This window comes from Erwinia sp. MYb416, assembly GCF_037479575.1.
In the GTDB taxonomy this organism is placed as follows: Bacteria; Pseudomonadota; Gammaproteobacteria; order Enterobacterales; family Enterobacteriaceae; genus Erwinia; species Erwinia rhapontici.
In genome coordinates, this window is record NZ_JBBGYT010000441.1 from 74,604 (window position 1) to 305,289 (window position 230,686).

The window sequence follows — 230,686 nt, forward strand, 5'->3', positions numbered from 1 at the left end:
CCGTAGGGGCGAGGCATGCCTCGCCCGGCCGTTAACCGATGATCACCCGGTACAGCGAGGTGGTCGCAGTGATATACAGCTCGTTACCGTCCGGGCCGCCGAGGGTGCAGTTCGACACCCGTTCCGGCACGGGGATCTTGCCTCGCGTCTGGCCCTGGCTGTCGAAAATAATCACCCCATCGGCGCAGCTGCAATAAAGGTTGCCGCGGTTATCCACGCAGAAGCCATCCGGGAAACCGGGGGCGACCTCGGCAAACCACCGCCCAGCGCCCAGCTCCCGTCCCTCGACCGGATAGACCCGCAGCTGACGGCGGCCCAGCGTCGGGAAGTCGACGATGGACATATCCGCCGCATACAACAGACGCTCGTCGGGCGAAAAGGCCAGCCCGTTGGGGCGTTGCAGATCGCTGGCGGCGATAGTCAGTTGTCCGCTGGCCGGGTCGAAGCAGTAGAGGTAACAGCCGATCACCTGGCTGTGCGCGTGATAACCCTCGTCGTCACTGACGATGCCGTAAGGGGGATCGGTGAACCAGATCGTTCCGTCGGATCGCACCACCACATCGTTCGGCGAGTTAAAGCGTTTACCCTCGACCTTCTCCACCAGCAGTGTGACGCTGCCATCATGCTCGGTACGGCTGATAGCACGGCGGCCATGCTCGCAGCTGACCACCCGGCCCTCATTATCGCGGGCGTTGCCGTTGGCATAGTGCGAGGGTGAACGCCAGAGACTCACCTCACCGTTACGCTGCCAGCGGAACATGCGGTTGCCTTTCACATCGCTGAACACCACGGCGTCCTGCTCTGGCAGCCACACCGGTCCCTCTGCCCATATCGCCGGGGAGCAGAGCGTTTCCAGCCTGAGATTATCGGTCTGCATAACGCCTCCGTTACTTCACGCCCCAGATGGTTTTGTAGTGTCCCTGATAGTCGTTCTGCGGGTCGTAATGGTTCTGCGGACCGCCGTCACTGCCAATATTTTCTTTGGTGATCAGGTGCGCGGGGGTGACGTAACCTGACGGCGGCTGCCCGGCAAAGGCGCGGTTAAACTCATCCAGCAGCTGCCAGCCGTGCAGTTTCAGCGGCTCGGCCACGGTGCCGATCTGGCTGTCACCGCTGCGGATACGCTGGAAGGCAGAGATTGAGCCGTCCCCGGCGGAGATATTAAACGGCGCATTTTTACCGCCTTTACCGGCGGTTTTCAGCGCGGGGGCCATAAAGTCAAAGTAGAGATCGTTGATTGCCAGCGCGTACTGGAACTTATCGCCGTACTTCTGCAACAGACTGAAGGTCATGGAGGGCATGCGGTTGGCGGTGTCGGCCAGCGGCGTATCGATAAACTCCACCACTTTACAGCCGCTGCACTTCTCAATTTCCTGCTTCATCGCATTGGCCTTATCCAGTGCGATTTGGTAGAGCGAATCGGTGAAGATCAGCACCTGTGCCTTGCCGCCGGACTGTACCACCGCATACTGCGCGGCGAGGCGGGCCACTTCGTTGGAGTCAGAAGTGATGTTGGCGACCACACCGTATTTAGCAATCGGCCCTGGCTGAGGTTCCGCGTGCCAGGCCATCAGCACGATTTTTTGCTGAAGGGCTTTTTTCAGCGGAATTTTGGCAACATTCGGATTCCAGCCGCCAATCACGATGCCGTCCGGGCGCTGAGCAATGGCCTGGTTCAGCGCGGCCAACTGGTCTTTTACCGAGCCGCCACCGTCGAGGGTTTCCAGCTTCCAGCCTGCGGCAGCGGCGGCTTCACTCAGCCCCTGCTGCACGCCCTGTACGCCGCCATTTTTCATATCCGAGGCGATAAAAATCACCTTCTTATTCTTTTGCAGGACAGGCCCGGTGGTCGGGCCGTCCCACTCGGTGACGCTGGCCGTGGCTTTAGTAATGGCGGCGGTGGCCTGATCGAGGTAGCTGTCGGCCCAGGCGGGCAGCGAACCTGCCAGCAGGGTGCCAAGGGTCAGAGCAAGAAGATGACGTTTCATAGGGTACTCCCTGGAGTGATGGTTTTCTGGTTATTGTCAGGAGTGGTAGCCGGGGTGCTTTGACTGCGCACCACGGCCTTTTGGTTCAGCATCCGGCGGCGCTGGGCGTAACCGGCGAGGGTAATGGAGAGCAGTAAAGTGGCACCGTTAAACAGCGGCTCTACCCAGAAATCGCCGCCGAACTGCTGGATACCGGCGATGCCGATCGCCAGGATAGCAATCCCCACCACGGTGCCCCAGACGTTGACGCGGCCCGGACGGATGGTGGTGCTGCCGAGGAACGCGCCCACCAGGGCGGGCAGCAGGTAATCCATACCCACGCTGGCCTGGCCGACACCCTGTTCAGCAGCGATCAGCACCCCGCTAAACCCGGTCAGTACGCTGGAGGCGATAAAGGCACCGATAGTAAATTTGTTGACGGCAATACCGTTGAGCCGTGCCGCTGCCGGGTTGCCGCCGACGGCATACATGCAGCGTCCGAGCGGGGTGTGTTCGGTGATCAGCCACAGGATGATGGCTACCGCCAGCACGTAGAAGGCACCCACCGGAATACCGAAGATTTCGGTATGGTGCAGGGCGGTGAAGGCATCCGGCAGATCGCCGACAATCTGGCGGCCGCCGGAGTGCCACAGTGCCACGGCATACAGCACGGTGCCGGAACCGAGGGTGGCAACGAAGCTGTCGATATCGGCCAGCGCTACCAGAATGCCGTTCAGCAGCCCGTAGAGCGCGGAAATCGCCAGCACGGTCAGCACCGCCATCTGCCAGGAGAAGCCATATTCCACCTGTAAGGTGATGGCGAGGATATGCCACAGCACAATACCAAAGCCGACGTTAAGGTCGATTTTGCCGACAATCATCGGGATGGTGGCCGCCAGTGCCAGCAGGGCGATTTTGGCTTTACTGGCGAGGATCGCCTGCAACGTCAGCATGCTGGCGAATGACGGCGAGAGCACGGAAAACAGCAGAGTAAGCAGGATGCACAGCAGTAGCAGACCGTAGCGGGTGACGATTTGCATCGACCATGCAGCGGCACCATGCTCGCCAAGGCTGACCCGCTGTTCCAGCGCGGTCGATTTCACGGATGTTTTGGACATAACAGCTTCTCCTGCCACCTTCGAAGGGTGGCGTTGACAATTCAGACGGTGGCGACAGGGGTTTCGTGACTGGCCGAAGCCAGTTCGAGCAGGTTGGCAAACGTGACCTGGTCATTTTTCAGTTCGCCGACCACCTGACCACGGTTAAACACCAGTGCGCGGTTGCAGATATGGGCGATCTCTTCAAAGTCATTGGAAATCACCAGCACCGCAATGCCGTCGGCCAGCGCTTTGTTCAGCAGGTGATAGATCTCTTCGCGTGCGCCGACATCGACGCCTGCGGTGGGGTCTTCGAGGATCAGCAGCGGGGCATTGAGGTGCATCCAGCGTGCCATGACGACTTTTTGCTGGTTACCGCCGGAGAGGGCGCTGATATCCAGGTTGACGTCTTTCGGACGTACATCAAATAACTGCACTTTCCACCAGCTGGCGCCGATTTCAGCCCGGCGACCGTAACGTGACAGCAGCGGGTGGCCGCTGGCACAGGGGTTAAGAAACAGGTTTTCACGCACGCTCATCGACATCACCAGGCTTTCTCCGGTGCGGTCGCCCGCCACCAGTGAGACACCCGCGGCCATGGCCTGCTGTGGTGACTGGGCGTGATAGTCTTTATCGCGAAACGTCATGGTGCCACCGCTGCGCTGGCGCAGGCCGAACAGCAGGCGGCCAATTTCTTCCTGTCCGGCACCGCGCAGCCCGGCCAGTGCCAGCATTTCACCGGGTTGCAGGCTGAAGGACACCGGGCCGACCTCATCAATGCGCAGCTGGTTGAGCGTCAGCACTGGAGGTTGCCCTTCAGGCAGCGCTTCGCGCTGATCGCCGTCGATGGCTTCCCCGACGATCATTTCGACGAGGTTGCGCAGGGTATATTGCGCCGTCATGCCGCCCGCCACGCGTTTGCCGTCGCGCATCACGCAGACGCGGTCGGCAATCTCAATCACTTCATCCAGGCGGTGGGTGACGTAAATCATCCCGACTTTTTTACTTTTCAGGCGGTTGATCACGCTGAACAGATGGCGCACATCGTTGGCGGGCAATGAGGCGGTGGGTTCATCCAGCACCAGCACTTCGGCATTGACCGCCACGGCGCGGGCAATCGCCAGCAGGGATTTCTCAGTGCGCGACAGCTCAAACACGCGGGCGTCCGGGTCCAGAGCGATGCCGACTTCATCCAGCGCAGCACGTGAACGTTCGCGCACCGCCCGCCAGTCAATCAACCCCAGACGACGGGTAAACCCCATCACCAGTGCCATATTTTCGGCCACCGTCATCCACTCAATCAGCCCGAGATCCTGATGGATAAAGGCGATGGGTTGCTGGCGGGCCGTTTTTAAACTGGCGGCAGAGGCGATACTGGCGTTTTGAAAGCGAATATCACCGCTGTCACGACCATAGACGCCCGCCAGCACTTTGATCAGGGTGGATTTTCCGGCACCGTTTTCCCCCAACAGGGCGACCACTTCGCCGGGGAAAACCTCCAGACTGACATCGTTGACGGCAATATTGCCACCGAACCGTTTGGTGATATGGCTCAGCGTAAGAACCGGTGTACCGGGTGTATGCTGCATTACAGCCTCCTGCAACTCCTGGTGAGCATCAACAGCGGCGACAGCAAGAAAAAACACCGCAATATTTCAATATGCGAAATCAAGTTTCAAAAATACTATTCTCTGTTGGAACGGAAAGCAAAGATGTGACGGTTTTATTTATTGTTTAAAAACAATACTTTGTTTTTGATGTTGTGGAATTGTGATGAATAGCTCACTTCTGGATGGGCGTTTTTTGGCAGATTTGTCCCTCATAAAATGCACTGAAACGTCGTTCCATATTCACAGTACGGGATGCATGGGTTACCATCTGGCAACTCCCCGGACGGGGCGCGGGAAACTTAGAGGAAGCGTGGATGAGCGTAAAAGCGGATAGCGTGAAGGATGATAAGAAAGACAAGCCGCTGGGGACGCAGAGCCTGTTTCGTGGCCTTCAGTTGATTGAACTCTTAAGCAACTACCCTAACGGTTGCCCGCTGGCCCATCTCTCGGAGCTCTCCGGGATGAACAAAAGTACCGTGCACCGACTGTTGCAGGGGCTGCACAGCAGCGGCTATGTGACACAGGCACCGTCGCCGGGCAGCTACCGGTTGACCACCAAATTTATCTCTGTCGGGCAGAAGGCACTTTCATCGCTCAATGTGATCCACGTGGCGGCGCCGCATCTGGAAAAACTCAATCTTGAGGTAGGGGAAACGGTGAATTTCTCCAGTCGGGAAGATGATCATGTGATCCTGATTTATAAGCTGGAGCCGACCACCGGAATGATGCGTACCCGTGCTTATATCGGCCAGCATATGCCGTTGTACTGTTCGGCGATGGGCAAAATCTTTATGGCCTGGGGCAGCGAAGAGTATCCGGCGCACTACTGGCAGAGCCATCAGGACACCATTCAGCCCCTGACAAAAAACACCATCATCACGCTGCCGGAAATGCTGGAAGAGCTGAAAAATATTCGCCAGCAGCAGACGGCGATGGACCGCGAAGAGAACGAGCTGGGTGTCTCCTGTATTGCCGCTCCGGTGTTTGATATTCAGCAGCGGGTGCCGTATGCGGTATCCGTGTCCCTGCCGACGGCGAAACTTCAGCAGATTGGGGTGAAAAAACTGATGGCCCCGGTGGTAGCCACCGCGAAAGCGATCTCTGCTGAATTGGGTTTTCACGGGTAATACGAATATAAAAAGCGGGGGCTGTGTCACTGGCTGACCGAAAAAGAGAGTCAGCCACTACGGGTCAGATATTCATATGTCGTAGGGGTCGATCATCTTTTCCGATCGACCCGTGCTGATGATGTGTACCACTGTCCGGGTTCGTGTCACTGGCCGACCGAAAAAGAAGGTCGGCCACTACGGGTCAGATATTCATATGCTGTAGGGGTCGATCATCTTTTCCGATCGACCCGTGCTGATGATGTGCACCACTGGCGGGGGCCGTGTCACTGGCTGACCGAAACAGAGGGTCAGCCACTACGCGTTATGGGATCCCTCAGGGCACTTTTATCCAATCCTCAACGTCTCCAGTGCACTCAGCAGCGCATCGACCTTCGGCGTGAGCTGTTTTCTGCGTGGCCACACCACATACAGCGGCAGGCCCGGCACCGTCAGTTCCGGCAGGAATCCCACCAGCTCACCGCGTGCCAGTTGTTCTTCCATCAGCCAGGTCGCCATCTGTGCCACGCCCAGCCCGGCCATCACTGCTGAACGCTGCGCTTCGCCATCCCCCAGCGCCATCCGGTGTGGCACGGTGCGTGTGGTAATGCGGCCATCCGGCGAGGTGACATGCCACGGGCTGGTACTGCCGTCGATGCGGTCATACACAATCGTCCGGTGCTGCTCCAGCGCCTCTAACGACTGCGGTGTACCGTGCTGCGCCAGATAGTCAGGCGAGGCGCAAAAGATCAACTGCTCGCAGCCGAGATAACGCACCGCCAGCGAAGGGGGATAACTGCCTGGCCCGCCGATGCGTACCGCGACATCCACGCCCTCTTCAAACAAGTCAACAAAACGGTCCGAGAACGACAGGTTAAGCTGCATGTCCGGGTGCTGCTGGCAGAAGTGATTGAGCAGCGGCATGACATGCAGCCGGCCAAAGGTATGGGGGACGGCAACGCGCAGACGGCCCACAGGAATGGTACGCTGAGCCGCCAGCACCGATTCGGCTTCGCTCAGCTCCCCCAGCACGCGGGTACAGGTGTCGTAATAGGCCTGCCCGGCATCGGTCAGTGCCAGGCTGCGGGTGGTGCGCTCAAACAGCCGTGAACCGAGGCGCGCTTCCAGCCGTGCCACGCTTTTACTTACGGCAGAACTGGTCAGATGCAGCCGTTCGGCGGCGGCGGTAAAACTGCCGCTCTCCACCGTGGCAACAAAGGCGGTGATGCCTTTCAGGCGATCTTCAGATGAGGCCATTCGTTCCTCCTGTTCATGAATACTGTGAATTTATACCTGAGATGAGAATTTAATTCTCTATTAAGCTGGAGGCATTACTGAACAGGAGAGAAATTATGCAACAACGAGCTTTGATTGTCGGCGTCAGCGGCGTCACCGGAAGTGCCCTGGCAGAACGCCTTCTGGCGCAGGGTTGGCAGGTTTATGGGTTATCACGCGGCCGCACGCCGGTCACCGCCGGGGTCACTTCGCTGACCGCCGATTTGACGGACAGCGCATCCGTCCAGGCCGCACTGAAAGAGGTGGTGGTCGATAAGGTGTTCTTCAGCGCCTGGGCACGTCAGGAAAATGAGAAAGAGAATATCCGCGTCAACGGTGGCATGGTGCGTCATGTCCTGGATGCACTGGGCGACACCCTGAAAGGGGGCCATGTGGCGCTGATCACCGGGCTGAAGCACTACCTGGGTCCGTTTGATGCCTACGGTAAAGGCAGTGTGCCGGTGACCCCGTTCCGTGAGGAGCAGGGACGTCAGCCGGTAGAGAACTTCTACTACGCGCAGGAAGATGAAGTCTTTGCCGCCGCAGAAAAATATGGCTGCACCTGGAGCGTTCATCGCCCGCATACGGTGATTGGTTTCGCGGTGGGTAATGCCATGAATATGGGGCAGACGCTGGCGGTGTACGCCACGTTGTGTAAAGCGAGCGGTCAGCCGTTTGTCTTCCCGGGTTCACAGGCGCAGTGGCAGGGCGTTAGCGATATGACGGATGCCCGCCTGCTGGCCGACCAGCTGATTTGGGCCGCCACCACGCCTTCGGCGCAAAACCAGGACTACAATGTGGTCAACGGTGATGTGTTCCGCTGGCAGTGGATGTGGGGCGAAATCGCCGGATACTTTGGTCTTGAAGCCGCGCCATTCAACGGCGAGCAGCCGCTGGAAGGACGTATGAACGACGCCGCTCAGCAGTGGCAGGAGATTGCCCAACAGCACAACCTGAAAGAGAGCGACGTCACCAAGCTGGCCTCCTGGTGGCATACCGATGCCGATCTCGGTCGCCCGATGGAAGTGTTTACCGACGTCAGCAAAAGCCGCAAAGCCGGGTTCAATGGGTATCAGCCAACGCGCGAAGCCTTCTTTGAGCTGTTTGACCGGCTGAAAGCAGAGCAGTTAATCCCACGCTAACAGGCAACGGTTGTTTCCTCCGGGAAACAATCATGGCTTTTTGATGTTTATTGTTGCGCTAAAAACTGGCTGTGGCAGGATGGTTTCAACGGGTGATTACCCACTTAATTTGAACCGAATCTGAACGCAAAGGTGCTGTTATGAACGATAAAGTGGTTAACTGGAATGGTGGCTTACAGCCGGAAGCCGTGAAGATCCTGTCTGCTAACGGCGGCATGATCGTCTGCCCGACCAAAGTGGGCTACATCATCATGACGTCTGATGCCAAAGGTCTGGAGCGCAAGTTTGACGCCAAGCAGCGTAACCGTAACAAGCCAGGCGTGGTGCTGTGTGGTTCTCTGGAACAGCTGAAAGAACTGGCCCAGTTAAACCCTGAAATCGAAGCGCTGTATCAGCAGCACTGGGACCAGGATGTTCTGCTGGGCTGCATCCTGCCGTGGAAAGAAGAAGCGGTGGCACGTATCCCGGATGACGGTTCTAAAGAGCTGATGATGGACCGCCGCCAGACCAGCTGCTTTGTGATTAAGTTTGGCGTACCTGGCGAGAATCTGGCGAAAGAGCTGTGGGAAAACCACGGTAAATTCTCCTTCGCCAGCTCCGCGAACCCATCAGGTAAAGGAAACCGTGGCCTGGTAGAAGGCATTGGCGAGCGCATCGAAGCGCATGCAGACCTGATTATTGCTGCCAACGACTACGTGAAATCCATCCAGCCAAACGAGTCTGAAAAGACTCGCTACGAGCAGGGTGTGATGGTCGCGATGGTTGACGATAACGGCAAACTGGTGCCAGAGCAGAAAGGCGAGCGTAACATCACGCCATGCCCGGTGCTGATCCGTAAAGGTCTGGATGTGGATAAGATTATGTCGATCATGTCTGACATCTTTACTACCTGGGATTACCGTCACGGCAACTATTATTAATTTTACCCGTCATAATTGACGCTACAGCAGCGTTGGCTTCATGTGCTCACCCCGGTCACTTACTCCAGTAAGCTCCCGGGGATTCACGCATTCGCCGCCTTGCTATAACGCCAATTATTTAGGGTAATTTATCCGTCATACTTGACGCTACAGCAGCGTTGGCTTCATGTGCTCACCCCGGTCACTTACTCCAGTAAGCTCCCGGGGATTAACACATTCGCCGCCTTGCTATAACGCCAATTATTTAGGGTAATTTATCCGTCATACTTGACGCTACAGCAGCGTTGGCGGCGCTCACTTACCCCAGTCACATAGTTATCTATGCTCCTGGGGATAAGCAAGCTTGCCGCCTTGCTGTAACGCCAATTATTTAGGGTAAAATAATATCCTCGGTATATTCTATTGCTTTCCGTCTGCTATTGTTATTTCTTTAACGCCTTCTGCAAATCCTCAATAAACAGTCTCACGCGCGGTGAAATAAAATTATCACTTTTCACCAGAACGTATGACTTATAAATATCCATTTCCCAGTCGGGTAATAACTGCACCAGTTCCCCACGGGAAACCGCTTCCTGTGCAATATAATTAGGCAGATAGGCGATGCCGGTTTGTGCCACGGCTGAGTTTAATAAAGCGATGCTGTTATTAGCGCGAAAACGGCTGCGGACTTCAATGTCTTTCTTCTGCTTCTCTTTACGGAACGGTAATGAAATCGTATGGGCTGGGCCGCGAAAAAGAATAAAGTCATGGCGCGGCAGATCGTCCGGGCTGGCAATAGGAGCGATATTTTTCAGGTAATCCGGGGCAGCATACAGCCCCCAGGCGATGTCCATCAGCGGACGATAATGGCGGTGGTCGGGTAATTCGCGCGTGATGGCAATGGCGATATCACAGCCATCATCCTCCAGATTGACCGCGCGATCGGTCAGGTCGAGATCGACACTGACGTGGATATTGCTGGCGACAAAACTGTTCAGCGCCGGAACAATACACTGACAGCCAAAGGTGACCGGGGCCACCACGCGCAGGCTGCCGGTCGGCTCTTCGTGGAACTGGCGGATAAAAAGATCGGCGCTTTTCACCTCATGCAGGATGCGGTAACAGTAGTGATAGTACGTCATCCCGACTTCGGTGACCTGAATCCGCCGGGTGGTGCGTTGCAACAGTTTTGCCCCGAGGCGCACTTCCAGCGCCGAGATCTCTTTACTCACCGAGGATTTTGCCAGCCCCAGCGCTTTCGCGGCTTCGGTATAGCTTAACGTTTCCACCACTTTGGCAAAAATAATCATCCCGTGCAGGTTTTCAAAATCGCTCATTATTATCCCGGATTGTTCTGAGGCGGAAACAATAGAGGATATTAGCATATTCCCCGTTTACCGCGCAGAGAAAAACGGTAAGGTGATTAAAATTTATTTACTTTCAATGGCCGAAATATCACGCAGAGATAAATAGCATGGGGCAGACAATCAGTCAGAAAATACTCGCTCGTGCCAGCGGGCGGGAAACCGTTACGCCTGGAGAAATAGTCTGGGCAAAAGTGGATATATTAATGTCGCACGATCCCTGTACGCCGGGTGTCGCCAGCGTATTTAAAAAAGAATTTGGTGAACAGGCGAAAATATGGGATGCCGACCGTTTTATTCTGATTCCGGATCACTTTGTTTATTCGGCTGACCCGCAGGCTAATCACAATATTCGTGTGATGCGCGAGTTCGCTCAGGAGCAGAAAATTAAATACTTCTACGATGTTGGTACGCCACAGTATAAGGGCGTTTGCCATATTGGCCTGGCCGAAGGTGGGCATACCCGGCCCGGTGAGGTGTTACTCGGCACCGATTCCCATACGGTTACCGCCGGAGCTTTTGGTTGTTTTGCTGTCGGGCTGGGCATCACCGATGCGGCCTATGCGCTGGGGACCGGCGAAATCCCACTGAAAGTGCCCACCACCATCCGGGTTAACTATCACGGCACGCTGCCGGCGCATGTGCAGGCAAAAGACCTGATCCTGGCGCTGCTGGCTGAGCTGACGGTGGAAGGCGCAACCTATGAAGCGATTGAGTTCGGCGGCAGTGTCATTGATGCCCTGTCGGTGGAAGAGCGTATGACGATGTGCAATATGGTCGTGGAGTGCGGTGGAAAGAACGGCATTATGGTGCCGAACGCAGCCACGCTGGCTTATCTGGCGGAACGCACCGATATCCCCTTTAGTGTGGTGACGGCCGATGCGGATGCGGACTATAGCCGGGTGGTCGAGTTCGATGTGACGTCCATGCAGCCGCTGGTGGCAAAACCGCACTCACCGGATAACGTGGTGTCGATTGATACGCTGAAAAATGTCGCCATCTCTCAGGCCTATATTGGTTCCTGTACGGGCGGCAAGCTGGCGGACTTTGTCGCTGCTGCACAGGTGATGAAGGGGCGTAAAGTAGCGATCCCGACCTTTGCCGTTCCGGCCACTAAAGAGGTGTTTCATCGCCTGATCACCACGCAAATTGCAGGGCAGTCGGTGTATCAGATCCTCACCGATGCCGGCGTGCAGCTGTCGTCAGAAGCGGGCTGCGCGGCCTGTTGCGGCGGCCCGGCCGATACCTTTGGTCGCGTGCATCAGCCGATTTCAGTGATCTCCACCACCAACCGTAACTTTGTTGGCCGCATGGGGCACAAGCGCGCCACTATCTATCTGGCCTCCCCTTATGCTGTGGCGGCGGCGGCGGTGACCGGCATGATCACCAACCCTGTTGAATTCGGAGTGTAAGCATGGAATCGATCATCAGCGGCGCGGTATACGTGCTGGGCGACAATATTGATACCGACCAGATTCTGACTGCCGAGTATCTCAAAGTGAATCCTTCGACGCCGGAGGGCTATGCCCAGCTGGCCTCACTGGCGATGTGCGGTCTGCCGGAAGGCGCACTACCGTTTATCGATGTGCAGAGTGGGCGCTCGGCTTACCCGATTATTGTGGCGAGGAAAAATTTTGGCTGTGGTTCATCGCGTGAGCATGCCGTGATGGCGCTGGGGGCCGCCGGGGTGCAGGCCGTGATTGCCCGGTCTTATGCGCGCATCTTTTTCCGCAACTGTGTCGCGACCGGAGAGTTGCTGCCCGTTGCGACCACCGCAGCGCTGTATCAGCAGCTGCAAACTGGCGACCGGGTGAGTATTGATACCCGCAGTCAGACGGTGACCGTGCTGGCAACGGGCGAACAGCTGGCGATTGATCCGGTGGGGGAGCTGGCGAATATCATTGATGCGGGCGGGTTGTTTGCCTATGCGCGCGCCAGTGGGCGCATTCGTACAGGGTAACGGAGCAGAGCAACGGGCGAAGCCTGCACAGCGGCTTCACCCGGGAGCTGGCAGGATTATTTCGCTGAAATCGCCAGCGCGCCACCGGCAAAGACAAACAGGCTGCCGGTAGAACGGTTGAGGATGCGCAGACGACGTGCATTGGAGAACACCCCTGACAGGCGGCGTCCGGCGCAGGCATAGCTGAACATAATGCTGAGATCCAGCACCGCCCAGGTGATGGCCAGCGTGGCAAACTGCGCAGCATGTGGCTGGCTGGCATCAACAAAGTTCGGGAACAGTGCCGCGAAGAACAGCAGATCTTTCGGGTTACTGATACCGACCATAAAGCCTTTGCGGAACAGGCGTAATGCGCCCGGCGCCTCTTCCAGCTCCACGGCATTCACCGCAGCAGGCTCGCTGTTATCACGCCAGGCCGCAATGCCCAGCCAGATCAGATACGCGGCACCGACCACTTTTAGCACGGTAAAGGCGGTGGTAGACGCCGCCAGGATGGCACCCAGCCCCAGCGCAGAAGCGGTCATCAGCATCATGGCGGCCAGCACGCCGCCCGTCACCGTTGCCAGTGCCTGTTTACGGCCATAGCGCAGTCCGTGGGTCATGCTGATCAGGGCCGAAGGGCCGGGGATGGCAATCAGTGCGGCAATCACACCGGTATACGCCAGCCAGAGTTGAAGCGTCATTACATAATCCTTTCTGGTTATCACCCTCAGCCTGAGGGCGCCGGGTCTGTTCTTTTCGTCAAATTACGAAGGTGCAATAGTTTATTTTCCCGGCAATGAGAAGTAAATCACAGTCGGGAAATATTCCTGTGACGAGGCCTGTCAGCGATTCAGTACAAGCTCCCCGAACCCCGGGTTTCAGGCGAAAGCGGCCGTTGAGTGGGATAAACACCGCAACGGCCTCCAGCCGATCTATCCACTGCGTGCGAGCGTGTGCAGTCACCGTGGATAAAGCATTTTCCATCAGGGCTCTCTCTGGGTATTGTCTGAATTAGACAAAAAATGCCCCCATACTTAACTTTTACAAGCCCGTAACATTGCAGCGCGGGCTCAACAGGCACAGCCACACATCATGGGTAAGCGGAAAAATACGCTAATCTTCTGTAAGCGTTGAAGAATACTGTTAAAAACGCCAGAGAAATCATTTTTGCCTTTTTTGGCCACCAGCGTCGTTAAGCTGCTGTAATTTAGCGATTAATGAACACTATTTTAAAAAATAAATAGGCAGTCAGAAATGAAGGGGAAACGGCAATTTTCATTTTTATTGTCAATGAATTTGGCTTATTTTTCTTTCTGTTTATTTTTTGAAATATTTCTTCATTAAGAGTAATGGAAACATCGGGTTGCGTGCTGAGACTACGGTACTATAATAAGTCTCTTAATCCACCAGCGACTTTGCCATAATATTTAGGCATCAGGAGGTTCTTATCACTTTCAACCAAAATGAAGCGATGATTGACAATAACCCTACTGAATATGAAGCCTGGTACGATGATTATGAGGCTGGGCCTGATTCCGCGGTCGAGCCTCAGCCGGAGCCGATCCGTGGGCTACCCGCGTCCGATATTCTCACCCCTTCAGACCGCTATCAGGAGCTGTTCGAAGTGGTGCAGATGTCGCGTATTTTTTCCGACAGTAAAACCTTTGCTGACTGTGCGCCAAGGTTTGAACCGGAACGTATTCTCTTTCGTTATTATATGGCGCGTGAGCGGGATGATTTTAACCTGCTGGAATTCGTGCTGGAAAATTTCGAGCTGCCACGTGTCCATGACAGCCGCTATGTTTCCGACCCGGAAAACAGCATCGAACAACATATTGATGCGCTGTGGCCGGTATTAACCCGCCAGCCGGAAAAGCATTGCGAGTTTTCATCGCTGCTGCCGCTGCCGAAACCCTATGTGGTGCCGGGCGGGCGATTTGGTGAAACCTACTACTGGGATTCCTATTTCAGCATGCTGGGCTTTGCCGCCGCCGGGCGTGGCGATCTGATGCATAACATGGCCGACAACTTTGCGTGGATGATTGATAAATACGGCCATATTCCTAACGGTAACCGTACTTATTACCTCAGCCGTTCGCAGCCGCCGGTGTTTGCCATGATGGTGGAGTTGTTCGAAAAGAATGATATCCATGAAGCACAGCATTACCTGCCGCAGTTGAAAAGCGAGTATGCGTTCTGGATGGATGGCCAGGACGATCTCTCCCCGAATCAGGCGTATCGCCACGTGGTGATGCTGCCCGATGGTTCGGTGCTGAACCGTTACTGGGATGACCGTGATACGCCGCGTGACGAGTCCTGGCTGGAAGACGTGGAAACGGCACGCCAGTCATCGCGTCCGTCCAGCGAAGTGTACCGTGACCTGCGTGCCGGCGCGGCATCCGGTTGGGACTTTACCTCGCGCTGGCTGGCTGAGCCAGGCCGTCTGGAAAGCATCCAGACCACCAGTATTGTGCCGATCGACCTGAATGCGTTCCTCTACAAGCTGGAAACCACCATCGCCCGATTGTCGGCCAGCAAAGGCGAGCAGGAGACCGCAGACCGCTACCAGCAGCTGGCGCTGCGTCGCCGTGAGGTCGTAGATAAGTATCTGTGGGAAGAGGAAACCGGCCTGTACCGGGATTACAACTGGCGTGAAGGGGAGAAAGCCGCGTTCTCCGCCGCGGCGGTCACCCCGGTGTATGTGGGAATGTCCAGCTATGAGCAGGCCACGCGTACGGCGAAAGCGGTGCGTGACTATCTGCTGGCACCGGGCGGTATGCTGTGCAGCATGGAAGTGACGGGTGAGCAGTGGGACAGCCCGAATGGCTGGGCACCTATGCAGTGGCTGGCGGTAAAAGGCTTCAGCAGTTATGGCGAAGAAGAGCTGGCGAAGGAGATTGCCACCCGTTGGCTGACGACCGTCGATACCACCTGGCAGCAGCATCACAAGCTGGTGGAGAAATACAACATCAGCGGTGATGCCGCGCTGCTCGGTGGCGGTGGTGAATACCCGTTGCAGGACGGCTTCGGCTGGACTAACGGTGTGACGCGCCGTCTGCTTGAGTTGTACCCACGCAGCTGAGATCAGAGGGTGGCCGCCCGGCCACCCTCATCGACGTTTACCCGACAACACCTCGTATTATAAAACTGGCTTATTAACCCCCGCCTGCCATAAGACAAAAGCCTTATTTCTCCATGAAAAATCATGCTATTACTTGGGGATAACCCGCATGATGATCCCGGAGATCCTGAAATGAAAAAACTGACCCTGACCGCGCTGGCTTTGCTGGCGGGGTTTAGTGCTTCTGCCCTGGCCGCAGAAGAGCTGCGTTTTGGCGTTGACCCGACGTTCCCCCCCTTTGAATCCAAGGCTGCTGACGGATCGCTGCAGGGATTTGATATAGATATGGGTAACGCCATCTGCCAGCAGATGAAAGTGAAATGTGTCTGGGTACAGACCGGTTATGACGGCATTATCCCGGCGTTACAGGCGCGCAAGTTTGATGCCATCCTGTCAGCCATGGCGATGACTGAAAAACGTCGTGAGCAGGTGGCGTTCACCGACATGCTCTATAACACCCCGAGCGCGTTGCTGACACGTAAAGACAGCAAGCTGATGCCGGAACTGGCATCGCTGAAAGGCAAGACCGTTGGCGTGGCGCAGGGCACCACGCAGGAAGGCTTTGCGAAAAGCGTCTGGGGCAGCCAGGGTGTTCAGGTGGTGAGCTATCCAAACCAGTCGGAAATTTATCCGGACCTGGCGTCAGGGCGTCTTGATGCCACTTTCACCAGTGCAGCAGCGGCTGAGTCCGGCTTCCTGAAAACGCCGCAGGGTGCGGAGTATCATATCGCCGGGAAACCGCTGTATGACCCAAAATACTTCGGTGAAGGTGTCGGGATCGGCTTGCGTAAAGATGACGGTGCGCGCATTGCCAAAATTAATGAAGCGATGGCTGAACTGCACAAAAATGGCACCTACGATCGTCTGGCGAAGCAGTATTTCAGCTTTGATGTTTATCACCGCCCGGAGTAAGCGATGACGTTAACGACACTGCCTGACTTTCGCCAGCAGCGCGCACGCTTTCTGGCAGCAGTGGGGGCGCTGGGAGGCGCTGTTACCTGCTACCCACACCCGCTGAGCGGCCCGCAGGGCGAGCCGCTGTCGACCGATGTGGCGGTGATTGGCCGCGCGGATGCCCCGCAGTTGATGCTGGTGGTTTCTGGCACCCACGGCGTGGAAGGGTATTACGGCTCCGACAGCCAGATCGCCTGGCTGGAAGCGCTGGATGGCAGCACCCTGCCGCAGGATGTCGCGCTGGTGCTGGTGCATCTGATCAATCCGTGGGGTACCGCCTGGCTGCGGCGGGTGAATGAAGACAACGCCGACCTGAACCGTAACTTTATCGACTTCTCGGGAGCGGTACCGCCCAATCCGGCGTACCCGGCGCTGCACAGTATTTATACCTGCCGTGACCTGGACGGATCAGAGCGTGCGGCAGCCGATGTGCAGATGGCACTGAAGTGCGCGGAGATCGGCTGGGGTGGCGTAAAACGTATTGTGGAAGCCGGGCAGTATCAGTTTGCTGACGGCATCTTTTACGGCGGCAGCGAGGCCAGCTGGTCTCAGCAGATCCTGCGGCAGATTATCGCCAATCATCTGCAAATGGCACGGCGTATTATCAGCTTCGATCTGCATACCGGGGCCGGGGCTTACGGCCATCCCATGCTGCTGGCGATTGCGCAGCGCCCTTACCCGGCGCTCGATGAAGCGAAACGTCTGTTTGGCGAGTGGCTGACGGTGATCATCACCGGGGACAGTGGGGAGAGTGACACCGGTGTGACCGCCACAGCCACCGGTTATTTGTCACAGTTTATGCTGGATCAGCTGCCGGAGACTGAACTGCTTCAACTGGTGGTGGAGTGCGGAACTTACGACGGTCGTGATATGCACCGTCGCGTGCGCGACGACCACTGGCTGCATCTGTACGGTGACCTGGACAGCGAGCAGGCATTACAGGTGAAACAGCAGCTGTTTGAAGGGTTTTACCCGGCCGATCCGGACTGGCGGGCGCTGGTTGCAATGCGCACCCGACAGATTTTCCAGCGCGGCTGGGAAGCATTACAGCAGTGAGATCACAGGCGCCCGTAGAAGGTCATGCGGGCGCTTTCTGACAACGACACATCCGGCTGGGCATTGTACGCCAGCACCACCAGCATACGTGTCGTATCTCCTTCCGTTGGCGTCACGCGGTGCAGGGCATTCCGCCCCCTGAACAGCACCAGATCCCCCGGCTCAATGGCCAGTTTCTCTACCGGATGCTCACCGTCCAGCACGGCACCCACACCGCTGTAGTTCATCTCTCCGGCTTCCGCATTACGCAGATGGCTGACGTATTCAAATACCCCGCCCGCTTCGGGTTTCTGAATCAGCAGTGTGATAGCGAAGGAGGAGTTGTCAAAGTGCCAGCCCAGCTCCTGCCCGGCATGTGCATAGTGCAGGTTAATCGACGACAGGTTGTCGGCATACGGGAACAACTGTTGCTCTTGCAGCACGCCGCATAGAAACGCCTTGAACGCGTCCGAGTCGTACAACGTACGCAGGGCCGAGGCCGCCGGGATCTCTTCATCGGTAATACAGCCTTTCGAGGAAACCACCTGGCGGTTACGCGGGTGATCGGCGGCAAAGGCATCGTCCGGTTTCTGCAAATAGACGTTATGCTGGCTGCTGGCATAAAACGCCAGATGCTGGTTATCGTCCCCTTCCTGCTTGATTGCGGCCAGCGCGGCAGGGGTTAAAAAACCTCGCAGTACCAGCGCGCCGCTGGCAGCTAGCTGCTGCTGGCATGTTGCTGTGTAACCGGCATCGGTAATCGGGTGAGCACTCAGGTTAAGCAGGGAAGCAAGAGGATTCATCAGGGTCTCGTTGGCAGAAAAGCAGGTTATTCACTGTACGATGCCGTTGCGCGCTCTACTACTGATTTCTCGGACTTTTTAGCGATAAAAACCCAAGAGAATTATCCCTTTAGTTATTATTGTTGCAGTGGTTATCAGAAGCATTCATCTTATTGTCATCCGGTCCGTAACAAGGGAATGAAAAAATGAAAATACGGTTATTCGACGATCATGAAGCCCTGAGCCAGCAGGCCGCGGCAGATATTTTTACTGAGCTGAATCAGGGAGGACGTTGTAATTTCGCCCCGACAGGCGGTTCATCGCCGCTGCGGCTGTATCAGCATCTGGTCGCACGGTTACAGGCAGAAAACGCCGGACAGCAGGTGCACTATTATCTGCAGGATGATGTTCCGCTGCGCGGTCGTGAGCAGCAGCCAGGGGTGATTTATCAGCATATTGACCGACATCTGCTGACCCCGGCGGGCATCCCGCTACAACGCATCCATCCGTTAACCCTGGCCAACGTTGCGCAGCAGGATGCCGCGATTGCCGCTGACGGCGGGCTGGATCTGCTGCTGCTGGGGGTGGGGCAGGATGGACATATTGCCGCGAACCTGCCGGGCACGCCGTTCGACACGCTGACGCGTGAAATTGAGGTCGATCGCTGCCACGGTGTACTGATGGCGGCTTTAGTGCAGGAAGTGGGATCGGAGGAAAATGTTCCCGACAGCTACCTGAGCTTTGGCATTCACACTATTATGCAGGCGAGGCATATCAGGGTGCTGATCAACGGTGAGAATAAAGCCGAGATAGTCCGGCGGATGCTGATGGAGCCCCCCGTGGAAGCGTTGCCTGCTTCTGTATTGCAGCGCCATGCCAACTGCACGCTCTATCTCGACGCGGCCGCCGCACGCCTGCTGGATGCGGACTGGCTGGCTGAACGAATGGAACGTTAATGCCCGCGGCTGAGGGTGACCAGATCAACCTGTTTCAGTAATGAACTTAGTGGGGCGAACAGCGGCTGCGGCAGTGCCGCCGGATCGCACCACTGCCAGCCTTCACATTTGTCCGGTTCGCGACATTCCGGTGTGCCAGTGGCGTGGTAAGCCAGCATAAACAGCGTGACATAGTGCTTCTGTTCTGCCGGAAAAATATCGTTGGTAAACGGTCCGGTGACACAGTCACCAATGACTAGTCCGCACTCTTCCAGCGCTTCACGTTCCGCACACTGCTGCGGTGTTTCCCCAAATTCAAGGTGCCCACCGGGTGCAGACCAGTCGCCTGCGCCGTGGCTGCCTTTACGCTTTCCCAGTAATACTTGGCCATCACGGAAAATTAAGACTCCGACGCCAATACGTGGTGGTGACATGCTTCTGCCCCTCAGTCATTCAGGCGGGCCACCCTGGTGTGACCCGCCTGAAAGCGCAATATAAAGCAACACTCCCTGTTTGTGAAAAGAAACGCGATAGCCGCTTAACGGAACAGTTTCTGGACAAACTCCGCGTAGGCCGGTCGCCAGACATCCATTTCGTGCCCCAGCTTCGGCCAGGCGTGATAATCGAACTTCACCCCTTTCTCTTCAAGCGTTTGCTTCAGCCCGGCGATATCTTTACCGGTAATGGTGTCATTCTCGCCAACCACAACGGTAAAGTTTTTCAACTGACGGTTAATCTGATCCGGTTTTTCCAGCTGTGCCGCCACCTTGTCATTCGGAACAGTGGTGGTGCTCACACCGCTAAGAGTCGCCAGCGCACTGAAACTGTCCAGATGACTGAGACCCGACACCAGCGCCTGATATCCTCCCTGCGACAGGCCCGCCAGTGCGCGTCCGTTCGCATCATGACGGACATTAAAACGCTGGTTTATCAGCGGGATAATATCGTGGATCAGTTCACGGTCAGCCGCCGCCGCATTCAGCGGGTAGAACAGCTTACGGCGCTCCTGCGGCACGTACTCTTCCGGCGTGGTGGTGGCGGTATCGGTTTCGGTATCCGGGATCACCACCAGCATCGGTTTGATTTTTCCCTCTGCCAGCAGGTTATCCATCATTTCCGGCACACGGCCCTGATCGATGGCCGAGCGCAGACTGTCACCAAAGCCATGATAAAAATAGAGCACCGGTAGCGGGGCGCCTTTTCCGTCGTAACCCGGCGGTGTCCAGACCGCGACCTGACGCTCGCGCTTCAACTGGGGTGAGTGATAAGTCAGCGTACGCAGTTCACCATGAGGCACATTGCGCACATCGAGAATGCTGCCCGGCACCAGGATCAGGCTGGTGTTCACCTGGCGCTGGGGTTTGGCATACGCCGTACCGGTATCGATACTGCGGAAACCATCAACACTGAAGAAGTACTCATACAGATTCGGTGCCTGCACCGCTGAGCGGAAACTCCAGACCCCGCTGGCGTCCTTCACCATCGGATGCGAGACATAGCTATCCGGCGTGGCCCCGGTAAACACCGAGACTTTTTGCGCCTGCGGTGCGAACAACCGGAAGGTGATGCTGTGGTCAGCATTCACCTGGGTCACGTACTGATTCACCGCCCGGTCCTGCGGCGGGAATACAGGGAAATCAGCGGGCAGCGTCGCGGAAAAGGCCGGGAGCGATGCCCCCAGTACCAGGCCTGAGAGCAGCAGTGCAACGGCAGACTTCTTCATCAGTTACTTCCTTATCGGTTAAGAAAATCAGGGGCAGATTACCACCAGACTTCCGCCTGAACGCCCAGCGTGAACTGATCGTTTTTGCTGTCCTGGAAGCTGTAATTTGACAGCTCATTATCCAGTACATGCAAATACGTACCGTAGAAACGGATCTCCGGGCGTGAGTTCAGGATGCTGGTATCGACTTTCAGCGCGTGATACAGCGTCGTTTTATAGCCAGATTCTTTCAGATTCTCACCTGACTGCGTTTTGTTGGTCTGAGTAAACCAGCCCAGTTCCACACCGGTCTGATTGTAGCTGTCCCAGATCCAGGCCGGGCGCACCACGGTACGCAGGCTTTCGAAATCGCTGTGTGAACCACTTTCGTAGCTGTAGACATCGTTACCGCGTGAGTAGACCAGCGCATTCGCCATAATGATCTTATCGCTCAGGTACATTTCACCCTGGGAGATGGCGCGGAACGCGGTGCCGTTAGTGTGGTCGCCATAATAGTAGCCGTTATAGCTGACATTGGAGCTTGCACCGTTGTAATTGGCGAAGCTGCTGGCGAAGGAGTTGTTACCGGCCTGCAGGCTGAAGTCGTTAAAGCCTTTGTTGTAGAGCTGCTGGCGCACGATGGCGGTGGCCAGCCATGCGTCTTTCAGCGTATAGAAGCTGTTGCTGTCTTCATTGTTTTTCTGCTCGTCGGTTTTATTCGCCATCGAATATTTACCCATCATGGTCAGCGTTGCGCTATCCCACAGTGGCAGATCTTTGTAGCGGACCTCGACAGAGTTGGTATTCATTTGCGTCTTATTGGCGAGATCGCGCGAGTAAACGTCGATATCTTCACGGGTCAGTGACAGATCAACCTTGCCCGGTCCGGCCGCCAGGTTTTCAATACCTACGCCGCCGCCGACGTCGGTGCGCACGCTTTTCCAGTCGAGCATCTGGATTTCATAGACCGGCAGGGTATGTTTACCCACCCAGAAGTCAGCTTCGGGCGCAAACGGCAGGAAACCTTTGGTGGTCAGGTAGATATCGGAGAACTGCAGCAGGTTTTCATTGCCGGTGTTATCGCCAAACCAGCCGGAACCATACTGCTGGCTGACGTTACCATCCAGTTTGACAATGGCTTCGGCGGTTTTTCCATTCTGGTTATACACGCGCTGTTTCAGCAGTAAGTCAAACCAGCCGCTGTGCTCATTACCAAAGCGCCCGACGGAGCCGATAGCATAGGACTGTGGGGAGCCGTTGTTGCCGGTTGCCCAGCCGCTGCGCAGGTAGCCGGAGTAGGTGAAGCCGATATCATCTTTCACATACTGGCTGATGTCTTTCAGAGTGACTGGCTGGCTACTTTCGCCACCCGCAGAGGTGCTGGCGACGTCAACCGTAGAGCTGGCGCTGACCGCGACAGGGGCGGCATTCGGCGTGCTGGCGGGCGCCGCACGTTTAGCCATAGCGGGCTGCTCATGCTGTGCTTTATATTCGCTGAATTCCGTTTGGGTTCGCTGTAACTCTTTTTCCAGTAATTCCAGACGCTGTTCCAGCGTTAATTTAGCGGCAAGAACATGGTTTGGAAACAGTGCAGAAGTAATAAGAACGGCTATTATTTTTAATGAGTGTTTTTTCATTTTTTTAGTTTCCCAGGTGTTGCATGATAAATAAAAGGCATGCGGAATCCCTGCCAGTCGTACCGCTAACGGGCATAAAATTGAGAGTGGGTGCGAAAGCAGACAACACTCTTTAAATCAACGATTTGTTTTTATTTTTTTTCTTTTATGAATACCATTCCTCTTATATTTTCTTGCTGCCAACTTTTCTGAAGGCAAAAAAAAACCTGAATAGCTTTTCTTTCCGCTTTTTCAGCAAGAAGAAAAACGCTTCAGGTTTTGCCTGCCAGCCCGTTAGCGGGCAAACAGTAACAATCCAGAGTGTTTGTTAACGAAATACGGTATGAAATATTTCGTAATAAGAAGATTTTGTCTCAATTATGGCTGCGGCTGCAATGACATTTTCATTCTCTGTCTACAATCTGTGATGAAACTAACACTTAGCCACCGGAGCCATCGCTATCCTTCCTGTGGGATGGTGAACAGGACACTCAGGAGAGCCGCAATGAGTCACAGAGTTATCAGCGCAGACCGTATTCGTGACCGCTTTTCCAAAGCGATGTCGGCGATGTATCAAAAGGAAGTTCCTCAATATGGCACGCTGTTGCAGCTGGTGCGCGAGGTGAATCAGCAGGCATTGGCGCAGCATCCTGGCGCATTGAATGCAGATCAGTGGCCCCAGGAAGTGAATCGCCTGAGCGTGGAACGCCACGGCGCCATTCGCGTGGGGACGGCGCAGGAGCTGGCCACTCTGCGGCAGCTGTTTGCCGTGATGGGGATGTCGGCGGTGGGGTATTACGATCTCACGGCGGCCGGGGTGCCGGTGCACTCCACCGCGTTTCGCCCGGTGACGGAAGAGGCACTGCAAATCAATCCGTTTCGCGTGTTTACCTCACTGCTGCGGCTGGAGTTGATTGAGGATCCGGCGTTGCGCCAGCAGGTGAGTGAGATTCTGGCCCGGCGCGATATCTTCACGTCGCGGCTACGCGAATTGCTGACGCGATGGCAGCAGCAGGGCGGTCTGGACGATGCGCAGGCGGACGAATTTGTGCAGGAAGCGCTGGAAACTTTCCGCTGGCATCATCAGGCTTCGGTCGACCTCCGTACCTATAACACGTTGCTGGCACAGCATCGTCTGATCGCCGATGTGGTGTGTTTCCGTGGGCCGCATATCAACCATCTGACGCCGCGCACGCTGGATATCGACCTTGTACAGCAGCTGATGCCGGAATATGGCATCACGCCGAAAGAGACCATCGAAGGCCCGCCTGCACGACATTGTCCGATCCTGCTGCGGCAAACCAGTTTTAAAGCGCTGAATGAAGCGATTGATTTTACCGACCAGACGGCGGGTACGCATACTGCCCGTTTTGGGGAAATTGAGCAGCGCGGCGTGGCGCTGACGCGCAAGGGGCGCGAGCTGTATGATCGCCTGCTGCGTGAAGCCTCAGCGGAAAAACACGGGGATAACGACAGTCATCAGCGTCATTTGAGCGCGGTATTTAACGCCTTCCCGGATGATGCTGACCAGTTGCGTCAGCAGCAGCTGGCTTTTTACCGTTATCGTCGTCATCCGGAAATAGCCGCATTACCGGGTGACGATCTGGAGAGCCAGATTGCCCGGGGTGCGGTCATTGCCGAACCGATTATCTACGAAGATTTTCTACCGGTCAGTGCGGCCGGGATTTTTCAGTCGAATCTGGGGAGCGACACGAGCAGTATCAGCAGCGGTAACCCCAGCCAGGCGGCGTTTGAGCAGGCGCTGGGGGCTCAGGTGCTCGATGAGTTTACGCTGTATCAGCAAGTACAGCAGGATTCCCTCGATCGCCTGTTCCTGTAAGGCCTGACTCTCTGTTTCGGTCAGCCCCCTGAGTGCTCCCGAGAAAAATGACCAGGGCGTTATTGCGGGCAGCCTGTTAACCGGTTCCCGGAGGAAGGGCTGCTTGCTGCACCGGCATAAACACGTCCCTGTGGCCTGGCGGCCGGCCTTCCCTGGCCGGCAGCCTGCTGCAATCAGCCCTTCCTCCTTCACCTGCTGGCATTTGCGTGGCTGTTTTTAAAACCCACAGCGGGAACGAATGTTTAGGGGATGGGGCCAGTTTGAGGTAAGCCGGACGTGGCGCCGCCGGGCGCCGCGTGCCGAGGCCCGCAGGGATGCGTCTTTTGCCGATCCGGCGTGCTCAAACTGGCCCCAGCCCGTGTGCTGCGCATTCAGCTAGAAAACATTTCTGGGATCTCTCAGGGGGCGCCCCCTGCGTTTAACCGACCTGACCGCTTAACACCCGTTCAATCACATTCAGCGCGCCTTCATGGTTGTTACTCTCGGTGTGATATTGCGCTACCTGCTTCACGGCGGGTTGCGCATTCGCCATCGCAAAGCCATAACCGGCGTGTGCCACCATCTCAATATCGTTACCGCTGTCACCGACGGCCACTACTTCATTGTCGGCAATCTGCCACTGACGTTGCAGTAGCGCCAATCCGTGCGCTTTGTGGATGCCAGGAATGATCAGGTCAACAAACCCGAAGCCGCTGGAAACCGGTGTGACGATGCCATCGAGCGCATGGCCGATATGTGCCATCAGTTCCGGGATTTTTTCATCGGCCAGATTCAGTGAGAACTTGAAGATGGTGTCATTGAGCGCGCTGAAATCATCGCGCAGTTCCAGGCGGTGATAGTGCTGCGACATCAGTGTTACCAGTGATTCGGGTGCGCTGTTGAGCATATAGGCGCTGCGCGGCCCGCAGACCACGGTATGGGCGTAAGGCAGCCTGGCCAGCACCGCCAGCACTTTTTCCAGATGCGCTTCACTTAACTCGCCACAGAACAAGGTCTTACCACAGTCGACAATATTGGCACCGTTTTCGGAGACAAAAGCGATCTCATCCCGTATTTCCGGGAAGAAGCTGATGAGCTGGTAATACTGGTTGCCGCTGGCGACCACAAACTTGATGTTCTGCTTTTTCAGTTGCTGGTATTGCGCTAAAAATCGCGCTTTGTTGTAGGTTTTGTTGTCATCGAGGAAGGTGCCGTCCATATCCACAGCAATCATTTTAATCATCGGGTCCCCTGAGTAAAAAAGGTAAAATACTGCCTTATCATCGGTGGAAAGACTGAAGGTAAAAAGAGGCAGCTTTTTTCCGTGCGTTCCCCTTTTATTTGTGTGCTTGCTGAGGCTGAGCCGTTATTGGGTTATTTATCCCCTGTCTGGTGCTTTTTGTACTGTTACTGGATGCTGTTAGCGATGAAAGTACCTGTAAGGGGAAAAACCTACCTCGAAAAGAGGCAGTGATTTTCGACGGGCATCAGATTGTGATCCGCACGCTGCTTACATAATATGAAAGGAAAGGATTACTGATGAAAGTAATCACAGACGGAGAGGGTCCCTATGAAACAGCGTCACCGGCGTATTCTCGATCGGGTGGAAGAGAAGGGAAAGGTCAGCATTAATGAGCTGGCGCAGATTAACGGTGTCTCTGGCGTGACGATCCGCAAAGACCTGGCTGAACTGGAAAGCCTGCATTATCTCAGCCGTGCTCACGGTTATGCGGTGTCACTTAACGATCTCTCTGAGCGTGTCAGCAGTAACTTTTCCACCAAAGAAGCCATGGCAAAGCGGGCGCTGGCGCTATTGTCAGAAGGGGACACGCTGTTTATTGAAGCCGGTAGCAGCAATGCACATTTTGCCCGGGAGATTGGCCGTTCAGGCCTGGATGTCACGGTGGTAACCCCTTGTGTTTATGTCGCTAACGAGCTGAAAAACTGCCATCAGGATGTGGTGTTGATAGGCGGGGTGCTGCAAAAGCGCAGCGAATGCCTGGTCGGGCCGCTGACCCACCTGTGTATCAACAACATCAATTTCAACAAGGTGTTTATCGGTATTGATGGCTACAACCCGGATTATGGCTTTACGGGGCGTGACATTATGCGCGCTGAAAACATCCGGCTGGCGATAGAGAAGCGGGTGCAGAATTACGTGATTGCCGAATCGGGCAAGTTCGGCAAGTTGTTCCCGTATAACGTGGCGAAGCACAGCGATATCGATACGGTGATCACTGACGCCGGGCTGCTGCTAAACTTTGAAAACGCCCTCGTGCAACAGGGGGTGAGGGTGCTGAAGGCCTGATAGCGCTTTCATATTCGCGCTGCTTTGTTACGTTATTTCCCGCCTGGTGAAAGGTCACTTTCACCAATCGCAATACACCACAACCATCAGTATCTAACTAACTGTTTTAAAAATGTTTGTTTTGGTTTTTTAATGTTTTCTTCTGCCTTGATAAGCGTGACGGCGATCAAATTTCATCGGGAATATTTCATTTATCGTACTGCGAAAGCAAAAATAGTTTCATATGAAACTTCTCAGCGTGGTCTCCCGGAGGATGTGATGGAATTCTATTTAGATACGGCAGATGTGGCAGTGGTAAAGCGCCTGGCAGCAGTGCTGCCGATAAAGGGTGTGACCACCAATCCCAGTATTGTCGCTCGCAGTAAGCGCCCGCTCAGCAGCGTGTTGCAGGAGCTGGTGACGATTCTGCCTGCCGACAGCACGCTGTTCGCTCAGGTGATTGCGCATGAGGCATCTGCCATGGTGGATGAGGCGTTACAGTTGCGCGAAATCGTGCCGTCGCTGGTGGTAAAGGTGCCAGTAACCCACCAGGGCCTGACCGCAATTAAATTACTGACGCAGCAGAATATCCCGACGCTGGGCACGGCAGTATACGGAGCCGGGCAGGGCTTTTACGCGGCGCTGGCCGGGGCCAGCTACATTGCTCCCTATGTTAACCGTATTGATGCGCAGGGCGGCGACGGCATTGCGCTGGTCAGGGAGCTGCAAACCTTGCTGGGCCTCCACTGCCCACAGAGCAAAGTGCTGGCCGCCAGCTTCCGTACGCCGCGCCAGGTGCTGGACTGTATGCTCGCCGGGTGTCAGGCGATCACCGTCGATCCGGATGTGGCGGAACTGTTCCTGCTTGATCCGGCGGTGGACAGCGCACTGCAGCGTTTTGACCACGACTGGTCATCGGCCTACGGTAGCCTGACGCTGTCATAAATGACCTGCTAAAGACACCCGTGCGATGCAGCCTGGTGTGTATTGCCCGCAGTGGGATGACTTCTACAAAAAACTCGCTGACCGAAACAAAGGGGCAGCCATTACGGATTTATGCTTGTCTTGTTTTATGGGCAGACTTCATCAGGCGGCGGGCATTCATCCGCACGATAAAACTGCCTGCTCCGGCCAGTGTCAGCAGGGCGACCACGCCCGGCCAGCCCGCCTTTTCCAGCAACAGACTGCCCAGCGCCGAACCGACCGCCATACCGATAAATACCCCGGTAAACATCAGCGCATTCAGGCGGCTGCGGGCGGCGGGTTCCAGCCCGAAGATCAGCGTCTGATGGGAAACCAGCGTCGCCTGCACGCCAAAATCAAAGCCGATAGCCGAGATAACAATCAGCGCCAGCTGGGCGGAAACCGGCAGCAGCGGCAGTAAAAACAGGGCAGCAAAAGAGAGCGTGGCGAGGGCAGTGCTGAACTGCGTAACCAGCGCCGGGCCGCGGCGGTCGGCCATCATTCCCGCCAGCGGTGCCGCCATTGCGCCTGCGGCACCCGCCAGGCCAAACGCCCCTGCCGTGGCGCTGCCCAGGCCATAACGGCTGTGCAGCATCACCGCCAGTGTCGACCAGAACGCGCTGAAACCGACAGAGAGCAACCCCTGCGCCAGCGTGGCGCGGCGCAGCTCACCGTGGTGCATCCACAGGTGGCGCATTGATGCCAACAGCGCCGGGTAACCCAGCGAGGTGCTGGGGGCGATATGCGGCAGGCGACGCCACAGCACCAGGGTAATCATCAGCACCAGCAGGGCGGCGAGCACAAACATGACGCGCCAGCCGAAGTACTGCGCCACCAGCCCGCTCACCACTCTGGACAGCAAAATGCCAAGCAGCAGCCCGGTCATCACCGTGCCCACCGTTTTACCGCGCTGTGCCTCCGGCGACAGGCTGGCAGAGGCCGGAACGATATCTTGTGCCATTGTCGCGGTGATGCCAATCGCCAGGCTGGCGGCCAGCAGCACCATCATATTGCCGGCGGCGGCGCTGAGCAGCAGGGCCAGCGTCAGCAACATACCTTTGAGAGTGATAATGGTGCGGCGATCGTGGCGATCCCCCAGTGGCGCCAGCAGCAGGATGCCGAGGGCATAACCCATTTGCGTCAACGTCGGCACCAGGCCGCTGGTGGTGACGCTGGCATGAAGCTGGCGCGATAAGATTTCCAGCATCGGCTGGCTGTAGTAGATGGATGCCACGCTAAAGCCAGCGCCGCTGGCCAGCATCAGCACGGTGGGGCCGGAGAGTGGCTGCGGTAAAGAAGCGGTGTGAGTCGACATGGTGAACAGCCTGTGTGTCAGTGAAGTTGGCGCTATTATTATGCGCCAGTACGTTAGAGGGTAGTCGCCTGCCTGGTAGAACTGTTATACGATGGGCGTATGAACATATCTCAATTTCCCGGCGTTGACCGTATAGAACTGATGCAGACTTTTGTGCGCATTGTGGAAGCCGGCAATCTGTCGGCGGCCGCGGCACGTCTGGGGACCAGCCAGCCCACCGTCAGTCGCCGCCTGCAAACCCTGGAAAAACTGCTGGGGCTGAAGCTATTGCAGCGTACCACGCACGTGATGAAGCTGACGGAAGATGGCGAACGCTGTTACGCCCATGCCAGAACGTTGCTGGAAAGCTGGCAGGACATTGAGGACGATCTGCGCGGCGTAACGGAAGAGCCGCAGGGCGTGCTGCGTGTACTGGCCCCGCATGCCTTTGGCCAGGACCAAATGATTGGGCCTTTGCAGCGCTACTTACAACGCTACCCTCAGATGACCGTCGAGTGGATGCTCAGCGATCGGCACCCGGACTTTATTGCCGAAGGCATTGATTGTGCGGTGCACGTCGGTCCGGTGACGGAACCCTCGGTGGTGGCCCTGCTGGTGGCCGAAGTGCCGCGCATTGTGATTGGTGCACCGTCGCTGCTGCCTTCGGGGGAGCTGCCCCGGCATCCGCAACAGTTGCAGGATCTGCCCTGGCTGGCGCTCAGCACTTTTTACCGTCACAGCGTGTCGCTGACGCAGCTTCCGAGTGGGGAGAACCAGCGTTTTGATATCCGGCCACGTCTGCTGACCGACAGTCTGTATGCGCTGCGCAATGCCGTACTGGCAGGAATGGGGGTGGGTATTGCATCGTCATGGGTGGTACAGGAGGATATTGCCCGTGGGGACTTGCTGCATCTGGCTCCACAGTGGCAGGCCGCTGCGTTGCCGGTGTATCTGGTCTATCCGCATGCCCGTTACTATCCGGCACGATTGCGGATGTTTCTGGCGATGATGCGCGAAGCGATGCCGGTCCTGTCGGGGACGCAGCACCCGGTGCGCTAAATAAAAAAGGCACTCCCGCCAGGAGAGTGCCTGTAGAGCGCGGGATCAGAAGCTGTAGCTGACGCCTGCCTGCCAGGTACGGTCACGACCGATCCAGCAGTTGTTGGTGTCGTAGCAGGTGAAGGTCTCTTTGTTGGTCAGGTTCTGCGCGCTGGCTTTCAGCGTCACCCCGGCCAGCTGCGGAGACACCGCCGCCATATTGTAAGACACGGCCATATCCCACAGCGTGGTGCCGCCCAGTTTCCCCTGATCGTTCGCCAGTGAAATTTCCATTGGGCCGACATAACGCGCCCCGGCACCGACGGTCAGGCCGCGTACTGCACCGCTGTCGACGGTGTAGTCACCCCACAGGTTGAAGGTGTTCTCCGCCACCTGAGTCGGGCGTTTACCCTGATACTTATCATCTTCCGTATTCAGCGCGTGGGTGTAGGCGTAGTTGGCGATGATATTAATATTCTCGGTCGGACGACTGATCACCGACAGCTCTGCGCCTTTTGACTCCACTTCCCCGGTCTGGCGATAGTTCAGGAAGGTAAGATCCGAGGTCAGCACATTTTTCTGGCGAATATTAAATACCGAGGCGGTCACCGTGGTGGCGTAATCGGCCAGCAGGTATTTCACCCCGCCTTCCAGCTGACGGCTGGTGGTCGGTTTGGCGGTGGTCAGGTTGCCCGTGGGTGAAACCGGTTTGAAGCCTTCGGAATAGCTGATAAACGGCGCAATGCCGTTATCAAAGGTGTAGAGCGCGCCGAGGCGTTTGGTCAGGCGGTGCTGATCAACCCAGGTTTTGGTGTTATTGGCAAAATAATCGGTATTGGTTGAGCGGTAGTCGTCGTAACGCAGTCCGGCGATCAGGCTCAGGTTGCCGTATTCGACCTGATCCTGGAAGTAGTAGCCGGTTTGATTAAAACTCAGGCGGTTAAGCTGCGCGGTGTTCAGGCCCAGCGCCGACTCATTGACCTGATTGTAATCCGGGTTGCTGATATCAATACCCGGTGAGGCGGCAGAAGCATATTTATAGTGGAAGTGGGAATCCATGCGCTGATAGTCCACACCCGCCAGCAGGTGGTGTTTCCAGTCGCCCAGATCCCACTGCTTCGTCACCTGGTTGTCGATGTTGAAACTTTTCAGATCTTCATCAGTGGTATAGGCAAAACGACCCAGTTGCGTGTTGCTGACCGCTGGATCGGTGATGCCGGTCGCGTAGATGCTTTGCTGATGCGTGTCGACGTCAAAGTAGCGTGCCTTCTGGGCGACGGCCCAGCCGTTATCGAACTCATGTTCAAAGCTGTAACCCAGCATCCACTGGCGCTGTTTAAAGCCGCTCCAGCGATCGCCCGCGTAGGCGCGGTGTGAGGAATCTAAGGCTTTCAGCGCGGCCAGCGGCATTGTATCCGACGGCGTCAGGCTGGGGATATCCTGGTACTGCGCATCAAATGTCAGGCGGGTTTTGTCCGAGGGTTGCCATGTCAGGGACGGTGCCACCAGATAGTTTTCGGATTTGGTGGTGCGCGGCTGGTCATCGCCGGCGCTGGCTTTACCGATAAAGCGGTAGCTCCAGTCGCTGTCGGCAATCGCCCCGGTGCTGTCGATATAGCCTTCGCGCAGTTTCCGGCTGCCGCTGTTAAAGCCGACCTCGGTTTTCTGTTCTTTCTGCGGTTTCTTGCTCTGAATATTCACCAGACCGCCCGGTGAACCGTTGCCGTACAGCACCGAGGCCGGGCCTTTCAGGATATCAACATGGTCGATAAGAATTGGGTCGATATTGGCTTTGGTATTTCCGGTGACGTTATACGGTAGCTGCAGCCCGTCGTAGAACGAGTTATCTACCGCAAAACCACGAATTTTATATTCGCTCATATACGAGGTGGCACCACGGGTTTCTGTGGAGACGCCCGGCGCATAGCGCAGAATTTCATTCAGTGAGTTGGCGTGGCGTGCGGCAATCTCTTTGCTGCCCACGGTGTTAATCACCTGCGGCGTTTTACTTTCCGGCACCGCCGATTTGGTGGCGCTGTTGGTGTAAGCGGGCAATGACGCTGCACCGGAATCCGACGCGCTAACCACCAGGGTTTTTTCGTCAGGGGGGGTGGCGGCGTGAGCGAAGGTGGCGCAGGTGCTGGCAATCAGCACAGAGAGCAGGCAGGGCTTGGTGTTAAACATAGATTCAGATGCCAATGAGAATGTTAAAGATAACGACAATTATTATCATTGGTAGTGACTATGCAATAACTTCCGAAAAATTAAATTTTTATCGTGAAATAACACCTACAAGCCGTAGTGTTTTTATGTGCAGATCTTCACGGCAATATAAAAATTTGTCTTTAGTTATAACGTTACCTGCCTGTTACGTGCTTGAGGTGATGATACGCCTGGAATCTGTGGTTTTTAGGGAGTGATTATATATTTAACAAGTAGTTAAATATGGCGCGAAAGCGCATTCAGACTCTGTGGTGATATTATGACAAGAAAGTTATGAAGCAGAAAAATAGTAGAATATTTAAAGTAAAGCGGGCATTAAGAGGGAGAGAACGTCCGTAGAGGAAAATAAAAAAAGCAGCTATCACGATGATAGCTGCCTCGCTGAGCGCGTTGCGATTCATCAGCAGGCGATCGTGTCAGCGCATCATAAGAGTGGTATCTTTTCCCCCTTCTTTTTTGCTCCTTCAAGGTCAGTGGATGATTAAGCATCGTTATGCGGGTTGTTTTTTGTTCTCTCTTTTAATTTCTGGAATAAGTCATGCCGGGGTGATGATTACCTCTCCTGAAGGGGGCGTATTAACCTTTTCTCAGGCGAAAAAAGGGGAGCATTACGATGCCAACACATGGGGGAAAATCGTCTTCTCTACTAAAAATATGCAGGCAGACCTCAGCCAGGAGGACCGTTATTACACTGAAGACGGTTCTTCCCAGGTGTCCCCCTCCGGGCGTTATCTGATCGTCAACAGCATCTCTGGTGGGGAGTTGTGGCAGGAAGATGGTACGGTGACCTGGAGCGACCGCGCCTATTGCAGTGTGGTTGATATGAAGAATGGCTGCATCACCAGTGACTGGAGCGGTGAGGCGTGTGGTTACACGTGGGTCGGCGGCAAAGATATCCTCGCCAGTTCAGAAAAACCCAACGCAGACACGTTTAACTTTACCGCAATGCGCCCTAAGCTGCGTGAGTCGAAAGGGGATTTCGCCCTGATGGAAAATGCCCGGGTAATGAATATTATGCGTTGTGACGTGCCGGGGAAAGGTAATATTAATGACTACCAGCAACTGGCTACATTAAATAAATTATCGGCAAAGGCCGTTCGCAGCCAGATAGCCCATTACGTAAATAGCCTGACGGTGGCCGCATCGATAGAGTCCAAAGCCTTATTATTCACCCGTGCAGATGAACACAGTCAAACTAAGGCCTATTTGGTGGCGGGGGACGAAATAAAGATCATACAACGTTCACCTGATAATCAATGGGTGAATGTGGGTTACATCAATGCAAAAGGCTCTCCCCTTGTTGCCTGGATCAAGGCGGATACGCTAATAAAGTGAAGGTAAATGGTTCCAAAGGAGGAGAGTAACAATGTTACCCAGTAAGAAAGCCGTTAAAGAGAACGATGCCCGGTGGAGGCAGAAACTGAAACGTCGGGATAACCTGGCCGCCATCTTCTTCTTTGTTATCCCATTATGTTTATTTTTGACTGGCGGGCGCGATCTGGCCTGGCTGACGCCATTCTTGTGGCTGCTTTACTGTATTGCCTATCTCATCGTCTTTCGACGCTCATTACGGTTTTTTTCGACTGACGAGCTGCGTTTGATCGCAAGACACGGCAACAATCATCCTTTTTACGCGCTGTGCTGGATAGTGGTGACAGGTGTCGGCCTGATGCTTATTGTGGCTATCGTGCAATTCCTCACTGCCTAATCTTGCAACGTCTCATATCTGTTCCTCCTGCCGTTAATCTCTCTGTTTAACACAGCCAACAGGGCACTCATGCCCCAGGTTTTGGTGCTGATCCGTCATCTTATGACACAATATCTTGATATTAAAACTCTGTTATGAATAATCGATGGGGTATTTTTTGGGATATTTAATGGAATGATAGGATTTAACTTATAAAAGGAGTTTTCGTGAGCCTGTTTCCCAGAACACTGTCAGAATATGTAGCGATGACTATTTACTTAGTAAGGGTTTCCGATTGCATATCAATAAGTGGTTCAAAAAATATTATTATTTTTGAGGAAGGCAGTGCAGGCAGTTATTGTGGTGCGCTTGTCTGATTGTTCTTATTTAAAACGATAATTTTTGTGAACTTTCTTAAATAGATAAATACATTTTCTCAACTCAGAAGCCCACTATGAACCCATTATCTGAACGTTATTTGAAAACCGGCGGTGACCCGACTATGCTGCCGGACTATATTTCCCTGAACGATGAAATGAGTAAGTTCGCTCATTCTGCACGGCCGGACGTGGACTGGACTCGGGTACAAAAATTGTGCCTGGCACTGTTTGAACGCAACGGTGTGGAATTACAGACAGCCGCCTGGTATACCCAGGTTCGCATGCAACTTGCCGGGTTATCCGGGTTGAACGAAGGCCTGGCGATCCTCGAGGCCCTGATTAGCCATAAGTGGGAAACGCTGTGGCCTAAGCAGGGACACGCGCGGGTGGACATCCTCAGTAGCCTGAGCCGACGTATCCAGCAACTGATGCGCACGCTTCCGATTAGCTACAGCGACCTTAACCTCAGTCAGTTGTACCAGGCCGAGCATCTGCTCGCGCGTCTGAATGAAGTATTGGATAGGCGGGAATTAAAACAGCTGAGTCAGTTTGATGTACTGGCCACGTTGATGCACAGCATTGCCATTCGGTTGGAAAACAGTGACGTGGCGGGAAAAAACAGTACGTCAGTCGCCGGAACTCCTCTGGCGAAGGGGACCAGTAGTACGGTGGCTAAGCTGGACGTGGTGTTACCCGAGCCGGTTGCAGAATCACCGAAGGAAACTGAGGAACCCGTGAGATGGGTCTATGTGGCGCAGTCTAAGGCAGCGATGCAGATACCGTTTAACAATATGCCCTGGAAGCCCTTTGCGGCGGGGATGTGCGTCATGCTTGTGCTGGGCAGCGCGGTACAGCTGGGCTGGGATAAGGTATTTCCTCCGGCTCCGCTGTTGTTGCAGTTGGAAGCGTCCGTTATGCCTCTTGCTACCCCGTTATCGCCCGCTCAGCGTCAGGCTTTGCTTCAGAGTCAGCCTCAACTGGCGGAAAACTTTGTTGAGCAAACGCAGCAGCAGCTGGAGCGGGTAGAGGGCTACAGCCCTGACTGGTCTTTATCCTACGGCCAGGGGTTAATCAACCAGTTGCAGTCATTCAAGCCTGAAGATGAGGTGGCGAAACAGCTGGTACAGAAATGGCAACAGCAGCTCAATGCGGCAGCGTTACCCGAAGATGTGATGAGCGGCTGGCATAAGGGCATGTCGCAGTTGCAGCAACTGAGTGCGAAGCTGAATACGCTCGACAGCGAGCGCGGGAAATACATTACGGTCAGCGAACTGAAGTCGGTGATATACACCGCAAGGCAGGCGTTTAACCGATCGATCCCGGTTGAAGAACAGCTGCGTCTTTACTCGGTCAGCTCTTCTGATATACAGAAACGGCAGACGGAAATGGCGTTGGAGCAGTTGCAGAAGCGTTACTTCTTGCTGAGTCAGGAAAAAGGAAAAGAGAGTCTGTAACCCAGAAAGCAAAAACCCCGCCACAGGCGGGTTCTTCTAAATAGGGTGCCCGGACTCGGACAAAAACGCCGGGAGCGTTTTTGCATGGCGCTTCAGCGCCAGCCCCGGAGGGGCGAGTCTCATGGATGAGACGAGTAATCGAACGCAGTTCGATGGAGAGTCCGTAGCGCAGAAAGCAAAAAACCCGCCACAGGCGGGTTCTTCTAAATAGGGTGCCCGGACTCGGACAAAAACGCCGGGAGCGTTTTTGCATGGCGCTTCAGCGCCAGCCCCGGAGGGGCGAGTCTCATGGATGAGACGAGTAATCGAACGCAGTTCGATGGAGAGTCCGTAGCGCAGAAAGCAAAAAACCCGCCACAGGCGGGTTCTTCTAAATAGGGTGCCCGGACTCGGACAAAAACGCCGGGAGCGTTTTTGCATGGCGCTTCAGCGCCAGCCCCGGAGGGGCGAGTCTCATGGATGAGACGAGTAATCGAACGCAGTTCGATGGAGAGTCCGTAGCGCAGAAAGCAAAAAACCCGCCACAGGCGGGTTCTTCTAAATAGGGTGCCCGGACTCGGACAAAAACGCCGGGAGCGTTTTTGCATGGCGCTTCAGCGCCAGCCCCGGAGGGGCGAGTCTCATGGATGAGACGAGTAATCGAACGCAGTTCGATGGAGAGTCCGTAGCGCAGAAAGCAAAAAACCCGCCACAGGCGGGTTCTTCTAAATATGGTGCCCGGACTCGGAATCGAACCAAGGACACGGGGATTTTCAATCCCCTGCTCTACCGACTGAGCTATCCGGGCAACGGGGCGCATTAAACCGTAAAGGCCGTTCGGCGTCAACGGCTTTGTCATAAAAAAGTCGTAAAATCCTGCCGACTGCCTGCTTTTTACCCTGATACGGCAAAGTGCTTTAGCTTAACGCCCCATTTTTGCGGCACAAAGCAATGGTCAGTACGTCTTCTGCCAGGCGGCGGGCGTTTTCCACTTCCTGCACCTTGCGCTTCACCAGCAGACGGGACAGACAGCCCTCCAGAATCAACTCCATCTGATGTGCCACCAGCTCAGGATTATCGGTTTCCAGCTCGCTCAACAGGGCATGAGTATATTGCCAGGATGCCTGTTTTTGCAGTTCCGCAATTTCGTGGATCGGATGGTCCGGTTGCGGGTAGAAACTACAGGCGGCAATAAACAGACAGCCGGGATAGCGTTGATTATTGACGGCTTCTGCCAGCACCTGATAACGGGCCATCAGTTTTTTCTGCGGGCTGAGGCTGTCATCCAGCAGCAGCTTACGTCGCCAGACTTCAATCTGCTGCCCGTGATAGCGTAGCGCGTCATATAGCAACGCATCGCGATCCGGCCAGAAGCGCTGAAGTTCTTGTTCGCTGCATCCCAATTCTTCCGCCATCATGGCAAGAGAAGTGGTGGCGGCGAGTCCGTTCAGCTCAAGGATGCCAAGAGCCTGTTCCAGTACCTGTTCACGCTGCACGTCCTTCTCCTCGTTTAGCTTTATCAAAATCTAGTGTCGTTTACTGTGCCAGTTTCTGCAAATGCGCCCGAAACGCCGCCGGTTTCATAAACCCGGTCACGCGTGAGCCCGGGATTTCATGGCCCTGTGCATCAAAGAAAAGCAGGGTAGGCAAGCCCAGGACATTCAGATGGTTCAGCAGGGCGCTGTCGCTGGCGTTACTGGCAGTGACATCTGCCTGCAATAACTGCATGTGGCCAAAGGCCGCCTGCACTTGCGGATCGCTGAAAGTGTATTTCTCAAATTCTTTGCAGGCCACACACCAGTCGGCATACAGGTCGAGCATCGTGAGGTTGCCGCCCGCATTGCTTGTCAGCCGTTGATTGAGCTGCTCAACGCTACTGATGCGGGTAAACGTTAACTGTGGGCCCGCTTCCTGCTGGGCAGCACTGCCAAACGCCCAATCTTGCAAGGGACGGGCAGCAATCAACATGATGCCTAACAGCAGAATTTGCAGCACGCGCAGCCAGCCACGCTGGCTTTTCAGGCTGCTGATAAACGCCCATCCGAAGAAGGCGACGGCCAGCAGGCTCCAGAGGCGCAATCCCCAGGTGTCGCCGACCACCCGCTCCAGCAGGAAGACCGGGAGAGCCAGGATCACAAAGCCAAAACCCTCTTTTACCGTCTGCATCCACGGGCCACTTTTCGGCAGCAGGCGGTTGCCGAACAGCGTAATGGCGACCAGCGGCAGACCCATACCCAGCGCATACAGATACAGCGTTCCGGCACCGGCCAGCATATTGCCACTCTGGGCGATGTACAGCAGGATAGCGCTCAGCGGGGCCGTGGTGCAGGGTGAACAAATCAGCCCGGCCAGCGCACCCATCAGGAAGACGCCCGGCAGTGAGCCGCCCTGCTGACGGTTACTCCATAGCGTCAGACGGGTCTGCAATGAAGAGGGGAGTTGCAGGGTGAACAGGCCAAACATCGACAAGGCCAGCAGAATAAACAGCACAGAAAGTCCGATCAGCACGGCGGGTGCCTGAAGCGCGGCCTGGAAGCGTAGCCCGGCGGCCGCCACGACAATGCCCATCAGGGTGTAGGTCAGCGCCATGCCCTGTACATAGACCATCGCCAGCGCAAACAGGCGAGCCAGACTGTAGCGGCGATTGCCGCCGAGGATAATCCCCGAGATTAACGGATACATCGGCAGTACGCAGGGCGTGAACGCTACGCCAATGCCGATCAGCAGTGCCCACAGCGGTGAGAAGGGCAAGCTGTTGCTGCCGGACGTCTCTGAGGCAGTGGCAGGTACCGGTGTGGCTTCCGGCGTGCTATGCGCCGCCACTGCATCCAGCGGCACGGTGCGTGTCTCCGGCGGATAACAAAATCCCGCTGCGGCACAACCCTGATAGACCACCGTCATTTGCGCGCCTGCAGCGGACTGCCTGAGGGTGAAAGGCAGCGTCAGGCTGTCCGGGTAAATTTCCGTTTTGCCATAGAACTCGTCTTCATGCGGTTTGCCTGCGGGCAAACTCCACTCGGCGAGCGTCGCGCCCTGCACGCTGATCTTTATCTGCTGGCGATACAGGTAGTAGCCCGGTTTGATCTGCCAGTTGAGGGTGAGAATGTCGTTTTTCTGTGTGAAATCAAAAGCGAAGGCCTGATTGACCGTCACAAACTGGCTGTTGTTGTTCTGGCCGAACAGCGACGCGCTGGCGTTCACGCTGAACAGGCTGGCAAACAGCAGGAAAATAAAGGGGATAAGTCGCTGAGTCATAACGGGTCTTGCTCTCTCCATGTGGGACCGGCCGGACGGCAAAGGGAGATAATAGCATGGCACCGTGAGTTTCGGGGGGCCGGGGTCGGGCAGGTCGGCCTCTACAGGATCCAGGGGCCGATCATTTTTTCCGATCGGCCCGGGGAGAGATTAGAGAATAATGCCACCCAACAGGAAACCAAACGCCACCGACAGCACAATGGCCAGCGTGCCAGGGATCAGGAACGAGTGGTTAAACACAAAACGGCCGATACGCGTGGAGCCGGTATCGTCCATTTCCACCGCGGCCAGCAGCGTAGGGTAGGTCGGCAGCACAAAGAGAGCGGATACCGCCGCAAATGATGCCACCGCAGTGACCGGGGAAACACCCAGCATCAGGGCTGCCGGCATCAGCGCTTTGGTGGTTGCCGCCTGCGAGTAAAGCAGCGTTGAGGCAAAGAACAGGATCACAGCCAGCATCCATGGATAATCGTGCAGCAACTCACCTGCCACCTGCTGGATATCGCCGATGTGGGCTTTGACAAACGTATCCCCCAGCCAGGCAACGCCGAGTACGCAGACGCAGGCACTCATGCCGGATTTAAAGGTGCTGGCACTGAGAATTTCACCGGTATCAATCTTGCAGGTTAAGCAGATCAGCGCGGCAACGGTCAACATAAATACCACGATGGCTTCATTACGCGGCAGCACCGGGTTTTGAATCAGGCCAACCGCATCGCTGATCGCGGTGGCGTAAAGCACCACGGCGACAATGCCGACCAGCAGCAACAGTACTGAGCGCCTGGCTCCCGGTTTTTCTTTAAACTTGCTGGCCCCACGCAGGGCCACTTCGCCTTTTGCCAGCCGGGCCTGATATACCGGATCATCCTTCAGCTCTTTACCAAGGAAGTTGGTGAGCAGCGCAGCGATAAAGATAGCCGCCATCGTGGAGGGGATCGCAACCGCCAGCAGCATCAGGTAGCTGATGCCTTTGGGTTCGAGGATGCCCGCCATAAACACCACGGCCGCTGAAATCGGCGAGGCGGTGATGGCAATCTGCGAAGAGACCACGGCAATCGACAGCGGACGGGAAGGGCGTATGCCCTGTTCTTTGGCCACCTCGGCAATCACCGGCAGCGTGGAGAACGCGGTGTGCCCGGTCCCCGCCAGCAGGGTCATCACATAGGTCACCAGCGGTGCCAGCAGGGTGATATAGCGCGGATGTTTACGCAACAGCCGCTCGGCCAGATTGACCAGATAATCCATCCCGCCAGCAACCTGCATCGCGGCGATAGCGGCAATAACGCCCATAATGATTTCGATAACGTCGAACGGGATGGCACCCGGTTTGATTTGAAACCCCAGGGTGAGAATCAGCACCCCGAGACCTCCGGCAAAGCCGATGCCGATCCCTCCCAGCCGGCTTCCCAGATAAATCGCGGCAAAGACGACGATAAGCTCAGGTAATAACATAGGGTGTTCCTTAATTTTTTTGCTAATAAACCGTTAAAATTTTGTGTGCTGTGAAAAGTAAAAAGGCACGGTGTTCGGGTGAACAACGTGCCTTAAAAAGTTAGATATCCGGTCTGTTATTGTTCGTTTTCATCGGTATAGCGTTTTGCTTTGTACACCGGGAACATCAGGTTCTGCGTAGAGAAAATATCATCCAGCTCGCTTTCGGTCAGTAAACCGCGCTCCAGTACCACTTCCCGCACGCTCTTACCGGTTTCGGCGCAGATCTTGCCGACGATATCGCCATTATGGTGGCCGATATACGGGTTGAGGTAGGTGACAATACCGATGGAATTAAACACGTAGGCTTCGCACACCGCTTTGTTGGCGGTAATGCCATCGACGCATTTTTCCAGCAGGTTGTAGCAGGCGTTGGTCAAAATATGAATGGACTCAAACATCGCCTGTCCGATGACCGGTTCCATCACGTTCAGCTGGAGCTGGCCCGCTTCAGAAGCCATCGTCACCGTAATATCGTTGCCGATGACCTTGAAGCACACCTGATTGACGACCTCAGGGACGACCGGGTTAACCTTGGCAGGCATGATTGAAGAGCCAGCCTGCAATTCCGGCAGGTTAATTTCGTTCAGGCCAGCGCGTGGGCCGGAGGAGAGCAGACGCAGGTCATTACAGATTTTCGACAGCTTAACCGCCAGGCGTTTCAGCGAACTGTGCACCATCACGTAGGCACCGCAGTCGGAGGTGGCTTCGATCAGGTCTTCTGCCGGCACGCAGGCCAGGCCGCTGACTTCTGCCAGCTTTTGTACGGCCAGCTGTTGATAGCCGTCCGGTGTATTCAGACGAGTACCAATGGCGGTCGCGCCCAGGTTGACTTCCAGCAGCAGTTCGGCGGTGCGCAGAATGCTGCGGATCTCTTCATTCAGCAGCACGTTAAAGGCATGGAATTCCTGGCCAAGTGTCATCGGCACGGCATCCTGAAGCTGGGTACGGCCCATTTTCAGGATGGTGTTAAATTCCACCGCTTTCCGCTGGAAGCCTTCACTCAGCTGGCCGATAGCGTCCAGCAGTTTCAAAATGGAGCTGTAAACCGCGATGCGGAACCCGGTTGGGTAGGCATCGTTGGTGGACTGGCATTTGTTTACGTGGTCATTCGGATTGAGGTACTGATACTCCCCTTTCTGATGCCCCATCAACTCGAGGCCAATATTGGCCAGCACTTCGTTGGTGTTCATGTTTACCGAGGTGCCAGCCCCCCCCTGGTAAACGTCGATCGGGAACTGATCCATACACCGGCCGTTGTTCAGCACTTCATCACAGGCACTGATAATGGTGTTTGCCACGTTGCGCGGGATAGTTTGTAGCTCTTTATTCGCCAGCGCCGCCGCTTTTTTAACCATGACCATACCGCGTACAAATTCAGGGATGTCACTGATTTTGTTGTTGCTGATATAGAAGTTTTCAATCGCACGCAGAGTATGAACACCGTAGTAAGCATCCGCGGGGACTTCACGCATACCTAACAGGTCTTCTTCGATACGAATGTTATTAGTCATGAGAACCTTCTTTAAAGGAATACCGGTAAAATCATCACAATTTAAGTGCCTGTTTCTGCGGTCGACATCCAGAGAATATCGGGCCGGAGAACGGCTGCCGCAAGATTTTATCTGTTTGCGTCACACCGAGCACGATCATATTCTGTCGTGATGCAAAAGCCTGAAGCCAGATCACTTAAACTGCCTGCCATATCAAACAGTTTCAATGATATGTGATCGTACTCACAATGAAAGGTGTCGCATCTATTTCAACATTTCCCGTTGAAAAAGGGGGTCCTCGCTCCCACCTTCTATACTATCGGTCACTACGATCGCCATTTTATGCCGCCGTGCACTCTGCAGGGTGGCCATTGATACAGGAGAATACGGTGCGCTGGTTACCGTTCTTAGTAATATTTGCCCTGGTATGGATCGAGATTTCTCTCTTCATTCAGGTTGCCCATGTGATGGGCGTGTTGATGACCATGCTACTGGTGATCTTCACTTCCTGCATTGGCATTTCTCTGGTGAAAAACCAGGGGATGAAAAACTTTATGCTGATGCAACAGAAGCTGAATGCGGGCGAACGCCCGGCGGCAGAGATGATCAAGAGTGTCTCGCTGGTGCTGGCGGGTTTCCTGCTGTTACTGCCAGGCTTCTTTACTGACTTCATTGGTCTGCTGCTGCTGTTGCCTCCGGTACAAAAGCATCTGACGCTGAAGCTGATGCCGCATCTGAAAGTCTGGGGCGGTGGGGGCGCTGCGCCTGATAGCGGGTTTACCGTTGATGGTGAATACGAGCGTAAAGAATCGAATCTGATTGAGCATGACCGCAACGACGACAGGCGTTAATGTTTTGCCCGTCAATCACGGCGCTTTCCTGACGGGGCGCCGTTTTTTTTGCCTGCCGAACAGGATGTACAAAAAAACACCTAAAGAGGCAGTTAACAAAAAAAATTACTTCTGGCCCTTGAAAGGCCTCCTCGGCGGCCGCATCTCTTCCGTCACGAGGCCGGTAGCCAATGCAGCCCGGCTTTCATCCCAAAACTGATTGGACTTCTCAAAGGAGAGCTAACAATGAAAATTCGTCCATTGCACGATCGTGTTATCGTCAAGCGTAAAGAAGTTGAATCCAAATCTGCAGGTGGCATCGTGCTGACCGGTTCTGCGGCGGGTAAATCTACTCGTGGCGAAATCCTGGCTGTTGGCAACGGTCGCATCCTGGAAAATGGCGAAGTGAAGCCATTGGACGTGAAAGTAGGTGATGTGGTCATCTTCAGCGAAGGCTACGGCGCGAAAACTGAAAAAATCGACAACGAAGAAGTTCTGATCATCTCAGAAAACGACATTCTGGCGATTGTTGAAGCGTAATTAACGCGTAATTCACTGAACGTAACGAATTTAAGGAAAAAGATAAAATGGCAGCTAAAGACGTAAAATTCGGTAATGACGCGCGCGTAAAAATGCTGCGCGGTGTGAACGTACTGGCAGATGCAGTAAAAGTTACCCTGGGCCCGAAAGGCCGTAACGTGGTTCTGGATAAATCTTTTGGTGCACCGACCATCACGAAAGATGGTGTTTCTGTTGCGCGTGAAATCGAGCTGGAAGACAAGTTCGAAAACATGGGCGCTCAGATGGTGAAAGAAGTCGCTTCCAAAGCTAACGACGCTGCGGGTGACGGTACCACCACTGCTACCGTACTGGCACAGTCCATCATCACCGAAGGCCTGAAAGCCGTCGCTGCGGGTATGAACCCGATGGATCTGAAGCGCGGCATCGACCAGGCGGTTATCGCCGCGGTTGAAGAGCTGAAAAAACTGTCTGTGCCTTGCTCTGACTCTAAAGCGATTGCTCAGGTAGGTACCATCTCTGCTAACTCCGATGAAACCGTGGGCCAGTTAATTGCTCAGGCGATGGAAAAAGTGGGCAAAGAAGGCGTGATCACTGTTGAAGAAGGCACCGGTCTGCAAGACGAGCTGGACGTGGTTGAAGGTATGCAGTTTGACCGTGGCTACCTGTCTCCTTACTTCATCAACAAGCCAGAAACTGGCGCAGTTGAGCTGGAATCTCCATTCATCCTGCTGGCTGACAAAAAAATCTCCAACATCCGTGAAATGCTGCCAGTGCTGGAAGCCGTTGCGAAAGCCGGTAAACCACTGCTGATCATCGCTGAAGATGTTGAAGGCGAAGCGCTGGCAACGCTGGTGGTGAACACCATGCGCGGCATCGTGAAAGTAGCTGCGGTTAAAGCTCCTGGTTTCGGCGACCGTCGTAAAGCCATGCTGCAGGACATCGCTGTTCTGACCGGTGGTACCGTTATCTCAGAAGAGATCGGTATGGAACTGGAAAAAGCAGGTCTGGAAGATATGGGCCAGGCGAAACGCGTTGTGATCAACAAAGACACCACTATCATCATCGATGGTACCGGTGAAGAAGTGGCGATCAACGGCCGTGTGACTCAGATCCGTCAGCAGATCGAAGAAGCAACTTCTGATTACGATCGTGAAAAACTGCAGGAACGTGTCGCGAAACTGGCAGGCGGCGTTGCCGTTCTGAAAGTGGGCGCAGCGACTGAAGTTGAAATGAAAGAGAAGAAAGCACGCGTTGAAGATGCTCTGCACGCTACCCGTGCAGCAGTAGAAGAAGGCGTGGTTGCTGGTGGTGGTGTTGCACTGGTACGCGTGGCGTCTAAACTGTCTGAACTGCGTGGCCAGAACGAAGACCAGAACGTGGGTATCAAAGTTGCGCTGCGCGCAATGGAATCCCCACTGCGTCAGATCGTTGCTAACGCCGGTGAAGAGCCATCTGTTGTGACTAACAACGTGAAAGCAGGCGAAGGTAACTACGGTTACAACGCGCAGACCGAAGAATACGGCGACATGATCGACTTCGGTATCCTGGACCCAACCAAAGTGACCCGTTCTGCTCTGCAGTACGCGGCTTCTGTTGCTGGCCTGATGATCACTACCGAATGTATGGTGACTGATCTGCCTAAAGGCGATGCGCCTGATTTAGGCGCAGGCGGCATGGGTGGTATGGGCGGCATGGGCGGAATGATGTAATCCCCCCGCGCTCCACTGCCCTTAGCGGTACGTGATGCAGAACGCCCCGTCAGTTTGCGCTGACGGGGCGTTTTTTATTGGCAGGTCACATCAAGCCTTTTGTACAGAGTACGATCGTCGTCGTCCTCATCATCGATGTGGTAATTGATGATGCACTCCTCTGTACTGCGCGCAATTTTTACCTGCATACTGGCCTGTTCTGCTGCATTACTGAGAAACGCCACGCCCTCATCTACAGCTTCTGTGACGAGCTCCCCATTCCGCCATAGCGTACTGCCTTTCGGTAACATTTGGCCATTTGCAAGCCTGACGGTGAGCAGCAATCGCGTGCCGGAGAGCACTGCTATCTTCACTTTTTTTACCGTGCCTCGTGCCAGATGCAGCGTGCGGTGACCATTAATCACATCGATATTTTTAGGCAGTTTATCCACATCGATGTTCAGCGAACTATCCTGCCATGGCGGTATCGCCGGGAGGACTGCCTCTCCACGCCAGTCCGTCCACGCGATCCCGCCCGGTGTGATGATCGGGATCCCTGCCACAGGACGACTGAGTGCCAGCAGACCAAAGGTATCTGATACCGGATTGTTGCTGAAACCCACGCCATAAGGGTAAAGAATGACTGCACCCTGACCGCTCACGCTGTAGTTGCTGTTGTGCTGGGTGTCCTGCTGGGCATTAAGACTAAGGCGGGTATAGCGCAGATCGCTGTTGAGCGAGCCCTGGATCGAGCGGTTATGATCGCTGTTGGTTTGTTCCAGAGCCAGGTTGTAATCACTGTAGTCTGAAAGTGACGCACTGACTTCACTACCCAACACATCACGATGATTATAAGCGCGGTAGTAGTGCCGAAAATGCGTCTCTCCCAGCGACCAGTTAACATTCAACGAGATATTTTTATTTTTCTGCTTTCCGCCGCTGCCCTGCGACGCACTCAATGACAGCCGAAGATTCTTAGTGAAACGACGATTCCAGGACAGCATGGCATAGCGCCATAACTGATCATTCTGATAGCTGCGCGAGCGACTATAGCTCAGGGACAATGTGCCCAGCCATTGAGGAGACCAGTTAGCAGAGACGCTGAGTTCGTTATTTTGCTGGTCGTTGTGGTTGTTACTATTGCGCTGTTTTGCTTCATTCAACGTGATAAAACTCGGGCTATTTTTACTCATTCCCAGAGACAGGGAAAGATTCTGCGACAGGTTATGGCTACCCGAAAGCTGCAATTGAGCGCCGTTACTGCGGCGAGTATCGTTCTGTTCCACGATAGCCTGAAGTGAAATTGAGCTGCTGCCTGCAAGGATTTGCGGCACGCCGTTAAGCGAAATCGCAAGGGAATGGTAGCTTTTGCTGAGCAGCGCTCCACTGCGCAGTGACCACGAGGGGCCAGGTTGCCAGTTCTGATTTAGCGTCAAAATGGCCGGTGTAGCACTGTCCTGTGCCACTCTCTTTACACTGCCTATCGCCAGGCTGAAACCGGGGCTGCTGCCGCGATTAAAATGGGTAAGCTGGGTGACAGGAACCACAAAGTGCTGATTTTCCCCCTTATTTTCTACTACCGTGACATCAAGTGGGGCATTGAGGTTTTGTACTGGAATATTGTCCAGGTTGAACGGGCCTGCCGGCACCAGGGTGCTGTAAATGATTTGATCATACTGTCGCACTTCGACACGCGCTTGAGGGGTATTAGCAATGCCCTCAATATTGACGCCACTTCCTCCCACCCCCTGAGATAACACATCATCCGGTGAGAGCTGAAAGCCATTTAACGTGTCCAGGGCGAATAGGGTATTTCTAACGTTAATTTCCCCTGCCTGTAGGGTCTTGTTCAGCTTACTAACATAGCGTTCCAGATAGGTGGAGTTAACCGTAGCCGTCAGGCCCTGTTTATCCTGTTGAACGTTTTGCTGACTGCGCAATATCCAGTTGGCCAGATTGATACCGCTATCCAACGCCAGCCAGCTGTAACGTTCCCGGTGGTCAGGGGAAAGATTCATACTGGAAAAGTAGTTGTAGTTAACGTGGATGGCACTGCCGCCGGATTCGCCCTCATGACGCTGGCTGACAAGCCATGAAGAGGGCACTACGATACTGAGCGACTGTGTTTCCTGCTGCCAGGCGAGACTAATCTGGCTATCACTGGCCGCCCAGTCATAACATTTTTGAGATCGTGCGGCATCAGGAACGCTCAGGCCCAGTTCTTCAAACAGCTCTGGAGTGAAACAAATCGCCCCCTGGTGAGTGACCTGTAATTGGAATGAACCGATAAAATCACCGTTAAGGCTGATATCTATCACATTCAATCCGGCAGGGATCTTGCCCAACCGATCCAGCTTTTCCAGTGCACTCTGGTCCAGGCCGTGGCGTTTTAACGTTTCAACGTCCCAGTCTTCAGGCGAGGTTTCACCCGATAAAGAAGCGGAAGGTGTTTCGTTGGCGGTGGCATTAGAATTTAGCGCCACAAAAATCAGACTGGCGGGCAGTAAAAAAATGAGCTTCCACATTATTCCATTTCATTTGGTAATGAGTGCAGTAAATTTCCTTTTACCGCCGGGGTCAATGTGTCACCGACATTTCAACATTGCCGGTGTCGAAGCCATATTTCGACACGGTTTCAATACTGACCTTCTGCGTGCCAGTGAGCTGTGCGGCTTCTTTCACCATCACGGGCACCGTCTGCTGCGGCAGAACATAGGTTTTGGTCAGCAGTGCGTTTTTCCCCTGTGGAAGCAGCTTGATTTGTTGTGACAGCCTGACCACATAGGGACTGGGATTGTGTACCGTCAGCTTATTGCCGTTGAGGTTCCAGACCAGTGCTTTCCATGGATCGGCGCTCATGGCTAATCCTTGTGGATGAATAATCACTGGAATATTTTGGCGAATATTAACGTCAATTCTGTTTTCATCATTGCCTGTTTTCGGCCGGATGCCTTCGAAGGTGACACGCTTCAGATGCTCAACCTGGAGTGGGCGGTCACTATTAAGAATAAAACGCACCAGCTGGGTTTTCCCGGCTTCCAGGCGCATGACGGGCTGAGTGGCATACAATTTGGGCTGCGGATCGTCAGGTAAATCGTGAATTTTGACATACAGCAGTTCTGTCTGATCGTCAGTATTGGTGACATTGATGCTGCCGCCGCCATCCTTTTCAAGAATAAACAGCATGGGGGTTTCTGGTTTCATGGTGGCGTAAGACGCTGCTGTCCAGGAGCAGCAGAGTAGAGCCAGTGTGGTCAGGGTAAAGGAGCGCATGGTACCTCTGTAACAAGAACGGAGTGCTACGGGTTGTAACACTCCGGTATTTAGGTGAAATTAATCTGGGATTACAGGTAAACCAGATCGTAAGTCGCTTCACCTTTGATATCGATTCTTTCAGAGGTTTTCAGCTTGGATGCCGGGGAAATAAACGGGGTGAATTCCAGCCCGATGGTATGGCTTTTACCCATAACAGGCGCATTGCTTTTATCCCCTGTAGTCCAGGAGTACATCTTCTGGCCGGTACCTGAAATAAGGCGGCTGGTGTTATCAAAAGTACTCCAGACGTTAGACCCCACAGGAGCAATGATGAAATTGCTCACGCCAACCTGGTCTACATTTGTGCTATCGGTGTCGAGCTTCACCATATAACCGCCGATTACCGCGCCGTCAGAGGTTGCTCCCAGGCTGAAAATTTCGGGCACCTGTAAGCCCATATAGTAAACCTGGCCCGCTTTTTCTGCGACATCGGTGGGTTGGATGGCAACGGCTGTGGCGGATGGGCAGTCAATCCTAATTTGCAGTTTTGATACGGGTAGGATTGTGTCTTTCGTCAGGTTCAGATTATCGGCTATCAGTTTTCCTAACTTAATGCTCGTTGAACCGACACCTTTACCAATATCGCATGACGCAGGAATAATCATGCCATCAACTTTTACAGTGAACTGTGATTTGCCTGCATTGGCCATGCCCGATGTTGCGATAGCGGCCAACAGAGACAGGCCCAGCGCGGTCTTTTTAAAATTCATGTGTGTATAGTCCTTATACGTTTTATTCATGAAGAAAATACTCTCCTGTGAGAGTAAGGGGAACGCTTAATACTTAATGCGGGTTTCCTTGAATTCCACTTTCACTTGGATATTCCCTTTTTAACCTAACATGCAGAAGGCAGGATTAAATGTCGCATGTTTGTTTTTTTTAACTTTATCAAAGGTTGTCTGATGTATTTTGGAGGCTTATTTTTACATCTATTGATGTAGGGTTAACTAATTAAGTTAAAATAAAAATAGCAAATGAGATTTTTACAGATATACAATTTCAAACGTTGTCATTCCATCGATTTTTATTGCATCTGCCTGATTTAAATTGAAGATGAAAGGCTTCAGGATGATGTCAATATTAACCTGACGTGCGCTTCCTGGTGTTATCTGGCTACCCCAGGAGTAAATGTTTTCACCGGATGGAGTCAGCCTGAACTGCCCGGTGCGCCAGCTAACCCCTTCGTTATCTGAAACCAGCACGTTAGGTATAACTCTTCCGTCCATTCGCGAGTGTTCAGGGTCAATCAGGGCGAGGTAGCCACCAATTGCCTGTCCTTTATTTGTCAGGCCAAGGCTGAAAATATCACGCTGCTGTTCACCCGCCAGCTGAACGTTGCCGGCATTCGGGGCAATGTCTCTTGCGCGAAAAGCAAACGAAGTCGCTCCCTGACATTGAATCATCAAGCCTAATTTTTTTTCGGGCAGTAGCGTTCTGCCCGAATGGGAGCTGCCCTGACCAGCGGCCAGATTTAACTTAATGCTTCCTGGGCTATTCATGCCGATATCGCATGAGCCGGGCATAATCTCGCCCTGCAACTTTATGGTTGTTTGGGAGGATGCGAATATCTCATTAGAGCCTAATGCAAGCAGTATCATCACGGTAAGGGTGAGAGGTGATCTGATTTTTTTCATGCATAGTCCATTATTTATGATGTGTGATAGCAGCCTGACTCGTTATCCTTGAGTGGTAATTGCTGCCTCGATTATACACAGTGCCGTGTTTAATAAAAGTTTGTCTTTATAGTAAAATCTTTATTTGCGTGTTTACTCTTGTTGTTTCAATATGTGATTTTTTTGGAGCGATCGTTATTAATATATATTTCTTAACTGGAAATATATCACTTAATGGGTGTTAATTATCACTCTAATGGTGTGTTCAAAAAGCAATCAGTTGCGGGCGCAAGAAAATCAGTAAGTATGTTTTTCTTTTGCCAGTTAAAAGGGTATAAATGGGGTCGTATAATTTTACAATTTTGAGGAAAAGCATGCGTATTCACGTACTGGGATTCTCGGCGCTCGCGCTGCTGCTGGCAGGCTGTAGTTCATCCAACACACTGAGTTCAGCTGGCGAGCGTGTCACCTTTACCGATCAGCAACCAGCAAGTAGCTGCCAGCTGCTGGGCAACGTGACCGGCGCACAAAGTAACTGGTTCTCAGGTTCCGGTGGCGAAGGCAGTTCACTGCGTGGCGCAGCCAACGATCTGCGTAATCGTGCGGCAGAGATGGGCGGTAACGTCATTTATGGTGCCACCAGTCCAACCCAGAACATCTGGTCTAACTTTGCACCGCTCGACAGCAAAATGAGTGGTCAGGTGTATAAGTGCTCGTGATCGTTATGGCCTGATGGGCATTCTGACGATGAATAAAAAAGGGTGGCTTTAAGCGCACCCTTTTTTATTGCTGCAATGCCGCCGCATCTATTCCTGACGTAACTGTAAATCGAGAGGCGTTTTGCTCGGCTCACCCCCAATCTCCCGCGCCAGTTTCGGCACCATATAACCCGAAACCTTACCTAACAGTTCACGCACGATGGCGCGTGCGCGCTGGTCATCAACGTAGAAATGCGCTGCGCCTTGCACCTTATCCAGCACATGCAGGTAATAAGGAAGTATCCCCGCATCAAACAGCGCATTGCTCAGTGCGGCCAGCGTGGTGGCATCATCGTTAATGCCCCGTAGCAGCACGCTCTGATTCAGCAGCGTCACACCCGCACGTTTTAGCATACGCATACCATGGCGCAGGTCGTCGTCGATCTCCTGCGCATGGTTGATATGGGTGACCATCAGCGTTTGCAGGCGTGACTGTGCAAGCCGTTGGCACAGCGCTTCGGTGATGCGTTTAGGGATCACCACCGGCAGACGGCTGTGGATGCGCAGGCGCTTAATATGTGGAATTTGTTCCAGTTCTGCGATCAGCCAGTCCAGCTCGTGATCCTTTGCCATCAGCGGATCGCCGCCGGAGAAAATAATCTCATCCAGTTCTGGCTGTTGTCGGATATACTCCAGGGCTTGCTGCCAGTTGCGTTTATTGCCCTGGTTATCAGAGTACGGAAAATGGCGGCGAAAACAGTAACGGCAATTGACGGCACAGCCGCCTTTGACCAGCAATAACGCACGATTACGATATTTATGTAACAGACCCGGCACCACACTGCTCTGCTCATCCAGCGGATCGGTACTGTAACCCGGTGCATCAACGAACTCCTGCTGCGAGGTAATAACCTGTAGCAGCAGAGGATCCTGCGGATCGCCTTTGCGCATGCGTGCAGCAAAGGCCCGGGGGACGCGCAGGGCGAAAAGACGCCGTGCGTCATGGCCTGAAACCAGATCAGGGTGATGGTGCAACGCTAAAAGTTGCAGTAATTCATTCGGATCAGTGATTACATCGGCAAGTTGATGCAACCATTCTTCTCGCACAGGGGTATTTAGGGTTACAATGTGTGCCATTTTTTTGGCTAAGTACCAGTAATAAATTGTAGAGGGCCTTTATGGCGACTTATTCTAGCAACGATTTCCGTCCCGGTCTTAAAATCATGTTCGAAGGCGAGCCTTATGCCATCGAATCAAGCGAGTTTGTTAAGCCGGGTAAAGGCCAGGCATTCGCACGCGTAAAAATGCGTCGTCTGTTGACCGGAACGCGTGTTGAGAAAACTTTTAAATCTACCGACTCCGCTGAAGGCGCTGATGTAGTAGATACTAACCTGAACTACCTGTACAACGACGGCGAGTTCTACCACTTCATGCACCCGGAAAGCTTCGAACAGCATCCTGTTGAAGAGAAAACCGTGGGCGATGCAGCAAAATGGCTGCTCGACAACGCTGAGTGTATCGTGACCCTGTGGAACGGCAAACCGATCCAGGTGTTACCACCGAACTTCGTTGAGCTGGAAATCACGGATACTGATCCGGGCCTGAAAGGTGATACCGCAGGGACTGGCGGCAAGCCAGCGACACTGTCTACCGGTGCGGTAGTGAAAGTGCCACTGTTCGTGCAGATTGGCGAAGTGATCAAAGTTGATACCCGTTCTGGCGAATACGTTTCACGCGTAAAATAAGCCCAAACCAGTGAGGGCCTGCCCGTCAGGCCCTTATCCTTGACGATGTGAGTTTAAGTATATGTTGAAATTCATAGCTGTTGCATTGTTGATGACCTGCGCGCTCAGCGCCTGTAATACCTTCCACGGCTTTGGCGAAGATGTGCAGCATCTCGGCGGTGCCATCACCGATGCAGCCAATAAGTAACGTCTTCTGGTCTGAAAAATTCCCTTTTTGCTTTGCCATACAGGCAAGCGCATAAATTACAGCTATGCTTACATCGCTGTGCTTTATCTCTAATTAAAAGGAAATTGCTATGAAGAAAAGTATTGTTGCCCTTCTTTCTGTTCTGGTGCTCTCTTCCGTACTCTCTGCCTGTAATACCACGCGCGGCGTGGGTGAAGATGTTGAGGCGGGTGGTAAGGCAATTCAGAAAAGCACGAATTAATCTGTGTGAAAGGCCGGTGCGGTGCACCGGCGATAGCCTTGTCAGCGCTGATTAACCCAAATCAGTTTATCCACGGCAAAGCCTGCTCCGCGTGCTTTAGCCAGTAACTCTGTTTTTACCCCGTCTTGCAGCTGCGGCGTCCGCGATAAAATCCACAGATAGTCCCGATTCGGCCCGCACACCAGCGCGTGCTGGTAATCGTTATCCAGCGCAATCACGTTATAGCCGCCATAAAACGGTCCGAAGAATGACACTTTGAGTGCGGCCAGATCAGAAGGGCCGGTAAAATACGCTTTACCTACACTCTCCTGCCAGCGCTGTTTGCGCGTATTAAAGCCGCGGTTAACCACTTTCAGCCCGCCATCGTCGCGTTTGCTGTAGGTGGCCGTCACCTGCTCCAGGCCACGTTCAAAACGGTGGTCCAGGCGCGCAATCTCATACCAGCTTCCAAGATAGCGTTCGGCATTGAATCCAGAAATGGGGGTAACGCCTTGCGGCGGGGTGGTAGAGCAGGCAACCGAGAGCAGCGCCCCGGCACCTGCGGTGAACATTTTCCATAGCGACATATAAATAAGCCATTCCTTAATGATCGAATGGCTTGAGTATAGGTTTACACGGCGATCACGCCAATTAATGCTACTACGCTTAACAGCGAGGCAATGCCGTAGCACAGCAACTTGCTGGCAGGGATATGCAGTTTCAGGTCATGCAGGCTATGGTGCAGGCGGTGCAGTGCGCACCACAGTGGCATCACAATCACCAGCAGCAGGATGACTCGGCCAGGCAGTGACTGAGCAAATCCCAGAACCCGCTCATAGCTGAACGTCTCTGCCGGTGCCCAGCCTAGCGGCAGCAACAAGCCGACCAGCAGAACGATCACCGGGCTGACCAATGCAGCCCACATGCCCCCGGCACCAAACAGGCCCCAGAAGATGGGCTCATCAGAACGTTGCGGTTGTGTGTTCATTATCACTCCTTAAGCCAGCAGCGACACGGCCAGTACAACGCCGCTTAAAATAATCATCACGATCCATAGCCCTTTAATGATCGGTTCCGGCGGCAGCTTCTCCCCTTTAACGATAATAATTTGTGCTTTTGGGGCCAGGTCAAACCAGGTTTTGCTGTGATGCAAGGCGGCGACGAGTGCCACCAGATTCAGTAGCAGGACGATGGGGTTCTGCAGGAAGGTGACAAAACCTTCCCAGCTTTCCTGCCCCATCTTCAAAGCAAACAGGCCGATAATCAGCTCAATACTGAACCACAGCGCGGGAATGGCGGTGCCTTCGCGCAGCATATACAGACGGTAGAACGGCAGCGACTGCCACCAGCTTCCTGACATAGGACGGATATACGCATTACGTTTCGAGGTCATTTACAGCCTCCTTAATGGGGTTTCAGGGTGGCGATCAGGAAGTCTTTACTGCTCTCCACTTTGCCCTGCTGGATAGCCGCCGCCGGGTCGACGTGTTTTGGGCACACTTCGGAGCAGAAGCCGACAAAGGTGCAGCTCCAGACGCCATTAATGCCGTTAAGCTGCGGCATACGCTGTGCTTTACCCCGGTCACGGCTGTCGAGGTTATAGCGGTGGGCGAGGGTGATCGCCGCAGGGCCAATAAATTCAGGGTTCAGGCCAAACTGTGGGCAGGCGGCATAGCACAGACCGCAGTTAATACAGCCGGAAAACTGATGATATTTCGCCATCTGCGCCGGGGTTTGCAGGCCCGGGCCTTCACTGGCCTCCCGCGGGTTACCAATCACCCAGGGCTTAATCGCCTCCAGACTTTCCATAAAGTGAGTCATATCCACCACCAGATCGCGTTCGATCGGGAAGTTTGCCAGTGGTTCTACTTTGACGCCGGCCGGGTAATCGCGCAGGAAGGTTTTGCACGCCAGTTTGGGGACACCATTCACCATCATCCCGCAAGAACCACAAATCGCCATACGACATGACCAGCGATACGACAGATCAAAAGCCAGGTTGTCTTTGATATAGCCGAGGGCATCAAGCAGCGAGGTGGTTTCATCCCAGGGAACGTCAAAAATCTCGTTACGCGGGACGCGGTCTGTCTCCGGGTTGTAGCGCATAATGTTGATTTGACGGCTTTTGCTCTCACTCATGACCAGGCTCCTTGTGGGTGCTGCCCTCAGAGGCCGCGCCATACACGCGCGCAGCAGGCGGCAGATGGGTAATGGTCACCGGATCGTAAGCGACCGAAGGCGCTCCCTGCGGGTTGAAGAAGGTCAGGGTATGCGCCAGGAAGTGTTCGTCGTCGCGTGTGGTGCAGCCTTCATCCAGCCGCTGATGTGCGCCGCGAGACTCTTTACGTTGAATGGCTGAATGCGCCATACACTCCGCCACATCCAGCCCGTGGGCCAGTTCAACGGCGTACAGCAGTTCGGTATTGAACACGCTGGAGGTGTCGGTCACACGCAGGTTAGAAAAACGCTGCTTCAGCTCCGCCAGCTTATCGATGGTTTTTTGCATCAGCTCCGTGGTGCGGTAGATGCCGCAGCCTTCTTCCATCGCCATGCCCATTTCATCACGCAGCGTGGCCGCATTTTCGCTGCCCTGCTGATTCACCAACCCGTGCAGTCGTTTTTCAATGTCGTTGCGCTGAGCGCTGAGTGCGGCATCCCGCAACGGATGTGGCTGGGAAGCGCGCTGTGCGGCTTGCTCGCCCGCCAGGCGCCCAAACACCACCAGCTCTGCCAGCGAGTTAGAGCCGAGGCGGTTCGCCCCGTGCAGTCCAACGGAGGAACATTCACCCACGGCAAACAGACCCTGGATACGCGTTTCACACTCGGCGTTGGTTTCAATGCCGCCCATGGTGTAGTGCGCGGTCGGACGCACCGGGATCGGAGCCGTAATCGGGTCCACGCCGACATAGGCTTTGCTCAGTTCGCAGATAAACGGCAGACGTTCGCGCAGTTTTTTCTCACCGAGGTGGCGCAGATCGAGATAGACGACATCCCCGCGTGGTGTGGCGATGGTGCGCCCTGCACGCCATTCGTGCCAGAAAGCCTGGGAAACCTTGTCGCGCGGGCCTAGCTCCATATATTTGTTTTTTGGCTCCCCGAGTGGAGTTTCCGGCCCCATGCCGTAATCCTGCAGGTAACGGTAACCGTCTTTATTGACCAGAATACCGCCCTCACCACGGCAGCCTTCCGTCATCAGAATGCCGGAACCCGGCAGGCCGGTGGGATGGTACTGAACAAACTCCATATCGCGCAGTGGGACGCCGTGGCGAAACGCCATGCCCATACCATCGCCGGTGACAATGCCGCCATTGGTGTTGTAGCGATAGACGCGGCCCGCGCCGCCGGTCGCGAGGATCACTGACTGTGCGCGTACTTCCAGCAGCGTGCCTTCCATCATGTTGATCGCGACCAGACCGTGCGCCACGCCATCGTCCACCAGCAGGTCGAGGACGAAATGCTCATCAAGCCGTTGGATTTGCGGGTATTTCAGCGAGGTTTGAAACAGGGTGTGCAGCATATGGAAGCCGGTTTTATCGGCGGCAAACCAGGTGCGTTCAATCTTCATTCCGCCAAAACGACGGACGTTGATGGAGCCATCTTCTTTGCGGCTCCACGGGCAGCCCCACTGCTCCATTTGCGCCATTTCCTGCGGGCAGTGCTGAACAAAGTAGTCCACCACGGGTTGTTCGCACAGCCAGTCGCCCCCGGCAACGGTATCGTGAAAATGAGAATCGAAACTGTCCTGCTCTTGAGTGACGGCGGCGGCACCGCCTTCGGCGGCCACAGTGTGGCTGCGCATCGGATAGACTTTGGAGATCAGAGCAATCTTCAATCGCGGGTTGGCTTCTGCGGCGGCAATCGCAGCACGCAGCCCGGCTCCACCAGCACCAACAATGACTAAATCGGCATTCAGGGTTTGCACAATTTTCTCCCTTATACCCTGCATACGTCGCGCAACATGTGTGTTGCCTGTTTTTCTGCCACGCGAACCATGGTGGGTATTTTGTGTTTGAGATTTTTCCAGAGGCAAAGCGGGTGGCTCTACCCGACAGTCGCGGCCCAGTATAAGGGGGTTAAAATGGCGCCAATTTGATGTGTTCGGGCATTTCGGCGGGTAAGTGATAAAAACCCTTCACTTTTTGTGGAAAGCGTGTTGCTGGTTTTTTCGACGTAGAATTGTGTGTTGCGGCCCGGACAGGTAGACTTCTTGCCCCTACTGACTTTGGAGTAAAAAAGATGAGCGATTCGGCTAGCTGGCAGCCAAGTGCATCTATCGCCAATTTATTAAAGCGTGCGGCGATCATGGCTGAAATCCGGCGTTTCTTTGCCGATCGTGGCGTACTGGAAGTGGAAACCCCGGCCATGAGCCAGGCGACGGTGACCGATGTGCATCTGTTCCCATTCCAGACCCGGTTTGTTGGCCCAGGTGCCGCTGCCGGTATCGATCTTTATCTGATGACCAGCCCTGAATACCATATGAAGCGTCTGCTGGCCGCAGGCAGCGGGCCGATTTTCCAGCTGTGTCGCAGTTTCCGTAATGAAGAGATGGGGCGCCACCATAATCCCGAATTTACTATGCTGGAATGGTATCGCCCGCACTACGATATGTACCGCCTGATGAACGAGGTGGACGATCTGCTGCAACAGGTGCTGGAGTGTGCTCCGGCCGAGACGCTTTCCTACCAGCAGGCGTTTATTCGTCATCTGGAGATTGACCCGCTGTCTGCTGACAAAGCGCAGTTGCGCGAAGCGGCTGAAAAACTGGGCGCTGGCGATCTCGCCCATCGTGAAGAAGATCGCGATACGCTGCTTCAACTGTTGTTTATGCTGGGTGTGGAACCTGAAATCGGTAAAGAGAAACCGGCGTTCGTCTATCACTTTCCGGCCAGTCAGGCGGCGCTGGCAGAGATCAGTACGGAAGATCATCGCGTGGCCGAGCGTTTCGAGGTCTATTTCAAAGGTATTGAGCTGGCGAATGGTTTCCGTGAACTGACCGACAGCCGTGAACAGCGTCTGCGTTTTGAGCAGGATAACCGTAAGCGTGCGGCTGCGGGTCTGCCCGTGCAGCCGATTGATACCCACCTGTTGGATGCGCTGGCGCACGGTATGCCGGAGTGTTCCGGTGTGGCATTAGGGGTTGATCGTATTGTGATGCTGGCACTGAAAGCAGAGCAGCTCAGTGATGTGATCGCGTTCACCGTCGACCGTTGTTAATTCCTCGGCGGGGTGAAACGGGCTGACCGAAAAACAAGGTCAGCCCTTGGGTGTCGGGGGCGATTATTTTTTCCGATCGCCCCATGGTTCAGATTCTTATAACCCGCCCGATTTGTAGTTTCTTGCCGCTGGTGCGCCGTTGCTGGCCGGGGTTTTACGCCCAATAGTTTCCATACGAACCTGGAACGGTGGGAACGGCATTTCCAGCCCGTGTTCCTGATAGCCACGCAGGATCAACTGATGCAGCTCATGGCGCAGCGGCATACGGTGCCCCATTTCTGCCGCGTGAATGCGCAGCTCAAACAGCTGAATACCCTGCTGTAAATCCACCAGGAACGCTTCCGGCTGCGGTGTATCCAGCACGTAGCTGCAACGCTGTGCAGCCGTCAGCAGGACGTTGGTCACTTCTTCGCTGTTGGCTTCAGCCGGTGCCGGGATCGTCAGCACTACGCGGGTGACGGAGTCCGACAGCGACCAGTTGATAAACTGTTCAGTGATAAAGGCCTTATTCGGCACGATAATTTCTTTGCGATCCCAGTCCGTAATCGTCGTGGCACGGGTGTTAATCCGCGTGATGCTGCCGGTGAGTTCGCGGATCGTGACGGTATCCCCGATGCGGATCGGTTTCTCAAACAGGATGATCAGACCAGAGATAAAGTTGGCGAAGATCTCCTGCAGCCCAAAGCCCAGCCCCACGGTTAAACCGGCGACCAGCCACTGTAATTTCGACCAGTCGATACCAATCAGCGAGAACCCCGCCAGGCCGCCAATCAGAATCAGCAGATATTTCGTCAGGGTAGTGATCGCATAACCGGTCCCTGGCGTCAGGCTAAGGTGTTGCAGCAGCGCCAGCTCCAGCAGGGCAGGCATATTGCGCACCAACTGGGTGGTAATGATCAGCACCAGGACTGCGATCATCACCGATCCGAGCGTGATCGGTTGCAGGCTTTCGACGCCCTGAACGGTGGTGCTGACATCCCACAAGCGGATATTTTCCAGGAAACCAAAGGCGGAGTGAATCTCTGACCAGAGCACAATCACGGAGACCAGCGCAATCAGCGTCAGGATTGAGCGTACCAGGCGTAATGACTGTGCGCTGATGGCATCAAGATCAATGACCGGCTCTTCCACATCCACGCTATCGACGGCGGTCTGTTGTGCAGCCACTTCTTCTTCGCCGCGTGCACGCTGAGCAAGGATTTCAGCACGGCGCTGACGGGCGCGATCAAAAGCGATGCGTCGCCGCGGGATCAGCATCCAGCGGCGGATAATATGGTAAATCACCAGCAGCAGGAACCAGATGGCCACCGAGGTTTCCAGACGTGCCAGCAGAGCCTGCGCGGTGGCCAGATAGCCGATGCAGGAAGCCAGTGCCGCCACCATCGGAATGGCGATCATCGCATTCCACAGCACGTTATTAATAAAGTTCTCACCGTTGCCCTCTTTGTCGAGGTGCAGCGGGATACCGGCACGCTTCAGGCTGACGGTCACCATGCTGAGCGCACCACAAATCAGTATAAAACACAGACGCCCGAGGGTGGCTGAGAATTGACGATCTTCGAGATTATCGAAGGCGATCAGCATCATCATCAGCGGCACGACCAGGCCGATGCACAGCGTGTAGAAACGCATAGCGCGTGCCACGCGGGTTTGTGGCCAGCGGAAATGGACGATAAACAGACCCTGAGGACGGGCAAAGGTATTACTGACCATAAAGGCCCACAGCAGCGGTACGCTGGCGGTCACGCCGTCACCGATGGCGATGGCGATAGGATAGGGCCAGGCATGCTGTAAACCGTAACCCAGTGCCGCCCACAGCACCGGCAGCGGTAACGCCACCAGAATCGACCAGAATACGGTACGCAGTGTCAGGCTGAAATGATCCTGGGTGACTTTGCCGACCTTGCTGGAGGCGCGTTCAAGGAATTTACGGAAATGGCGGCGCGAGCTGATACTGAAGCCGACCAGCAGCATCGCGCCCAGCAGAGGCAGCACGGTTTCGCGGCTGGTGACCATCATCACCATTGCGCCACCCAGCTGGCCCAGGGTATCCAGCGACAGCAGACGGTGCAGGTCGCGCGCCAGATCAAGCGGGTAGCTGAAGTCTACCGGGCTGACATCTGCCGTCCAGAACAGATAGCGGTGCGTGGCTTCTTTCACTTCATTTAGCGCATCCACCAGCTGGCTGTTACCGACTTTTAGCTTGGTCACGCCAAGGATCAGGTTATCGCAGCCGGAGAGCAGGGAGGTGAGCAGTTCGCGTTGGGTTTTCAGCTGCGCATCCAGAATGCGTCGCTGTTCTGCGGTCAGATTGCTGTTGTCATCCTGGCGCAGCTGAAGCAGCGATTTCTGACGTTCCAGCAGGTCTTCATAATAGAGACGCTGGACGCGCAGCTGGGCCATTTCGTTATCCAGCTGCTGAGGTTTTGGCATATCTGGCAGACGAGCCACCTGCGCACGCAGCGCTTCGCCCAGCACATTGGATACGCCCAGCCATTGCGACTGTTCACGGATGGTGCTCAGTGCCTGACGAACCTGGATGGTCTGATTGGCGGCGGTGCGCTGCTGCGACGCCACCAGATCCATACGCTGCGCCTGCTGATTCAGTGCGCTGGACAGTTCACGGTTAACGCGGAACTGTTCGGTGATGCCTTTGGGCATATCACCGCTGTTTTCCGCCAACTGTTCTGTGCGGGCCAGCGCCATTTCAGCTTCACGCTGGCGCAGGCTGTTCAGCTGGTTACGTAAATCCTGTAGGTAGGCATCCAGGCTGGCGGCTTTACGCTGGTGTACTTCGGCACGCATACGCGCCAGTTCCTGGCGATTGTTAGCCGACAACTGTGCCAGTTCGAGTTCATCGACCCGGGCTTTTTGTGCCGCAGACTCAGCCTGACGCTGTGCCAGCTGTGCCTGACCCAGCGGTGTGGTCGGGGCGGGTTGCCCCTGTAAACGGCGTTCGATCTCATTCAGCGCCCGGCGGGCTTCTGTTTGTTGCTGCGGTAACTGGGAAAGTGAATCACTGATTTCGCGTGCGCGATCCTGCTCCTGCTGAACCTGGCGGCTCTCTTCCAGCAACTGGCTGCTGACCTGTAAGATCTCCTGATCAAGGTCAGCGGCACTCATGTTGCTGCGCAAAGGCTTGCTGCTGTCCGTCAGCGTGACGACCTGCTGACGTAACTCGCGGGAAAGTTTAGGAAAATCGTCAATGACCTGCTGGTAATCCTGAGTGAGGTTGAGCGAGTTTTGACGCTCGTCCAGCCAGGTTAGCGTGGATTGCAGGGCATCGACGATAGCCGTCTGATTCGCCGACGTCTTGTCTGACTTCGCCTCTTCCAGCTGCTGTTTGATCAGCGATGCATCCGGTGCGCTGGCGGCATAAACCGGCTGGAGTAAGCTCCAGCCTAATAAAAAAGTGAGAATCAGACGTGACATGGCAATTCGCTATGGATGGTGGAGGACGTCTTCCGCACTTTCTTTCTGCAGTGCGATGGCCAGCGTGGCGCCAAGACGGGTTTTACTTTCTGCCGCCAGGCTTTCAGCCAGCTTCACTTTGCCTGGTGCGAACAGGTTGATGACGGTAGATCCCAGTTTGAAACGGCCCATTTCCTGGCCTTTCAACAACACGACAGAACCTTCGGCATCGGCACCTGGCCAGCTCCAGCGTTTGATCACACCTTCACGCGGTGGTGTAACGGTGCCGGACCATACGGTTTCAATACTGCCCACGATGGTTGCACCCACCAGAATCTGCGCCATTGGTCCGAATTCAGTATCAAACAGACAGATGACGCGTTCATTACGCGCAAACAGGTTGGGAATGTTCTGCGCGGTCAGTGGGTTCACGGAGTAGAGATCGCCCGGAACGTAGATCATTTCACGCAGGATACCATTACACGGCATATGTACACGGTGGTAGTCACGCGGTGCGAGATACGTGGTGACAAACTCGCCATCACGGAACATATCGGTCATCGCGGCGTTGCCTGCCAGCAGTGCTTCCAGCGAATAGGTATGGCCTTTGGCCTGGAAAATCTGCTCACCTTCAATATGGCCGAGCTGGCTGATAGCACCATCTGCAGGCAGGATCAGCAGGTTCGGGTCCGTTTCAATCGGACGCGCATCGTCACGCAGCGGGCGGACGAAAAAGTCGTTAAAGGTGCGATAGCTGGCGGTATCAGGCTTCTGCGCCTCTTTCATATCCACTTTGTAGTACCAGACAAAAGCATCAATCACTGCTTTGGTCAGCCATCCACCGCGCTTGCTGGCACCCCAGCCGGCCAGTTCAGTCAGGGCTTTTTTAGGCAGTAAGTTATTCAGGCCGAGTTTAATACGATCTAACACGTTAGCCTCCTGGCTCAAATCAGACGGGTATAGCGCTTTAAAATAAAAGGGGGCGGATTGTAGCAGCGCCCGGAGGTTTAGGCTATTGCCTGACTCTCAGGGCGGCTGCAGGTGGTTCACGCCACGCGGGCAGGTGCAATCAGTTTTTGTCCGTGGTGAAGCGACGGGTTTTACCCTGCACTTCAGACATGGTTTCCAGAATCAGGTGATAGTTAACGAAACGCGATTCGTTGATCTCACCTTTATCCACCGCTTCGCGAATCGCGCAGCCGGGATCGTTGTCATGTTTACAGTCACGGAATTTGCATCCACCCAGATAGTCACGGAATTCGACAAATCCTTGCGTGATTTGTTCCGGCTCCAGGTGCCACAAACCAAATTCACGTACACCTGGGGAGTCAATCACATCACCGCCTTGCGGGAAGTGATAGAGACGGGAGGCGGTGGTGGTGTGCTGACCCAGGCCTGAGTTATCTGAGACGTCATTGGTGAGGATCTCAGCATGGCTCAGTTCCAGCCCCAAAAGGGCGTTCAGCAGGCTGGATTTCCCCACGCCAGACTGCCCGGCGAAGATGCTGATACGATCGGTCAGTGCCTGCTCCAGTTCAACCAGCCCCTCTTTACGATGGCTGGATACCATCAGCACGTTGTAGCCAATATGACGATAGATATCCATTTGCTCATCAACAAAGGCACGGCCTTCATCATCCAGCAAATCGGTTTTATTCAGTACCAGCAATGGCTCAACGCCCAGCGTCTCACAGGCCACCAGATAGCGGTCAATGATGTTCAGCGACAGTTCCGGCAAAATAGCCGAGACCACCACAATCTGATTGATGTTGGCCGCAATGGGCTTCACGCCGTCATAGAAATCAGGACGGGTCAGTACCGAGGTACGTTCATGAACGGCTTCAACAATACCTTTAACGGTGGCACCGCCTTCAACGCCTGGACGCCAGCGCACACGGTCACCGGTCACCAGCGAACGAATGGTGCGGCGGATGTTACAACGGTGAACGGAACCATCCGCATCTTCCACATCAGCATGCATACCAAAACGGCTGATCACCACGCCATCGCGAACTTCACCGAACAGATTGTCATCTGGCTCAGGTTTATCAGCACGCTGCTTCAGGCGACGATCGTGGTTGGCACTTACGCGACGTTGCTGACCCTTGGATAGTTTGTTTTTAGTCACTGTTCCTCACACCGGTTTTGCATATTTCGCCCTGACAGGGCAAAAGGACTATCATACACGCTACTTAACCCTGCAGCCCTATACTCTGCATCATTCGAGTATACATTGTGAGACGTACTATGACTGCCAATGCCAACAACCTGATTTGGATTGACCTTGAAATGACCGGGCTGGACCCGGAGCAGGACCGTATTATTGAGATCGCCACACTGGTGACCGATGCCGATCTGAATATCCTGGCGGAAGGGCCGGTACTTGCTGTCCACCAGTCCGATGCCCAACTGGCGTTAATGGACGAGTGGAATGTGCGCACGCACACCAACAGCGGCCTGGTCGAGCGTGTTAAAGCCAGTCAGTACGATGAAGAAGCCGCCGTGCAGGCCACGATTGCGTTCCTGAAAGAGTGGGTGCCCATCAACAGCTCTCCGATCTGTGGCAACAGCATTGGCCAGGATCGCCGCTTCCTGTTCAAATATATGCCGGAACTGGAAGCCTACTTCCACTATCGTTACCTGGATGTCAGCACGCTGAAAGAGCTGGCGCGTCGCTGGAAACCGGAGATCCTGCCAGGATTCAAAAAGCAGGGCACCCACCAGGCAATGGACGATATCCGCGAGTCCGTGGCAGAACTGGCCTATTACCGCGAGCATTTCATTCAGCTGTGATGTTTTAACGATCTGGATGAAAAAGGGGGAAACCCCGATAAATGGCTCAAAAATGCCGATTAAATCAGCGCAATGACGTTTTAATCGGCAGTCGGAAGAAAAAAAACAAAAAATGTTAGTGGCAGGGTTGCGAGGAGAGAGAATTCTCGTATAATGCGCACCCCGTACCGGTGAAGAATTTTCATCGTTACCCAGAGCGGGAATAGCTCAGTTGGTAGAGCACGACCTTGCCAAGGTCGGGGTCGCGAGTTCGAGTCTCGTTTCCCGCTCCAATTTTTAAAGCAGTAAAGCACCACCCAAGCGGGAATAGCTCAGTTGGTAGAGCACGACCTTGCCAAGGTCGGGGTCGCGAGTTCGAGTCTCGTTTCCCGCTCCAAAATTTTGATTGCAGGCAAGATGTATCGTCTGTAACCTGTAGAAAAAGAGCCGAAAGGCTCTTTTTTTATGCCTGAAGATAAGCCATGCCTTTCCTGCAGTGGTCAGCGAATGCCGCCGTGCAGGGTACTTATGTGCAAAAATTGTACAGGCCACGATCGGCATTAAATTTTTTTCACGCAAGTCTTGCCAGCATCAGCAAACGGGTCCATAATAGCGACCTCTCCTCCGGAAGGAAGAGTTAAAAGCTAAAACAATCAAGTAGTTATAAGATATTTAGCGTAGAAATTCAGCAGTACTCCTAAGCGGGAATAGCTCAGTTGGTAGAGCACGACCTTGCCAAGGTCGGGGTCGCGAGTTCGAGTCTCGTTTCCCGCTCCAAATAAAAATCTTTCTCAATTGCCTTCCAAATTATCCACAGCGCTAAGCGCAGTGCGGTAGCCCGTTTTTACATGGGCCAAAAATGTTTTAAACAGACTTATCCACAGCCTATGTTGTTGATCTTCGCGCGCGAAAAAACAGCCGCTAATTAGTTGTTATACGTAACTTGCTGTTTTGTCTATTATTGTGAATATTTCAAATTGTTATCTGGATCACTTGTGCTTCCTGTGACGGTTGAATGACAACGACTTTTTATTTTTATTCACAGCATGTGGAAAAGATTCCGCGTGGGTAATATTCCGTATGTTGTGCAATTAAGCATCACGCGGTAATCCCTTCTCAATGACGCGAACCAGACGTTTTTGCTGGTTGTTCTGAACGTCGACCCTGTTTTCTTCACGTCGTGCTAACTGGCAGCCAATAGCCCAGTCGATATGCTCATCCAGCATGTTGTTTTCGCCCCGTCGTGTTTCCAGCGCCGCCAGATGCTTTTCATCCCAGGGAGCGTTGCCCAGCGCTACCGCAATATTACGCAACCAGCGCAGATGACCAATACGTCGGATAGCCGATCCTTCCGTGATACGCAGAAATTTCGCTTCATCCCAGGCAAAAAGTTCGATCAACGGTGGAGCGTGTAACACCGCTCGCGGGCTAAAATCATCTTCATCGGTGAGCTGACCGTAGCGGTTCCACGGACAGATCAGCTGGCAGTCATCGCAACCATAAATACGATTTCCGATTAATGGACGAAACTCTTCCGGGATCGCGCCTTCTAACTCAATCGTGAGGTAGGAGATACAGCGGCGGGCATCAACGGTATAGGGTTCGACAATCGCACCCGTTGGGCAGGTGGTGATACAGGCCACGCAGCGCCCGCAGTTTTCTTCTACCGGTTGATCTACGGGTAACGGCAGGTCGATCAGTAATTCGCCAAGAAAAAACCACGACCCCGCTTCACGATTAAGGATCAGCGAGTGTTTGCCTGTCCAGCCCAGGCCCGCTTTGGCGGCCAGTGGGCGTTCCAACAGCGGGGCAGAGTCGACAAAGGGCCGGAACTGGGCCTCGCTACAGTGTTCGCGGATCTTATCGCCGAGCTTTTTCAGTCGATTACGTAATACTTTGTGATAATCGCGGCCAAGAGCATAACGGCTGACATAACCGAGGCGCGGATTTTTCAGCGTGCTGGCAAAGGCGGCTTTTGCCGGCAGATAATTCATCCGCACGCTGATCACCCGTAACGTGCCGGGAAGCAGTTCATGGGGACGGGCGCGCATCATGCCATGACGCGCCATCCAGTCCATTTCTCCGTGATATTGTTTATCCAGCCAGGCCTGAAGACGCGGCTCTTCCAGCGTTAAGTCGGTATCACAGATACCCACCTGCTGAAAGCCGAGGTCAAGACCCCACTGTTTAATATCCAGAGCGAGTTGATGGAAATCGAGAGGATGCGACATGAATGACCTGAACCAGCAAAAAGACCCGGTCAGTTTACCCTATTCTGTCTGGCCTGTGGAGGCGATAGCCAGGCTGGAGCGCGAGGGGGCGGACAATCTTGGCATCACCCTGTTCGAATTGATGCAGCGAGCGGGGGAGGCTGCCTTCAGTCTGCTGCGCCAGCAGTGGCCGCATGCGCAACACTGGGTGATTCTGTGCGGACCGGGTAACAACGGCGGTGACGGCTTTGTGGTGGCGCGCCTGGCGCAGGCGGCCGGTGTGGAAGTGGCCCTGATTGCGGTGGAGAGTGACAGCGCGCTGCCGGAGGAAGCTCGTCAGGCACGTGAAAACTGGCTGGCGGCCGGAGGCGTGATCCACGATGTCTCGTTTGCATGGCCAGAAAAGACAGATGTCATTGTTGATGCCCTGCTGGGTACCGGTCTCAATCGCCCTCCTGCTTTTCCCTGTGACCGTCTTATTGAGCAGGCAAACCACCATACTGCGCCGGTTTTCTCTCTGGATATTCCTTCGGGGTTAGTGGCTGCTAACGGGACAGTGCCCGGAGTGGTAATAGATGCCCAACACACGCTGACATTTGTGGGGCTAAAACCAGGTTTGCTAACGGGTAAGGCGCGTGACCATGTCGGTCAGCTACATTGCCACAGTCTGAATCTTGATGCGTGGTTGCAGACCCGGTCTGCGCCCATCGCGCGTTACGATGCTCATCATCTGGCCGCCTGGCTGCCGCCTCGTCGTCCCACCTCGCACAAAGGGGATCACGGGCGACTGCTGGTTATCGGGGGCGATCATGGCACTGCCGGGGCCATTCGAATGACGGCTGAGGCCGCATTACGTTCGGGGTCAGGGCTGGTGCGAGTGCTTACTCACATTGAGAATGTTGGCCCGCTGTTGACTGCACGGCCCGAGCTGATGGTGCAGGAGATGACGGCAGAGACGCTGGATGCAGGCCTGGAATGGGCTGATGTCATTGTGATTGGCCCCGGTCTTGGCCAGGGTGAATGGGGTAAGAAAGCCTTGAAAAAGGTAGAAAATACTCAGAAAACGATGCTTTGGGACGCCGATGCGCTTAACCTGCTGGCAATCAGCCCCGATAAACGTCAAAATCGGGTTATTACGCCGCATCCCGGCGAAGCCGCAAGGCTCTTGAACACTAAAGTTAGCGATATTGAGAGTGACCGCTTACTGGCTGTACGGCGTCTGCAAAAGCGTTATGGTGGCGTTGTGGTACTGAAAGGTGCCGGGACGCTCATCGCCAGCGAGCAGGGCGAACTGGCGATTGCTGATGTCGGCAACGCCGGTATGGCCAGCGGGGGAATGGGAGATGTGTTATCTGGTATCATCGGCAGCCTGGCAGGGCAAAAGCTCTCACTGTACGATGCCGCCTGCGCAGGATGCGTAGTGCACGGAGCGGCGGCAGACGCAGTGGCGCAACGTCGCGGTACACGCGGAATGTTAGCCACCGATTTGTTCTCCGAGCTGTATCTGTTTGTCAATCCTGAGATCTCGAATACTAAAGAATGATGACCTGTGTAATTGCGTTGCCCGATGAGGCAGCAACCCTCGCATTGGGTGCCCGCCTGGCCCGCGCCTGTGATGGCGCGGCGACCCTCTATCTCTATGGCGATCTGGGGGCGGGTAAAACCACTTTCAGCCGCGGATTCTTGCAGGCACTCGGCCATCAGGGCAATGTGAAAAGCCCTACCTACACACTGGTTGAGCCCTATGTCCTGCCGGATCGCCGGGTTTATCATTTCGATCTGTACCGCTTGTCTGACCCGGAAGAACTGGAGTTTATGGGAATTCGTGATTACTTTGGCCCTGACAGCTTGTGTCTGGTCGAATGGCCGCAGCAGGGCGCGGGTGTTCTGCCCGAGCCGGATCTGGAACTGCACCTCAGTTATCAGGGGCATGCGCGCGAAGCCTTATTGCGTGCCTGCTCGCCTGCGGGTGAAGTGATGCTGGCGCGGATGACCGCTGAGCAGGGTGGCGCATGATGTTGCGATTGAAAGCCTGGTGTCTGCTGGCGCTGTTCTGCTGTTCATTTAGCTCACTGGCGGCAAATTTATCGGATATTAAAGTCTCGAACGGCAGTAACCAGGCGGAAGTGACCCTGAGCTTTGCCGGTCAGCCCGTCTATGCCTTTTTCCCGCTGCATAACCCGGACCGGGTGGTGCTGGATATTCGCCAGAGCGGGATTGTTCAAGGGCTGCCGCTGAATTTCAGCGGTGAAAATATTGTCAAACGCATTCGTTCCAGTACGGCGAAAGACAGCCAGAGTATCCGGCTTGTCTTTGAGCTCACCCAGCGTGGGAAAACGCGTGCGGTCACCCAGCGTAACGGCAATAATTACAACGTGGTGTTTACCATTACAGGTACGCAGCCTGCCGCACAAACCGCCAGTCCCAATGCGCCAGTCAGCAGTGTCTCCCGTTCACGTCCAGCCAGTCAGCCTGGGAAAAGCCCGTTTGATGCTAATCCGGTGACGTCGGTCAGCAGCGGCAATCAGGTCGCACGCCCGCGCAGCGCGGCCAGTAGCAACGATACGGTGATTGTGGCGATCGATGCCGGTCACGGTGGTCAGGACCCCGGTGCCATTGGCGGCGGTGGCTTGAAAGAGAAAAACGTCACTATTGCGATTGCGCGTAAGCTGAAAGAGCTGCTCAATGCCGACCCGATGTTTAAAGGGGTGATGACCCGCGACGGCGACTACTTTATCTCCGTGATGGGGCGTTCGGATGTGGCGCGTAAACAGAATGCGAATATGCTGGTTTCTATTCATGCTGACGCCGCACCTAACCGCTCAGCATCCGGGGCATCGGTCTGGGTGCTGTCGAACCGTCGTGCCAATAGTGAAATGGCAGGCTGGCTGGAGCAGCATGAGAAGCAATCAGAACTGTTGGGGGGGGCAGGTGACCTGTTAGCCAACAGCCAGGCCGATCCCTACCTGAGCCAGGCAGTGCTGGACTTACAGTTCGGCCATTCGCAGCGTGTCGGCTACGATGTGGCAGTGAAAGTGATTGCGCAGTTGCAACGCGTAGGCGCACTGCACAAACGCCGGCCGGAACATGCCAGCCTGGGCGTATTGCGCTCGCCGGATATTCCTTCTCTGCTGGTGGAAACCGGCTTTATCAGTAACCCTTCGGAGGAGCGACTGCTTGGCAGTAGCGCTTACCAGCAGAAGATTGCCGAGTCGATTTATAAAGGCCTGCGCAACTACTTCCTGGCGCACCCGCTACAATCGATCCCAAAGGAGGAAAACCGACCGTTGCAAGCCGCAACGGCGGTTGAAGTCGAGGCTAACCCGGCACCAACAGCGACCGAATACACTGGCGCAACGCAGCGCCATGTGGTGAAACGCGGTGAAACGTTATCCGGTATCGCCGCCAGCTACGGTGTCAGCATGTCGACACTGCGCTCCATGAACACCCTGAAAAAAGATGTGGTGTGGGTGGGACAGCGTCTGAAAGTGCCAGCAGGCAGTAAAACGGCCGCCATCGCCAGTGTGGCAAAAAGCAAAAAGCCGGCCCGGCATAAAGTGGTCCGTGGCGATTCGCTGACGGCGATTGCGGCGAAATATGGCGTTAGCCCGCAGGCTATCCAGCAGGCGAATAAGATGAAGTCTCAGAATGTGATGCTTGGCCAGACATTAAAAATTCCGGCGTCATAATCTCGTGCGGGGCATACCTCGCCCCTCCCCAGGGGGCAGGCATGCCTGGCCCTTTTCTAAGGATAAATCATGCCCATTCAGGTATTACCGCCACAACTTGCTAATCAGATTGCCGCTGGTGAAGTCGTTGAACGCCCGGCATCGGTGGTGAAAGAGCTGGTGGAAAATAGTCTGGATGCGGGCGCAACGCGCATTGATATCGATATCGAAAAAGGCGGCGCAAAGCTGATCCGCATTCGTGATAACGGTTGCGGCATTACTAAAGATGAGCTGGCGATGGCACTGGCGCGCCACGCCACCAGTAAGATCACGACGCTGGACGATCTTGAGGCGATTATCAGCCTCGGATTTCGTGGCGAGGCGCTGGCCAGTATCAGCTCGGTGTCGCGTCTGATCCTGACATCGCGAACGGAAGCGCAGAGCGAAGCCTGGCAAGCCTATGCCGAAGGGCGCGATCAGGCGGTGACCGTCAAACCGGCGGCGCACCCGGTAGGCACCACGCTGGAAGTGCTGGATTTGTTCTATAACACCCCGGCGCGCCGCAAATTCATGCGCACCGAAAAAACCGAATTTACCCACATTGATGAAGTGATCCGGCGTATCGCGCTGGCACGCTTTGATGTGGCGATCTCCCTCACCCACAACGGAAAGCTGGTGCGTCAGTATCGCGGCGTCAGTGATAGTACGCAGCGTGAGCGCCGTGTGGCGGCCATCTGCGGCACCGCTTTTATGACTCACGCCCTTGCCATTGAATGGCAGCACGGCGATCTGAGTTTACGCGGTTGGGTGGCTGACCCGGTGGGGTCAAAAGCGCTGACGGAATTACAATATTGCTATGTTAACGGCCGTATGATGCGTGACCGTTTGATCAATCACGCTATCCGTCAGGCCTATCAGGACAAACTGGGGGAGCAGCATCAGCCTGCTTATGTCCTGTATCTGGAAATTGACCCGCATCAGGTGGATGTCAATGTACACCCGGCGAAGCATGAGGTGCGTTTTCATCAGTCGCGCCTGGTGCATGACTTTATTTATCAAGGCGTGGTGAGTGTATTACAGGAAACCGGTGCTGAAACACTGCCTGAAATGTCCTCTGCCTCTGCCGAACGTTGGCAGCCGGAAAACCGCCAGGCGGCAGGGGGGAATCATTTTGCTGAACCTGCGCCGGCGACGCCACCGCGTGCTGCCCCGGCGGGAAATACCGGGAGCGGCGGCAATAGCTGGCAGCGGCAGGAGCCGCAGTATCAGAAACGTGAAGGTGCCGTCTATCAGCAACTATTGAACATCCCGGCACGCAGTGAAGAGCCGCGCCCCGTGGCGGTCGCCGCAAAAGAAGACAAACCGGCACCGTTGAGCGGGCATGTGCACAGCTTTGGGCGAGTGCTGACGGTAGTACGTGAACAGTATGCGCTGGTTGACGGAACATCGGGTGTGGCATTAATCGCGCTGGCAGTGGCAGAGCGCTGGCTGAAACAGACACAGCTGGAGCCCGGTAGCGAGGGGTTGAAACCTCAGCCGCTATTGATTCCGGTCCGATTGAAGCTGGAGAAGGCAGAGCGCGAGGCAGGTAACCGAAATGCTGCCTTATTGAGCGAGATGGGCATTGACCTGCTGTTTGACGCTCATCATGTGATGTTACGCGCCGTGCCTTTACCATTACGCCAACAAAATTTACAAAACTTGATTCCAGAAATGTTAGGGTATCTGGCCCGGCAGCAAGATGCTTCAGCGAGCCAGACAGCGCAGTGGTTAGCGCGCCAGTCGGTTTCTGAACATCAGCACTGGAATCACTCGCAGGCGATTACCTTGCTGGCTGAAGTCGAACGACTTTGCCCGCAGTTAGTGAAGTCGCCACCTTCTGGATTATTGCAATACATCGATATTGAATCGGCGATGAACGCCCTGAAGCATGAGTGAACAATCCATGGCTGGCCTGCCTAAGGCAATATTTTTGATGGGGCCTACGGCCTCCGGTAAAACCTCTCTGGCAATTGCATTGCGTCAGGCGTTACCGGTAGAGCTGATTAGTGTTGATTCAGCGCTGATCTACCGTGGGATGGATATTGGTACCGCCAAGCCATCCGCAGAAGAACTTGCGCTCGCGCCCCATCATTTGCTGGACATACGCGATCCGTCTGAGGCCTATTCGGCCGCAGAATTTCGGCGCGATGCACTGGCCGAAATGGCGGAAATTACCCGGCGGGGAAATATTCCGTTGCTTGTTGGAGGCACCATGCTCTATTACAAGGCGTTACTGGAAGGATTATCGCCGTTGCCCTCGGCCGATCCAGAGGTACGTCAGCGTATTGAGCAGATGGCGAACGAAGAAGGCTGGGAAGCCCTTCATCGCCAGTTATGTGATGTAGATCCCGTTGCTGGAAGTCGTATTCATCCGAATGATCCCCAGAGACTCTCGCGAGCACTGGAAGTTTTTTTTATTTCGGGTAAAACTTTAACGGAACTGACAAAAACGTCGGGCGATCCCCTGCCATATGATGTCTCACAGTTTGCTATCGCACCGGCGAGCCGTGAACTGATTCATCAGCGTATTGAGCAGCGGTATCATCAGATGCTGGCGTCAGGATTTGAAGCGGAAGCTCGGGCGCTTTTTGCCCGAGGTGATTTGCATACGGACATGCCTTCCATTCGTTGTGTTGGTTATCGCCAGATGTGGTCATTTTTATCCGGTGAAATTGATTACGATGACATGGTTTATCGGGGAATTTGCGCAACCCGGCAGTTGGCGAAACGACAGATGACCTGGTTACGCGGCTGGAAGGAAGTTCACTGGCTTGACAGCGAACAGCCCGATGTTGCATACGACAGAGTGTTACAGGTTCTTAGTGCGAAGCCTGGGTGATTGTGTACAATTGGTGCGTTATCTTGCGCAAATTTTTTACGTCGTATTTCGAACCCTATGGTTCTTAAGTTACAAACAACAAGCATATAAGGAAAAGATAGAATGGCTAAGGGGCAATCATTGCAAGATCCGTTCTTGAACGCACTGCGTCGCGAACGTGTTCCGGTTTCGATTTATTTGGTAAATGGCATCAAACTTCAGGGCCAGATCGAGTCGTGTGATCAATTTGTTATTCTTTTGAAAAACACGGTTAGCCAGATGGTGTACAAGCACGCGATCTCTACCGTTGTTCCGTCCCGCCCGGTCTCCCACCATAGCAACAATGCAGGTGGCGGAAGCAGCAACTATCATCATAGCGGAAGTAACCAGGGGGCAGCTTCTCAGCCTCAGCAAGACAGTGATGACGCTGAATAAGTAGCGTGGCTGTCCCTCCAAGACGGGGAGTCTTTTGATCGCGGTTCCCCGTCCTGGCAATATTTTTATGGCAACGAATCTAACGCCTGGCTTCCTTATTGCGCTTAAGACATTAAGTGAATCCATGCAAAAAACGCCGTTTAGTGAGCTGAACGCGCATTTTGAATCTGGTTTTGACGCAGTATGGCCAACGCGCAGCAGGTTTAACAAAGTATCGAGAGGTTTTCAGTTTGTTTGACCGTTATGATGCCGGTGAGCAGGCCGTACTGGTGCACATCTATTTCTCGCAAGACAGAGATACAGAAGATTTACAGGAGTTTGAAACTCTGGTGTCTTCTGCTGGCGTAGAAGCGCTGCGTGTCGTTACAGGCAGCCGCAAGGCGCCACACCCCAAATATTTTGTCGGTGAAGGAAAGGCTGTAGAAATTGCCGATGCGGTAAAAGAGAGCGGTGCCTCCGTGGTGCTGTTCGATCACGCCTTGAGTCCGGCACAGGAGCGAAACCTGGAAGCCCTGTGTGAGTGCCGCGTCATTGACCGCACCGGACTGATCCTGGATATCTTCGCCCAACGCGCCCGAACCCATGAAGGTAAATTGCAGGTTGAGCTGGCGCAGCTGCGTCACCTTGCCACGCGACTGGTTCGCGGTTGGACGCACCTTGAACGCCAGAAAGGCGGTATTGGTCTACGCGGCCCGGGTGAAACCCAGTTAGAAACCGACCGTCGTTTACTGCGTAACCGTATTACGCTGATTCTTTCCCGTCTTGAACGCGTCTCTAAGCAGCGCGAGCAGGGCAGGCAGGCCCGTAACAAGGCCGATGTCCCAACCGTTTCGCTGGTGGGATACACCAACGCCGGTAAGTCCACATTATTCAATCGCCTGACCACCTCCGAGGTGTATGTGGCTGACCAACTGTTTGCCACCCTCGACCCGACGTTACGTCGTGTTGATGTGGTTGATGTGGGCGAAGTGGTACTGGCCGATACCGTGGGTTTTATTCGCCATCTGCCCCATGATCTGGTGGCGGCGTTTAAAGCCACGTTGCAGGAAACTCGTGAGGCGACGCTGTTGCTGCACGTGATTGATGCAGCGGATGCCCGGCTTGATGACAACATCGAAGCGGTCAACGTGGTGTTGGAAGAAATTGAATCCGATGAAATCCCCAGCCTGCTGGTGATGAATAAAATCGATATGCTGGATGATTTTGTTCCGCGTATCGACCGTGATGAAGAAAACCTGCCCATCCGTGTCTGGCTTTCAGCCCAGACGGGGGAAGGAATTCCACTGTTATTCCAGGCGCTGACTGAGCGCCTGGCCGGTGAAATCGCGCAGTATGATTTACGCCTGCCGCCAGCAGCTGGGCGGTTACGTAGCCGCTTTTACCAGTTGCAGGCGATAGAGAAAGAGTGGAATGAAGACGATGGTAGCGTAGGGTTACATGTGCGCATGCCAATCGTTGACTGGCGTCGCCTGTGTAAACAGGAACCCTCGCTGGTCGATTATATTGTTTAACTGATGTTGCCTGACACGTGTATCCCGGCCTGGGATACCACCGCACACACAATTAATGGAGTATAAACATGGCGTGGAATCAGCCCGGGAATAACGGACAGGACCGCGACCCGTGGGGAAGCAGCAATAACCAAGGCGGCAACTCTGGGGGAAATAAAGGAGGGCGCGATAAGGGGCCTCCTGATTTAGATGATATCTTCCGTAAGCTGAGCAATAAGCTCGGTGGCCTGGGCGGTGGTAAAAAAGGCGGTGACGGCAACGGCAGTGGCCAGCGCAAACCCGGCAATGCCGGACGTCTGGTCGGTATCGTGGCGGTAGCCGCAGTGGTTATCTGGGCTGCCAGCGGCTTCTATACCATCAAAGAGGCCGAGCGCGGCGTGGTAACACGCTTCGGGAAGTTCAGTCATCTGGTCGAGCCGGGTCTGAACTGGAAACCGACCTTCGTTGATCAGGTGCGTGCGGTGAACGTGGAGGCGGTGCGTGAGCTGTCGGCTTCCGGCACCATGCTGACCTCTGATGAAAACGTTGTGCGCGTTGAGATGAACGTGCAGTACCGCGTGACCAACCCGGAACGTTATCTGTTTGCTGTGACCAGCGCTGATGACAGCCTGCGTCAGGCAACCGACAGCGCCCTGCGTGGCGTTATCGGTCGTTCAACCATGGACCGTATTCTGACCGAAGGCCGTACCGTGGTGCGTAGCGAAACCCAGCGTGAGCTGGAAGAAACTGTGCGTCCGTACGATATGGGTATTACCCTTCTGGACGTCAACTTCCAGACAGCGCGTCCGCCGGAAGATGTGAAAGCCTCCTTCGATGATGCGATTGCTGCACGTGAAAACCGTGAGCAGGCTGTTCGTGAAGCGGAAGCTTACGCTAATGACAAACTGCCACGTGCACGTGGTGATGCACAGGGGATTCTGGAACAGGCTCGTGCCTACAAATCTCGTGTCACACTGGAAGCGCAGGGTGAAGTCGACAGCTTCGCGCGTATTCTGCCGGAGTACAAAGCGGCACCGCAGATTACCCGTGAACGTCTGTATATCGAAACCATGGAGCGCGTGCTGGGCCATACCCGCAAGGTGCTGGTTAACGATAAAGGCAGCAATCTGATGGTATTGCCACTGGATCAGCTGATGCGTGGCCAGGGCGGTGCATCTGCCAGTGGTCAGGATGGAAGCGGCGGTCTGCTGCGTCTGCCACCGGCATCAGGCAGTAACGAGCGCGCCAGCGGCAGTTCGTCGTTCAGTCCGGACGACATTATGGATCAGCGCCGGGTGAATGCTCAGCGTAACGATACCCAGCGCGAAGGGAGAGAGTAAGCGATGCGTAAGCCATTAATCGTACTATTGATTGTTGTGCTGGTGGTGCTGTACGCGTCACTGTTTGTTGTGCAGGAAGGCCAGCGTGGCATTGTGATGCGCTTCGGTAAAGTACTGCGCGATTCTGAAAATAAACCTCTGGTCTACGCGCCAGGCCTGCACTTCAAGATCCCGTTCCTGGAATCTGTGAAGTCACTTGATGCGCGTATTCAGACGATGGACAACCAGGCCGATCGCTTCGTCACTAAAGAGAAGAAAGACCTGATCGTTGATTCCTACATCAAATGGCGTGTCAGCGACTTTAGCCGTTACTACCTCGCCACCGGCGGTGGTGATGTCTCTCAGGCCGAAGTGCTGCTGAAACGTAAGTTCAGTGACCGTCTGCGTTCTGAGATTGGTCGTCTGGATGTCAAAGACATCGTGACTGACTCTCGTGGCCGTCTGACGACTGATGTACGTGATGCGCTGAACACCGGTAGTGCAGGCCAGGATGATGAAGTGGCAACGCCAGCCGCCGATGATGCGATTGCATCTGTAGCGAAACGCGTTGAAAGCGAGACGAACAGCAACGAACCGGCTATCAACCCGAACAGTATGGCGGCGTTGGGTATCCAGGTGGTTGATGTGCGCATCAAGCAGATTAACCTGCCAACGGAAGTGTCTGACGCTATCTATGCACGTATGCGTGCCGAGCGTGAATCTGTTGCCCGTAGCCAGCGTGCTCAGGGTGCAGAAGAAGCCGCGAAGGTCAGAGCTCAGGCAGATTATGAAGTGGAACGTACACTGGCTGAAGCGCGTCGTCAGGCTCTGATTACTCAGGGTGAAGGTGATGCGGAAGTGGCGAAACTGTTTGCTGATTCGTTCAGCCAGGATCCTGACTTCTATGCCTTTATCCGTAGCCTGCGTGCTTACGAAAACAGCTTCAAGAGCAATCAGGATGTCATGGTGCTCAGTCCGGATAGCGACTTCTTCCGCTTTATGAAGAGCCCGTCTACCACGACGCGCTAATCCGCTGATAGTGCACTCTAAGGGCCGGAAATTCCGGCCCTTTTTTTATGTTTCTTTTAATGGCAAAGACAGTGAGTGAATAACATGAACGCAACAGTGTGGATGGCGCTGGGGTTAGTGCTGGTATTTGAGGGATTAGGCCCGATGCTGTATCCGCGCCTCTGGCGGCGGATGATCATCACCATGGCGCGGATGCCGGATGGCCTGCTACGGCGAGTCGGGGGTGGTCTGGTGGTTGCCGGTGCGGTGATCTACTACATGGTGAGCCGGGGTAATGGTGGTTAAGTGTGTCGCGTACTGTAATCCCGCCGCACAAAGTGCTAACTGGTAAAAAAGTACGCAATCGTATGCTAAAACTGCTGAAAGAGGGAAATGACGATGGTAGAATCCTTTTTTAAGCAATCGGTGATTTTGAAAAATGGGTAAGAACGTCGTCGTACTGGGCACCCAATGGGGTGACGAAGGTAAAGGTAAGATAGTTGACCTCCTGACAGAACGTGCAAAATACGTTGTGCGCTACCAGGGAGGCCATAACGCTGGCCATACGCTAGTCATCAACGGTGAGAAAACCGTCCTCCACTTAATTCCATCTGGCATCCTGCGTGAGAACGTCACCAGCATCATCGGCAACGGTGTTGTGCTGTCTCCTGCTGCGCTGATGAAAGAGATGAAAGGTCTGGAAGATCGCGGCTTCCCGGTACGCGAGCGTCTGTTCATTTCTGAAGCCTGCCCACTGATCCTTGAGTATCATGTGGCGCTGGACGTTGCTCGCGAAAAAGCGCGCGGCGCGAAAGCCATCGGCACCACCGGTCGTGGTATCGGCCCGGCTTATGAAGATAAAGTGGCTCGCCGTGGTCTGCGTGTTGGCGACCTCTTCAACAAAGAAACCTTCGCTGCAAAGCTGAAAGAAGTCATGGAATTCCATAACTTCCAGCTGGTGAACTACTACAAAGTTGAAGCGGTAGACTACGACAAAGTGCTGGCGGATACCCTGGCGATTGCCGATATCCTGACTGGCATGGTGGTTGACGTTTCCGAACTGCTGGACGGTGCGCGTAAGCGTGGCGATCTGATCATGTTCGAAGGCGCGCAGGGCACACTGCTGGATATCGACCACGGTACTTATCCGTATGTAACCTCGTCTAACACCACCGCAGGTGGCGTAGCAACGGGTTCAGGCATTGGTCCACGTTACGTTGACTATGTGCTGGGTATCGTGAAAGCGTACTCCACTCGTGTGGGTGCTGGCCCGTTCCCGACTGAACTGTTTGACGAAACCGGCGAGTTCCTGTGCAAGCAGGGGAACGAGTTCGGTGCCACAACGGGGCGTCGTCGTCGTACTGGCTGGCTGGATGCGGTTGCCGTGCGCCGTGCGGTTCAGATCAACTCCCTTTCTGGCTTCTGCATGACCAAACTGGACGTGCTGGATGGCCTGAAAGAAGTGAAAATCTGTGTTGCTTACCGTATGCCAGATGGCCGCGAAGTCACTACCACCCCGCTGGCAGCAGAGGGTTGGGAAGGCATTGAGCCCATCTATGAAACCATGCCAGGCTGGTCGGAGACGACGTTTGGTGTGAAAACGCTGGAAGGTCTGCCGCAGGCAGCGCTTGACTACATCAAGCGCGTTGAAGACGTAACCGGAGTGCCGATTGATATTATTTCTACCGGCCCGGATCGTAGCGAAACCATGATTCTGCGCGACCCGTTTGACGCATAATTCCGTTTCAGGCCGGGCATTGCCCGGCCAGCTTTTATTTAGTACCGGTTTCCTGCCGTTCCCTTCTGCCGTTCTCACCTTAAATAAAATGGCCCGGCTAGCCGTGGCTGGTTTATTATCATTGTTAACCATACAAATTCTTGAGCGGATCACAACTTCATATGCGGTTGTATCTCTGAGGTTACCGTGCAGCTAACCAGTTTCACCGATTACGGTTTACGTGCGCTGATCTATCTCGCTTCGCTACCCGCAGGCCAGATGACCAGTATCAGTGAGGTGACTGACACCTACGGTGTGTCACGTAATCATATGGTCAAAATTATCAATCACCTTAGTCGTGCCGGGTACATTGCAGCAGTGCGTGGCAAAAATGGCGGTATCCGTTTGGGTAAACCCGCCGAAGATATTGTGATTGGTCAGGTGGTACGCGCGCTGGAACCCCTGCAGTTGGTGAACTGTCACAGTGACTTTTGTCACATCACCTCAGCCTGCCGCCTGAAAAAAGCGCTGCATGATGCCGTACAGAGTTTTCTGCACGAGCTTGATCAATACACCCTGGCCGACCTGGTTGAAAACAACAATCCGCTCTACCAAATTTTGCTGAGTGAAAGACCTTCACTGAGCAGCTGACAACGGAGGAACCTCGATGTCACACGATCCCTTTCAGGAACGAGAAGCTGAAAAGTACGAAAACCCTATTCCAAGCCGCGAGTTCATTCTTGCCCACCTGGACAAACGTGAAAAACCGGCCAGCCGTGAAGAGCTGGCAGAAGAATTAGCGATAAGCGGAGAAGAGCAGACTGAAGCGCTGCGTCGCCGCCTGCGCGCCATGGAGCGTGACGGGCAGTTAGTGTTTACCCGCCGCCAGTGCTACGCGCTGCCGGAACGCCTGGACCTGTTAAAAGGTAAAGTCATCGGTCACCGCGATGGCTTCGGCTTCTTACGCATTGAAGGCAGCAAAGATGACCTTTATCTCTCTGCCGAACAGATGAAAATGTGCATGCACGGGGACATGATCCTCGCGCAGGCCATGGGCGCTGACCGTAAAGGTCGCCGCGAAGCACGCGTGGTTCGCGTGGTTGAACCGCGTAACGCCCAAATTGTTGGCCGCTACTTCACTGACTCCGGTGTAGGTTTTGTGGTGCCGGATGACAGCCGTCTGAGCTTCGACATCCTGATCCCGGCTGAAGAGCTGATGGGTGCTCGCATGGGCTTTGTGGTGGTGGTGGAGCTGACTCAGCGTCCCACCCGTCGTAGCAAAGCCGTGGGTAAAGTGGTTGAAGTGCTCGGCGACAATATGGGCACCAGCATGGCCGTCGATATGGCGCTGCGCACCCATGATATTCCGCATGAATGGCCTGAAGCGCTGGAAAAACAGATTGCTCATCTGAGCGAAGAAGTGCCGGAAGATGCCAAACAGGGCCGCGTTGATCTGCGCGATCTGCCGCTGGTGACCATCGATGGCGAAGACGCACGTGACTTTGATGACGCCGTTTTCTGTGAACGTAAACGCGGCGGCGGCTGGCGTCTGTGGGTAGCGATCGCCGACGTGAGCTACTACGTGCGTCCTGGCACCCCGCTGGACGATGAAGCGGTTAACCGTGGTACTTCGGTGTACTTCCCGTCTCAGGTGGTGCCAATGCTGCCGGAAGTGCTGTCCAACGGCCTGTGTTCCCTGAACCCGGAAGTGGACCGTCTGTGTATGGTGTGCGAGATGACCATCTCCTCCACCGGTAAGCTGACCGGCTATAAGCACTACGAAGCGGTGATGAACTCCTTCGCGCGTCTGACGTACAACAAAGTGTGGAACATCCTCCAGGGGCATCAGGAACTGCGCCAGCAGTATGAGCCGCTGGTAAAAGACCTTGAAGAGCTGCACCGCATGTACCTGGCGCTGGAAAAATCGCGTGAACAGCGTGGCGGTATCTCGTTTGAAACCGATGAAGCGAAATTTATCTTCAATGCCGATCGTCGTATTGAACGCGTGGAGCAGGTTTCTCGTAACGATGCGCACAAGCTGATTGAAGAGTGCATGATCTTAGCGAACATTGCCTCGGCGCGTTACGTTGAGAAAAACAACGAGCCAGCGCTGTTCCGCGATCACGACCGTCCAGGCGATGAAAGCATCAAGAGCTTCCGCTCCGTGCTGAATGAACTGGGCCTGACGCTGCCGGGTGGCGATAAGCCGCAGCCGGTCGATTACTCAGCGCTGCTGAGTCAGATCGCAGGTCGTCAGGATCACGAGATGCTGCAAACCATGCTGCTGCGTTCGATGAAGCAGGCGGTTTATGACCCGGAAAACCGTGGCCACTTTGGCCTGGCGCTGGCGTCCTATGCGCACTTTACGTCGCCTATTCGTCGTTACCCTGATCTGCTGTTACACCGTGCCATCAAGTATCTGCTGGCGAAAGAAGCAGGCACCTTGCAGGGCAATACCACCCCAACGGGCGGATTCCACTACGAGATGCCGCAGATGCTGCAACTGGGCCAGCACTGTTCGCTGACAGAGCGCCGCGCGGATGAAGCGACCCGTGATGTTGCGGACTGGCTGAAGTGTGACTTTATGCAGGATCAGGTCGGGGAAACCTTTACTGGCGTGATCTCCAGCGTGACCGGTTTTGGCTTCTTTGTACGTCTGACTGACCTGTTTATCGACGGTCTGGTTCATGTGTCTACCCTGGATAATGACTACTATCGCTTTGATGCGATAGGTCAGCGTCTGATCGGTGAATCCGGCGGCCGTACCTATCGCCTCGGCGACACGGTAGAAGTGCGTGTTGATGCGGTGCATATGGACGAACGTAAGATCGACTTCGCCCTGATCTCAAGCAGCCGTAAACCGCGTGGCGAAGGGAAAACCGAACGCGAACGCGAAAAACGTGCGGCACCGAAGAACAGCGGCAACCGCCGTCGTGCACCGCGCAAAGGGGCCAACTTTGAGCCGGACAGCGCTTTCCGTCCGGCCAAAGCCGCTGACGGTGCTGCTCCCGCCGCCGCGAAAGAGAAAAAACCGCGTAAGCCATCGGATAAAACCCGTAAAATCGGTGCTGCCACTCGTGCGAAGCGGGCGAAGAAAACCGACGGCGCATAACCGCATCCGGGCGACGCGTGCGTCGCCCCTACAGCGTAGGGGTCAGGCATGCCTGACCCGCACACGCGCAAATAACGAACTACTGAGTCAATGAAATGAGTGAAATTGTTTTTGGTATCCACGCCGTACAGGCGCTGCTCGACAGCGATCCACAGCGTTTCCAGGAAGTGTTTATCCTGAAAGGGCGTGACGATCGCCGGTTGCAGACGCTGGTTAAAGCGCTGGAAGCGCAGGGCATCGTTATTCAGGTCGCGAGCAAGCAGGTACTGGATAGCAAATCAGAAGGCGCTGTTCACCAAGGGATCATTGCCCGTGTGAAACCAGGGCGTCAATATCAGGAAGGCGATCTGCCGGATCTGCTGGCCAGTCTGGACAGTCCGTTCCTGCTGATCCTTGATGGCGTGACCGACCCGCATAACCTCGGCGCCTGCATGCGCAGCGCGGATGCAGCAGGTGTGCATGCGATCATTCTGCCAAAAGACCGTTCAGCCCAGCTGAATGCCACGGCGAAAAAAGTCGCCAGCGGCGCGGCAGAACATATCCCGCTGATCCGAGTCACCAACCTGGCGCGCACCATGCGTGTGTTGCAGGAAGCAAATGTGTGGATTGTGGGCACCGCAGGTGAAGCTGACCATACGCTGTACCAGAGCAAAATGACCGGCCCAATGGCGCTGGTGATGGGTGCAGAAGGGGAAGGCATGCGTCGTCTGACGCGTGAGCACTGTGATGAGTTGATTAGCATTCCGATGGCGGGCAGCGTCTCTTCGCTCAACGTCTCGGTTGCCACGGGTGTTTGCCTGTTTGAAGCGGTGCGTCAGCGCAGCGCGAAATAACTGTCCGGGGCGTGTTCGCGCCCCGATATTCTCTGATATTCCCCGATTACTTCACGCCACTGTCAGTTATACCTGCCCCATAGAAAATCGCACTGGCGTACCACAGACCCGGTGCCACCGTCTCATTGACCAGCAGCACTTGATAGTAACGTGCGCCGGCGGCATTGGCTTTCGCTGCCAGTGCCCGCACGGCATCATCCGGCGATCCCCGCACGGTCACGCTGGCACTACCGAGGCGTGGCAAAGCGGCACTTTGCGCACGGTTGATCTCTACCGCCTGTGCGCCAGGCGGCGGGGGAGGCTGCGGCGTACTTTTCAGCACGCTACAGCCGCTTAACAACAGGGCAAACAGCAAAGCGGTTATCAGACGCATCGTCATCATCTCAACAAGATACCGACAATCAGTGTACGCCAGTTTATGACTTGACGTTAAACACCTGTACCAGTTCGTTAAGGTGATGTCCCTTACGGCTAAGCTCCTGCGCGGTCTGCTCAGAATGTATCACCAGTTCGCTGTTCTGATGCGTGGCCTGACCAATCTGTGCCATCGCAATATTAACATGACCGATGCCAGTCGATTGCTCGTGTGAGGCCACGTTAATCTCACTCATTAATGCCTTCACCTGATCAATGCGCCCGGTAATGTTATCCATCGCCTGGCGGGTTTGTTCAGACAGGTCGTGCCCCTGCACCACTTTACGCAATGAGTCGGCAATCAGATGGTCAATCTCTTTGGCCGCATGTGCACTGCGTTGTGCCAATGCCCGTACTTCGGCAGCGACCACCGCGAAGCCTTTCCCGTTTTCTCCGGCACGCGCCGCTTCTACCGCTGCATTCAGGGCGATAATATTGGTCTGGAAAGCAATCGACTCGATCACCTGGGTGATATCTGCAATGCCCTGTGATGCCGTCTTGATATCGGACATGGTGACTACCGACTGGCCAACGGTGGCTGAGCCTTTGCTAACTGCCTCGGCTGCTTCACCAACCAGGCGCAGTGCCTGAGTGACATTCCCGGCGTTCTGTTCCACCGTGGCGCCAAGCTGCTCCATACTCGCGGACGTTTCCTCAACGCTGCTGGCCTGGCGGGTAATCTGCTCGCTGATGTTACTGCTGCTGGTCACAATAGCTTCGGTTCCGCTGGCGATCTCATCGGCAGCGTGACGTACCTGAGCGACAACGCGCTCCAGCCCGTCGCCGATGCCGTTAATCGCCACGATCAACTGTCCCACTTCGTCCTGGCGGCGGGTGCTCAATGTCGCCAGTAAATTACCGGCCGCATACTCTCGCGCCAGTGTGATCACCTGTTGGAGTGGCTGGCTCAGCCAGCGGCGAGTGATCCAGACGAACAGCACGGCAAACAGCCCCACCAATGCGGCACCGATCAGCAGAAACAGATTCCGTGTCTGTTGAACAGGTGCCAGCAGGCTGGCCTTGTCAACGTCACCTACCACGACCCAATTCCACTCCGGTAAATATTGCCAGGCGAGGATTCGCTCCTTCCCGTTATCGTCAGTGGTTTCCAGTGTTCCTCGAGGCTGGCTTAACAGCTGCTGCCGGGCCTCCTGCGGCAGATCCGGCATTTTACCTTCAAGGGAAGAGTGGAACAGATAGTGGCCATTCAGTTTCCCCGGTGCACGGTTTAGCACGTAAAAAAATCCACTGTCGCCGAGATGCTTCGCCAGCACTTTTTGGCGGATGACTGCATACTGTTTCGTGATATCCACACCGACAAACAGGATGGCAATCACCCGGCCAGCGTCATCACGTACCGGCTGGTACTGGGTGATGTAGCGCTTGCCAAACAGCAGGGCGACACCGCGAAAAATCTCGCCTTTCTGTATCGGTTGCCAGGCGGGGCTGCTATGGTCAAGCCGGGTGCCGATAGCACGTTCACCATCCTCTTTACGCAAGGAGGTGGAGATGCGGATAAATTCGTCGTCCTGGGTACGGACGAAAATGGTGGCGATGGCACCAGTACGTTCCTGGAAATCATCCACCAGTACCTGATCAAGGTTCAGGGTGCGCAGCCCGGCACGCAGAGTGGGTGTCTGCTGTTCACCGACTGCGATGTGCTGTGATTCATCCAGCGAAAAGCGCTTCGGCAGGAAGCTCTGGAATAATCCGGTGTAGTTGCTGACTTCTTCAGCCAGGGTGGTGTTAAACATGCTGGCCATATCGCCGATGCCATCCACCTGGTTATCCATATCGGCCAGTGTCAGGGTATGGACTTGTTTTGCTGCATTGTGGCTCAGGGTCAGGGTTAAAATAATAAACAGCACTGCCACGGTCAGCGAGGTCAGTACCGAAAGTTTTACGCCCAGACTCCATGTCTTGAGAGAGAGACGTTTCATCGTTATGCCTTAAATCGTTAGGGTCTTACACGAGTTAACGGCAGGGGATGGGTAAAATTTACCCTATAAACTCAGTGGGAATTCGGCGTAGTTTATTGTGAGATATATCACATTAGTGCTCTTTTACTGTTAATCCCTAAAGCGGCGCTATGTTCCTGAAAAAAGAGCGTGCCGTGATGAATTTGACAAGGAGATGTAATGATTGAAGTCAACACAGAAATTTTCGCCAATATCGAATGTTTACATGCCTGTCCGGCAGGAAAAATGCACGAACCGCTCCCCACGGTGCTGTTCTATCATGGCTACACCTCGTCAAAAGAGGTCTATTCCTACTTTGCTGTAGCGCTGGCGCAGGCGGGTTTCCGTGCCATTCTGCCCGATGCGGATATGCACGGGGCGCGTTACAACGGTGACGATGAGCGACGAGTGACTCACTTCTGGGAGATCCTGCGCAGCAATATTGACGAATTACCGGGTATTGAACGAGCGCTGCGTGAACAGAAACTCGTGGATGGCGCACGGCTGGCGGTCGCCGGAGCGTCGATGGGCGGGATGACCGTGCTGGGCGCACTGGCTCGCTACCCACAGCTGCGCAGCGCGGCCTGTATGATGGGATCAGGCTATTTCAGCCAACTGGCACAGACACTGTTTCCGCCGTTTGTTGCGCGTAGCCCGGATGAGCGCAAAACACTGGCTGAACGACTGGCGCCGCTGGCGGAATATGAGGTCAGCCATCAGCTCGATAAACTGGCTAACCGGCCTCTGCTGGTGTGGCACGGCGAGGCGGATGATGTGGTTCCCGCCGCTGAAAGCGTCAGGCTGGAGAAAGCGCTGCGTGAAAGTGGGCAAAATGCGAACCTGACCTTCCTGACGGAAAAAGGTATTGGGCACCGTATCACACCGCCTGCGCTGAGCGCCATGACGGCATTTTTTAAACATCATTTGTAATTTTTGGGGATGCGCGAAGAAAAAGACCGCCCCCAACCGTAGGGCGGGGCCTTCTTTTCTGGTTCCCCCGAAATACCCTGCTGAACACCAATCTTTACCTTGTGTTATCCCCTCCCCGCAAGTATGATTACGCGTCAATTTTTCAGCCGCATTCTCAGGTTGTGACCCGGCACTATTTGGTCACGGCTTATAACGTTCCTTGCTTCCATGGGCCGCGGTTGACCCCGACAGGAGGCTGAATAATCCGTAAGGAGCAAATTCGATGCGTCATTACGAAATCGTATTTATGGTTCACCCTGACCAAAGCGAACAGGTTCCTGGCATGATCGAGCGTTACTCTGCAACCATCACTGGTGCAGAAGGTACGATCCACCGCCTGGAAGACTGGGGCCGTCGTCAGCTGGCTTACCCGATCAACAAACTGCACAAAGCCCACTACGTTCTGCTGAACGTTGAAGCTCCGCAGGAAGCGATCGATGAGCTGGAAACTAACTTCCGCTTCAACGACGCCGTTATCCGCAGCATGGTTATGCGCGTTAAGCACGCGGTAACTGAAGCATCTCCGATGGTTAAAGCGAAAGATGAGCGTCGTGATCGTCGCGAAGATTTTGCTAATGAAACCTCTGATGATGCAGATGCTGGGGATTCTGAAGAGTAATTTCCGTGACGGCTAACCGACTGACGCTGTCTGGCACTGTGTGCAAGACGCCAATGCGAAAAGTCAGCCCGTCAGGAATTCCACACTGCCAGTTCGTGCTTGAGCATCGTTCAGAGCAGGTGGAAGCCGGTTTTAACCGGCAAGCCTGGTGCCGTATGCCGGTGATTATCAGCGGCAAAGCCCATCAGGCGATTACTCAAAGTATAACGGTCGGCACGCAGCTAACTGTTCAGGGTTTTATTTGCAGCCATCAAGGGCGCAACGGCCTGAACAAACTCGTACTGCATGCCGAGCAGATTGAATTGATAGATTCTGGAGACTAGCCAAATGGCACGTTATTTCCGTCGTCGCAAGTTCTGCCGTTTCACAGCGGAAGGCGTTCAAGAGATCGATTATAAAGATATCGCAACGCTGAAAAATTATGTCACTGAAAGCGGTAAGATCGTACCGAGCCGTATCACCGGTACTCGCGCAAAATACCAGCGTCAGCTGGCTCGTGCTATCAAGCGCGCGCGTTACCTGTCCCTGCTGCCGTACACTGATCGTCATCAGTAACGGCAACTGTCCATTAACGACTTTAAGAGGATAAGGTAATGCAAGTTATTCTGCTTGATAAAGTAGCAAACCTGGGCAGCCTGGGTGATCAGGTTAACGTTAAAGCGGGCTACGCTCGTAACTTCCTGGTACCACAGGGCAAAGCTGTTCCTGCTACTAAGAAAAACGTTGAATTCTTCGAAGTACGCCGTGCAGAACTGGAAGCCAAACTGGCTGACGTTCTGTCTGCAGCTAATGCACGTGCTGAAAAAATCAATGCACTGGGCACCGTTACCATCGCGTCTAAAGCAGGCGACGAAGGTAAACTGTTCGGTTCCATCGGTACCCGTGACATCGCTGACGCAGTAACTGCGGCTGGCGTTGAAGTGGCTAAGAGCGAAGTTCGTCTGCCGAACGGCGTTCTGCGTACTACCGGTGAGCACGAAGTGGACTTCCAGGTTCACAGCGAAGTCTTCGCTAAACTGACTGTAAACATCGTTGCTGAAGCTTAATCGGCCTTAGTATCGCATGAAAGAACGCCGCCCCTCGGGGCGGCGTTTTTTTTTGTATGGCCTGAAATTTGGCTATTTTATTTGCCATTTTTGGCCCGGGCAGTGCTCACAATCCTCACGTACTGCGTGTACGCTCCGGTTGTTACGCGCTGTCCGTGCCAAAACGGGCTGCAACAATAACGCCAAATTCACAGGTAATCTTCATCATTAAATCAGTTTGCTTTTAAGAACGTCCCGTCGGGTTGTCGGGTAAACAGTATCTCGCCATTCGCCCCTTCCAGCGTTAATCCCGTCACTATCGCCTGCGCATTCTGGCGGATTTTCACCGTCTGCCCCGCATGTAAGGTGCTGAGGGGTTTGTCATTGCCTTCTACCTGCGCCATCGCAAACACATCATTGACGGGCAGATTATTGTCGCGGAACAACTGCGCCAGCGTCTGACCGGGAGCAATAGTGTATTCACCCCAGGTTCCCTGATCATCCTGCTGCGGCGTAGCAGGCGTGGGAGGTGGCGCATCCGTGATTTCAGCCTGTAAAGGCACCTCGGTGGCGGACGAGCCACTCTGCATCGGCGTCACGGCTCGGTGTGGCGACGGTGCGGGCCACAGGAAGGCCAGCAGGATCACCAGTACAGCGGCAATAATCCCGCGCCGATGATGCGGTGGCAGCGGGTCCATCCAGCGGATCTGGTCTGGCAGCTGCCAGAGACGGTTGAACCATAATGGTAAGCGTGATGTGAGCGATGCATTAGGCATGGCCTCTTCCTCCTGACGCGAACCTCGCGCTATCGGTAAGCTTTTCATCAGCCATTGCTTAACTCTGGCAACAAAAAGCGGCTTTTTCCTTCGCCTGCGGGCAATCTGGCCCATTTAAACCTCTGAATACATGTGCTGAACCGAAACCCTTCATGCTCAGGATATCAATCCTGGGTAAGCGTAAAGTATAGGCCCAAGAGCCACAGTGGTGCTGAATTGTGATAGGCGGTATTGTTTCTGTTTCCCGGGGAAAAGTCACCAGTGGAAGATGGGATTTTACGCCTGTTGTCTGCGCTGTTATGCTTCGTCTTCGGTTTTATCAATGATGAAAGGAAAATCCATGACAACCCCTTCTTTTGACAGCGTTGAAGCGCAAGCAAGTTACGGTATCGGTTTACAGGTCGGTCAACAGTTGCAGGAATCTGGTTTGCAGGGTCTGCTGCCGGAAGCACTGCTGGCAGGTCTGCGCGATGCGCTGGAAGGGAATGCCCCGTCCGTTCCTGTTGATGTGGTTCACCGTGCCCTGCGTGAAGTTCACGAGCGCGCTGAAGCGGTCCGTCAGGAGCGTCAGAAGGCCATGGCAGTTGAAGGTCAGAAGTTCCTGGAAGATAACGCGCAGCGTGAAGGCGTCAGCAGCACCGAGACCGGTTTACAGTTCAGCGTTCTGACTCAGGGCGAGGGCGCAATCCCATCCCGTCAGGACCGTGTACGCGTACACTACACCGGTAAACTGATCGACGGCAGCGTGTTCGACAGCTCCGTACAGCGTGGCGAACCGGCTGAGTTCCCGGTAAGTGGCGTGATCCCTGGCTGGATCGAAGCACTGACTCTGATGCCAGTGGGTTCCAAATGGGAACTGGTGATCCCTCACAACCTCGCTTACGGCGAGCGCGGAGCGGGTGCATCCATCCCACCATTTAGCACCCTGGTGTTTGAAGTGGAACTGCTGGAAATTCTGTAAGTCCTGCGGCACGCCCGTCACTGACATGCGTCGGGCGTGCCTCGTTGTTACGGTTTTAACTGATACACCGCAAAACCAATCTCATCCGTTCCCACCTGCGTCATCGGATATTGCCCATGGCTGCGAATAAACGCAGCGGCTTTTTCTCCCGGTGCCGTTTCAAACCGAATATCCAGCGGCGTGCTGCTGTGAATCGGTGCCAGTCGCCAGTTATTATCAGCCTGGGGTTTCACTTCTCCCTGTTCCTTTGTTTGCGCACCAATATAGGCCGCCAGCACCGCCCGGTTCTCATCCGGCGAAGCGAAAGCAATCTGTTTATCCCCGGTTCCGGCAAATTTCCCGCCATAAGCACGATAGTTATTGGTGGCGATCAGGAAGGTTGCCTTCGGGTCGATCGGTTTACCGTTAAACGTCAGATGGCGAATGCGTGAGGCCTGGTTATTGATCAAGCCGCACTCAGCGTCATAGCGTGCAGGCTGCGTAACGTCAATCTGGTAGTCCACCCCATCAATCACATCAAAGTTATAGGTGCGGAAATCCCAGTTGATCAGTGACTGCGGTTTGCTGCTATGAACATCAATCTGATTGAACTGCCCGGCAGAGCACTCCAGCCACTGTTTCACCTGTTCCCCGGTCGCCTTCACCACCACCAGCGTATTCGGATAGAGGTAGAGATCGGCGGCATTACGGAACGTAAGCTGCCCCTTATCCACCTCGACATAGCTGGCCGGATCGTTTTTACGGCCACCGGCTTTAAACGGCGCAGCGGCGGCCAGTACCGGCAGATGCGCAAGGTCAGGGTCACCCTGAATAAAGTGTTCGGTATAGGCGCGCTGGGCGTTATTGACGATCTGGACGGTCGGATCGTCTTGTACCAGCGACAAATAGCTGGCCATTACATCCGCTGATTTGCCGATGGGCTGGCTGACAAATTCCCGTGTGGCAGCATGATCGGCCGCCAGCACGCTGACCAGCGCCGGATCTTCGGGTGCCAGAGACTGCTTCGCGACTTTGTCATAAACCGGACGCGCTTCAGCACGTGCGCTGCTCACCTGCCAGCGGCCAGCGTCATTGTTCAGTACCAGATCGACCACGCCCAGGTGATCGCCCCACATGCCAGGCATCACGGCTGGAATACCGTTCAGCGTTCCCCGGGAGATGTCTGCACCTTTGATATTGGCAAAGTCAGCACTGGGGAACACGGCGTGCGCGTGACCAAACATAATGGCATCAATGCCCGGCACCTGGCTTAAGTAGTAAACCGAGTTTTCAGCCAGTGCGTGATAAGGTTCGCTGGAGAGCCCGGAGTGAGGGATCGCAACAACAATATCCGCTCCCTCCTTGCGCATTTGCGGCACCCATTTCTTCGCCGTTGCTGTGATATCGTCAACGGTCACTTTGCCCGTCAGATTGGTTTTATCCCAGGTCATAATCTGCGGTGGCACAAAGCCGATATAGCCGACCTTCAGGGTATGCGTTTTGCCGTCACGGTCGCGGACATCAACGGATTTAATCAGATAAGGGGTAAACAGCGGCTTCCCGCTTTTGACGTCGATGACATTAGCATTGATATAAGGGAAGCGTGCGCCGTGAATGGCCTTTTTCAGGTAATCGAGGCCGTAGTTAAACTCATGATTCCCCAGATTTCCGACGCTGTAATCGAGGGTATTCATCGCTTTATACACCGGATGGACATCGCCGTCCTTCAGACCTTTGGCTGCGATATAGTCCCCCAGCGGACTGCCTTGAATCACATCGCCGTTATCGACCAGTACGCTATTGGTCACCTGCTGGCGTGCGCTGGCAATCAGTGAGGCGGTACGGACCAGACCGTATTTTTCAGTAGGCTGATCTTTGTAATAATCGAAATCCATCATATTACTGTGCAGGTCGGTTGTTTCCAGGAGGCGAAAATCAACTGTGGCGGCCGTCAGCGAATGGCTGACAAGCAAGGCGGTCAGCGTGAGGCAAGTCTTGAACATGTCTTTTCCCTTTATGTTCCGGATTAAACTTTCGTAACCCTCTCAGAATAGTGTGAAATTGTGTCGTGTCACGACAGGAAATTGTGATGACGATCGCGGATTTAGCCCTCCGGAGGGCGTGTGGCGCAGTACAGCCCCTGACGCGGGGCAATCTGGTCGAAAATGGCAGGAAAGCGTGTTCCCTCACAGCAGGTACGTTATGCTGTTGAAAACAAATGGCTAACCCAGTGCGTTACCCACGGTATAACGGCTCACAGAGTGAACTGCTATCCTCAATAGAGGGGCGTTAAGGTTTACACAGCGGTGGCCGTGATAACGCCAGGCAATCAGGAGGTGGACAGTGTTAGAACAAATTTGCCAGATGGCGCGTGAAGCAGGCGATGCCATTATGCGGGTCTATGATGGCGAGGCCCCGCTGGATGTGGCGCATAAATCGGATGACTCTCCGGTGACGGCGGCCGATATTGCCGCACACAAAGTGATCGTTGCCGGGCTGGCGGCGCTGACGCCGGATATCCCCGTACTGTCAGAAGAAGATCCGGCAGGTTGGGATGTGCGTCAGCACTGGCAGCAATACTGGCTGGTTGACCCTCTTGATGGCACCAAAGAATTTATCAAACGTAACGGCGAGTTCACCGTTAACATCGCCCTGATCCAGCAGGGTAAACCGGTGCTGGGCGTGGTGTATGCGCCAGTGTTAAAGGTGATGTACTCCGCGGAGCAGGGCAAAGCCTGGAAGGAAGAGGGTGACCATAAGGTGCAGATTCATGTGCAGGATGCGCGTCCGCCGCTGGTGGTCATCAGCCGCTCTCATGCTAAATCTGATGACGAGTTGAAAGAGTATCTGGCACAAATGGGTGAGCACCAGACCACGGCAATTGGGTCATCGTTAAAATTCTGCCTGGTGGCGGAAGGGCAGGCGCAACTCTATCCACGCTTTGGACCAACAAATATTTGGGACACGGGCGCAGGTCACGCCGTCGCGCTGGCAGCAGGTGCTCATGTGACGGACTGGCAGGGGAAAACGCTGGATTACACCCCGCGTGAATCCTTCTTAAATCCGGGCTTCCGGGTATCGATCTATTGATTCACGGGATGCTGAAAGAAAGGCCGATCGGAAAAAAGGTCGGCCCCTTTAGAGGCTTTCGAATGTCACGGCGCTAATGTAACAACTCTCTTAACAGCCCTATCACCGTTTTTACTTCATCCTGGGTCAGCGCACCTTCTTTAACAAAGCGTACCCGCGCATCTTTATCCAGCACCACAATGGCTGACCCCCCGCCCGCCAGTTGCCAGGCCTGATGGACTGCGCCATTGCTGTCGACGATAAACTGTGACCAGGGGAACTGCTGTTTATTGCTTTCAATGCTGCTGCGCACAAACATCCCGGTGCCGGGGATCGCATCGTCAGTATTCACAATGGTGGTGGTCTGGTAGTGGTCATGCGGGAATTTGGCGGCCTTAATCGCTTCTATCAGCGCGGCATTTTGTTCTTTTGCTGAAGATCGCCCGGCAATATGTTGGATCACCCGCACTTTTCCGGCCAGTTGTGCGCTGTTCCAGTTTTTGTAGCTAAACTTCTCTTCTTTGAACAGCAACTCGCCTTTATCTGCAACGCCCACTGCAGCTACGCGCTCGCCGACATGAAGGTTGTGCGCCGCCGTGGTGAAAGGCATTAGCAGGCAAAGCAGCGCAGTGAAAATACGGATTCCTGTCATAGTCGCTCCTGTGAATGTAGTGGTCTGATCAGTAAGTCATCCTACTGAAATAATATGCGTGGATGATGCTGCTGTCGCATCGGGATAACATCTTTGCAACACACCGCACAAATCCCTGCGAATTGAAGGTTTATACTGTGTGTGTACGGTCAGGTAACAGAGAGTTCTGTCATGATGTGTAAACACAGTAAAAAAATTCAATTTTAGGAACATTGGAAGCAAACGATGTTCTATAGTACAGGCACTTTGCGTTTCACAGGTTCGTGCCGAGATTGGTAACGACGAGGCGTAGTTACTCTTCAGGAGTTGAACAAGAATGAAGATCTTCCAGCGATATAACCCACTACAGGTCGCTAAATACGTAAAAACGCTGTTCCGTGGGCGGCTGTATATCAAAGATGTCGGCGCGTTTGAGTTTGATAAAGGCAAGATCCTTATCCCGCGCGTCAAAGATAAGCAGCATTACAGCGTGATGTCGGAAGTTAACCGACAGGTCCTCAGATTACAGACCGAATTTAACTGACAAAAAAAGGCGCTGAAAGCGCCTTTTTTTGTGTCTTGCCACCGCTTACGAAACGAGTTCTTCCGGATCTTTCGGCAGTACGGGTGCTGTCGGTCGCGCATCAATACGCGTCACCAGCAGCTGGTCAATGCGGTAACTGTCGATATCCACCACTTCAAACTTAAAGCCATGGAACTTCACGAAGTCGGTGCGTTTTGGGATCTTACGCAGCATAAACATCATAAAGCCACCGATAGTCTCGTAATTACCTGACTGCGGGAATTCGTCGATATGCAACACGCGCATAACGTCATCAATAGGCGTACCGCCCTCAACCAGCCATGAGTTCTCATCACGCGCGACAATCTGCTCTTCCATTCCCTGACCGACCAGATCGCCCATCAACGTCGTCATCACGTCGTTAAGGGTGATAATGCCCACCACCAGCGCATACTCGTTCATGATCACTGCGAAGTCTTCCCCGGCGGCTTTAAAGCTCTCCAGCGCTTCTGACAGCGTCAGCGTATCCGGCACGATCAGTGCCGAACGGATTTGCAGGCCGCTGTTCAACGTCATGCTCTGATTACCCAGTACGCGCAGCAACAGCTCTTTCGAGTCAACATAGCCGACGATATGGTCAATATCTTCATTACAGACCAGGAACTTCGAGTGCGGATGGCGGGCAATCTTTTCTTTCAGGCTGCTTTCATCTTCGTGCAGGTCGAACCACACCACGTTCTCACGAGATGTCATTGAAGAGGGCACGGTACGCGATTCCAGCTCAAAGACGTTTTCAATCAACTCATGCTCTTGCTTACGCAGCACCCCGGCCAGCGCACCGGCTTCGACTACCGCATAGATATCGTCAGAGGTGATGTCGTCTTTACGCACCAGCGGGATTTTGAACAGGCGGAAAAGGATGTTAGCCCCACCGTTAAAGAACCACACCAGCGGGCGGAACAGGAACAGACAGAAGCGCATCGGGTTGATGATTTTGAGCGCCATGGTTTCCGGCGCGATCATGCCCAGACGCTTGGGGAACAGATCGGCAAACAGGATAAACAGGCTGGTGACCAGCGTGAAAGAACAGACAAAGCTGATGCTCTCAGCCATTTCCGGCGTTGTCACACGTTCGAACAGCGTTCGGAAGGCCGGGGAAAACGCGGAATCACCGACAATACCCCCGAGGATCGCCACGGCATTCAGGCCAATCTGCACCACAGTAAAGAACATGCCAGGCGTTTCCTGCATCTTCAGTACGCGTTGTGCGTTGATATTGCCTTCGTCGGCCAGTAGCTTCAGTTTAATTTTGCGGGCAGCCGCCAGCGAGATTTCTGAAAGAGAGAAAAACGAGCTGATCGCAATCAGCAGCATGATGACAAGAAAGCTGTCTAACATAAAACATCCATTAGTTGGCTCGTCTCTGTGGGCAATCTGGAACACAATCGCGCAGACAAAGAAGGCCGGGTTAATCACTTGTCATTTTTGGCCTGGGCAGCGCGCAGTCAGTTTATCCTGCGATCATCACATCAGGGAGTGCAGCGATTCAGGGCTATCCGTGCCAAAAATGTCTGCGGTTCGGCTGGTGCCGGAGCAGAAGGGTAATCAGGCCGCGGAGCAGTCTGTGGGGAGATTATAGCTGTGGCATCGAGCGCTTACAATTGCGGCAACGATGTTCTGAGTGAGCAGGTATCCCGGAGCAGGAAATGGGTTGAGACTTGTCTGATACTGATACCACGTTACACTCCTTTTACGGCTAATCGCGATCTGTGTTGTAACGTAGCGTGACGTTGCACAAAATTTGCCTTAGGTTCGGGTTGATCGCGCGTAAATAATAAGTAAGGTGATGCGCATGCATTACCTTTGAACTGAACCATTCGCGAACTATTTTTACCAGAGTAAGCCCAGTGGATTGCGGGCTGGCAATAAAAACGGGAGTAAGCGTGCCACGAATTCATGTGTATTGCATGTCTTGTCTGCTGATCGTCGCGCCTGTTACTCAGGCTGCGAATGTTCGTTTGCAGGTCACAGGGTTATCCGGGGAATTACAGAAGAACGTCAGGGCGCGTTTGTCCACTATTACTAATGACGAAGTCACCTCTGACGGTCGCTTTCGTGCACGCGTCAGCGATGCGGTAAAAGAGGGGCTGAAGGCGCTGGGGTACTACGAACCGCAGATCGATTTCGAACTGCAGCCACCGCCTGCTGGCGGAAAACGGCAGGTGTTACTGGCGAAAGTTACGCCAGGTGAACCGGTGAAGATTGCCGGAGAAACGGTGATCCTGCGTGGCGGTGCCCGAACGGATGAAGACTACCAAAAGCTGGTGCGGGACGGTAAACCCAAACTGGGCACCGTGCTTAATCACAGTGACTACGATAAGTTTAAAAGCTCCCTGAGCAACATGGCGCTGCGTAAAGGCTACTTTGACGGTGATTACCGCAAAAGCCAGCTGGGCGTCTCCGTTGAACGGCGTGAGGCATTCTGGGATCTCGATTATGACAGTGGCCAGCGTTACCGCTTTGGCGAGGTCAGCTTCGAAGGTTCGCAGATCCGCGACGACTACCTGCAAAACCTCGTGCCATTTAAAAAGGGCGATTACTACAATTCGCGTGATTTAGCCGAACTTAACCGACGTTTGTCCGCAACCGGATGGTTTAACTCGGTTGTCGTTGCTCCTGAATTTGACAAAGGACGCGAGAGCAAGATGCTGCCGCTGCATGGCGTCGTTTCGCCGCGCACCGAGAACACCATTGAAACCGGCGTTGGTTACTCGACGGACGTCGGCCCGCGCGTCAAAGCAACATGGAAAAAGCCCTGGGTAAATGATCGGGGGCACAGTTTCAGCACCAGCGCGAACATCTCTGCGCCGGAGCAGCAGTTAGATTTCAGCTATAAAATGCCATTGCGTAAAAGCCCGCTGGAGCAGTATTACCTGTTGCAGGGCGGTCTGAAACGCACCGATCTTAACGATACCAAAGCAGACTCCACTACGCTCGCAGCCTCACGCTACTGGGACAGTTCCAGCGGCTGGCAGCGTGCCGTCAACCTGCGCTGGAGTCTCGACCACTTTACCCAGGGCAGCGTGACCAACACCACGATGCTGATTTACCCGGGCGTCAGCGTTAACCGTACCCGATCACGGGGTGGTCTGATGCCGACCTGGGGTGATTCACAGCGTTACTCGCTGGATGTCTCTGATACCACCTGGGGATCGGATATCGACTTCGCCGTGATTCAGGCTCAGAACGTCTGGATCCGCACATTGCAGGATAAACACCGCTTTGTCGTGCGTGGCAATCTTGGCTGGATTGAAACCAATGATTTCGAAAAAGTCCCGCCGGACCTGCGCTTCTTCGCCGGGGGTGACCGCAGTATTCGTGGCTACAAATACAAAGGCATCTCCCCACGTGATGATGAAGGCAAGCTGACCGGGGCATCAAAACTTGCCACCGGTTCGCTGGAGTACCAGTACAACGTCACGGGTAAATGGTGGGGGGCGGTGTTTGTTGATTCGGGTGAAGCGGTTAACGACATCAAGCAGAGTAATTTCAAAACCGGTGCGGGTTTTGGCGTGCGCTGGCAGTCGCCGGTCGGGCCGATCAAAGTGGACATTGCCCGCCCGATTGGTGATCAAAACGATCGGGATATTCAGTTTTACATTGGGTTGGGGCCTGAACTATGAAGTGGTGGAAAAAGGGCCTGATTGGCATTCTGATTTTTATTGTGCTGCTGTTTGGCGGCGTTGCCTTCTTACTCGGCACCACCACTGGCCTGCATCTGGTGCTGAACGGTGCCGCGCGCTGGGTGCCGGGGCTGGATATCCAGCAGGTGAAAGGCGGCTGGCGTGATTTGACCCTGAGCGGCGTGAAGTATGAGATGCCGGGCGTAACGGTCAATGCCGGTGAGTTTCATCTGGCTCTGCGCCTGGGCTGCCTGAAACAGAGCGCGCTCTGCGTTAACGATCTCTCTCTGAAGGACGTTAGCGTGGTGGTGGACAGCAAAAAGATGCCCCCTCCGGCGAATCCGCCAGTAGAAGAAGAGAGCAGCGCGGGGGATATCAGCACGCCGTACCCGCTCACACTCAGCAGGCTGGCCCTGCATAACATCAACCTTAAAATCGACGACACCGCCATTTCGCTGGCAGATTTCACCAGCGGGCTGCACTGGCAGGGCCGTGCAATGACGCTGACTCCGACCCATATTCAGGGACTGTTGATTGCGCTGCCGAAAGCTGTGAACGTCGCCAATGAACAGGTTGTACAACCGAAAGTTCAGCAACCTGCCGTCAATGAAGCGCCGCTGGGTGAAACGCTGAAAGCGATGTTTGATAAACCTTTGCTGCCTGACCTGCCCGCGTTTACGTTGCCGCTGGATGTGGACGTGCAGGAAGTGCTCGGTGAGCAGCTGCGCATCACGGGCGATACCGATATTGCGGTAGAGCGACTGCTACTGAAAGCGAAAACCGAAAATAACCAGCTACAGCTGCTGGCGCTGGATGTCGACTCGCCGCAGGGCCAGCTGAATGCCCAGGGCCAGGCGACATTGAGCGGTAACTGGCCGGTCAACTTCACCCTCTACAGCCAGCTTAACGTCGATCCGATCAAAGGTGAGAAGATCAAAATGACGCTGGGTGGGGGCCTGCGCGATACGCTGACTCTGGGGCTGAATCTCTCCGGGCCGGTTCGCGCGCAACTGGATGCCGATACACAACTTGCCGAAGCGGGTTTACCGCTCAATATGACGCTGCACAGTCCGCAACTGCGCTGGCCGCTGGATGGACAGGCGCAGTATCAGGCCGATAATTTCAACTTCAGCTTTAAAGGCAAAGCCACTGACTACGTGATGTCCCTGAAAGCGGCACTCCAGGGGCAGGGCATTCCACCTGCCACACTGACGCTGAATGGCAAAGGGAACGTCGAGCAGTTCTCGCTGGACAAGCTGCGACTGGCTGCCTTGCAGGGGAATACCGACCTGACAGCACTGGTGGACTGGAGTAAAGCCATCAGCTGGCGCAGTGAGCTGACGCTATCCGGGATTAATACGGCAAAACAGTATCCGGACTGGCCCGCGAAGCTGGACGGTAAAATCACCACGCGGGGCAGCCTGTACGGCGGTAGCTGGCAGATGCGTGTGCCGGAGCTGAAGCTCAAGGGTAACGTACGTAATAACGCGGTCAGTGCTGACGGAACACTGTACGGCAACAGTTACAGCCAGTGGGATATTCCCGGTATTAAGCTGGTGCTGGGACGTAACAACGTCAATCTGAAAGGGTCGCTGGGCGATAAACTGAACCTGGATGCCGACATTGATGCGCAGCATCTGGATAATGCCCTGCCGGGCCTTGGCGGGGTTGCCAAAGGGACAATCCGTGCCCGTGGAGACCTGACAACGCCACAGCTGCTGGCCGACCTGACCGCCACCGGGCTGCGCTGGCAGGCGATGCGCATTGGCCGTATCAAACTGGAAGGGGACGTCAGTTCAGGTGAACAGATTCAGGGCAAACTGAAACTGCGTGTTGAACAACTGAAGCAGGACGCGCTGGCGGTGAATCTGCTGACGCTGGATGCCAGCGGCACGGAAAAACAGCATCAGCTTAAGCTGAACGTGCAGGGCGAACCGGTTTCCGGCCAGTTAGCGCTCAGCGGTAGCTTCGACCGAGCTGAACAACGCTGGAAGGGGAACCTGAATAACACCCGCTTTGACACCCCGGTGGGGGAATGGCGCTTAACGCGCGCCATCGCGCTGGATTACCTCAATGCGAAACAGACCGTCAGTATCGGCGCACACTGCTGGCAGAATCCTAATGCCGAGTTGTGCGTACCCACGACGATTGAAGCCGGGCCATCAGGCCATGCGCGCGTAGTGCTCAATCGTTTTAATCTGGCTATGATCAAGCCCTTTATGCCTGAAGCTACGCAGCTTACCGGGCTGTTCAGCGGCGATGCCGATGTCGCCTGGACTGCAGATGGCGCGCTGCCAACGGGACGCGTATCCCTGAAAGGGAATGGCGTGAAAGTGGAGCAGGATGTACAGGGCAATACGCTACCCGTCGCCTTCAGTACGCTGAACCTGAATGCGGCACTGAAAAATGGTCGTGCTCAGCTCGACTGGCTGATCCGCATTGCGAATAATGGTCAACTGGATGGCAATGTACAAATTGCCGATCCCGAGGGGCGGCGCACCCTGTCCGGTAACGTCAATATCACCAGCCTGTCGCTGGCGATGCTGAACCCGGCACTGATGAAGGGGGAGAAAATTACCGGGGTGCTGAACAGTAACCTGCGCCTGGGCGGTAATCTGCAAAAACCGCAGGTCTTTGGCCAGCTGGGACTGCGAGGCGTTGACGTGGAAGGCAGCTTTATGCCGGTTGACCTCACCACCGCTAACCTGACAATGGCCTTCAATGGCATGAGTTCGACGCTCCAGGGCGTGATTCAGACTTCCCAGGGGCAAATCGCTCTTAACGGTGATGCCGACTGGAATCAACTTGATGCCTGGCGTGCACGCATTGCGGCGAAGGGTGATAAAGTGCGTGTGACGGTGCCGCCGATGGTGCGGATGGACGTGTCACCGGACCTGGTGTTTGAAGCCACGCCGGACCTGTTCAATCTGGATGGTCGCGTGGATATTCCCTGGGCACGCATCACCGTGCAGGAAGTGCCAGAAAGTGCCGTGGGCGTCTCCTCCGATGAAGTGCTGTTGGATAAAGATCTGAAACCTGTTGCGCCGAAAACCAGCGGCATTCCGATCAACAGTAATCTTATCATCCACGTTGGCAACGATGTGCGCCTGAGCGCCTTTGGTTTGAAAGCGAAACTGAACGGCGATCTGAAACTGGCGCAGGATAAACGGGGTCTGGGACTGAATGGTCAGATCAATATTCCATCGGGCCGCTTCCATGCCTACGGTCAGGATCTGATCGTCCGTAAAGGTGAGCTGCAATTCTCCGGCCCACCGGACCAGCCGTATGTGAATATTGAAGCGATTCGTAATCCGGAAGCCACCGAAGATGATGTGACGGCCGGGGTGCGTGTGACCGGGCTGGCAGACGAGCCTAAGGTGGAAATCTTCTCTGACCCGGCGAAATCACAGCAGGAAGCACTCTCTTATCTGCTGCGTGGCCAGGGATTAGGGGCGACCGGCAGCGACAGTGATGCATTAACTTCAGCCCTGGTAGGATTGGGGGTTGCACAAAGTGGTCAGGTTGTGGGTAAAATTGGCGAGACTTTTGGTGTCAGTAACCTGGCGCTGGATACTGCAGGGGTTGGCGACAGCCAGCAAGTGCAGGTCAGCGGCTATGTGCTGCCGGGTCTACAGGTAAAATACGGTGTTGGCATATTTGATTCACTGGCGACGTTAACGCTGCGTTACCGCCTGATGCCCAAACTCTATTTGGAAGCCGTGTCTGGTATTGATCAGGCACTGGATGTGCTCTATCAGTTTGAGTTCTAGCAATGCGAATAATTGTCTATGGTAGCCTGCGGCGTAAGCAAGGTAACAGTCACTGGATGACGAACGGGCAGTGGCTGGGCGATCATCAGATCGACGGCTACGCACTTTACAATCTTGGTCATTACCCGGGAGTCGTGGCGGGTGAAGGGCAGGTCTATTGTGAGGTTTACCGGATTGATGCATCAACACTGGGCGAACTGGATGCGCTCAGAACCAAAGGCGGTGAATACAAGCGCGAGCTGTTAAAAACCCCTTACGGTAGTGCCTGGCTGTACGTTTATCAGCGTGCCGTCACGGGCAAAAAGCGTATCACCAGCGGTGACTGGCTGCTGCGAGATGCAGAGTAGTTGCCGATTTTTCGATGATTCACACTATACAAGCCGCCTTCTTTGAAGGCGGCTTTGTTTTTTTGAACCATAATGTTGTTAAATCCTCACTGTTAACCTTTATCTTATGTCATGCTTACATTATTCTATTATGCGTTCACTTATTAGAGATAATAAGCGTGTATTTTCTAAGTAATATCTTATTTAATCCTCATTGAAATTATTCTCTTTTACAGGGATTAGGTGTCTTTGTGGTTTTAATTCCTGAATTTAGGTGCTCATATGGAGTAATATTTTGTTTGGTCGTTTTTCGTAGTTATATTATTGTCATTTCTGATTTTTTGTTTATTATCCACCCCCTGGTTGTTGTTTTATTTCTTCCTTTAATCGTTATCATATTGCGTTATTATGAGAACTAATTGACGTATTTAAGTGATGGTAATGATTTAATGTGCCATTTTTAATGTCTTTCCATTGTCATTTATCGGAAAAGGAACATCCAACGAATGAGCGTGGCGAAAAGAGAGTTTTTGCCATTGTTTGTAAAGAAGGTTATGTCTGCCCATATCGGGCTGAGTAATGACCGAAACCCATAGTATATAAAGGATTATCTAATATGAAAAAGATGACCACTCTTGCTGTATTGATTGTTGGTGCCATTGCTTCAGGGCAGGCGCTGGCGGGCGGAAGTGCAACGCTTGACGTTAAAGCGACCATCGTGCCTGGTGCTTGTAATGTCGTACTTCCTTCCGCTTCACTGGACTGGGATAATATTGACCCGGCCTCGCTGCACCATGAGCTGTTCACTGAGTTACCGGCGAAGCAGCTGACGCTGAATGTAAATTGCCCGGCAAAAATGATGTTCGCCGTCAAAGCCATTGATAATGCAACGAAGGGTGTTGCACCTTTAGGTCCCGATCCATCACTGAGCGACAGCTATTTTGACTTTACGTCGACCGCTGAGAAAAATGCTCCTGTCGGTGGCTATAGCATTAAAGCATTGACCGCGGGCAGTACCTCTGATCAAACCAAAGCAACGGCATTAGTCACCTTCAAAAATGGCAAGTGGAATGAAAAGCCTGCCAATGCAGATTACGCATACTTCCCTTCTTCCGCTCTCGGTAATGATGCTGCGCTGGATATTAGCACCAGTGATAGCAAGACTAAATATCTTCGTGATAGCGCAATGAATAAATCATTCTCATTAGAAATTCGTCCATGGATTGCCCCGGTCTCTGAACCTGCGTGGGGAAATGACGTTGACCTGAAAGGCAGCGCCACGTTTGAAGTTGTTTATATTTAACTGAAGTTGCCACCGGCAGGACTGTTCACTGTTACAAGCCAGAGTCAGTCATGCCGGTGGCTTTTTATAGAATTCATGGATGAATGCTATGTTGATCAAACTTTTTCGGCTATGCCTGTCAATATTTTCATTAGTGGTTATCTTTCCTTCCTGCGCGGTGATGCAGCCTAAAACGTCATTGGTGTTAATTCAGGAGGGGGCGGGTGGCGGCAGTATTAACGTCACCAATACCGATGATAAGGACGCATTGTTGTACGTTAAGGTCATTGATCTGCCTGATGATAAATTTCCCCAGTTGATTGTGACGCAACCTGTAATGCGCGTGGCGGCAGGCCAGACTCAGCGAGTCCGTTTTGTCTTAACCAGCGATCGTCCGCTCACCACCGAACATATAAAGCGTGTGACATTTGAAGGTATTCCTCTCACCACCGGGGAGAGTAATAGTGTCAACATCAGCGTACGGCAGAATCTGCCCGTGATTATTCATCCTGACGGGTTGGCGAAAAATAACGCGCCCTGGAAAAATTTACAGTGGCGGGTCAAACAGGAAAAGCTAACGATACATAATCCAGGTGCCTGGGTGGTCAGATTAGCGCCCAGCTTCCTCCTGATGCCTGTCAATACAAAAGTGGCGCTGGACAAGAGCTACATCCTACCGGGGGAAACCCTCTCCGTGGCGTTTTCTGATAAACAAGCGCTGGCAAAAGCCACCAACGTCCGCATTGATACCGTTTCACAGTATGGGTATGAGGTTGGCAATGTCGAGCTTCCCATCAGCCACGGGGATTAACCTGTGTCGTGTTCTTACCGCTTTACCTCAAACAAATTATGCCACTGCGCGCTGCTCACGGCGGGTGCCCTGACACCGACTTACCTTTGCGCGCAGGAAAAAAATGAACATCCTCAGCAGCAGCAAAAAGTTCAGCGCTCCTCCGACTCTCCCGCCGTTCCGGTTCTCCATGAATCTGTTACTGAAAGGATCCTCAAAGCCAGGGGCATTGACCCGGCTTTACTGACACTTCTCGACAACTCATCACGATTTCCCGCCGGGCCCTCGCTGGTGGATATCAGCGTTAACGGTGAGTTTCGTGGCGCCTTCGATGTCGTGTTTAACCCGAAGGGGGGATTGTGCTTTACCCCTGAGTTGCTTAATCAGCTGGGGTTAAAGCTGCCCAACAGTGACCCTTTGCCTGATACGGACTGTTTTGACTGGGTACAGCAGGATCCTGCTATCAACATTCGTTTTGATACACAAAATCTTTCCGCCAGCATTGTGGTGCCGGAAGCTGTGTTGCAGCCGCAGTACAAAGAGATTACGGGTGAGTCCGGGGGAATGGGAGCACTGCTGAACTATAACTATTTCAGCTCGGTGAACCGGAATGCCGGCACACTGAATCGCTATAGCTTTCTGACGCTGGAAGATGGTTTCAATATCTCTAACTGGATGGTACGCAGCTGGCAGCAGTTTAGTCAGCAGGATGGAAAGCTCAGTTCTGATATGAACTCACTGTATGCAGAACGGACCTTTGAACGCTGGCAGAAGCGCTTCCAGATCGGGCAAATTGGTGTCAGTAATACGCTGTTCGAGCTGGGTGATATTAATGGCATCCAGATCATCCCGGATGAGGGATTCCAGCAGGAGGGTGAAACTCAGGGAGTTGTTGAAGGTATTGCTAACACACCTCAGGCGCGGGTAGAAGTGCGCCAGTACGGTATGCTGATCTACAACACACTGGTGCCTGCCGGGCCATTTCGCTTAGATCGTATTCCGCTAAAAAACCTTAATAGCGACCTGGACATTACCGTGCTGGAAACCAACGGTCAGCGACAGCAGTTTACCGTCCCTGCTAACCAAATGAGGGGGGTAAACCCTCGTGGTATGCAGGGCTTTTCTCTCGCCACGGGCACGCTTCGCTCTATTGGCGGGGGCGGGTCGGGGGCGCCACGCTTACTCACTATGAATCAGAACTGGCGACCGCTGGGGCGCTTACTGGCACAGACTGGCCTGCTGATGTCGGACAAATATCAAGCCGTCGCGTTGTCGGTGGGGCAACAGGTGGCACAGGGGTTGCAGCTTGCTGCGCAAATGACGGCGGCCAATGACCGCTATCACGGAGCACGGAGTGCGCGGCTGTCGCTGTCGGCAGATTACCTGATTACTGAAGCCTTTTCGATCGGTGGTAGCGTCAGTAAAAGCACGCCCTCGTACGCCTCACTCAATCAGGCCAGTATGCCGACCCAGGATTATTACGATAAAGATAATACGCAGTACACGCTTTCAGCCAGCTGGGCGACGCCGAGGTTCGGCACTTTTTCCGTTAGTCACGCGGAAAGCACCAGCTTTGGCAAAGCCATGTCGACGACGCGTTACAATATGATGAGCTGGGGCACCAACATTAAAAAGATGCTACTGACGGTGAGTTTTTCCCACAGCACGGGCATATATCAAAGCAATAAACAGTTGTCGGTTAACGCCAGCCTTCCTTTAGGCAAGCAATACGTCAACAGCTATTACCGTAGCTCAAGAAAGCGTAGCCAGTTAGGCAGCGAGATCAGCGGTCCTGTTAACCGTGACGTGGGTTACAACCTGTCAACAGAGCGGGATTTGAAACAGCATAACCAGTCAGTGCAAGGGGGGCTCAGTGCCAACCTGCATTACACCAATCTTTCTGCATCGGCAGGGCACAGCGGCAATCATTCCAGCAATTACTCCGTAAGCGGTAGCGGTGGCATCGCCATGGTGGGTAAAAATATCCTGTTCTCCCCCCTCCCTGTCGGACAGACCTTTGGCATGATCGCTATGAATGAAAGGCTGGCAAACGTGGCGATCAGCACGCCCGGGGGCACCACCTGGACGGACTGGCGGGGTCTGGCGCTGGTGCCTCAGCTTCCGGCGTGGCGGCCCGGAAACCTTGATCTGAATACGGAAACATTGCCGAAAAAATCGGATGTTAATAACGGGCACCACACCGTCACACTTGCGCGGGGAAGCGTGAAGCGCATTAACTACACAGTGTTGACCAGTCGGCGTGTACTGCTGGATCTTACCCTGAGCGATGGTACCCCGTTGCCGCGTGGCAGTAAGGTGATGGACCACCAGGGTGAGATGTTGACCATAGCCATCGACAATGGGCTGGTCTACCTGAATAACTCACCCGAGAAAGCCACACTGCTGATTGATGTGGCAGGGCGCGATAAGCGCTGCAGCTTCACCTATCAGCTGGACGATCAGCCAGAGGATGGCGGTCCCTATCAGAAAATGAGCGGTGTCTGCATTTAGCTTGTGACCTGTGTCTTAAAAAGGAATTGTGCAATGGAACTGAAAAGAATGCTTTCCGGTATCACCCTGCTAACGGGGATGGTGCTCAGTACTGCGGTTCCCGCCAGCACCCAGGCCACGTTGCAGATACGAGGTACTATTCAGCCCGCCTCCTGTGATATTCATTTTGATGGCGGGGGCATACTCGACTGGCAGCAGATTAGCGCTGCCAGCCTCTCATCCTCCAAATCCACCCCACTGGCGACGAAGAATATTAAGCTGAATATCAGCTGCGAAACGCCCACGCTGTTTGCCGTGAGGGCCAGAGATATCGCTGAAAAAGCCGGGGAAGCGAAGATTGACGGAAAAGCGGCGGAGACCAGTTTCAGCCTCGGAGCTACCGAAGCGGGAAAAAATATCGGTGCATACCGCATCCATACCCCGGCGGACAGGTCCATGGTGGACGGGCATCCTATGCAGAAACTCACCCTCTCGGCCGATGAAGGGAAAAGCTGGGCAGAGGCGAAGGGAAGCGTGCTGTGGAAGTATCAGGGAGAGGAGCTTGTGTCTTTCACCTCCGATATGTTGCGGGTGCCGATCCCGGCAAAAAATGTGGTCTTTGATATCAATGTCACCCCCTGGGTCGTCGCCCTTGATACCCTTGGAACATCGGATGAAGTGACGATTGCCGGCAGTGCAACCTTCGATATTGTATATCTCTGATGGCTTTCATCATCCGTAGTTGCAAATCCTGGTCTGTGGGTCAATACATACTGTGTAGCCTGCTGGCGCTGTCCATCGCACATCCGGCGGGGGCGGTGATGAAGCCTGAAACCTCTATGATCATGATTAATGAAGAGGCAGAAGGCGGAAGCCTGAACGTTACCAATACCGCAGACTACGAGGCACTGCTGTATGTGAAGGTCTACAGCCTGCCGGACGATCCCCAGCCTCAGCTGCTGGTGACCCAGCCGGTGACCAGGCTGGCAGCGGGGCAGACCCAGCGGCTACGCTTCTTACTGCACAGCCGGGGGCCGCTCAAGACCGAGCATATGAAGCGGGTGATTCTGGAAGGGATCCCACTACAAGCACTGAGCGGCAAGAATACGGTGGGCTTGAGCCTCAGGCAGGATCTCCCGATCATTATTCATCCTGCCGGTCTGCCAATGAAGTCAGATCCCTGGGAAGCATTGAAATTTTCGGAAACGAGTGGTGTGTTAACCATCGCTAACCCCAGTCGTTATGTGGTGCGGCTGTCGCAGACCGTCGTGCTGTTGCCCTCGATGAACAATATCATGCTGAGTAAAAGCTATATTCTTCCCGGCGAAACGCTGACCGTTAAGGGCCAGGATGCTGCTGCTCTGAAAAACAGCAAGCAGATCCAAATCCAGAGCCTGTCAAAATATGGCTATGTCGCGGGTTTGTTTATACAACCGCTGGAGCATCAAGGTTAATTTCTCTGCTGCATCGCCAGCTTTCAACGGGAAACACATGAAGGAACGGAAAATGGACTGTAGGAAACGTTCGCGCCCGCACCGCCGTCAAGGGATGCGTCTGATGGCGGTCAGTCTACTGCTATGTTCAGGGTGGGTTCAGGCTGAATGTCGCATCAGCACGGGCACGGGGATGCTGGATTATGGCCGGATAAATACCCAGGTCACACGAGGCCCTGATGGGAAACATCACCTGACATCGCGTGCAGCCGTATTCAGGGTGGAGTGCGATGAACCCCGGAAAATTCGACTGGCTTTCACTGACATTAGCGGCAATCAGCGGCAGTTCGCCTTTGGTCGCGACGGTGAACTTGAGGCAGACATTTCTGCGCTGATGCTGGACGATCGTGCGACGGCTTACCGCGATCTCTCTTCACTCGCAGGGCAAAAGAGTGACGTTAGCCGACAAACAGGCACGCTGCTGCCAGGAAGTGAGATCGAGATTGTCGACGCGGGGCGCCATTTAAACTTTATTGTGACGTTGCATCCTTTGTTCACGGACCAGCTCTTTTCTCTCCAGGATGATTATCGGCCGGGGAACGACATTACGGTATCGATTATCGAATAGCGGAGAAGCGGGATAAAAAAACACCGCCGTGGCGGTGTTTTTTCGGCGTCAGTGGAAGAGAATCTTCACTGGCGCGAGCTGTGCCGGAAGATTATTTCTTCGCAGCGCGCTCGAAGGAGGAAACGATTTCCGCTTTAGCGGCTTCTACGCCTTCCCAGCCGTCAACCTTAACCCATTTGCCTTTTTCCAGCGCTTTATACTGCTCGAAGAAGTGGGTGATCTGGCCGCGCAGCAGTTCTGGCAGGTCGTTCACATCCTGGATGTGCTCGTACTCTTTGCTCAGTTTGCTGTGTGGAACCGCAACAACTTTGGCATCTTCGCCAGATTCGTCGGTCATTTTCAGCACGCCAACCGGACGGCAGCGGATCACAGAGCCAGGCTGTAACGGGTAGGGTGTTGGCACCAGGACGTCAACCGGGTCACCATCCAGAGACAGGGTGTGGTTGATGTAACCGTAGTTGCACGGATAGAACATCGCTGTCGCCATGAAACGGTCAACGAACAGTGCGCCAGTCTCTTTGTCGACTTCGTATTTGATTGGAGAGGCATTTGCCGGGATCTCGATTACGACATAGATATCATCTGGCAGGTCTTTACCCGCTGGTACCAGGTTCAAGCTCATTATGAATTCCTTCAATCATCTTAGGTTGAGTGCCGGGTATTATAGCCAGGTCATCTTCAAAGTACCTTCCTTTTTCCGCCTTTCAGATTGCTCCGTGCCGGGGCATCAATGACAGTGAAATGCTGCGCTATGCGATGCCCGGCTCACGATGATGGCTAATCCTCCACGTCGGGCTGGGGTATGGAATATTCACTCGGTGCAAAGGGGTGTGGCTCACCGTTGACCATGTTGAATTCAGAGACAATATAACGGCGTCTCATCTTCTTAGTGGGTGAGCGTAAAGCGATATCAACCCGCCTGGCGCCTGAGTTCGGGAACTTGTAATACGTTTCAGGAATGCAGAGCTGATCATTAGCAATTTTTAAAGCGGGGAATTCTCTGTTGAAGCCAGACATCTCCGGTGCACGACTCTCTCTGATCACCAGATAATGAGCATAATAGTCGCTGGCATTTTTAATCTGGAAACACACTCCGGCATTTGTCAGGGACACCTGTCCGAGCTCATTGGGGGGGCTGTAATGGCCCATCCACCCGCAGCCGGTAAGAAGCGAGGCAATCAGGGCGGGAAACAGCACTTTTTTTATTGTCATCACAGGCTCCACGGAAAGGCTCGCAGCGTATATTTATACTGTTTTAGTAACTCATCATCGGATAAATCATCACTGTTAGTACAACCCCTGTTTGTTTTCCAGTAAGCACGGCCATTGAACTGCGTAAGTAGATAATAATCTCCAATAATCTGTGCCTGCTGCTCCATACCGTAAGTGCTAAGTGGCCAGCTGTCTAAAGCATATTCATACTTTGCCATCCAGCTGACCAGGCCCCGTAATTTGACCTTCATGCCGTGCTGGTACTGCCATACGTGTGACAGTTCATGGATAAAAGTATGCTGCCTTCTTATATCGGCTTTAGAAAAATCAGGGCTGTATTCATCTCGAAAGTACATTTCTCCATTGGGTGACATAGAGACTCGCTTGAGTTGCAGACCAAAAGGCAAGTAACTGCCTTTATGGATCCACACTTTCGGGTAGATGATCGTGTCGCGAAAAATTTCCTTCGCCATATTAATCTCGCCCAATGTCATCAGGCGCAGATTGCCGCCCTTAGTATCATTATCAAACATACAAATCCCTTGGCGTGTTTGTGGTTATTTCCCGTGCAGAATAGCAAATGTCTGTTTTGCTAAAAATTCTACAATCTGTGATTTATCTGTGATTTTCTTAGTGCGATGACATGACACTTGCCTGGAGTCTCTTTTCGCCACTGAACAAGATGAGGGCTGTCAAGGGATTAATTTGGTTTATTCATCATTGTTAAATCATTTCTCTGGTTTTACATGGATCTAATCCATCATCGTCTGTATTTTCCTTCAGGGTCATTTCCCTTCTGACGTTTGTCCACAATAAAAGCGTTGAAGCGCCCTTAATTCACGCTTACGGGTTCCCTGTTCTGGATCAATTTAATCTTTATTATGGTTAAAGCTGGGTAATGTTATTGCCGATAACATGGTCGATTTAGGGACCAGGAATGACCAGGCTTAACACTATCGGGAAATGATCATGCTTAAGAGAATCTCAATACGTACGGGTTTATTGGCGCTGCTTGCCATGATGACGCTGCTGCTTTTAGTGGTGAGTGTCATGGGCATTATCGCGATTCAAAAGGGCAATCGCTCACTGGATGTGATCAACCGCATTCAGGGCATTGAGTTGAACGCACTGTATATGAGTAACGGCAACCTATTGCGCACCCGCGCCACCGCGGCGCTGGCCATACGTAAAATGGAAATCGGCCTGCCGGACGAAGCGGAAAAAATAGCCACACGTTCCGCCAGTTACGTGGTTTTATCGCAGCAGGAGCTGAAACGATTCATTGATGCCGGAACCGTCACTGAACACGGCAGAATTCTGGCGGAAGCCGTAGTGGCAACCCATGAAGATTACCTGGTTAATGGCATCACGCCAATGATGGCGGCGCTGCAAAAACAGAGTGTGGATGATTACTACAGCGTTCTGGAAGGAAACCTCTCCGACCTTGCAGGCAAATTCTCTGGCGCAGTATCGGCTTTTGGTGCTTATGCCGACGACGTCAGCGCAACACAGATGGCGCAGGCCGCGCGTAACCAAACCATGATGACCGTTCTGATTCTGGTGAGCGGCGCGCTGACACTGCTGCTGGTGGCGCTGGCATGGATGATTTTGCGCATACTGCTCCTGAAGCCGCTGGATCAGGCTATCAGGCATCTTGAGCATGTGGCGGGTGGCGATCTGACGCAGCCCGTGCCGGAAAGCGGTGACAACGAGTTGGGCCGATTAAATGCCGCACTGGGAACGATGCAGCAGTCGCTACAGCATTCGGTTGGTCTGGTGCGCGATGCCAGTCTGCAAATCGATATCGGCAGCCGCGAACTCGCGTCGGGCAACCTCAATCTCTCCCAGCGAACTGAAGAGTCTGCGGCATCGCTGGAACAGACGGCGGCGAGCATGGAGCAGTTAACCGCCACGGTGAAGCAGAATGCAGATAACGCCCAACAGGCACATCTGCTGGCGCGTGCTGTTTCTGATACCGCCGATCGCGGGGCAGAAGTAGTGTGTTACGTGATGGAGAAAATGGGGGAAATCTCTAACAGCTCGCAGCGTATTGGCGACATTCTCGGTGTGATTGATGGCATCGCCTTCCAGACGAATATCCTGGCGCTGAACGCTTCTGTTGAAGCGGCACGCGCGGGTGAGCAGGGACGCGGTTTTGCCGTTGTCGCCACCGAGGTACGTAACCTGGCCCAGCGCAGTGCAACGGCGGCGAAGGAAATCCGTACGCTGATTAGTGAGTCGCAGATTCGCGTCAACGAAGGTTCTGATATGGCGACCAAAGCGGGTGAAACCATGGATGAAATCTCGACGGAAGTGATGCGAGTCACCACGTTGATGAAAGAGATCTCCAGCGCTTCGCAGGAACAGAGTCGCGGTATTGAACAGGTGAACCAGGCGGTGACGCAGATGGATGAAGTCGCGCAGCAGAATGCCGCGCTGGTGGAAGAAGCGGCCGCCGCAACGCAGTCGCTGGAAGAGCAGTCCCAGCAGCTGGTGCAAACCATGGCGGTATTTAAGGTCACTCAGGCGGCATAAATCGTTGGGGGCGGCCGCTTTTCTGGTCGTTTCCCCAAAAGAAAGGGCGGACCCGAAAAAGAAGGTCCGCCCCTACGCTTTGGTCAGTCGAAATCGTTAAATTTTACCGATTAGTTATCCGGGAACTCGCGCAGGAAACGTTCGGTATCATCGACCATATGGTCATTGCCGACGAAGAACGGCGAACGTTCATGCAGGCTTTCTGGCACCAGGTCCAGAATACGGTTTTTGCCGTCAGAGGCTTTACCGCCAGCCTGTTCCGCCAGAAACGCCATTGGATTGCACTCATACAGCAGGCGCAGCTTGCCTTTCGGGTGGCTGGCGGTGCTTGGGTAGAGGTAGATACCGCCTTTCAGCAGGTTACGGTGGAAATCTGCCACCAGCGAGCCGATGTAGCGTGAGGTATAAGGACGTTGGGTCGCGACATCCTCTTCCTGACAGAATTTCAGGTATTTCTTCACACCCTGCGGGAAGCGGATGTAGTTACCTTCGTTGATGGAATAGGTGTAGCCCTTTTCCGGGAAGGTCATACGTTCCGCGCTCAGGCAGAACACGCCCAGTGACGGGTCGTAGGTAAAGGCATGTACGCCACAGCCGGTGGTATAAACCAGCATGGTAGAGGAGCCATAAACGACGTAACCCGCGGCAACCTGCTGGCTGCCAGGCTGCAGGAAGTCTTCTTCGGTCACCGGCGTACCCGGAGGGGTGAGGCGGCGGTAAATTGAGAAAATGGTGCCGACAGAAACGTTGACATCAATATTTGAGGAGCCGTCGAGAGGATCCATCAGTACCACGTACTTGCCGTTTTCCGCGCCTTCGAAGATCACGAACTCATCTTCTTCTTCTGACGCGATACCTGCAACAATGCCACGGGCCTTCAGTGCGGCTTTGAGTTTTTCATTGGCAAACAGATCGAGCTTCATCTGTTCTTCGCCCTGAATATTTTCAGCGCCGCTGGCACCCAGAATATCGACCAGGCCTGCTTTGTTAATATCGCGGTGGATAATCTTAGCGCCCAGTTTGATCGCGGAGATCAAAGCGGTCAGTTCACCTGTTGCGTGCGGAAAGTCGTGTTGCTTCTCGACGATAAATTCGCCTAACGTTTTCATAACACAATCCCTGAATCTGCGGTTGAGTAGCAGCTTGATTCACAAACTGCCAACGTATGCGTACGCAGTTTAGCCGATTGAACGCTAAAGAACATAGGGCAAATCCGTTTCTTCCGCACGATGGGGGCGTTACACTAAGGCCGAACATTTTACGAAACGGACCTTTTATGCGTATTCATATCCTCGGTATCTGCGGCACCTTTATGGGTGGACTGGCGATGCTGGCCCGCGCGCTCGGCCATGAAGTGACCGGCTCTGATGCTAACGTTTACCCGCCAATGAGCACGTTGTTGGAGAAGCAGGGTATTGATTTAATTCAGGGTTATGATGCTTCTCAGCTCGATCCTGCACCGGACCTGGTGATCATCGGTAACGCGATGACCCGCGGTAATCCCTGTGTGGAAGCGGTGCTGGAGCGCAATATTCCTTATCTCTCTGGCCCACAGTGGCTGCATGACTTCGTCCTGCGCGACCGCTGGGTGATTGCGGTCGCCGGAACCCACGGAAAAACCACCACAGCGGGCATGGCAGCGTGGATTTTACAGGCCTGCGGCTATGAACCCGGTTTTGTCATCGGTGGGGTGCCTGGAAATTTTGATGTTTCCGCGAATTTAGGAAAAAGCCCATTCTTTGTGATTGAGGCGGATGAGTACGACTGCGCGTTCTTCGATAAGCGCTCGAAGTTTGTTCATTACTGCCCGCGTACCCTGATTCTGAACAACCTCGAGTTCGATCATGCCGATATTTTTGACGATCTGCGTGCTATTCAGAAACAGTTTCATCATCTGGTCCGCATCGTGCCAGGCCAGGGAAAAATTATCCTGCCAGAGCATGATGCTAACCTGAAACAGGTGATCGCGATGGGCTGCTGGAGTGAACAGGAAACCGTGGGCGACACCGGCCACTGGCAGGCGAAGAAACTCTCTACGGATGCCTCACACTGGGAAGTGCTGCTGGACGGCGAGCGCGTGGCAGAAGTGAACTGGTCGCTGGTGGGGGAGCACAACATGCATAACGGCATGATGGCCATTGCCGCTGCACGTCATGTTGGCGTGAAGCCCGAAGATGCGGGGCGTGCGCTGAATGACTTTATCAATGCCCGCCGTCGTCTGGAGCTGCGTGGAGAGAGTAACGGCATTAAGGTCTACGATGACTTTGCCCATCACCCAACGGCTATCCTCGCTACGCTGGCGGCGCTGCGCGGCAAAGTCGGCGGCACTGCGCGCATTCTGGCGGTGCTGGAACCCCGTTCGAATACCATGAAAATGGGCATCAGCAAGGACGATTTAGCCCCGGCGCTGGGGCGTGCTGATGAAGTGTTCCTTTATCAGCCGCACCACATTCCGTGGCAGGTTGCCGAAGTGGCCGAGGCCTGCATTCAGCCGGCGCAGTGGAGTGCGGATCTCGATACACTGATAGAAATGATCGCTAAAAAGGCCCAGCCGGGCGATACCATCCTGGTCATGAGTAATGGCGGTTTTGGTGGGATTCATCAGAAATTGTTAGATCGATTGGCGTAATATGCATTGGGCGAGGCATGCCTCGCCCTACGCGCCTGTGGTGGGCATGCCTATGCCTTTGCGTAGGGGTCGGGCACGCCCGCCCTGATACTCACAGCAATACGTTACGACGCTTCGGCCAGCTCACGCAGATACTGGAAGATCTGGCGATAAGCTTTCGGCGGTTTGTTGGTCGCTTTCTCTTTCTGCGCGTTACGGATCATCGCACGCAGCTGCTGGCGGTCGGCATGAGGATAGAGGTTCAGCACCTCTGGCACCGCATCATCACCTTGCTCCACCAGACGGTCACGCAGCACTTCCAGTTTATGGAACAGTGCGACCTGCTGGTTGTGGCGGTTCTTCAGCTTATCCAGTGCCGTACGGATCGGCTCTTCATCACGTGAACGCAGCATTTTACCGATCAGCTGCATCTGGCGGCGGCGGCCTTCTTTCTTAATCTTCTGTGCCAGTTCAATGGCGGCACGCAGATCTTCATCCAGTGGGATTTTGTCCAGGGAGTTTTTCCCCAGTTCCACCAGTTCAGCGCCAAGGCGTTTTAGCTCCTCGGCATCACGTTTAATCTCACTTTTACTGACCCAGATAATCTCATCATCTTCTTCTTCTTCGTTATCTGGTACATCATCGAGCCAGTCGTCGGGCTGCTTGGTCATTGGTACGGCTCCTGAAAAAGAGGCTAATGCTATCAGGTTACGAGGCTACTGCGAAATTGTTCTCTGAGTCTGTTAGACTCAAATGAAGCCTTATCACCCTGGTGTGGTTATGCCAGCGCGGTAAGCCACCGAAAAATCGCACTATTAATTATATGGCAGGTCGATGAAATTACTCTCCCAAGTTGCAGAACAGCGTAAAACCCTGGAACAGGCGATAGCGACAGCACTCGAACTGGCAAAGGCCAGCAGCGACGGAGCAGAAGTCGCGGTAACCAAAACCACCGGCATCAGCGTGAGTACGCGCTATGGCGAAGTGGAAAATGTTGAATTCAACAGCGATGGTGCCCTGGGCATCACTGTTTATCATCAGAATCGTAAAGGCAGCGCCTCTTCAACTGACCTCAGCCCGGACGCGATAAAGCGCACCGTGCAGGCCGCGCTGGACATTGCCCGCTACACCTCTCCCGATCCTTACGCGGGTGTGGCCGACCGTGAGCTACTGGCGTTTGATGCGCCGGATCTCGATCTGTTTCACCCTGCTGAGATCGATGCCGATCGCGCTATCGAACTGGCGGCTCGCGCCGAGCAGGCCTCACTGAAAGCGGATAAGCGTATTACCAACACCGAAGGCGGCAGCTTTAACAGCCACGTCGGGATTAAAGTGTTCGGTAACAGCCACGGGATGCTGCAAGGCTATTGCTCCAGCCGCCATTCGCTTTCCAGCTGTGTGATCGCGGAAGAAAACGGGGATATGGAGCGCGATTACGCTTACACCATTGGTCGTGCCATTGAAGACCTGAAGTCACCGGAAGCCGTGGGCGAAGAGTGTGCCCGTCGCACCCTGTCACGTCTTTCTCCACGCAAGCTGTCGACAATGAAAGCGCCGGTGATGTTTGCTGCCGAAGTCGCAACAGGCTTATTCGGTCATCTGGTAGGCGCGATCAGCGGTGGCAGTGTTTATCGTAAATCGACGTTCCTGCTTGATTCCCTGGGTGAGCAAATCCTGCCGGAGTGGCTGACCATTGAAGAACATCCGCATCTGCTGAAAGGCCTGGCCTCTACGCCGTTTGATAGCGAAGGTATCCGTACCCAGCGCCGCGACATTATCAAAGAGGGTGTGTTGCAGAACTGGCTGCTGACCAGCTACTCCGCCCGCAAACTGGGGCTGCAAAGCACCGGACATGCTGGTGGTATTCATAACTGGCGCATCGCCGGACAGGGCCATAGCTTCGACGCAATGCTAAAACAGCTCGGCACCGGGCTGTTGGTGACCGAGCTGATGGGGCAGGGCGTGAGTGGTATCACGGGGGATTACTCTCGCGGAGCATCGGGTTTCTGGGTGGAAAATGGCGTGATCCAGTATCCGGTCAGTGAAATTACCATTGCCGGTAACCTGAAAGACATGTGGCGCAATATGGTCAGCATCGGTAGCGACATTGAAACGCGTAGCAATATCCAGTGTGGATCCGTTCTGTTACCAGAAATGAAGATCGCAGGGCAGTAATTTACAGATTTACGCGTATGCTGAAAAGGCGGCTGTGAAAACAGCCGCCTTTTTTAATGCCTGAATGATACCCATTTATAAAAAATAGGATCTGAGATGCGTAAGTTATTGATTGCAATGTTGAGTACGACCCTGATGTTAAGTGCCTCGGTGATGGCACAGGACCTGGAAGGCGATATGGATATCCTGAAAGGCGCTTATCGCACGGTACAAAAGACCGATGATAAGGCGGAAATGGTCAGAGCATTAACCGATATGCGTGCTGCCGCTGAGAATGCGAAAACTCAGACGCCGGATAAGTTAAAAGGCCAGGCGGCCGACAGTGCTGGAATGAAAGATTATCGTGCAGAACTGGACACACTGATTGGCCAGATTGATACCAGTCTGAAACTGGCAAACGGCGGTGATCTGGCAGGCGCAAAGGAAGAAGCGAAGACATTCTCCGCTACCCGAGATGCCGGTCATAAGAAGTTTCGTTGATCACACAACCCTGATCAAAAACGTTTAGCTTGAACCTGAGAGGCGATGAATAAACCCATCGCCTTTTTTCGTAAAATAGCTGAGTGAAAACACTGTAGATAATGAGAATATCTCGCGATTTTTTCTTGTTCAGAATCTTTCTCTGACTTCCCTTGTCAGGCAGATAAACGCGAGAGTTTTCACCATGAAAAGTGATCTATAATATTTTCGATTATTAATACCCTGATAATTGAGTTGCGAAAAACTGGTAAACCCGCAAATCCCGGGAACATAAAAATTTATGTGGCAGGGAGGCGCGGGTGTTATCTTTTTTATTCTCCGCCTGGTATTTCGTCATAAGTTTTACTTCTATTTCTGTGATTATTGATATGTTTTTCCCCGTATATATCCCTTTGCCTGCGTTTATTAAGCAGGTAACGCTGTTTTTTTGTGATTTACATCTCAATTTAACGGTGTTCGTGCACGTTTCAACGTTTTTGCGACATCAATCCGGCGTCATCTGTTTATTTCCGTTTCAATGTGGAAAAAGTCGTTCTACACAGAAAGGTAACGTAGAGGTAATTTATTCCCATCGTTAATTAAGAGGGGACGAACGTGAGTAATGGAATAGCGCCAGTGAACGCGGTAACAGAACAGGATAATGAAATTCAGTCGCTGGCTGCGCGGGTGATGACACAAATTACCGAACTTTTTGCCGCCCGAAATATTCAACCTAATCCTGTTCAGCAGCAGATGCTCACCTCCCATGTGCGTGCGATGGCACTGCGTTCTCTCACCGGAGAAGCGCTGCCAGAAGTGGAAGAAGAACTGTTTGAGGATATCTCGCCAGAGTCAATGACGCTGGCACAGCAGGTTGTTGATTTGTTCGGTAACCTGCCGAAAGAAGAGGCCTGGCTACTCTCCGTTCATTTCGAAGTAGCCAAAGAAAACGAATAAACCTGGGGTCGGACATGCCGACCCCTACGACAATCCGTAGGGGCGGGGCATGCCCCGCCCGTTGCAACCAATAAGGAATACAACATGTCTCAAATTATCGTCGTGATTGGCGACCGTTTAGGTAAAGGCCAGAAAGTCGCTGCCGGAATCGAAAAAGCCGGCGGCAAAGCGATTGTAGTACCGGGTGTTGCGGCAGACATGAAGTTGGGTGATGTCATGAAGGCGGAAAACGCCACTTTCGGCATCTCCTTCTGTGGCAGCGGCGGCGCGGGTGCCATCACTGCTCAGAATAAATATGGCTACAAAGCTAAGCATGGAATGCGCTCCATTGATGAAGGTGTGACCGCCATCAACGAAGGTGCCACGGTACTCGGCTTCGGCTTTATGGATAAAGAAGAGTTGGGTGAGCGTCTGGTGCTGGCGTGGCAGAAGAAGCACGGCTGATGAAAGAGCAATTCACCACCACGGTGAGCGTTAGCGGTAAGGGCGACAGCAAAGGAAAAGCCTTTGCCGATGCCCTTAGCCGGGTACAAAACACGGTACTGAAATCCACCAGCAAAATTCTTCTGCGTATTGAGCCGGTGGATGTGAAGGTGCTGCAGGCCAGTGTTCGCACCAAAACGGAAAAGTTTCTGTTCTTCTTTCTGGCGCGTGAACGGCGGCTCTACAGCGTCGATCTGGAGATCACCGTCAACGTGGTGGTGGTGGATACAGACAACGTGGATTTCATCGTTTCCCACTAAAAAAACATCAGGGCGCATACACCTCCACGCATTCAGATGCGGTAGTCCGTCTACCGCCTGAGGCGAAGGGGTTATAACAAAAGGAAAGACCGATGTTCCTCATTATCTTATTTAAGTCATTGATTATCGGCGGACTTGTCGGTGTTGGTGTGGGCGCAGGCGCAGCACGCATGTTTCATGCCCCGACCACACAGGGCATGGGCGCTTTTCGTACATTGGGCGAACTGAACTCCTGTGAGGGCGATCCTGCCTCCCACTTCTCTTTCGGCCTCGGCTTCTTCTTTAATGCCTGGGCATCGTCTGTGGCGGCGGGTTCTTTTACTCAGGACGTTGACCACCGCATTATCCCTAACTGGGGGGCCGCGGCACTGATGGTCAAGAACCGCAACGTGGCAGACACCCTGCACAACCCGAAGAAAATGGCGATCGCCTGCGGCATCATCGGCATGATCGTGGTGGCGTTCCTGAACTCAACGGCGTCAGCAGTACCGGCAGCCTTGCAGGTGACGGCAGTGAAGGTGCTGGTACCTGCGGCTAACCTGCTGGTCAATACGGTCATGCCCGTGATCTTCTGGCTGGCGGCGATTGATGCCGGTAAAAAGTCCGGTTTCTGGGCCACCATTTTTGGTGGACTGGCGCAGCTAATCATGGGGAATGCGGTACCGGGCCTGGTACTGGGCATCCTGATTGGCAAAGGGGTTGAAGAAGCGGGCTGGAACCGTGTGACCAAGGTGATGATGATGGCCATCGTCCTGCTGTTCGTGCTAAGCGGGTTCTTCCGCGGCTTTGATATGAAGCTGCTGGAGTCCTTCCATCTGGGTGTGCCTGGCTGGCTGGATATGATCCACAACTCCCTGAGCGGTAAATAAGAGGACGATGGTAATGGAAAATACAAAAAGTGGTTTCTGGTATGCCGACTGGTCGTTTCCGATCTTTGTCGGGCTGCTCTCTTCTGGTGTGTTCGCCGGTACGCATATGTATTACGTCTACGGGCTGGGTGCTTTCAACGAAGTGGCCTTCGTCTCCATGCTGCGTGCGGGAATGGAAACTGGCGTTTACGGTGCGGTAGCGGCCTTCGGTGCCAGCTTCCTGTTTGCACGCATTATTGAAGGATCGCTGGTGGGGATCCTCGATATTGGTGGCGCGATCCAGACCGGGATCGGCCTGGGCGTGCCTGCGCTGCTGCTGGGGGCCGGGTTTATCTTCCCGGTAGCAAACTTTGCCGCCTCGCTGGTAACCGGCCTGGCGCTGGGCCTGGCAGTGGGATACCTGATTATTCTCGCGCGTAAATTTACCATCAACAACAGCGACTCGACCTACGGCGCTGACGTGATGATGGGCGCGGGCAACACCTCTGGCCGCTTCCTCGGTCCGTTAATTATCTTGTCTGCGATGGCGGCATCGATTCCCATTGGGCTGGGTGCGCTGGTGGGATCGTTGCTGTTCTACCTGTGGAACAAGCCGATTACCGGTGGCGCAATCCTGGGGGCGATGGCGCTGGGAGCGATCTTCCCGGTCGCGCTGTAACTAACCCGCGTGGCGGCGGGATGTCGCCACGCTGAGGAGTCTGCATGTTTGATCTGATTATTCGGCGGGGCCGTCTCAGCGATGGCACCCTCAGTGATGTCGCCATTCACGACGGCAAAATTGCAGCCGTTGGCCTGGTCGCAGGTCCGGCGAAACGTGAGTGGGATCTTGCCGGGCGTTACTGGCTGAGTGCGGGCTGGATTGACTCGCACGTTCACTGCTACCCAAAATCGCCGATTTACCATGATGAAGCCGATCGCATTGGTGTGGACACGGGCGTCACGACGGTGGTGGATGCGGGCAGTACCGGCGCAGATGATATCGATGATTTCTATCAACTCACCCGCAGCGCCAGCACCCGTGTTTATGCGCTGCTCAACATCGCCCGTAGTGGCATTCTGACGCAGAATGAACTGGCGGATATGGCGCGTATTGACGGGCCTGCGGTACGCGCAGCGGTACAGCGTCTGCCGGGTTTTATCCTGGGTTTGAAAGCCCGTATCAGCAGCAGTGTGGTGGAACAAAATGGTATCAAGCCGCTGGAACGTGCCAAAGCGATGCAGCAGGAGAACGGCCAACTGCCGCTCATGGTCCATATCGGTAACAACCCGCCGAACCTCGATGATATCGCCGATTTGTTGACCTCCGGCGACATGATTACCCACTGCTATAACGGCAAACCGAATCGTATTCTTACGGCGGAAGGGCAGCTTCGCGCGTCGATTACCCGTGCGTTGCAGCGCGGTGTACGGCTGGATGTTGGGCATGGCTCTGCCAGCTTCAGTTTTGAGGTGGCACAGGTCGCCATCGGCCAGGGCATTTTACCGCACACCATCAGCTCGGATATCTACTGCCGCAACCGCCTTAACGGTCCGGTGTATTCCCTCGCGCATGTGATGTCCAAATTCTTAAACATCGGTATGACGCTGACACAGGTAATTGATTGTGTCACCTGCCATGCCGCCGATGGGCTGCGGCTCAATGGAAAAGGACGGCTGGTGCCGGGACTGGATGCCGATCTGACCATTTTTGACGTGAAACAGGAAACCTGCCTGTTCAGTGATTCTGACGGACAAACCCTGTCTGGCGAAACACACCTGGTGCCGCTGGCTGCTGTGGTGAGCGGGCAGGCATTCGTGACTAACGAAGGGAAAAAACGTGATGATTTCAGTGTATGAAAAATATGGCTTAAAGCAGGTGATTAACGCCTCTGGCCGCATGACCATTCTCGGTGTGTCGACCCCGAGCGCGGATGTGGTGGAGACGGTAAATTATGGTCTGAATCACTACTTCGAAATGAAAGATCTGGTCAACAAAACCGGTGCTTACATTGCCGGCCTGTTGGGTTGTGAAGCGGCAGTTGTGGTCTCCTGCGCGTCAGCGGGTATTGCGCAATCTGTGGCGGCGGTGATCGTGAAAGATAACGACTGGCTGTTGGAAAACCTCCATGCCGCGCCGCTGACCGTGCCGCATGACATCGTGCTGCCAAAGGGCCATAACGTGAACTTCGGCGCGCCCGTGGGCACGATGGTCACACTGGGAGGTGGCCGCCTTGTGGAAGCAGGCTACGCCAACGAATGTTCGCCTGAACAGCTCTCGGCGGCCATCACGCCGCAAACAGCCGCCATTCTCTACATCAAATCGCACCACAGCGTGCAGAAAAGCCATCTCAGCGTCGAACAGGCAGCGGTAGTGGCTCGGAAACACGGCGTTCCACTGATCGTGGATGCTGCTGCCGAAGAAGACTTGCAGGCATATTACGCACTGGGGGCAGACCTGGTGATCTACAGCGGCGCCAAAGCGATTGAAGGGCCTACCAGCGGGCTGGTAACAGGAAAAACGCAGTACGTCGAATGGGTAAAACGTCAGTCGCAGGGCATTGGTCGCGCGATGAAAGTCGGCAAAGAGGGCATCCTGGGACTGACTCAGGCGATTGAAAATTTCCAGCGTCTGGAGAAAGTAACAGGGGCGCAGATGGTAGAAAAAATGACGCCATTTATCGACAACCTGAATCAGCTGTCCGGAATTCAGGCTCGCGTGGTGTGGGATGCGGCCGGGCGTGATATTGCCCGTGCTGAGATTCATTTTGACGAAGCGACTATCGGGCGTACTACGGGCGAAGTGGTCCAGGCACTTAAAACCGGCGATATCGCCATCTATTTCCGTGGCTACAAAGCTAACGAAGGGATTGTCGAAGTAGACGTGCGCAGCGTGTCTGCGGATCAGCTGCACACCATTTTTGTCTGTATTCAGACGCTGTTAATCAGGGAGAAACGCGCATGACGCTGACACCAAAATTTTACCGTGATCGGGTATGCCTGAATGTACTGGCCGGATCAAAACAGAACGCCCGTGATATCTGGGTGGCGGCCGAAGGCCACGTGCTGGTAGGCGTGCTGTCGAAAAACTATCTTGATGTCGCGACTGCCGTGGCGGACATGCGTGAGTATGCCGCGCTGATCGATAACGCGCTGTCCGTCGGTCTGGGGGCGGGCGACCCGAATCAGTCGCTGATGGTGAGTGCCATCTCCGCTGAAGTGCAGCCGCAGCATGTTAATCAAGTCTTTACCGGCGTCGGTACCAGCCGCGCGCTGCTGGGACAGGCACAGACCGTGGTGAATGGCCTGGTGTCGCCAACCGGCCAACCGGGAAAGGTGAAGATCTCTACCGGACCACTAAGTTCACAGAGGGCAGACGGGATTGTTCCGGTCGCCTCCGCGATTGCTATGCTGAAGGATATGGGCGGAAGCTCAGTGAAGTATTTCCCGATGGGCGGGCTGAAAGCTATCGACGAGTTTAAAGCGGTGGCAGAAGCCTGTGCAGAGCAGGATTTCTGGCTGGAACCCACGGGCGGTATTGATCTGGACAACTATGAGACGATTTTGCGTGTCGCGCTGGATGCCGGTGTCAGCAAAATTATTCCGCATATCTACAGCTCCATTATTGATAGCCCCACCGGGCTGACCCGTCCGGAAGATGTGGCAACACTGTTGGCATTAACCAAAAAGTTAGTGGATTAATCTCGTCCTTACACCCCGGCCTGTGCCGGGGTGTACTATTTTTTCTTCGAAAAATAAGTTAGTTTTCCTTTTGTTGAACAGCTTAAAAGTGGTGCCCCCGTGAGATTCCCTAACCAACGACTGGCTCAGTTGTTTGATTTGCTGCAAAACGAAACGCTGCCGCAGGATGAGCTGGCGCGACGTTTCGCTGTCTCGACACGCACGGTGCGTACCGATATCAATGTTCTCAATGAACTGCTGGCCGAGCATGGCGCCAGCCTGGTGCTGAATCGCGGTGCGGGTTATCAGCTAAAAATTGAGGATCTGCCGCGTTATACCGCATTGCTGCAGCAGTCACCTTCCCATCTGCGCGTTCCACGCACCTCACCGGAACGTGTGCACTACCTGCTCACGCGCTTTCTGACGTCGGCGTTTTCCCTGAAACTGGAAGATCTGGCCGATGAGTGGTTTGTCAGCCGTACCACGCTGCAAAGTGATATGGCCGAAGTCAGAGAATGGCTGGCGCGCTATCAACTGGCGATTGAAACCAAACCACGTTACGGCATGAAGCTATTCGGGAAGGAGGTAGCGATGCGCACCTGCCTGACGGACCTGCTGTACCAGATTGCGCAGGAGGACATCGACAGCCCGCTGTTAAGGCTGGAGGCGTTGAACAGCGGTATGCTCGATACACTGCAACCGCTGCTGCAACAGTGTCTCTCCCGGTTTACGATTCGTCTGACCGATGAGGGTGAGTTTTATCTGCGCCTTTACTGTGCCGTGGCGGTGCGTCGAATTGGCGAAGGCTACCCGCTGACTGAATTCTCTGCAGAAGATGTTGATGGCGACGTGCGTGACGCGGCGCGCCATATCGTGAATCTGATGAGACCGATGACGGGTAAAGCGATCTCTCCGGCAGAAGAGGCCTTTTTGCGAGTGAATATCGCTGCCCGTCGGGTTGAGGACAGTGTGGCCAGCGTGATCAGCCCGGATGACGGTGACTCGCTGGTGGACTACATCCTGAGTTACATCAACACTCATTACAACTTCAACCTGCAAAACGATCCGCAACTCCATGCCGATCTTCTGACGCATATAAAAACGATGATCACCCGTGTGCGTTACCAGATCCAGATCCCTAACCCATTGTTGTCGAATATTAAACAGCACTATCCAATGGCCTGGGATGTAACGCTGGCGGCAGTCTCCAGCTGGGGGAAATATTCACCGTATATCATCAGTGAAAATGAGATCGGCTTCCTGGTGCTGCATATTGGCGTTGGGCTGGAACGCCACTACAACGTGGGCTATCAGCGCCATCCGCAGATCCTGCTGGTGTGCGATACCGGCAACTCCACCGTGCGTATGATCGAAGCCATGCTGCTGCGGAAATATCCACAAATCGTTGTGAGTAACACCCTCTCGCTGCGTGAATATGAATTGAAAGAGAACGTGGAGGAAGACTTTGTGATCTCCACGGTACGCCTCAGCGATAAAGATAAGCCGGTTGTGGTGATGTCACCGTTTCCTACTGACTACCAGCTTGAACAGATTGGCAAGCTGGTGCTGCTCGATCGCACCCGGCCTTATATGCTGGAGCGTTTCTTTGATGCCAGCCACTTTCTTATTCTTGACCGCCCGATGGATCGTTCTGAGCTGTTCCGCCAGTTATGCGATCGGCTGGAAGAAGAAGGGAGAGTGGATGAGACGTTTTACCCATCAGTGGAGGAGCGTGAAGCGATTGTCAGTACCATGCTGGGTGAGGGGATTGCGTTGCCGCACTCGCTTGGATTGCTGGCGAAGAAAACCTGCGTTTACACGGTGCTTGCTCCCGAGGGCATTGCCTGGGGCGATGAAACCGCCTACGTGATTTTCCTGCTGGCGATCAGCAAAACAGAGTATGAAGAGGCGATGGCCATTTACGACCTGTTTGTGACTTTTATGCGCGAGCGGGCGATGACACGACTTCGGGATAGCAAAGACTTTGCCAGTTTCAAAGCGGTAGCGATGGACTGCTTAAGCAGGTTGTAATGCGGTGGGAGCGGGTCGGGCATGCCCGCCCCCTACGAATATCAACGTGGATGGCGCAGGCCTTGTGGCGACCTCTACGAATACCAACGCGGATGGTACTGGTTTTGTGGCGACCTCTACGAATACTAACGCGGATGGTGCTGGTTTTGTGGCGCCCCCTACGAATATCAACGCGGATGGTGCTGGTTTTGTGGCGACCATTACGAATACCAACGCGGATTACTGTTTAGTAGGGGTCAGGCATGCCTGACCCTTTCCAGCATGCTTATTTCAGAATTGTAAACGCGGTGGTGACGTGGGTCACGCCGCTCACCCGGCTGGCGATATCTGCCGCCGCTTTTGCTTCCGAATCGGTCACCAGACCCAGCAGGAACACTTCGCCGTTCTCGGTAGTCACTTTCACGTTTGAGGATTTCACCTGATCGCTACCCAGCAACTGGGAGCGCACTTTGGTGGTGATCCAGGTATCTGAAGATGCCGTGCCAAAGCTCACCTTGCTACCGGTGCGGATCTCGTTATACACCTCGGTTGCACCATCAACACCGACGGCGATCTGTTTCGCGCGTGATGCCAGGTCGCTGCTCGGTGCCTGACCCGTCAGCAGCACTTTGCCCTGATAGGCGGTGGCAACAATGTGAGTGTTTTGTTTAATCTGTTCGTCTTTGGATAACGCGTTGGTCACACGAAGTTCTAAGGTGCCATCATCCACCTGAGTTCCTACGGAACGGGGATCGGTTGCACCTTTCGTGGCGACCGCCGCAGTGCCGACAACCGCAGCCACACAGCCCTGTAACATCAACGCGGTAAGGATAACTGCACATGCAGATAATGCCTTCATTTAAGCTCCTTTAAACATCCTGGTGGGGAAACAAAGTGTTATCTATTAAATCGCACAGACAATTCACGGTTAACATATGCATTTCCTGAATTCTCGCGCTGCGATGCGAGGGGATACGAATCTCCACATCCTGTGGTCCTAGCAGACCGGCGAGTTCACCGCCGTCGTAGCCGGTCAGCGCAATAATCGTCATATCACGCGTGACCGCTGCCTCTACGGCTTTGACAATATCACGGCTGTTGCCGCGGGTTGATATGGCCAACAAAATATCACCAGCGTGGCCCAACGCGCGCACCTGCTTCGCATAAATCTCTTCGTGCAGGCGATCATTACCAATCGCTGTCAGCAGCACATTATCAGCGCTAAGGGCGATGGCAGGCAGGCTCGGACGCTCAGTTTCAAAACGGTTGATCATGCTGGCAGCAAAATGCTGGGCATTGGCGCTGGAGGTTCCGTTGCCACAGCTCAGGATTTTGTTGCCATTCAGCAGCGACTGCACCATGGTCATCGCCGCGCGTGCTATGGCATCCGGCAGCGCTTCTGCCGCTGCGATTTGCGTTTGAATACTTTCGGTAAAACAGACTTTAATTCTTTCCAGCACGTCATTCACCTGGTTAGTTTAGCCTTTTAAAACAGGCTCTTATTCTGCTGTAAATGCATCAGGTAACCATTCTACCTGTTCGCCGGTGATCGCGACCACATCAAAACGACAGTCCGTCGTGTCGAAGCTCTGTCCACGACTGTTGAGCCACAGCGCGGCGGCGCGCAACAGCTTTTGCTGTTTACTGCGCGTAATACTGGCTGCTGCGCCGCCAAAACGGTCGTTGCGACGATAGCGCACTTCAACAAAAACCCACACCTGCTTATCGCGCATAATCAGGTCGATTTCGCCTGCACGGTAACGCACATTCGCAGCGACAAAACGCAAACCTGATGTTTGCAGCAGGTGGCGGGCCTGACGTTCACTGGCCGCCCCCTGCTGTTGTCGACTCAGTTGGCCGGGACGATTTGACCCTGACGATACTGGCTCCACACTAACTTCCTGTTAATGACGCAGTCCTGATTTGCACTCAGATTGCCAGTATCACCTTTGATCTGGAAACCTGGCAGTGAGCGCATCTCGTTGAAATGATTCGCCAACGTCCAGGCATCAATGCCCATCGCATACAGACGAACCAGTGAATAATCATTGTTAAACGACTTCGCCGCCTGCTGCATCAGTGCTGGATTCGCACCAGACAGAAGCGGGATATCGCTAAACTGTAAGCCGTCCAGCTCCAGACGATAGTCCGGGCCTGCACCTGCCTGATAGCTGCGCGAACTGGCATACAGACCCACATTATCACGGCTGCTCACACGCATGGAGATCATCGGCTTAATCAGCGTCAGCTCATCCTGAGTGGCGACAATATACACTGAATCCACACTGCCGTTGCTGCTGCTGACCTGGGCATCGGTCATCGGTGCCGGGATGTTCAGGCCACCAATGGTTACACCCGTTGCTGCCGCAGGCTGTACGGTGATCGGCGTGCCGCTCAAGCGGATACCTGCGCCACTGTTAATACCCTGTTTCAGTTCTGTTTTTGAACCAAACTGCTGCTGCAATACCGTGCCACCGCCCAGTTTCTGCCACTCGGCAGCAAAGGATTTGTTCACGCGGTCCCCTAACGAGCTGCGTGGTACCAGCAGCAGCGGGGTACGTTTGCCCTGGTCCCACATATGATGCGCGGCATCACGGGCTTCGTCTTCAGGAGAAAGCGCAAAATAGCAAAGATTCGGACGGTTCTGGACGGACTCTGGCTCATTCAGGGCCAAAACGTTCAGTGATGTCTGGCTGTTAGCCAGCTGTTCAACGTGATTTTTCAGCAGCGGACCCACTACCAGCGTTGCGCCATCATTCTTCGCCTGGGTGAGGATCTGTTCGATGGGCTGGGTGCTGGTGTCATACACCTGAATCTGAGTGCTGCTTGACGGTGCGGCTGTTTCTACGCTGTTGGCCGGGGCCGATTGCGGTTGAACGTCAGCAGGCTGGGCCGCGGTTGCGTCGGCAGACGGGCTGACCACCGTATCCGGTGTGGCCTGTACTGCTTCAGGAGCCTGCACCGGCGTGGCAGCTGCCGGGGCACTGCCCTGAGCCAGCACGCCATTTTTCGCGTCGTTAAACCCTTTCTGAATGGCGTTAGCAAACACTTGTGCCTGGCCACTTAGCGGCAGAAGCAGGGCGATTTTACCGGTGGACGCTGGCTGGAAGTTCTGTACCTGCATCAGCGCCGTTGGCAGCATTTTGGCCGCAGGATTATAAGGATAACGCGTTTGCCAGTCACTGATACCTGCTTTCAGCATATCCGGGTCGCTGGCGTTCGCACGGTACACGCCGAGCAGATCTAACCAGCCTTGCAACACATTTTCATTGGCGTTGATGGCCAGATTGTTCATCTGATCTGGCGTCATTTGCGTCAGTGTTTGCCAGGTGGCATCGATATTCTTCTGTTTGTCGGCCGGATTTGTCAGTAGCGGTTCCTGAGCAATCCAGGCGCGCAGCACATCCAGCGAAGGGCGACCCTGGCTGGCGGCAATCTGCAACTGGAAGTAACGCACCTGCTGATCCTGCGACAGGGCGCTGGTATCAATCTGCTTCAGTTTCTCAGTCGCATCAGGCAGGTTTTGCTGTGCCACACTCAGCTGTGCCTGAAGCAGCAACAGCTCCTGACGCCGGGTCGCGTTAAGATCCTGAGGGATTTGCGTCAGCTGATCGTTGGCCTGAGGAACCTTCCCTTCGTTCAACAACGCTCTGATTGCAAGTAATTGCCAGTCAACCTTGTTATCATCTGAGCTTTGCTGCACCTGCTGCAGATAATAGTCAGAGGTGCCCGTGGCGGCCCCCTGTACATTCGCCTGAGGCGTTTGCGGAGCCTGGCCGGTACAACCGGCAAAAATCAGGGCGGCCAGCAGCAGCGGCATGGTGCGTACTGCTTTGCAGTGAACTACTTTCGAAGGAAGCATACTGTATCCAGTGATGTTTTTTTCAAGATGCTCAATATTAAATCGGCAATTCGGATCAAACAATGAAACAACACGATCGGGCAGATATTTCTGCCAGCACGCTCTATATCGTTCCAACCCCCATCGGTAACCTGGGCGATATCACCCAGCGGGCACTGAAGGTGCTTGCGAGCGTCGATCTGATCGCTGCGGAAGATACACGTCATACCGGGCTGTTGCTACAACATTTCGCCATCAATGCGCGGCTCTTCGCACTGCATGATCATAATGAACAGCAGAAAGCCGAGGTGTTGCTGGAGAAGCTGCGCGAAGGTCAAAGCATAGCGTTAGTTTCCGATGCTGGCACGCCGTTAATTAATGATCCCGGCTATCACCTGGTGCGCTTGTGCCGCGAGTCGGGCATCCGTGTGGTGCCATTACCCGGTGCCTGCGCGGCGATCGCCGCATTAAGCGCTGCCGGATTACCGTCCGATCGTTTCTGCTACGAAGGGTTTCTGCCCGCGAAAAGTAAAGGGCGCTGCGACACGTTACGTGCGCTCGAGCAGGAACCGCGGACCATTATTTTCTACGAGTCCACGCATCGCCTGTTGGACAGCCTGCAAGATATGGTCACCGTGCTGGGCCCGGATCGCTATGTCGTGCTGGCCCGTGAAATTACCAAAACCTGGGAGTCGATCTTTGGCGCGCCAGTGGGTGAACTGCTGGCGTGGGTGCTGGAAGACGAAAACCGCCGTAAAGGGGAGATGGTGCTGATTGTTGAAGGTTATCATGCGGTTGAAGAGGCATTGCCAGTGGAAGCTCTGCGTACCCTGGCGCTGCTCCAGGCCGAATTACCGCTGAAGAAAGCCGCTGCACTTACCGCCGAAATCCACGGTGTGAAGAAAAATGCACTTTATAAGCATGCGCTGGAGCAGCAGGGTGAGTGACAAGCCGTAGAAAACCCTATACACTGCGCGCCGAAGCTGACCAGACAGTCGCCGCTTTGTTGCCGTCCTCCTTCGGGGGAGACAGACAGAGGGGAGGAAAGTCCGGGCTCCATAGGGCAGGGTGCCAGGTAACGCCTGGGGGGCGCAAGCCCACGACCAGTGCAACAGAGAGCAAACCGCCGATGGCCCACGTAAGTGGGATCAGGTAAGGGTGAAAGGGTGCGGTAAGAGCGCACCGCGCGGCTGGCAACAGTTCGTGGCACGGTAAACTCCACCCGGAGCAAGGCCAAATAGGGGTTCACCAGGTACGGCCCGTACTGAACCCGGGTAGGCTGCTTGAGCCAGTGAGCGATTGCTGGCCTAGATGAATGACTGTCCACGACAGAACCCGGCTTACCGGTCAGCTTCGAACTCATTCAGGAAAAACCCCGCTTCGGCGGGGTTTTTGCTTTTAGAGCGCTCAACGGCGAGATGAATGACTGTCCACGACACTCTCTATGAAAGGAAGGCGGCTTACCGGTCAGCTTCGAACTCATTCAGGAAAAACCCCGCTTCGGCGGGGTTTTTGCTTTTAGAGCGCTCAACGGCGAGATGAATGACTGTCCACGACACTCTCTATGAAAGGAAGGCGGCTTACCGGTCAGCTTCGAACTCATTCAGGAAAAACCCCGCTTCGGCGGGGTTTTTGCTTTTAGAGCGCTCAACGGCGAGATGAATGACTGTCCACGACACTCTCTATGAAAGGAAGGCGGCTTACCGGTCAGCTTCGAACTCATTCAGGAAAAACCCCGCTTCGGCGGGGTTTTTGCTTTTAGAGCGCTCAACGGCGAGATGAATGACTGTCCACGACACTCTCTATGAAAGGAAGGCGGCTTACCGGTCAGCTTCGAACTCATTCAGGAAAAACCCCGCTTCGGCGGGGTTTTTGCTTTTACGCCCCCCTACGATGTCTTGCCCGGTGCCCATTACTCTGCCCGCCCTTGACGCATGACAAGGCAGCCTCGCTGCCTGCCTCTTTATAATCAGTGCCGTTTTGTCTCTCACTGGTGCGACCTATGGCTTATCAGCTCAATCTAAACTGGCCCGAATTTTTAGAGAAATACTGGCAAAAACAGCCTGTTGTTTTAAAAAATGCGTTCCCACACTTTGTCGATCCGATTACGCCAGATGAACTGGCCGGCCTGGCGATGGAGCCGGAAGTCGACAGCCGCCTTGTCAGTTATACCGATGGTCAGTGGCAGGCCAGCAATGGGCCTTTTGAACACTTTGATGGCCTGGGTGAAAGCGGCTGGTCGCTGCTGGCGCAGGCGGTAAACCACTGGCACGCGCCCGCAGCCGAGCTGGTGCGTCCGTTCCGCGTATTGCCGGACTGGCGTTTAGACGATCTGATGATCTCTTATTCCGTACCGGGGGGCGGTGTCGGGCCACATATCGATCAATACGATGTCTTTATCATCCAGGGAATGGGCCGCCGTCGCTGGCGTGTTGGGGATAAACTGCCGCTGAAGCAGTTCTGCCCACACCCTGCGCTGTTACATGTGGAGCCTTTCACACCCATCATCGATCACGAGCTGGCACCAGGTGACATTCTGTATATCCCACCGGGCTTCCCACATGACGGTTTCACCTTCGAAACCGCACTGAACTATTCTGTCGGTTTCCGCGGGCCTAATGGCCGCGATCTCATCAGTAGCTTTGCGGACTATGCGCTGGAAAACGATCTCGGTGGTGAGCATTACAGCGATGCTGATTTAACCTGCCGCGAACATCCTGGGCGGGTCGAAGAGTATGAGCTGGATCGTTTGCGCGCGATGATGATCGAGGTGATCAATCAGCCCGCAGACTTTAAGCAGTGGTTTGGCCGTTTCGCCACCACGCCGCGTCACGAGCTGGATATCGCGCCCGCCGAGCCCGCTTATGAACCGGATGAAATTGCTGAGGCTCTGCTAAGTGGTGACATGCTGACCCGCCTGAGTGGGTTAAGGGTGCTGCAAGTGGGTGAGCATTTCTTTATTAACAGCGAACGGCTGGAGACGGTCGATACACAAGCCGCTGATGTGCTGTGCCGCTACACCGTGCTCGGTAAAAACGAGCTGGGTGACGCGCTGCACAATCCGGTTTTTGTGGCTGAGCTCACCGCGCTGGTGAATCAGGGCTACTGGTACTTTGACTGCTGACACACTGTCAGAGCACCAGGAGGGCGCTGAACCGGCAGAGTGCAGCAATCGGGGCGAGATTATACCGGGAGATCGATAACCAGCGCCCGCAATGGCGTTTTTGCCGTCAGCGTCACGCTCTGTTCTTCGTGCAGGAACGCACCGTCACCACAGGTCAGAGCCTCCTGCTGCTGCGAATGCGCCATGGCCTTCAGCGATCCGTGAATCGATTGCAGATAGGCGCGCGTGCCGTTCAGCGGCAGGCTGTAGCTCTCGCCCGGTTCCAGCACCACCTGATGGATCCACACCTGCTGGCGCAGTTGCAGGCTGCCTGCGCTGCCGTCCGGTGAGGCCAGCAGCGTATAACGCTGATGTTCAGACACCGGCATCCGTTGCACTGATGCATTTTCCCGCTGCGGGCAGGCATCCAGCCACAGCTGCATACGCGTCAGGCTATGTTCTTTACTGATATTATGTTCTGAATAGCTCACTCCCGGCTGCGTGGCCAGCAACAAAGCTTCCCCGGCCTGTGCCTGCACGTGATTTCCCTCGCTGTCGCGATATTCTGCTGCACCCTGCAAAATCAGGTTCAGCACATCGACCTTCGGATACGTTCTGGGTTGGAAGGAAGCCCCTGGTGCCAGCACTTCCTGATTGAGTACGCGTAACGATGCGTAGCCAAGCAGTTTGGGATCAAAATAGTGACCAAAGGAGAAGGTATAGCGCGCCTGCAGCCAGCCGTAATCGGCTTTGCCACACTGTTGAGCGGTTCGACTGGTTATCATAGCGTTCTCCTTATCGGCCAGAGAGATCCCGACCGTTTATTATCCTGTTATGGTAAGTTTCTGGACGCCGGATTGTTAGCCAGTTAATCTGCTGGCAATATTCAAATTTCCTGACAGAGAATCACTATGGCCAAAGATCGCGCTCTGACGCTGGAAGCGCTGCGGGTAATGGATGCTATCGATCGTCGTGGTAGCTTTGCTGCCGCTGCGGATGAGCTGGGCCGTGTGCCTTCCGCTCTGAGCTATACCATGCAGAAGCTGGAAGAAGAACTGGATGTCGTGCTGTTTGACCGCTCAGGCCATCGCACCAAATTTACCAATGTCGGACGTATGCTGCTGGAGCGCGGTCGTGTGCTGCTGGAAGCGGCCGACAAGCTGACCACGGATGCGGAAGCGCTGGCACGCGGTTGGGAAACCCACCTGACGATTGCCACCGAAGCGCTGGTCTCCACTGAACTGTTGTTTCCACTGGTCGGGAAGCTGGCCGATAAAGCCAACACCCAGGTGTCGCTGATGACCGAAGTCCTGGCCGGGGCATGGGAGCGTCTGGAGCAGGGGCGAGCCGATATTGTGATTGCCCCGGATATGCATTTCCGCGCCTCGTCAGAGATCAACACTCGCAAACTCTACACGCTGATGAGCGTCTATGTGGCCAGCCCGGAACACCCGATCCATCTGGAACCCGAACCGCTTTCGGAAACCACGCGCGTAAAATATCGCGGCATTGCGGTGGCGGATACCGCGCGTGAGCGCCCGGTATTGACGGTGACCCTGCTCGACAAACAGCAGCGTCTGACGGTCAGCACCATTGAAGATAAGCACCGTGCGTTGTTGGCGGGCTTAGGTGTCGGCACCATGCCGTATCCTATGGTGGAAAAAGACATCGCGGAAGGAAGGCTACGCGTGGTCAGCCCGGAATATACTCGTGAAGTGGATATTATTATGGCCTGGCGGCGCGACAGCATGGGCGAAGCAAAGTCCTGGTGCCTGCGGGAGATCCCGAAACTTCTGGCGAAACGCCAGGGGTAGCCACCCGCAGTATCAACGGCAGACTATTGAGCGGTATTTGTTTCCTGTGAATGCTCAATGCTGTTGAAGGTTGAAAAGGTCTGATAATAATAATGGCCCACAAAAGCCACATAACAGAGCATTACCACGGCCAGGCAGATTGCGATAGGTTTGATCATAGCTCCATCCCCATATTGATTTCGTTTTAGGTGTTTACGTCAGTAAAGATACGTAAGCCCTCAACGCGGGAATTTGTGCCAGATCAATAAAGGGTGCGGAACTTCCAGGGCGAGTGAAAATCCGCCCTGGATGCTAAAGATCAGCCGAAATGTCGGTCACGGCCATGAGGCTGATCCCAGTCGAATGCAGGACCCAGCGAGATCACGCCGCTGGGATTGATGGTCTTGTGGCTGCAGTAGTAATGATGGCGAATATGCTCGAGGTTAACTGTCTCCGCCAGACCGGGTGTCTGCCAGAGGTCGCGCAGAAAACCGTTCAGGTTCAGGTAGTCACTAATACGATGGCGATCGCACTTGAAGTGAGTGACATACACCGGGTCAAAACGCACCAGCGTGGTCCACAGGCGGATATCAGCTTCGGTGAGTCGTTCACCGCTCAGGTAGCGATGCTTGCCCAGCAGTGACTCAAGACGGTCAAGTGAGGAGAACAGCGCGGTGACCGCTTCATCATAGGCTGCCTGACTGGTGGCAAACCCTGACTTATAGACGCCGTTGTTCACCGTGTCATAGATCCAGCCGTTCAACGCATTAATCTCTTCATGCAGATCCTGCGGATAATAATCCCCGGCGCGCGCGCCCACACCGTCAAACGCACTGTTCAGCATACGGATAATATCGGCAGATTCGTTACTGACAATCGTGTGCTGATGCTTATCCCACAGCACCGGAACGGTCACACGGCCGCTGTACTGCGGATCGGCATGCAGGTAGAGTTGATAAAGATATTCGTTCTGATACAGGCTGTCGCCGGTAGCAGCAGGGAAATCTTCATCAAAGGTCCAGCCGTTTTCCAGCATCAGGGGATGCACAACAGAGACGGTAATCATCTCCTCAAGCCCTTTCAGCTGGCGCATAATGAGCGTGCGATGTGCCCAGGGACAGGCAAGAGAAACATACAGATGATAGCGGCCCGCCTCAGCACGAAAACCCGCTTTGCCACTCGGACCGGCTTCACCGTCGGCGGTGACCCAGTTGCGAAAAGCCGATTCGGAGCGTTTAAAACGGCCTCCTGTGGCTTTAGTGTCATACCACTGATCGTGCCAGACTCCCTCAATCAGTTGTCCCATGTTCTGTTCTCCTGTCCTTAAAATGAAAAGGGGCGAGGATATGATCCTCACCCCCCGATAAATCAGTATAGCTAACTTACCACTTCTTACCCAGCAGACGGTCAATGCTCAGAGCACCCGGGCCGGTGATAGCCAGCAGCAGGAAACCACCTGCAATGCTGATATTTTTCAAGAACATGGTTGAACCATCTACAGCAAAGTTACTGTGCGCCAGGATAGCGGTCAGCACGGTAAAGATGGCGGTAATCAGCGCGGTGGTACGGGTGAAGAAACCGAACATAATTGCCAGACCGCCGCCGAATTCGAGCAGTACGGTCAGTGGCACGAAGAGGGCCGGAATACCCATTGACGCCATAAACTGCTGCGTACCTTCGTAGTTGGTCAGTTTACCCCAGCCTGCGACAACGAACAGCGCGGCCATCAGGATGCGAGCAATAACAACACCGGTATCTTCTAATTTTTTCATGATTAACCCCAAACAAGAATTTGTGGTCGTGCATGCTGGCCCGACCGTATTTTACTCAGGCCTGACGCGTCTTAAGCGCTCAGTGCCGTTCGTTGCTGGAGATAATAGTCGGGTAAGGAAAACATTGTAAGCGAGATAATCTGTCGAAGATGTTCAAGAAATCTGGGGGTTGTTTAAGCCGCAAGTCAATGCGGCTTTATCATGCAGAAGATTAACGGCGAGGCAGATAATTACGCACCATGCGCCAGGTGCTCCAGGCGCCCAATCCGCGTCTGGCCCAGCGGCCCATAAAGCGCGGATTACGCACGGACCAGATAGCCATCACACCGCTGCCAACGGTCAGCCAGCGTTTGGCGCTGAGAAGCGCCAGAAAACCGTGATCGTAGCGTGCAGTTGTGTCCAGCCAGGCTTTACGCCCGGCACTGAGATCCAGCCGTTGTTGCTGGATTTCGCGTAACAGTTCCGCTTTGCGTAAATCGAGCTTACGGCTCATTTACTCATCCTCCAGCAGCTTGCGGTCTTCCGACAGCTCCTTGCGGGTGGCGCTCAGTAGCGTAGAACGGCGCGATTTCGCCAGTGTCCACAGGCCAAAAATCAGCGCCAGCGCGAACAATACACCGGTGGTAATCGCAATCGCCATCAAACGATACTGAGCATCGACTGCCCAGATAATCAGCACCATCAGGCTCATCAGTCCGAAGGCAGTGAACAGCATCGTCAGGCCAACCATCAACAGCATTTGAATCAGGTTGGCTTTTTCAGCTTCCAGCTCCACCACTGCCAGCCGGACACGCGTTTCCACCATCCCGACCAGGGTAGTGACAATGCGTTGCCCGATATTAATGACCCCTTTGCCGGGGCCGTGGCTTTGCTGATGCTCTGCCATATTAACGACGGGTCAGCAGAACGCCCAGTACCACGCCAACGGCGGCGCCAATACCGACGCTGGTCCACGGATTGTCGCGTACATAGACGTCGGCACGATCGGCCGCTTCACGGGTGGTCTGGGCAATGCGGTCACCGGAGTCACCCAGGCGCGCGCGGGTATCTTTCAGCGCGCTTTGCGCTTTGCTGCGCAGTTTATCCAGCTCGGTTTTCGATTTCTCACCGGAAGTGGTTAACACTTCTTCCAGGGTATCAGCCAGGTTTTTCAGCTCGGCGCGCAGATGTTCTGATGTGGTGTCTTTAGACATTGAAAACTCCTTAAATTTAGTTTTAATGACGTTGGCAGCTTTTAGCCTTAATACGGCGCAGCCTGCACTTCCTTCAGCTCTTGTTGGGCTTCAGCCAGTTTCTTTTCGCGTTTGGCAATTTTGTCGCGGTCGTTACCTTCCGCTTTTTACTGCTTGAGTTCTTGTTCCCGCTCGGTCACTTTTTTCTCGTGCTCTTTAATCTTTTCCTGATGCACTTCTTTCAGTCCTGCATCGCTGCAGTTAGCACGTGTTTCGGTTAACGCCCGCTCCAGGCCGTTCACCCGACGTTGATTGTCGTGCTTCTGTGCAATATCGATTTCGTGCTGAATAGCGCGTTCTTTCTGCTGACAGAGCGTGTCTGCCTGAGCGAAAGTAGCCAGGGTAAGCAGACTGATGCCGAAAATAATCTGATGTTTCATGGTGATCGTGACCTTCCTTTGCGTGGATATCAGGTTAGAGATATCGTAATCCTGGAACGGGTGTGAAGCTTTTTACTGCTTATGAAGCATAGACAGAAAACAGAGAAAGCTCAAAAAGAGAGAATATTCTTAGAGATAGCCCCGCCTTAAGGAAGGGCTGGCAAATCACTGTTAGCCAACAGACTGAGGGCTAAGGCTGATGCGGTTTATCCAGTTTGATGCGCCGTGGTTTTCCTGGCGCGCAATATCAAAGCCATGAGGCAGCAGCTTGCGCAGCACTTTTTCGGCCGCATCACTTTGCTCTAATGAGTCAAATTTTATCACCAGAGAATTTTGCTCCGGCGTAATACTTTTAATATGTATGCCCTGAGCGCTCAGCGTCTGGTAGACGTAAAACCCATCGGGCAGGCTGATCCCCTGGCGAGAAGCGCGGATTTGTAAGGCACTTTCACTGCGGAATAAAGCGGGCATAAATGCCAGCGCCAGCAGCGCAAGGGTGGCCAGTGCGACCAGAGGAATAAGCCGCAACGTGCGCGTGGATAACTTCATAAATCCAGGCATCATGAGTTTCCTTTCTCATTCGTCGACTGTTTTTTTCGCCACAGAACATACAGCGAGCCAAACAGGCCGAATACCAGTAATACCAGGGGCAGTAGCATCAGACAAAACATCATCTGATCTTCGTATTTGAGGAAAATAGGGGTTTTACCCAGTGCGTAACCGATGACGGTCAGAATCAGCACCCAAAGCAGTGCGCTCATCCAGTTAAAAAACTGGAAACGGGCATTGCTCAGGCCGGAAAGCCCCGCAATAGTGGGCAGTAGCGTGCGGACAAAGGCAATAAAGCGACCAACCAACAGCGCGGAAAGTCCGTGGCGGTGAAACATCTGGTGGGCGCGCTGGTGATACTGCGCGGGCAAATGCGACAGCCATTTCTGCACGGTGACCGTATTACCCAGCCATCGTCCCTGGATGTAGCTGACCCAGCAGCCAAGGCTGGCGGCGGTGGTCAGTACACAAACGGTCAGCGCGAAATTCATTGTCCCTTTAGCAATCAGCACGCCGACCAGAATCAGCAGGCTGTCGCCGGGCAGAAAGGCGGCGGGAAGCAGGCCGTTTTCCAGGAACAAAATCATAAACAAGATAAAATAGATGGCCCATACCAGCGTGGGATCCGCCAGGGTGGCGTAATCTTGCTGCCAGAGGGCGTGCACCAGGGATTTGAAAATATCCATTAGTCGTCCTGAACGTCATAGTTGGCTCGTTTCACGGTTTTTTGCACACTTAATTGATTGTTTTATCGGTGCGTTTTAGCCAGTTAACGAGCGGCTGAACAGCTTCGCGGGTGAATATCACAGCTTGTTCTTACCCACGCAGGAAGGATAAAAATAAGCAAACAATTGTAACAAAATTACGTTAGCCTGGACAGGAAGAAACACAAGTCCAACGATGTTTTACCGTTGGAACAGGCTGTCTGAAAGGAGTTTTACACAGGCTGACACTATTGACCGTATTTTGACTCAATGAGTTCCTTCAGCCTGAATGAAGAGTGCTATTTTTCGTCGTTCGAGACGGTATCTGGCATCACGACAGGATTTTCCGCAAACATATAGCGGTCAACGTTGAATTCAAAGTCATCGGTTGTGGCGTGGAACAACATCTGTTTGGTGTTTTCAAGATGCTGCCACATGGCCAGTTTGCTGGCGGCCGGATCTTTACGCATCAGGGCTTTAAGAATGGTGTCATGGTCTTCACACCAGCTCTCAATCGATTTATCGTCGATATGTTCATGCAGTTTGAGCCAGTAAGGGTTATGCAGTCGGTGCAACCACATTTTTTCCACTATCGCCGCCAGTGCGCTGTTCTGCGTCGACAGTGCGATCTGTACGTGGAATTTCATGTCCCACTCGGAATCGCGGAAGCGGTCTTCTTTGCGCGCCTGCGTCTGGATTTCCATTAATTGCAGGATATCCTGGCGTGTCACCTGGGTGGCGGCGAACTCGGCAACATTGCTTTCAATTAACTGGCGGGCCTGCAACAGTTCAAACGGACCAAAATTGGCGAATTCTAACTGGCTGCTGGTGGTAACGCGGTTCTGCTGGCGCTGAGAGATAACGTGAATGCCGGAACCTTTACGCACTTCGACGTAACCTTCCACCTCCAGCATGATGATGGCTTCACGCACCACGGTGCGGCTGACGCCCATCTCTTCGGCGATAAAGCGTTCCGCGGGCAGCTTATCACCCACCTGATAAATATCCTGCTCAAGGCGGCGCTTCAGCTCGGCAGCAAGTTGTTGATAAAGGCGGCGCGATTCTGTTAATTCCATGCTCCAGACTCCCGTTGAGCACACTCTGAGAATGGAATTTGTTATACCACTTTTACCTGTAACGGGTCGACTGAAAAGAAAGTCGAGTCCGTGCGCTATTCGGTGCCTGGCCGGGCGGCCCCTCTTTTACGGTCCGCCCGTCCTGTCACAGGTAGCATTACCCCTAATGCTGCGTCACTACCCCCATCATTTTTTCCTTTTTCTCCTGCTCAAGCTCAGAAATCGGTTTGTTTTTCAGCAGGGTCCAGATAGCCACCGCGCCTAACAAATCAAACACCGCCAGTGCGGCAAACAGTGGGCTGAAGCCCATGGTATCGGCCAGCGCCCCAACCACCAGTGCAAACATAGTACTGGCTGTCCAGGCCGCCATCCCGGTCAGGCCGTTGGCGGTCGCCACTTCATTACGGCCGAAAACGTCAGAAGAGAGGGTGATCAGAGAGCCGGACAGTGCCTGATGGGCAAACCCGCCCACGCACAGCAGAGCGATGGCCGCATACGGGCTGGTAAACAGGCCGATGGTGCCGGGGCCAATCATCAGTACGGCACCCATGGTCACCACCAGCTTGCGAGAGACAATCAGGTTAACGCCAAACACACGCTGGAAGAACGGAGGCAGATAACCGCCGACAATACAGCCGAGATCGGCAAACAGCATCGGCATCCAGGCGAACATCGCAATCTCTTTCAGATTGAAGCCGTAAGCCTTAAACATAAACAGCGGGATCCAGGCGTTAAACGTGCCCCAGGCGGGCTCCGCCAGAAAGCGTGGCAGGGCGATACCCCAGAACTGGCGGTTACGGACGATCTGCCAGGCGGACATTTTCTTGCCGTTATTCGTCTGGTGTTGAGCTTCCTGCCCGGAAAGAATGTATTCGCGTTCTTCAGGATCGAGTTTTTTCTGATCCTTAGGATGTTTGTAGAACACCAGCCAGCACAGCGCCCAGATCATGCTCAGGATGCCGGTGATAATAAAAGCCATCTGCCAGCTGTGTGCGACAATCGCCCACACCACCAACGGTGGCGCCAGCATGGCCCCGATCGACGACCCCACATTGAAATACCCTACGGCTATCGAGCGTTCTTTGGCCGGGAACCACTCGCTACTGGCCTTGAGTCCTGCCGGGATCATTGCTGCTTCAGCGGCACCCACTGCACCACGAGCAATCGCCAGCCCGCCCCAGCTTCCCGCCAGCGCGGTCGCGGCACAGAATATCGCCCAGAGAATGGCAAACATGGCATAGCCGATTTTGGTGCCCAGCACATCCAGAATGTAGCCTGCTACGGGCTGCATAATGGTGTAACAGGCCGAATAGGCCGCCACGATGTAGGAATACTGCTGCGTGGTGATATGCAGCTCTGTTTCCAGCGTGGGGGCGGCAACTGCAATAGCATTACGCGTCAGGTAACCCAGTATGGTACCAACGGTCACCAGACCGATCATGTACCAGCGTAACCCTTTAATTTTACGCATTTAAAACCTCTTCCCGTCATTATTATTGATGCCTCGTCACGGACGGGCACCTTGTCTCGGCGGAACGGCTTGATAGTGACTCACCCGCCCTGTCTTCAAACGATAACCTTGCCTGCTTAATCTCAACCGCCGCCACGATAACTTGTCATACAGATTTAAAAGTTGAGAGCCATCACAAAAACCATTTTTGCAATGGGGGATAATAAAAGGGCTTTAAAGACAGATGGATAGCGCTTAATGACGTGAGTGAGAGGATAATTCACCCATAAATAGTGGTGTTTTTGTGATCGAGTTCTCACTATTATTCCAGCGCTAATCACAATTGGTATGATAACTTTGTTGGCATTGAGACGATGCAGGAGAGACCGTATGTCACGCTTTATGAGTGAAGACTTTTTACTGGACAGTGAGTTTGCCCGCAGGCTTTACCATGATTACGCTGCCGACCAGCCCATCTTCGATTATCACTGCCATCTGCCTCCGCAGCAGATAGCCGAAAACTACCGTTTTAACAATCTGTATGACATCTGGCTGAAAGGCGATCACTACAAGTGGCGGGCGATGCGTGCCAACGGCGTGCCGGAAGCGCTTTGTACCGGCGATGCCAGCGATCGTGCAAAATTTGATGCCTGGGCGCGGACGGTGCCGGATACCATCGGTAACCCTCTGTACCACTGGACGCACCTTGAACTGCGCCGTCCGTTTGGCATCACCGATACGCTGCTGTCACCCGCCACGGCCGACACGATATGGCACCAGTGTAACGAGATGCTGGCGCAGGATGCGTTTAGCGCCCGTGGCATCATGCAGCAGATGAACGTCAAAATGGTTGGCACCACGGACGATCCGGTGGACGACCTGCGCCATCATCGTGCACTGGCGATGGATGGCAGCTTCACTACGAAAGTGCTGCCAAGCTGGCGGCCGGATAAAGCCTTCAATATTGAAGCGGAAGGATTCGTCGACTATCTGCAAACGCTTTCTGCGGTGGCGAATGTCGATATCACCCGTTTTGATGACCTGCGGCGTGCGCTGAAAGTACGGCTTGATCACTTTGCGGCCCACGGCTGCAAGGTCTCGGATCATGCGCTGGACGTGGTTCTGTACGGCGAAGCGGATGACGCCACGCTGGACGGTATCCTGGCACGTCGCCTGACGGGAAGCCTGCTGCAGGAGAGCGAGGTGGCGCAGTTTAAAACCGCGGTGCTGGTGTGGCTGGGCGCGGAATATGCCAAACGTGGCTGGGTGCAGCAGTATCACATAGGCGCGCTGCGCAATAACAACCGCCGTCAGTTACTCCTGCTGGGGCCGGACGTAGGGTTTGATTCGATCAACGACCGTCCGCTGGCTGAACCGCTGTCGCGCTTGCTGGATGCGCAGAACCGGGACAACGCGCTGCCAAAAACCATCCTCTACTGCCTGAACCCGCGCGATAACGAAGTGCTGGCGACGATGGCCGGAAATTTCCAGGGCGAAGGGCAGCCCGGGAAGATGCAGTTCGGTTCGGCGTGGTGGTTTAACGACCAGAAGGATGGCATGGAGCGCCAGATGACCCAACTGGCACAAATGGGGCTGTTAAGCCGCTTTGTCGGCATGCTGACCGACAGCCGCAGTTTCCTCTCCTATACCCGCCATGAATACTTCCGTCGTCTGCTGTGCCAGATGATCGGGCGCTGGGTGGAAAAAGGCGAAGCGCCGGGCGATATCGCGCTGCTGGGCGACATGGTGCAGAACATTTGCTTTAACAATGCCCGCGACTACTTCGCGATTGAGCTGTAAGAGGATCTACGATGCGCAAGCTGAACCGAAACGACTTTCCCGGGCCACAGTATCCTGAGCGGATCATTCAGTTTGGTGAAGGTAATTTTCTGCGTGCCTTTATCGACTGGCAAATCGATCAGTTGAACCAACACACCCGTCTGGACGCTGGCGTCGTGGTGGTGCGGCCGCTCAGCAGCGGCAGTCCACGCAGCCTTAACAGCCAGGATGGGCTGTATACCACGGTGATCCGCGGGCTCAATACGCAGGGTGATGTGGTGAGCGAGCCGCGGCTGATCCGCTCCGTCAATCGCGAAATCCAGCCCGTGCAGGATTTTGCCGCGTTTATGGCGCTGGCGACGGACCCGCAGCTGCGGTTTGTGTTCTCCAACACCACGGAAGCGGGGATCTATTTTGATCCGGCAGATACGCTGGAATCCGCGCCTCCGGCCAGCTTCCCGGCCAAACTGACCCGCCTGTTACTGGCCCGCTGGCAGCATTTTGACGGCGCGCCTGATAAAGGCTGGCTGATGCTGCCCTGTGAGTTGATCGATAATAACGGTGACGCCCTGCGCGCCCTTGTACTGCAAACGGCGCAGGCCTGGCAGTTGCCTGCCGCGTTTGTGAGGTGGGTGGAGCAGCACAATACCTTTTGTTCGACGCTGGTGGACCGCATTGTTACGGGCTACCCCGACGATGCCAGCGAGCTGGAAGAGCAGCTCGGTTATCGTGACGAGTATTTGGTGGCGGGGGAGGTTTACTATCAGCTGGTGATCCAGGGGCCGTCCTCTGTGGCGCAAGCGCTGTGTCTTGACCAGCTGGCGCTGAATATCCTGCTGGTTAATGACATCAAACCTTATAAAGAGCGCAAGGTGGCGATCCTCAATGGCGCACACACCGCAATGGTGCCGGTGGCGTTTCTGGCCGGGCTGGAGTCGGTGGGTGACGCGATGGTTGATGCAGAGGTGGCTGCGTTTGTTGATGATACGCTGCGTAAGGAAATTATCCCGACGCTGACGCAGCCGCAGGCAGCGCTGAATGCGTTTGCAGACGAGGTCCTTAATCGTTTTCGTAACCCGTTTATCCGCCATCAACTGAGCGCGATTGCCCTCAATGGCATGACGAAGTTCCGCACCCGTCTGCTGCCCGCGCTGCTGTGGCAGCATGCAGAGAACGGGGCACCATCGCCGCGCCTGAGCTTTGCACTGGCAGCGCTGCTGGCGTACTACCGGGGTGAACGCAACGGCCAGCGTTATCCGTTGCAGGACGATGCGCACTGGTTAGCGCGTTTTGCCACGCTGTGGCCGCAGGTTGACTGCCATGATATTTCTCTCCGCCAGCTGGTGGATGACGTGCTGAGTGATGCCGCGCACTGGGGGCAGGACCTCACACAGCTGGCCGGGCTGAGTGCGGGCGTCACGGCACAGCTGCAACAGATCCTCCAGCTTGGCATGCGTGCGGCACTGGCGCAGGTAAACGAAGGGGCGAATCATGCAAAGCATCATTAAAATTCACAGCCTGGATAACGTGGCGGTGGCGTTGCGTGATCTGGAGGAGGGGGAGCGCGTCAGCGTTGCCGGACACGCTCTGGTGCTGAAACAACCGGTGGGGCGTGGGCATAAATTTGCTCTGCACCCGCTGGCAACGAATGCGTTGGTGATGAAATACGGCCTGCCGATCGGCCATGCCACGCAACCGGTGAGTGCCGGTGAAATCATTCATTCGAACAATGCACGCACTAATCTCAGCGATCTGGATGAGTACCAGTATCAGCCGGAGTTTGCCACGCTCCCTGAGCAGGCTGCTGACCGTGAAGTACAGATTTATCGCCGCCGCAGTGGTGAAGTCGGCATCCGCAATGAACTGTGGATCCTGCCGACCGTGGGCTGCGTCAATGGCATTGCCCGTCAGATCCTGCAACGTTTTCTGAAAGAGACGGCAGAGGCGGCTGATATCGACGGCGTGCACCTGTTCAGCCACCCGTTCGGCTGTTCGCAGCTTGGGCAGGATCACGTAAACACCCGCACCATGCTGCAAAATATGGTGCGTCACCCCAACGCCGGGGCAGTGCTGGTGATCGGTCTTGGTTGTGAAAACAATCAGGTCGATGTTTTCCGTGAGACGCTGGGTGAAACAGACGAGCAGCGGGTGAAGTTTATGATTTGCCAGCAGCAGGATGATGAGGTGGAAGCCGGGCTGGCGCTTCTGCATGAACTTTACGAGGCGATGCGCTATGACCAGCGTCAGCCAGGGCGCCTTAGCGAGCTGAAGTTCGGGCTGGAGTGCGGCGGATCGGACGGTTTGTCTGGCATTACCGCCAATCCGTTGCTCGGGCGTTTCTCCGACCAGATGATCGCCAACGGTGGTACCACGGTGCTGACGGAGGTGCCGGAGATGTTCGGGGCAGAACGTATTCTGATGAGCCGCTGCCGCGATGAAGCCACCTTCAGCAAAACCGTGAAGATGGTGAACGATTTCAAAGCCTATTTTATTGCCCACAACCAGCCGATTTATGAAAATCCGTCACCGGGCAACAAAGCGGGGGGGATCACCACACTGGAAGAGAAGTCGCTGGGCTGCACGCAGAAGGCCGGGCAAAGCCAGGTGGTCGATGTTCTCAACTACGGGCAGCGGCTGACACAGCCAGGGCTTAATCTGCTCAGCGCCCCGGGAAACGATGCGGTGGCGACCAGCGCACTGGCCGGAGCGGGTTGCCATATGGTGTTGTTCAGCACCGGACGCGGCACGCCTTACGGGGGTTTTGTCCCCACGGTGAAGTTAGCCACCAACAGCGAACTGGCGGCGAAGAAGCCACACTGGATTGATTTCGATGCCGGGCAGCTGATCCACGGCGTGGAGATGCCCGCCTTGCTGGCGCAGTTTGTCGATACCATCGTGGCGATTGCCAACGGGCGACAGACGCGTAACGAAGTGAATGATTTCCGGGAACTGGCGATTTTTAAAAGCGGGGTAACGTTGTAATCCCGGGAGAGGAGTACGGCGAATGGCGTAGGGGCGGATATGCCTTGCGCTGGGTCGGGCATGCCCGACCCCTACATCTGAACGGCGCAGGGGCGAGGCACGCCTTGCGCAGGGTCGGGTATGCCCGCCCCCTACACCTGAACGGCGCAGGGGCGAAGCACGCCTTGCGCTGGGTCGGGCATGCCAGCCCTTACACCTGAACAGCGTAGGGGCGAGGCACGCCTTGCGATGGGGCGGGCATGTCCGACCCCTACACCTGAACAGCGTAGGGGCGAGGCACGCCTCGCCCTGGGTTAATTTACGCGTTCTGCTCAACCCGGCGATCTTCCGCCATACAGGCCGCAGCCGTAAACAGAATGTCCGCCGATGAGTTCAGCGCGGTTTCAGCTGAATCCTGCAAGACCCCGATAATAAAGCCCACAGCCACCACCTGCATCGCCACTTCATTCGGAATACCGAACATGTTACAGGCGACCGGGATCAGCAGCAGCGAACCGCCCGCCACACCTGAAGCCCCGCAGGCACAAATCGACGCGACCAGGCTTAACAGAATAGCGGTACCCACATCGACATGGATCCCGAGCGTATTCACCGCTGCCAGCGTCAGCACGGTAATGGTGATCGATGCGCCCGCCATACTGATATTGGCGCCAATCGGAATGGACACCGAGTAAGTGTCTTCATCCAGACCCAGCTTTTTCGCCAGCGCCATATTCACCGGAATATTGGCGGCCGAGCTGCGGGTAAAGAAGGCGGTTACGCCGCTTTCACGCAGGCAGGTAAACACCAGCGGATACGGATTACGGCGGATCTGCCACCACACCAGCAGCGGGTTAAACACCAGCGCCATCAGCAGCATACAACCCAGCAGCAGGATCAGCAGGCTGGCATATTCCCACAGCGCATCAAAGCCGGTCGAGGCGAGAATCGATCCCACCAGGCCGAAAATCCCGATGGGCGCAAAGCGGATCACAATACGCACCAGACGCGTCACGGCATCGGAGGCATCATTGAGAAATGCACGGGTGGTATCGCTGCTGTGGCGGAATGCAAAGCCCAGACCGATAGCCCACACCAGGATGCCGATATAGTTGGCTTTCATCAGTGCTTCAATCGGGTTGGTGACCATGCTCATCAGCAGGCCCCGCAGCACTTCAAGAATCCCGGACGGCGGCACAATCTCGGTGCTGGCGGCTTGCAATGTCAGCGTCTGCGGCAGCAGATGGCTGGCGACCACCGCCACAATGGCGGCACAGAAGGTACTGAGCAGATAGAGCATCACAATCGGGCGAATATTGGTTTTTTGTCCCTGCTGATGGTTAGCAATTGAGGCGATCACCAGCACCAGGACCAGCAAGGGGGCCACGGCTTTCAGTGCGCTGACAAACAGCTCACCCAGCAGGCCGACGGCCAGCGCATTGCTTTTTGAGAACCAGGCCAGGGCAATACCGGCCACCAGCCCAATCATAATTTGTGTTACCAGGCTGCCCTGGAGCAGGCGCTGAACCAGCCCACGGTCACTGTTTTCTGTACGCATATTTTAAAATCGCTATCGTTATCGATGTTTCTGGGGTGTTTGCGCAGGGGAGTATAAGGAAATCATCTGACAGGGAAAGGGAAAAGTGCGTGTTTTTATGCCATCTACAACAAAAAGGGCCGATCGAAAAAGACGATCGACCCCTGGATGTTTGCCGCTATCGATCAGGATGTCTTCTGATCGTTCCGATAGTTAACCACGGCATTAATGATCAGCGTCAGCGCCAGAATACCGCCCACAATGCCCAGTGAAATGGCGATGGGGATATGGAAGAAGTCGACAATCAACATCTTCACCCCGATAAACACCAGGATCACCGACAGGCCGTATTTCAGCATTGTGAAACGCTCTGCCACGTTTGCCAGCAGGAAGTACATGGCACGCAGGCCGAGGATCGCAAACAGGTTAGACGTCAGCACGATAAACGGATCGGTGGTCACCGCGAAAATGGCCGGAATACTGTCGACGGCGAAAATAACGTCGCTCAGCTCAACCATAATCAGCACCAGCAGCAGCGGAGTGGCAAACAGCACGCCATTCTTACGCACAAAGAAGCGTTCACCTTCGATTTTGTCCGTCATGCGCATACGACTACGCAGCCAGCGTACCAGCGGCTTATCGCCAATCGCGCTGTCATCTTCTTTCGCCAGCGCCATTTTTATCCCGGTAAACAGCAGGAACGCGCCGAAGATATAGAGCAGCCAGCTAAACTGGGTCACCAGCCAGCTTCCGGCAAAGATCATAATGGTACGCAGCACAATCGCGCCCAGCACGCCGTAGATCAGCACCCGGCGCTGCAATGCGGCCGGAACGGCAAAATAGCTAAACAGCATCAGCCAGACAAACACGTTGTCGACGGCCAGCGCTTTTTCAATCAGATAACCGGTGAGGAAGGCCAGCGCTTGCGCATCCGCGACTTCGCGCCCGGCGGTGCCGGTGAGATACCACCAGAAGGCAGCGTTAAATAACAGTGAGAGGGTGACCCAGACCAGCGACCAGGCGGCCGCTTGTTTCATGGTCATGGTGTGTGCGCCACGACGGCCCTGCAACAGCAGGTCAATCGCCAGCATAATCACGACAACGACAGCGAAGCTGCCCCAGAGTAACGGCGTACCGACAGTATTCATTTTTTCTTGCCCCAATAACAAAAATGGCCAACGTCGGAAGACGCCAGCCACATTATTATTGTCGCTGTAAGCAAACCTCGCCTTCCGGCAAGGTCTCACTTACAACCAGGATTTGGTTGCTCAGTAACCGGACATCATGTGGATGTCGTATTGACGATTAACTGACGAAGAAGTTACTCCCCTTTGCTGTTGCAAAAGATAGGCGGGCAGCCGCCGAAGGTCAATCTTCTTCAGTAATATTTAGAAATATTTACACAGTGGCATCGGCCGGGAAGATCACCCCGGTCTGGCGGCGGATCTCCGTCAACAGCTTCGCGGTGATGCGTGACGTTTCCAGTCCGGGGTGATCCCACTGACTATTCTCCACCAGGCGGGCAAAAACCTCCGCTTCATACAGCATGGTATTGATATGCTGCGGCTGCGTCAGATCCTGCGCTTTACCACCGCGCGGGATAAAGCTGACGCGCTGGCACTCAGACACCTGCTCAATCACCAGCGATCCCTCTTCACCCTGAATTTCGCTTGGCAGCGTAGACTGGCTGATTTTTGAGTGCTGTAAGGTCACGTCGAAATCGCCGTAGTTGAGAATTACCGTACCGTGCCCATCAACACCGCTTTCCAGCAGGCTGGCGCTGGCCATCACGTTGGCAGGTTCCCCCCATAAATTCACCGCCGTAGCGAGGCAGTAATAGCCGATATCCATGATCGAGCCGTTAGACCATGCCGGATTAAAGGTGTTGGGATTCTCGCCATCCAGATAACGCTGATAGCGGGAGGAGTACTGGCAGTAATTGATCAAGGCTTTGCGCAGCGTGCCCACTTTCGGCAGCGCCTGTTGCAGCGTGAGGAAGTTCGGCACGCTGGCGGTTTTAAAGGCTTCAAACAGCACCACCTGATGTTCAGCGGCGCAGGCGATCATGGCTTCAACCTCGCGCAGATTCGAGGCCAGCGGCTTTTCGCAGATTACGTGCTTACGGTGGCGTAGGAACAGCAGTGACTGTGGACAGTGCAGAGCGTTGGGGCTGGCGATGTAGACGGCATCAATGGCATCGGATGCTGCCATCTCCTCCAGGGAATCAAACAGCTTTTCCACCGGATAATCACTGGCAAAGGTCTTTGCCTGCTCCAGCGATCGTGAGTAAACGGCAGTCAGCTTCATTTTTCCGGTTTCATGAGCAGCATCGACAAACTGACGGGTGATCCAGTTGGTTCCAACGACGGCAAAGCGAATCATAGTGTTCCTGTTCGGCTGATTAGCGGAAAAAGCAGATTATCATGTCAGGCTGGCAGGGCAATGCCTGATGCGGGATATTTGATTTTTCAGCCCGCCTCTCGCACGATAGGGAAAATCATCACGAGGGAACCCGATGAGCGTTCGCAGCCCGCAAAGTAAACATGCACTTAACTGGACCAGCATTCTGGTCGCGATCCCGGTTGGGCTGGTGGCATCGCTGGTGACGCTGGGCTTTCGTGAGGCCATTAACCTGATTGATGGGCTGGTGTTTAACGGACAAACCGATATTACCCAGGCGATGCGTGTTTACCCCTGGTACTGTTGGCCGCTGATCGTCGGGGCGGGTGGCCTGATTGCCGGTTTCCTGCTGCGTTATGCCACCGCCATTGAGCAAAAGCAGACGGTGCGTACCGATTATCTGGAAGTGATTAACGCCCAGCTGGATGCGGTCCCCACGCGCACCTCGCTGTTTCGCGGGCTGTCATCGCTGGCGAGTATCAGCAGCGGCGCGTCTATCGGGCGTGAAGGGCCGATGGTGCAGCTGTCTGCGCTGGCAGGCAGCCTGATGGGGCGCTGGTGGTTCAAATCGCTGCCGCTGAAAAACAGTGACGTGGTGGCGATGGCAGCTGCCGCCGGGCTGGCCTCGGTGTACCATGCGCCGCTGGCATCGGCGATTTTTGTCGCGGAAATCGCTTTCGGTATCTCTGCCATGCAGCGTCTGATCCCCCTGATTATCGCGTCCGGCGTGGCGGTGCTGACCATGTGGTCACTCGGGCATCGTTCGGCAATGTACCCGTTTTCCCACAGCCAGTTTGATCTGACGCCCGGCAGTATTGCGCTGACCGTGGCCATCGGGTTACTGGCAGGCCTGCTGGGCTGGGGCATGCTGTGGTTGATTGGTCAGAGTAAGCGCTGCTTCGCGCCCATTCGCAGCCTGCCGCTACGCCTCGGCCTTGGCGGACTGCTGGTGGGTGCGCTGGCCATTGGCAGCACCCAGATCCTCGGCAACGGTTATGAAGTGATTGTGCGCATTATGGCGGGGGATTTCCTGCTGCCGATGCTGCTGGCCCTGCTGCTGCTAAAGATGCTGGCCACGGCGATCTCCGTCGGTTCCAATGCTGTGGGCGGCCTGTTTACTCCGGCGCTGTTGATTGGTGCACTGATGGGGGAAATGGTGGCGTTGCTGGCCGCCGCCGCCGGATTACCGGTTGGCAATGCCGAAGTGTTTGCCGCCGTGGGGATGGGCGCGGTGCTGGCGTCCGTCAGTCAGGCGCCGCTCATGGCGATGCTGATGGTGCTGGAGATGACGCTCAACAGCAGCCTGCTGTTCCCGGCAATGATCGCCAGCGTACTGGCTTCCATGACCGTCTACCGTCTGCACTCCAGCAGCACCTACTCGGTGATGACCCGCCACTTCAGCCGCTCTGACGCCAAGTTTGATTTTGATAACGGCATTATTTCGCAGTTTATCGTCTCCGGCGCGGCGCTGACGCCACAGGATTCTGTCGGTAAAGCGCTGGCGGTCAGCTCACTCAAGCGCGAACGTTTTGTGTATGTGATTGGCGAGCAAGGGGAGTTTATCGGCGCGGTATCGATCCACGATATCTCGCATAAGGTACTGGATAAAGAGATCACCCTGACCTCCCCAGTCAGCTGTGTGGTCGACACCCAATTCCCCACGGTTTACGAGAACCAGACCATCAAAGAAGGCTGGGAAGCGTTCGCGCGCGTCACGCTGGAACGCCTGCCAGTGCTGAATAATCCGCTGGAACGGAAATATCTGGGTGCGCTGACCAAAACCAGTTTGATCCAGCAGGCGAAAGATTTTATATAAGTAAAACAGCACTATCGGGCGGTGCCTGTATAATGCTCACCTTGCCCCTTTCTTTATTTTAAGGACGAAATCATGTCATTCCCTGCACGTTTTCGCTGGCTGCTGTTGCTGCCTGTGATGTTCTGGCTTTCCGGCTGCGACTATAACCAAATCCAGCAGCGCGACGAAGCCGTCTCCACTGAATGGTCAGAAGTGTTGAACCAGTATCAACGCCGTGCCGACCTGATCCCGAATCTGGTGGCAACGGCAAAAGCCAGCGCCAGCCATGAAGCCGAGGTGTTTAAAAGCATCGCCGACGCCCGCGCGAAAATCGGCAGCCTGACCCAGGTACAAAATGCCCCGGAAGATGCGCAGACCATGCAGGCTTTCCAGCAGTCGCAGTCAGAGCTGAGTAGCGCAATGTCGCGCCTGCTGGTGATCAGCGAACGCTATCCTGATTTGAAAGCGGATCAGATGTTTAACAACCTGATGGTGCAGCTGGAAGGTACGGAAAACCGTATTGCCGTGGCGCGCCAGCGCTATGTCCGTGCGGTGCAGGACTACAACCTGATGATCCGTCAGTTCCCGGGGTCGCTGACCGCCAAAGCGATGGGCTACCAGCGTAAAGAAAATTTCCAGCCGGAAAACGTGGCGCAGATTTCCACCGCCCCTCAAGTGGATTTCTCACAGCCTGCCAGCGCGAAATAAGGGATCACCATGCGATTTTTCACCCTGATCCTGCTAGCGGTGCTGCCCTTGACCAGTCTGGCCGCGACAGTGGCCGTACCGACATTACAGCAGCGCGTGACGGATGACGCGGGCGTACTGAGCGCCACGGATGTCCAGCAGATTACGACTCAGATAGTGGCGCTGGAGAAAAAAACCGGCCACCAGCTTGCGGTGCTGACCGTCGATACTACCGGGGATGACAGCATTGAGCAGTTTGCCACGCGGGTATTCGATGCCTGGAAACTCGGTGACAAACAGCGCGATGACGGCCTGCTGCTGGTGATGGCGAAAACCGACCGCACGGTGCGCATTGAGGTCGGCTACGGGCTGGAAGGGGATTTCACCGATGTGCAGGCCGCACAGGTGATCAATGGCAGCATCATTCCTCACTTTAAACAGGGGGAAATGGGCCCCGGATTAGTTGCCGGTGTGCAGAGTATTTCACGCCAGTTGGGCGTCCCGGTAGAGGGCGATGCCCCGGCAACGCCACCGCGTCCGCTGGCTGAACCTGCTCCGACAGTATCTAATGACGCCATTACCCTGTCCGGCGGCAGCGTCGGTCTCTGGCTACTGGGCATGATAGTACTGCCGTTCTTCTTCCTGCGCCGCAACCCGCTGCTGAGGGCGCTTTTTGTCAGCGGGATTGTCACCGGTATTTCGTTGATCAGCACGCTGCTGTCCTCAGGTATCGAGGCTGTAAACGGTGATAATGTCGGCCTGCTGTTTGGCGGCAGCCTGATGGTACAGATGCTGATCTCATCGCTGATTGGCACCCTGCTGGGCGGTGGCGGCAGCCGCGACCGTTCTGACGACAGTTCTGACTCCCGCTCCAGTCACAGTCGGGATTCCGACAGCAGTGATGGCGGCTTTAGCGGTGGCGGCGGTCGCAGCGGCGGCGGCGGCGCATCGGGGAAATGGTAACGCTCTAGCGCGTGAGGGTTTACCCCTCACGTCCTTCCAGCGCCTGTGCGGTCAGCCACAGGCGCGTATCGAACTCCAACTGGTGATACTGCGGCTCCATATGGCAGCAGAGCTGGTAAAACGCCTTGTTGTGGTCTTTCTCTTTGATATGCGCCAGCTCATGGACCACGATCATGCGCAGAAATGCTTCCGGGGCCTGTTTAAAAATCGTCGCCACGCGGATCTCCGCTTTGGCTTTCAGCTTGCCGCCCTGCACGCGAGATATCGCCGTATGTAACCCCAGCGCATGTTTCATGACCTTAATCTTACTGTCATAAATCACCTTGTTGAGCGGCGGCGCATTGCGCAGCGACTGGTTCTTTAAATCCAGTGCGTAGTCATAGAGCGCTTTGTCGCTGGTGATGCTGTGCATAGAGGGATAACGCTGGTTCAGCACCTCTGACAGGCGCTGTTGCTCAATCAGCGTGCGGACCTGTGACAGCAGCGATTCAGGGTAACCTTGTAGATAAATAAGCGACGACATGCGGACTCCGGTGAAGAAAAACGTTTACTGTGCGCCCGTTTTAGGGGATAAAACGCGGGAATTTTACCACTAAGGTGATCCCATGAGCCAACTCGAACTAAGCAACCGCATGCTGACGCTGCATCGTTTTCCCCAAATGCGCGAAGAAAGCCCGTTGCAGGCCTGGGATGCGGCCGACGAATATGTGTTGCAGCATCTGGGCGATGCCCCGGTCAGCGGCCCAACGCTGATCTTCAATGACACCTTTGGCGCGCTGGCCTGTGCGCTGGCGGGTGAGGGTGTTTACAGCATCAGCGACTCCTGGCTGAACCAGCAGGCGACACGCCAGAATCTGGCGCTGAATCACCTCGATGAAGCCGATGTACAGCTGCTCGACAGTTTGAGCCCGCTTCCTGCGGCACCGGCACGTGTCCTGATTAAAGTCCCGAAAACCCTCGCCCTGCTGGAATACCAGCTGCGTGCGTTGCGTGATGTCGTGACCCCGGAAACCCAGATTATTGCCGCCGGTAAAGCGAAAGATATCCATACCTCGACGTTGCAGCTGTTTGAAAAAGTGCTGGGCCCCACCACCACCTCGCTGGCACGCAAAAAAGCACGCCTGATCTTCGGTACTTTTAGCGCACCGGAGCTGAAAGAAAGTGATGTGATTACCACCTGGCCGCTGGACGGTACGCCATACCAGATCCACAACCATGCCAACGTCTTTTCCCGTGGCGGGCTGGATGTGGGGGCGCGCTTCTTCTTACAGCATCTGCCCTCCGATCTGGAAGGTGAGATTGCCGACCTGGGCTGTGGCAATGGTGTGATTGGCCTGATGGCGTTACAACAGAACCCGCTGGCGCAGGTCCATTTCATTGATGAATCCTATATGGCGGTCGCTTCCAGCCGGATGAACATTGAAGTGAACTCTCCACAGGATCGGGATCGCACGACGTTCCACGTTAACAATTCGCTGGCGGGCTATCCGTCAGACCGCCTGCATGCGGTGCTGTGTAACCCGCCGTTCCACCAGCAGAGTGCGGTCACCGACCATATTGCCTGGCAGATGCTGCGTGATGCACGCCGTTGCCTGCAAGATGGCGGCGAACTGCGTATTGTCGGTAACCGTCATCTCGACAATTACCACAAAATGAAAAAGCTATTTGGTAACTGCACCACCGTGGCAAGCAACCAGAAATTTGTGGTGTTACGTTCGGTGAAGATGCCTTAACCCGTTAGCCTGCGGGTCTGGCATGCCCGACCCCTACGCACACCGCATTCCGTAAACTGTACTCAGTGGGGGTGAGGCACGCCTCGCCCGCGCCCTCAATCCGCGTCAGCCTGCGGGTCGGGCATGCCCGCCCCCTACGCACACCGCATTCCGTAAACTGTACTCCGTAGGGGTGAGGCATGCCTCGCCCGCGCCTTCATCGTCTGGCAATCCACGAAAATCGCTGCTGATAACCGTGCTGAACATGGCTGTTGCGGCGATAGCTGGCCTGCTCCTCCGCCATGCAGTAGGTGCATATCTGCGACAGCTCAATCTGTTCTTCCGGCACACCCGCACGCAACGCAATACGTTTTGCCAGCAACGGTAGGTCAAACCACACGCCTGCGGTGGTTCCCTGCGCCTGTGGACGTACCGATGCCGGATTAGGCCAGGGGTGGGCAGACCAGGACATCAGTGCGGCCAGCTGATGCGGATCATCTTGTTCTGCCCGGTCTATCACATCCTGTCCCAGCTCATAACAGCAGGGACCAATCGCCGGGCCGATGGCAATAAACAGACTGTCCGGCGTTGCTCCGCGTTCACACAGATGCGTTATTGCGTTAATCAGTACCCCGCCCAGAATCCCTTTTAAACCACCGTGTACCGCTGCAACCTGCTGCTGACGGCTATCGGCTAACAGGATCGGCAGGCAGTCAGCGGTGTAAATCGCCACGGCATCCTGACCCGTCCCAATCAGTCCATCCGCATCCTGGCTTTTTACCGGCAGGGCATCAACATCGAGGATGACCCGGGCGCTGTGGCGCTGCTGATTGTAACGCGTGCCTGCCGCAGGGCGTTCGCCTGCGGCCATAAAGGCGTGATCAAGCCAGTCAAAGCGCGAGAGTAGCGGAGAGAAATAGGGGGATGACATCAAGAGCTCCTGGTCAGTCAGTGTGGCGTCATTGATGCTAGCGCGAAAACGGTATTTAGACCATGGATGTCATCCTGGGGGCGGACCGCTTTTCTGGTCCGCCCGGTAGCATCATTTAAATCGCCAGCCCCAGCGCCGTCCCCTGAGCAATCGCCCGGCGTGCATCCAACTCGCGGGCGACATCCGCACCGCCAATAATATGCGGCACTTTCCCCCGCGCTGACAGCGCATCAGCCAGTGAACGGTCCGGCTCTTGCCCGGCGCAAATCACCACGTTATCCACGGCCAGCAGGTGCGCTTCACCATTGACCCGCAGGTGCAGGCCTTCATCATCAATCCGCTGATACTCAACGCCTCCCCACATCTGCACGCCGTGCATTTGCAGGCTGGCGCGATGGATCCATCCGGTGGTTTTTGCCAGCCCGGCGCCCGGCTTGCCTGGTGTGCGCTGCAGCAGCCAGACCTGGCGCTCACTCACCGGACGCTCTGGCGGCACCAGCCCCCCCGGTTGGGTGAGGGTGCGATCAATGCCCCATTCCCGACAGAATGCAGTGAGATCCTGCCCGCCAGCGACCAGATATTCGGCGGTATCAAACCCGATGCCGCCTGCACCAATAATAGCCACGCGTTTGCCGACGGGTTTTTTATCGCGGATGACCTCCAGATAGCTCAGTACCGACGGATGGTCGATGCCCGGAATCGGCGGAGTGCGCGGTAAAATACCCGTTGCCAGCACCACCTCATCAAACGCGGTGAGATCGTCTGCGCTGGCGCGATGATCCAGCCGCAGCGTGACGTGATGCAGCTCAAGCTGGCGTCTGAAGTAGCGCAGCGTTTCACTGAACTCCTCTTTACCGGGGATCTGGCGGGCAATATTGAACTGTCCGCCCACCTCAGGCCCTGCATCAAACAGCGTCACCCGGTGACCGCGTTGGGCGGCATTGACTGCAAAGGCCAGTCCGGCAGGGCCGGCACCGACCACCGCCAGCGTCTTCACCTGTGCGGCGGGCGTCAGCGTCATTTCGGTTTCATGGCAGGCGCGCGGATTGACCAGGCAGGAAGTCAGCTTGCCCACGAAAATTTGATCGAGGCAGGCCTGATTGCAGCCGATGCAGGTATTGATTTCATCGCAGCGATCCTGCTGCGCTTTCAGCACAAACTCGGCATCGGCGAGGAACGGGCGGGCCATTGACACCATATCGGCACAGCCTTCATCCAGTACGCGCTGGGCCACATCCGGATGGTTAATCCGGTTGGTGGCAATCAGCGGAATGCTGACGTGTTTTTTGAGTGCCTGGGTGACCCAGGCAAAAGCAGCGCGTGGCACCGCCGTTGCAATGGTGGGGATGCGCGCTTCATGCCAGCCGATGCCGGTATTGATCAGCGTGGCACCAGCCTGTTCGACCGCCTGCGCCAGACGAATGGTCTGCTCCAGCGTGCTGCCCTGTTCCACCAGGTCGAGCATCGACAGGCGGAAAATAATAATAAACTCGTGGCCCACCGCTTCACGCACTGCCCGCAGAATGGCAAGGGCAAAGCGCTGGCGATGCGCCTCACTGCCGCCCCATTCATCGCTGCGCTGGTTGGTGTGCGCCACCAGGAACTGATTAATCAGATAGCCTTCAGAGGCCATAATCTCAACGCCATCGTAGCCCGCCTGCTGTGCCAGACGGGCGCAGTGCGCGTAGTCGGCAATCAGTTGCAGGATCTCGTCATGCGACAGTTCGCGGGGGCAGAAGGGATTGATCGGCGCCTGAATGGCCGAGGGCGCGACCAGTGCGGGCTGGTAGCTGTAGCGGCCCGCGTGCAGGATCTGCATGGCAATTTTTCCACCCGCCTGGTGGACGGCATCCGTCACCTGACGATGATGTGCCAGCTGTGACGCATCATTCAGCACCGAGGCTCCCTTGCTCACCACACCTTCCGGTGAAGGGGCAATGCCGCCGGTGACAATCAGCGCCACCCCGGCGCGTGCCCGCTCGGCATAAAACGCCGCCAGCCGGGCCGCACCATCCGGATGCTCTTCCAGCCCGGTATGCATGGAACCCATCAGAAAACGATTTTTAAGTTGGGTAAAACCCAGGTCCAGCGGGGTGAACAGTGACAGGCTCATCGCAAGCGATCTCTGAAGTGGTCGGATGAGTCAACTGTAGCGATCAAATGACCGCGATGAAAGTGCAGTTAATCGCTTTGTGATGAATGCCACTGAATACGTCGGGGAGAAAGGGCAACGTGGTTCACGTTATGCGTAACATTGATTTAGTAACATGAATTTTAGTGATCTGATTCACAGTTTTGCATGTTAAACATCGATTTGATAGGCGCCATGAACTGACACGTACTGGAGAACACCATGAGCACCACCACGCAGTCCTGCATGATTAACGGCAAAGAGCAGGTTGAAGTCATCAGCCAGCAGGTCAATTACCAGGGCGAAGGCACGCTGGTGCGCATTACGCGCGGCGGTATCTGCGGTTCGGATCTGCACTACTATCAGCACGGTAAAGTGGGCAGCTTTGCGGTAAAAATGCCGATGATCCTCGGTCATGAAGTGATCGGTCATGTGGTGAAAAGCGACAACCCAGCGCTTAAAGAGAACCAGAAGGTGGCGGTTAACCCTTCAAAACCTTGTGGCCACTGCAAATACTGCCTGGCGGATGAAGAGAACCAGTGCACCACCATGCGTTTCTTCGGCAGCGCGATGTATTACCCGCATGTGGACGGCGGTTTCACCCAGTACAAAGTGGTGGATAGCAGCCAGTGCATTCCTTTCGACAATGCTGCTGACGATAAAGTGATGGTCTTTGCTGAACCGCTAGCGGTCTGCATTCATGCTGCTAATCAGGGCGGCGATTTGCAGGGCAAAAAAGTCTTTATCTCTGGCGTGGGCCCAATCGGTTGCCTGATTGCGGCGGCAGCCATAGCGAAAGGCGCAGCAGAAGTGGTCTGTGCGGATGTCAGTGAGCGTTCGCTGGCGATGGCAACGGCGATGGGCGCCACCCACACGATCCACGCGGCCAACGGTGATTTCACCCCGTATCTGGCCGACAAAGGTTACTTCGACGTGGCGTTTGAAGCCTCCGGTCATCCGTCTTCACTGACGCGCTGCCTGGAAGTGACCCGTGCAAAAGGCACGTTAGTGCAGGTGGGCATGGGCGGCGATGTCCCGGGTTTCCCGATCATGATGCTGATTGCTAAAGAGATCAAACTGGTCGGATCGTTCCGCTTTACCTTCGAGTTCAACACCGCCGTGGAGTGGCTGGGCAACGGCACCGTCAACCCGCTGCCGCTGTTCAGCGGGGAATACGACTATCAGAACATTGACGCTGCGCTGCAATTTGCCGGTGACAAAACCCAGGCCGCCAAAGTGCAACTGACATTTTAAGGGATGACCATGACGACGCTTTTCTCGCTCGATAACAAACGTGTACTGATCACCGGCTCTGGCCGCGGCATTGGTTTTCTGATGGCGAAAGGGCTGGCACAGGCCGGTGCTGAAGTGATCATCAACGCCACCACCCAGGAAGGGGCTGAAAAAGCCGCAGCAGACCTGCAACAGCAGGGGTTTAAGGCCCATGCCGTGGCCTTTAACGTCACGCAGTCAGCGGAGGTGAATGCCGCCGTTGAGAAGATTGAACGTGAAATCGGTCCTATCGATGTGCTGGTCAATAACGCCGGTATTCAGCGTCGCCGCCCGTTCCTGGAGTTCCCGGAGCAGGACTGGAACGATGTGATCGCCGTCAATCAGACAGCGGTGTTCCTCGTCTCTCAGGCGGTGGCCCGCCAGATGGTGACGCGCCAGAAAGGCAAAATCATCAATATCGGTTCGATGCAGAGCGAGCTGGGGCGCGACACCATTACCCCGTACGCGGCCTCAAAAGGGGCGGTGACGATGCTGACGCGCGGCATGTGCGTCGAACTGGCTCGCCATAATATTCAGGTCAACGGCATTGCACCGGGCTATTTCAAAACCGAAATGACCCAGGCACTGGCCGATGATGAAGCCTTCACCTCCTGGTTATGCAAACGCACGCCTGCGGCGCGCTGGGGTAATCCTGAGGAGTTGATTGGGGCGGCGGTGTTCCTGGCCTCTAAAGCCTCTGATTTTGTGAACGGGCACTTACTTTTTGTAGATGGTGGGATGCGCGTCGCGGTCTAAACAGCTATACCCTTAGTCATTAACAACACCTGTACCTCTACTTTTTAAAGGAAGTGCTTTATGCCCATTACAATAATAGCTATTGGCGTAATCCTGCTGCTGGTGCTGATGATCGTCTTCAAGGTCAACGGCTTCATCGCATTAGTCTTTGTTTCTGCCGTGGTCGGGGTTGCCGAAGGGATGACGCCGCTGGCGGTTATCGCATCGATTCAGAAAGGCGTGGGCGGCACGCTCGGCAGCCTGGCGCTGATCCTGGGCTTCGGGGCGATGCTCGGGAAGCTGGTTTCTGACACCGGGGCGGCACAGCGCGTGGCAACCACGTTGATTGCCTCCTTTGGTAAACAGCGCGTGCAGTGGGCGCTGATGGTCACCGGACTGATCGTTGGTCTGGCGATGTTCTACGAGATTGGCTTCGTGCTGCTGCTGCCGCTGGTGTTTACCGTGGTGGCTGCTTCAGGGATGCCGATGCTGTATGTCGGTCTGCCGATGGTGGCCGCACTGTCGGTAACCCACTGCTTCCTGCCGCCGCATCCGGGACCGACCGCCATTGCGACGATCTTTGGTGCAAACCTCGGGACTACGCTGCTGTACGGCATGATCATCACCATTCCAACGGTGATTATCGCCGGTCCGATTTTCTCGAAATTCCTGAAAGGTTTTGAAAAATCGCCACCGGAAGGGCTGTATAACCCGAAAATCTTTGAAGATCATGAAATGCCAGGCTTCTGGACCAGTATCTTCGCGGCGGTTATCCCGGTGATCCTGATGGCAGTCGCGGCGGTGTTTGAGCTGACCACGCCAAAAGAGAATGTGCTGCGCCAGTTCTTCGAATTTGTCGGTAACCCGGCGGTCGCGCTGTTTATCTCTGTGGTGATCGCCGTGTTCACGCTGGGCCTGCGCAACGGGCGTAAAATGGAAGAAGTGATGGAGATGTGCAGCTCTTCCATTGCGGCTATCGCCATGATCGTCTTTATCATCGCCGGGGGCGGTGCCTTTAAACAGGTGCTGGTGGACAGCGGCGTGGGCAACTACATCGCTGACATGATGAAAGGCTCATCGCTTTCTCCGTTGCTGATGTGCTGGACGGTAGCGGCCATGCTGCGTATCGCGCTCGGCTCTGCGACCGTCGCGGCGATTACCACTGCCGGGATCGTGACGCCAATTATCGCCATTACCCACGCCGATCCGGCGCTGATGGTGTTGGCGGTGGGCTCCGGGAGCGTGATCGCTTCCCACGTGAATGACCCGGGTTTCTGGTTGTTTAAAGGCTACTTCAACCTGAGCGTGATTGAGACGCTGAAAACCTGGACGGTGATGGAAACGCTAATCTCCTTCCTCGGTCTGGCAGGTGTGTTGATCCTGAACGCGATTATTCATTAATATCAGGCCGGGCGTGCCCGGCTACCCCGTTACCCTTATCAGGGGCCAGGCATGCCTGGCCCTTTTTCACGTTTAAATGGAACCTCCAATGCGCGCGCACCGTATCTCGCTCCAGGACATCGCCACGCTGGCTGGCGTCACGAAAATGACGGTCAGCCGCTACCTGCGTACACCCGATCGCGTGTCGCCGGAAACCGGGGCGAAAATCGCGCAAATTATCGAAGAGATTAACTACATTCCCAATCGTGCGCCGGAGATGCTCCTCAGTTCGAAGAGTTACACCCTGGGCGTACTGATCCCCTCGTTTAAAAACCAGATCTTTGCCGATCTCCTCAGCGGGATAGAGGCGGCCACCAAAGAAGGGCGCTACCAGACACTGATCGCCAACTACAACTACGACAAACAGGCCGAAGAGGAGCAGATCATCAATCTGCTCTCGTACAACATTGATGGCATTATCCTCAGTGAAAAGGACCATACCCTGCGTGCGGTGAAGTACCTGCGGGCGGCACAGATTCCGATTGTCGAAGTGATGGATACCCAGGGTAGTTGCCTGGATATGCAGGTGGGATTTAACAACTTTAGCGCAGGCTACGATATGACGCGCACGCTGCTCGATCAGGGGCGTAAACGGGTGATCTACTTCGGTTCCCAGGACGATCGGCGTGATGAGTTTCGCTATCGCGGCTACTGTCAGGCGATGGAGGAGCGCGGTGGCAGCGGGAATCGGGTCAACCCGAAGGCTATCTCATCGCAGAAACTGGGCGCGGCGATGCTGGCCAGCGCGCTGGAGCAGTTCCCTGACCTCGATGCGATTTTCTGTACTAACGACGACCTTTCACTCGGTGCATTACTGCACTGCCAGCGCCACGGCATCGCCGTTCCGGGCCGCATTGCGATTGCCGGATTCCATGGGCTGGATATCAGCCGCGAAATGTACCCGACAATGGCCAGTGTGATTACCCCGCGTTACTCCATTGGGTATACCGCGGCCGAGCTGCTGTTGAAAAAGATTGGTGACAGCCGCTTTTCGGCCGACTCGGTGGACCTGAGTTACCAGATATTTATGGGTGAAACGATCTGAAGTGTAAATCTGATTAAATAAAATCAACTTTGCTGACAGTAATTGATAAATTACGTCACTAATTAATAAATCGAGCAGAAGCAGAGAGATAATTATTCCTTCTTATCCTCTTCTGAGTTAGTGTCACTTTTATTAGTTACATAAAGAGATTTACGTTTTTATATTAGACGCGTGTTTTCTGATTTATTTTATTTCGCTCCTTTATTGTTCGTATCATCTATATGATAAATGGCTATATTTTTTGTTTATTATCAATGATTTCATTCATCAATAAGTTTATCTTATTTTATTTCCATGCCTGTTTAACTCAATTTAATAAAGCACATTTAATTAACATTACATTTCGGTTATTTATTATCACTTAAGATTAATCTTAATCACTTCCGGTTAACTAAGATGTTAGAACTTATTTCACATTTTCCCCGGAAGAGAGATTCTATTTTGACGACCCTCAAACCCCTGTTAGCTAAAAACCGCAGTTGGGCTTTACAGCGACGCCAACGTGATCCGCACTATTTCCGGCAAAATGTGGACGGGCAGCAGCCTCACTCTTTGTGGATCGGCTGTTCTGACAGCCGTGTACCGGCGGAGGTGCTGACCGGCGCCCACCCGGGCGAGCTTTTCGTCCATCGCAACATTGCCAATATGGTGGTCAGCAATGACGACAACTTTATGAGCGTATTGCAGTATGCGATTGAATATCTTAAGGTTTCACACATTGTTCTCTGTGGTCACTACGGCTGCGGCGGCGTACAGGCGGCGCTGACGCTGCCGGATATTCCGTTGGGAGATGAAAACTCAGCGCTGGCGCGGCGCATTACTCAACTGCGCCACGGCATCGCCTCCGAACTTGCGCCGCTGAGTGCAGAAGAACTGCCGGGGGATCATCTGAACCGGCTGGTGGAAGCCAATGTCCTGGCACAATTCAGCCAGTTAGTAAAAACCGCCCCGGTGCTGAAAGCCTGGCGTGACGGCGTGGCGCTGGATGTGTTCGGCTGTGTTTATGATCTGCACAGCGGGCATTTGAAGGAACTAATCCAGCAGGCAGAAGAGGGCAGCGTATGAATCTGAATACCTTACGTCAGGATATTCCAGCGGGGCTGGTGGTCTTCCTCGTGGCGCTACCGCTGTGCCTCGGGATTGCTCAGGCCAGCGGATTGCCACCCTTCGTCGGGCTGCTGACGGGCGTCATCGGTGGCCTGGTGGTCACCACCTTCAGCCCGTCGAAATTTGCGGTCAGTGGCCCTGCGGCGGGCCTGGTGACCATTGTGACGGGGGCTATCGAGACCCTGGGATCGTTCTCCGCACTGCTGCTGGCATTGATGATCGCTGGCGTATTGCAGTTTTTGCTGGGCGCATTGCGTGCCGGGCGTTTTATCTCGCTGGTGCCGGGAAGCGTGATCAAAGGGATGCTGGCCGCGATTGGTATCCTGCTGATTATTCAGCAAATACCGGTGGCGCTGGGTGCTGCGGGTGAAGAGGGCTGGTCATCACTGCTGCATGAGGGGGCAATCAATGTGTCACTTCCTGCGGTAGCGGTAGCATTTGCCGGGCTACTGGTGCTCGGGCTGTGGACCACGCCTGCTATCAAGCGGAATCGTTGGCTGGGATGGATGCCCGGCCCGCTGGTGGCGGTGCTGCTCGGCTGTCTGGCGACGGTGCTTGGAGGGCGTTTTTTCCCGGATATCGCCAGCCATCTGCCGCGCATCTCGCTGCCCGCTTTTGACAGTATTGCCACGTTAACCGGGGAGCTGGAGCGGCCGGACTGGCTGGCGTGGCAGAACCCGGCGGTCTATATCGTTGCCGCCACGTTGGCGATTGTCGCCAGCCTGGAAACCCTGCTTAGTCAGGAAGCGCTGAAGAAACTGCGTACGCAAACCCCGGCCCCCTCTCCTGATAAGGAGATGCGCGCTCAGGGTATCGGTAACCTGCTGTCCGGCTTTATGGGGGGGCTGCCGATCACTGCCGTTATCGTGCGCAGTTCGGTCAACGTCAGCGCGGGCGCTCGCAGTAAACTTTCTATATTGATCCACGGTGTGCTGCTGCTGGTGTGCGGCTTGTGGTTCAGCGGATTGCTGAATGCGATCCCGCTGGCGAGCCTTGCGGCGGTGCTGCTGTATACAGGCTATAAGCTGGCTACGCCGGGGCTGTTTGTGTCACAAATCCGCCAGGGAGCGCCGCAGTGGGTGCCGTTTATGGCGACCATCGGCGGTATTCTGATTTTCGGAATGCTGGCGGGGATTGGCATTGGTCTGGCGACGCAGATCCTGTTCAGCATCTATAAAAGCCATCGTAATGCGATGTTGCTGACGCGCTATGACGATCATTATGTGCTGCGTTTTCAGCAGAACCTGACCTTTATGCATAATCCGCGCCTCAAAGGCCTGCTGGCGCAGATCCCGGAGAACAGCGTGGTGATTGTGGACCACGATAATGCCGAATACATCGATCCTGATGTGGAAGCGATATTACAGGACTTCGGCGAGGGGGCGAAAAAACGGGGGATCCAGCTGAATCAGTGGCCGGTGAAACTGGCGTAATCCGCGTCACTTAGCTGACAAGGCCACAGGAGGTGGCCTTTTTTGCGGCTGGCCTGCTTACAACGGGGTGCAGGCAATCACGATACGGGCCAGCGGGACCAGCTCATTCAGGGCGCATTCAAACTGCTGCTGACCGTTAGCAACGCGCACGCGTCCGGGAGGAATACGCGTCAGGCTGCGAATACTCACCTGGCCTTCCAGCGACACCAGCCAGTCACCATCCAGGACCTCACTGAATGCCTGCTCAGCAATAAACTGCTGGTTGCCTTCAACAATCACCAGCGGCTGTTCAATGGCGCTGGGCCAGGCCTCAAAGAACGCCGCGTCGACGGCAATGCTGGTGAGCGTTGTCAGCTTTCCGGCGTCCAGGCGTTGACGGGCAAGCGTCTGGGTATTTCCGTTTTGCGAGGGCGGCGTGCGGTTTTCTGCCGGGCCTGGCTGCTCACCCTCTCCGGTTGCCAGCCACTGCAATGAGGCCTGCGTATCGGCCATGCAGCGGATGACGATATCTGAGGGGAAATAACCGCGCGAATAGCGATTCGCCAGGCTGCTGCTGGCAATCCCTAAATGCTCAGCCAGCGCCAGTTTCGTGGTAAAGCCGTAGGCCTGGAGCACGCGATCCAGCACCTCTTTTGCACCGCTTTGAAAATCGATTTTTAGGCTCACGCTCAAACTCCTGGTTTATTTCATTTTTTGGGGAGTGTGCAATTTGAATTGTAGCTTTATGGGCACATCAGGACGGCGAGCACATCAATTATCAAAGATTTTGCCCGATGATGGGTGTTTTTACAACCTGTAAACCCGCTGTCTTTGTCAGTACGGCTCTCACATTCATCTTTAGTGAATAGGCGAGTTCATCCGGGAATGAACAGCCCGTTCGCCCCCGTATAACGTGAGCAACGCTAATTTATTTCACCCGTATGAATCTCATTTTCATACGCTGAACCCCCCATGGCGGGCGTGCAGGCCTGAAATAAATACGGCAGGCGATGGTATGTTTCTTCTTTAGAGCAATAGTAATAATTTGATAATTATCATGGTGATAAAGATTGTCTGCAGTACAAGCAAAAAACTTTTCTTATTGTTAAGCGCTATGATACTGTATGTATGTACAGTGATATGGAGGGGGAGTTGTGGACAAAGAATTAGCTGAACGCGTCATTCTGGAACGCGTAGAACTGATAGCAAGATTAACCTCTGAAGGCACCTGCCGGGAGCGTGACCGCGAGATAGCACTGCATTTGATTGCCGATATTGCCCGTGGCGTCGAGCTCAAAAACACGCAGTTTTCGGTCGTCTTTTCTCCACCGCCTGAGTGCTAACGCCTTCCTGACAGCCTGGCGGGTACACATTGTTCCCCGCGGGTGCAGGCCCTCGCGTACCCGGAACGGATCCCACCCCCTCTGCGCGATGTTCTGCTGATGCCCCCGTTTAGGGGGTTTTTTTTGCCTTTTTTTCGCCGTTCAGAGGCGACTCATCTCATCTGTCTGATGCCCTTGCGTTGTCACACCCTCCCTACAACAGCCCCGGATTGAGCCGCGATCGTCGAAAACGCACACTGATTGTGCTTACCCGGCAGAGTGAGATTGCGGTGAGGTGACCGTTCCCACGCTTTGCCGTTTCTATTATCGCAATACCCGTTACGGGGGAGTGAAACATGAAAATTTATGCCCTGCAGGACGACAGCGTCGATGAGATCTGTTTTCGCCACTATGGCCGTACGCGGCAGGTCGTGGAACAGGTTTACGCTGCCAACCCCGGGCTGGCTGAACGGGGGGCACTGCTGCCTCATGGCTATCCGGTAGAACTTCCAACGCTTTCACTGTCAGCCACGCATGAAACGCTGAATCTGTGGAGCTGACTGATGGAAAAAAACAGCTCCCTGATTGGGTACCTGGTCAGCGCGATCATGATGTGGTCAGGGCGCCACACGGTGCAGGACATCGCTTTTATGGTGGGCGCGCTGGTGGCGGTCATCACGCTGGGCATCAACATCGCGAATTTCTTTATCAACTGGCATTACCGCCGTAAGACCTGGCGGCTGATGCAACAGCGGCAAACGGGCAGGAATGTGGATGAATTCAACAGCTAAGAAGTGTGCGGTGCTGGTGGTGATGGCACTGGCGATCTCACTGCCTTCCTTTTCCACGCTAACCATCTCCAGCGAAGGATTGCTGCTGCTGGCCAACGCCGAAGGTTGCCGTACCTCGCCGTATCAGTGCAGCGCCGGCGTCTGGACTAACGGGATTGGACATACCCGGGGCGTTATACCGACCACGGAGGTGAATGAACGGCAGATCGCGGTAAATCTGATTGATGACGTACAGCGAGTGGAAAGCGGTATTGCACGCTGTATGCCCGTTGCCATGCCGCAGGGGGTGTATGACGCCACGGTTTCTTTCGCGTTTAACGTCGGAGTGGGTGCCGTTTGCCGCTCGACTTACGCCCGGCTGATCAATCAACAACAGTGGGCGGCGGCCTGCGATCAACTGATGCGCTGGGTCTATGTGAAGGGGGTGCGCAATAAGGGGATTGAGACGCGGCGAACGGCAGAGCGCGCCCTGTGCCTGAAGGGGGCGCAATGAATCGCCTGTGGATTGTTTTGCTCCTGCTACTGATGGGGATGCTGGGCGGCGCAGCCCTTTATATGGCGCACCTGCACAGCGAGCAGATTGCGCTGCAACGGACGAATGCGCAGCTCACCACCGGAATGATCCAACGCGATGAGGTGATCACACAGCTACAGGGCGAGATCGCCCGCCAGGCCGAGGCAGAACGCACGCTGCGTCAGTCACTCCTGAGCGCACGCGATCTCACAATGAAACAACAACTTAACGATCAAAGGATCATACGCAGCAATGAAGCACTTCAACGCTGGAGCGATGCTGCTTTGCCTGACGGCATTATCCGGTTGCAGCAGCACCCCGCTTTCGCCACCCCCAACGATTATCTGGCGTGGTTGTCCGATCGTCAGCAGCTGTTCGATCCCGGCCAGTCAGCCGGAAACACAGGGGGATCTGCTGAACACGATCCGCCAGCTGGAGCAGGCACTGCTGACGTGCGGCCTGCAAGTCGAAACCCTTAAACAGTGTCAGGAGCAACATGATGTTAAAGCCCAACCAGCTACGCGAGGCGTTACTGGCCCGCGTACCGCAACTCAAGGATCACCCTGAACGGCTGACAATCGCGCTGGAACAGGGCGTGGTGGCCTGCACGCCCGCCGCCTCACTGAGTTTTGAATATCAGTACCGGTTACGCATCACCCTCAGCGAGTCCGGTGGTGACATCGACCCTCTGGTGGTAGCCCTGCTGCTGTGGCTGCGGGAGAACCAGCCTGACCTGATGACCACCCCTGCGAGGCGCGAGAACGGCATGGTGTTCAGCAGCACTACCAACGGCGATTTCACCGTGGTGATCCTGCTGACCGAGCGGGTGCTGGTCAGCGAAGACGACGGGGCGCTGCACGTCACGCACGTCCCGGAACCGCTGCCGCCGGAAGCCGTTTCCCGCCCCTGGAAACTTTATATCAACCAACAACTGGTCAGTGAATGGCCCGCTATCTGAGATGACGGAGGAGAGCGTTATGAATGAATTTGTCAGTGAAACCCGGCGCCAGCTGCACAACCTGCTGCGCATTGGCACCGTCAGCGAGGTGGATACCGTCCGGGCACGATGTCGGGTGCAAAGTGAAGGCAACCTCACCACCTGGCTGCCCTGGTTAAGCGGGAGTGCAGGGCAGGTCCGCAGCTGGCATGCCCCCTCTCCAGGGGAGCAGGTACTTCTGCTCGCTCTGGGGGGAGAGCTGAACACCGCCTTTGTGCTGGCGGGCATTTTTTCGGATGCCTTTCCGGCCCCTTCGGCCTCACAGAATGCGGTGCACTGGACGTTTCCCGATGGCGCGCAACTGGCCTATGAACCGGAAAGCGGGGCACTGACGGCCAGTGGCATTCAGTCTGCGCGTATCACGGCGGCGGTCAGCATCACCCTTGATGCGCCGCTGGTGGAGTGCACGCAGCAGCTGAAAGCCGCGACGTTTGAACTGACCGGGGGAGGCACCCTGAAGGGCAATATCAGCCACAGCGGGGGCAGCCTGTCGTCTAACGGCATTGTCGTTCACAGTCACGTCCACGCGGGTGTGGAAAGTGGCGGCAGCAAAACAGCGGGGCCGCAATGAGTACAGAAAACTATCTCGGTATGCAACGTGACAGCGGTCTGGCCCTGACGGATCGGGATCATATCCGTCAGTCGGTACGCGACATTTTGCTCACGCCTCAGGGCAGCAGGGTGATGCGCCGCAACTATGGATCGTTGTTGTCGATGTTGATCGACCAGCCACAAAACGAGGCACTGCGCCTGCAAATTATGTCGGCCTGCTATGTGGCGTTGTTGCAGTGGGAGCCGCGCATTGCGCTGGACAGCATCAGCTACCAGCCCGGATTCGACGGCAGCATGGTGGTGGCGCTGCAGGGCAGCCTCAGCCAGTCCCCTTTTTCTCTTTCCATTCCAGTGAGTGAATGATTATGGCCACGATTGATTTAAGTCAGCTACCTGCGCCGAACGTTGTTGAGGCGCTCGATTTTGAAACGTTGTTGCAGGCGCGCAAGGTCGCGCTGGTGGCGCTATATCCGGCCGACCAGCAGGCGGCGATAACCCGGACCCTTGAGCTTGAGTCAGAGCCCATCGTCAAGCTGTTGCAGGAGAACACCTACCGCGAGCTGATCCTGCGACAGCGCATCAATGAAGCCGCCAAAGCCACGATGGTGGCCTGGGCTACCGGAGGCGACCTCGATCAGCTGGGAATGAACAACGGCGTGACCCGCCTGGTGCTGAGCCCGGCTGACAGCAGCACGCTGCCGCCGACTGCTGCGGTGATGGAAAAGGATGAGGACTTCCGTCTGCGCATTGCTCAGGCCTTTGAAGGGCTGAGCGTGGCGGGGCCGGCGGGGGCTTATGAATACCATGCCCGCAGTGCTGATGGCCGTATTGCTGACGTGAGCGCCACCAGCCCGGCTCCGGCGGAAGTGCTGATCACCGTGCTGTCGCGTGAAGGGCGTGGGGAGGCCAGTGCCGCGCTGCTGTCCGCGGTCAATATTGCTCTTAACGATGAAAATGTGCGCCCGGTGGCCGATCGCGTCAGCGTGCAGTCCGCCAACATCGTTGAGTACAGCGTTGATGCCACGCTGTTCCTCTACCCCGGCCCGGAGGCCGAGCCGATCCGCGCCGCAGCGGAAGCACGGCTGGCGGCCTTTGTCACCGCACAAAGCCGGCTGGGACGTGATATCCGCCGCTCAGCCCTGTTCGCCGCCCTGCATGTGGAAGGGGTGCAGCGCGTGGAACTGGCCCAGCCTGCGCAGGATGTGGTGCTGGATAAAACCCAGGCGGGCTGGTGCACCGGGCGTGCGATCAGCGTGGGAGGTTCCGATGAGTGATCGCCTGCTGCCTGTCGGGTCGTCTGCGCTGGAAGTCGCGGCCGCAGAAGCCTGCGCCAGCCTCCAGCAGCTGCCGGTGCCGCTGCGCACGTTGTGGAACCCGCAAACCTGCCCGGTCGCGCTGTTGCCCTACCTGGCCTGGGCCTGGTCAGTTGATCGCTGGGATCAAACCTGGCCGGAGGAGACGAAGCGCGCGGTGGTTGCCGCCTCGCAGTTCGTTCACCGCCGTAAAGGCACTATTGCTGCGATCCGACGCGTGGTGGAGCCGCTGGGGTATCTCATTCGCATTACCGAATGGTGGAAGAACAATGCCCCACCCGGCACTTTCCGTCTTGATATCGGGGTGCTGGAAACCGGCATTACTGAGGAGATGTACAACGAACTGGAGCGTCTGATAGGGGATGCGAAACCCGTGAGTCGTCTGCTCACCGGGTTGGTCATCAACCTGGATTCCAGCGGGAAGCTATGGGCAGCCGCCGCCAGTTATAGCGGGGATGAGCTGACGGTTTATCCCTATGCGCCAGACGCTATTTCCGCGGGCGGCTACAGCTATAGCGGTGCTGCACTTCATATTATCGACAACCTGAGAGTGAACACATGACGACAAAATATTACGCACTGCTCACCGAGATCGGTGCAGCGAAACTGGCAAATGCCACGGCTACAGGCACAACATTGCAGCTTACGCAGATGGCGGTCGGCGACGGTGGCGGCACGCTGCCCACACCTGGCGCGAAGCAAACTACGCTGGTCGGTGAAAAGCGCCGCGCGCCACTGAATTCGCTCAGCGTTGATCCGGCGAATAACAGCCAGATCGTTGCTGAACAGATTATCCCGGAAAATGAGGGCGGCTACTGGATCCGCGAGGTCGGCCTGTTTGATGCCGATAATGCGCTGATCGCGGTGGCTAACTGCCCGGAAACCTATAAACCGCAGTTGCAGGAAGGCAGTGGCCGTACGCAAACGGTGCGCATGATCCTGGTGGTCAGTAGCACGGAGGCGGTGACGCTGAATATTGATCCTTCAATCGTGTTGGCCACGCGAAAATACGTCGACGATCAGTCGATTGAAGTCAAAGCGTATGTGGATGCCGGGCTTGCCGGAAAGATGGATAAGGCGAAGAACGGTGCGGATATTGCCAATGTCGCGGCGTTTATCAATAACCTGGGGTTGGGTGATGCAGTACTTGCAGCTAAATACGGGAGTCCTTTAATTGGTTCGCTAACATACTGGCCTCTTGAATTGATGCCAAATGAAATATGGTCTGAGATGAAAATGGAATTCATCCCTTATATGGGCCAGTCATTTGATGGTGTGAAATATCCTCTGCTGTCAAAACTACACCCAAAAAATAAGTTGCCCATGGACATGCGCGATGAATTTGTACGAGGCTGGGATAATGGGCGTGGTGGAGATTCTGGGCGTGAACTCATGAGTGGACAAGGAGATGCAATGCGTAATTTCACAGCAACTCTTGAGCAGGTGGGAGGATATTCACTTTTCTGGACGGGCACACCAGCAGTGAGCGGTGCCTTCAAATGTGATCTGATCAACAGTTCATTTTCAAACAGCGAAGTCAAAGCAGGTATGAGGCCAAGAAAGTTAACATTAGATCCTTCGATGGTTGTTCCCACTGCGTTAGAAAACAGACCTCGCAACGTTGCCTGGAATATGATTGTGAGGGCTAAATAATGACTAATTTATTTGATGTAAATGGTAATGCAACAGAGACTCATATCGTATCTGTCAGTGAGTTTAACCCATTTACGGGGGAGTTTATGGCGACATATGAGGTGCGTATTCTGGCTGGAACAGGCACGCCTGGATATTCTACTTTGCATTTAGCCCCCTCAGAAGTGTCCGGCTATTCGCGAGTATGGAACGGGGCGCAGTGGGATCAGGTTACCGATCTGCGCGGCAGCATCGCCTATCATAAAACGAGCAGAGAAGCGGTAACGGTAAAAACACTGGGCGAACTGGATGATTCATTGACGACCAGTGTGCCCACGACTGCTTATGATTTCTGGTCAGAAACTGTCTGGAAAACAGACATTAATGCTCAAAACGCTGCTGCCATCGCGGATGCAGAATTGCAGAGAGCAGCTCTGCTCGCCGATGCTGATGACGTTATGCTTGACTGGCGTACGGCGTTAGAGCTGGATTCAATCAGCGATAATGATAAAAGCAAGTTGATGTTATGGCTGAATTATAAAACTCAAGTGAAAGCGATCGACGTTTCAACGACCTATAGCTGGCCCGTCCCGCCTACGGTTTAATAACAAAGTGTGCTGTTGTTAATATATGCAGCAGCACACCTACTTCCTCCCATTATCCTCATCATTTTTTGTTCTCAGTTGTACCCTTTACCCCACAACACCCATCGCATGCCCCCCTATTAAATTCTTGTCATCATGGCCTTACTCAACAGCAGGGAGTAATAAAGATGGCTATCTGGATCTGGTCGGTTAACCACTGGGGCATTTTATCTGTCTGACCGGATCGTTGAAGAACAATGCCGCGCCAGGCACCTTCCTCCCGTGGATGAGTTTCATATTATCGACAACCTGAGAGTAAACTTATGACATCAAAATATTACGCATTGCTCACCGAGATCGGTGCAGCAAAACTGGCAAATGCCACGGCTTTGGGGACAAAGCTACAGATTACGCAGATGGCCGTTGGCGACGGTGGCGGCAAGCTGCCCACCCCTGGAGCGAAACAAACGACACTGGTTGGTGAAAAGCGCCGTGCACCGCTGAATTCGCTCAGCGTTGATCCGGCGAATAACAGTCAGATCGTTGCCGAGCAGATTATCCCGGAAAGTGAGGGCGGTTACTGGATCCGCGAACTCGGTCTGTTTGATGCTGATAACGTGCTTATCGCGGTGGCTAACTGCCCGGAAACCTATAAACCGCAGCTACAAGAGGGCAGTGGCCGTACGCAGACGGTGCGGATGATCCTGGTGGTCAGCAGTACGGAGGCGGTGACGCTAAAGACTGACCCGTCGGTGGTCATAGCCACGCGCAAATACGTTGATGACAAGGTGATTGAAGTTAAGGCATTTGTGGATGCCGGACTTGCCGAAAAGATGGATAAGGCGAAGAACGGTGCGGATATTGATAACGTCGCCACATTCCTGAAAAATTTGGGGATGGGGGAAGGGGCGAAACTGCCAGCGGTATCAGTGAGCACGTCTGGTGGGTTAATAGTGAAAATTCCATTTTTAACATCGGGAAATTCCATTAATTATCTTGTTATTCAGATGGTGACATTAACTCCTGTTGCGCTGACGAATGGGCAATCATTTACCTATTCATTTCCTCTTGCCTACGATTCAGAGGCCTGGGCCATTTTATCGGAAACAGCGGGAATTATCTCCGGAGGGGTGTCAGATGAAGGAATGGAAATTATGAGCGTTTCAGCAACAGGTGTAGCGATTGCCAGCCAATGGAACAGTCGTCCAGCGGGGTACGCACCTATTCGATTGCTGATTATGGGAGTGAAGACCAATGCCTAAGTATTTTACAAAAAGCACCTCACCTGTTGGCTTTTACTCAACTAAGCCTGAAGGTATTGAATCGGTAGAGATTAGCGATACGTTGTGGCTTGAGCTCATTAGTGCACAGAATAAAGGGAAAATTATCAGCGTCGATTCCGCAGGATTTCCCATTATTGAAGATATGCCCGGCCCCACGCCTGAAGTGCTGATGCAATTTGCTGAATCAGAACGCCAGGCCAGGTTGTCATACGCCCGTGAATCAATCAGTATCTGGAATACAAAGCTTTTGATGAAAAGACCGCTGACTGAAAGTGAGACGGAAAAGCTTGGTATGTGGATGGATTACATTGATGCTGTTAATACCGTTGATCTATCCGATGCGCACTGGCCTGAAGTCCCGAAATAATCCTGACGAAGCTTTATTAAACTGATGGGCTGGTATCGCAGCGCGTAATCTCTTACCTAAAACGTGTTATTTCAATACGGCTCCCCTGCTGGCAACTCAGGGGAGCCTTTTTATTGGTTCCATGCGTGTAAAAGCAGATCTTTATTTATTTTATTATCCATATAACTTTCTGTTTTTAAATGACTTTTAAATTCCACGTTGTCCCTTACTCCCCACAACGCCCATCGCATGCCTGCATATTAAATTCTTGTCATCATGACCTCACCCCAACAACGGAGTGCAATAAAGATGGCTAATTATCACCACGGCGTCCGCGTCGTAGAAGTGAATGACGGAACCCGCAGTATCTCAACGGTTTCCACTTCCATTGTCGGCATGATCTGTACCGCAGAAGATGCCGATACCACCACCTTCCCGCTGAATACCGCGGTGTTGATCACCGATGTACTGGCCGCCGTGGGCAAAGCCGGTACCAAAGGTACGCTGGCACAGTCGCTGCGTGCCATTGCTGACCAGAGCAAACCGGTCACCGTGGTCGTTCGTGTCGCGGAAGGTCAAGACGCTGCCGAAACCACCAGCAATATCATCGGCGGCAGCGATGCCAACGGCCGCTATACCGGTATGAAAGCCCTGCTCAGTGCGCAGACCGATCTCGGCGTTAAGCCGCGCATCCTCGGTGTACCGGGCCATGACTCTCTTGAGGTGTCTACCGCACTGGCAGCGGTCTGCCAGCAGCTGCGCGCCTTCGGCTATATCTCGGCGTATGGCTGCAAAACCATTACCGAGGCAATCGCTTACCGCGAGAACTTCAGCCAGCGTGAGCTGATGGTGATCTGGCCGGACTTTGTGGCCTGGAACACCACGACCAGCGCGGCAGATACCGCTTATGCCACCGCACGTGCGCTGGGCCTGCGCGCCAAAATCGACAACGACACCGGCTGGCATAAAACCCTGTCCAACGTTGGCGTTAACGGCGTAACGGGCGTCTCCGCCTCGGTATTCTGGGACCTGCAACAGGAAGGGACCGATGCCGATCTGCTGAACGAAGCCTGCGTCACCACGCTCATCCGCAAAGACGGTTTCCGCTTCTGGGGCAACCGCACCTGTAGCGATGACCCGCTGTTTGCCTTTGAAAACTACACCCGCTCGGCGCAGGTGATTGCTGACACGATGGCCGATGCGCACATGTGGGCCAACGATAAACCGCTGTCACCGACGCTGGTGCGCGACATTATCGCCGGTATCAATGCCAAATTCCGCGAGCTGATTAACGCCGGGTATTTACTGGGCGCCAACTGCTGGTACGACGAAAGCGCCAACACCCAGGAAACCCTGAAGGCGGGCAAACTGTTTATCGACTACGACTACACCCCGGTGCCGCCGCTGGAAGATATGACGCTGCGCCAGCGCATTACTGACAGCTATCTGGCGAACTTTGCCGCTTCCGTCAACAGCTAAGGAGACACTCTTATGGCACTGCCAAAAAAACTGAAATACCTGAATTTGTTTAACGATGCCAACAGCTACCAGGGCGTGGTGACCTCGCTGACGCTGCCAAAACTGGCACGCAAACTCGACCCTTATCGCGGCGGCGGTATGAACGGCGTGGCGCACATTGATAACGGTCTGGAAGACGATGCGCTGGATCTGGAATGGACCATTGCCGGGCTGGATGACCGCATTCTCAGCCAGTGGGGCGGAGCAACGGTGCCGCTGCGTTTTATGGGCTCTTATCAGCGTGACGACACCGATGAAACGGTGGCGGTTGAAGTAGAGCTGCGCGGTAAGCACCAGCAGTTCGACTTCGGTGAGAGCAAGCAGGGTGAAGAGAGTGAAACCAAAATCACCACCAAATGCACTTACTACAAGCTGACCTGGAACGGTAAGGCGCTGATCGAAATTGACACCATCAACATGGTTGAGATCGTGAACGGCGTCGATCGTCTGGCGCAGCACCGTCAGAACATCGGTCTGGCGTAATCCGCAGGGGTCGGGCATGCCCGCCCCACATCGGCAATTCACAGGGGTTGGGCCTGCCCGCCCCACATCGGCAATTCGCAGGGGTTGGGCCTGCCCGCCCCACATCGGCAATTCGTAGGGGTCGGGCATGCCCGCCCCGCATTCTCTCTAAACGTAAGGAAAGTCCATGCAACAGCAAGACAACCTGGTCACCCTGGTGACCCCCATTGCCCGTGGTGAAACCCTGATTACCAGCGTAGAGGTGACCAAACCCAACGCCGGCGCACTGCGCGGAACCCGGCTGGTGGATCTGGCCGGATCGGACGTTGAGGCACTGATCACCGTGCTGCCACGCATCACCCTGCCGAACCTGACGAAATCAGAATGCCTGAATCTGGACCCGGTCGATCTGATCGAACTCGGTGGCAGGGTGATCGGTTTTTTATCCGCGAAGCCGGACACGTCCGCTGGCCCGACGACCTGACGGTGGATGATCTGATGGCCGACATTGCGACCGTTTTTCACTGGCCGCCATCAGAAATGAACCCCATGTCGCTGGCGGAACTGATCGACTGGCGGCATAAGGCGATCGTGCGCAGCGGCATGCAGAGTGGAGAATAGCGATGAGTATTAACCTTGGTCTGGACGGCCTGCGCAAAGCGGTGATCCGGTCGAATTTGTTCCTCAATGATCTGCCGGGGGAGACCAAATCCCTCGGTAATGCGATGTTTCAGCAGCGTATCGCCCTGAAGGCGGCCACGTTAAGTGATGAGGTCAACCAGCGCCATCGTAAAGAGGGGCTGAAGCTGAGTGAGGAGCGGTTGCAGCAGATCGCCCGTCAGCGGACAGACGAACGGCGTCAGCAGGCCAGCGAGCGGCGGCAGACGCTAAGTAAGGGTATGGATAATGTCGGCCAGCGCTATCAGGCCGGGCAGGCGGTCGTGGACAAAGTCAGCAGCTTCAGCAGCCGGGCAATGGGCGTTGCCTCCTTTGGTGCAAAGCTGCTGAAACCGGGCTATGAGCAGGCGACTGCCGGTACTGCAGTGGTGAGTGCAGCGTCAGGAGCCGCTGTAGCACCACAGGCTGATAATCTGGCAGGGGATATCGGCCAGCTTAATGCGGCGATCGACAGCATCAGCCTGACGGTGTTTACCCAACTGGACGGTACGCTGCGTTCCCTGACGCAGACCGCCACCGGGCTGTTAACCGGCGTTGATCAATGGATCCAGGACAACCCTACGCTGGCAGGCGGGATCACCCAACTGGTGGCGGGGGGCGGGCTGCTGATTGCCGCACTCGGCGGGATCGGTTCCGTGGTGGTGCCGGTACTCAGTGGCCTGAATCTGTTGATGGCGGGTGCCGGGATTCTAAGTAGCGTGTTTACTTTTGCTGGCGGGGCGATTGTTGCGGCGCTGGGGGCGATCACGTTGCCCATAGGGATTGTGATTGCTGCTATCGTCGGCGCTGCTGCGTTGATTTACCAGTACTGGGAGCCGCTCAGCGCGTTCTTTGGCGGGGTGGTTGAAGGGATCAGTGCTGTGCTGACGCCACTATTCGAGGCATTTAAACCGTTAACGGTCATTTTTGATGAGGCAGGTAAGCAGATTGACAGTGCTTTTGACAGTATAAAGGCGTTTTTCTCACCGATTGAAATGACGGCGCAGAAGCTGGAGCAGCTGGGGAATCTTGGGCGTTTTGTCGGTGAGGCCCTGGTAAATGGATTGAGTTTACCCCTGACGATTTTACGTACGCTCGGTGGGAAAGTCAGCTGGCTGCTGGAAAAACTCGGAGTCATCGATAAAAAATCGTCCGATGCCAAAATCTCGCTGAATGACGATCCGTCAGCACAACGTCCCTCGGTCGCCCTGGGGGGCGCAGACTTTGCTGCGCCGGATACTCCCGCGCCTGTCGCCTTTGGCGGTGCCCGCTATCAACCCGTCACTTCGGGCAGCGCCAGCAACAGCCAGCAGAACACCTTTAACAGCAGCTATGTGATCAACGTTCCTACAAGCATGGGGGAAGCGGAGGTTCGCACGATGATCGACAACCATCAGCAGCAAACGCAGGCGCGTGCCGCTATCAACCAACGCAGCAGCTTCTGGGGGCAATAAACTATGATGATGATACTCGGCATGTTTATTTTTAAACGTCGCACTTTGCCATTTCAGACGATGACGCAGGAAAGTGCGTATCGTTGGGCAGCGGGCAGCCGTATTGGTACTCGCCCGGCACAACAGTTTCTCGGTGTCGGCGATGAAAACATCACGTTGCTGGGCGAGTTACGCCCGGAAATCACCGGGGGAGCTCCTGCGTTGGCGGCGCTGATGGATATAGCAGAAGCGGGGCAGGCATGGCCTTTACTCAATGGTGAAGGATTTCTTTATGGCATGTTTGTCATTGAAAATATCAACGGTGTACATGCTGACTTACTGGAAAACGGCACGGCCCGGAAGATCAATTTTACGCTAAAACTGAAACGAGTCGATGAATCGAGAAGTGCCATGTTTGGTGATCTCAAACAGCAGGCGGAGCGAATTTACGGCAATGTGAGTTCCCAGGTCTCAACCCTGGCAGGGAGCATCTTATGAATAACAGTTTACCGGTGGATATCGGTGCGCCGTTGGCACCTGATTATCTGATCCTACTGAATAATCTGGATATTACTGAGAACCTGCGGCCACGCCTGCTGAGTATGACCATTGATGATGCTCGCGGTTTAGAAGCTGACGCGCTGACGCTGTTACTGGATGACAGTGATGGTAGGATCATGATGCCGCAGCGTGGCGCTATCCTGCGGGTGTATATCGGCTGGCAGGGCAGGCCACTGTTCTGCAAAGGGGATTTTGTTATTGAAGAGTTGCATCACAGCGGTGCTCCCGATCAGTTGAAGCTGGTCGGGCGCAGCGCCAATCTGAGTGATTCGTTAATGGAAAAGGGAAACCATTCATACGATAAGACCACACTGGGGGCCATGGTATTGCAGATTGCGAAACGCAATGAACTTGGGGCTGAAGTGGCTGATGAACTGGCCTCAATTGAGATTGATCATGAAGATCAGAGTGGTCTTACCGATGCGCAATTTCTGACCACGATGGCGACAAAATATGGTGCAACGGTCACGATCAAGAAGGACAAAGTGTTGATGCTGGTACGGGGGGCGAACAAAACCGTCAGCGGGCAGGCGATCCCACAACTTCTGCTCACACGTAAAGACGGTGATAAGCATGATTATCAGGTGGTATCACAGATGCATTTTAGTGGCGTTAAGGCCAAATGGATGCAGCTCGATAAAGCCAGCAGTGGCACGGTGAGAGTGTTCCGAGTCATTCCTGAAAACCAACCCGATCGTTTTCCCGGCGCGGCCAGGCAGGACATCCCGCAGCCGCTTTATGAACGTTATGCTCTGATACCTGGGGTATTTAAAACGCAGGAAGAGGCGATGGAAGCCGCGAAGGCTGACTGGAAGAAACGCCAGGCGATGACCGCTAGCATGAGTTTTGTGATTGCTCAAGGAATGCCGGTGTTGATACCGGAAACACCGATACGGTTGAGCGGGTTCAAAACGATGATTGATGCCCAACAGTGGACAGTAATCAAAGTGAATCATGTGATTGATAATAATGGATTTCGTACAACGGTGAACCTGGAAAAATCGGTGGGTGGTGAAACCTGGGACATTGACGTTAAACCGAGTAAAGTCACAGGAAGTGAAAAAACCACTTGATGATTCACTTAAAGTGAATATAATTAGTTTTATTCACAATGTGTGAGTTTAACTGATGACCATTGGAGGTCAACCATGATGCCATGCCCGATTTGCCAACATAACAGCCATGCCCGTTCCAGCCGTATTCTCAGCAGCGAAACCAAGGAGCGTTATCATCAGTGCCAGAACCTGAACTGTAGTTGCACCTTCAAGTCGATGGAGAGTATTACCGGGATTGTTGCCCGCCCGCTGGAGGCTACGCCGCCGCCTGTGGCGCCGGTGAAAACCCGCACCAGCCGTCTTGGAAGTTAACCGCCAGCGGCGGGTTCGCGCCCGCCCTGGTTTTGCATTCCCCTGTTCCGCCTAATCTGCGCTATCATCATCTGTCTTCCTGACATCGCTGGCGCCCCCATGACACACACTTCTCCGACTCCCATCTTTGACGGCCATAACGATCTACTGCTGCACCTGTGGCTGCATCATCCTGAAAACCCGGTTGCGGCGTTTCTGCATCAGCGTCTGAGCGGGCATCTCGACCTGGCGCGGATGCGTGAGGGCGGTTTTGCGGGTGGGCTGTTTGCCGTCTTTGTGCCACCCGCTGACTACGTGGCGAAATTTCCCACGCGCCAGGCGGAGGTGCATGATCCGCTGGCGATCACCGAACAGCAGATGGCGATTTTGCAGCAGCTGGAAGCACAGTCGGCAGGCCAGGCAAAAATCTGCCGCAGCGTCAGCGAGATTGAACACTGTATCGCCAGCGGCGTGCTGGCGATGGTGATGCATATTGAAGGGGCGGAAGCGCTGGATGATGACTTAAGCCAGTTGGATCGCTGGCAGCAGGCCGGATTGCGCAGCATCGGGCCGTTCTGGAATCTGCCTAACCGTTTTGGCGTGGGCATTAACGGCAGCTTCCCTGGCTCGCCGGATACCGGAGCAGGGCTGACTGACGCCGGAGAGCGGTTGATCCGGGCCTGCAACCAGCGTGGGCTGATGATCGATCTGTCGCATATGAACGAAAAAGCCTTCTGGCAAACGGCGCGGCTGAGTACAGCACCGCTGGTCGCCAGCCATTCTAACGTGCACGCCTTATGCCCTCAGCCACGTAATCTGACGGATGCTCAGCTGGGCGCGATTGCCGACAGCGACGGACTGGTCGGGCTGAATTTCGGTACCTCTTTTCTGCGCAGCGATGGCAAACGTGACGGCGATATGCCGCTCAGCGTCATGGTGCAGCATCTGGATTACCTGCTGGAGAAACTGGGGGAAGATCGTGTTGCCTTCGGTTCTGATTTCGACGGTATCAACCTGGCCGATGATCTGGGTGACGTTACCGGGCTGCCCCGTCTGCTGGCCGCACTGCGTCAGTCGGGCTATGACGATGCACTGCTGAACAAGCTGTGTCGCGCTAACTGGCTGCGGGTCTTGCGAAAAACCTGGAAAGAATAACGCCTGATTTTTGAACCAAATAGTTCAAAACAGCATAAACCGTGCAGATTTTAGGGTTGATATCGATTTATCATAGGCGCAACATCTGTGCCGCCAAATTCCTGTAATTTGACAACATGCCGATTACTCTACGAAACTGGAGTATATCGCCTGTTTTTTAAACACCTTGAGGATATTACTATGTGGACTAAACCGACCTTTATCGATATGCGTCTGGGCTTAGAAGTTACCTTATACATCTCAAACCGCTAATTAGCCGTCATACTTCAAGCTGCAACTGCGTTGGCTGCGTGTGCTCACCCCGGTCACTTACCTGAGTAAGCTCCCGAGGATTCTCGCACTTGCCGCCTTGCTGCAACTCGAATTATTTAGGCTAATGCCTGGTCATCATACTTTGAGCTGCAACTGTAACTCGAACGATTCAGGCAAGTAATGTGGATGCCTGCGCTGTAGCAGGCATTTTTATTCCTTCTCCCGGTTTACCCATGAAAATCAAAGTCCTCGGCTCTGCGGCAGGCGGCGGTTTCCCGCAGTGGAACTGTCATTGTCCCAACTGCCAGGGTGTCCGTGACGGTAGCGTTCCGGCCACCGCACGTACCCAATCCTCGATTGCGGTCAGTGATAACGGCACCGACTGGGTGCTGTGTAATGCCTCGCCTGATATCTGCCACCAGATTGCGGCCAACCCTGAGCTGCATAAACAGGGCGTATTGCGCGGTACGGCGATCGGCTCGATTATCCTTACCGACAGCCAGATCGATCACTGCACCGGCTTGCTGAACCTGCGTGAAGGCTGCCCGCATTCCGTGTGGTGTACCCCGGAAGTGCATGCGGATCTGACCAGTGGCTTTCCGATCTTTACCATGCTGAAGCACTGGAACGGTGGATTAGTGCATCACGCCATCCAGCCCGCGGAACCCTTTTCCGTGGCCGTCTGCCCGGCACTGCGTTTTACCGCGATTCCGATCCTCAGCAATGCGCCGCCGTATTCGCCGTATCGCGGACGACCGCTGCCCGGCCACAATATTGCGCTGATGATTGAAAACACCACCACTGGCAGCAAACTGCTGTATGCGCCAGGCTTGGGTGAACCGGATGCTGCGCTACTGGCGTTGATGACGCAGGCCGACTGCCTGCTGATCGACGGCACGCTGTGGCAGGACAACGAGCTGGCTACCACCGGCGTCGGGCGTAATACCGGCCGTGATATGGGCCATCTGGCGCTGGGCGAAGAGCAGGGGCTGATGGCGGTACTCAGCGAGCTGCCTGCGCAGCGTAAAATCCTGATCCATATTAACAACACCAACCCGATCCTTGATGAGTCCTCCGCTGAGCGCCAGGCGCTGACCCGGCGAGGCATTGAGGTCAGTTATGACGGCATGAGTATTGAACTATGACCAATCCGACGTTGATGACCCCGCAACAGTTTGAACAGGCGCTGCGCGATCGCGGCGCTTATTACCATATCCATCACCCGTTCCATATCGCCATGCATAACGGTGAAGCAACGCGTGAGCAGATCCAGGGCTGGGTAGCGAACCGCTTTTACTACCAGACCAGCATTCCGCTGAAAGATGCGGCGATTATGGCGAACTGCCCGGACCCGCTAACCCGACGTAAATGGGTGCAGCGCATCCTTGACCATGATGGTCAGGGTGACAGCGATGGCGGTATCGAAGCCTGGCTGCGGTTGGGTGAGGCGGTCGGTCTTGATCGCGAGGTGCTGCTGTCTGAACAAATGGTACTGCCCGGCGTGCGCTTTGCCGTTGATGCCTACGTCAGTTTCGCCCGCCGCGCCGTTTGGCAGGAAGCGGCCTGTAGCTCACTGACCGAACTCTTTGCCCCACAGATCCACCAGTCGCGCCTGGACAGCTGGCCGCAGCATTACACCTGGATTGAAGAAGAGGGCTACGGTTATTTCCGTGGCAGACTCAGCCAGGCGCGCCGCGACGTGGAGCATGGCCTGCAACTGGCGCTGGAATACTGCGACACGGTGGAAAAACAGCAACGTATGCTGGAAATCCTGCAGTTCAAACTCGATATTCTGTGGAGCATGCTGGACGCCATGACCATGGCTTACGCCCTTAACCGCCCGCCGTACCATACCGTCACGGATCAGCCGGTCTGGCACAAAGGAAAACTGCTGTGATCAATGAACAAACTACCCCGATGTTTCGTCGCGGTTACCGCCTGCAGTGGGAAGAAGTGCAGGGCTGCCATGTGATCCTCTACCCGGAAGGCATGGCAAAACTGAACGACAGCGCCACGATGATCCTCGAGCTGGTGGACGGGCAACGTACGCTGGCAGAGATTATCCAGGCGCTGAACACCCGTTTCCCGGAAGCGGGCGGCGTGGATGATGATGTGAAAGATTTCTTCGCCGCCGCGCGTGAACAGAAGTGGATTATTTTCCGTGAACCCGCTTAATCCTGCTGTAAAACCGCCGCTGTGGCTGCTGGCCGAGCTGACCTATCGCTGCCCGTTGCAGTGCCCGTACTGCTCTAACCCGCTGGACTTTGCGCAGCAGGAAAAAGAGCTGACCACCGCGCAGTGGATCGAGGTGTTTAAACAGGCACGGGCGATGGGCGCAGTGCAGATCGGCTTCTCCGGCGGGGAACCGCTGGTGCGTAAAGATCTGCCTGAACTGATCAAGGCCGCGCGCGATCTGGGTTTTTACACCAACCTGATCACCTCCGGGATCGGCCTGACGCAGAAGAAGATCGATGCCTTTGCCGACGCCGGGCTGGATCATATTCAGATCAGCTTCCAGGCCAGCGACGAAGTGCTGAATGCGGCACTGGCAGGGTCAAAGAAAGCCTTCCAGCAGAAACTGGAGATGGCGCGCGCGGTGAAAGCGCACGGCTATCCGATGGTGCTGAACTTTGTGTTGCATCGCCACAATATCGACCAGATCGACCGGATTATCGAACTCTGCATCGAGCTGGAAGCGGATGACGTTGAGCTGGCAACCTGTCAGTTCTACGGCTGGGCGCAGCTCAACCGTGAAGGGCTGCTGCCCACGCGTGACCAGATTGAGCGGGCGGAAGCCGTGGTGCACAGCTATCGCGAGAAAATGGCCGCCAGCGATAACCTCGCGAACCTGCTGTTCGTCACGCCTGATTATTACGAAGAACGCCCGAAAGGCTGTATGGGCGGCTGGGGAGCGATCTTCCTCAGCGTGACGCCGGAAGGGATGGCGCTGCCGTGCCACAGTGCGCGTCAGCTGCCGGTGCAGTTCCCGTCGGTGCTGGAGCAGAGCTTACAGGACATCTGGTTTAACTCGTTTGGCTTCAACCGCTATCGCGGCTTTGACTGGATGCCGGAGCCTTGCCGCTCCTGCTCGGAAAAAGAGAAGGATTTCGGCGGCTGCCGCTGCCAGGCGTTTATGCTGACTGGCGATGCGGATAATGCCGACCCGGTGTGCAGCAAATCAGAGCATCACCATATGATCCTGGAAGCGCGTGAACAGGCCAACTGCACCAACATTCAGGTCAGCCAGCTGCAGTTCCGCAACCGCGCTAACTCTGAGCGGGTGAATGCTCAGCTGATCTTCAAGGTCTGACGCATGCAGCATCAACAGCGGCGCTTGCACAACGGTTTACGGGTTGAGTTGATCTCAGACCCGCAAGCCACGCGTGCCGCCGCGTTGATGCAGGTGGATGTGGGAAGCCATCATGAACCGGATGCCTGGCCGGGGTTGGCACATCTGCTTGAGCATCTGCTGTTTGCCGGCAGCCAGAGGTTTCAGGATGACCAAAGGTTAATGGCCTGGCTGCCCGCCCGAGGAGGGCGGCTGAATGCCACCACGCTCGGCAGCAGCACCGCGTACTTTTTCGAGTGCGGCCCCGAACAACTGGCCGATGCGCTGCCCCGCCTGACGGATATGCTGGTGGCACCGCTGTTGTCTGCCACCGCCATCCGCCAGGAAGTCGCGACCATTGATGCCGAATGCCGCCTGCTGGCTGACCATCAGGACACCTTGTGTGATGCGGCGCTGAGTGCCGCCTTTGCTGCCCATCAGTGGCAGCGCTTCCAGACGGGCAATGCGGCGGTTTTTGGTAACGACACAACCGAGTTGCGTGCGGCGCTGCAACAGTTCCATCAGCGCTATTACCATGCGGATACCGTGACGCTGTGGCTGCAGGGACCGCAGCCGATAGAAGCGCTGTTGCAGTTGGCCCAACAGGCCGCCGACGCTTTCCCGGTGGGCGCAGTCATGCCGCCCGAACTGCCCGCGTTAGTGCCTGCTGCTGAGTGTGATATCGCCCTGCAACTGAACGGTGCACCGCGGCTGCGCCTCTCTTTTCTGCTTGATCAGCGGATCGACGGCGGGCTGGTGTTGCTGCGCCAGCTTCTGCTGGATGAAGCGCCGGGCAGTCTGATGGCCATGCTGCGTGAGCAGGCGCTGTGCGACGGTGCCCGCCTGCTGCTGCCGTATCGCAGCGCACAGCAGACGGTGATCACCCTTGAACTGCTACTGGTGGAGGCCGGGGATGCCGACCGGGCTGAAGCGCGGGTGCATCACTGGCTGGCACAGCTGACTCGACTGACGCCAACGCAGCGTGCTCATTATGCGCAGTTGTCCAGCCGCCATTTTGCACAGTTGTCCGTGATGGATCAGCTGCGTGAAAGTGCCTTTGGTTTTGCCCCGGCCCGCACCGGGGGCGACGACGGCGCAGCACTGTTCACACGGCTTTCCGCCGCGCCCTTATCGCGGCTATCGATTACTGATAGCGCCCCATTGGCACAGCGCGATGTGCAGGGGTGGACGCTGGCCTGCCAGCCGGGAAGGCGTCCGGCGGTGCAGCCGGATGCAGCGGGTGAGGCGTTCGTGTTCTTTCCACAGCCACAGGCGTCTGCCTCCCCCGCGCTGCCTGCACGTCAGGTGTCGCTGCCCCATCATCGCCGTGATGAAACGCCCGCCGTGCTGCTACTCAGCCCTGAAGGCGACCTGCCTGCACACTGGGGGCTGGTCATGCAGGCCCGTCTGCGGGCGCTGGCGGCGGGCTGCGTTCATCGCGGGGGCGAGCTGGCGATCACTTGTCCGCAGGGGCGCTGGCTGATCCAGTTACAGGGAGAATCTGCGCTGATGGTCAACACGCTGGCATCGCTCAACGCACTGCTGGCGGATATCCCGCCTGCGGCGGTCGCACGCGGTGAGCGTGAGTTTCTGCGCCAGCGGCAGGCGCTGCACGATGATATTGCCGTGCGGGCGCTATTGGGTGCACTGCCGGAACGGTTGCAGATGCTGCACGCCCCCGCAGGCGATCGGACGCCGCTCAATCTCCCCTGGCGGGCGCTGCTGGAGGGCGGCGACCGCGAGCTGCATCAACAGCTGGCCTGCCTGCTGAGTGCCTTTCCGGCGCTGATCAATCCTGCGGTGAGTGCGCTGCCGCAACCCTTGCCCCCTCAGTCCGAATACCGGGTGGCGACCCGCAGCCCGGAGGCCGCACTGCTGCGCTTCTGCCCGCTGGTGGAAGAGAGTACGGCGTGCCTGGCCGCCTGGCAGCTGCTGGCGATGATTTATCAGCCGCTGTTTTTCCAGCGCCTGCGCGTGGAACAGAACATTGGCTATGTGGTGAGTTGTCGTTTCTATCAGGCAGCGGGGCAGGCAGGCATCCTGTTTGCGCTGCAATCCCCGTATCTCACCAAGGCAGAGCTGGCGGCGCGCATTGACCGCTTCCTGGTGCAGATGAATAGCGAGCTGGCAGCGCTCAGCGCAGAGGCGCTGTGGGAAACCTGCCAGATAGTGCTGGCGGAACAGCAGCAGGTGCCCGCCGGGCTGCTTGAGGCCAGCCGCTATCGCTGGCTGCGGGCGCAGCAGATCACGCCTCAGCCTGATATCAATGACCTGCGGGCGCTGACGCCTGACAGCGTACTGGCGTTCCATCAGCGCCTGCTGGCCGACGGTCAGCAGGCCTTGTATCTGGTTAACCATTCCCTTTTCTGATCGTTCTCCCTCCCTGAGGTTGAGTTAACACTCCTGACAACAATTCGTGCTATTTTTGCTAGCAGAATGTAAATGAGAGTGATAATCATATTGATCCTTATTTGCAAAAACACTAGTGTCTTGTTTTTTGCTGCCTTGCAGCGCCTTTTGGGGAGTCTTCGCGAGAAGACTGGCATGAAGCCACAGAAAAATATGATGAAAACAAAAATTGTTGCAGCCAGCCTGCTGGCTGCGCTTGCCTCGCTGCTTACCGCCTGCCAGCAACCAGCGGCTAAACCGCAGGCTGAACTCAGCCGTGCCGTGATGGAAACGTCGCACATCAGCCTCCTCAGTTCGCGCCAGACGCTATCGCCACAGGCGTTAGTTGAGCGCCTCAGCACGGCTGGAATGGTGATTGTCGGTGAAAACCACAGTGAGGCATCACACCATGAAATCGAACAGTGGCTGATGACCCGGCTGGCAGAAAAGCGCCCGCAGGGGAGTGTGCTGCTGGAGATGATCGCCAGCGATCAGCAGGCAGCGGTAAAAGACCTGCAACGGGGTCTGAAAGACAGCCCTTACATTCGCGAGCAGCGAGTGCAGGAGCTGCTGAACTGGAACAGCGGCTGGCCCTGGCCGCTGTATCGCGGCGTGGTGCTCACCGCGCTGTTTGCCGATTACCCGCTGCTGGCGGCGAATCTCAGCCGTGATGACGTCAACAAACTCTATGAAACACCGCAGTTCCCTCCCGGAGAACGCAGCAGCTCCCCGGCGGTGATCCGTGCGCTGTCCTCGGCCATTGTGGCGATGCACGATGGGAAAATGGATCGCTCTCAGCTCAAATCCATGCTGGCGGTACAGCAGAACCGGGACCGCATCATGGCGCAACAGCTGCTAAATGCCGCCAAACCTGCGCTGCTGATTGCCGGTAGCTACCACGCGGCCAAAAACCTCGGCGTACCACTCCATATGGCTGACCTTAACGGTCCGGCGCCAGTGGTGGTGATCCTTGCCGCCAGCGGCACAGAAGTGCAGGCCGCAGAGGGCGACTACGTCTGGTATCTCCCGGCGATGTCACCCTGATGGCCGTATTGCTGAACGAAGCGCATCTGCATGTCAAACAGCCGTGGAGCAAAGGCGCAGCACTCAGCCTGATCGCCCATCTGCTGCTGGCACTGTTTGCCGTTGTCACCTTTGAAAAACAGACGGTGGATCTGGCGGCTCCGGCTGCGGTGATGCTGGCATTTGCGCCTGAAGCGCAAACGGCTATCAGTCAGCCCACGCTGCCCACCGGGGTGAATCAGCAGCGCAAAGTGGATGCCTCAAAAGCGCAGGTGACACCGGAGAAAGTCGACACGCCGAAAGTGGTGGAGGCAGATGACGGTGAACTGGCACAGCTCAAACCCCGACCGCCCGCACCGAAACCGGTAAAAAAACGTGATGTTCAGCGTGAAAACCGGCTTAACCAGCAGGCGATGGCCGGGAATGCCACCGTTACCAGCCAGGCCGCGCCGCAGCCGCAACTGAAGCAGGCCGCGACCACGGCAGCCCCGGTAGAAAGCGATGCCGCGCGTAACGCAGAGGCGCAGATGACCTGGGAAGGGCTGGTGATGGGCGCGCTCAATCGGGTGAAACAGTATCCGGCGGATGCAAAGCGCCGTGGCCGTGAAGGGGTTGCCAGGGTGACATTTACCGTCAGCGACAGCGGTGCGGTGATTGCCAGCCAGCTGGCCGGTTCATCAGGCACCATTGCGCTCGATCGTGAAGCGCTGGCCATGTTGCAACGGGCATCACCGCTGCCGCCACCGCCCGCATCGCTACTGGAAGCCGGGCGCTATCGCATCACGCTGCCAGTAAGTTTCGATTTGAAGAAATCATGATTTCACGCTGACTGAGAGTCTTATTCCATGAAATACCTTTGGGTCCTGGTTGCCAGCATGATGTTGGCACCCTGTCTTGCTGCTACCGAAAAATCCACCTCTCCGCCTGTGGCACCGGTCACTGCGTTCAGCGTCACCACTCATGGTGATGTGCGGCAGGACAACTATCACTGGCTGCGTGACGATCGGCGCAAAGCCCCGGCGGTGATGGCGTATTTAGCGGCGGAGAACGATTACGCCGCTCAGCAGTCCCGGCGCTGGCAGACATTAACGCAGACCCTCTACCAGGAGATGAGTGCCCGCCAGGCGCAGGATAACTACGCCCAACCCTGGCAGAACAACGACGTGACCTGGCGCAGCACCTTTGCGCAGCACGCTAACTATCCGCAGTTGTTACGCCAGAAAAAAGGCAGTGACCGCTGGGATGTGGTGCTGGATGCCCGTGAGCGCAGCAAAGGGCATGCGTATTACAGCCTTTCGCGTTATGCGGTCAGTGAGGATAACCGCTATCTGGCGATTGCTGAAGATACACGCGGTGACGGGCAGAATCAGATCAGCGTGCTGGATATCCAGCGTCAGCAGTGGTTGCCTCAGTCCCTCAACAATACGTCTGGCGAGGTGGTATTCAGCCGGGACGGACACTCGCTGTTTTATGTGGTGAATCATCCGCAAACGCTGACGCCGTATCGGGTGATGCAACATACGCTGGCGGGCGACCGTCCCGATCGGCTGGTCTATGAGGAGCGGGATGAAAGCCTGTTTACCGGCATTGCCCGCTCGGCCTCCGGTGAGTATCTACTTATCCTGCTGAGCGGCAATGACACTTCAGAAGTACAGGTGCTGCCGCTGGCTGATGCCGATGCCCGGCCACAGCGGGTTCGCCAGCGGGTCAACGGTCAGGAGTATTACCTCGACCACAACAACGGTCAGTTCACCGTGCGCAGCAACCACGCCGACAAGCATTTCGGTCTTTATACCTTCCGTCAGCCGGGAGATGAGTGGCAAAGCCTGGTGGCCCCCGACGCTAACAGCGAGATAGAGAATTTCTTCCTGTTTGACCAGTGGCTGGTGGTGGCGCGCCGGGTGGACGGGCAGACCCGCCTGGCGAAGCTTGCCCTCTCCAGCGGTGAATGGCAGAGCCTGGATTTCCCCGACAAAAGCTATATGGCCCGGCCGGGAACGAATTCGCGCGCGGCGGCGGGCGTGTTTAATTACCTCTACTCCTCGCTGGATAAACCGCTGGGTTACTACCAGTGGGATTTGCGCAGCAATCAGACGCGCCTGGTGCATCAGAAGCAGCTTCCCGGTGTGGACCCGCGTCAGTATCAGAGTGAATTTGTCAGCGTCATAGCCAGGGACGGGCAGGCGATCCCGGTATCGCTGGTGTACCGCAAGGATCTGTTTAACAAAGGGAAGAATCCACTGCTGGTGTACGGCTACGGTGCCTACGGCATCAGCATGGATGTGGCCTTCAGTGCGCCGCGCCTCAGTCTGCTCGATCGGGGCTTCGTCTTTGCCATCGCGCATGTGCGCGGTGGGGGAGAGAAGGGGATTGACTGGTATCTCAACGGTAAGAAAACCCACAAGCAGAACAGCATCAATGATTTTAACGATGCCGCACAGGGGCTGGTTGCACAGGGGTTTGGCTCTGCCGGGCGACTGTACGCCATGGGCGGTAGCGCGGGTGGGTTGCTGGTGGCGGCGGCGGTTAATCAGGCACCCAAACTGTTCCACGCGGTGGTGTTGCAGGTGCCGTTTGTCGATGTGCTTAACACCATGCTGGACAGTTCGCTGCCGCTGACGCCACAGGAGTTTGAGGAGTGGGGCAATCCGGCGGATGCCAGCGCGTATCAGGCGATCAAAGCCTGGAGCCCTTACGACAACCTGCGGGCGCAGCCTTACCCCAGCATGCTGGTGACCAGCGGTCTGTATGACTCCCGCGTGCCTTACTGGGAGGCGGCAAAATACATGGCCCGCCTGCGTGCAGTGAATACCCGTCCGAATCCCCTGCTGCTGTTAACCACCAATATGCAGGCGGGCCACGGCGGCCATGCCGGCCGCTATTCGCGCCTGAAAGATTCGGCGCAGGCCTTCAGTTTTTTGATCTACAGCGATAACAACAATAATCATTCTTCAGGAGCACCGCGTTGAAACATTTATCCTTAGCCAACTGCGCGTTGGCAAGTTGCCTTGTTATACCTGCCGTCACCAGCGCTGCCGAAGGGGAAAAGGGCAGTACCGTTTTTTCAACTTTATCGGTATCTGACTCCAGTAAAGAAAAAAAGCAGGAGGATGTGGGGTCCTCTGAGCTGACCTTTACCACGCCGGGTGCCGTCAGCTCGCGCGTGGCGAGTAAAAAACTGCAAAGCCTCGACAGTACGCTGCGCAGCGTGCCCGGCACCTTTACCCAGCTTGACCCATTACAGGGTGCGGTAACCGTCAATGTGCGTGGGATGAGTGGGCTGGGCCGTGTCAACACGATGGTCGATGGCGTGACACAGACCTATTACGGCATGGCACCCACCAGCTACCACGCGGGCACCAACAGTTCGGCTGCGGTGTTGATTGACCCTAACTTCCTGGCGGGCGTGGATATTACGCGTGGTACCAGCGCCGGATCGCAGGGGATTAACGCGCTGGCGGGCAGTGCCAATATGCGCACCATCGGTGTTGACGATGTGGTGCAGGACCATCGCCAGGTCGGCGTGTTGACGCGCTTCTCGCTGGGCAATAACGGCATGGGGCGTAGCGGCATGACGGCGGTGGCCGGAAAAACAGAGACCTTCGGTAACGGCGGTCATCTGGGTGGTTTAGTTGGGTTAAGCCGCACCACCACCTATCCAACCTGGAAAAACGGTGCCGGGCAGGACAGTAAAGACCTGATTGGTGAAGACAGCAACTACATGAAGCAGGAGCCAAGGTCGCAGCTGTATAAGCTCGATTTCAGCCCGAACGCGGATAACAATATTGAGTTCAGCGCACGTACGTACGACAGTAAATACACGCGCCGTGACATCACCAGCGAAGATTACTACCTGAAGTATCACTTCTCGCCGCTGTCTGAGCTGGTGGACGTGAATCTGCTGCTCAGCAGCAGTCGTTCCAATCAGAACTATGAGTTTGACTCGATTTCAAACTTTAACAGCGCCTCCAGCACCAATAAATCCAACGCCATTGATGCCAGCAATACCAGCCGCTTCTCGCTGGCAGATTACGATCTCACCTTCCTGCTGGGCGGGAAGATCATTGATACCGACTACACGCGCCAGTTTCAGCAGGAATATGTCACCGGGCGCAATGCGTTTGCTCCCAGCGGATCGCAGAAGATCAGTGCTTTATATACCGGGCTGACGATCAATAAAGACATCTACCAACTGGATCTCAATCTGAACTACACGCGCAGCCAGGTGAACGGCGTGAAACCGGCCTGTGCTGATGATGAACGCTGCTTCCCGCAGGGCGAAGCGCGGCTGGATCTCGACCATAAAGCGGTTAACCCGTCGGTGACGCTGTCGGCCCAGGTGACGCCGTGGCTGCAACCGTTCGCCACTTACAGCCGCTCGTCACGCGCCCCTAACGTGCAGGAAGTGTTCTTCTCTAATGAAGGGGGCGCGTCAATGAACCCGTTCCTCAAGCCGGAGAAAGCCGAAACCTGGCAGCTGGGCTTTAACGTGGTGAAGGACGGGCTGCTGCTGCAAGACGATAAGCTGATGTTGAAAGCGCTGGCTTACCGTACGCGCACCAAGGGCTATATCGCCGGGGAATCCTTCTTCCTGTGCACCGACGGTGCGCTGTGTAAAGATATCGACAACTCAGCCAGCGGTTTTAACGCCCGTGTATTTACCAACTCGGCAACCCCGGTTACCGCCAACGGCTACGAAGCGGAGCTGAGCTACGATGCGCAAGTTGCCTATGTGAACCTCTCCTACAGTGAGCAGTACACCAACCAGCCGACCTCGCTGGCCAGCTCAACGCAGGATTTCGGATACGACGACATCAGCGACCTGCCACAGCGTTATGTGACGCTGGATCTCGGTGCTCGCTTCTTTGACCAGAAGCTGGTGCTGGGCAGCCTGATTAAGTACACCGGTAGATCGAAACGTCTTGATACCGAAGGCATTAATGTCGATACCAATTCCGTGCACAAGATCGATATGCCAAAGGTGCCGACCATTATTGATATCTACAGCAGCTACCAGGTGACGGACAATATGGAACTGCGCCTCACCGTGCAGAACGTGGCGAATAAGAACTATGCCGATGCGTTAAACCGTATGAATCAGGACTTAAGCAACGCCGCAGAAGGGGTGTCGATCAATACCACGGCACGCGGCCGGACGTGGGTCTTTGGCGGTGAATACCGCTTCTAAAACAGAGCAGGCCACCTTGCGGTGGCCTGTTCGTGACGGCGTTTATGCCCGGTTTCCCCAGCGTTTTACCGCCTGCTGAGCTTGCCATAATGCGCAGTATCTCCCGCCTTTTTGCAGCAGATCGCTGTGTTTTCCCTGCTCTGCCACGCGGCCCTGCTCCAGCACCACGATATGATCCGCCGCCGCGATAGTCGACAGCCGGTGGGCGATCACCAGCACCGTTTTATTCTGTACCAGATGATCAATTGCCCGCTGCACGGCGCGCTCGCTTTCGGTATCCAGTGCCGCGGTGGGTTCATCCAGAATCACCACCGGGGCATTTTTCAGCAGGGCGCGTGCCAGTGAAATACGCTGACGTTCGCCGCCGGAAAGATGCCCGCCCCTTTCCCCCATCCGCGTCTGCCAGCCCTGCGGCAGCCGTTCGATAAAGTCCAGGCAGTGCGCCTTACGCGCCGCGTCTTCAATCTCATCCTCGTGGGCATCCGGGCGTGCCATGCGGATGTTGTTAAACAAGGTGTCATCGAACAGATACACATCCTGGAAGACCACGGCGATCTGCTGGTACAGCGTTCGGGCCGGAATGTGACGAATATCCGCGCCGCCCAGCGTAATGCTGCCCTGCTGCGGATCGGCATAGCGCATGATCAACTGGCTGAGGGTGGTTTTCCCCGACCCGGATGGGCCAACCAGCGCGGTCATGCTGTTTGCCGCAAGGGTTAGTGAGATAGCCTGGAGTGCGGGGGCGTTGCCCTGCGCGTACTGAAAACTCAGGTTGTCGATGCGGATCGTGGCGTCCTGCGGTGTGGCGGCGGGCTGATGTACGGGCAGCGGCTCAACCGCCAGCAGGGCCTCAATCCGTTGCAGTGCGGTGGCGATCAGCTCGACGATGGTGGCGTAACCCAGGAGCGTGGTCATCGGCTCCGAAAAACGCACCATGATCACCACCAGGGCCGCCAGCACGCTGAGATCCAGCGTGCCGCTCACCACCTGATGTACCGTTATCATCACCAGGGCGATCAGGCCTATCTCCACCACGCTGCCGATGGCCACCTGGGACGCCGCGCCCTGACGATGTGCCGCGGTTTGTACCTGTTCCACTTGTCGCAGGCTCTGTTGCAGACGTTGCGCTTTTTCCGCGTGGCAGCAGCTGGTGCGCAGTAACGCTAATCCCTGCACATAGTCGACGATATCGGCGTGAGCAGCCTGTTGCGCCTGATCCAGCGCCTGCATGGCGGCACGCTGATGCGGGTTGCGTCGGCGGTAAAGCCAGGCAATGGCGGCAAACACCAGTAGCAGCATCAGCGACAAGCGCCAGTCGATAGCCAGCAACGTCAGCATCACGACCAGCGGCGTCACCGTCGCCAGCATGATCAGATTGGCAATCGCCACCGTGTAGTTCAGGTTCTCATCAACATTGCCCAGCAGCAGCGCACTGACTTCCCCGGTGCGCTGCTGTTGCAGGTGCTCCAGCGGCATACGTCTGAGCTGCTGCCCCAGCGCCATGCGGATTTCATGGGTCGCGGCCGCCATCTGGCCGTTGTACTCAAAGCCCTGGCCGAACCAGCGCAGCGTCAACGTCAGCAGGCTTAGCGCACTCATCACGGCCAGCCACAGCAGACTATCGGCGGGGGCGGAGTGGTTGAACAGCGCTGCCAGCAGCGGAAACAGGCAGGCCAGCGCCAGACCCTGCGCGGCGGCGGCCAACAGCAGCAGCAGAAAACTGCGGCGCAGCGCCGCTGACTGGCTTCCGGCCGCCTTGATCAGGCGCTGGTAGAGCTGAGGCAAAGAGCGGTCAGAGTGGTTCATCGGTGCGGCTCCTGTCGCTGATAGCCCAGTCGCGGGCCTGCTGATAGTGCTGCGTCATACGGGCGTAAATCCCGGCTTTTGCCAGCAATGTTTGATGCGTGCCTGCCTCGGCCAGCTGGCCCTGTTCGAACACCAGGATCTGATCGGCATCGCGGATGGTGGATAAACGATGGGCGACCATCAGCACGGTTTTACCCTGCATCAGCTGCGAGAGGGCGGCGATCAGCGCGGCTTCATTCTCCGCGTCGGCAAAGGCGGTGGCTTCATCGAGGATCAGAATGGGGCGGTTTTGCAGCAGAGCGCGGGCAATGGCAATGCGCTGCCGCTGACCGCCGGAGAGGGACGCGCCGCGCTCACCCACGTGGGTGTCGTAGCCCTGTTCCAGCTGCATAATAAAGTCGTGCGCCTGCGCGGCGCGGGCGGCATCCATCACCTGCTCGCGCGTTTTTTCCGGCTGGCCGAGGCGGATATTGTTGAGCAACGTATCGGCAAACAGGAATGTCTCCTGCGCCACCCAGGCTATCTGTTGCATCAGGATATCGGTGGACAGCGTGCGAATATCCACGCCGCCCAGCAAAATGCGGCCGTGTTGCGGATCGCGAAAACGTGGGATCAGGCTGGCGATACTGCTTTTTCCCGCCCCGGACGGGCCGACCAGCGCCGTCACCGATCCCGCAGGCAGATGGAAACTCACATTATGCAGCACCCGCCTGTCGAGATAGTCCAGGCTCACCTGCTCAACGGTGACGCTGGCATCAGCGGGGGCACAACCCTGCTCCGGGGCATCCATCACCGGCAGCCGCAGCAGATCCTGAATACGTTCGATACTCAGCCGCGCCTTACTGACCATATGGTTCAGCATCATCATCGGCATGATCGCCTCCGCCATGCCGCTGCCCAGTAACAGCACTGCCGCCCACTGGCTGAAGGAGAGCCCATCCTGCTGCCAGAGTCCGTAGCCGCACCACAGCAGCACCAGCAGTGTTGGCAGCGGATTCAGTACGGCAAACGACAACCGGGCGGCAATGCCGGCCTGGCGATACCAGGCGGTGATCACCGCCAGATAGCCCTTCAGTGCCTGCTGATAACGGCTGAACGTCTCCGTGCCGCTGTCAAAGGTACGCACCACCGGCATCGCCTGTACAAATTCAACAATTGCGCTGCTGACGCGCTCCCGTGCCTGGTTGTAGTGCTGCCCCATCGACCCGGCGTTGCGCATCGCCAGCGTGAGTACCGCGGCACCCAGCAGCAGCAGTGCTATCCCGGCCAGCGCCAGCCGCCAGTCGAGCCACAGCAACAGCAGCAGTGTGGCGAGGGGAGCGACGAACGCGCGGGCATACAGCGGCGTGCTGTCGGCGACAAAAATGTGCAGTGCTTTGACATCGTCCTGCATAATTTTCGACAGGGTGCCACTGTCATGGTGCTGGAGCTGTCCCAGCGACAGGCTGGCAAGATGCCGGGCAAGCTGGTTGCGCAGGATGGTTTCCAGCCGGAACGCAGCATAGTGCGACTGATTAAACGCCTGTAATTTCAGTAAATAGCTGGCGAGCAGGCATCCCAGCGTGCCTGCCAGTGGCCAGACGGGCCAGCGTGCAGGTGCCAGGCTCAGTGCCTGGATCACCTGGGCCAGCATCCAGAGTGATGCGGTGCCCGCCAGCGCCGCCAGCGCGGCAAGACACATGGCGCGATGCACCTGAGCACGCACCGGATGCATGATTTGCCAGTGGTGGGGGGATGTTTGAGGCTGGGGGGATGGCGACATCTCATCACTCTTTGTGCCGCGCCGGACATTGCTGGAAAACTGTGCAAATCATCTCGACGCCTGGGATAAAGTCGGTAATAATAACTATTCTCAATTGCGTATCTACCCGATTCGGTGCTTTTATCCCCCCAATCGGGTTGTAGTCCCGGAGATATCCCCGATGACCTCGTTGCAACCCTCGCTCCCTTCAGAGCCAGAAGTCTCGATCCTTAACCTGATTGGCGGCTCGCCTGTGCAGTCACAGTCGGATGCGGAGTGCAGTCTGCTGCGGGTGACGTTGCAGGAAGGGATGGATGTGGTGCTGTGGCGTGGGCAGTTACGCGAACCGATGGCGATGAATATTCGCGATGACTGGGGACGGGTGAACTTCACCTGTTCGCTAAAAGGGAACTCCAGCTTCGCGCTGGCCGGGCGCAGCGGCGATCTTATCCTGCGTCAGGGCGCGGGTTGCATCAGTTACACCCACGACTGTAAGGGGACCTCGGTGCATCAGGGGCAGTTTGCCAGTGTCACCGTCTCAGTGGCACCGCATCTGCTGGCCGACTGGCTGCCGGATCTGGACCGCGTGTTGCAGCAGAAGCTGGACAACGATCGCTTCTGCGATCCCTGTTACTGCGATGCGGAAATGCGCGCCACCGCGCAGACCCTCGGCCATGCGCTGGAACGGCTACAGCGGCCGACAGCGGGCAGCCAGCCGCGCTCCCCGCTGTGGCTGCTGGGGCAGAGCCTGGTGCTGATAAGCCATGCCGTTGAAGGGCACCGCCGGGGCGAAGTGCCGCCGGACACCTTGAGCCTGGCCGAGCAGCAGCGCCTGATGACAGCGCGCGATCTGCTGCTTTCTGACCTCTCTCAGGCACCCACGATTGCAGAACTGGCGCGCGCCACCGGCCTGAGCGTGCTGAAGCTGAAACGTGGCTTCCGGCTGCTGTTCAGTAACAGTATTTACGGGCTGTTTCAGGCGGAACGTATGCATGAAGCGCGTCGCCGCCTGTCCGTGACCGGCGTGCCTGTGATGGTGGTGGCCGCCGATCTCGGTTATGCCAATGCCAGCCATTTTACCGCCGCGTTTCAGAAGCAGTTTGGTGTCAACCCGTCGGCGTTTAAACGCGGTATTTCCTGATGCCGCCCCGATCCGGGTAGAAACAGAACGTCTGCGGGTAGCGCGCTGACCCCCAGAAGATATGCTTGCGCCTTCCCCGTTGTCTGCCAGGATTTTTTGCTATGACCCGCTACCTGCCTTACTGGAGCCTCTATCTTCATCAGGGGATGATTACCGCGTTGATTTTACAGGGCGTTGCGGGCTATTTCCGCTATGCCGGCCTCGACCTCGCGCAGCTGAGCTGGCTGTCGTTAAGCCTGCTGCCGTGGGTGGCGAAGTTCCTCTGGGCACCCTGGGGCGAGCGCCATGCGCTGCCGCTGCGCGGGGTGCCGTATCTGGGCAGCCTGGTGATCCTGCAACTGGCGATGGCGGTACTGCTGCTGACGCTGGGTTTTATGCCGCCGACACAGTCGGTGCTGCTGATTGTGCTGGCACTGATGCTGCTGGCGCTGTTCTCTGCCAGCCATGATATCTACGCCGATGGCCTGACGCTGTGTACCACCAACAGCGACAGCCGCCCGGCCGCCAATGCGGCACAGGTGGGCGGCAGCTATCTGGGCATGTTTGCAGGCTCGATGGTGTTTCTTTCCGTCGCGCAGTTCAGCGGCTGGGGGGCGGGCTTTGCGGTGATGGCGTTGTTTTCACTGCTGCTGGTGGTGGTGCCGCTGCTGACACGTTATCCGGTCAGCCTGCGCCCGGCGCAGCAGGCGGCAACGCTCTCCTTACGCGATATCACCGCGCTCTGGCCGGTGCTGGCGTTCACCGCCGTTTACTACCTGGCGATGCGCGGCATGATGGCGTTGCAGACGGTGATCCTCATCGACCAGCATCTCAGCTTGTCGGCGCTTGGCCAGACGCTGACGCTCTACAGCACGGTGGCCAGCGGGGCCGGGATTGTGCTGGGTAATCTGCTGGCAAAACGCCTGGGGGCGATCCATTGCCTGCTGCCGGTGATGATGCTGCATGCGCTGCTGGCGGTGATCCTCGCCTGTGGCTACGCGCAGTTCAGCCTGATCGCCTGGCTGGTGCTGTTTGGCGCGGTCAATCTGGCGGCGGCCATCGGTTTTGTCACCCTGTATAACGTGCTGATGGGGCTGGTGCGGCCGCATCAACCCGCGTCTGACTATGCGCTGTTCCAGTCGGTGGATGCCGCCGTGGCGCTGCTGGCTTCCTTCGGGGCATTGCGTCTTGCCCATCATGCCGGGTATCCGTTCACCCTGATGACCATTGCGCTACTGGCGGTGGCCTGTCTGTGGCCCGCAGCCCGCCTGCGCCGTCGCCTGTCAGCGCAGTTCGACATCCGATCCCTGCCAGCGGACTCATCCGTCGCGAGACAAAATTAAACGCCAAAACCGATCGAGGTAGTAATAAAACGGTTACGGGTAGCACGTTTTTTTTGAATGATTATCATTAACTTTTACCATTTCACGCACGCCCGATGAGGCGTGCGATTGTTACAGGGATCTGGGTTTATGTTGATAAAGCGCCTCTCTCCGTTGGCCCTTACCGGCCTTTTTCTTTCGCCTTTCCTGCACGCCGCCACCACCGAAGACACGCTGACGATCACCGCCAGTAAACAGTCTGCTACGGCTGCCTCATCACGCAACGTCTCCGCAACGGTGGTGACCGCGCCCGAGCTGAACGATGCCGGGGTGACCAGCACCGATAAGCTGTCGCGTGTATTGCCGGGCTTAACCATGCAGAACAGCGGCAGCCTGATTTTCCAGTCGGTTTCGCTGCGCGGCGTCTCTTCGGCACAGGATTTCTATAATCCGGCGGTGAGCTTTTACATTGACGGCGTACCGCAGCTTTCTACCTACGCCATGCAGGCGCTGACCGATGTCGACAGCGTTGAGATGCTGCACGGCCCGCAGGGTACGCTGTACGGGAAAAGCGCCCAGGGTGGCATTATCAATATTGTCACCCATCAACCGGACAGCACGCCGCGTGGCTACATTGAAGGCGGCATCTCCAGTCGTGACGGCTATCGCAGCAAAATCAATCTGAGCGGGCCGATTGAAGATGGCCTGCTTTACGGCAGCGTCACGCTGCTGCGTCAGGTCGATTCCGGCTCCATCACCAACCCGGAAACCGGCACGGACCACCTCGGCGGCAGCCGCGCCAACGTCGGTAATGTCCGGCTGCGCCTGGCACCGGACGACCAGCCGTGGGAGATGGGCGTCAGCGTGACCGAAGAGTGTACGCGCGCCACGCAGGATACCTATCTGCCTTATGACGCGGTGAAAGGGCGCACGTTAAGCGTCTCGCCAGGATCGTCCGATCCGTTGCTGCGCCGTTGTACTCATAGCCAGGCGCTGACCGGGCTGTACACCACCGACGACTGGAAATTTAACCTGACCAGCGCCTGGCAGCAGCAGAACTACTCGCGTGAGTTCCCTTACTCTGCCTATAACGTGCTGTTACCTGAGCGCTGGAATCAGGATGTGCAGGAGCTGCGTGCGGCAACCTATGGCGGCGGCCGTGCGGTGGATATGGTGTTTGGGCTGTATCGTCAAAACACCCGTGAGAAACTGCATTCCGAGTATCAGTTTGGCGGCGCTCCGGTGATGTCGCTGGATTCGTACACCGCAGCGGAGACCCTGGCGGCCTACAGCGATCTCACCTGGCATGTTACCGATCGTGCCGATCTCGGGGCGGGCGTACGTGTTTCCCACGACAAAGCGAAAACCCGTTACAACGGCGACGCGGGCGGCTTTATCTACGGCGATAACAACACCACTCGCGATGATCAGGTGCTGGGCCAGGTTTCAGCGGGTTATCAGCTGACCCCGGATTTACGCGTTTACACGCGTGTGGCGCAGGGCTATAAACCGGCCGGATTCAGTATTACTAAAACTGCAGGCACCTCGGCCGATGCGTATAGCGCAGAGAAATCGATTAACTATGAAGTCGGCTCGAACTACCAGCACGGCGATGTAACCCTGCAAGGTGCGCTGTTCTATACCCATACCAAAGAGATGCAGCTCTACTCCGGGCCGCAGGGCGCGCAGGTGCTGAGTAACGCAGGCAGCGCCGATGCCACCGGGATTGAACTGAGTTCCGCCTGGCAGTTCGCGCCGGGCTGGCGCTGGGATGTGAACGGCAACTATGTGCGTTCGCAGTTCACCGGCGACAGCGAGCTGTATCAGCATAACGATGTGCCGCTGGTGCCACGTTTTGGTGCCGGAACCAGCATCAACGGGATGATCGATACACCGTTTGGTGCGCTGATGCCGCGTCTGGCGATTAATCTGGTTGGGCAGCACTACTTTGACGGTGACAACACCCTGCGCCAGGGCGCTTACAGCACCACCGACCTGCGTCTGGGCTGGCAGGCGACCGAACGGGTGAATATCGCGGGTTATATCAATAACCTGTTTGATCGCCGCTACCGCACTTATGGCTTTGTCAGCGGTACTGAGGCTTATGCGCAGGTCAATGAAGGCCGCACCGTAGGCATGGATGTGCGCGTCGATCTGTTCTGATTCAGCGGATAAGCGGTAACGAACCACCCGGCGCGAGAGATGGCGCCGGGTGGTTTTTTTATGGGGGGGGCAGACAATTGAGCGCGGGTATTTCTTTCTGCATCATCGGAGGCTATTTCTTCTCTGCCAGCAGCGCTGCTTTTGCGGCCGTCAGGAATTCATCTGACAGGTTATCCCCGGAGGTGGCACGTGCCAGCGTCAGTGCGCCGATAAGCAGGGAAAACTGCACCAGAGCATGCTGACGACGCTGTGCTTCATCATCGATATCCGCAACCGACTCCAGCATTCCCAGCATGCCTTTCACGCCGTCGAGATACACTTCACGTACCGGTTTATCCGCGCTTTCCCTGGCGATATCGCTGGCTAACGCCGTAATGGCACAGCCATCCTGTACGCCATCCCGATGAGCGGGAGAAAGATAATGTTCGGCCAGTGTGCGCAACGTGTGATGATTCGGCTGCTGATTGATCGCCTGCCAGCGCGCCGCAGAGTCGTCAAAGGCCTTGCGGCTGGCGATGGCGGCCAGCTCATCTTTTGACTCAAAGTGCCCGTAAAAACCGCCGTGCGTTAACCCGGCGGCGGCCATCAAATCATTGACGCTGACGCCGTTTAATCCCCGCTCACGGAAGAGCTGCGAAGAGACCTTGATAATCTCCTCGCGGTTACGCTCCATCTGCTGTTTAGATACACGGGCCATCGTCTGCTCCTGTTGTTTGAGGGCATCATCTTAGGGGATGTGTCTCGCACCATCAATAGATGATGCCCTTCATCAATAACTCACTCAGGCCCGCGGCCAGGCTTTGACAAACTCACCGTCGCCTTGTGCTCTCGGCAGGGTGCTGGCAATCTGATCGTGTGGCGTGCCTGCTGAAATGGCGCTGACGGCATCCAGTCGGGCAATCTGAGCGTTATCTAACCTCACTTCCAGCGCCTGTAATGTGTCGTTTAACTGCGCCAGATTACGGGAACCGAGGATGGGGATCAGGCTGGTACTGGAACGCGCGGCTTTGTCTTGCAGCCACGCGATGGCCACTTGAAGTGGCAGGACATTCAGCTCCCCGGCGACGGCAAAAACGGTATCCAGCAGCGTGGTGTCCTGTTCGGTATGCACCAGCCGCCCGCCGAATCCGGTGAGGCGTCCTTCGTTACTTTGACGGTATTTTCCTGTGAGCAGACCGCCGCCAAGGGGTGACCAGAGTGTCGCTGCCAGCCCAAGTGCTTCAGCCATTGGCAGCAGCTCTCGCTCGGCGGTGCGCTGCACCAGGCTGTATTCCACCTGAATGCCGGCAATGCGCGACCAGCCGCGCAGTTCAGCGATTGTGTCTGCCCGGGCAATGCGCCAGGCGGGGAAATTGGACAATCCGGCGTACTGGATCTTACCTGCGCGCACCAGATCGTCGAACGCACGCACGATCTCCTCGAGTGGGGTGAGCTGGTCGTCAAAATGTGCCCACAGCAGATCAATACGATCTGTTTTCAGTCGCTTAAGGCTGTTTTCGACCGACTGGATCATATTTTTACGACTGTTGCCGGTACGCGAGATGCCCGGCTCTGGTGAGGCGCTTAAGCTGTATTTTGTGGCGACAACGAAGCGGTCGCGCTCTGCGGCGATAAACTCCCCGACTATCTCCTCAGACTGCCCAAACTGGTAAGCGTCTGCGGTATCAATAAAGTTTCCACCGGCTTCGACGTAGCGGTCAAAGACCTGTTTTGCTTCTTCTCTTTCTGAACCGTAACCCCAGCCAGTGCCGAAGTTTCCGGTGCCCAGTGCCAGTGCAGAAACGCGTAAACCGCTGTTACGACCAAACGTGGTGTAGTTCATGCTATTGCCCTCGTGGGTTTTAAATGTTGTTTGACATTTATTATATATGTCATACATCATCTAAAAACACAATGATGATAACCATCATCTATAAAACCCACAAAAGAGAGCAAACGATGAACACGATCTCCGTCGTTCTGATCACGGTTGCCCCATTCGACATCGAGGTCTGAACAGTGATGAAAGCCTTTATTATTGAGGGTTACGGCAGCAAAAACGGCGGGCGCATCGCTGATAGACCTGAACCCGAATTGCGGGCGGATGACGTGCTGATCCGGGTGCAGGCAACCAGTGTGAATCTGCTGGATGCCAAAATTCGCAAAGGCGAGTTCAGGCTGATCCTGCCGTATAAACTGCCATTGATTTTGGGTAACGACGTGGCGGGCGTGGTGGTGAGTGTCGGGCCTGAGGTGACCCGATTTCGTTCTGGCGACCCGGTTTATGCGCGGCCTGCCCAGCAGCGAATTGGTACCTTTGCGCAGTATATTGCGGTTAACGAGCACGATCTGGCGTTAATACCTGGCAATCTCAGCATGGAAGAAGCGGCCTCCCTCCCGCTGGTCAGCCTGACGGCCTGGCAGGTGCTGGTGGAGACCGCAAAACTGAAAAAAGGGCAGAAGGTGTTGATTCATGCCGGTTCCGGCGGCGTGGGCACCATTGCCATCCAGCTTGCCAAACATCTTGGCGCTTTCGTTGCCACCACCACCAGCACAGCCAATGTGGCATGGGTGAAAGCGCTGGGGGCTGATGTGGTTATCGACTATAAAACGCAGGATTTTGCCACCCTTCTTCATGACTACGATGTGGTGCTGAACAGCCTGGGCGGTGATGTGCTGGCAAAATCGCTGCAGGTGCTGAAACCTGGCGGCCAGCTGATTTCCATCTCCGGCCCGCCAACCCCGGCATTTGCCACGGAACAGGGGCTCTCCTGGGGGCTGAAGCAGGTGATGCGCCTGCTGAGTTTCCGCATCCGGAAGCAGGCTAAACGGCGCGGCATCCGCTATTCGTTTGTCTTTATGCGCGCCAGCGGGGCGCAACTCAGTGAGATTAGCGCACTGGTGGAGGCCGGGGTGATTAAGCCAGTGGTGGACCGGGTATTTCCCTTCGCCGAGATCAAAGAGGCGCTGGCCTATGTTGAGACCGGGCGAGCGAAAGGGAAGGTGGTGGTGCGGGTGGAGTAGGTTGATCGGAAAAATGAACCGCCCAATAACGTTGAACCCGCCTCTTATCCCAGGCGGGCGATACGCGATCTGGCCTCGTCAAGGTGGCGGCGTAAGGCCTCAAGGCAGGGGGTGAAACTGGCGGAAAAGCGATCGCAGCTGCTGGCTATAGCAAAGAAGTTCTCCGCCAGACCCAGTGCTTCCCGCCAGACATCCCCACTAATCACTTCCGATAGTGACGCGGGTCGAAGCTCGTTCACGATTGCGCCACTCGCTTTGGGTGCGAACCCCATAGGCAGAACGTCATAGGCTGGTGCGAGGTGATATGGGCGACCATGGTGACTGATGAACGACAGGTTTCCGTGGTGCATATCGGTATTGCCAATCAGGACCCCGAATGCCCAAAGCCGTGCGGTGTCAACGGCGGCATCAGCATGGACATGGCCTTCCGTAATCAGGCTATTGACCAGCGCTGGCCATGAAGCCCTGGCATTACCGACAAACTCTGCATCCAGTGCCCGCAGCGAGAAGACGCCGACACGGCCCATTTGGCCAATGCGATCGAATCGGGGGATCTCGAGGAAGCGCTGTCCAGCAAAATCAAATACCTCTGTTTTAACACCCAGCACCTTTAGCGCCAGGTGTTCGGCCAGCAGGAGGTCGCGCCAGCGTTCGCTAACCGGGTTGTCATCCGGGGCCGAGAATTTCACTAACACATGGCCACGTTCTGTATAGGTGCAGAATTTCGGCTGTTCACCACCCGCAGATGATCCTGGCGCCTCACCCGCAGCCGCCGCCACGGCCAGCTCGGGGTAGGTTGTGTCGCGATCAACGGGGTGGGGTTCTGGCATCTCCAGGAAACGCTCCCGTGCCTGCTCCCCTATCAGCAGGTTGCCGATCGCATCATGACCCTGTGCGAGCAACGCCCTGACCACATCCGCGTCTGACCATTGCTCTGGGTTCGCCGCCAGGCCCAGCCCGACCGCGTGCGTCGATGCCCAGGCTCGCCCGAGATATCCTTGCGGTCGCATGTCAAACAGCCACCACGGCAGCCCGTCGCTATGGAGGCTCACATTGTCGGTTTGCACCATGACAAACCCGTCAGGGCGAACCGGAATCAGCTCGCCAAGAGGCTGAACGCGCCCTTCATCGGTGATGCGGTAAACAGGTGCAGACCTGAATCTGCGCCAGGTATCGCGCAGGGCATATTGAATAGAGGGACCCGCCCCGAATCGAACAAGATCGTCACCAAGCTGCCTCAATGCACGGGACAGTGTTGGCTGGCTAATTTTCATTTTTTCAATCAGTTGCCGTGCTTGCATTGGCCCCTGACTGAGCAACTGGCGTATCGTGTCGAAGCGATCAGGCATAATGTTGAATCACTGAGTGAATAGATAAGTGAATAGATAAATGAATGGGTATCCTATCAATTAATATGTCACTCGTCACCTCCCCGTTGGGGGAGTGGGCTGAGTACGTCAACGCCCCACGTATCGTTCTCGGACAGCGTCATACCGGTAATATATATATTGAAGCCATGCCAACTATCTAAACACTCAGTCCGATACTTTTTTTGCATAACGAAAATGACAATTCATCAATTCGAATAGAGATGAAACAATCAGATAGCTTAAAAAGGAGAACTTATGCATACCCGAAATCTATCTCAAAACCTCTCTGTCAGTTCTGTTGGCTATGGTGCCATGGGGCTGAGCGAATTTTATGGTCAGACTGACGATCAGGCCTCCCTGAAGCTCTTACATAAACTCGTTGACCTCGATATCACCTTTATTGACACCGCAAACCTGTATGGCCGTGGCCACAATGAACGTCTGATCGGCCATTTTCTTGCCGGTCTGGACAAGACGACTCGTGAGCAGTTCAAAATCGCCACCAAGTGTGGCATCGATCGCTCGCCTGATGAATCCTACGCCCGCACCATCAACAACCAGCCTGACTACATCACCCGCTGCTGTAATGAATCTCTCAAAAGACTGGGCGTTGAACGTATTGATCTTTTTTATCTGCACCGGGTCAGTCAGGCGACGCCCATCGAAGAGAGCATGGAATGCCTGAGCCGCCTTGTTAAAGAAGGCAAGATTAACCACATCGGTCTTTGTGAAGTCTCTGCGGCTACCCTGCACCGGGCGCATGCCGTACACCCGCTGGCAGCCCTGCAGACCGAATATTCACTGTGGACGCGTGATATTGAACAGGAAATTCTGCCGGCTGTGAAAGCGTTGGGCATTGGTCTGGTTCCCTACTCTCCTCTGGGCAGAGGTTTCCTGACCGGTAAGTATCGTAATAATAGTGATTTTGCAGAAGGTGACTTCCGCAAAAACAATGAGCGGTTCATCCAGTCGAGTCTTGATCACAATGCTCAGCTGCTTGACGTTATGGGCCCGCTCGCGAAAAAATATGGCTGCACTACGGGTCAGATTGCGCTGGCCTGGTTGCTTGCACAGTATGACAAGCTGGTGCCTATCCCAGGAACCAAGCACATCAGTTACCTGACCGAGAATGCGCAGGCGGCCAATATTGTTCTGGAAGCAACCGATATCACCCTGCTGAACAACATTCATCAGCGCGTTGAGATCAAAGGCGGCCGCTACTCTGAGGAGGGCATGAAAGGCGTTAACGCCTGAGTACTGAGCTCATAAAAAAACCGGGCAATGCCCTAATGCCGATCCGGTGGCTGGTATAGAAAGGGTTCATGTTCATCATGGACCCTTTTTAAATGGAACTTTCATAAGCCCTCGGCATTATCAATGCCACCTTCCCAGAGTACGCCCGTAGCCTCTCAGACCTCATTCCTGCTGAATTCATTCAGAAAGCGTTAACGTTGACTGACACTGTCACGCTCCGCAAACTTCCTCTTGAATCCATGGATGGTGTTGTCTGGCGCACGGCAGACACGCCGGAAAACAGCGCTGCCTTCAGCCGCTGAAAACACACACACAATATCAAGTCGTGCGTACAGACCAGAATCGCTATCCGGGCAATAATATCAGTGACTTATATCGACACAGATGGGAAATCGAACGGGGTTATCGGGAAGTGAAACAGGGAATGTTGGACAGTCGCTGGACGTTACGCAGCAAGTTGCCAGAACTGGCGCGGCAGGAGTGGCGAGCTAACAACGTTGTATGAGAAAGAAAATGGCGGGTATTACCGGGGGAGAAGAGAGCGAAGTTACCCTCGGAAACGAAGAGTAAATGCACAGAAATATTCGGCGAGAAAAACGGCTGATCACCTTAAGTGACCAGCATTAGGGCATTGCCCGGTTTTTAATTTCTGGATATGACGGCTGACTGTTAGCTTTTCTGCCGGTAAACGCTCAGCGCGACACCTTCGCCACCGCCAACACACAGTGCAGCCATACCGCGTTGGCTGTTGGTTCGTATCAGGCCGTGTACAAGCGTGACCAGTATACGGCACCCCGACGATCCAATAGCATGACCAAGCGCGATAGCACCACCGTAAGGGTTGATGCGCTCTTGTGAAATGCCTGTCTGAGCGATAACTGCGAGAGCCTGCGCCGCAAACGCCTCATTTGATTCGAGATGTTCAATGTCTTCTGGCTTCCAGCCTGAACGGGTAAGGCAGTCTGTGATTGCCTGTATCGGAGCGGCACCCATTAGTGCCGGCTTGATACCTGAGTTGGTGAACTCTCCCAGAGAAGCCAGAACCGGCAATCCCTGTGCCTCAGCCGTACGCCGGGTGCACAGAAGAACAGCGGCGGCACCGTCGTTAAGTGAGGAGGCATTACCAGCAGTTACTGTGCCCCCCTTTCTGAATACAGGTTTGAGCTTATAGAGCTTTTCAATGCTGGTCTGACGCGGACCTTCATCAGTATCAACCCTCTGCGTTTCACCCTTTCTGTTCTGCCACTCTACAGGAACAATTTCGCGTTCAAAGAGGTGCTGCTCCTGCGCCCTGATTGCCTTCATGTGGGATAAAAGCGCGAATTCGTCCTGCATTTCACGAGTGATACCAAACTCATCCGCCACGTTTTCAGCAGTAACGCCCATGTGGGTATCATCAAAAGCATCCCACAGCCCATCAGATACCAGACTGTCTTTCATCTCGCTGTTTCCGAGACGTGTCCCGGTACGCGACGATGTCAGGATATGCGGTGCACTGGACATGCTTTCCTGACCACCAGCAATCACAAACGTTGCCTCTCCGGTGAGCAGTGCCTGCATACCCAGATGAACCGATTTCAGGCCCGAACCGCAGACTTTGTTGATGGTCATACACTGTGTTTCGACAGGCAGCCCGGCTTTCAGTGCGGACTGGCGTGCGGGGTTGTGGGCCCCCCCCCCGGCGGTCAGAACCTGTCCCATAATGACCTGTGAAATCTCACTGGCTTTGACGCCGGACTCTTCAAGAAGCGCGCGTATAACATGACTTCCCAGCGCGACGGCGGAGTGCCCGGACAGTACACCCATAAATGCACCGGTTGCCGTGCGTCTTGCAGAAACAATCACTACTTCATTCATGCACTTTTTCCTTTCAGACCGGGTAATGTATGCCCGGTTGCCGCCATTGCGGCACGATAGGCAGTCAGGCCATTCATACAAGCCGGGACGCCTGCATAAACCGCCATCTGAATCACGATTTCAAGCAACTCCTCGGGCGTGACGCCGGTATTGAGCGCCGCTCTCATATGCAGCTCCAGCTGCGGCATCGCATTACCCAGCGTGACAAGTGATGCCACTGTCAGCATTTCACGGGTCTTGAGGTCCAGTCCGGGGCGTCCCACCACTGCACCAAATGCGTAGTCGGTGATCAGGGCCGGTAATGAAGGATCAAGTTCAGCCAGTCGTCCGGTGACTTTATCGGCAAGACCGGGTTCAAGGCGGTCCATGATGTCTTTGCCATAACGGGTCAGATCGCTAGCTTCACTCATAAGATTTCTCCAGAACGTTTTGTGCAGACGCCACGCGCGTCGGGATAGCCGCCACCAGCAGTACAGAGAGCCCGATGGCCACGCCGGCTACGACGTAGAGCATCGGAACTGAAAATGCGGATACCATCCACGCACCGGCAGAGGCACCGATACCGATAGCAGTGTTGAAAAATGAAACGTAAACCGCAGAGGCAGGAAAGGTTTTATCTTCAGCCAGGCGCAGGACCCACGTCTGGAAGCCCACAAAGATTCCGGATACTGCCACGCCCCAGATAACCATAGCGGTGAAGACAGCAGTGCCTGAAAGCGCTGAACCGGAAGTTCCCAGGAATACCAGTACCGCACAAATGAGCAGTACTGAAATGGATACTGTCGCCTTAAGATATTTATCAATCATCATGCCGGTCAGGAAATTGCCGGCAAGTCCCGCAATACCGTATACAAACAGCACAGCCGGAATAACAGATGTGGCCAGTGAATGCTGCGTGTGCAGCCAGGGTTCAATGTACGTAAAGGCTGCAAAGTGCGCGGTGACAGCGAGCAGCGTAGCAGAATAGATTTTCCACAGTGCAGATGATTTCAGTACGCTTTTGAGCGCCTCAAAGCCAATTGCGCTTTTGCTGGTGATCTGTGGGATCAGCACGCTGATACCGGCAAATGCCACCACGCTGAGTATCGCCATCAGCCAGAACGCCTGCCGCCAGCCGAAGTGAATGCCGATATAGTTTGAAACCGGCACGCCAAACACACTGGCTGCAGATACGCCACCAAATACGATTGAGGTAGCGGCACCAATATATCTTGTCGGCACAATGGAGACGGCTGTTGCCCCAATCATTGCCCAGAATGCACCGTGTGCCAGCGCTCCCAGCACACGTGCAGCCAGTAGTACCGTGTAAGTGCTCACCGTCGCGGCCAGTACGTTAGACAGGAAAAGGATCACGGTGAGCGTAAGCAGCAGCCGCTTCTTGGCCACATTGCCCAGAAACACTGATGCAAAAAGTGCGCTCAGTGCACCTACCCATGCATACAGTGAGACCGTCATACCCACGGCTGATTCAGACGCATGCAGGCCGTTTGCGATTGGCGTCAGCAGGCCAACAGGTGCCAGCTCTGTGGTGACGATCGTAAACGTTGAGAGAGCCAGAATAAAAAGAGCAAGCCACGACCTTAAGGTCATATCCTGCGGAGTGCTTTCTACGTTCATAATTTTTTACCTCTGGAATGATTTAAATAACGGGCCAGTGTTGGTGAATCGCATGACTGGCAAGCGATGACTTCTTTCCTACGCAAATCGGATGGCCGACGGATTCAAGCATGGGAATATCGGAGAGATCGTCTCCATAGGCATAGCAATCCGCAGGACTGATTTCTTTTCCGCGACAGAACGCAATAAGCGCCTCCCGTTTGCCACTGCCAATGGTCTGCGGCGTGCCTATTTCACCTGTCAGTGTTCCTGCCTCAGTGAGTTCCAGTGGGGCACAGAGAATCTCCGTGACACCCAGATATCGGGCAACCGGTGCAAGTACAGGACGCATCGATCCTGAAACAAAGATAGTCAGTCTGTTTTCCGCCTGATGCTGCTTAAGGGCTGCGACGGCACTGTTAATAAAGAGAGTTTTGACACACTGTGATCGGAACCATTTTTCACCCACCTCTTCCAGTTTTTTATAACTGACCCCAGAGAACTGTCGGTAATACTCTCTGTTCAGATACTCGCGACTCGTTCCTTTTTTAACGTTTTCCTTAAACTGCGTCATATAGCATTCAAGCGTGTTCATTTCATTATTTTCACGACACCAGAATGCGTAAAAATCAAACATGCTTTTAATTGTTATAAGGGTCTCGTCGACATCAAAAAATGCGGCTGATTTCTGCAAAGCTTATTCCTCGTAACTCTTTCTTCGGCTTTTTACCGGGAAATCTTTATGATCCCCGGGAATACCTGCATCAGACCAGCGTGAGGGCTGTATTTCAGAAATCACTACAGAGATTTTATCCAGCGGTGCTCCGGTGTTTTTATGCACGGCATAGGTAATGTCCTCATGCAGCCTGAGCATGTCGCCTTCGTCTTTAGCAGGCCAGGTCGTGATATGTACAAATGGCATTTTTAACTCACTTTACGGTAATTAATTCATCGAATGAGCGGCTTTTCAGTTTCAGATGTGCATGGATATCACCACCCAGCCCATACAGCCCAATTGCGCCCCCGTAGCTCTGGCGGGAACTCATATAAAGGACAACCACGTTAATTACCCGATTATCATTGCGTTCATGTGCCGGGAACGGATCGGGTAACTCCGCCCAGTAATCCGCATTGCCATCGTGGTCGGTAATAAATACGTTAGGGATACCCAGCGGTCCCGGCCGGCTTGGATTTTCAGTTGCCAGATCCTGCTCACGCAGGCTCATTACGGTATAAACACTGTCGGGAACCAGGTTGCGAAATGAGAACCTGAACAGCGCGCGCCGGCTGTCTCCTGACAGAAACACCTCAAGACTGCCTTCAGCGCGTAACCAGTCTGCCAGCGTGACAGGCGGGATCTGACGTTTACCGTCACTGCTGCGGTAATCTGCGATGTAGCCTTCATGCAAAGGCAGGCTAGGACGGCTTTCGGTATTAGCCTGTGGCCGCTGCTCTGGCGCGAACAGCATCCCGTAATTATTCAGCGGTACCGGCAGCGGAAGGGTATGCAGGATCACGTCCTTCAGTTCTGCCTGTGACATGTCATCGATATCACGCAATATTTTGTAGGGTGCCGTTTCTCCAAAGCCCGGAAGCGGGCTGTCTGCCGCCACAATCATGCTGCGCCATGCCAGGCCGTTGTCTCCTGGCACCATACCGACCACGACAAAGTTACCATCCTGATCCATTACCTCCGCAGGGGGATAAAGCGGCCCCTGCGTGGTAGCAGTCAGACGGTATTTCTGACTGCTTATTTCAGGCATGCGCTACCTCAAAGGTCGCACCCTGATGTTCTACTATCGCTGCCTGCATAGCCGCCTCAGCCAGGGATTTCTCTTTCTCAGAAATCAGCCCTGAAGGGTATACGGTGAATGAGACGTCCATGCTGGCGCAAAGCATCTGATGCTGCGTTACGCGCACCTGGGCTTTGAAACGGCCACGGCGGTCATTAACGTCCTTCTCAAGGTACTCAAAATGAACCAGCGCAGGTAAAGGAAACAGAAAACTCGAAAAGTTTATCGCCATGCTGTTAATGACGTAGTAACGCCCCGTTTCCTGCTTGTAGATAAATTCTTCAGTAATGGCGATAAACGCCTGACGGCTTGCCTCTACCAAAAGCATTCCCTGAATATGCTGACCGGTCTGATGATCGGCCATCAGCTCACAGCGCTCATCGATCAACAGCGGCATAGCAAAAAGATTACTGTTGTGCTCAGTCTGTTCTGCAGGACCTATCAGGACATTCTGTTCCAGCCGTTTATGGCAGTGTTCATTCTTTTTATCGTTAACAAGCTTTTCAAGAGAACACATTTTTAGTTTATTGCCGTGAATGGTATTTCTCGCCTGATTTGAAAGCACTTTCCCGGCAAAATCCTTACGCACACCCTGCCCGATAATAATTTCATGTTCTTTATCGATGATATTTGCAGGGATTTGCGTTAACAGCTCCAGCTGAGAAATAGTCAGGACATCTTTTCCATTTGCGAATTCATTGAATTTATCGCCGACAACAACCAGTTTCTTACAATTCATGAATCATTCCTCAGCAACAACAAGCGCGATAGATACGGGTATAGAGGCCTTCATTTCCTCCGGTAATATAGTTATCACCTGCCTGCTGAATGATTTCCTGGTAGCGTGCATTGGTAAAGGCTTCTTTATATGTTTCTTTATCGCCATTGAACGCAGAAATGAACATCACACCTGGCACGCCACTGATGAGCGAGTGAAAAGCTTCAAAGCTTTCGATCTTGTCTTTATTATCTCTTACAACGTTGAAGATCGTTTCGTCGCGCCACTGGCGATACTGCTCATAATTGTGTGCAGGAACTTCAACATGGCGCAGCTGAATATATTTTGTCTCAGGGAGATCTCTCTTGCTGTCGATAGGTGACTCGACAAACTTCAGAAGTTCTCTGCGAATATCCGCGGAAAGAACGTCAGCAAACTGATGGAACATAGATTCCATCTCTTCTTCCACCCATGATACTTCTTTAATGTCGTTAAACGAACGAAGTTCCAGTAATTCATTTACACCCTGTTCTTCACAAAAATAATAGCGCGTGCTCTCAGTGTTTTTTAATGACGAGAAAGTATCAGCAGAAACAGTATTTTTTAATGGGAATCGAGACACCAGCACATAGTTAGATGACATTATTATCTCCGAAAGGATATGGGATTAGATTTCGAGTGTAATTTATCAATCTGTGACGCAGGTGGAATTGTTAAATGTGTAATATAAATTTTGTATTACTGTAAAAGAGCCTTTTTCTGAAATGAAATTCCGTGTTATATCTTTACGTATAAATAAGATAGAATAATTTTTCTATTTGAAGGATGGAATCTATGGCAATTGCAGAACATTTAATCAGTAGCAACCTCCCCAGCGTTAAGCAGCTTCAGTGCTTTCTCGCTGTCGCACATGAGCTGAACTTCCGCAGAGCCGCAGAACGTCTCAGGATGACCCAACCTCCTCTGACCCGTCAGATAAAGTGCCTGGAAGCTGTGCTGGAGATACAGCTGTTTAGCCGCAGCACGCACGAGGTCAGTCTGACAGAGGCTGGTCGCGAACTGGTTATCAGGGCAGAGAAGCTCCTTCAGCAGCTCAGCGAAATGAAAACGGCTTCACCTTCCTCAAAGAAGAATCTGCGTATCGGTCTCACCCGTACGCTGAATTTTGAGCTGATAGAGCCTATCAACAAACAGCTCAATAAACTGGATGCCGGCGATGATGTTGAAACTCCCAATCTGACATCGGCGCAGCTGCTTCAATGTCTGTCAAAAAACACGCTTGATCTTGTGCTGACCGGCGAGAAAGGCACCGGTCATGAAGACATCGTCCAGTACCGTTGGGTCTACCGCGAGCCGCTGTTAATGGCAATGCCGGCTATGCATCCTGCAAGCCTGAAAGAAAAAGTCTCGCTGGAAGACATCTGTGATTTACCGCTCTTCTGGTTTGCAAGAAGCGCCAATCCCACCTTCTACGATAAGTGCGAAAGCTACTTCGATCGGCTCAGGTTTCCGCTTAAGCGGATCAAAGAGCCAGATGACTCACTGGTTATGCTCACCCACATCGCCCGGGGCAAGGGGTTTGCCTTGATGCCGCAGTCAAAGTGCACGTTCAATCAGGAGGGTCTATGCTACCGGGAGCTGTCCGATCACGAATCGTCAAAGCTGAATATCGATGTCTACGCGGCTACCCGACTCAATGAAAAGCGAGAAGACATCCTGAATGCGCAGGACGTGTTATGTTGTAACAATCTGTCAGAGTAGATTGGGGTATATAGTCAAAACTTTCTTCACGCCAGGCTTCGCCCCACTAATGATGAAAATCAGGGCACACAACAGCGAAGCACAGACCACAGATGCCCACCCGTTGCATAACGAAGATAAGTATTGCCCGTTTCTAATTAACGTTGATAAGCGCGGCAAGATCTTGCCATGACGCTGATGGCCTGACAGATCTCATACTACAAGCAAATTTGTTTAAGGCTGACGAAGCCGGCTTCTTTGTCACGCCGCTCACTCACTTTCTTGTCGAGTCTGTCAAACAGGCTCCTATGTTCTGTGTGCTGATAGCAGGTGATGCAGCATGTGGATGACATCACCCACTACCTCACCTGTAACGCCAGAAAACAAAAAGGACTCAGCCAGTTTCCTGTCTAAGTCCTTGATAAATTTGGTGGCCCCAGCTGGACTTGAACCAGCGACCAAGCGATTATGAGTCGCGTGCTCTAACCAACTGAGCTATGGGGCCTGAGGCGCAGGATTATAATGTAACTCTGCGGCACGATCCAGCGCTTAACATGTGTATGATGCATTTCCAGGCAAAAATACGATATCGCGAACTGGTTGAATCATAACCATTATCTCTCCAGACCTGCTCTCATGCGCCTTTAGCGCTAAATCACCGGTGGATGATAAATGGCGCTGCTCCAGTAGCGGCTGCTGGCGTGTTTCTCTCCCAGCCAGCCAAGATGACGTAAGCGGCGTGCAATCAGCTTATTCATAATGCCGTGACCCACCAGCAGTACATTGCCTTCGGCAGACAGGGCGATCAGGCGATCGGCGGCGAGCACCGCACGCTGTTTTGCCTCAGCGTAAGACTCTACCTGTCCGGCGTAGCCCAGCAGCCACATCACCCGCAGCAGCGGCAGCCACAGCAGCGGCGATAAAGCCGGGAAGGCCAGCGGCATAACGGGCAGTGCCACTTCACGATAGACTGCATCGACCCGGTTGGCCTGCCTGCCGAGTTTTGCCAGCGACGAAATGGCACGCGGTAATGTGCTGGTGACAATCCAATCCGCCTCTGCGGCCAGCCTCAGGCTGCGTTCTGGCGGCAGGTCACAGATCTCGGCCAGATCGTAGGCCTCGCACCATTCCGCCATCGCCAGTGAGGAGCGGCGGCCTGGCAGAGAGTGATCGGGCTTGCCGTGGCGCATTAATGTAATCGTCATTATTTCTCGCCTGATAAGAGCCTATCCCATTAGGCTATTTTATTTGCCATTAATGTACGCCTACTGGGCCAGGCTCTAAGTGTGTTTTTCAGCTTAACCATCCCCCCCGACAAACACAAACCTGAAGCTAATGTGCAGATTGTCATCTCTTCGCAATACTCGGGGGCTAAAACGTCAGTGTTGAAAGCGTGTTCAGCTTCATTTGCCTTAAGTTTGCGCACGGTTTCAATAGTGAAAAAAAATCGCATGTTTTTTGGACGATTTATTTCATTGATTTTATTGATTTTCTAAGCAATCAGTTGTGTTGAATGTCAAGAAAATCTAACGATTTCCGTTTCGTTACCTTGATTTATCTACACGCGTAGATACAATAGCTGCGTAGTGAAAATTCACGGTGCTTGATGGTTAGCAGCTACGTGAAGGTCAAATTTGTTTCGCGTTACTTATACGATTGGTCAATTTTAGACCGTCGGCGCAAAGCGAATATAGCGTTCCAACACCAGGGAACCTTTTTACCCGTCATACTTCAAGTTGCATGTGCGTTGGCTGCAGTCGTTCACCCGAATCACTTACTTCAGTAAGCTCATCGGGGTTCGCTCCTTTGCCGCCTTCCTGCAGCTCGAATTATTTAGGGTAAACGACCTTTCGTCATGGCTTTATAACACGGCCTGTTCACTGGCGAATTTTCCTCCGACGGAGGAGTGCGTGCCAGGGATGGCGCCGAATAAAACTCCTCACATCAGGGAATTTTTCATGTCTACACCTCAAAGCGTTGCACAGGATACTGCAATGTCGGCCAACTCGGCGGCAGATGAACGTTTAGCCACCCCGGAAGGGCGTAAGGATTTTTGGCGGGCAACATTCTCGTGCTGGCTTGGCACAGCAATGGAATATGCCGACTTCGCTTTATATGGGCTGGCCGCCGGGATTATCTTCGGTGATGTCTTCTTCCCCGAAGCAACGCCAGAAATGGCACTCCTCTCTACCTTCGCGACCTGGTCGGTTGGCTTTATTGCCCGCCCGATTGGCGCACTGTTCTTTGGCTGGCTCGGCGATCGTAAAGGTCGAAAAGTCGTCATGGTTTCCACCATCATCCTGATGGGTGCCTCCACCACACTGATTGGTCTTATCCCCAGCTATGCCTCTATTGGCCTTTGGGCACCGGCGTGTCTGGTGCTGCTACGCTTTAGTCAGGGCTTTGGTGCGGGTGCAGAGCTGTCCGGCGGTACGGTAATGCTGGGTGAATACGCACCCGCGCAGCGTCGCGGTCTGGTCTCCTCCATTATTGCGCTCGGTTCTAACAGCGGCACGCTGCTGGCATCGCTGGTCTGGCTGGCGGTGGTGCAGATGGACCAACAATCACTGCAAGAGTGGGGCTGGCGTATTCCGTTCCTGTGCAGTTCGCTGATTGCGCTGGTGGCGTTATGGATCCGTCGTCACTTACGTGAAACCCCGGTATTTGAACGCAAAAAAGCAGAGCTGGAAGCCGAACGTGAGCAGGTGCTGGCCGCCGTGCCCGTCGTAGAAGATACCCGTGGATTCTGGCGCCGTAGCCGTGCCTTCCTGACCATGGTTGGTCTGCGTATCGGTGAGAACGGTCCATCCTATCTGGCGCAGGGCTTTATTATCGGTTATGTGGTGAAAGTGCTGGCAGTGGATAAATCGGTGGCGACCACGGCGGTGTTTATTGCTTCGCTGCTGGGCTTCCTGATTATACCGCTGGCGGGCTGGTTGTCGGACCGCTTTGGTCGCCGTATTACCTATCGCTGCTTCTGCCTGCTGCTGATCCTCTACGCGTTCCCGGCCTTTATGCTGCTGGACTCGCGTGAACCGGCCATTGTCATCAGTACGATCGTCGTCGGGATGGGATTGGCATCGCTGGGGATCTTCGGCGTACAGGCGGCCTGGGGCGTGGAGATGTTTGGCGTTCATCATCGTTATACCAAAATGGCCACTGCTAAAGAGCTGGGGTCGATTCTTTCAGGCGGTACGGCACCGCTGGTGGCGTCGGCACTGCTGGCCTGGACGGGTCACTGGTGGCCGATTGCCACTTATTTTGCGGTGATGGCAGGTATCGGTTTCCTGACCACGTTTGTGGCACCGGAAACACGCGGTCGCGACCTTAACGCACCGGAAGATGCGATTTAATCACGGATGAAAGCGGAAAAGAGTGTGGGTTTTCCCCGCTCTTTTTCCCTTAATTGCATTATCTAAGGGACTCACGGGCCGGATTGTTATCCGCCCCGACGCTGTTTATTTGTGAGGAAGACTGCCTGTGGCAAAACAGATTCATCATCGTGCTACCCGTGCAGATGTGGCAAAAGTCGCCGGAACTTCCGTTGCCGTAGTGAGTTACGTTGTGAATAACGGACCGCGACCGGTTGCGCCCGCGACACGTGAACGCGTGCTGGCGGCGATTAAAAGCACCGGTTACCGCCCGAACAGTGTGGCGCGTGCGCTGGCTTCAGGCACCACGAGAACCTATGGACTGGTAGTGCCGAATATTGGCAATGCGTTTATTGCTTCGCTGGCCCATGAGCTGCAACAGCAGGCGCTGGCGAACGATATGGTGATGCTGCTGGGCGATGCCGGTGACAGCCGAAAACGCGAGTTGCAGCTGATCAACAATCTGCTGGGCCAGCAGGTGAATGGCCTGTTTTACATCAGCGTTGACCGCCATCCCTATATTGATCTTCTGCAATCCAGCGGCACTCCGTTTGTGATGCTCGACCGGGTTGATCCCAGCTTGCAGGTGAATGTGATCCGCGTGGATGAACGCGAGGCGTCGCGTCAGGTGACGGCCCATCTGCTAAGCCACGGCTATCAGCATGTCGGCATTATTTGCGGCCCGCCGGAGATGCTGAATACGCAGGATCGTCTGCAAGGCTGGCGCGATGCGTTGGCGGATCATGGCGTGGAAGAACGCCCGGAGTGGATATTCCATACCCCCTATACCCGCGTGGGTGGCTATCAGGCCGCACAGCGCATGATGCAGAGCGAGACGCGCCCGCGTGCTCTGTTTGCATCGAACGAAGCACAGGCGATTGGCTGTATTCGTGCTTTGTCTGAACACCGTATCCGCGTGCCGGATCAGCTGGCGCTGGTCTGTTTTAACGGCACCGATCAATCTGCCTATCATGTGCCATCGCTGACGACTGTTCGTCAACCCGTGCGCGAGATGGCAAAGACCGCTATCAACATGCTGGCGGCGTGGAAAGGGGAGAGCATGCTGAGTGAGTTCTCTCATCATCTTGAACTTGGCGAGTCCTGTGGCTGCAAGCTGGCCGATAATAAGATAACGATATGAAACGATTAATTATTGATTGTGATCCGGGGAATGGTATTACGGGGGCCAACGTCGATGACGGGTTGGCGATTGCACTGGCGCTGGCTGCACCGGAAATTTCGCTGGAGCTGATCACCACCGTGGCGGGAAATACCCCAAGCCAGGTGGGATACAGCGTGGTGAAAGATCTGATGGAGCGTATCGGGCAGTCGGTAGCGGTGGTGAAAGGGGCCGATGCGGCCTTATGCGAGCCGACGCAACCGTGGCGCGAAGCGTTAGATCAGCGGGTGCACAGCAACCAGCTGGCGCATCTGTGGCGCGGCGTGCGTCAGCCGCAGTCTTTTACCGCCCCGGCTCTGGAAGCCGCGGATGCGATGGGCCAGCTGATTTGCGCGAATCCGGGGAAAATCACCCTGGTGGCGATTGGTCCGCTGACCAATGTGGCGCTGGCGTTAGAACGCTATCCGGAGATGGCCGATGCGGTGCAGGAGATCGCCATTATGGGCGGTGTGTTTGCGCTGGATGATTTTATTAAAGACACCAACTTTGGCATTGATCCTGAGGCCGCACATAAGGTGCTGACCAGCGGCGCGAATATCACGCTGGTGCCGATGGATGTGACCAGTCAAACGCTGATGACGCATCAGGATCTGAATCGCATTGCACAGATTGATACACCGCTGGCGCGTTTTGTCACCGAGACGCTGCGCCCGTGGATTGATTACTCGATTCAGACCCGTCATCTGCCGGGCTGCTGGATCCACGATGCGCTGGTAGTGGCCTGGTTGCTGAACCAGCGAGTGAGCACGGCGGCGGATTATTTTGTCGACGTGGAGCTGCGCGAGGGGATGACGCGCGGTAAGTCATGGCGTTTCCGTCAGCCGTTGCGTGTGGATGTGGGCATCGGTGAGCCGCAGGGTGGCCAGGTGCATGTGTTGCAGACGGTGGATAACCAGTTGTTGCTGGCGATGCTGGAGCATTATCTGGCGAAGCCGTTAGCGTAAAGCTTGCCCGTGGATTTTGCCGATCCGGCGTGCTTAAACTGGCCTCAGACCTGAAGCCAAACTGTCAGCCACAAAAAATGAGTGGGGATCCCTCAGGGGGCGACCCTTTTTTCCGGTCACCCCGTATTGATGATCAGGCGTGCACTGCACGCCGCCAGCGCCACACATCCACGCCCAGTAACACCAGCAAACTCACGCCCATCACCGGCAAACAGACCGCCGTAATCAACGTGATCACCAGCAGCAGAAAACGTGCGCTAATCGACAACGGTTGCCAGCAGCCCAGTAGCGTATCCAGTGGGGAAACCTGCCCACCCTGCGGGCGGCGCAGCCACCACATACGATAGCCAATCACAATCATCACGCACAGCCCGGCCCCAAACAGTGCCAGGACCAGCTGATTCGCCACCCCGAACAACACGCCCATATGGGCATCCACGCCCCAGCGCGTCAGTTTGGCCAGCAGGCCAAAGTTGGCGAACTCCACCTTATCAATCACCGCGTTGCTCTGCGGGTCTACCGCCACGCTGTCGACCTGCGTTGGCCAACTGCGGTCAATCTCATTCACCGTCCAGGCTTTATCAGCCCGGTATGACGGACGGATCTCCAGTTTAGCCGCATCAATCCCCGCCGCACGCGCTGCGCTCAGCACGCCATCGAACTGCGCCGGATTGACCGTAGCCGGAGCGGCATCCTGCGTCATCATCATATGACCCTTATGCTCCGCATGCTCATCCATTGGCATATCCATCATCATCGCGGATTCAGAATGCAGCACGGTATTCACCGAGGGCGTCATCCAGCCAAAATGATTGCGCATCAGGGAGATATTATCCCCGGCCCAGCGTGACCAGGTCAGCCCGGTGGCGGAGAAGAACACCAGCCCGAGCAGCAATGCCAGACCCAGCGTCGTGTGCCAGTGGCGTTGCCCCGCCAGACGCTGGGCGCGCGTTGGGGGAGATCGCAAGGGTTTACGGCGCGGCGTGCGGCTGGTGGCCCAGAGCAGGGCACCCCCCAGTGCGGCAATCCACAGCCAGCTCGCCGCCAGTTCGCTGTAATTGCGACCCACGTCACCCAGCAGCAGATTGCGGTGCAGATAATCCAGCCAGGTGCGGAAGGGCAGAACGCCGCTGGTGCCGTAAACCGTCATTTCGCCACGGATTTCCAGCGTCTTTGGATCAACAAACACCGCCCGGGTTTCCGATGGGCCGAGATCGGCACTGGCAAACATCACGCGCGTGGTTTCACCGGGATGGGGTGCCGGGCGCACGGCGGCGATTTTCGCCTTCGGCCCCATCAGGGCACTGGCGGTGGCGATCTGGGCTGAGATCGGCTGGTCCGGTCCGGTTGATGAGGTAAACAGCTGTGACTGATACAGCACATTTTCCAGCTGAGGCGTCAGCACATACAGCGTGCCGGTCAGGGCCGCGACAAAGATAAAGGGGGCGATAAACAGCCCGATATAGAAATGCAGGCGACGCAGCAGCGGGATCAGCGCGCTGCTGCTGCGGGTGGCGTGCGTGGTCGCACGTCGGATATTTTCTGACATTGTCTCTTCCATCAGCCTGTTTTACAGGCATTCGCAGGGACTGTGGGGGAACCCACAGATCAATTGTTATTTGAAGCGTGCGGTGAGGAAGAGAGGCGGGGCGCGGGGATGGAAGAAGCGGGGAACAAAACGCGCCACCACGGGTTGAAAAAGAGGAACATCCGGCTGGGTGGCGGCCTGTAATGTCGACCACCGCAGCGGCAGTGTCATCAGGTCGAGCGGCAGATGCACCAGCAGCACGCAATAACCGCAGGCGCTGTCATCCATCATCGACATCGGATGATGTTCCTGTTTCGTCGCGCTAGTGGAGGTGGCGTCCATATCATGATGCATGTCCGGCATCTCAGACATGTCCATCGGCATCCCATGATGCATCATCATCATGCTGTTACTGCCGCGCGTCTGCGCCAGTGATTTTGAAATCACCGGAGCAATAAACAGCAGCAGTATTGCCAGCAGACCAAGCCAGGCGGCGAGGCGATTGCGGGGGGCAGAAAATGAGATCAGTGACACGTCTTTTCTTTCAGCAGGAATACCGCAAGGAGTGTACTTGAATTTAGTAGAACAGGGGAAAGGTAATCTCTGTTTCCGTTTTTAATATCGACAATTTAAGGGCCAGTCGGCGCTATATAACTGAGGAATAATCTTAACTATTTCTACTTGTTTCCAGTTAATTCCCTGAGGGTGATTTGACTTATGTGTATTTTTGTATTTTTTCTAATGTATAGATTATATTTATGATAAATAACATTTTTTACATTAATTTTTGTGCCTGATATTAGGATTTTCCTTATGTTGTCGTTGTTATAATCATCATTCAATTGTAAGCGTTGTGTAAGTTTAGGAACAATCCTGGATAAGAAATCGTTAAAGTACCTGGCATCAACATCGTATAAATAATAAACCTTGCTCAGGGCATTACTATGCTACGGATTGCGTCTGGAAAAGACGGGATAACCCCTGCTCGTCTCAGTAGTTTGGCCGTTATTATCAGTCTCTTTCATGTCACGAATGTGGCTGCTGCCACGATCGGCGATCAGCAATTAATTAACCAGCAGGAACGTCAGCGCGCCACTGAACGTCAGCTGGCACCTCCTGCCCCGGACGTCCGTTTACAGGCGCCGGGCAGCTTTTTCAGCCGTATTCAGTTTCCTGCTGAAGAGCCGTGCTTTGCCCTGCAACATATCGAGTTACAGGGGCGAGAGGCATTCCCGCATTGGATGCCGTTGCAAAAGCTGGCCGATCAGGCGCAGGGACAGTGCCTTGGCGGTAAGGGTATTAACCTGCTAATGAGTGCCTTGCAGAACCGTCTGGTGGATCACGGCTACGTCACCGCCCGCGTGCTGGCCCCGCCCCAGGATATTAATAGCGGCACCCTGAAGCTGTTGCTGGTACCGGGCAAGGTGCGCAATGTCCGCCTGACGCCAGACAGCGATCGTTACGTTCAGCTCTGGAGCGCCATGCCGGCCCATGCCGGGAATTTGCTGGATCTGCGTGATATTGAACAGGGGCTGGAAAACTTACAGCGCCTGCCCACCGTGCAGGCCGATATGCAGATTGTTCCCGGTGAGCAGCCGGGCGAAAGTGATATCAACGTCAGCTGGAAGCAGTCGCGCCACTGGCGACTCGGTGCCACGCTGGATGACTCCGGTAGCAAAAGTACCGGGCGCTATCAGGGCGGCCTGACGCTCTACCTCGATAATCCTCTGTCACTCAGCGATATGTTCTACGTATCCGCAGGTAAGGATTTAGAGCAGGGCGGCGACAAAGGCAGCAAAAATACCCTGATCCACTACTCAGTGCCGTTTGGTTACTGGACGACGGGCGTCACCTTCAGCGACTACGACTACCACCAGTCGGGTCTGGGCAGTGGTTTTGACTACCAATACAAGGGTAAGAGCAAAAGCATGAACCTCCAGCTCGGGCGCGTACTGCACCGCAGCGGCAGCCAGAAAACCTCGTTCAGCTATGAAGTGATGACGCGCCAGTCGCGCAACTACATCGAAGATACCGAGATTGAGCAGCAGCGTCGTCAGACCGCCGCCTGGCGTCTCGGTTTGCAGCATCGTCACTATATCGGCCAGGCCACGCTGGATACCGGCGTGAGCTATCAGCGCGGGACGCGCTGGTTTGGCGCGGAACCAGCACCGGAAGAGAGCTATGGCGAAGGCACCGGGCTGGCGAAGATTATTCAGCTTTCCGTGCAGCTGAATGCACCGTTCCAACTGTGGGGGCAATCCTTCCGTTATAACGGGCAGTTCCAGCGCCAGATGACCCATTCTCCGCTGACACCGCAGGATCAGATGTCCATTGGTAACCGCTGGACGGTACGCGGCTTCGATGGTGAATACACTCTGAACGGTGACGAAGGCTGGTTTGTACGTAATGACATCGCCTGGCAAACCCCGTTGCCGAATCAGGAACTCTACCTCGGCGCGGACTATGGCGAAGTGAAAGGCGGCATCGATTATCAGGTCGGTCACCATCTGGCAGGCGGGGTCATCGGCCTGCGCGGCAACGTATTGAATACCGGCTACGACCTGTTTGCGGGCGTGCCGTTTTCCAAACCGGACGGTTTCAGCACCAGCCCGGTCTCCCTCGGTTTCAATCTGAGCTGGGAATACTGATATGACGATCCCCGTTAATGGTTTTCAGGTGATTTCCCCGCTGTTGAGCAGCGGGTTCAGCGAATCTGAAGTGCTGGGTGCCAGCGTCTGGTTATGGATGCATTCGGCACAGCACCGCGACATTCCCCTCAGTGCGCTCCCCACGCTGCTGCTGCCTGCGATCAAGCATCAGCAGTTTGCGCTGGCGATGCGTGACGATAAGCCAGTGTTTTTCCTTAGCTGGGCCTGGCTGGATGATGAAGCCGAGCAGCGTTATCTCACGCAGCCCGGCATTCACGTTCAGGAGCGGGACTGGAACAGCGGTGACCGTCTGTGGATCCGCGACTGGATTGCGCCGTTTGGCGATCAGCAGGCACTGCGTCGCCTGGTCGGCGGCACGTTATTTCCGCATCACTGCGTACGTTCGCTGTATCACAAAGGTGAGGAGCGCGGTCTGCGCGTTATGAATTTCCGTGGTGATGCGGTAACGCATCAGGATTTCGCACGCTGGCAGCGCGACACCCCGCTGGCAAGCCATTAACTGGAAGGGATGAACCCAGGTGAATAAGAATCTGTATCGCGTAATTTTCAACAAGGCGCGTGGCCTGTTGATGGTGGTGGCCGAAAATGGCCGTGGTCATGGTAAAGGTCCGGCGGTGAGCGGCGAAGGGCATACGCTCAGCCAGCTGATTGGCCAGCTCTCCCCGCTGGCATTCTTCACCCTGGGGGCGCTGGGCATGGTAGCGCTGATGCCACAGGCGCAGGCCGCAGGGATTGTCGCCGATCGCAGCGCGCCTTCCGGCCAGCAGCCGATGATTGGGAAAACAGCCAACGGCACGCCGCAGGTGAATATTCAGGCACCGAGCGCGGGTGGCGTATCGCGTAATACCTATAGCCAGTTCGACGTTGATAAAAAGGGCGTGATCCTAAATAACTCCCACCGCAATACGCAGACGCAGCAGGGCGGCTGGGTGGCGGCGAACCCTTATCTGGCACGCGGAGAAGCGAAAGTGATCCTCAACGAGGTGAACTCGCGCGACCCCAGCAAGCTGAATGGTTATATCGAAGTCGCAGGTAAAAGGGCGCAGGTGGTGATCGCTAACCCTGCCGGGATCACCTGTGACGGCTGCGGTTTTATCAATGCGAACCGTTCCACGCTGACCACGGGTAAAGCGATTATGCAGAACGGCCAGTTGACCGGTTATCAGGTTAATGGCGGGGAGATTGTGGTGCAGGGGGCGGGGATGGACAGCAGCCGCCAGGACTATACCGATCTGATTGCGCACACGGTGAAAGTGAACAGTGGTATCTGGGCCAGCGATCTGAAAGTGACGACCGGTAAAAACCGCGTCAGCGCCGACGGTGCCAGCGTCAGCAAAAATACGGACAGTGATAACGATGTGAAGCCAGCGCTGGCGCTGGATGTGGCCAACCTTGGCGGCATGTACGCCGGGAAAATCCAGCTGATTGGCACAGAAAGCGGTGTTGGCGTGCGTAACGCCGGAACGCTGGGCGCGCAGGCCGGTAGCGTCACCCTCAGCGCCGACGGGCATATCGAAAACAGCGGTACGATCAACGCCAGTGAAGATATTCAGGTGAGCGGCCGTGCGCTGAGCAACAGCGGTACGCTGTATGCCGGACGCGATACGCGTGCCAGCGTCAGCGGTCAGTTGAACAACGATGGCATGGTGGTCGCGGCGCGTCACACCAGCGCCCGTGCAGGTGAAATCAACAGTAGCAAAAATGCCGTCTTTGGCGGCGGGGTGAAAACCGATGGCCGCCTGGGAGAAAGCGGCGATCTGGATCTCACCAGCACCGGCAAGCTGGCCAGCCACGGGCAGAACCTGGCGGCCGGAAAACTCACCGTGCAGGCGGCCGATATTGACCTCAGCGACAGCCAGACCAGCGCAGCGGAGGTGGCATTGACCACTCAGGGCACGCTGAATAACGATCGTGGAACGGTCTCTGCGCACAGCGGCGATCTGACCCTGACCAGCAGTCAGTTAAGCAACAGCGGGGGTACGCTGTATGCCGGACGTGATATGCATGCCAGCGTCAGCGGACAGCTGAATAATGACGGGCTGATCGCCGCCGGACGCGATACCCGCGCCAGCGCCGGTGAGCTGAACAGCAGTAAAAATTCGGTGTTCGGCGCGGGGATTAATGCGGATGGCGGCGTGGGAAATAGCGGCAATCTGACGCTGACCAGCACCGGGAAACTGGCGAGTAACGGGCAGAATCTGGCCGCCGGAAAACTCACGGTGCAGGCTGCAGAGATCGACCTGAGCGACAGTCGCAGCGCGGGATCGGACGTCACCCTGACCTCGGGCGGCGCACTGAATAACGATCGCGGGATGATCTCTGCACTGAGCGGCGATCTCTCCCTGACCAGTGCGCAGCTTGATAATAACGGTGGGCGTCTGGAGTCGGCGGGCAAGGTGCAGGTGCGCAGCGCCGGGATTAACAACGTTGGCGGAACGATGGTTGGCCAGCAGTTGACGCTGGACAGCGCTGGCCAGGCACTCAACAACCAGAATGGCGGCATTGCGGCGACGGAGGGCGTCACGCTTACGGCAGGTGCGCTGAATAATGAGGGCGGCAAGGTGATTGCCGGGAAAAACCTCAACGCCGGCGTTCAGTCGGTGAGCGGTAACGGGCAGTTGCTCTCACTCGGAGACATGCAGCTGGCGGTCAACGGTGACTTCAGTAACGTGGGCAGTACGCTGGCGAACGGCAATCTTGACCTTAACGTGCAGGGCGCGCTGGATAACGCCGGGCAACTCAATGCCGGCAAGCAGTTAGCGGTGACGGCCGCCAGCCTGAACAACCAGCAGAGTGGCGATATCAGTGGTCAGATCACCCACGTGGATGTCGGTAGCAGCCTGACCAACCGTGGCATTATTGACGGTGTGGAAACCGTGCTGCGTGCCGGAACGCTGAACAATATCGGCAGCGGACGTATTTATGGCGATCATCTGGCGATCCAGGCCGGTGAGTTGAATAACGTGGCGGAAGGTGAGAGTGCGGCGACCATTGCTGCACGCCAGCGCCTGGATCTCGGTGTCGGAACGCTGAATAACAGCGCCCACAGCCTGATTTACAGCGATGGGGATATGTCGATTGGTGGTCAGCTGGATGAGAACAATGCCGCCAGCGGCCGGGCGACGACGATCAACAACCACAGCGCGACGATCGAATCTATCGGCAACATGCTGATCAATACCGCCACCCTGAACAATATTAACGACCACTTTGCTACCGAGATGGTGCACCTCTCGGACGAGCAAAAAGAAGAATATATGGTGGTCGGTCTGAATAATGGTGTGCATTACGGCACCAGCGATTATGACATCAGCTTCTATCATGACGAAGTGCAGCACATCTGCATTAGCGGCGTGGTGTGTAATCAGGATCATTACTACCAGTATGCTTACACCCAGAGCACCTGGCAGGAACAGATCACGGAAAGCGATCCGGCGCAGATCCTTGCGGGCGGCAGTCTGGCGATCAACGCTGACAATACCCTTAACGATAAGAGCCGCATTATTGCCGGGGGCGATCTGCTGGTCAGCAATGCCAACCTGAACAACGTGGAACTGGCCGGAACGCTGCTGGTGCAGAAAGTGGGGCAGGTGATCGAGTGGGATCGTATCCACAAGAAAGGTCACGACAAGCAGAAACATGATGCCTCCGCTTATACACCACCGGATGAGATCCAGTCGATTGCCCTGTCACCGAGCGTGGCGAAAGGCAACACGAAGGTGGACAGCAGTTCGCCTGCGCTCAGCGGTTTCAGCCTCGGTTTACTGAACAGTGAGGACTTGGCTTCACTGCCTGGCGGTCAGCGCATTGAGATCGCGGGCAGCACCGATGCCACGGTGATCCGCTCACAGGTGCCGGACACCACGCTGCCAGAGAAAAGCTTGTTTAACCCACTGCCATCGTCCTCCAGCAATTACCTGATCGAAACCGATCCCCGCTACACCAACCAGAAAAACTGGCTCAGCTCTGACTATATGCTGTCGCAGCTGCGGTCCGATCCTGATATCACCCAGAAACGCCTGGGGGATGGCTTCTACGAGCAGCGCCTGGTGCGCGAACAGCTGGTGGAGTTGACCGGCGAGCGTTATCTGGCGGGCTATCAGAGCGATGAGGATCAGTACAAGGCGCTGATGGAAGCCGGGGTCGCTTTCGGGCAAGCCTTTAATCTGGTGCCGGGCGTGGCGCTGACCGCCAGCCAGATGGCGAACATCTCGAGCGATATGGTGTGGCTGGTGGCGCGTGATGTCACACTGGCTGATGGCAGCCGTCAGAGTGTGCTGGTGCCGCAGGTTTATGCCCAGGTGAAACAGGGCGATATCGATGGCAGCGGCGCGCTGCTGTCCGGGCGTAATATCGCGGTGGGTGTCAGCGGCAATATGCTGAACTCGGGCCGCGTAAATGCCACCCAGCTGCTGAGCATCAGCGGCGATACCATTACCAACGTGGGCGGGATCATCAGCGGCGGCAACGTGCAACTGCTGGCGAACAACGATCTGACCAACAATGGCGGCATCATCCAGGCGCAGACTTCGCTGGTGGCCAGCGCGGGACGCGATCTCAACCTCGTGTCGCAAACCACCCATACGGAAAGCACCAACGGCAGCAACACCTTTAGTCGCGATACGGTGTCGCGCGTGGCGGGCATGTATGTGCAGCAGGATGATGGCAAACTGGCCTTACAGGCGGTGCGTGACGTCAATCTGCAAGGGGCGAAGGTGGTGAATACGGGCGAAAACAGCCAGACCACCGTGGTTGCCGGGCGTGATGTGAATCTGACAACGGTCAACTCCGGTGCCAGCGACAATGTGGTATGGAATAAAGACAACCACCTGAGCCAGAGCAACACCACGGCGGTGGGCAGCGAAATTACGGGTGCCGGTGATGTGGTCGTGCAGGCGGCAAACAATATTGCAGCGGCAGCGGCCACGCTGAATGCCGGTAGCGGCCTGAGCCTCGCCGCGGGCAATGACATCACTATTGGCACGGCCAGTGAGCAGTCGTCGCTGGATATGGCCTCCAAAGTGAAAGGGTCGGGCTTCCTCTCCAGCAATACCACCACGACGCGTGCCGGGTTTAATCAGCAAAATGTGGCAGGCAGCAATCTGGGTGGGCAGGATATTACGCTGTCGGCCGGGCACGACCTCGGTATTAGCGGTAGCAACGTTGCGGCAGACAATTCGCTGACCGCCAAAGCGGGTAATAACCTGACCGTTGATACCGCTGAGGAGAGCCGCGACGGCTGGGCGATGACGCAGAAAACCAAGTCCGGCCTGATGAGCAGCGGTGGCATTGGCTTTACCGTCGGTTCAACCTTTAATAAATCGACCGATGAAACCACAGGGCAGACGGCGAAGGGCAGCCAGCTGGGATCGGTGAGCGGTGATACCACGCTGATTGCCGGTAACGATCTGAAAATCAAAGGATCGGAGGTGATCGCCGGTAACGATATCAATCTGGTCGGTAAAAACGTTGAAATCAGCTCAGCAGAAAATCGTGCCAGTAAACACAGCACCACCGAGTCACGCTCCAGCGGTCTGACCCTGGCGCTCTCCGGCGCGGTTGGCTCTGCGCTGAGTACTGCGAAAACCATTTCCGAGATGGAAACCGACAAACAGGATGACCGTGTGGCGCGCCTGCAACAGGTGAAAGCGGGTCTGGATGGGTATCAGGCGGCGCAGGCGGTACGCGGTGCTGTGCAGGATCCTACCAATACCAGTTTCGTCGGTATCAG

At 55.1% G+C, this 230,686-nt stretch carries 210 protein-coding genes, 5 tRNA genes, 1 other RNA gene and 2 pseudogenes (1 of these 218 running past the window's edge); 135 read left to right on the forward strand and 83 right to left on the reverse strand.

Features of this window, described 5'->3' with window-relative positions:
• Positions 1 to 31: 31 nt before the first annotated feature.
• Genes WH277_RS23780 through WH277_RS23795 form a run of 4 tightly spaced genes read right to left on the reverse strand, consistent with a single transcriptional unit; the run spans position 32 to position 4,653 of the window.
• Positions 32 to 877, reverse strand: coding sequence for an SMP-30/gluconolactonase/LRE family protein (locus tag WH277_RS23780; protein WP_259152041.1), 846 nt, complete (start codon positions 875 to 877; stop codon positions 32 to 34).
• A gap of 10 nt (positions 878 to 887) precedes the next feature.
• Positions 888 to 1,988 (reverse strand): ABC transporter substrate-binding protein, encoded by a 1,101-nt coding sequence (locus WH277_RS23785; RefSeq protein WP_133842614.1) that lies wholly within the window; start codon positions 1,986 to 1,988, stop codon positions 888 to 890.
• Positions 1,985 to 3,085 (reverse strand): ABC transporter permease, encoded by a 1,101-nt coding sequence (locus tag WH277_RS23790; protein WP_133842613.1) that lies wholly within the window; start codon positions 3,083 to 3,085, stop codon positions 1,985 to 1,987. The genes WH277_RS23785 and WH277_RS23790 overlap by 4 nt, the downstream gene beginning before the upstream one ends.
• Positions 3,086 to 3,126: 41 nt before the next feature.
• Positions 3,127 to 4,653 (reverse strand): sugar ABC transporter ATP-binding protein, encoded by a 1,527-nt coding sequence (locus WH277_RS23795; protein ID WP_133842612.1) that lies wholly within the window; start codon positions 4,651 to 4,653, stop codon positions 3,127 to 3,129.
• Positions 4,654 to 4,988: 335 nt separating this feature from the next.
• Here WH277_RS23795 and WH277_RS23800 point away from each other — a divergent pair, with 335 nt between their 5' ends.
• Complete coding sequence (locus WH277_RS23800; protein ID WP_212813367.1) at positions 4,989 to 5,801, forward strand: IclR family transcriptional regulator; 813 nt, start codon at positions 4,989 to 4,991, stop codon at positions 5,799 to 5,801.
• Between the two features lie 327 nt (positions 5,802 to 6,128).
• Here the strand turns inward: WH277_RS23800 and WH277_RS23805 are convergent, their stop codons facing one another.
• Entirely contained in the window at positions 6,129 to 7,037 is a 909-nt protein-coding gene (locus tag WH277_RS23805; RefSeq protein ID WP_339507196.1) for a LysR family transcriptional regulator, read from the reverse strand.
• A 95-nt stretch (positions 7,038 to 7,132) separates the two neighbouring features.
• On the opposite strand from WH277_RS23805, the gene WH277_RS23810 reads away from it, so the two are divergent.
• Together WH277_RS23810 and WH277_RS23815 are read left to right on the forward strand one after the other, a co-directional pair.
• Positions 7,133 to 8,197, forward strand: a complete 1,065-nt coding sequence (locus WH277_RS23810; RefSeq protein WP_133842609.1) for an SDR family oxidoreductase — start codon at positions 7,133 to 7,135, stop codon at positions 8,195 to 8,197.
• A gap of 140 nt (positions 8,198 to 8,337) precedes the next feature.
• Complete coding sequence (locus WH277_RS23815) at positions 8,338 to 9,117, forward strand: L-threonylcarbamoyladenylate synthase (protein ID WP_133842608.1); 780 nt, start codon at positions 8,338 to 8,340, stop codon at positions 9,115 to 9,117.
• Between the two features lie 422 nt (positions 9,118 to 9,539).
• On the opposite strand, the gene WH277_RS23820 is transcribed toward WH277_RS23815, so the two are convergent.
• Entirely contained in the window at positions 9,540 to 10,433 is an 894-nt protein-coding gene (locus WH277_RS23820; RefSeq protein ID WP_133842607.1) for a LysR family transcriptional regulator, read from the reverse strand.
• A 137-nt stretch (positions 10,434 to 10,570) separates the two neighbouring features.
• On the opposite strand from WH277_RS23820, the gene WH277_RS23825 reads away from it, so the two are divergent.
• Both WH277_RS23825 and WH277_RS23830 read left to right on the forward strand, forming a co-directional pair.
• Entirely contained in the window at positions 10,571 to 11,872 is a 1,302-nt protein-coding gene (locus tag WH277_RS23825; protein ID WP_259152034.1) for a 3-isopropylmalate dehydratase large subunit, read from the forward strand.
• Positions 11,873 to 11,874: 2 nt separating this feature from the next.
• Entirely contained in the window at positions 11,875 to 12,420 is a 546-nt protein-coding gene (locus tag WH277_RS23830) for a LeuD/DmdB family oxidoreductase small subunit (RefSeq protein ID WP_339507201.1), read from the forward strand.
• A gap of 56 nt (positions 12,421 to 12,476) precedes the next feature.
• Here WH277_RS23830 and WH277_RS23835 read toward each other — a convergent pair whose 3' ends face one another.
• Positions 12,477 to 13,103 carry a LysE family translocator gene (locus WH277_RS23835; RefSeq protein ID WP_133842604.1) on the reverse strand — a complete coding sequence of 209 codons (627 nt, stop codon included), beginning with the start codon at positions 13,101 to 13,103 and terminating at the stop codon, positions 12,477 to 12,479.
• Positions 13,104 to 13,849: 746 nt separating this feature from the next.
• On the opposite strand from WH277_RS23835, the gene treF reads away from it, so the two are divergent.
• The 3 genes from treF to WH277_RS23850 all read left to right on the forward strand — a co-directional run bounded on the left by treF (position 13,850) and on the right by WH277_RS23850 (position 17,533).
• Positions 13,850 to 15,484 (forward strand): alpha,alpha-trehalase TreF, encoded by a 1,635-nt coding sequence (gene treF / locus WH277_RS23840; protein WP_259152095.1) that lies wholly within the window; start codon positions 13,850 to 13,852, stop codon positions 15,482 to 15,484.
• A 171-nt stretch (positions 15,485 to 15,655) separates the two neighbouring features.
• On the forward strand, positions 15,656 to 16,435 hold the full coding sequence (locus WH277_RS23845) for an ABC transporter substrate-binding protein (protein ID WP_133842602.1): 780 nt from the start codon (positions 15,656 to 15,658) through the stop codon (positions 16,433 to 16,435).
• 3 nt (positions 16,436 to 16,438) lie between these two features.
• Positions 16,439 to 17,533, forward strand: a complete 1,095-nt coding sequence (locus WH277_RS23850; RefSeq protein WP_339507203.1) for a DUF2817 domain-containing protein — start codon at positions 16,439 to 16,441, stop codon at positions 17,531 to 17,533.
• Between the two features lie 2 nt (positions 17,534 to 17,535).
• On the opposite strand, the gene WH277_RS23855 is transcribed toward WH277_RS23850, so the two are convergent.
• Positions 17,536 to 18,315, reverse strand: coding sequence for a HalD/BesD family halogenase (locus WH277_RS23855; protein ID WP_159336770.1), 780 nt, complete (start codon positions 18,313 to 18,315; stop codon positions 17,536 to 17,538).
• 185 nt (positions 18,316 to 18,500) lie between these two features.
• On the opposite strand from WH277_RS23855, the gene WH277_RS23860 reads away from it, so the two are divergent.
• Positions 18,501 to 19,250, forward strand: coding sequence for a 6-phosphogluconolactonase (locus tag WH277_RS23860; protein ID WP_212813361.1), 750 nt, complete (start codon positions 18,501 to 18,503; stop codon positions 19,248 to 19,250).
• Here WH277_RS23860 and WH277_RS23865 read toward each other — a convergent pair.
• The 3 genes from WH277_RS23865 to WH277_RS23875 form a co-directional block, all read right to left on the reverse strand.
• Entirely contained in the window at positions 19,247 to 19,663 is a 417-nt protein-coding gene (locus WH277_RS23865) for a nucleotide triphosphate diphosphatase NUDT15 (protein ID WP_133842598.1), read from the reverse strand. The genes WH277_RS23860 and WH277_RS23865 overlap by 4 nt on opposite strands.
• 104 nt (positions 19,664 to 19,767) lie before the next feature.
• A complete protein-coding gene (locus tag WH277_RS23870; protein ID WP_159336776.1) occupies positions 19,768 to 20,952 on the reverse strand; it encodes an alpha/beta hydrolase-fold protein in 1,185 nt (394 codons plus the stop codon).
• 38 nt (positions 20,953 to 20,990) lie between these two features.
• On the reverse strand, positions 20,991 to 22,568 hold the full coding sequence (locus tag WH277_RS23875; RefSeq protein WP_133842596.1) for a carbohydrate porin: 1,578 nt from the start codon (positions 22,566 to 22,568) through the stop codon (positions 20,991 to 20,993).
• A gap of 484 nt (positions 22,569 to 23,052) precedes the next feature.
• Here WH277_RS23875 and hglS point away from each other — a divergent pair, with 484 nt between their 5' ends.
• Positions 23,053 to 24,387 carry a 2-oxoadipate dioxygenase/decarboxylase HglS gene (gene hglS / locus WH277_RS23880; RefSeq protein WP_159336777.1) on the forward strand — a complete coding sequence of 445 codons (1,335 nt, stop codon included), beginning with the start codon at positions 23,053 to 23,055 and terminating at the stop codon, positions 24,385 to 24,387.
• 418 nt (positions 24,388 to 24,805) lie between these two features.
• On the opposite strand, the gene WH277_RS23885 is transcribed toward hglS, so the two are convergent.
• The gene (locus WH277_RS23885) at positions 24,806 to 25,609 is read right to left on the reverse strand and encodes a Cof-type HAD-IIB family hydrolase (protein ID WP_171149292.1); all 804 of its coding nucleotides are present in this window, start codon (positions 25,607 to 25,609) and stop codon (positions 24,806 to 24,808) included.
• Positions 25,610 to 25,936: 327 nt separating this feature from the next.
• Between WH277_RS23885 and WH277_RS23890 the strand changes: the two genes are divergently transcribed.
• Both WH277_RS23890 and fsa read left to right on the forward strand, forming a co-directional pair.
• Positions 25,937 to 26,674 carry a DeoR/GlpR family DNA-binding transcription regulator gene (locus WH277_RS23890; protein ID WP_133842593.1) on the forward strand — a complete coding sequence of 246 codons (738 nt, stop codon included), beginning with the start codon at positions 25,937 to 25,939 and terminating at the stop codon, positions 26,672 to 26,674.
• Positions 26,675 to 26,932: 258 nt separating this feature from the next.
• Positions 26,933 to 27,598 (forward strand): fructose-6-phosphate aldolase, encoded by a 666-nt coding sequence (gene fsa / locus WH277_RS23895; RefSeq protein WP_133842592.1) that lies wholly within the window; start codon positions 26,933 to 26,935, stop codon positions 27,596 to 27,598.
• 109 nt (positions 27,599 to 27,707) lie between these two features.
• Here the strand turns inward: fsa and WH277_RS23900 are convergent, their stop codons facing one another.
• The gene (locus WH277_RS23900; RefSeq protein WP_238337028.1) at positions 27,708 to 28,931 is read right to left on the reverse strand and encodes an MFS transporter; all 1,224 of its coding nucleotides are present in this window, start codon (positions 28,929 to 28,931) and stop codon (positions 27,708 to 27,710) included.
• Between the two features lie 99 nt (positions 28,932 to 29,030).
• Between WH277_RS23900 and WH277_RS23905 the strand changes: the two genes are divergently transcribed.
• Positions 29,031 to 29,969 (forward strand): LysR family transcriptional regulator, encoded by a 939-nt coding sequence (locus tag WH277_RS23905; RefSeq protein ID WP_339507211.1) that lies wholly within the window; start codon positions 29,031 to 29,033, stop codon positions 29,967 to 29,969.
• 45 nt (positions 29,970 to 30,014) lie between these two features.
• On the opposite strand, the gene WH277_RS23910 is transcribed toward WH277_RS23905, so the two are convergent.
• On the reverse strand, positions 30,015 to 32,132 hold the full coding sequence (locus tag WH277_RS23910) for a TonB-dependent siderophore receptor (RefSeq protein ID WP_259152015.1): 2,118 nt from the start codon (positions 32,130 to 32,132) through the stop codon (positions 30,015 to 30,017).
• A gap of 405 nt (positions 32,133 to 32,537) precedes the next feature.
• Here WH277_RS23910 and WH277_RS23915 point away from each other — a divergent pair, with 405 nt between their 5' ends.
• From WH277_RS23915 to WH277_RS23925, 3 genes are all read left to right on the forward strand, one after another.
• The gene (locus tag WH277_RS23915) at positions 32,538 to 33,506 is read left to right on the forward strand and encodes a hypothetical protein (protein WP_159336780.1); all 969 of its coding nucleotides are present in this window, start codon (positions 32,538 to 32,540) and stop codon (positions 33,504 to 33,506) included.
• Between the two features lie 31 nt (positions 33,507 to 33,537).
• Positions 33,538 to 33,879 (forward strand): hypothetical protein, encoded by a 342-nt coding sequence (locus WH277_RS23920; RefSeq protein WP_133842589.1) that lies wholly within the window; start codon positions 33,538 to 33,540, stop codon positions 33,877 to 33,879.
• 433 nt (positions 33,880 to 34,312) lie between these two features.
• Positions 34,313 to 35,692, forward strand: a complete 1,380-nt coding sequence (locus WH277_RS23925) for a VasL domain-containing protein (RefSeq protein WP_339507215.1) — start codon at positions 34,313 to 34,315, stop codon at positions 35,690 to 35,692.
• A gap of 711 nt (positions 35,693 to 36,403) precedes the next feature.
• Here the strand turns inward: WH277_RS23925 and WH277_RS23930 are convergent.
• From WH277_RS23930 to aspA, 5 genes are all read right to left on the reverse strand, one after another.
• Positions 36,404 to 36,479: transfer RNA gene (locus WH277_RS23930), tRNA-Phe, on the reverse strand.
• A 109-nt stretch (positions 36,480 to 36,588) separates the two neighbouring features.
• Entirely contained in the window at positions 36,589 to 37,167 is a 579-nt protein-coding gene (dicD, locus tag WH277_RS23935) for a division control transcriptional repressor DicD (RefSeq protein WP_133842587.1), read from the reverse strand.
• Between the two features lie 40 nt (positions 37,168 to 37,207).
• Entirely contained in the window at positions 37,208 to 38,926 is a 1,719-nt protein-coding gene (locus WH277_RS23940) for a protein-disulfide reductase DsbD (RefSeq protein ID WP_339507218.1), read from the reverse strand.
• A 150-nt stretch (positions 38,927 to 39,076) separates the two neighbouring features.
• Positions 39,077 to 40,378 carry an anaerobic C4-dicarboxylate transporter gene (locus WH277_RS23945; protein WP_167864317.1) on the reverse strand — a complete coding sequence of 434 codons (1,302 nt, stop codon included), beginning with the start codon at positions 40,376 to 40,378 and terminating at the stop codon, positions 39,077 to 39,079.
• 116 nt (positions 40,379 to 40,494) lie between these two features.
• Positions 40,495 to 41,931, reverse strand: coding sequence for an aspartate ammonia-lyase (aspA, locus tag WH277_RS23950; RefSeq protein WP_133842584.1), 1,437 nt, complete (start codon positions 41,929 to 41,931; stop codon positions 40,495 to 40,497).
• Between the two features lie 368 nt (positions 41,932 to 42,299).
• Here aspA and WH277_RS23955 point away from each other — a divergent pair, with 368 nt between their 5' ends.
• The 3 genes from WH277_RS23955 to groL all read left to right on the forward strand — a co-directional run bounded on the left by WH277_RS23955 (position 42,300) and on the right by groL (position 44,971).
• Entirely contained in the window at positions 42,300 to 42,761 is a 462-nt protein-coding gene (locus WH277_RS23955) for an FxsA family protein (RefSeq protein WP_339507221.1), read from the forward strand.
• A 225-nt stretch (positions 42,762 to 42,986) separates the two neighbouring features.
• Positions 42,987 to 43,280 (forward strand): co-chaperone GroES, encoded by a 294-nt coding sequence (locus WH277_RS23960; RefSeq protein ID WP_133842582.1) that lies wholly within the window; start codon positions 42,987 to 42,989, stop codon positions 43,278 to 43,280.
• A gap of 47 nt (positions 43,281 to 43,327) precedes the next feature.
• Positions 43,328 to 44,971 carry a chaperonin GroEL gene (gene groL / locus WH277_RS23965; RefSeq protein ID WP_133842581.1) on the forward strand — a complete coding sequence of 548 codons (1,644 nt, stop codon included), beginning with the start codon at positions 43,328 to 43,330 and terminating at the stop codon, positions 44,969 to 44,971.
• A gap of 74 nt (positions 44,972 to 45,045) precedes the next feature.
• Here the strand turns inward: groL and WH277_RS23970 are convergent, their stop codons facing one another.
• From WH277_RS23970 to WH277_RS23985, 4 genes are all read right to left on the reverse strand, one after another.
• Complete coding sequence (locus tag WH277_RS23970) at positions 45,046 to 47,475, reverse strand: fimbria/pilus outer membrane usher protein (RefSeq protein WP_339507224.1); 2,430 nt, start codon at positions 47,473 to 47,475, stop codon at positions 45,046 to 45,048.
• Positions 47,476 to 47,527: 52 nt separating this feature from the next.
• On the reverse strand, positions 47,528 to 48,223 hold the full coding sequence (locus WH277_RS23975; protein WP_159336787.1) for a fimbria/pilus chaperone family protein: 696 nt from the start codon (positions 48,221 to 48,223) through the stop codon (positions 47,528 to 47,530).
• Positions 48,224 to 48,294: 71 nt separating this feature from the next.
• A complete protein-coding gene (locus tag WH277_RS23980; RefSeq protein WP_339507227.1) occupies positions 48,295 to 49,005 on the reverse strand; it encodes a hypothetical protein in 711 nt (236 codons plus the stop codon).
• 243 nt (positions 49,006 to 49,248) lie between these two features.
• On the reverse strand, positions 49,249 to 49,899 hold the full coding sequence (locus WH277_RS23985; RefSeq protein ID WP_133842577.1) for a hypothetical protein: 651 nt from the start codon (positions 49,897 to 49,899) through the stop codon (positions 49,249 to 49,251).
• A 353-nt stretch (positions 49,900 to 50,252) separates the two neighbouring features.
• Between WH277_RS23985 and WH277_RS23990 the strand changes: the two genes are divergently transcribed.
• Positions 50,253 to 50,597: a DUF4156 domain-containing protein gene (locus WH277_RS23990; RefSeq protein ID WP_133842576.1), complete on the forward strand. Its 345-nt coding sequence runs from the start codon at positions 50,253 to 50,255 to the stop codon at positions 50,595 to 50,597.
• Between the two features lie 87 nt (positions 50,598 to 50,684).
• Here the strand turns inward: WH277_RS23990 and epmB are convergent, their stop codons facing one another.
• A complete protein-coding gene (gene epmB, locus WH277_RS23995; RefSeq protein WP_133842575.1) occupies positions 50,685 to 51,713 on the reverse strand; it encodes an EF-P beta-lysylation protein EpmB in 1,029 nt (342 codons plus the stop codon).
• A 41-nt stretch (positions 51,714 to 51,754) separates the two neighbouring features.
• On the opposite strand from epmB, the gene efp reads away from it, so the two are divergent.
• From efp to WH277_RS24010, 3 genes are all read left to right on the forward strand, one after another.
• Positions 51,755 to 52,321: an elongation factor P gene (efp, locus tag WH277_RS24000; protein ID WP_133842574.1), complete on the forward strand. Its 567-nt coding sequence runs from the start codon at positions 51,755 to 51,757 to the stop codon at positions 52,319 to 52,321.
• 61 nt (positions 52,322 to 52,382) lie between these two features.
• Complete coding sequence (locus WH277_RS24005; protein ID WP_133842573.1) at positions 52,383 to 52,508, forward strand: entericidin A/B family lipoprotein; 126 nt, start codon at positions 52,383 to 52,385, stop codon at positions 52,506 to 52,508.
• 109 nt (positions 52,509 to 52,617) lie between these two features.
• On the forward strand, positions 52,618 to 52,749 hold the full coding sequence (locus WH277_RS24010; protein ID WP_133842572.1) for an entericidin A/B family lipoprotein: 132 nt from the start codon (positions 52,618 to 52,620) through the stop codon (positions 52,747 to 52,749).
• A 41-nt stretch (positions 52,750 to 52,790) separates the two neighbouring features.
• On the opposite strand, the gene WH277_RS24015 is transcribed toward WH277_RS24010, so the two are convergent.
• The 5 genes from WH277_RS24015 to frdA are packed head-to-tail and all read right to left on the reverse strand — an operon-like array spanning position 52,791 to position 56,650.
• Complete coding sequence (locus WH277_RS24015; protein WP_212813344.1) at positions 52,791 to 53,315, reverse strand: lipocalin family protein; 525 nt, start codon at positions 53,313 to 53,315, stop codon at positions 52,791 to 52,793.
• 44 nt (positions 53,316 to 53,359) lie between these two features.
• On the reverse strand, positions 53,360 to 53,716 hold the full coding sequence (gene frdD / locus WH277_RS24020; protein WP_205945503.1) for a fumarate reductase subunit FrdD: 357 nt from the start codon (positions 53,714 to 53,716) through the stop codon (positions 53,360 to 53,362).
• 9 nt (positions 53,717 to 53,725) lie between these two features.
• Positions 53,726 to 54,121, reverse strand: a complete 396-nt coding sequence (gene frdC, locus WH277_RS24025) for a fumarate reductase subunit FrdC (RefSeq protein WP_159336790.1) — start codon at positions 54,119 to 54,121, stop codon at positions 53,726 to 53,728.
• Positions 54,122 to 54,132: 11 nt separating this feature from the next.
• Complete coding sequence (locus WH277_RS24030) at positions 54,133 to 54,867, reverse strand: succinate dehydrogenase/fumarate reductase iron-sulfur subunit (RefSeq protein WP_227535187.1); 735 nt, start codon at positions 54,865 to 54,867, stop codon at positions 54,133 to 54,135.
• Positions 54,860 to 56,650, reverse strand: a complete 1,791-nt coding sequence (frdA, locus tag WH277_RS24035) for a fumarate reductase (quinol) flavoprotein subunit (protein WP_339507231.1) — start codon at positions 56,648 to 56,650, stop codon at positions 54,860 to 54,862. The genes WH277_RS24030 and frdA overlap by 8 nt, the downstream gene beginning before the upstream one ends.
• Before the next feature lie 314 nt (positions 56,651 to 56,964).
• Here frdA and epmA point away from each other — a divergent pair, with 314 nt between their 5' ends.
• Positions 56,965 to 57,942: an elongation factor P--(R)-beta-lysine ligase gene (gene epmA, locus WH277_RS24040; RefSeq protein ID WP_133842567.1), complete on the forward strand. Its 978-nt coding sequence runs from the start codon at positions 56,965 to 56,967 to the stop codon at positions 57,940 to 57,942.
• A gap of 96 nt (positions 57,943 to 58,038) precedes the next feature.
• Here epmA and mscM read toward each other — a convergent pair whose 3' ends face one another.
• The 3 genes from mscM to rsgA form a co-directional block, all read right to left on the reverse strand.
• Complete coding sequence (mscM, locus tag WH277_RS24045) at positions 58,039 to 61,374, reverse strand: miniconductance mechanosensitive channel MscM (protein ID WP_339507233.1); 3,336 nt, start codon at positions 61,372 to 61,374, stop codon at positions 58,039 to 58,041.
• 9 nt (positions 61,375 to 61,383) lie between these two features.
• Positions 61,384 to 62,283, reverse strand: a complete 900-nt coding sequence (asd, locus tag WH277_RS24050; RefSeq protein WP_133842565.1) for an archaetidylserine decarboxylase — start codon at positions 62,281 to 62,283, stop codon at positions 61,384 to 61,386.
• Between the two features lie 139 nt (positions 62,284 to 62,422).
• Complete coding sequence (gene rsgA, locus WH277_RS24055) at positions 62,423 to 63,481, reverse strand: small ribosomal subunit biogenesis GTPase RsgA (RefSeq protein ID WP_133842564.1); 1,059 nt, start codon at positions 63,479 to 63,481, stop codon at positions 62,423 to 62,425.
• Positions 63,482 to 63,600: 119 nt separating this feature from the next.
• On the opposite strand from rsgA, the gene orn reads away from it, so the two are divergent.
• From orn to WH277_RS24075, 4 genes are all read left to right on the forward strand, one after another.
• The gene (orn, locus tag WH277_RS24060; RefSeq protein WP_133842744.1) at positions 63,601 to 64,146 is read left to right on the forward strand and encodes an oligoribonuclease; all 546 of its coding nucleotides are present in this window, start codon (positions 63,601 to 63,603) and stop codon (positions 64,144 to 64,146) included.
• Positions 64,147 to 64,342: 196 nt separating this feature from the next.
• Positions 64,343 to 64,418 (forward strand) — tRNA-Gly (locus WH277_RS24065).
• A 28-nt stretch (positions 64,419 to 64,446) separates the two neighbouring features.
• Positions 64,447 to 64,522, forward strand: a tRNA-Gly gene (locus WH277_RS24070).
• 304 nt (positions 64,523 to 64,826) lie between these two features.
• Positions 64,827 to 64,902: transfer RNA gene (locus WH277_RS24075), tRNA-Gly, on the forward strand.
• 314 nt (positions 64,903 to 65,216) lie between these two features.
• On the opposite strand, the gene queG is transcribed toward WH277_RS24075, so the two are convergent.
• Complete coding sequence (gene queG / locus WH277_RS24080; protein ID WP_159336792.1) at positions 65,217 to 66,356, reverse strand: tRNA epoxyqueuosine(34) reductase QueG; 1,140 nt, start codon at positions 66,354 to 66,356, stop codon at positions 65,217 to 65,219.
• Here queG and nnr point away from each other — a divergent pair.
• The 14 genes from nnr to rlmB all read left to right on the forward strand — a co-directional run bounded on the left by nnr (position 66,355) and on the right by rlmB (position 82,777).
• Entirely contained in the window at positions 66,355 to 67,878 is a 1,524-nt protein-coding gene (nnr, locus tag WH277_RS24085) for a bifunctional ADP-dependent NAD(P)H-hydrate dehydratase/NAD(P)H-hydrate epimerase (protein WP_133842562.1), read from the forward strand. The two genes, queG and nnr, sit on opposite strands and share 2 nt — an antisense overlap.
• Entirely contained in the window at positions 67,875 to 68,351 is a 477-nt protein-coding gene (tsaE, locus tag WH277_RS24090) for a tRNA (adenosine(37)-N6)-threonylcarbamoyltransferase complex ATPase subunit type 1 TsaE (protein WP_133842561.1), read from the forward strand. Before nnr ends, tsaE begins: the two co-directional genes overlap by 4 nt.
• Positions 68,348 to 70,024, forward strand: coding sequence for an N-acetylmuramoyl-L-alanine amidase AmiB (amiB, locus tag WH277_RS24095; RefSeq protein ID WP_133842560.1), 1,677 nt, complete (start codon positions 68,348 to 68,350; stop codon positions 70,022 to 70,024). Before tsaE ends, amiB begins: the two co-directional genes overlap by 4 nt.
• A gap of 69 nt (positions 70,025 to 70,093) precedes the next feature.
• Positions 70,094 to 71,941 (forward strand): DNA mismatch repair endonuclease MutL, encoded by a 1,848-nt coding sequence (gene mutL, locus WH277_RS24100; protein WP_339507237.1) that lies wholly within the window; start codon positions 70,094 to 70,096, stop codon positions 71,939 to 71,941.
• On the forward strand, positions 71,934 to 72,884 hold the full coding sequence (gene miaA, locus WH277_RS24105; RefSeq protein ID WP_167864323.1) for a tRNA (adenosine(37)-N6)-dimethylallyltransferase MiaA: 951 nt from the start codon (positions 71,934 to 71,936) through the stop codon (positions 72,882 to 72,884). Before mutL ends, miaA begins: the two co-directional genes overlap by 8 nt.
• A 102-nt stretch (positions 72,885 to 72,986) precedes the next feature.
• A complete protein-coding gene (gene hfq / locus WH277_RS24110; protein ID WP_339507239.1) occupies positions 72,987 to 73,298 on the forward strand; it encodes an RNA chaperone Hfq in 312 nt (103 codons plus the stop codon).
• Positions 73,299 to 73,528: 230 nt separating this feature from the next.
• The gene (gene hflX / locus WH277_RS24115) at positions 73,529 to 74,809 is read left to right on the forward strand and encodes a ribosome rescue GTPase HflX (protein WP_133842557.1); all 1,281 of its coding nucleotides are present in this window, start codon (positions 73,529 to 73,531) and stop codon (positions 74,807 to 74,809) included.
• Between the two features lie 68 nt (positions 74,810 to 74,877).
• Positions 74,878 to 76,128 (forward strand): FtsH protease activity modulator HflK, encoded by a 1,251-nt coding sequence (gene hflK, locus WH277_RS24120; RefSeq protein WP_133842556.1) that lies wholly within the window; start codon positions 74,878 to 74,880, stop codon positions 76,126 to 76,128.
• 3 nt (positions 76,129 to 76,131) lie between these two features.
• Positions 76,132 to 77,136, forward strand: a complete 1,005-nt coding sequence (hflC, locus tag WH277_RS24125; protein WP_133842555.1) for a protease modulator HflC — start codon at positions 76,132 to 76,134, stop codon at positions 77,134 to 77,136.
• An 84-nt stretch (positions 77,137 to 77,220) separates the two neighbouring features.
• Positions 77,221 to 77,421, forward strand: coding sequence for a DUF2065 domain-containing protein (locus WH277_RS24130; protein ID WP_133842554.1), 201 nt, complete (start codon positions 77,221 to 77,223; stop codon positions 77,419 to 77,421).
• A 133-nt stretch (positions 77,422 to 77,554) separates the two neighbouring features.
• A complete protein-coding gene (locus WH277_RS24135) occupies positions 77,555 to 78,853 on the forward strand; it encodes an adenylosuccinate synthase (RefSeq protein ID WP_133842553.1) in 1,299 nt (432 codons plus the stop codon).
• Between the two features lie 186 nt (positions 78,854 to 79,039).
• Positions 79,040 to 79,483, forward strand: a complete 444-nt coding sequence (nsrR, locus tag WH277_RS24140) for a nitric oxide-sensing transcriptional repressor NsrR (protein WP_133842552.1) — start codon at positions 79,040 to 79,042, stop codon at positions 79,481 to 79,483.
• A 16-nt stretch (positions 79,484 to 79,499) separates the two neighbouring features.
• Positions 79,500 to 81,944 carry a ribonuclease R gene (gene rnr / locus WH277_RS24145; protein WP_133842551.1) on the forward strand — a complete coding sequence of 815 codons (2,445 nt, stop codon included), beginning with the start codon at positions 79,500 to 79,502 and terminating at the stop codon, positions 81,942 to 81,944.
• A 95-nt stretch (positions 81,945 to 82,039) separates the two neighbouring features.
• Positions 82,040 to 82,777: a 23S rRNA (guanosine(2251)-2'-O)-methyltransferase RlmB gene (rlmB, locus tag WH277_RS24150; RefSeq protein ID WP_062745656.1), complete on the forward strand. Its 738-nt coding sequence runs from the start codon at positions 82,040 to 82,042 to the stop codon at positions 82,775 to 82,777.
• A 46-nt stretch (positions 82,778 to 82,823) separates the two neighbouring features.
• Here rlmB and bsmA read toward each other — a convergent pair whose 3' ends face one another.
• Entirely contained in the window at positions 82,824 to 83,150 is a 327-nt protein-coding gene (gene bsmA, locus WH277_RS24155) for a biofilm peroxide resistance protein BsmA (protein WP_133842550.1), read from the reverse strand.
• 43 nt (positions 83,151 to 83,193) lie between these two features.
• On the reverse strand, positions 83,194 to 85,131 hold the full coding sequence (locus tag WH277_RS24160; RefSeq protein ID WP_339507243.1) for a methyl-accepting chemotaxis protein: 1,938 nt from the start codon (positions 85,129 to 85,131) through the stop codon (positions 83,194 to 83,196).
• Between the two features lie 198 nt (positions 85,132 to 85,329).
• On the opposite strand from WH277_RS24160, the gene yjfP reads away from it, so the two are divergent.
• From yjfP to rplI, 5 genes are all read left to right on the forward strand, one after another.
• A complete protein-coding gene (gene yjfP, locus WH277_RS24165) occupies positions 85,330 to 86,079 on the forward strand; it encodes an esterase (protein ID WP_133842548.1) in 750 nt (249 codons plus the stop codon).
• A 262-nt stretch (positions 86,080 to 86,341) separates the two neighbouring features.
• Positions 86,342 to 86,737 carry a 30S ribosomal protein S6 gene (rpsF, locus tag WH277_RS24170; protein WP_034891402.1) on the forward strand — a complete coding sequence of 132 codons (396 nt, stop codon included), beginning with the start codon at positions 86,342 to 86,344 and terminating at the stop codon, positions 86,735 to 86,737.
• Positions 86,738 to 86,742: 5 nt separating this feature from the next.
• The gene (gene priB, locus WH277_RS24175) at positions 86,743 to 87,060 is read left to right on the forward strand and encodes a primosomal replication protein N (protein ID WP_159336799.1); all 318 of its coding nucleotides are present in this window, start codon (positions 86,743 to 86,745) and stop codon (positions 87,058 to 87,060) included.
• A gap of 4 nt (positions 87,061 to 87,064) precedes the next feature.
• On the forward strand, positions 87,065 to 87,292 hold the full coding sequence (rpsR, locus tag WH277_RS24180) for a 30S ribosomal protein S18 (RefSeq protein WP_062745644.1): 228 nt from the start codon (positions 87,065 to 87,067) through the stop codon (positions 87,290 to 87,292).
• 38 nt (positions 87,293 to 87,330) lie between these two features.
• Positions 87,331 to 87,783, forward strand: a complete 453-nt coding sequence (rplI, locus tag WH277_RS24185) for a 50S ribosomal protein L9 (protein ID WP_133842546.1) — start codon at positions 87,331 to 87,333, stop codon at positions 87,781 to 87,783.
• A gap of 212 nt (positions 87,784 to 87,995) precedes the next feature.
• On the opposite strand, the gene WH277_RS24190 is transcribed toward rplI, so the two are convergent.
• Complete coding sequence (locus tag WH277_RS24190) at positions 87,996 to 88,652, reverse strand: OapA family protein (protein ID WP_445235342.1); 657 nt, start codon at positions 88,650 to 88,652, stop codon at positions 87,996 to 87,998.
• Between the two features lie 226 nt (positions 88,653 to 88,878).
• Between WH277_RS24190 and fklB the strand changes: the two genes are divergently transcribed.
• Entirely contained in the window at positions 88,879 to 89,499 is a 621-nt protein-coding gene (fklB, locus tag WH277_RS24195) for an FKBP-type peptidyl-prolyl cis-trans isomerase (protein WP_133842544.1), read from the forward strand.
• Between the two features lie 47 nt (positions 89,500 to 89,546).
• On the opposite strand, the gene WH277_RS24200 is transcribed toward fklB, so the two are convergent.
• Complete coding sequence (locus tag WH277_RS24200) at positions 89,547 to 91,481, reverse strand: bifunctional 2',3'-cyclic-nucleotide 2'-phosphodiesterase/3'-nucleotidase (RefSeq protein ID WP_339507247.1); 1,935 nt, start codon at positions 91,479 to 91,481, stop codon at positions 89,547 to 89,549.
• Positions 91,482 to 91,821: 340 nt separating this feature from the next.
• Here WH277_RS24200 and cysQ point away from each other — a divergent pair, with 340 nt between their 5' ends.
• A complete protein-coding gene (cysQ, locus tag WH277_RS24205; RefSeq protein WP_159336802.1) occupies positions 91,822 to 92,568 on the forward strand; it encodes a 3'(2'),5'-bisphosphate nucleotidase CysQ in 747 nt (248 codons plus the stop codon).
• A 73-nt stretch (positions 92,569 to 92,641) separates the two neighbouring features.
• Here cysQ and WH277_RS24210 read toward each other — a convergent pair whose 3' ends face one another.
• On the reverse strand, positions 92,642 to 93,199 hold the full coding sequence (locus WH277_RS24210; RefSeq protein ID WP_171149282.1) for a YtfJ family protein: 558 nt from the start codon (positions 93,197 to 93,199) through the stop codon (positions 92,642 to 92,644).
• A gap of 316 nt (positions 93,200 to 93,515) precedes the next feature.
• Between WH277_RS24210 and WH277_RS24215 the strand changes: the two genes are divergently transcribed.
• On the forward strand, positions 93,516 to 93,722 hold the full coding sequence (locus WH277_RS24215; protein ID WP_133842540.1) for a DUF1107 domain-containing protein: 207 nt from the start codon (positions 93,516 to 93,518) through the stop codon (positions 93,720 to 93,722).
• 45 nt (positions 93,723 to 93,767) lie between these two features.
• On the opposite strand, the gene WH277_RS24220 is transcribed toward WH277_RS24215, so the two are convergent.
• Positions 93,768 to 95,099 carry a hemolysin family protein gene (locus WH277_RS24220; RefSeq protein WP_133842539.1) on the reverse strand — a complete coding sequence of 444 codons (1,332 nt, stop codon included), beginning with the start codon at positions 95,097 to 95,099 and terminating at the stop codon, positions 93,768 to 93,770.
• A gap of 569 nt (positions 95,100 to 95,668) precedes the next feature.
• Here WH277_RS24220 and tamA point away from each other — a divergent pair.
• The 9 genes from tamA (at position 95,669) to WH277_RS24265 (ending at position 108,103) form a co-directional block, all read left to right on the forward strand.
• The gene (gene tamA, locus WH277_RS24225) at positions 95,669 to 97,384 is read left to right on the forward strand and encodes an autotransporter assembly complex protein TamA (protein ID WP_171149281.1); all 1,716 of its coding nucleotides are present in this window, start codon (positions 95,669 to 95,671) and stop codon (positions 97,382 to 97,384) included.
• Positions 97,381 to 101,154 (forward strand): autotransporter assembly complex protein TamB, encoded by a 3,774-nt coding sequence (gene tamB / locus WH277_RS24230; protein WP_133842537.1) that lies wholly within the window; start codon positions 97,381 to 97,383, stop codon positions 101,152 to 101,154. The genes tamA and tamB overlap by 4 nt, the downstream gene beginning before the upstream one ends.
• 2 nt (positions 101,155 to 101,156) lie before the next feature.
• Positions 101,157 to 101,501, forward strand: coding sequence for a gamma-glutamylcyclotransferase family protein (locus WH277_RS24235; RefSeq protein ID WP_133842536.1), 345 nt, complete (start codon positions 101,157 to 101,159; stop codon positions 101,499 to 101,501).
• Positions 101,502 to 102,096: 595 nt separating this feature from the next.
• Complete coding sequence (locus WH277_RS24240; RefSeq protein WP_133842535.1) at positions 102,097 to 102,783, forward strand: DUF1120 domain-containing protein; 687 nt, start codon at positions 102,097 to 102,099, stop codon at positions 102,781 to 102,783.
• 88 nt (positions 102,784 to 102,871) lie between these two features.
• Complete coding sequence (locus WH277_RS24245; RefSeq protein WP_159336807.1) at positions 102,872 to 103,573, forward strand: fimbria/pilus chaperone family protein; 702 nt, start codon at positions 102,872 to 102,874, stop codon at positions 103,571 to 103,573.
• Positions 103,574 to 103,576: 3 nt separating this feature from the next.
• The gene (locus tag WH277_RS24250) at positions 103,577 to 106,063 is read left to right on the forward strand and encodes a fimbria/pilus outer membrane usher protein (protein WP_339507251.1); all 2,487 of its coding nucleotides are present in this window, start codon (positions 103,577 to 103,579) and stop codon (positions 106,061 to 106,063) included.
• Between the two features lie 33 nt (positions 106,064 to 106,096).
• The gene (locus WH277_RS24255) at positions 106,097 to 106,765 is read left to right on the forward strand and encodes a DUF1120 domain-containing protein (RefSeq protein WP_133842532.1); all 669 of its coding nucleotides are present in this window, start codon (positions 106,097 to 106,099) and stop codon (positions 106,763 to 106,765) included.
• A complete protein-coding gene (locus WH277_RS24260; protein ID WP_133842531.1) occupies positions 106,765 to 107,496 on the forward strand; it encodes a fimbria/pilus chaperone family protein in 732 nt (243 codons plus the stop codon). Before WH277_RS24255 ends, WH277_RS24260 begins: the two co-directional genes overlap by 1 nt.
• A 52-nt stretch (positions 107,497 to 107,548) precedes the next feature.
• Positions 107,549 to 108,103 (forward strand): hypothetical protein, encoded by a 555-nt coding sequence (locus WH277_RS24265; RefSeq protein WP_339507254.1) that lies wholly within the window; start codon positions 107,549 to 107,551, stop codon positions 108,101 to 108,103.
• 91 nt (positions 108,104 to 108,194) lie between these two features.
• Here WH277_RS24265 and ppa read toward each other — a convergent pair whose 3' ends face one another.
• The 3 genes from ppa to WH277_RS24280 all read right to left on the reverse strand — a co-directional run bounded on the left by ppa (position 108,195) and on the right by WH277_RS24280 (position 109,848).
• The gene (ppa, locus tag WH277_RS24270; protein ID WP_133842529.1) at positions 108,195 to 108,725 is read right to left on the reverse strand and encodes an inorganic diphosphatase; all 531 of its coding nucleotides are present in this window, start codon (positions 108,723 to 108,725) and stop codon (positions 108,195 to 108,197) included.
• Between the two features lie 155 nt (positions 108,726 to 108,880).
• Positions 108,881 to 109,315, reverse strand: coding sequence for a putative T6SS immunity periplasmic lipoprotein (locus WH277_RS24275; RefSeq protein ID WP_133842528.1), 435 nt, complete (start codon positions 109,313 to 109,315; stop codon positions 108,881 to 108,883).
• Positions 109,315 to 109,848 carry a type IV secretion protein Rhs gene (locus WH277_RS24280; RefSeq protein WP_339507257.1) on the reverse strand — a complete coding sequence of 178 codons (534 nt, stop codon included), beginning with the start codon at positions 109,846 to 109,848 and terminating at the stop codon, positions 109,315 to 109,317. The genes WH277_RS24275 and WH277_RS24280 overlap by 1 nt, the downstream gene beginning before the upstream one ends.
• 436 nt (positions 109,849 to 110,284) lie before the next feature.
• Between WH277_RS24280 and WH277_RS24285 the strand changes: the two genes are divergently transcribed.
• Entirely contained in the window at positions 110,285 to 111,850 is a 1,566-nt protein-coding gene (locus WH277_RS24285) for a methyl-accepting chemotaxis protein (RefSeq protein WP_133842526.1), read from the forward strand.
• Positions 111,851 to 111,960: 110 nt separating this feature from the next.
• Here WH277_RS24285 and fbp read toward each other — a convergent pair whose 3' ends face one another.
• Positions 111,961 to 112,959, reverse strand: a complete 999-nt coding sequence (gene fbp, locus WH277_RS24290; RefSeq protein WP_133842525.1) for a class 1 fructose-bisphosphatase — start codon at positions 112,957 to 112,959, stop codon at positions 111,961 to 111,963.
• Positions 112,960 to 113,126: 167 nt separating this feature from the next.
• Between fbp and mpl the strand changes: the two genes are divergently transcribed.
• On the forward strand, positions 113,127 to 114,479 hold the full coding sequence (gene mpl, locus WH277_RS24295; protein WP_159336810.1) for a UDP-N-acetylmuramate:L-alanyl-gamma-D-glutamyl-meso-diaminopimelate ligase: 1,353 nt from the start codon (positions 113,127 to 113,129) through the stop codon (positions 114,477 to 114,479).
• Positions 114,480 to 114,583: 104 nt separating this feature from the next.
• Here mpl and yjgA read toward each other — a convergent pair whose 3' ends face one another.
• Entirely contained in the window at positions 114,584 to 115,129 is a 546-nt protein-coding gene (yjgA, locus tag WH277_RS24300; protein ID WP_133842523.1) for a ribosome biogenesis factor YjgA, read from the reverse strand.
• A 163-nt stretch (positions 115,130 to 115,292) separates the two neighbouring features.
• On the opposite strand from yjgA, the gene pmbA reads away from it, so the two are divergent.
• The 11 genes from pmbA to WH277_RS24355 all read left to right on the forward strand — a co-directional run bounded on the left by pmbA (position 115,293) and on the right by WH277_RS24355 (position 125,349).
• Positions 115,293 to 116,633 (forward strand): metalloprotease PmbA, encoded by a 1,341-nt coding sequence (gene pmbA / locus WH277_RS24305; protein WP_159336811.1) that lies wholly within the window; start codon positions 115,293 to 115,295, stop codon positions 116,631 to 116,633.
• Positions 116,634 to 116,729: 96 nt separating this feature from the next.
• Positions 116,730 to 117,113: a cytochrome b562 gene (cybC, locus tag WH277_RS24310; RefSeq protein ID WP_133842521.1), complete on the forward strand. Its 384-nt coding sequence runs from the start codon at positions 116,730 to 116,732 to the stop codon at positions 117,111 to 117,113.
• Between the two features lie 594 nt (positions 117,114 to 117,707).
• A complete protein-coding gene (locus tag WH277_RS24315) occupies positions 117,708 to 118,049 on the forward strand; it encodes a glycine dehydrogenase (protein WP_133842520.1) in 342 nt (113 codons plus the stop codon).
• An 84-nt stretch (positions 118,050 to 118,133) separates the two neighbouring features.
• The gene (locus WH277_RS24320; RefSeq protein ID WP_133842519.1) at positions 118,134 to 118,493 is read left to right on the forward strand and encodes an SFCGS family glycine-rich protein; all 360 of its coding nucleotides are present in this window, start codon (positions 118,134 to 118,136) and stop codon (positions 118,491 to 118,493) included.
• Entirely contained in the window at positions 118,493 to 118,792 is a 300-nt protein-coding gene (locus WH277_RS24325) for a DUF4312 family protein (RefSeq protein ID WP_133842518.1), read from the forward strand. Before WH277_RS24320 ends, WH277_RS24325 begins: the two co-directional genes overlap by 1 nt.
• A gap of 92 nt (positions 118,793 to 118,884) precedes the next feature.
• Positions 118,885 to 119,661, forward strand: coding sequence for a DUF4311 domain-containing protein (locus tag WH277_RS24330; RefSeq protein ID WP_133842517.1), 777 nt, complete (start codon positions 118,885 to 118,887; stop codon positions 119,659 to 119,661).
• A 7-nt stretch (positions 119,662 to 119,668) separates the two neighbouring features.
• A complete protein-coding gene (locus WH277_RS24335; protein ID WP_133842516.1) occupies positions 119,669 to 120,319 on the forward strand; it encodes a DUF4310 family protein in 651 nt (216 codons plus the stop codon).
• A 44-nt stretch (positions 120,320 to 120,363) separates the two neighbouring features.
• The gene (locus WH277_RS24340) at positions 120,364 to 121,497 is read left to right on the forward strand and encodes an amidohydrolase/deacetylase family metallohydrolase (protein WP_212815705.1); all 1,134 of its coding nucleotides are present in this window, start codon (positions 120,364 to 120,366) and stop codon (positions 121,495 to 121,497) included.
• Positions 121,481 to 122,602 (forward strand): DgaE family pyridoxal phosphate-dependent ammonia lyase, encoded by a 1,122-nt coding sequence (locus WH277_RS24345; protein ID WP_159336940.1) that lies wholly within the window; start codon positions 121,481 to 121,483, stop codon positions 122,600 to 122,602. The genes WH277_RS24340 and WH277_RS24345 overlap by 17 nt, the downstream gene beginning before the upstream one ends.
• Positions 122,599 to 123,339 carry a 2-dehydro-3-deoxy-phosphogluconate aldolase gene (gene dagF, locus WH277_RS24350; protein ID WP_133842514.1) on the forward strand — a complete coding sequence of 247 codons (741 nt, stop codon included), beginning with the start codon at positions 122,599 to 122,601 and terminating at the stop codon, positions 123,337 to 123,339. The genes WH277_RS24345 and dagF overlap by 4 nt, the downstream gene beginning before the upstream one ends.
• Positions 123,340 to 123,438: 99 nt before the next feature.
• Positions 123,439 to 125,349 carry a BglG family transcription antiterminator gene (locus WH277_RS24355; RefSeq protein ID WP_339507265.1) on the forward strand — a complete coding sequence of 637 codons (1,911 nt, stop codon included), beginning with the start codon at positions 123,439 to 123,441 and terminating at the stop codon, positions 125,347 to 125,349.
• Positions 125,350 to 125,614: 265 nt separating this feature from the next.
• Here the strand turns inward: WH277_RS24355 and dolP are convergent, their stop codons facing one another.
• From dolP to WH277_RS24375, 4 genes are read right to left on the reverse strand one after another with little or no spacing between them, the layout of a single operon-like run.
• Positions 125,615 to 126,187 (reverse strand): division/outer membrane stress-associated lipid-binding lipoprotein, encoded by a 573-nt coding sequence (dolP, locus tag WH277_RS24360; RefSeq protein WP_133842512.1) that lies wholly within the window; start codon positions 126,185 to 126,187, stop codon positions 125,615 to 125,617.
• 10 nt (positions 126,188 to 126,197) lie between these two features.
• Complete coding sequence (gene diaA / locus WH277_RS24365) at positions 126,198 to 126,788, reverse strand: DnaA initiator-associating protein DiaA (RefSeq protein ID WP_133842511.1); 591 nt, start codon at positions 126,786 to 126,788, stop codon at positions 126,198 to 126,200.
• Between the two features lie 39 nt (positions 126,789 to 126,827).
• Positions 126,828 to 127,220, reverse strand: coding sequence for a YraN family protein (locus WH277_RS24370; RefSeq protein ID WP_133842510.1), 393 nt, complete (start codon positions 127,218 to 127,220; stop codon positions 126,828 to 126,830).
• Positions 127,178 to 129,190 (reverse strand): penicillin-binding protein activator, encoded by a 2,013-nt coding sequence (locus WH277_RS24375; RefSeq protein WP_159336813.1) that lies wholly within the window; start codon positions 129,188 to 129,190, stop codon positions 127,178 to 127,180. Before WH277_RS24375 ends, WH277_RS24370 begins: the two co-directional genes overlap by 43 nt.
• Positions 129,191 to 129,252: 62 nt before the next feature.
• On the opposite strand from WH277_RS24375, the gene rsmI reads away from it, so the two are divergent.
• From rsmI to WH277_RS24390, 3 genes are all read left to right on the forward strand, one after another.
• On the forward strand, positions 129,253 to 130,116 hold the full coding sequence (gene rsmI / locus WH277_RS24380) for a 16S rRNA (cytidine(1402)-2'-O)-methyltransferase (protein ID WP_133842508.1): 864 nt from the start codon (positions 129,253 to 129,255) through the stop codon (positions 130,114 to 130,116).
• Between the two features lie 32 nt (positions 130,117 to 130,148).
• Positions 130,149 to 130,528: RNase P RNA component class A (gene rnpB / locus WH277_RS24385), an RNA gene on the forward strand.
• 643 nt (positions 130,529 to 131,171) lie between these two features.
• Entirely contained in the window at positions 131,172 to 132,293 is a 1,122-nt protein-coding gene (locus WH277_RS24390; RefSeq protein ID WP_133842507.1) for a ribosomal protein uL16 3-hydroxylase, read from the forward strand.
• Between the two features lie 59 nt (positions 132,294 to 132,352).
• On the opposite strand, the gene WH277_RS24395 is transcribed toward WH277_RS24390, so the two are convergent.
• Entirely contained in the window at positions 132,353 to 133,057 is a 705-nt protein-coding gene (locus WH277_RS24395) for a pirin family protein (RefSeq protein WP_159336814.1), read from the reverse strand.
• A 126-nt stretch (positions 133,058 to 133,183) separates the two neighbouring features.
• On the opposite strand from WH277_RS24395, the gene WH277_RS24400 reads away from it, so the two are divergent.
• Positions 133,184 to 134,086 carry a LysR family transcriptional regulator gene (locus tag WH277_RS24400; RefSeq protein ID WP_133842505.1) on the forward strand — a complete coding sequence of 301 codons (903 nt, stop codon included), beginning with the start codon at positions 133,184 to 133,186 and terminating at the stop codon, positions 134,084 to 134,086.
• Between the two features lie 298 nt (positions 134,087 to 134,384).
• Here the strand turns inward: WH277_RS24400 and WH277_RS24405 are convergent, their stop codons facing one another.
• The 10 genes and pseudogenes from WH277_RS24405 to WH277_RS24450 form a co-directional block, all read right to left on the reverse strand.
• Complete coding sequence (locus WH277_RS24405; protein ID WP_133842504.1) at positions 134,385 to 135,371, reverse strand: glutathione S-transferase family protein; 987 nt, start codon at positions 135,369 to 135,371, stop codon at positions 134,385 to 134,387.
• 76 nt (positions 135,372 to 135,447) lie between these two features.
• On the reverse strand, positions 135,448 to 135,837 hold the full coding sequence (locus WH277_RS24410) for a DoxX family protein (protein WP_133842503.1): 390 nt from the start codon (positions 135,835 to 135,837) through the stop codon (positions 135,448 to 135,450).
• A 211-nt stretch (positions 135,838 to 136,048) separates the two neighbouring features.
• Positions 136,049 to 136,330: a YqjK-like family protein gene (locus WH277_RS24415; RefSeq protein WP_133842502.1), complete on the reverse strand. Its 282-nt coding sequence runs from the start codon at positions 136,328 to 136,330 to the stop codon at positions 136,049 to 136,051.
• Positions 136,331 to 136,723, reverse strand: coding sequence for a phage holin family protein (locus WH277_RS24420; protein ID WP_133842501.1), 393 nt, complete (start codon positions 136,721 to 136,723; stop codon positions 136,331 to 136,333). It abuts the gene before it with no gap.
• A 1-nt stretch (position 136,724) separates the two neighbouring features.
• A complete protein-coding gene (locus WH277_RS24425; protein ID WP_133842500.1) occupies positions 136,725 to 137,030 on the reverse strand; it encodes a DUF883 family protein in 306 nt (101 codons plus the stop codon).
• A gap of 47 nt (positions 137,031 to 137,077) precedes the next feature.
• A pseudogene (locus tag WH277_RS24430) lies at positions 137,078 to 137,449 on the reverse strand (DUF1090 domain-containing protein).
• A 171-nt stretch (positions 137,450 to 137,620) separates the two neighbouring features.
• On the reverse strand, positions 137,621 to 138,010 hold the full coding sequence (gene mzrA, locus WH277_RS24435) for an EnvZ/OmpR regulon moderator MzrA (RefSeq protein WP_133842740.1): 390 nt from the start codon (positions 138,008 to 138,010) through the stop codon (positions 137,621 to 137,623).
• Entirely contained in the window at positions 138,010 to 138,684 is a 675-nt protein-coding gene (locus WH277_RS24440) for a DedA family protein (RefSeq protein WP_133842498.1), read from the reverse strand. The genes mzrA and WH277_RS24440 overlap by 1 nt, the downstream gene beginning before the upstream one ends.
• Positions 138,685 to 139,001: 317 nt before the next feature.
• Positions 139,002 to 139,778 carry a transcriptional regulator ExuR gene (gene exuR / locus WH277_RS24445; protein ID WP_133842497.1) on the reverse strand — a complete coding sequence of 259 codons (777 nt, stop codon included), beginning with the start codon at positions 139,776 to 139,778 and terminating at the stop codon, positions 139,002 to 139,004.
• A 163-nt stretch (positions 139,779 to 139,941) separates the two neighbouring features.
• Complete coding sequence (locus tag WH277_RS24450; protein ID WP_133842496.1) at positions 139,942 to 141,249, reverse strand: MFS transporter; 1,308 nt, start codon at positions 141,247 to 141,249, stop codon at positions 139,942 to 139,944.
• Positions 141,250 to 141,618: 369 nt separating this feature from the next.
• Here WH277_RS24450 and uxaC point away from each other — a divergent pair, with 369 nt between their 5' ends.
• Genes uxaC through WH277_RS24465 form a run of 3 tightly spaced genes read left to right on the forward strand, consistent with a single transcriptional unit; the run spans position 141,619 to position 145,989 of the window.
• Positions 141,619 to 143,028: a glucuronate isomerase gene (gene uxaC / locus WH277_RS24455; protein ID WP_339507271.1), complete on the forward strand. Its 1,410-nt coding sequence runs from the start codon at positions 141,619 to 141,621 to the stop codon at positions 143,026 to 143,028.
• A gap of 11 nt (positions 143,029 to 143,039) precedes the next feature.
• Complete coding sequence (locus WH277_RS24460; protein ID WP_339507273.1) at positions 143,040 to 144,515, forward strand: tagaturonate reductase; 1,476 nt, start codon at positions 143,040 to 143,042, stop codon at positions 144,513 to 144,515.
• Positions 144,499 to 145,989, forward strand: coding sequence for a UxaA family hydrolase (locus WH277_RS24465; protein ID WP_133842493.1), 1,491 nt, complete (start codon positions 144,499 to 144,501; stop codon positions 145,987 to 145,989). The genes WH277_RS24460 and WH277_RS24465 overlap by 17 nt, the downstream gene beginning before the upstream one ends.
• 298 nt (positions 145,990 to 146,287) lie before the next feature.
• On the opposite strand, the gene sstT is transcribed toward WH277_RS24465, so the two are convergent.
• From sstT to WH277_RS24480, 3 genes are all read right to left on the reverse strand, one after another.
• Positions 146,288 to 147,526 carry a serine/threonine transporter SstT gene (gene sstT, locus WH277_RS24470; protein WP_133842492.1) on the reverse strand — a complete coding sequence of 413 codons (1,239 nt, stop codon included), beginning with the start codon at positions 147,524 to 147,526 and terminating at the stop codon, positions 146,288 to 146,290.
• Positions 147,527 to 147,690: 164 nt separating this feature from the next.
• Positions 147,691 to 148,653 (reverse strand): TerC family protein, encoded by a 963-nt coding sequence (locus WH277_RS24475; protein WP_133842491.1) that lies wholly within the window; start codon positions 148,651 to 148,653, stop codon positions 147,691 to 147,693.
• Between the two features lie 250 nt (positions 148,654 to 148,903).
• Positions 148,904 to 149,887: a Gfo/Idh/MocA family protein gene (locus WH277_RS24480; RefSeq protein WP_339507275.1), complete on the reverse strand. Its 984-nt coding sequence runs from the start codon at positions 149,885 to 149,887 to the stop codon at positions 148,904 to 148,906.
• 133 nt (positions 149,888 to 150,020) lie between these two features.
• Here WH277_RS24480 and WH277_RS24485 point away from each other — a divergent pair, with 133 nt between their 5' ends.
• From WH277_RS24485 to WH277_RS24495, 3 genes are all read left to right on the forward strand, one after another.
• Entirely contained in the window at positions 150,021 to 151,721 is a 1,701-nt protein-coding gene (locus tag WH277_RS24485; protein ID WP_133842489.1) for a chloride channel protein, read from the forward strand.
• Positions 151,722 to 151,793: 72 nt separating this feature from the next.
• Positions 151,794 to 152,408, forward strand: a complete 615-nt coding sequence (locus WH277_RS24490) for a LemA family protein (protein ID WP_133842488.1) — start codon at positions 151,794 to 151,796, stop codon at positions 152,406 to 152,408.
• Between the two features lie 9 nt (positions 152,409 to 152,417).
• Positions 152,418 to 153,350 (forward strand): TPM domain-containing protein, encoded by a 933-nt coding sequence (locus WH277_RS24495; RefSeq protein ID WP_159336819.1) that lies wholly within the window; start codon positions 152,418 to 152,420, stop codon positions 153,348 to 153,350.
• Between the two features lie 19 nt (positions 153,351 to 153,369).
• Here WH277_RS24495 and WH277_RS24500 read toward each other — a convergent pair whose 3' ends face one another.
• A complete protein-coding gene (locus WH277_RS24500; protein WP_159336820.1) occupies positions 153,370 to 153,873 on the reverse strand; it encodes a M48 metallopeptidase family protein in 504 nt (167 codons plus the stop codon).
• 82 nt (positions 153,874 to 153,955) lie between these two features.
• Between WH277_RS24500 and rlmG the strand changes: the two genes are divergently transcribed.
• Complete coding sequence (gene rlmG, locus WH277_RS24505) at positions 153,956 to 155,083, forward strand: 23S rRNA (guanine(1835)-N(2))-methyltransferase RlmG (RefSeq protein WP_167864342.1); 1,128 nt, start codon at positions 153,956 to 153,958, stop codon at positions 155,081 to 155,083.
• 196 nt (positions 155,084 to 155,279) lie between these two features.
• Here the strand turns inward: rlmG and WH277_RS24510 are convergent, their stop codons facing one another.
• Together WH277_RS24510 and WH277_RS24515 are read right to left on the reverse strand one after the other, a co-directional pair.
• Positions 155,280 to 155,993, reverse strand: a complete 714-nt coding sequence (locus WH277_RS24510; protein ID WP_227535155.1) for a polyphenol oxidase family protein — start codon at positions 155,991 to 155,993, stop codon at positions 155,280 to 155,282.
• Between the two features lie 115 nt (positions 155,994 to 156,108).
• The gene (locus WH277_RS24515; RefSeq protein WP_339507277.1) at positions 156,109 to 158,106 is read right to left on the reverse strand and encodes an NADPH-dependent 2,4-dienoyl-CoA reductase; all 1,998 of its coding nucleotides are present in this window, start codon (positions 158,104 to 158,106) and stop codon (positions 156,109 to 156,111) included.
• A 240-nt stretch (positions 158,107 to 158,346) separates the two neighbouring features.
• On the opposite strand from WH277_RS24515, the gene idnD reads away from it, so the two are divergent.
• The 6 genes from idnD to WH277_RS24545 all read left to right on the forward strand — a co-directional run bounded on the left by idnD (position 158,347) and on the right by WH277_RS24545 (position 165,156).
• On the forward strand, positions 158,347 to 159,378 hold the full coding sequence (idnD, locus tag WH277_RS24520; protein ID WP_133842482.1) for an L-idonate 5-dehydrogenase: 1,032 nt from the start codon (positions 158,347 to 158,349) through the stop codon (positions 159,376 to 159,378).
• Positions 159,379 to 159,387: 9 nt separating this feature from the next.
• Positions 159,388 to 160,152, forward strand: coding sequence for a gluconate 5-dehydrogenase (gene idnO / locus WH277_RS24525; protein WP_133842481.1), 765 nt, complete (start codon positions 159,388 to 159,390; stop codon positions 160,150 to 160,152).
• A 60-nt stretch (positions 160,153 to 160,212) separates the two neighbouring features.
• Positions 160,213 to 161,532 carry a gluconate:H+ symporter gene (locus WH277_RS24530; RefSeq protein ID WP_133842480.1) on the forward strand — a complete coding sequence of 440 codons (1,320 nt, stop codon included), beginning with the start codon at positions 160,213 to 160,215 and terminating at the stop codon, positions 161,530 to 161,532.
• An 88-nt stretch (positions 161,533 to 161,620) separates the two neighbouring features.
• Positions 161,621 to 162,616, forward strand: a complete 996-nt coding sequence (idnR, locus tag WH277_RS24535) for a DNA-binding transcriptional regulator IdnR (protein WP_339507278.1) — start codon at positions 161,621 to 161,623, stop codon at positions 162,614 to 162,616.
• 441 nt (positions 162,617 to 163,057) lie between these two features.
• Positions 163,058 to 163,681: a carbonic anhydrase gene (locus tag WH277_RS24540; protein ID WP_241008284.1), complete on the forward strand. Its 624-nt coding sequence runs from the start codon at positions 163,058 to 163,060 to the stop codon at positions 163,679 to 163,681.
• Positions 163,678 to 165,156, forward strand: a complete 1,479-nt coding sequence (locus tag WH277_RS24545; RefSeq protein WP_159336826.1) for a SulP family inorganic anion transporter — start codon at positions 163,678 to 163,680, stop codon at positions 165,154 to 165,156. The genes WH277_RS24540 and WH277_RS24545 overlap by 4 nt, the downstream gene beginning before the upstream one ends.
• Positions 165,157 to 165,213: 57 nt before the next feature.
• On the opposite strand, the gene WH277_RS24550 is transcribed toward WH277_RS24545, so the two are convergent.
• Complete coding sequence (locus WH277_RS24550) at positions 165,214 to 165,822, reverse strand: phage repressor protein CI (RefSeq protein WP_159336827.1); 609 nt, start codon at positions 165,820 to 165,822, stop codon at positions 165,214 to 165,216.
• 467 nt (positions 165,823 to 166,289) lie between these two features.
• Between WH277_RS24550 and WH277_RS24555 the strand changes: the two genes are divergently transcribed.
• The 33 genes from WH277_RS24555 to WH277_RS24715 all read left to right on the forward strand — a co-directional run bounded on the left by WH277_RS24555 (position 166,290) and on the right by WH277_RS24715 (position 193,780).
• On the forward strand, positions 166,290 to 166,478 hold the full coding sequence (locus WH277_RS24555) for a hypothetical protein (protein WP_133842475.1): 189 nt from the start codon (positions 166,290 to 166,292) through the stop codon (positions 166,476 to 166,478).
• Positions 166,479 to 166,813: 335 nt separating this feature from the next.
• The gene (locus WH277_RS24560) at positions 166,814 to 167,017 is read left to right on the forward strand and encodes a tail protein X (protein ID WP_133842474.1); all 204 of its coding nucleotides are present in this window, start codon (positions 166,814 to 166,816) and stop codon (positions 167,015 to 167,017) included.
• 3 nt (positions 167,018 to 167,020) lie between these two features.
• A complete protein-coding gene (locus tag WH277_RS24565; RefSeq protein ID WP_167863316.1) occupies positions 167,021 to 167,248 on the forward strand; it encodes a hypothetical protein in 228 nt (75 codons plus the stop codon).
• A complete protein-coding gene (locus tag WH277_RS24570; protein WP_133842472.1) occupies positions 167,232 to 167,741 on the forward strand; it encodes a lysozyme in 510 nt (169 codons plus the stop codon). The genes WH277_RS24565 and WH277_RS24570 overlap by 17 nt, the downstream gene beginning before the upstream one ends.
• A gap of 273 nt (positions 167,742 to 168,014) precedes the next feature.
• On the forward strand, positions 168,015 to 168,329 hold the full coding sequence (gene lysC, locus WH277_RS24575) for an Rz1-like lysis system protein LysC (protein ID WP_133842471.1): 315 nt from the start codon (positions 168,015 to 168,017) through the stop codon (positions 168,327 to 168,329).
• Positions 168,262 to 168,720, forward strand: a complete 459-nt coding sequence (locus WH277_RS24580) for a phage tail protein (RefSeq protein ID WP_167863374.1) — start codon at positions 168,262 to 168,264, stop codon at positions 168,718 to 168,720. Before lysC ends, WH277_RS24580 begins: the two co-directional genes overlap by 68 nt.
• Before the next feature lie 19 nt (positions 168,721 to 168,739).
• Positions 168,740 to 169,330: a phage baseplate assembly protein V gene (locus tag WH277_RS24585; RefSeq protein WP_159336829.1), complete on the forward strand. Its 591-nt coding sequence runs from the start codon at positions 168,740 to 168,742 to the stop codon at positions 169,328 to 169,330.
• Entirely contained in the window at positions 169,327 to 169,674 is a 348-nt protein-coding gene (locus WH277_RS24590) for a GPW/gp25 family protein (protein ID WP_133842469.1), read from the forward strand. The genes WH277_RS24585 and WH277_RS24590 overlap by 4 nt, the downstream gene beginning before the upstream one ends.
• Before the next feature lie 2 nt (positions 169,675 to 169,676).
• Positions 169,677 to 170,585, forward strand: coding sequence for a baseplate assembly protein (locus WH277_RS24595; protein ID WP_133842468.1), 909 nt, complete (start codon positions 169,677 to 169,679; stop codon positions 170,583 to 170,585).
• Positions 170,578 to 171,186, forward strand: coding sequence for a phage tail protein I (locus WH277_RS24600; RefSeq protein WP_212813319.1), 609 nt, complete (start codon positions 170,578 to 170,580; stop codon positions 171,184 to 171,186). The genes WH277_RS24595 and WH277_RS24600 overlap by 8 nt, the downstream gene beginning before the upstream one ends.
• On the forward strand, positions 171,183 to 172,277 hold the full coding sequence (locus WH277_RS24605) for a phage tail protein (RefSeq protein ID WP_133842466.1): 1,095 nt from the start codon (positions 171,183 to 171,185) through the stop codon (positions 172,275 to 172,277). Before WH277_RS24600 ends, WH277_RS24605 begins: the two co-directional genes overlap by 4 nt.
• A complete protein-coding gene (locus tag WH277_RS24610; RefSeq protein WP_212813318.1) occupies positions 172,277 to 172,861 on the forward strand; it encodes a tail fiber assembly protein in 585 nt (194 codons plus the stop codon). Before WH277_RS24605 ends, WH277_RS24610 begins: the two co-directional genes overlap by 1 nt.
• A 302-nt stretch (positions 172,862 to 173,163) precedes the next feature.
• Positions 173,164 to 174,102 carry a phage tail protein gene (locus WH277_RS24615; protein ID WP_339507279.1) on the forward strand — a complete coding sequence of 313 codons (939 nt, stop codon included), beginning with the start codon at positions 173,164 to 173,166 and terminating at the stop codon, positions 174,100 to 174,102.
• The gene (locus tag WH277_RS24620) at positions 174,095 to 174,490 is read left to right on the forward strand and encodes a tail fiber assembly protein (protein ID WP_339507280.1); all 396 of its coding nucleotides are present in this window, start codon (positions 174,095 to 174,097) and stop codon (positions 174,488 to 174,490) included. The genes WH277_RS24615 and WH277_RS24620 overlap by 8 nt, the downstream gene beginning before the upstream one ends.
• Positions 174,491 to 174,778: 288 nt before the next feature.
• Positions 174,779 to 175,948, forward strand: coding sequence for a phage tail sheath protein (locus WH277_RS24625; protein ID WP_259151881.1), 1,170 nt, complete (start codon positions 174,779 to 174,781; stop codon positions 175,946 to 175,948).
• A 12-nt stretch (positions 175,949 to 175,960) separates the two neighbouring features.
• Entirely contained in the window at positions 175,961 to 176,470 is a 510-nt protein-coding gene (locus WH277_RS24630) for a phage major tail tube protein (RefSeq protein WP_133842461.1), read from the forward strand.
• Between the two features lie 166 nt (positions 176,471 to 176,636).
• On the forward strand, positions 176,637 to 176,933 hold the full coding sequence (locus WH277_RS24635; RefSeq protein WP_133842460.1) for a phage tail assembly protein: 297 nt from the start codon (positions 176,637 to 176,639) through the stop codon (positions 176,931 to 176,933).
• A gap of 14 nt (positions 176,934 to 176,947) precedes the next feature.
• Positions 176,948 to 177,070, forward strand: a complete 123-nt coding sequence (locus WH277_RS24640) for a GpE family phage tail protein (RefSeq protein ID WP_197931249.1) — start codon at positions 176,948 to 176,950, stop codon at positions 177,068 to 177,070.
• 2 nt (positions 177,071 to 177,072) lie between these two features.
• On the forward strand, positions 177,073 to 178,560 hold the full coding sequence (locus tag WH277_RS24645) for a phage tail tape measure protein (protein WP_339507281.1): 1,488 nt from the start codon (positions 177,073 to 177,075) through the stop codon (positions 178,558 to 178,560).
• A gap of 3 nt (positions 178,561 to 178,563) precedes the next feature.
• A complete protein-coding gene (locus tag WH277_RS24650) occupies positions 178,564 to 179,037 on the forward strand; it encodes a phage tail protein (protein ID WP_133842457.1) in 474 nt (157 codons plus the stop codon).
• Positions 179,034 to 180,173 (forward strand): contractile injection system protein, VgrG/Pvc8 family, encoded by a 1,140-nt coding sequence (locus tag WH277_RS24655; RefSeq protein WP_133842456.1) that lies wholly within the window; start codon positions 179,034 to 179,036, stop codon positions 180,171 to 180,173. The genes WH277_RS24650 and WH277_RS24655 overlap by 4 nt, the downstream gene beginning before the upstream one ends.
• A gap of 75 nt (positions 180,174 to 180,248) precedes the next feature.
• Positions 180,249 to 180,467, forward strand: a complete 219-nt coding sequence (locus WH277_RS24660; RefSeq protein WP_133842455.1) for an ogr/Delta-like zinc finger family protein — start codon at positions 180,249 to 180,251, stop codon at positions 180,465 to 180,467.
• A 99-nt stretch (positions 180,468 to 180,566) separates the two neighbouring features.
• Positions 180,567 to 181,601: a dipeptidase gene (locus tag WH277_RS24665; protein WP_133842454.1), complete on the forward strand. Its 1,035-nt coding sequence runs from the start codon at positions 180,567 to 180,569 to the stop codon at positions 181,599 to 181,601.
• A gap of 180 nt (positions 181,602 to 181,781) precedes the next feature.
• Positions 181,782 to 181,853, forward strand: a complete 72-nt coding sequence (gene pqqA / locus WH277_RS24670) for a pyrroloquinoline quinone precursor peptide PqqA (protein WP_072166356.1) — start codon at positions 181,782 to 181,784, stop codon at positions 181,851 to 181,853.
• Between the two features lie 233 nt (positions 181,854 to 182,086).
• On the forward strand, positions 182,087 to 182,998 hold the full coding sequence (gene pqqB, locus WH277_RS24675; RefSeq protein ID WP_339507282.1) for a pyrroloquinoline quinone biosynthesis protein PqqB: 912 nt from the start codon (positions 182,087 to 182,089) through the stop codon (positions 182,996 to 182,998).
• Entirely contained in the window at positions 182,995 to 183,750 is a 756-nt protein-coding gene (gene pqqC / locus WH277_RS24680; RefSeq protein WP_339507283.1) for a pyrroloquinoline-quinone synthase PqqC, read from the forward strand. The genes pqqB and pqqC overlap by 4 nt, the downstream gene beginning before the upstream one ends.
• 20 nt (positions 183,751 to 183,770) lie before the next feature.
• The gene (gene pqqD, locus WH277_RS24685) at positions 183,771 to 184,028 is read left to right on the forward strand and encodes a pyrroloquinoline quinone biosynthesis peptide chaperone PqqD (RefSeq protein ID WP_238337039.1); all 258 of its coding nucleotides are present in this window, start codon (positions 183,771 to 183,773) and stop codon (positions 184,026 to 184,028) included.
• A complete protein-coding gene (pqqE, locus tag WH277_RS24690) occupies positions 184,015 to 185,163 on the forward strand; it encodes a pyrroloquinoline quinone biosynthesis protein PqqE (RefSeq protein WP_339507284.1) in 1,149 nt (382 codons plus the stop codon). The genes pqqD and pqqE overlap by 14 nt, the downstream gene beginning before the upstream one ends.
• Before the next feature lie 3 nt (positions 185,164 to 185,166).
• Positions 185,167 to 187,551: a pyrroloquinoline quinone biosynthesis protein PqqF gene (pqqF, locus tag WH277_RS24695; RefSeq protein WP_339507285.1), complete on the forward strand. Its 2,385-nt coding sequence runs from the start codon at positions 185,167 to 185,169 to the stop codon at positions 187,549 to 187,551.
• A gap of 174 nt (positions 187,552 to 187,725) precedes the next feature.
• Positions 187,726 to 188,613, forward strand: a complete 888-nt coding sequence (locus WH277_RS24700; RefSeq protein ID WP_339507286.1) for a ChaN family lipoprotein — start codon at positions 187,726 to 187,728, stop codon at positions 188,611 to 188,613.
• Positions 188,613 to 189,410, forward strand: coding sequence for a TonB family protein (locus tag WH277_RS24705; RefSeq protein WP_212813312.1), 798 nt, complete (start codon positions 188,613 to 188,615; stop codon positions 189,408 to 189,410). The genes WH277_RS24700 and WH277_RS24705 overlap by 1 nt, the downstream gene beginning before the upstream one ends.
• Before the next feature lie 27 nt (positions 189,411 to 189,437).
• Complete coding sequence (locus tag WH277_RS24710; protein WP_339507287.1) at positions 189,438 to 191,561, forward strand: S9 family peptidase; 2,124 nt, start codon at positions 189,438 to 189,440, stop codon at positions 191,559 to 191,561.
• Positions 191,558 to 193,780 carry a TonB-dependent receptor domain-containing protein gene (locus WH277_RS24715; RefSeq protein WP_339507288.1) on the forward strand — a complete coding sequence of 741 codons (2,223 nt, stop codon included), beginning with the start codon at positions 191,558 to 191,560 and terminating at the stop codon, positions 193,778 to 193,780. Before WH277_RS24710 ends, WH277_RS24715 begins: the two co-directional genes overlap by 4 nt.
• Before the next feature lie 42 nt (positions 193,781 to 193,822).
• On the opposite strand, the gene WH277_RS24720 is transcribed toward WH277_RS24715, so the two are convergent.
• A complete protein-coding gene (locus tag WH277_RS24720; RefSeq protein WP_133842448.1) occupies positions 193,823 to 195,586 on the reverse strand; it encodes an ABC transporter ATP-binding protein in 1,764 nt (587 codons plus the stop codon).
• Entirely contained in the window at positions 195,573 to 197,348 is a 1,776-nt protein-coding gene (locus tag WH277_RS24725; protein WP_339507289.1) for an ABC transporter ATP-binding protein, read from the reverse strand. Before WH277_RS24725 ends, WH277_RS24720 begins: the two co-directional genes overlap by 14 nt.
• 169 nt (positions 197,349 to 197,517) lie before the next feature.
• Here WH277_RS24725 and WH277_RS24730 point away from each other — a divergent pair, with 169 nt between their 5' ends.
• The 3 genes from WH277_RS24730 to WH277_RS24740 all read left to right on the forward strand — a co-directional run bounded on the left by WH277_RS24730 (position 197,518) and on the right by WH277_RS24740 (position 201,932).
• Positions 197,518 to 198,468: a helix-turn-helix domain-containing protein gene (locus WH277_RS24730; RefSeq protein WP_425268840.1), complete on the forward strand. Its 951-nt coding sequence runs from the start codon at positions 197,518 to 197,520 to the stop codon at positions 198,466 to 198,468.
• A 101-nt stretch (positions 198,469 to 198,569) separates the two neighbouring features.
• Positions 198,570 to 199,790 carry an MFS transporter gene (locus WH277_RS24735; RefSeq protein ID WP_133842446.1) on the forward strand — a complete coding sequence of 407 codons (1,221 nt, stop codon included), beginning with the start codon at positions 198,570 to 198,572 and terminating at the stop codon, positions 199,788 to 199,790.
• Positions 199,791 to 199,919: 129 nt separating this feature from the next.
• Positions 199,920 to 201,932 carry a TonB-dependent siderophore receptor gene (locus tag WH277_RS24740; protein ID WP_339507290.1) on the forward strand — a complete coding sequence of 671 codons (2,013 nt, stop codon included), beginning with the start codon at positions 199,920 to 199,922 and terminating at the stop codon, positions 201,930 to 201,932.
• 112 nt (positions 201,933 to 202,044) lie between these two features.
• Here the strand turns inward: WH277_RS24740 and WH277_RS24745 are convergent, their stop codons facing one another.
• Both WH277_RS24745 and WH277_RS24750 read right to left on the reverse strand, forming a co-directional pair.
• Positions 202,045 to 202,629 carry a TetR/AcrR family transcriptional regulator gene (locus WH277_RS24745; protein ID WP_339507291.1) on the reverse strand — a complete coding sequence of 195 codons (585 nt, stop codon included), beginning with the start codon at positions 202,627 to 202,629 and terminating at the stop codon, positions 202,045 to 202,047.
• An 84-nt stretch (positions 202,630 to 202,713) separates the two neighbouring features.
• Complete coding sequence (locus WH277_RS24750) at positions 202,714 to 203,754, reverse strand: aldo/keto reductase (protein ID WP_339507292.1); 1,041 nt, start codon at positions 203,752 to 203,754, stop codon at positions 202,714 to 202,716.
• A 179-nt stretch (positions 203,755 to 203,933) separates the two neighbouring features.
• On the opposite strand from WH277_RS24750, the gene WH277_RS24755 reads away from it, so the two are divergent.
• Positions 203,934 to 204,935 (forward strand): NADP-dependent oxidoreductase, encoded by a 1,002-nt coding sequence (locus tag WH277_RS24755; RefSeq protein WP_133842442.1) that lies wholly within the window; start codon positions 203,934 to 203,936, stop codon positions 204,933 to 204,935.
• A gap of 44 nt (positions 204,936 to 204,979) precedes the next feature.
• On the opposite strand, the gene yjjJ is transcribed toward WH277_RS24755, so the two are convergent.
• Complete coding sequence (gene yjjJ / locus WH277_RS24760; protein WP_133842441.1) at positions 204,980 to 206,284, reverse strand: type II toxin-antitoxin system HipA family toxin YjjJ; 1,305 nt, start codon at positions 206,282 to 206,284, stop codon at positions 204,980 to 204,982.
• Between the two features lie 276 nt (positions 206,285 to 206,560).
• Between yjjJ and WH277_RS24765 the strand changes: the two genes are divergently transcribed.
• A complete protein-coding gene (locus WH277_RS24765; protein WP_133842440.1) occupies positions 206,561 to 207,559 on the forward strand; it encodes an aldo/keto reductase in 999 nt (332 codons plus the stop codon).
• Between the two features lie 331 nt (positions 207,560 to 207,890).
• Positions 207,891 to 208,040, forward strand: a pseudogene (locus WH277_RS24770) (transposase); the annotation flags it as partial.
• Positions 208,041 to 208,228: 188 nt separating this feature from the next.
• On the opposite strand, the gene WH277_RS24775 reads toward WH277_RS24770, so the two are convergent.
• From WH277_RS24775 to WH277_RS24810, 8 genes are read right to left on the reverse strand one after another with little or no spacing between them, the layout of a single operon-like run.
• Complete coding sequence (locus WH277_RS24775; protein WP_339507293.1) at positions 208,229 to 209,416, reverse strand: acetyl-CoA C-acetyltransferase; 1,188 nt, start codon at positions 209,414 to 209,416, stop codon at positions 208,229 to 208,231.
• Positions 209,413 to 209,826, reverse strand: coding sequence for a carboxymuconolactone decarboxylase family protein (locus WH277_RS24780; RefSeq protein ID WP_133842438.1), 414 nt, complete (start codon positions 209,824 to 209,826; stop codon positions 209,413 to 209,415). The genes WH277_RS24775 and WH277_RS24780 overlap by 4 nt, the downstream gene beginning before the upstream one ends.
• Positions 209,819 to 211,033 (reverse strand): MFS transporter, encoded by a 1,215-nt coding sequence (locus WH277_RS24785; RefSeq protein ID WP_133842437.1) that lies wholly within the window; start codon positions 211,031 to 211,033, stop codon positions 209,819 to 209,821. The genes WH277_RS24780 and WH277_RS24785 overlap by 8 nt, the downstream gene beginning before the upstream one ends.
• A 22-nt stretch (positions 211,034 to 211,055) precedes the next feature.
• On the reverse strand, positions 211,056 to 211,706 hold the full coding sequence (locus WH277_RS24790) for an HAD family hydrolase (protein ID WP_167863332.1): 651 nt from the start codon (positions 211,704 to 211,706) through the stop codon (positions 211,056 to 211,058).
• A 3-nt stretch (positions 211,707 to 211,709) separates the two neighbouring features.
• Positions 211,710 to 211,934: a tautomerase family protein gene (locus tag WH277_RS24795; protein WP_133842435.1), complete on the reverse strand. Its 225-nt coding sequence runs from the start codon at positions 211,932 to 211,934 to the stop codon at positions 211,710 to 211,712.
• A 7-nt stretch (positions 211,935 to 211,941) separates the two neighbouring features.
• A complete protein-coding gene (locus tag WH277_RS24800; protein WP_159336846.1) occupies positions 211,942 to 212,775 on the reverse strand; it encodes a hypothetical protein in 834 nt (277 codons plus the stop codon).
• Positions 212,768 to 213,544, reverse strand: a complete 777-nt coding sequence (locus WH277_RS24805; RefSeq protein ID WP_133842433.1) for an AfsA-related hotdog domain-containing protein — start codon at positions 213,542 to 213,544, stop codon at positions 212,768 to 212,770. The genes WH277_RS24800 and WH277_RS24805 overlap by 8 nt, the downstream gene beginning before the upstream one ends.
• A 10-nt stretch (positions 213,545 to 213,554) precedes the next feature.
• Positions 213,555 to 214,166 carry a hypothetical protein gene (locus WH277_RS24810; protein ID WP_133842432.1) on the reverse strand — a complete coding sequence of 204 codons (612 nt, stop codon included), beginning with the start codon at positions 214,164 to 214,166 and terminating at the stop codon, positions 213,555 to 213,557.
• Between the two features lie 191 nt (positions 214,167 to 214,357).
• Between WH277_RS24810 and WH277_RS24815 the strand changes: the two genes are divergently transcribed.
• Positions 214,358 to 215,284, forward strand: a complete 927-nt coding sequence (locus WH277_RS24815) for a LysR family transcriptional regulator (RefSeq protein ID WP_133842431.1) — start codon at positions 214,358 to 214,360, stop codon at positions 215,282 to 215,284.
• A 407-nt stretch (positions 215,285 to 215,691) separates the two neighbouring features.
• On the opposite strand, the gene WH277_RS24820 is transcribed toward WH277_RS24815, so the two are convergent.
• Positions 215,692 to 215,768: transfer RNA gene (locus tag WH277_RS24820), tRNA-Ile, on the reverse strand.
• Between the two features lie 145 nt (positions 215,769 to 215,913).
• A complete protein-coding gene (locus WH277_RS24825; protein WP_133842430.1) occupies positions 215,914 to 216,468 on the reverse strand; it encodes a histidine phosphatase family protein in 555 nt (184 codons plus the stop codon).
• Positions 216,469 to 217,221: 753 nt separating this feature from the next.
• Between WH277_RS24825 and WH277_RS24830 the strand changes: the two genes are divergently transcribed.
• From WH277_RS24830 to WH277_RS24840, 3 genes are all read left to right on the forward strand, one after another.
• Positions 217,222 to 218,616, forward strand: a complete 1,395-nt coding sequence (locus tag WH277_RS24830; RefSeq protein WP_339507294.1) for an MFS transporter — start codon at positions 217,222 to 217,224, stop codon at positions 218,614 to 218,616.
• Positions 218,617 to 218,743: 127 nt separating this feature from the next.
• Positions 218,744 to 219,775, forward strand: a complete 1,032-nt coding sequence (locus WH277_RS24835) for a LacI family DNA-binding transcriptional regulator (protein WP_133842428.1) — start codon at positions 218,744 to 218,746, stop codon at positions 219,773 to 219,775.
• Entirely contained in the window at positions 219,772 to 220,758 is a 987-nt protein-coding gene (locus WH277_RS24840) for a nucleoside hydrolase (protein WP_133842427.1), read from the forward strand. The genes WH277_RS24835 and WH277_RS24840 overlap by 4 nt, the downstream gene beginning before the upstream one ends.
• 133 nt (positions 220,759 to 220,891) lie before the next feature.
• Here the strand turns inward: WH277_RS24840 and WH277_RS24845 are convergent, their stop codons facing one another.
• Together WH277_RS24845 and WH277_RS24850 are read right to left on the reverse strand one after the other, a co-directional pair.
• Positions 220,892 to 222,319, reverse strand: a complete 1,428-nt coding sequence (locus WH277_RS24845) for a PepSY-associated TM helix domain-containing protein (RefSeq protein ID WP_133842426.1) — start codon at positions 222,317 to 222,319, stop codon at positions 220,892 to 220,894.
• Between the two features lie 54 nt (positions 222,320 to 222,373).
• Positions 222,374 to 222,820: a DUF2946 domain-containing protein gene (locus tag WH277_RS24850; protein ID WP_339507295.1), complete on the reverse strand. Its 447-nt coding sequence runs from the start codon at positions 222,818 to 222,820 to the stop codon at positions 222,374 to 222,376.
• Between the two features lie 410 nt (positions 222,821 to 223,230).
• On the opposite strand from WH277_RS24850, the gene WH277_RS24855 reads away from it, so the two are divergent.
• The 3 genes in view from WH277_RS24855 to WH277_RS24865 are tightly spaced (at most 19 nt apart) and all read left to right on the forward strand, a layout consistent with a single transcriptional unit that may run on beyond the window.
• Positions 223,231 to 224,934, forward strand: a complete 1,704-nt coding sequence (locus WH277_RS24855; protein WP_159336850.1) for a ShlB/FhaC/HecB family hemolysin secretion/activation protein — start codon at positions 223,231 to 223,233, stop codon at positions 224,932 to 224,934.
• Between the two features lies 1 nt (position 224,935).
• Entirely contained in the window at positions 224,936 to 225,454 is a 519-nt protein-coding gene (locus WH277_RS24860; RefSeq protein ID WP_133842423.1) for a toxin-activating lysine-acyltransferase, read from the forward strand.
• Between the two features lie 19 nt (positions 225,455 to 225,473).
• Positions 225,474 to 230,686, forward strand: the 5' portion of a protein-coding gene (locus WH277_RS24865) for a hemagglutinin repeat-containing protein (protein ID WP_339507296.1). The gene runs 2,758 nt beyond the window's last position; only the first 5,213 of its 7,971 coding nucleotides appear in the window; its start codon is at positions 225,474 to 225,476; its stop codon lies beyond the right edge, outside the window.

Bases quoted from the DNA above. Each gene is read 5' to 3' on its own strand.
- WH277_RS23780 (WP_259152041.1), bottom strand. From the start codon at position 877: ATGCAGACCGATAATCTCAGGCTGGAAACGCTCTGCTCCCCGGCGATA.
- WH277_RS23785 (WP_133842614.1), bottom strand. From the start codon at position 1,988: ATGAAACGTCATCTTCTTGCTCTGACCCTTGGCACCCTGCTGGCAGGT.
- WH277_RS23790 (WP_133842613.1), bottom strand. From the start codon at position 3,085: ATGTCCAAAACATCCGTGAAATCGACCGCGCTGGAACAGCGGGTCAGC.
- WH277_RS23795 (WP_133842612.1), bottom strand. From the start codon at position 4,653: ATGCAGCATACACCCGGTACACCGGTTCTTACGCTGAGCCATATCACC.
- WH277_RS23800 (WP_212813367.1), top strand. From the start codon at position 4,989: ATGAGCGTAAAAGCGGATAGCGTGAAGGATGATAAGAAAGACAAGCCG.
- WH277_RS23805 (WP_339507196.1), bottom strand. From the start codon at position 7,037: ATGGCCTCATCTGAAGATCGCCTGAAAGGCATCACCGCCTTTGTTGCC.
- WH277_RS23810 (WP_133842609.1), top strand. From the start codon at position 7,133: ATGCAACAACGAGCTTTGATTGTCGGCGTCAGCGGCGTCACCGGAAGT.
- WH277_RS23815 (WP_133842608.1), top strand. From the start codon at position 8,338: ATGAACGATAAAGTGGTTAACTGGAATGGTGGCTTACAGCCGGAAGCC.
- WH277_RS23820 (WP_133842607.1), bottom strand. From the start codon at position 10,433: ATGAGCGATTTTGAAAACCTGCACGGGATGATTATTTTTGCCAAAGTG.
- WH277_RS23825 (WP_259152034.1), top strand. From the start codon at position 10,571: ATGGGGCAGACAATCAGTCAGAAAATACTCGCTCGTGCCAGCGGGCGG.
- WH277_RS23830 (WP_339507201.1), top strand. From the start codon at position 11,875: ATGGAATCGATCATCAGCGGCGCGGTATACGTGCTGGGCGACAATATT.
- WH277_RS23835 (WP_133842604.1), bottom strand. From the start codon at position 13,103: ATGACGCTTCAACTCTGGCTGGCGTATACCGGTGTGATTGCCGCACTG.
- WH277_RS23845 (WP_133842602.1), top strand. From the start codon at position 15,656: ATGAAAAAACTGACCCTGACCGCGCTGGCTTTGCTGGCGGGGTTTAGT.
- WH277_RS23850 (WP_339507203.1), top strand. From the start codon at position 16,439: ATGACGTTAACGACACTGCCTGACTTTCGCCAGCAGCGCGCACGCTTT.
- WH277_RS23855 (WP_159336770.1), bottom strand. From the start codon at position 18,315: ATGAATCCTCTTGCTTCCCTGCTTAACCTGAGTGCTCACCCGATTACC.
- WH277_RS23860 (WP_212813361.1), top strand. From the start codon at position 18,501: ATGAAAATACGGTTATTCGACGATCATGAAGCCCTGAGCCAGCAGGCC.
- WH277_RS23865 (WP_133842598.1), bottom strand. From the start codon at position 19,663: ATGTCACCACCACGTATTGGCGTCGGAGTCTTAATTTTCCGTGATGGC.
- WH277_RS23870 (WP_159336776.1), bottom strand. From the start codon at position 20,952: ATGAAGAAGTCTGCCGTTGCACTGCTGCTCTCAGGCCTGGTACTGGGG.
- WH277_RS23875 (WP_133842596.1), bottom strand. From the start codon at position 22,568: ATGAAAAAACACTCATTAAAAATAATAGCCGTTCTTATTACTTCTGCA.
- hglS (WP_159336777.1), top strand. From the start codon at position 23,053: ATGAGTCACAGAGTTATCAGCGCAGACCGTATTCGTGACCGCTTTTCC.
- WH277_RS23885 (WP_171149292.1), bottom strand. From the start codon at position 25,609: ATGATTAAAATGATTGCTGTGGATATGGACGGCACCTTCCTCGATGAC.
- WH277_RS23890 (WP_133842593.1), top strand. From the start codon at position 25,937: ATGAAACAGCGTCACCGGCGTATTCTCGATCGGGTGGAAGAGAAGGGA.
- fsa (WP_133842592.1), top strand. From the start codon at position 26,933: ATGGAATTCTATTTAGATACGGCAGATGTGGCAGTGGTAAAGCGCCTG.
- WH277_RS23900 (WP_238337028.1), bottom strand. From the start codon at position 28,931: ATGTCGACTCACACCGCTTCTTTACCGCAGCCACTCTCCGGCCCCACC.
- WH277_RS23905 (WP_339507211.1), top strand. From the start codon at position 29,031: ATGAACATATCTCAATTTCCCGGCGTTGACCGTATAGAACTGATGCAG.
- WH277_RS23910 (WP_259152015.1), bottom strand. From the start codon at position 32,132: ATGTTTAACACCAAGCCCTGCCTGCTCTCTGTGCTGATTGCCAGCACC.
- WH277_RS23915 (WP_159336780.1), top strand. From the start codon at position 32,538: ATGATAGCTGCCTCGCTGAGCGCGTTGCGATTCATCAGCAGGCGATCG.
- WH277_RS23920 (WP_133842589.1), top strand. From the start codon at position 33,538: ATGTTACCCAGTAAGAAAGCCGTTAAAGAGAACGATGCCCGGTGGAGG.
- WH277_RS23925 (WP_339507215.1), top strand. From the start codon at position 34,313: ATGAACCCATTATCTGAACGTTATTTGAAAACCGGCGGTGACCCGACT.
- WH277_RS23940 (WP_339507218.1), bottom strand. From the start codon at position 38,926: ATGACTCAGCGACTTATCCCCTTTATTTTCCTGCTGTTTGCCAGCCTG.
- WH277_RS23945 (WP_167864317.1), bottom strand. From the start codon at position 40,378: ATGTTATTACCTGAGCTTATCGTCGTCTTTGCCGCGATTTATCTGGGA.
- aspA (WP_133842584.1), bottom strand. From the start codon at position 41,931: ATGACTAATAACATTCGTATCGAAGAAGACCTGTTAGGTATGCGTGAA.
- WH277_RS23960 (WP_133842582.1), top strand. From the start codon at position 42,987: ATGAAAATTCGTCCATTGCACGATCGTGTTATCGTCAAGCGTAAAGAA.
- groL (WP_133842581.1), top strand. From the start codon at position 43,328: ATGGCAGCTAAAGACGTAAAATTCGGTAATGACGCGCGCGTAAAAATG.
- WH277_RS23970 (WP_339507224.1), bottom strand. From the start codon at position 47,475: ATGTGGAAGCTCATTTTTTTACTGCCCGCCAGTCTGATTTTTGTGGCG.
- WH277_RS23975 (WP_159336787.1), bottom strand. From the start codon at position 48,223: ATGCGCTCCTTTACCCTGACCACACTGGCTCTACTCTGCTGCTCCTGG.
- WH277_RS23980 (WP_339507227.1), bottom strand. From the start codon at position 49,005: ATGAATAAAACGTATAAGGACTATACACACATGAATTTTAAAAAGACC.
- WH277_RS23985 (WP_133842577.1), bottom strand. From the start codon at position 49,899: ATGAAAAAAATCAGATCACCTCTCACCCTTACCGTGATGATACTGCTT.
- WH277_RS23990 (WP_133842576.1), top strand. From the start codon at position 50,253: ATGCGTATTCACGTACTGGGATTCTCGGCGCTCGCGCTGCTGCTGGCA.
- epmB (WP_133842575.1), bottom strand. From the start codon at position 51,713: ATGGCACACATTGTAACCCTAAATACCCCTGTGCGAGAAGAATGGTTG.
- efp (WP_133842574.1), top strand. From the start codon at position 51,755: ATGGCGACTTATTCTAGCAACGATTTCCGTCCCGGTCTTAAAATCATG.
- WH277_RS24005 (WP_133842573.1), top strand. From the start codon at position 52,383: ATGTTGAAATTCATAGCTGTTGCATTGTTGATGACCTGCGCGCTCAGC.
- WH277_RS24010 (WP_133842572.1), top strand. From the start codon at position 52,618: ATGAAGAAAAGTATTGTTGCCCTTCTTTCTGTTCTGGTGCTCTCTTCC.
- WH277_RS24015 (WP_212813344.1), bottom strand. From the start codon at position 53,315: ATGTCGCTATGGAAAATGTTCACCGCAGGTGCCGGGGCGCTGCTCTCG.
- frdD (WP_205945503.1), bottom strand. From the start codon at position 53,716: ATGAACACACAACCGCAACGTTCTGATGAGCCCATCTTCTGGGGCCTG.
- frdC (WP_159336790.1), bottom strand. From the start codon at position 54,121: ATGACCTCGAAACGTAATGCGTATATCCGTCCTATGTCAGGAAGCTGG.
- WH277_RS24030 (WP_227535187.1), bottom strand. From the start codon at position 54,867: ATGAGTGAGAGCAAAAGCCGTCAAATCAACATTATGCGCTACAACCCG.
- epmA (WP_133842567.1), top strand. From the start codon at position 56,965: ATGAGCGATTCGGCTAGCTGGCAGCCAAGTGCATCTATCGCCAATTTA.
- mscM (WP_339507233.1), bottom strand. From the start codon at position 61,374: ATGTCACGTCTGATTCTCACTTTTTTATTAGGCTGGAGCTTACTCCAG.
- orn (WP_133842744.1), top strand. From the start codon at position 63,601: ATGACTGCCAATGCCAACAACCTGATTTGGATTGACCTTGAAATGACC.
- nnr (WP_133842562.1), top strand. From the start codon at position 66,355: ATGAATGACCTGAACCAGCAAAAAGACCCGGTCAGTTTACCCTATTCT.
- queG (WP_159336792.1), bottom strand. From the start codon at position 66,356: ATGTCGCATCCTCTCGATTTCCATCAACTCGCTCTGGATATTAAACAG.
- tsaE (WP_133842561.1), top strand. From the start codon at position 67,875: ATGATGACCTGTGTAATTGCGTTGCCCGATGAGGCAGCAACCCTCGCA.
- amiB (WP_133842560.1), top strand. From the start codon at position 68,348: ATGATGTTGCGATTGAAAGCCTGGTGTCTGCTGGCGCTGTTCTGCTGT.
- mutL (WP_339507237.1), top strand. From the start codon at position 70,094: ATGCCCATTCAGGTATTACCGCCACAACTTGCTAATCAGATTGCCGCT.
- miaA (WP_167864323.1), top strand. From the start codon at position 71,934: ATGAGTGAACAATCCATGGCTGGCCTGCCTAAGGCAATATTTTTGATG.
- hfq (WP_339507239.1), top strand. From the start codon at position 72,987: ATGGCTAAGGGGCAATCATTGCAAGATCCGTTCTTGAACGCACTGCGT.
- hflK (WP_133842556.1), top strand. From the start codon at position 74,878: ATGGCGTGGAATCAGCCCGGGAATAACGGACAGGACCGCGACCCGTGG.
- hflC (WP_133842555.1), top strand. From the start codon at position 76,132: ATGCGTAAGCCATTAATCGTACTATTGATTGTTGTGCTGGTGGTGCTG.
- WH277_RS24130 (WP_133842554.1), top strand. From the start codon at position 77,221: ATGAACGCAACAGTGTGGATGGCGCTGGGGTTAGTGCTGGTATTTGAG.
- WH277_RS24135 (WP_133842553.1), top strand. From the start codon at position 77,555: ATGGGTAAGAACGTCGTCGTACTGGGCACCCAATGGGGTGACGAAGGT.
- rnr (WP_133842551.1), top strand. From the start codon at position 79,500: ATGTCACACGATCCCTTTCAGGAACGAGAAGCTGAAAAGTACGAAAAC.
- rlmB (WP_062745656.1), top strand. From the start codon at position 82,040: ATGAGTGAAATTGTTTTTGGTATCCACGCCGTACAGGCGCTGCTCGAC.
- bsmA (WP_133842550.1), bottom strand. From the start codon at position 83,150: ATGCGTCTGATAACCGCTTTGCTGTTTGCCCTGTTGTTAAGCGGCTGT.
- WH277_RS24160 (WP_339507243.1), bottom strand. From the start codon at position 85,131: ATGAAACGTCTCTCTCTCAAGACATGGAGTCTGGGCGTAAAACTTTCG.
- yjfP (WP_133842548.1), top strand. From the start codon at position 85,330: ATGATTGAAGTCAACACAGAAATTTTCGCCAATATCGAATGTTTACAT.
- rpsF (WP_034891402.1), top strand. From the start codon at position 86,342: ATGCGTCATTACGAAATCGTATTTATGGTTCACCCTGACCAAAGCGAA.
- rpsR (WP_062745644.1), top strand. From the start codon at position 87,065: ATGGCACGTTATTTCCGTCGTCGCAAGTTCTGCCGTTTCACAGCGGAA.
- rplI (WP_133842546.1), top strand. From the start codon at position 87,331: ATGCAAGTTATTCTGCTTGATAAAGTAGCAAACCTGGGCAGCCTGGGT.
- WH277_RS24190 (WP_445235342.1), bottom strand. From the start codon at position 88,652: ATGGGCCAGATTGCCCGCAGGCGAAGGAAAAAGCCGCTTTTTGTTGCC.
- fklB (WP_133842544.1), top strand. From the start codon at position 88,879: ATGACAACCCCTTCTTTTGACAGCGTTGAAGCGCAAGCAAGTTACGGT.
- WH277_RS24200 (WP_339507247.1), bottom strand. From the start codon at position 91,481: ATGTTCAAGACTTGCCTCACGCTGACCGCCTTGCTTGTCAGCCATTCG.
- WH277_RS24210 (WP_171149282.1), bottom strand. From the start codon at position 93,199: ATGACAGGAATCCGTATTTTCACTGCGCTGCTTTGCCTGCTAATGCCT.
- WH277_RS24215 (WP_133842540.1), top strand. From the start codon at position 93,516: ATGAAGATCTTCCAGCGATATAACCCACTACAGGTCGCTAAATACGTA.
- WH277_RS24220 (WP_133842539.1), bottom strand. From the start codon at position 95,099: ATGTTAGACAGCTTTCTTGTCATCATGCTGCTGATTGCGATCAGCTCG.
- tamA (WP_171149281.1), top strand. From the start codon at position 95,669: ATGTCTTGTCTGCTGATCGTCGCGCCTGTTACTCAGGCTGCGAATGTT.
- tamB (WP_133842537.1), top strand. From the start codon at position 97,381: ATGAAGTGGTGGAAAAAGGGCCTGATTGGCATTCTGATTTTTATTGTG.
- WH277_RS24235 (WP_133842536.1), top strand. From the start codon at position 101,157: ATGCGAATAATTGTCTATGGTAGCCTGCGGCGTAAGCAAGGTAACAGT.
- WH277_RS24240 (WP_133842535.1), top strand. From the start codon at position 102,097: ATGAAAAAGATGACCACTCTTGCTGTATTGATTGTTGGTGCCATTGCT.
- WH277_RS24245 (WP_159336807.1), top strand. From the start codon at position 102,872: ATGTTGATCAAACTTTTTCGGCTATGCCTGTCAATATTTTCATTAGTG.
- WH277_RS24255 (WP_133842532.1), top strand. From the start codon at position 106,097: ATGGAACTGAAAAGAATGCTTTCCGGTATCACCCTGCTAACGGGGATG.
- WH277_RS24260 (WP_133842531.1), top strand. From the start codon at position 106,765: ATGGCTTTCATCATCCGTAGTTGCAAATCCTGGTCTGTGGGTCAATAC.
- WH277_RS24265 (WP_339507254.1), top strand. From the start codon at position 107,549: ATGGACTGTAGGAAACGTTCGCGCCCGCACCGCCGTCAAGGGATGCGT.
- ppa (WP_133842529.1), bottom strand. From the start codon at position 108,725: ATGAGCTTGAACCTGGTACCAGCGGGTAAAGACCTGCCAGATGATATC.
- WH277_RS24275 (WP_133842528.1), bottom strand. From the start codon at position 109,315: ATGACAATAAAAAAAGTGCTGTTTCCCGCCCTGATTGCCTCGCTTCTT.
- WH277_RS24280 (WP_339507257.1), bottom strand. From the start codon at position 109,848: ATGTTTGATAATGATACTAAGGGCGGCAATCTGCGCCTGATGACATTG.
- WH277_RS24285 (WP_133842526.1), top strand. From the start codon at position 110,285: ATGCTTAAGAGAATCTCAATACGTACGGGTTTATTGGCGCTGCTTGCC.
- fbp (WP_133842525.1), bottom strand. From the start codon at position 112,959: ATGAAAACGTTAGGCGAATTTATCGTCGAGAAGCAACACGACTTTCCG.
- mpl (WP_159336810.1), top strand. From the start codon at position 113,127: ATGCGTATTCATATCCTCGGTATCTGCGGCACCTTTATGGGTGGACTG.
- yjgA (WP_133842523.1), bottom strand. From the start codon at position 115,129: ATGACCAAGCAGCCCGACGACTGGCTCGATGATGTACCAGATAACGAA.
- pmbA (WP_159336811.1), top strand. From the start codon at position 115,293: ATGAAATTACTCTCCCAAGTTGCAGAACAGCGTAAAACCCTGGAACAG.
- cybC (WP_133842521.1), top strand. From the start codon at position 116,730: ATGCGTAAGTTATTGATTGCAATGTTGAGTACGACCCTGATGTTAAGT.
- WH277_RS24320 (WP_133842519.1), top strand. From the start codon at position 118,134: ATGTCTCAAATTATCGTCGTGATTGGCGACCGTTTAGGTAAAGGCCAG.
- WH277_RS24325 (WP_133842518.1), top strand. From the start codon at position 118,493: ATGAAAGAGCAATTCACCACCACGGTGAGCGTTAGCGGTAAGGGCGAC.
- WH277_RS24330 (WP_133842517.1), top strand. From the start codon at position 118,885: ATGTTCCTCATTATCTTATTTAAGTCATTGATTATCGGCGGACTTGTC.
- WH277_RS24335 (WP_133842516.1), top strand. From the start codon at position 119,669: ATGGTAATGGAAAATACAAAAAGTGGTTTCTGGTATGCCGACTGGTCG.
- WH277_RS24340 (WP_212815705.1), top strand. From the start codon at position 120,364: ATGTTTGATCTGATTATTCGGCGGGGCCGTCTCAGCGATGGCACCCTC.
- WH277_RS24345 (WP_159336940.1), top strand. From the start codon at position 121,481: ATGATTTCAGTGTATGAAAAATATGGCTTAAAGCAGGTGATTAACGCC.
- dagF (WP_133842514.1), top strand. From the start codon at position 122,599: ATGACGCTGACACCAAAATTTTACCGTGATCGGGTATGCCTGAATGTA.
- dolP (WP_133842512.1), bottom strand. From the start codon at position 126,187: ATGAAGGCATTATCTGCATGTGCAGTTATCCTTACCGCGTTGATGTTA.
- WH277_RS24375 (WP_159336813.1), bottom strand. From the start codon at position 129,190: ATGCTTCCTTCGAAAGTAGTTCACTGCAAAGCAGTACGCACCATGCCG.
- rsmI (WP_133842508.1), top strand. From the start codon at position 129,253: ATGAAACAACACGATCGGGCAGATATTTCTGCCAGCACGCTCTATATC.
- WH277_RS24390 (WP_133842507.1), top strand. From the start codon at position 131,172: ATGGCTTATCAGCTCAATCTAAACTGGCCCGAATTTTTAGAGAAATAC.
- WH277_RS24395 (WP_159336814.1), bottom strand. From the start codon at position 133,057: ATGATAACCAGTCGAACCGCTCAACAGTGTGGCAAAGCCGATTACGGC.
- WH277_RS24400 (WP_133842505.1), top strand. From the start codon at position 133,184: ATGGCCAAAGATCGCGCTCTGACGCTGGAAGCGCTGCGGGTAATGGAT.
- WH277_RS24405 (WP_133842504.1), bottom strand. From the start codon at position 135,371: ATGGGACAACTGATTGAGGGAGTCTGGCACGATCAGTGGTATGACACT.
- WH277_RS24410 (WP_133842503.1), bottom strand. From the start codon at position 135,837: ATGAAAAAATTAGAAGATACCGGTGTTGTTATTGCTCGCATCCTGATG.
- WH277_RS24415 (WP_133842502.1), bottom strand. From the start codon at position 136,330: ATGAGCCGTAAGCTCGATTTACGCAAAGCGGAACTGTTACGCGAAATC.
- WH277_RS24420 (WP_133842501.1), bottom strand. From the start codon at position 136,723: ATGGCAGAGCATCAGCAAAGCCACGGCCCCGGCAAAGGGGTCATTAAT.
- WH277_RS24425 (WP_133842500.1), bottom strand. From the start codon at position 137,030: ATGTCTAAAGACACCACATCAGAACATCTGCGCGCCGAGCTGAAAAAC.
- mzrA (WP_133842740.1), bottom strand. From the start codon at position 138,010: ATGCCTGGATTTATGAAGTTATCCACGCGCACGTTGCGGCTTATTCCT.
- WH277_RS24440 (WP_133842498.1), bottom strand. From the start codon at position 138,684: ATGGATATTTTCAAATCCCTGGTGCACGCCCTCTGGCAGCAAGATTAC.
- exuR (WP_133842497.1), bottom strand. From the start codon at position 139,778: ATGGAATTAACAGAATCGCGCCGCCTTTATCAACAACTTGCTGCCGAG.
- WH277_RS24450 (WP_133842496.1), bottom strand. From the start codon at position 141,249: ATGCGTAAAATTAAAGGGTTACGCTGGTACATGATCGGTCTGGTGACC.
- uxaC (WP_339507271.1), top strand. From the start codon at position 141,619: ATGTCACGCTTTATGAGTGAAGACTTTTTACTGGACAGTGAGTTTGCC.
- WH277_RS24460 (WP_339507273.1), top strand. From the start codon at position 143,040: ATGCGCAAGCTGAACCGAAACGACTTTCCCGGGCCACAGTATCCTGAG.
- WH277_RS24465 (WP_133842493.1), top strand. From the start codon at position 144,499: ATGCAAAGCATCATTAAAATTCACAGCCTGGATAACGTGGCGGTGGCG.
- sstT (WP_133842492.1), bottom strand. From the start codon at position 147,526: ATGCGTACAGAAAACAGTGACCGTGGGCTGGTTCAGCGCCTGCTCCAG.
- WH277_RS24475 (WP_133842491.1), bottom strand. From the start codon at position 148,653: ATGAATACTGTCGGTACGCCGTTACTCTGGGGCAGCTTCGCTGTCGTT.
- WH277_RS24480 (WP_339507275.1), bottom strand. From the start codon at position 149,887: ATGATTCGCTTTGCCGTCGTTGGAACCAACTGGATCACCCGTCAGTTT.
- WH277_RS24485 (WP_133842489.1), top strand. From the start codon at position 150,021: ATGAGCGTTCGCAGCCCGCAAAGTAAACATGCACTTAACTGGACCAGC.
- WH277_RS24490 (WP_133842488.1), top strand. From the start codon at position 151,794: ATGTCATTCCCTGCACGTTTTCGCTGGCTGCTGTTGCTGCCTGTGATG.
- WH277_RS24495 (WP_159336819.1), top strand. From the start codon at position 152,418: ATGCGATTTTTCACCCTGATCCTGCTAGCGGTGCTGCCCTTGACCAGT.
- WH277_RS24500 (WP_159336820.1), bottom strand. From the start codon at position 153,873: ATGTCGTCGCTTATTTATCTACAAGGTTACCCTGAATCGCTGCTGTCA.
- rlmG (WP_167864342.1), top strand. From the start codon at position 153,956: ATGAGCCAACTCGAACTAAGCAACCGCATGCTGACGCTGCATCGTTTT.
- WH277_RS24510 (WP_227535155.1), bottom strand. From the start codon at position 155,993: ATGTCATCCCCCTATTTCTCTCCGCTACTCTCGCGCTTTGACTGGCTT.
- WH277_RS24515 (WP_339507277.1), bottom strand. From the start codon at position 158,106: ATGAGCCTGTCACTGTTCACCCCGCTGGACCTGGGTTTTACCCAACTT.
- idnD (WP_133842482.1), top strand. From the start codon at position 158,347: ATGAGCACCACCACGCAGTCCTGCATGATTAACGGCAAAGAGCAGGTT.
- idnO (WP_133842481.1), top strand. From the start codon at position 159,388: ATGACGACGCTTTTCTCGCTCGATAACAAACGTGTACTGATCACCGGC.
- WH277_RS24530 (WP_133842480.1), top strand. From the start codon at position 160,213: ATGCCCATTACAATAATAGCTATTGGCGTAATCCTGCTGCTGGTGCTG.
- idnR (WP_339507278.1), top strand. From the start codon at position 161,621: ATGCGCGCGCACCGTATCTCGCTCCAGGACATCGCCACGCTGGCTGGC.
- WH277_RS24545 (WP_159336826.1), top strand. From the start codon at position 163,678: ATGAATCTGAATACCTTACGTCAGGATATTCCAGCGGGGCTGGTGGTC.
- WH277_RS24560 (WP_133842474.1), top strand. From the start codon at position 166,814: ATGAAAATTTATGCCCTGCAGGACGACAGCGTCGATGAGATCTGTTTT.
- WH277_RS24565 (WP_167863316.1), top strand. From the start codon at position 167,021: ATGGAAAAAAACAGCTCCCTGATTGGGTACCTGGTCAGCGCGATCATG.
- WH277_RS24570 (WP_133842472.1), top strand. From the start codon at position 167,232: ATGAATTCAACAGCTAAGAAGTGTGCGGTGCTGGTGGTGATGGCACTG.
- lysC (WP_133842471.1), top strand. From the start codon at position 168,015: ATGAAGCACTTCAACGCTGGAGCGATGCTGCTTTGCCTGACGGCATTA.
- WH277_RS24580 (WP_167863374.1), top strand. From the start codon at position 168,262: ATGTTAAAGCCCAACCAGCTACGCGAGGCGTTACTGGCCCGCGTACCG.
- WH277_RS24585 (WP_159336829.1), top strand. From the start codon at position 168,740: ATGAATGAATTTGTCAGTGAAACCCGGCGCCAGCTGCACAACCTGCTG.
- WH277_RS24590 (WP_133842469.1), top strand. From the start codon at position 169,327: ATGAGTACAGAAAACTATCTCGGTATGCAACGTGACAGCGGTCTGGCC.
- WH277_RS24595 (WP_133842468.1), top strand. From the start codon at position 169,677: ATGGCCACGATTGATTTAAGTCAGCTACCTGCGCCGAACGTTGTTGAG.
- WH277_RS24600 (WP_212813319.1), top strand. From the start codon at position 170,578: ATGAGTGATCGCCTGCTGCCTGTCGGGTCGTCTGCGCTGGAAGTCGCG.
- WH277_RS24605 (WP_133842466.1), top strand. From the start codon at position 171,183: ATGACGACAAAATATTACGCACTGCTCACCGAGATCGGTGCAGCGAAA.
- WH277_RS24610 (WP_212813318.1), top strand. From the start codon at position 172,277: ATGACTAATTTATTTGATGTAAATGGTAATGCAACAGAGACTCATATC.
- WH277_RS24615 (WP_339507279.1), top strand. From the start codon at position 173,164: ATGACATCAAAATATTACGCATTGCTCACCGAGATCGGTGCAGCAAAA.
- WH277_RS24620 (WP_339507280.1), top strand. From the start codon at position 174,095: ATGCCTAAGTATTTTACAAAAAGCACCTCACCTGTTGGCTTTTACTCA.
- WH277_RS24625 (WP_259151881.1), top strand. From the start codon at position 174,779: ATGGCTAATTATCACCACGGCGTCCGCGTCGTAGAAGTGAATGACGGA.
- WH277_RS24630 (WP_133842461.1), top strand. From the start codon at position 175,961: ATGGCACTGCCAAAAAAACTGAAATACCTGAATTTGTTTAACGATGCC.
- WH277_RS24635 (WP_133842460.1), top strand. From the start codon at position 176,637: ATGCAACAGCAAGACAACCTGGTCACCCTGGTGACCCCCATTGCCCGT.
- WH277_RS24640 (WP_197931249.1), top strand. From the start codon at position 176,948: ATGGCCGACATTGCGACCGTTTTTCACTGGCCGCCATCAGAAATGAAC.
- WH277_RS24645 (WP_339507281.1), top strand. From the start codon at position 177,073: ATGAGTATTAACCTTGGTCTGGACGGCCTGCGCAAAGCGGTGATCCGG.
- WH277_RS24650 (WP_133842457.1), top strand. From the start codon at position 178,564: ATGATGATGATACTCGGCATGTTTATTTTTAAACGTCGCACTTTGCCA.
- WH277_RS24655 (WP_133842456.1), top strand. From the start codon at position 179,034: ATGAATAACAGTTTACCGGTGGATATCGGTGCGCCGTTGGCACCTGAT.
- WH277_RS24660 (WP_133842455.1), top strand. From the start codon at position 180,249: ATGATGCCATGCCCGATTTGCCAACATAACAGCCATGCCCGTTCCAGC.
- WH277_RS24665 (WP_133842454.1), top strand. From the start codon at position 180,567: ATGACACACACTTCTCCGACTCCCATCTTTGACGGCCATAACGATCTA.
- pqqB (WP_339507282.1), top strand. From the start codon at position 182,087: ATGAAAATCAAAGTCCTCGGCTCTGCGGCAGGCGGCGGTTTCCCGCAG.
- pqqC (WP_339507283.1), top strand. From the start codon at position 182,995: ATGACCAATCCGACGTTGATGACCCCGCAACAGTTTGAACAGGCGCTG.
- pqqD (WP_238337039.1), top strand. From the start codon at position 183,771: ATGTTTCGTCGCGGTTACCGCCTGCAGTGGGAAGAAGTGCAGGGCTGC.
- pqqF (WP_339507285.1), top strand. From the start codon at position 185,167: ATGCAGCATCAACAGCGGCGCTTGCACAACGGTTTACGGGTTGAGTTG.
- WH277_RS24700 (WP_339507286.1), top strand. From the start codon at position 187,726: ATGAAGCCACAGAAAAATATGATGAAAACAAAAATTGTTGCAGCCAGC.
- WH277_RS24705 (WP_212813312.1), top strand. From the start codon at position 188,613: ATGGCCGTATTGCTGAACGAAGCGCATCTGCATGTCAAACAGCCGTGG.
- WH277_RS24710 (WP_339507287.1), top strand. From the start codon at position 189,438: ATGAAATACCTTTGGGTCCTGGTTGCCAGCATGATGTTGGCACCCTGT.
- WH277_RS24720 (WP_133842448.1), bottom strand. From the start codon at position 195,586: ATGAACCACTCTGACCGCTCTTTGCCTCAGCTCTACCAGCGCCTGATC.
- WH277_RS24725 (WP_339507289.1), bottom strand. From the start codon at position 197,348: ATGTCGCCATCCCCCCAGCCTCAAACATCCCCCCACCACTGGCAAATC.
- WH277_RS24735 (WP_133842446.1), top strand. From the start codon at position 198,570: ATGACCCGCTACCTGCCTTACTGGAGCCTCTATCTTCATCAGGGGATG.
- WH277_RS24740 (WP_339507290.1), top strand. From the start codon at position 199,920: ATGTTGATAAAGCGCCTCTCTCCGTTGGCCCTTACCGGCCTTTTTCTT.
- WH277_RS24745 (WP_339507291.1), bottom strand. From the start codon at position 202,629: ATGGCCCGTGTATCTAAACAGCAGATGGAGCGTAACCGCGAGGAGATT.
- WH277_RS24750 (WP_339507292.1), bottom strand. From the start codon at position 203,754: ATGAACTACACCACGTTTGGTCGTAACAGCGGTTTACGCGTTTCTGCA.
- WH277_RS24755 (WP_133842442.1), top strand. From the start codon at position 203,934: ATGAAAGCCTTTATTATTGAGGGTTACGGCAGCAAAAACGGCGGGCGC.
- yjjJ (WP_133842441.1), bottom strand. From the start codon at position 206,284: ATGCCTGATCGCTTCGACACGATACGCCAGTTGCTCAGTCAGGGGCCA.
- WH277_RS24765 (WP_133842440.1), top strand. From the start codon at position 206,561: ATGCATACCCGAAATCTATCTCAAAACCTCTCTGTCAGTTCTGTTGGC.
- WH277_RS24775 (WP_339507293.1), bottom strand. From the start codon at position 209,416: ATGAATGAAGTAGTGATTGTTTCTGCAAGACGCACGGCAACCGGTGCA.
- WH277_RS24780 (WP_133842438.1), bottom strand. From the start codon at position 209,826: ATGAGTGAAGCTAGCGATCTGACCCGTTATGGCAAAGACATCATGGAC.
- WH277_RS24785 (WP_133842437.1), bottom strand. From the start codon at position 211,033: ATGAACGTAGAAAGCACTCCGCAGGATATGACCTTAAGGTCGTGGCTT.
- WH277_RS24795 (WP_133842435.1), bottom strand. From the start codon at position 211,934: ATGCCATTTGTACATATCACGACCTGGCCTGCTAAAGACGAAGGCGAC.
- WH277_RS24800 (WP_159336846.1), bottom strand. From the start codon at position 212,775: ATGCCTGAAATAAGCAGTCAGAAATACCGTCTGACTGCTACCACGCAG.
- WH277_RS24805 (WP_133842433.1), bottom strand. From the start codon at position 213,544: ATGAATTGTAAGAAACTGGTTGTTGTCGGCGATAAATTCAATGAATTC.
- WH277_RS24810 (WP_133842432.1), bottom strand. From the start codon at position 214,166: ATGTCATCTAACTATGTGCTGGTGTCTCGATTCCCATTAAAAAATACT.
- WH277_RS24815 (WP_133842431.1), top strand. From the start codon at position 214,358: ATGGCAATTGCAGAACATTTAATCAGTAGCAACCTCCCCAGCGTTAAG.
- WH277_RS24825 (WP_133842430.1), bottom strand. From the start codon at position 216,468: ATGACGATTACATTAATGCGCCACGGCAAGCCCGATCACTCTCTGCCA.
- WH277_RS24830 (WP_339507294.1), top strand. From the start codon at position 217,222: ATGTCTACACCTCAAAGCGTTGCACAGGATACTGCAATGTCGGCCAAC.
- WH277_RS24840 (WP_133842427.1), top strand. From the start codon at position 219,772: ATGAAACGATTAATTATTGATTGTGATCCGGGGAATGGTATTACGGGG.
- WH277_RS24845 (WP_133842426.1), bottom strand. From the start codon at position 222,319: ATGGAAGAGACAATGTCAGAAAATATCCGACGTGCGACCACGCACGCC.
- WH277_RS24855 (WP_159336850.1), top strand. From the start codon at position 223,231: ATGCTACGGATTGCGTCTGGAAAAGACGGGATAACCCCTGCTCGTCTC.
- WH277_RS24860 (WP_133842423.1), top strand. From the start codon at position 224,936: ATGACGATCCCCGTTAATGGTTTTCAGGTGATTTCCCCGCTGTTGAGC.